Origin of the sequence: Furfurilactobacillus milii (genome assembly GCF_021654115.1) — a bacterium.
GTDB lineage: Bacteria > Bacillota > Bacilli > Lactobacillales > Lactobacillaceae > Furfurilactobacillus > Furfurilactobacillus milii.
Genome location: NZ_JAIWJF010000006.1, coordinates 1 through 184,035, shown reverse-complemented (window position 1 = coordinate 184,035; position 184,035 = coordinate 1). Strand labels below are relative to the sequence as shown.

The following is a 184,035-nucleotide window of genomic DNA, read 5'->3' as shown; positions in this document are numbered from 1 at the left end:
TTAAACAACCGGCTACGGCGGTCATTGAACTATCGCTGCCCAGCCGATCTAATGCCTGAACTAGCTTAGCAACTAGACCACTTCTAAGAATAGATTCTTAGTGTTGCACTTGATTTGACAATTGAGGTAAATATTCATCTGGTGTTGAAGCACTAAAAGTTCGTAATTCACGTGGTTATCTGACATTTTTACCATTTGAAGGACTAATGATCTGGGAAGCTGTGTTTGACGGGCTTGATTTGAAGATGAAAAACACTTTCAAACAACCATATCCAGGTAAGCAAATTACTGATTCATACGGCCCATTTCAATTTCATTCAGGTCTATTGGCTAGTGGTAATCCCGGTCCTGAGGATGATCATTATGCACATGGTGAATTTCCACTTACGCCGATGGATTCATCTTTTGTCTATGTAGATGAAGATACCGTTACGATCAGTAGTCAGGTTGAATATGTTAAAGGCTTTGGTGATCATTACTTTGCCAACCCATCTGTGACATTAAAGAAAGGGAGCGCCTTGTTTGACATTAAAATGTTCGTTAAGAACCTTTCTGAGTGTCAAGAAATGCCTTTACAGTACCTAACGCATATTAACTATAAATTCGTTAAAGGTGCTAAGATCACTCAAAACATTCCAGACAGAGCCTTTGAATTACGAACTTCGATTCCAGATCACATTCACCCAACTAAAGAATGGTTGGCGTTCACCGATAAAGTTGCAAAATCAGGTGAGTTAATTAATGAACTTGATGATCCTAACCACTTTGACCCTGAAATTGTCTTTTTCGGAGATAAATTGAATGAATTCGTGGATGATGCCGTGTTTGAAATGACAATGGATGAGAAACATACCGTCAAGGTAGCGTTTAACACGAAACAATTTCCAGATGTAACACGTTGGTTAATGGCTAATCCTGACCTTCAGGTTGCTGCATTTGCGCTTCCGGCAACTAGTCGCACGGAGGGTCGGACGGCTGCAAAGAAAAAGGGCACCTTAATTATGCTCAAGCCACAAGAAAGTCGTAGCTTCAAAGTAACCACAGGGTTAGAAGACTAAACTAGTTTAGAAGAGGGTAGATTACCATGTCCAAGTATATATTGGGAATCGATATTGGTACTTCAGGAACCAAAGCAATTTTAATGACCACCAATGGTGAGATTGTTGCGCAAAAGAAAGACAACTACGCATTTATGACGCCACATCCGGGTTGGGCGGAATCTAACGCTGAAGATTGGCTCAATGCCGTCACAGCTGTGATTCGAAAATTATCGTCGCATGTTGATGATGCAGATATTGTCGCTATTGGAATCGATGGGTTGTACGGAGGTTCCGGGATTCCAGTTGATAAAAGTGGTTCAGTGTTAGGTCCTGCCTTGATTTGGATGGACCGGCGAGCAACTGCTGAAACTGACCAAGTTAAGAAACTTGTTAGTGATAAAGAATTGATGGCCGTAACGGCTAATTTGGCTGATCCATATTACGGTTATACAAAACTTATGTGGTTAAAAAAGCACCAGCCTGATCTTTATCAACAAACTGACCAGTTCTTGCCACCTGAATCGTTTGTTATTCGCGAATTGACTGGTCAGACAAGTATTAATTACTCGGCGGCCGGGAACTTAGCCGGAGTATTTGATATTAATACAGACGAATGGTCAACCAAGCTTGCTGATAAATTAGGATTAAACATTTCTAAGTTGCCACAAAAGTTCGTTACGAGTACTGAAGTAGCCGGTAAGGTGACCGAAAAATGGGCTCAGCGGCTTGGAGTTAAAACCGGCACACCGGTTTTCAACACCGGAGTCGATGTCGGCCCAGCAACCGTCGGAACGGGCGTTGTCAAACCCGGTAAGGTGACGGTTGCCCTAGGAACGTCAATGAACGCTGCTTTGGTTACTGAAAAACCGTTACGAGATAACGGTTTGATTATTTGGCCATACGCTTATAATCCAAAGGGGCTGTACTATAATTTTGCGGGTGCTAACACCGCTGGGGCAATTGTGGCCTGGTTCGTTAAGGAGTTTGAACGCGAATTAGATGAAAATGAGGGCCCGAAAAAGCTAGATTTTCAAAGTGCCAACATTCCGGCCGGCAGTAACGGCCTCCTTGTCCTACCGTTTTTCATGGGTGAGCGTAGCCCATTATGGAATTCAACAGTTCGAGGCACCATTTTAGGATTATCGCTTAAGACAACCAAGTATGAGTTGTATAATGCCTTTCAAGAAGCAATTGCGTATTCAGTCCGTCAGAGCATCGAGACTTTTGGTACTGATATTGGCGATGAACTTACCTTAGTTGGCGGGGTCAGCAACTCCAAAAAGATGGTACAAATGATTGCAGACGTTACTGGGAAAACTGTGCTTACAACCAAGTCAGGTGGTGAAGCTAATTTAGGTAGCGCAATCTTAGCGGGTATTGGTATCCATGCGGTTGACCCTAATGATGTTTCAAAGTGGATTAAAATCGATCAGCGAGTTGTGCCAAATATTAAAAAGAATGCATTGTATAATAAGTATTTCAAAATGTATCAGCTGGCGTATAATAACGTTAGGGATTTTTACAGAGACTTCTCAGCTATCAATAAGAAATAACCTTGTTTTTAGGAGGTCATTACAATAAGTACCCTTAACAAACGTAACCAAATGTTACGACTCGCTAGGTTGTATTATGTCGAAGGTATTAGTCAGAATCAGTTGGCTAAACGAGAAGGAATTTCTAAGGCAACAGTATCTAGAATGCTTTCATTAGCACGAGAAAACGGTTTTGTAACGATCACCGTGAATGACGGCCTTCGTGATGCCAACGTGTTGGCTAGTCAGCTACACGAGCTTTACCCAGAGGTTCAGTTCACTGTCGTTCCGACTTTCCAAAATAATCGAAGCACAATCCTTGATAAGGTCGCGCTTTCAACGGCTTATTACTTAGATGATTTGGTTAAAAATGGTGACATCATTGGCTTTGGCAGCAGTGAAGCACTAAAAATGATTGCCAACCATCTGACATCCAAAAATGTTCGTGATGTTGTGGTCTTATCTTTAACGGGAATCATTACAAATTCCGATTGTGAAACATTTGCATATGAAACGGGCGACAAACTGGCTCATGCCTATCAAACAAAGGCTAATTTTCTGCCGCTACCGATCGTCTTTGACAATGTCGCTGCAAAGGAACTCGTTGAAAAAGAAGATCTTATTCGACATCTTGAAAAGCTTGGCCGACTGGCAAACATTGCGCTAATTTCGCTAGACTCGATAGAAGATAGTCCATTCTTAAACCAGATGAATTACTTTAAGGATGAGCAAAAACAAGCACTCACTGAAGCAGCCGTTGGTGATGTGTTAGGTCACTTTATCGATGCCAATGGTGCTGTCGTTGATCCAGATTTAGATGAACGAGTGGTTACCACGTCTCTTAACAACCTTAAGCAGAAGGAACATTCTATTGCAGCGGTGCATAATGTTGAAACTGTTCCAACGCTCAAGGCTGCTTTGAATGCTGGTTATTGCAACCAAGTCTTTATCGACCAATATAGTGCACAAGTTTTATTGGATTCACATGCTTAGTTAAAAAATCACTGCCGTTATGTTGTTTTTAGGGTGGTAAGTTTTCAGTGTTTTACTGAGGACTTACCGCCCAATTTTGATTAGAAATAAATCGTCATTTTTTTGAATTTTACCTCTGAAAGCAACAGATGTATCGAAAGCGTCGAAGAAACTGGTAAAATAAAATCATTGGATGATTTTTATGTGAACTTTACTGAAAAAAGTCAAACTTACATTACGAAAAATAAAAGATTTTGCCCTAATTAACTTAAGATATGTACCAAATTCTAATAAATGAAAATCTGTCAACGGACAATACCCGTTGACAGATCAAAGGAGCGATTTTTATGACTATTCAATGGTATCCCGGTCATATGGCGAAGGCCATTCGCCAATTGCGAGAAAACTTAAAGGTCATCGACATTGTATTTGAACTAGTTGATGCACGAATTCCAGAGTCATCACGGAATCCGGAATTGCGGGCTACAGTGGCCCAAAAGCCAACCCTCTTGATCCTCGAAAAAAGTGATTTGGCTGATCCCAAAGTCACTGGGGAATGGGTGCGATATTATCGTGAACACAATCAGCCCGTTATTGCGATTGATGTGAACGATCGAAAATTAGTGGGCAACCTTGTTAAAGCTGCTCGCGAGGTCTTAAAAACACAGCAGGAACGGTTGGAAGCAAAGGGGATTCAAAAACCCGTTATTCGCGCTGTAATGGCCGGCATCCCCAATGTCGGCAAGTCGACTTTGTTGAACCGGCTGGTTAATAAAAAAGTTGCCATCACTGGTGATCGGCCCGGTGTAACTAAGAAGCAACAGTGGCTGAAGGCCAACGAAGAACTTCAACTGTTGGATACACCTGGTGTCCTATGGCCCAAGTTTGAAGATCCTATGGTTGGTAAAAAGCTTGCTTTGACGGGCGCAATCAAGGATTCTCTGTTTGCCAAGGACGATGTAGCACTATATGCGATCAAATTTATGCGTGAGCACAATCAAACTGATCGATTAGCTGAACGATATCATTTAACAGATGATGAACTGACGCTTAGCGACGTTGATCTATTATTGGCTATCACTAAACGACTGGGTTTTAAAGTTGATTATGATCGTGCGAGTGAACGTCTGATTTTTGACTTGCGCAAAGGCAAGTTAGGTCGGTTTACGTTCGACACTACCGATGAATTATCTGAAAAATCAGTTGATAGTGTGTCCGAGGCGGATCATGAGTGAAGCTAAGCCGAAAAAGCCATCGATTGCGGTGCTACGCGAACAATTGGCTCATGTTCAGCAAGCCGACGATCCGTTGTTAGCGGCATTAGCGGCTGATCCACGAAAAGGTGTTGCGTCGCTGTTACTGCAGACAAACCGGCGATTAACGGCACAAGCTAATGCCGAAGCCGCTTTTGAACAACGTTTGCAACTGGAACGAGCTTGCTGGGCAAAGGGACAGTCATTAGTCGCTGGCATTGATGAAGTCGGTCGTGGCCCGTTGGCTGGTCCGGTGGTGACATGTGCAATTGAATTGCCACATGATTTTCACCTATTGGGTGTCAATGATTCCAAACAGTTAACCGCGCATGAGCGGGAAACGCTGTATCCACAGATTTTATCCGCCTGTGTTGGTGTTGGCATTGGCATTGCTTCGCCAAAGCAAATTGATCATTTGAATATTTACCAAGCAACGCGGGTGGCTATGCGTGATGCCGTACTAGCGTTGCCGCAACAGCCGGATGCGTTATTGATTGATGCGATGCAAATCGACGTGCCAATGCCGCAACAAAAGCTTATCAAGGGGGATGCACGATCTGTCAGCATCGGTGCAGCCAGCATTGTCGCTAAAGTTTACCGTGACCATTTGATGTCGATGTATGATCGCGTTTATCCAGGGTATAATTTTGCACAAAATGACGGCTATGGAACCGCTGCTCATTTAGCTGCCCTCGATCAGCTTGGCGTGACACCAATTCACCGCCGGTCGTTTAGTCCGGTCACTAAAAGATTGCAACAAGATTAATTTGAAATTGTTCTTGATATAATAATAATTAATAACCGCCGATTCTTTTAAAAAGAACCGGTTTTTTATTTTGCAGCGAACATTGCTGGGCCGAAATTCGTATGTTAAGTCGTCAGGATAAAGTTATTAAGAACTGTTCATGTGCTTGTCTTGATCACAAGATGTTAACGGAGGGCTACACATGGAGAGATTGCTACAAACGATTAATCGGGATGCACTGATTCGACTTCAGTTTATGCCTGGTGTGGGCTTGGCTGGGCGACGCAAAGTTTGGCAATTCCTGCAGACAGAGTCGAATGTACCGCTGACCCTAACAAATTTACTAGATTGCTTAGCTTTGCCAGAAATAAAGGCCAAGCAGCTGGCCAACTGTTGGCGTGATTCACGGTTGTCAGATACAATTGCGCGCAATCATCAGTTCGGCAAGGTGACGACTATTCTCGATGAAGATTATCCCACGTATTTAAAAGAAATGTACGCTGCCCCGCTAGTTCTATTTAGCCGTGGCAATTGGCGGTTGACTCAGCAAGCCGGACTGGCCGTTGTTGGCGCGCGTCAAGCAACGGCATATTCGTACACGACCCTTAAACAGTGGTTACCAGCCGTCATTGCGACAAAGATCCCGATTATTTCTGGATTGGCAGCAGGCGTCGACGCGCTTAGTCATCAACTAGCCGTTCAGCATAATGGTCACACTATCGGAATCATTGGTACCGGGCTAGACATTGCCTATCCAGCAGCCAATCGTTCTTTGCAACAAACCTTGATGCGAACTCAGTTAGTCATTAGCGAGTATCCGCTTGGCACTGGGCCAGCACGGCATCGCTTTCCTGAACGCAACCGAATTATCGCTGGCCTGGCACAAAGTGTTTTAGTGACAGAGGCCGCAATTCATTCTGGTAGCTTGATTACTGCTAATGTTGGTCTTCAAGAAAACCGAAACGTGATGGCGATTCCTGGTCGGGTGACAGACCCATTGTCCGCTGGTTGCAACGCATTAATTAGTGCTGGTGCCACTCCCGTTTGCAATGTAGAAGGTATTTTAAACGAACTGCAATTTCAGAGCTAACTGTTCAAATCATCGACTATTATATAGTAGAAAATTCTCGTTTTAGTTGACAGCTTATGTAACTGTGCAGTATGGTGATTTAGATTTGACTGTGCTTATGTGTACGGTTAGACGCTGATGGACAGTATGTTTCATCAGCCAGTAATCAATAATGTTAACAAAGGAGTTGCTTCATGGCGACCTCAAAAACTAAAACAAAAACAAGGGCGAAAACTAAAAAGAACTTGGTGATTGTGGAATCGCCTTCCAAGGCGAAAACAATCGAAAAGTACTTAGGCCGCAACTATAAAGTTGTTGCAAGTAAAGGCCATATTCGGGACTTGCCTAAGTCACAAATGGGTGTCGATGTCGACCACGATTATGAACCGCATTATATTTCTATTCGTGGTAAAGGCGACACCATTAAAGAACTCAAAAAAGATGCTAAAAACGCTAAACGTGTTTACCTGGCATCTGACCCGGATCGCGAAGGGGAAGCCATCGCATGGCACTTATCCCACTTATTAAATTTAGATCCTGAAGAAAAGAATCGTGTCGTTTTTAACGAAATTACTAAGGACACTGTTAAAAACGCATTCAAACAACCGCGCGATATTGACATGGACTTAGTCGATGCGCAACAAGCACGGCGGGTTCTGGATCGTTTGGTAGGTTACTCAATTTCGCCAATTCTATGGAAAAAGGTGAAAAAGGGGCTGTCTGCAGGTCGTGTTCAGAGTGTCGCACTTGCACTGATCATCAAGCGTGAGGAAGAAATCAAGGCCTTCCAGCCGGTAGAATATTGGTCCATTGACTCTGAATTCCAAAAGGGTCGGCAGAAGTTTGCTGCCAGCTTTTACGGGATTCACGGCAAAAAGACCGGCTTGAAAGATAACGATGCCGTTCAAGAGATTCTAAAACAGATTGATCAGAAAGCTAGTTTTAACATCACTGACGTTGTGCGTAAAGAACGTCGGCGCATGCCACAACCGCCATTTACGACATCAACCATGCAACAAGTGGCTAACCGTCAATTGAATTACCGGACTCGGAAAACAATGATGGCGGCTCAACAGCTGTATGAAGGAATTAATATTGGTAAAGGCGGCAGTGTTGGTCTGATTACCTATATGCGGACCGATTCAACACGAATTGCGCACATTGCCAAGCAAGAGGCTTCAAAGTATATTCATGAGGAATATGGCGCGGAATATGCAGCAGTTAAGCCTGTCAAAGGTAAATTGCCAGAAGGGGCACAGGATGCCCATGAAGCTGTTCGGCCAACCAGTGTTTACCGGACACCAGCTGAGATGAAGCAGTATCTGACTAACGATCAATTCCGTTTATACCAATTGATCTGGAATCGTTTCGTTGCTTCACAAATGACAGCTGAAGTCTCCGATACGATGACGGTGACGATTGATCAAAATGATGTTCAGTTCCGTGCCAACGGTTCTAAGACGAAATTTGCTGGTTTCACCAAAGTCTACAAAGGCGCTGCTGAAAAGGATAATGTTTTACCCGACTTAAACGTGGATGACACGGTTAAGATGGTTAAGAACGATCCACAACAGCATTTCACCCAGCCACCGGCACGTTACTCAGAAGCCAATTTGATTCACGCGTTGGAAGAAAACGGTGTTGGCCGACCGTCCACATATGCGCCAACACTGGACACGATTCAACGACGTAACTATGTCAAACTTGAATCCCGCCGTTTTGTGCCTACTGAACTTGGTGAAATCGTCAATGGCGTTATTGTCGATTTCTTCCCCGATATTGAAAACATCGAGTTTACTGCCGGTCTAGAAGAAAAACTCGACGGTATTGAAAAGGGTTCAGAAGAATGGGTAAAAGTGGTCGATGAGTTCTTCAAGCCATTCTCGACTGAAGTAAAAAAGGCCGAAGATAACATGGAGAAAATCAAGATTAAGGATGAAGCAGCCGGTTTCGACTGTGACATCTGTGGTGCCCCAATGGTCATTAAAATGGGCCGTTACGGCAAGTTCTACGCTTGTTCACGTTTCCCAGATTGTCGTAACACCAAGGCTATTGTTAAGGAAATTGGTGTCATTTGTCCTAAGTGTCATAAGGGTCAAATCATCGAACGTAAATCTAAGCGAAACCGAGTTTTCTATGGTTGTTCACGTTTCCCAGACTGTGACTTTGTGTCATGGGATAAGCCAATTGGCCGTGATTGTCCTAAAGATGGTCACTTCTTGGTCGAAAAGAAGGTCAAAGGTGGCAAACAGGTCGTTTGTCCAAATGGCGATTACGAAGAAGACGTTCAAAAATAGCGGTTTATCGGCTTGATCGTCATTAAGTTACATTTGCGCATTCTTGATCTTGTGGTTTCTGCTACGAGATTAGGGGTGCGCTTTTACTTACAGACGGTGTAGAATACACACATGCGGTTACACACCGCTTGATAAAAATTAAACATTCACTTAACGAATAGAAACGAGGCATCAGCATGGCATCGACACCCACTGTAAACGTAATTGGCGCTGGTCTGGCAGGTAGTGAGGCAGCTTATCACATCGCCAAGGCCGGTGTAAACGTCAAACTTTTCGAAATGCGACCAACAAAGTTAACCCCGGCTCATGAAACCGGTAATTTTGCGGAACTGGTTTGTACAAACTCTCTGCGGGCTAATCAGATTAGCAACGCGGCTGGTCTACTCAAAGCTGAAATGAGACATTTGGACAGTATCGTTATCCGCTCAGCAGATGCTAATGCAGTGCCTGCCGGCGGCGCACTGGCGGTTGACCGGACACCATTTGCTGAACAAATCACCAACGAGCTGAAACAGATGCCTAATGTTGAAGTTGTGAGTGAGGAAGTCACTGCCATTCCAGACGGCATCACCGTTATGGCAACTGGTCCGTTGACCGCCGGCCCTTTGGCTGAGGCCATTAAGTCCTTTACAGCCGAAGACGACCTGCATTTCTTCGATGCAGCTGCGCCAATTCTAAACAAAGATTCACTGGATATGGATAAGGTGTATTTAAAGTCACGTTATGACAAGGGAGAAGCATCCTATCTCAATGCCCCGATGAACGAGGAAGAGTACAATGCTTTTTACGATGCCTTGATTCACGCTGAGACCGCCGATGTGCATGATTTCGAAGACAGCGATGTGTTTGAAGGTTGTATGCCTGTTGAGGTTATGGCAAAACGTGGTCGGCAAACGTTGTTATATGGCCCGTTGAAACCAGTTGGCTTAGATGATCCTAAAACGGGCAAGCGTCCGTTTGCGGTTGTACAGTTGCGCCAGGATAATGCAGCCGGTGACTTGTACAACATTGTTGGCTTCCAAACGCATTTGAAGTGGGGCGAGCAAAAGCGGGTCTTCCGCATGATTCCCGGTCTAGAAAAGGCCACATTCGTGCGTTACGGCGTTATGCACCGCAATTCGTTCCTGAAGTCACCTAAACTATTACAAGCGACATACCAAACCAAAGCTCGGCCAACGCTACTGTTTGCCGGTCAAATGACGGGTGTTGAAGGGTATATTGAAAGTGCCGCATCTGGTATTCTGGCTGGTATTAACGCTGCCAAACTTGCTTTGGGTCAAGACACCGTAGCCTTTCCAAAAACAACGATGGTCGGGTCAATGGCAAACTACATTACGACTGCGGATGCGGAGCATTTTCAGCCAATGAATGCTAACTTTGGAATTGTGCCAGGATTAGACCATCGTATTCGTGACAAACGTGAGCGAAATACTGCGGTGGCTCATCGTGCGTTAACTGATCTTGATGAATTTTTACCTACTGTCGGTATTGAACCGGTTGTGGTAGCTGCTGAACAGCCGACTCCTGAAGCCTAGTTATCGGTGGCAGTTTAACCGGTTCCACTTGTCATATCTGTGGTAAAGACAATCAGAATCATTTCACTAGCAGTTAATAGTGGTGGACAGTATTGCTGTAAATGCAACGTTTTGATTCGTAAAAAGTAACTGACAAGCCGATGGTTCTGTTCGTTTGTAAACGCTTGTCAAGCCCTCGTTATTTTGCTAATGTTAGCGGTAACGAGGGCTTTTATTTATGGCAGAAAAAGATATCAAATCCGACTCAAGTCAGCTAGAGACCGATTGGGTTAAATTATTCTTGACGTATCTGCAGGTTGAGCGGCGTTATTCAACGAATACTGTGACAGCGTACAAGGAAGATTTACAAGAATTCATCCAATTCATGAAGGACAACGGTGGCTTAAAATCATTTTCCACAATTGATCACCTGGATATTCGGGTATATCTCAGTTATTTATATGACGCACATTATTCCAGAACTAGTACGGCCCGAAAGATCTCATCACTACGTTCTTTTTACGGCTTTTTAGTTAAAAATGACTTAGTTAAAGATAATCCGTTTGTATACGTTAATTTAAAAAAACACCCGTCAACGTTGCCGCGATTTTTCTACGACAAGGAGATCGACGAATTGTTGAAGACGGCCAGCGGGGATGGCAGTAAACCGTTGCAGTTCCGTGACCGTGCCCTGATCGAAATGTTGTATGCGACGGGGATGCGGGTTTCTGAATGTGCTGGATTGCGCTATCAGGATCTCGATTTCTCAACCCACATGATCTTAGTTCATGGTAAAGGTGACAAAGAACGTTATGTTCCGTTTGGCCGCTACGCAAGTGATGCACTTGATGCGTACGAGCAGCATTGCCGTACATCATTAATGACTAAATATCATCAACAACATGACTATGTCTTTATTAATCGATACGGTCATCCATTGACCAGCGCAGGCATTGAATACGCATTAAAGCAGGTGATGAAACAAAGTTCACTGACTGGTGATATTCATCCCCATATGCTGCGGCATTCGTTTGCGACACAGATGTTAAACGGTGGGGCTGACTTGCGTACTGTGCAAGAATTACTCGGTCACAGTAGCTTGTCCACGACTCAAATTTACACACATGTAACCAAAGAGAATTTACAGGCCAGCTATCGCAATTATTTTCCACGAGCCGTTGATCATGGCCGTGGCGGTCCAGATGAGCCAGAAAGTTAGCTTGAGTGACATAAGTATCAGAGTTGTTTAAATCTGGTTTGAATCTAGGAGGAAAAAATGATTAAGTTGTCGAATGAAGAATTAACCGTTGCTATCAACGAGCATGGTGCGGAGTTAACTAGCGTCAAAGATGTACAAACGCATGTAGAATACATGTGGCAAGCAGATAAAAAGTTTTGGGGACGTCATGCGCCGGTTTTATTTCCCATCGTTGGTCGGCTACACGATGATCAGTATCGGTATCAGGACAAAACTTATTCAATGACCCAGCATGGCTTTGCTCGTGATCAAGATTTCTTGGTGACAGCACAAACTGCGACCAGCGTTACGTTTACTTTAAAGGATAACGATGCCAGTCGCATCAAATACCCGTTTGCCTTCCAATTAGACATTATGTTTAGTTTATTAGGTCGCCAGTTAAGCGTGGAATATCGCGTTGCCAACCCGAGCGATGAACCAATTTACTTTTCCATCGGCGGTCATCCTGGCTTCAATGTGCCACTTGGTGACAGTCAAGGGACGTTCAATGACTATACTGTGGCCGCTACTCCGGCTCAAACGTATTCATCACTGAAGCTTGATGGTCCCTTTAGTGATGTTGACCATCCAACAACCTTGAACTTTGAACGACCAATGAAGCTCAACCATGATTTATTTGAACACGATGCTAAAATTCTTCAATTGAACCAACAACCAGCAACGTTAACACTAACATCAGGGCTGAACGAGCATGGCATTGCCGTCACCCTTCAAAACGCTGATTATGTGGGTGTTTGGTCACCATATCCGGCTAAGGCACCGTTCGTTTGTATCGAACCTTGGTGGGGGATTGCTGACGCAGTTAATGCGGATGGTGACCTGACCAAAAAGTTTGGTATTCATGAGTTGTATCCACAAGCGATGTTTAATGCGGACTATAGCATTGAATACTTCTAGGACGCCTTAAATAGATGCGACAATTTTTAACTAAATTATGGGCGCAATAAAACAGCGTTTACTAACATTTTGATGTGTTAGCAAACGCTGTTTCTAGTCGTTTAACTAGAGTGTGTTAAACGTTATTTGTATCCGTAGTGGACGTATTGTTATCCGACTGCGCTTCCTCACTAGTCACTTTGGTTGCGGCTTTTGGCGCTTTAGAAGTCTCGTCTTTAACGGTGGTTTCTAGATTCGTGTCAGCTTTGTCATTTTCAGTGACGCTCGCTTTCGAATCATCGGCATCCTTCTTAGGTTTGATCGGATGGGATAAACGATAATGCCGATACAGACCAAAGGGAACCATGTTTTCGGTACCAGCCTTGATGCGATCTACATTGGCACGGTGTCGGTAAATGATAAAAAGCGTTAGCACAAATGCGACCGTGGTCAGTATGCCATCTTGATAGAGCAAGGACAAAAACGTGATGATGGTCAAGGCAGCCATTGAAGCCACTGAAACCATGCTAGTAATGTAAACTAGGCTGCCGAAGATAATACAGGCCACGATGAAAAATGGAAAATTATAGCCCGCCAGAATTCCAGCACTAGTTGCGACGGCCTTGCCACCTTTAAATCCGTCAAAGATAGAAAAGGTGTTACCAAGAATGGCACCCAGTCCAATCAGTAAACCGTTAATAACGACGCCATGAACGATGGGAGCACCAAATACAACTGGTTGTAACGTTGATAGAGCGCCCTTTAAGATATCAATGAGCATGACGACCGTGCCAGCTGTTTTACCAAGGACGCGGTACGTGTTAGTGGTGCCAATGTTGCCAGAACCAGCTTTGCGAATATCTGTATGGAAGAAGATCTTGCCAATCCATACACCGGTGGGAATTGACCCTAATAGATAGGCCACCAAGAGCATAATCAGTAATTTGAGCATGGGTAACTTCCTTTGTTAAAACTGAATGTGTTCTATTTTATCATGAAGACCATTGGCTGCCAATTCAATTCACAAACTGATGCTTGACAGATGTTCAATCTCATGCGAACATACATTCGTATCAAATGACAACTTCGCAAAATTTATGATGTTTTCCATAGCCAGAAATAGCTGATTAAAACTCAGGTGACTCAAAAATGTCATGCCAAACATGGTCGGAGTGTGTTATTTTAATTTAGACAGTCTATTTACGTTGTGCTTAAAGTACACGTTTTAAAGAGAGGATGTTGGGTACATGGCTTCATCAGCCAAAGATTACAATGCATCAAGTATTCAAATATTGCATGGCCTGGAAGCCGTTCGCAAACGCCCAGGGATGTATATCGGCTCAACGGATGCACGGGGCCTTCATCACCTGGTCTACGAAATCGTAGATAACGCGGTTGATGAAGCGCTGGCCGGTTTCGGTAAAGAAATCAACGTGACGATTCACACAGACAATTCCATCACGGTTAAGGATCATGGCCGGGGGATGCCAGTGGGAATGCACGAGTCTGGCATCCCAACGCCTGAAGTTATCCTGACCGTGCTACACGCCGGTGGTAAGTTTAACGACAGTAGCTACAAGACTTCTGGTGGACTGCATGGTGTTGGTTCCTCCGTTGTTAATGCCTTATCTGAGTGGTTAACGGTAACCATCGTTAAGGACGGAATGAAGTATCAAGAAGACTTTAAGGACGGCGGTCATCCAGTTGGCACTTTGGTTAAACTGGGCAAAACTAAGGAACACAATGGGACAACTGTGTCGTTTAAGCCAGATCCAAGTGTCTTTACAACGGTCGTTTACAACTTCGGTACACTGGAAGAACGTCTGCGTGAGTCCGCGTTCTTACTAACAAACGTAAAAATCACGCTCACCGATGAACGTGCCGGACAAGAGCGTACTGAAGAATTTCACTACCCTGATGGAATCAAGGAGTTTGTTGCCTATTTAAACGAAGATAAGGACACGTTGGGCGATGTCATGTATTTTGATGGCAGCAAAGATGGTGTCGAAGTTGAAGTGGCGGCACAGTACAACGATGGTTACTCGGAAACGATGTTGTCATTTGTTAATAATGTGCGGACTCCTGGCGGTGGAACACATGAGGCGGGATTGCGATCCGCTTGGACGAAAGCGTTCAACGAATATGCGCGTAAGGTTGGCTTGTTGAAAGAGAAGGATAAGAACCTCGAAGGCTCTGATGTGCGTGAAGGCTTATCCGTTATTTTGTCACTGCGGATTCCGGAAGCCATTCTGGAATTTGAAGGTCAGACGAAAGACAAACTTGGAACCAGCGAAGCCCGCACCATCGTTGACAATGTCGTTAATGAGCAACTCGGCTTTTACCTTATGGAAAACGGCGAATTTGCGCAAATGTTGATTCGCAAGTCCCTGCAGGCCCGTCAGGCCCGTGAAGCTGCTCGCAAGGCCCGTGACGAAAGCCGTAACGGTAAGAAAAAAGGCCGTCAAGAACGGTTACTTTCAGGTAAACTGACTCCTGCACAATCTAAAAATGCTAAACGCAATGAACTATTCTTAGTTGAAGGTGATTCTGCTGGTGGGTCTGCTAAGCAAGGCCGGGATCGTAAGTTCCAAGCCATCTTGCCATTACGTGGGAAAGTCCTAAATACAGAAAAGGCTAAACTGCAAGACATCGTCAAAAATGAGGAAATCAACACCATGATTTATACGATTGGTGCTGGTGTTGGTGCCGATTTTGATATTAAAGATGCCAACTATGACAAGATTATTATCATGACAGATGCCGATGACGATGGTGCTCATATTCAGATTTTGCTACTGACCTTCTTCTACAAATACATGCGGCCAATGATCGACGCCGGTCGAGTATACATTGCCTTACCGCCGCTTTATAAGCTTCAAAAAGGCGTTGGCAAGAAAACTCAGATTGAATATGCTTGGACAGACGCAGAATTAAGCGGTAAAGAGCAAAAGATTGGCCGTGGCTATTCTCTCCAGCGTTTCAAAGGTCTCGGTGAAATGAATGCTGATCAGTTGTGGGAAACGACAATGGATCCATCAAGCCGTACTTTAATTCGTGTTCGGATTGATGACGCAGCCTTAGCTGAACGTCGTGTGACAACGTTGATGGGTGATAAAGTTGAACCACGTCGAAAATGGATTGAAGACAACGTGGCCTTTAACTTGGAAGAAGACGGTTCAATTCTTGATAATGCAGCCGTTAACTCAGCCCATCATGTTGAAGATGATGATCTAAACAATGAAGACGACGAAGCCGTAGATACTGCAACGACAGTAACAACTGGCAGTCAAAAAGAGCAAACGACCGATAAGCGTTCAGTCGATGCCCACGATTCTAAACAACAAGGTCCAACGATTACCGTTTGGGACAATAAATAATTAGTTAATTAATTAAACAAGGTGCTTGTTTTAACGCAGGAAAGGAGCAGAACTTGTGGCAGATGACACACAAAACATTCAGGAACTAACCCTGGAAGATGTCATGGGTGAACGGTTTGGCCGTTACTCAAAATCCATCATTCAGGATCGTGCCTTGCCAGATATTCGTGATGGCTTAAAGCCAGTTCAGCGGCGTATTTTATATGCCATGAACAAGGATGGTAATACTTTTGATAAAGCATTCCGTAAATCTGCTAAATCCGTAGGTAACGTCATGGGTAATTACCATCCACATGGTGACTCATCAATTTATGAAGCCATGGTGCGTATGAGTCAGGACTGGAAGTTACGAGCACCACTGATTGAAATGCACGGGAACAACGGGTCAATTGACGCTGATCCGCCGGCTGCAATGCGATATACGGAAGCCCGTTTAAGCAAGATATCCGGCACGATGCTACAGGATATCGACAAAGAAACTGTCGACTTCGTTCCTAACTTTGATGATACGGAACAGGAGCCAACCGTTTTACCGGCTCGTTTCCCAAATTTACTGGTAAACGGTGCTAGCGGAATTTCTGCCGGTTACGCGACAGAAATTCCGCCGCATAATTTAAACGAACTGATTGATGCACTGATTTATTTACTAGCGCATCCTAAAGCGTCAACTGATGACTTGATGGAGTTCGTAAAGGGGCCAGACTTTCCGACTGGCGGCATTATTCAAGGCTTAGATGGTATCAAAACAGCTTACAATACTGGTGCTGGCCGTATCGTGTTGCGTTCTAAAACAGCCTTCAAGCCCCTTAAGGGTGGCAAGCAGGAAATTGAAATCACGGAAATTCCGTATGAAGTCAATAAAGCCCTGCTTGTTAAAAAAATGGACGAAATCCGGATCATGAAAAAGGTCGAGGGCATCGTTGAAGTCCGTGACGAATCTGATCGGCAGGGACTGACCATTGCTGTTGAGTTAAAAGCTGATGCAGATGCACAGGGTATTTTAAATTATTTGTTGAAAAACACTGATTTACAGATCACGTATAATTTCAACATGGTTGCTATTCATAACATGCGACCAGAACGCGTTGGTTTAAAAACAGCCTTGCAGGCGTACATTGACTTTCAACGTGAGGTGATTACCAAACGGACGCAGTATGACCTGAATAAGGCCAAAAAGCGTCAACATATTGTTGATGGATTGATTAAAGCTTTATCCATTTTGGATGAAGTGATTCAGACCATTCGTGGAAGTAAAAACCGCAAGGATGCCAAGCAAAACTTGATGGATAAGTATGACTTTACTGATCCTCAGGCGGAAGCAATTGTGACGTTACAGTTATATCGTTTGACCAATACCGATGTAACCGAGTTGCGTCGTGAGCATGCCGAACTGGACGCCCAGATTGAAAAGCTTGAAGACATTTTGGCTAATGATGCCTCCTTGCGCAAAGTGATGCGCACGCAGATGCAGGATGTCAAAAAACAATTTGGTTCACCACGTTTGACCCAAATCGAAGACCAAATTGAAGAACTTAAGGTGGACCGAACTGTTATGGTTGCCGATGAAGCCGTTGTTTTAATGGTTTCACATGATGGTTATATCAAACGGAGTTCACCAAGGTCTTATCAAGCTTCTTCTGAAAACGACAACGGTCTTAAAGAAGAAGACTACCCGATTTTATTGAAGCAAGTTTCCACACTGGATCATTTATTTATGTTTACCAGCAAAGGAAACTTGATTTACCGACCGATTCACGAGGTCACTGATGCTCGATGGAAAGATACCGGGGAACACATTTCCCAATCAATTGGTCTGGCAGATGATGAAGAGCTCATTGCAGCCTTCACATTCAGCAGTTTGACTGAATCTGGTAACTTTGTGATTGCTACTGCTCATGGGCTCATCAAACAGACAGCCTTCATGGATCTGTTACCTGGACGGACATACAAGAAACGAGCTAGTGTCTTTGAAAAATTCAAACAGCCGGATGACCAAGTCGTTGACATCACGTATGTTGATTCAAGCGATCCATTGACGGTTATGCTAATGTCCCGTAATGGTCTTGGACTGCGCTATGATTTGGCTGAGGTGCCGACTAACGGTGCACGAACCAGTGGTGCTAAGTCGATGGATCTGCGTGGTGATGACGTTGTTGTCAACATGCAACTGGTTAAAGATTCCGATGATGCCATCATTGTTACCCAGCGTGGTGCCTTGAAGAAAATGGCCATCAGCGAAGTACCAGTTACAAGTCGTGCTCGTAAAGGTGTATTGTGCTTGCGGGAACTCAAGGCTAATCCACATGAGATTGTTGCCTTCATTGCGGTTGCTCATGACAGCGTATCTCCAGTTGAAGTGGTTACAAGTCGCGGTATTCGTCACGATATTTTGCCCGCTGAACATGAACGTAATGCGCGATATTCAAATGGCTCATTCGTGATTGATATTGATACCGAAGGCGTACCAACATCTCTGCGTCATAAGGAACAAACACTGATTCTTAATTAGTTTAAAATCAACAGGTGGTTTATTAACAAGCTATACCACATCAAATTAAGCATAATGATTCGTTAATTAAAAAATTAACGGTCGTTATGCTTTTTTCGTTCCATTATTGGATTTATAGATGGGCTTCTCCATTGCATTAGTGAATCGGAGTGCGTATGATTGTCACTGTACCAATGTGACTGCAGGACAAACACGTAAAATTATTTTGCATTATTTAAAAATAATGATGAATTCAGTTTTAATGCTTGCGTAAACAGACTTTTATTGCGTACAATTATCGTATCGAAAAGATTTTGTTTATAATAGATGATCAATTTGAAAGGCGGCTGGACAATGAAAAGCAAACAGGAGACTATCTTTTCTTCGAAAACATTGACCTACTTTTTACAACTGGCAGAAACAATGAACTATACACAGGCAGCCCAAATTCTTGGGATTACACAGCCTGCATTAACGCAACAAATTAAAAAGCTTGAGCGAACAGTGGGTGCACCATTGTTTTATTCAGTCGGAAAAAAATTACGTTTGTCCGAAGCTGGTAGCACCATGCTTAGCGCAACACACGAAATTTATGAAGTGTTGAACCAAGCCACAGACGAGATTCAGCAATCAACGTCTGCTGAATCTGGTGAAATCAACATCGGCCTATTGGCTTCCGTTGAATATTCAGTGTTCGAAGATTTTGCTATTCAGTACTACAAAGAAAATCCTGACGTTACCATCAACTTCCACATGTTGACACGGAAGGAAATCTGGGATCGTTTAGAGAATAACCGCATTGATTTAGCGATTATGTACTTGCCGGATGACAGCATTAAAAACTGGAAGCCATACCGTTCAAAGAAAATCATCACTGAAGATTTGTTGTTCATTCATAACGATGAAAAAATGGCTAAACGGAAAAAAATTCGTTTGAAGGATACCCTTAACAATGTCTGGGTCACATACCCACGTGAATATTATTTAGACCAGGTTTTACGTGAAAATTACAAAAACGCTATGGTTGACTTACCTAATGCGGTGGCCCGTTTCACAACGCCTGATCAAATTTATCAATTCAGTGCTGAAACTGGGGCCTACACAGCACTGCCAAATAGTTATATCATTGCTAAGGGAGCTGACAGCAATTTACACGCTGCCCAGTTTGAACCTGGAATTAAATTTGACTTAGCGTTTGTTTTCCGTAAAGATAAAGATGAGATTCCTCGTGTGGGTCGTTTACTCGATGCATTTGATTCATACTTGGAAGCCGATGATTATATTTCACGGCTGACTCAAATTCATGATCAAAAATATGGTGTTACCCACCATGACGAAGGAGCAAAAGATTAATGAGTAAGGAATTGGTTTTTGGACACCAAAGCCCTGACACTGACGCAATTGTCGCTGCAAAGGCATATTCATACTTACAAAACAAGCTTGGGTATGATACTGAAGCGGTTGCTTTAGGCGAACCAAACGAAGAAACACAATTTGTCTTAAACTATTTTGACGAACCAACACCACGGGTTATCACTAAGGCCAGTGACGAAGTTGATTCAGTTATGTTAGTTGACCATAACGAACATCAACAAAGTGTTTCTGACATTGAAGATGTTACGGTTACTCACGTTGTTGACCATCACCGAATTGCCAACTTCTCAACATCATCACCACTTTTCTATCGTGCAGAACCAGTTGGTTGTACCAGCACGATTTTGATGAAAATGTTTGACGAATACAAGATTGAAATCCCAGCACAATTAGCTGGTTTGATGCTGTCTGCAATTATCTCAGACACGCTTTTACTGAAGTCACCAACCACAACGGATGACGATAAGGCTGCAGTCATTGCATTGGCTGAAATTGCTGATGTTGATTACAAGACATATGGTTTGGAAGAGCTTAAAGCTGGTACCAACTTGTCTTCCAAGAGTGAAGCCGAATTAATCGAACAAGATGCAAAATCATTCGAAATGGGCGGCAAAAACATTCGTATTGACCAAATCAACACAGTTGACTTGGACGAAGTCTTTGCTCGTCAGGATAAGCTTGAAGCAGCCATGGCAGCCGATGCTAAGGAAAAAGGTTATGACCTATTCCTTGTCTTGGTTACCAACATCTTGGACAGTGACTCGCGTTTGTTAGTATGGGGCGAACCAACTGATGTTGTTGAAAAGGCGTTTAATACAACGTTAACCAACAACACGGCCAGTTTACCAGGTGTTGTTTCACGTAAGAAACAAGTTGTTCCACCATTGCAAGACCAATTTAAATAAGCTATTTAATAAAGACGTTTACAGTGTATCTGTAGACGTTTTTTTAATTGAACCACTAAGGATATTAAGTATAAATAGTTGCCTCACAACAACTCACGGCGAATAATAAACCTGTGAGAAACTGAATGGAGGCTTTAACAATGGCAGAAGAACATGAATTGACGTTTGATGATGAAGTCGTGGCCCAATTAAAACCCTTACTTGTCGACGGAAATCAATTATTATTAAGCTACGATGATGGTGTTGGCCCATACTCACATCATGGTCTGGTGGCACTCCAAGTGTCATTTCAGCTCGTAGTTGTGGGCAAAGATGCAAATGTTGATGACTATCAAGCACTGATTCCCTCTAATTTAGGTCCTGTACGCTATAAAGACTATTCTGGCCGATTCCTTGGTAAACAGTTGCATGCGACGTTTAACCGTCTCATGCACGTAATTAAGCTGTCTGACGAGGGTGAACAGATCGACGATAACGTTGAAGTTATTGTTGACGCATCCGCTAGTCAACCAGCGCAGTCAAACTAACGCTAGTGACACAATGAGGCTATGACATAAGTTTATTTGGAATGAATAATGTGGGCAATATTGCGCGCCAAAGTCCTGAAAATTCTGCTTAATCCAAAACTGACCCATTCCCCATGTTCGGGAATAGGTCAGTTTTCGTTAATGCTCGTTCTCAAAACAGACCTATGTCATCGCTCCATGCCTATGACAAGTGCAAAGTGATGGGGACACTGTGTTTTTCTGGTTGAGCAGAATGCTTGCGTTATTCTCTATTTTGCGGAGAATAAAGGTATCGTTAAGTACACAAGGCACAATTTAATTGTGTACGAGATACATTCTTTTGATCTACCAAGGAGGGTCATTATGAAATTATCCATGTCATCAGATGCTAAGACTAAAATTGCGGCCGTTATGGGACCAAATCAACGTTTATTACTCAGTTTTGACGATGGTGTTGGACCGTTTTCAAGCGTTGGTTATTGCTCATTGGATACTTCGTTTGATCTAATTATTGTCGACAAGGATGCAGAAACGCCAGACTATGATGCTATGATTGATTCAGATTTCGGTCCTGTGGCCGTAAAGGGCTACAGTAAGACCTATATGTCTGAACACATGCAATTAACAGAAAATACAACATTTCATACCTTACAGTTAACCGGTGATAGTGAACAGTTGGATCCAAACGTCCAAATTAAAGTGATGTCTGGTTCAACAGCGGAATAAGGATAATCGCATGAGTGTCGTCAAGACGCAGCAGTGTTGATTCAACATCGGAGAAGGAGATTTGACAATTGGCAAAAGACAAACAAGCAAACATTGATAAATTGAGCCCAGAAGCATACGCCGTTACCCAAGAAGCCGCCACTGAGCGGCCGTTTTCTGGTAAATATGATGCCTTCTATCAAGATGGCATTTACGTTGATATTGTCAGTGGTGAACCGTTATTTTCCTCAACGGATAAATATGATGCCGGTTGCGGCTGGCCGTCATTCACACATCCGATAACGAAGCAAACATTAGCGGAACATCGTGACCAATCATTGGGTATGGAAAGAACAGAAGTCCGCAGTAAGGAAGCGGACTCTCATTTGGGTCACGTCTTCACAGACGGTCCTCAAGCAGAGGGTGGCCTCCGCTACTGCATTAACTCGGCGGCGCTGAAGTTTATTCCAGCAGATGAATTGACACGCAATGGTTACGAAAAATATGCTAAACTGTTCCCAAACGTCAAGCAGGTTTAATAATAGTGATGGAGGCGCATTAAATGGCAGAAGAAACAGCAATTTTTGCAGGTGGTTGTTTTTGGTGTATGGTCAAGCCGTTTGAAACAGTAGATGGCATCAATAAGGTGGTATCAGGTTATACCGGTGGACATGTGCCTAATCCAACGTATGAACAAGTCTGCAGCCATACAACTGGTCATACAGAAGCAGTTAAAATTTGGTTTGACCCAGAAGTAATGTCTTACGACAAACTGGTTCAAATTTATTGGCAACAAACGGACCCCACGGATGCGATGGGACAATTTCAAGATCGTGGTGACAGCTATCGGCCCGTTATTTTTGTCAAAGACGAGACACAACGCCAAATTGCAGAGGCTTCCAAAAAGGCCTTAGCTGAGTCCGGTCGTTTTGATGCCCCAATTGTGACTCAAATTGAGGATGCCAAACCATTTTATCCGGCGGAAGATTACCATCAGGATTTCTATAAAAAGAATCCGTTACGTTATGCAATGCAGGAAAGTGGGGGCCGCGAAGCCTTTATTGATAAGAAATGGAAGACAGCGACACAGACATCAAAAACAACGGACTAATGTTATTAAACGTAATCTGACTTCTAATTAGAATGCTGAGTATGCTAAAATAATGTCATGTAAACTATTCCACTAGGGGTGTTCGGCAATTGCTGAACTGAGACGATGGATATCGGACCCTTCGAACCTGTAAGTTGAGACTTGCGAAGGAAAGTGGCCAGTGTGTGATTGCTTTTAGGCACTGAACCTTTTTCCTATGGGTTCAGTGCTTTTTTTGTCGCCACTTTATGACGCTGTATATTTATTGAGTTTCTGATTAGCGTCATCAATTTTAGTCACTGTTTGACACCATCATCGAATTGGAGGATCACAATGAACCTGTCTTTATTGGAAACCATCCGGGAAACTAATCCTGTCGTCTTTACTGTTGCTAACAGTGTCACGATTGCAGAAGTGGCAAACGCCGTTAACGCCATTGGTGCGTCTCCCATTATGTCAAAAGCTAAGGAAGAGGCTGCTGACCTGGTTGGGATTGCTGGCGCAATTGCGTTGAATTTAGGTACTTGGACGCCTGATCAAATTGACCAAATGGTGACTGTTGGGAGCTTGGCTAATCAGCATCAACGGCCTGTTGTAATCGATCCAGTAGCGGTTGGCTTACCAAGCCGCCGCCAGCAGTTTGATCGACTAGTAGCCACTACCCAGCCAACAGTCATTCGAGCCAACGCGGGAGAGATGGCGGCTTTGTCAGGCGATCTATCTAACAGTAAGGGAATTGACGCTACCGGTGCTGTGGCTGATCCTAAACGCATTGTTCAGGCCGTGGCGCTGCATTATCATTGTGTTGCTGTGATGACTGGAGCTGTTGATTGGATCAGCGATGGCCAGCAGACAGTCAGTCTTCATGTCGGAACGCCATTGTTTGCGACACATGTTGGTTCCGGGGATATGCTCAGCAGCGTTTTAGCTGCTTACTTAGCAGTGGAGCCCAATGCGATGACAGCCGCAGTGACTGGTACCGCCATCTTTGGTGCGACCGGTCAGTGGGCAGTTAACCAAGCCAAACTAACGCTTAGACAGCCTGGTTCGTTTGGCATCGCCCTGATGGATAGTTTTAGTCAAGTGACAGCGGAAACGCTATCGTCATATCTTAAAGATAAGGTCGTAGATGAATAATGACAGAACAGATGACATCACAATTTCCACAGGCTCTTTCCATTGCAGGCTCTGATTCTGGTGGTGGGGCAGGCATGCAGGCCGATTTAAAAACAATTCAAGAACGACACGTTTTTGCAACGACGGTTTTGGTGGCTATTACAGCCCAAAATACCTTGGGTGTGCAGGACTTCATGGCTTTGCCAACCAAAATTATTGACGAACAGTTTGCTTCGTTAGATGCTGATTTGGCCATCAAGGCTTGTAAGACTGGCATGCTCGCTGATTCTATCCGTGTCCATAATGTTGTTGAAAATCTTACCCGTTATGACTTTGGTCCACTCACGGTTGATCCAGTGATGATTGCTAAAGGTGGTGCACCATTATTGGCCGAAGACGCTATTGATACCGTTAAGAAAGAATTAATTCCGTTAGCCACCATTGTGACGCCGAACCTTCCTGAAGCTGAGGCACTAACAGGGTTAACCATTGAAAATGATGCTGACATGCAGCGCGCCGGACAACAATTGCAGGCGATGGGTGCCAAAAACGTGATGGTCAAAGGCGGTCACGAGGCGGATCCGACAACGGCCAGTGATTTTGTTTTGCTTGAAAACGGACGGTCGTTTTGGCTAAGAAGTCCGCGCTTTGATACACACAATACGCACGGTACCGGCGACACGCTATCTGCTTGCATCACTGCAGAATTAGCCAAGGGTAGCGACATTGAAACAGCCATTCGGACGGGTAAAGCCTATGTTAGTGCGACGATTGCACAAGGCATCAAAGTGGGCCACGGTCATGGTCCGCTTAATCACTGGGCTGTGGTATCGGAGGAATAAACGAGCGATGAAATTTCAGAAGGAACAATTAGCAGCCTATTTTGTTGCGGGCTCTCAGGACATGGTTGATGGCCGCCAACTGCCAGAAGTTTTAGAGACGGCCATTGCCGGCGGTATCACGGCCTTTCAATATCGTGAGAAGGGTCACCACGCACTTTCTGGTGACGCCAAAGTAAAATTGGGCAGCATATTAAGAGAATTATGCAAACAAGCTAAGATTCCGTTTATTGTTGATGACGATGTTGAACTGGCGAAACGTCTTGAAGCTGATGGTGTCCACGTTGGGCAATCAGATGAAGCAATTGCCAAGGTTATAGACGAAGTACCAGACATGATTATTGGTTACTCATGTCACACACTTGCCCAGATTCGCAAGGCTAATGTGCTGACTGCCGTTGACTATATTGGCAGTGGACCAATTTTTCCAACCATTTCCAAAGCTGACGCAGATCCAGCTGTGGGCACCGACGGGCTGACAAAACTCGTTAGTGCATCGGTAAAGCCCATTGTCGCGATTGGTGGCATTAATTTGACTAACCTTAATGAGATTAAGGCCACCGGTGCGGCAGGTGCTGCGGTAATTAGTTTATTAACGAGGGCCACAAATATAAAAGCCGCCGCAACTGCTATTCGACAAGCCTTTTCAAGCAAATCTTGAGCCTTGTTTATGAACGTGTTTCAACGCTTGCAACACTCTGTGAAAATCGCTACACTAAGTGACGTTTATAAAATCCTTTGGAGGCAGTGAAATGAAAAACAGACCTAAACCAATAAATCCGGCAATGCCGACAAATATTGCGGTGGTAATGCTTACTTTAGGCGTTCTTGTTGGCGGGATTATTGGCTGGCTACTGCCAATACCATTTGACGGTTCATTTATCTTAGGCGTGGTTATCATGTTGATTTTTGACTTTGCTTTTTTGGCTATTTACCGACGTGTAACGATCGCTAAACAAAAAGCAGCCAATGGACAATTGGCCGCGACACAGTCAACAAACCAACCTGCTGAAAAAAAGTAGACTGGTAGTGCGGTGTTACTAAGTTGTGCTATGCTTGACAGTGAAATAACGGCAGAAATGACTGTTATTTTGGGCCCGTAGCTCAGTTGGGAGAGCGCCTGCTTCGCATGTAGGAGGTCGACAGTTCGAATCTGTTCGGGTCCATAAAAGTCTTATTAAGAATCAACACGAAATGCAAAGGCATCCTGTTCCAAAATTTCTGGGAACAGGATGCCTTTGCGTTAAGATGAGTTTTAAAATTTCGAGAATGTGAGGTCATTCACGTCGTTGATCCTATATAAGTTAATGCTACACCTAGTTTGAGTGTGCTTACTTAAGTTCAATATTTTGGTAATTGTAGTTAACCCCGGCACTACTGTAAACCAAATCGCGAATATTGCTACGTTGAAGCGTACCGCCAACTGATGAGCCCCAGAAAAGCGGCACAATACCAACATCTTTGGTCAGCGTGCGTTGGGCATTTAAGAGGTCTTGATAACGGGCGTTACTGTTTAAGGCGTCTTGACCAGCAGCTAAATCCATGTCGTGATCAAACGCTGTACTCGTCCATTTTGCGTTAATTTGTTTATTTTGACTTTGAAAAAGCGATAAGAAAGTTGTTGGATCGTTAAAGTCACCGTTCCAAGTTAAAATCGTGGCATCATAATTACCCGAAGTAATGTCACTTAACTGCGCCTTTAAGGGAACTGTTTGGACATTAACCGTTACGTGAGGCAGTTTTTGCCATTGAGATTGAAGATATTCTGCCAGCTGTTTGCCGTTGCTTTGATCATTCGCTAATAGCGTAATGTTCAGGTTCTGTTTGCCACTTTCTTTGAGACCTGTTGCCATGAGTTGTTTTGCATGTGCCATATCATACTTAGTCACTGCGGGTACCGCTGCTTCGCTTGCAAAATCCTTATGAGTTGATGGATTAGCAACCAATTTTGCTGGTGTAAACCCAGTTGCAGGGGTAGAACCGTCTTGCAACGTATTCCGTGTTAGTTGTTGACGGTTAATCGCATTCGACAAGGCTTGGCGCACAGATTGATTTTGAAGTGGTGACTTTTTTGTTTGATTAAGTCCAACAAAGCCCGAGGCCGCGCCACTACGATATTTATAATCGGCTGCCTGCTTTTCATTAGCGACTTGTGTGCCAGACAGCCTGACAAGGTCGGCTTTGCCTGTCTTATACAGGTTCAATGCCGTGCTTGGGTCTTTGACAACCGTAAAGTGGATACTGTTTAAATGCACAGTACGTTTAGCCCAGTAAGCACCATTGCGTTTAAGTGTCCACGTATTATTGGTACCGTGCCAGTCAGTTACTTTAAAAGCGCCGTTGTAAACTTGATGTTGAGCGGTTAGACCGTATTGCTTACCATATTTTGTGACAACTCGATGATCCTGAGGGAGAAACTGTGGCATTGTTAATAGTTGCTTGAAATAAGGAATCGGTTTATCAAGAGTAACCAACAATCGGTAACGTGATGTCGCGTGAACGCCTAAACTTTGAACTGGAGCCGAGCCTTTTTGAATCTTATCAGCGTTGTGTACGCCAGAAAACAGGTAAGCATACTGAGAAGCCGTTTTAGGATCATTGGTTCGCTGCCATGCCTGAACGAAATCCTTTGCCGTTACAACATCACCATTTGACCAATGCGTATTGTGCCGGAGTGTGAAGTTCCATTGAAGACCGTTTTTCGAAACGGTCGTGTGTGTCGCAAGTGCCTGTGCCGGAGTGCTGTTGGTCGTTTTGTAAAGACCAGTCATAGTGTTGGCCAATGCGGTGTGAGAAGTGCTGTCCGTGGCCTTTGATGGATCCAAAGTAATCATTTCAGTGGGTGAAACGACTGTTATGGTTTTCTTACTCGTGGTATTACGATGGCAGGCGGCTAAACTCGTGGCCGTTAATAATGAACTGACAATTAATGCAAATTTTGTAAAGCGTTTCATGAATGTCTTCCCCTATGAAAGTTTTAATTGACCAAGTAAAAAAAGACAGCCCACGCGGACTGTCTTTGGTCAAAAAAACACCAAGTCCGCGGTTTGATACCCATGCAGACTTGATGTCAAAAGTACATCAATGAATAAGCCGGCACAGATACAATTTGAGTATCACACTCAGATTGCATCCGTGTTAACGGCGGTTACGCAACCTGATTACCAGCTTTGCCAAGTATTGAGTTGTTGTGCGCAACGGTCCATGACGAACTTCCTTTCACTTAAACTGTCTTTTTTAACTGGTAACTACGATACAGAATTAGAGATAATCTTGTCAAGTACGTTTGCTAAATGTTTTTCTCTAAAAACGATTTAAAATGATCAGAAAGACTAATTTGACGGGCACTTTTATGGTAAATTGAAAGGCATAAAATGTTTTTTACTAAGGAGATAAACATGTTTACACATCAAATCGATGCTCACTTAGCCTTAAAATTATTAAACACTGAAGATGCCGAAGATTTAATCACCTATATCGCGGAAGACCGCCAGGAACTTAGAAAGTGGATGACGTGGGCAGATAGAATGCAATCCGTTGAGGATGAACAAAACTTTATTCAGTATGCCCGCAGTCGTTTTGCTGACAACCTAATGTTGCCATTGACAATCGTCATGGATGGCAAACCAATCGGTAGTTTGGATCTGCATGAAATTGATAACGTTAACCGTCACGCGTCGATTGGCTACTGGCTGAGTTCTCAGTATCAAGGACAAGGCATTATGACCCGGTCCGTGGAACGTTTACTGACAATTGGGTTTGATGAATTCAACTTACATAAAATCATCTTAACTGCGGACGTGAATAACAAGGCTAGCCAAGCCGTTGCTGAGCGATTAGGCCTTCATCAAGAGGGAACGATGCGTGATCAGGAAATCATCAATGGTCATTTTTGTAGTCTTGTTCAGTACGCAATGCTAGAAGATGAGTGGGCGAATGAAAATTAAAGTTAAGGGTGTCTAGCAGCTTTTTAACTTTTTGAGGTCAGTTTATTCAGTAATCCGTTAGTGAATTTTGTGATAAAGAAACATAAATGCTTTAATAGGGCTGTTCAAGGCGGTTTTTATTGAGTACAATAGTTTTAGAAAATCTTAATGATTCTAATTTGCGATAAATGTTTAGGAGTGAGCCCCATGATTGAACCACATCGAAAAACAACTGAACAAAAGGATTCACAGGCACAAAATCAGTTACGTGTGATTACCAATCAGGCCACTGTCATTGCGCAAGATCAAACGACCTATGTTGGTGGACCTCACTACGGTAAGACAAGTTTTGTTAAGGCTGTCTATGACGCTACAGGTCAGGCCGTTGATCCAGCAAAAGTTCAAGTTGACCTCACCAATGTCGACTGGGACCAACCGGCCGATTACCGGATTAATTTGCAGTATACCAATCCTGGAAAAACGGTATCTGCAACTGCACATTTACATATTTTTGCGTTGGATGGCCGCGACATTACTATTCATGCCGGCGAGCCAATACCTGACAAAACGGCTTTTATAAAACGACTAGTGGATCCAGGTCACATGGCTAACGCGACCCAGAATGTCAAAATTAAGTTTGACGATGGTGAGCCTAACATTATGGCAGACAACAGTTACGGGTTAATGCTGACATATACCGTTAATGGTGTCACCGCGGGTGCGCATCAAGTCCTCCATATTTTAGAAAATATGGTCAACGTCAACACGGCCAACCAAACGACTTATGTGAACGGTCCCCGTACTAATCCTGACCGTTTCGTTCAACATCTTTATGACGCGGATGGTAATGCCATTGATATTGAAAAGGCGATTGTGGACATGTCAAAGGTCAACTGGCAGAAAGCTGGCCGTTACCCAGTTACTGTTCGTTACACAGATCATGGTAAAAATGTGTTTGTAACGGCCTACGAAAATATCTTTTCACTATCTGCCCATAATCAGATTATTGTTGCTGGTGATGGCGACCCAATTCCCGCTCGTTACGTGGCAGATGCTAAGGACCAATATAATCGTGATCGGTCTCGTTGGACGGCCATGAGTTATGACGATCCAAGGGCCAATCATAAATTGCCAGGGACGTACAACGTCACGCTCAGCTTTGAAGTTAATGGTTCCACGGCTACGGTGCACCCAACGTTACAGGTTCTGCCCGAGATTTTACGACCACAGGGTAGTGCAGATAATTTGACGATTCACATGCAGAGTCAATCAGCCCGTGAAAATACATCCGCCACCTCACAGGCCGCCGGTGTTCGCCACGGATTACGACACATGACGACTGGTTCCCGAGTGGCTAATAATGCAGCCAAGGAAGCTGAAAAGAAAACGCATGGCTTTTGGGCTCGTTTGTTTGGCCGCAAATAAAGTTCATGGCACAATAAGACATTTGACCGTTTATAAACTCTAGATAGGCGTTATTTTAAAATAATAGTTAGCATCGCATCGATTAGTTTAACTAATTGGTGGGGTGCTATTTGTGGTTTCATCAGTTGAAGTGACATTTGTCATATAATGTTGTGACATGTACTTCTATTTTTCGACTTGAGAAGTAACTAAACTAAGCTCATCAAGTAAAAGAGATGGTGAGCAATATGTCGTCAATAATTGAATTAAAGAATGTCGCAAAAAAGTTCAAACAATTATCAGCAATTAGTAACGTTAATTTAAGCGTTGATGAAGGCGAAATCATTGGTTTGGTCGGAGAAAATGGTGCAGGTAAAACAACCTTAATTAACCTAATTTTAGGACTTCAAAAACCTGATACCGGTCAGATTAAGGTTTTTGGCACGAATCCAGGAACCACCGTCTGCCGTAATCAGATTGGGGCCATGCTTCAGGAAAATGTAAGCATTAAAAATTTACATGTTGATGAAAGTTTTCAGCTTGTTCGAAGCTTTTATACGCATCCATTATCATTAGAAAAACTGTTAACATTAACCGGGTTACGCGAGTTCAGACACCATAACATGAGTGCTTTGTCCGGTGGTCAGCGGCGCCAATTAGCATTTGGTATCGCACTGGCCGGTAATCCACGTGTCATCTTCCTCGATGAACCAACCGTTGGATTGGACAGTATTGCAAGAACGCAATTTTGGCAGAGCATTGAGCAACTCAGGCATCAAGGAAAGACAATTTTCGTTACTAGTCATTATTTGGAAGAAATCGAAGCTGTTGCAGAGCGACTACTAATTCTACAACACGGCAAAATTAAGTTTGACGGTCCATTAGATGCACTGACGTCTTTATATAGTGGGGCAACAGCCACATTTGAATCGGAATTAGCTGTTAATTACTTTAAGACATCCCCGTTGGTTCTTGAGACTAAAAAACACGGCGATAAAATCACTTTAAAATTGAGCGATGGGGATCTCTGGCTACTTGAAAGCCAACATTTTCTCGATAAAATCCATCGTTTATCGTTAATGCCTAATTCGTTAAACGAAATTTTTACTGATGTAACACAAACTGGAGGACGCAATCATGAATCAGCTACGCACGCAAACTAAGTATGCAATCAAACGAGAACTGCTTCGTAATCCCAGATTTTTTCTTTTTAATCTCGCAATGCCAGCGTTTTTTTATATTTTGTTTACCAAAATTCTTGTTCAGGGAAGTGCGAGTGAAAAGCAACAATTTAACTTAAATTATATGGGTAGCATGATTGCCTACAGTGTTCTCATTAGCATGATTTTTTCAGTTTCAGCTTTTTTAGCGGAAGATCGCCAAGAAAACATGCCAACTTTATTGGCCATTACGCCAGCAAAACAACTATATTATTATGTAGGACTGATGCTGACGATGACAGTGATGAATATTTTATCGGCATCTGTAATTCTTACCATCGCGACTATTATTAATGGCGTTCATTTGACACTGATCTCACTATTTTTAATAGTCGGATTATCGGCGCTAGGCGGATTACCATTAATGCTGATTGGCGTCCTTGTTGCTAAATCAGGAAGGCCGTCATCGGTCAATAGTTTATGCAATCTGGTTGTCTTTCCAATGGCAATTATCAGTGGTCTGTGGTGGCCTATCAGTCTATTGCCGCATTGGATGCAACAAATTGGTAAGCTCATGCCCACATATGCAGTTAATTCTTTGTTGAATGTGGTCACTAAACAAATGCACTTTAATTGGTCCTTTATCGTCATTTTGACAGGGTGGACCGCGGCGTTACTGACCATCCTATGGCTGTTATCGAGGGCCAAAAACGACAGGAGTATTCAAGCATGACCTTTTTACGGCGTTATATTTTATTCCCATCTAGATTTGGGTTTTACCCTTATTTTTGGTTGATTTTTCTAAGCTATCCAATTGCAATTGGTTTCGCAGAGACGGGCATTCGGCGGGTACTTACGTTATTTTTTCTAGCAATTTTCTTTTTGTGTTATCGAAACAGCTACGAAATCACCAAATTATTGCCATGGTCAATCGCCGGCCAGTTAATTGTGTGCGTGTATATGATGTTAGTGGAAAACTACATGGCGCTATTCATTTTCATTGCGTGGGTAGTTGGCTCCTTACCGTTCACGAAACGAGTTCGTTGGCGCTATTTAACGGCTTATTATGGCACTTTCACGGTTTCGGTGATTGCTGCAGTTATGAAACTCGTCGCGGTGACGCCGCATTTTCAACTCACTGATCGGCTTGATTTACTTGTCTTGCTAGCATTTGCCTACGGTTCACCAATTGCAGCAATGTCAGTGATGAGAACTGCTGACAAATCGCGTGCTATCCAGCAAACTAATGAACGTTTGGAAAACGTCATTCGACAGAATGAACGAAATCGAATTGCTCAAGATTTACATGATACTTTAGGGCAATCATTTTCAATGATCACCATTAAGACAGAATTAGCAAGAAAATTACTCAAGATCGCGCCTGAAAAGGTTGATGAACAGCTTAACGATGTTGAAAATGCCTCACGAGATAACTTGCAACTTGTTCGTTCAATCGTCAACGATTTGCGACAGTTGAACATTGCTGAAGTCATTATTAATCAAAATCGCAATTTGCAAGATGCCAATGTTACGCTTTTGACTATTAACGAATCAATTAGCAATAGTTGGCCGCGTCAATTACAAATTACTTTAGGTGCTGTTATTCAAGAAGCAATCACAAATATTATTCGTCACGCGCATGCTGATCATTGCTGGCTGACGTTTGGACAGCAAGCAAATTTGTTAACAATTTCAATTCGTGATAACGGAAAAGGCATCCACACACCGCGTGAAAATAGTTCAGGTATAAGCGGTATGACCAAACGAATGGAAACTATTAATGGAACCTTGGATGTTGCTTCTTCATCTGAAGGGACAATTTTGACCATTTCTTGTCCCAAACCTAAGACAAATAAGGAAGAGGAGCTTCAATCATGATTCATCTATATCTGGCAGAAGATCAAGGTATGTTGAATACGGCGCTAACCACCATCTTAAATCTTGAACCTGACATAACAGTGGTCGGTTCAGCGACGGATGGTCAAACTGCGCTAAATGAAATTCGCCTCAAACACCCTGATATCGCGATTCTTGACATCGAAATGCCTAAACTTAGTGGTTTAGACGTGGCAGATCAGTTAAAGAATGATCAAAGTGCCACTAAATCGCTTATTTTAACAACGTTTGCCCAGCCAGCTTATTTTAAACGTGCATTGGCAGCTGATGTGGCCGGTTATTTACTTAAAGACAGCCCAAGTGATGACTTAGTGGAAAGCATTCACAAAATCATGGCTGGGCAAATCATTTATGCGCCAGAACTGGTTCACGGAATGTACAATGCTTCGCAGAATCCGCTGACTAAACGAGAATTGGAAGTACTTAGTGCTGCTCAAAACGGTGCTTCGACGGTTGAAATTGCCAGAATTGTGTCGTTGTCACCAGGAACCGTTCGCAATTATATGTCAGCCGTTCTAAGCAAATTGGGCGCGCATAATCGATTAGAAGCAATTAATATTGCCAAGAAAAATAAGTGGCTGTGAACAATCAAAATTGGACAGAAAACGCATCCAGTTGATTTACTTGATCTAACCATCAGTAAATCAGTTGGATGCGTTTTTAGTTGATCTTATTGAGTGTAACTGAAGATTTATTATTTCAAAGCCGCATTGCTTTGATCAATGAAGGCTTGAACAGCGGCGACGGGGAAGCCACCAGCAACGAGCGCCCGCAATGGCGTATTAAACAACATCTGCTGATCGGCAGCACTAGCATCGTCCTGGTTAGTAAATTGGGCCAACTGTTCGCCGAACATCTGCATTAGCACAGATTTTGTCGTTTCGTTTGCCAAGAGAACGTTAAGATACGTATCCATATTGACAACAAGTGGCTGACTAGCGAAGTGTTTGATGGTTAGCTGTTTGGTTAGCGATAAATCACGTGAGGATGATCCAACCGCAATTTCGTACAGACCATTGTCGGCCTGCCAAGTCATGTTGTCAGCATCGTACCAACTGAAATCACGAGCATGCAAGGTGAAAGTAACCGTTTTAGATTCACCAGCAGAAATAGCCACTTTGTCAAATTGACGTAGCTCACGAACTGGTTTTTCAACCGGACTGACGAGGTTACTGATATACAATTGTGGTACTGCAGAACCGTCAACTGATCCAGTATTTTTAACGGTCACGGTAACTTTCAGATTATCTTCCTGCCAGTCACCAATAACTAAGTCACTCAATTCAAACGTGGTGTAACTGAGGCCAAAGCCAAATGGAAAGGCAACAGCTTGATGATGCAGATCATAATAGCGATAGCCAACGAAAATGCCTTCATGGTAACGTTCGTGCTCGTTACTCCGGTCAAATGTCCCATAGCTCAGTGTATCAGCCAGTTTAACTGGAAAGGTTTCCGCTAGTTTTCCACTTGGATTAACGTGACCGGTGAGGACATCAATTGTTGCTTCGCCAACGGCTTCACCAGCCAAGTAAGTTTCAACGATCGCATCAACCTGATCTCGCCAGGGCATTTCGACTACTGAGCCATTTGCGAGAACAACACTAATATGAGCAACATTTTGTGCCAACGATTGAATTAAATGCGTTTGATTTTCTGGCAATGATAGGTTCGTTTTATCGAAGCCCTCTGATTCATCATCGTCACGATAGCCTACAAAGACAACAACCTGATCAGCATGTTGTGCCAACTCAATTGCTTGCTTTTCAAGCTCTTCATCAATCGCCGTTTTTGATAACTCGTAGCCAGAGGCAAACTGAACGTCCAAGTCTGCTTGCTTCGCTGCTTCTAGAGCTGACACAACATGGTCTGGCGCGACATGTGAGCTGCCTGAGCCCTGATACCGCGGTTGTTCTGCCATTGCGCCTACAAAGGCAACCGATTTGCCTGACTTTAATGGCAATACATGATCCTTGTTCTGCAATAACACAATGCCGCCATCAGCAAGCTTTCTTGCAAATTCATGGTGTTCCCCACGATCATACGGAACCTGAGCAGACTTTTTATCTAACAAACTAACGACCATGGCCAACACTCGACCGGCTGAAAGATCTAGTTGTTCATCTGTAATCGTGCCAGCTTTAACAGCGTCGACGATTTCACTAGTTGAGGCATCACCTTTACCAGGCATTTCAAGGTCCAAACCAGCTTGAAGGGAAGCAACGTGATCAGCTACAGCCATCCAGTCTGACATGACGACACCGGTAAATCCCCATTCTTGACGTAAAATATCGGTTAACAACCGCTCGTTTTGGACATTGAGGACACCATTTATTTTGTTATATGACGCCATTACAGCTTCGGGGTGTGCTTGCTTGATGATGCGTTCAAACGGCGCTAAATAAATTTCTCGAAGTGTGCGCTCATCCATATCGGAAGAATTGGTGAAACGGTGATTTTCACGATTATTGGCCGCAAAATGTTTAACGGTAGCGCCAACACCCTTATCATGCAAACCGTTGATATAAGCGGTACCAATTTCACCGGCTACGAGTGGGTCCTCTGAATAATACTCAAAATTACGGCCCCCGAGTGGCGAACGTTTGATGTTTACACCTGGTCCCAAAAGTAAGCTAATGTTTTCAGCTTGAGCTTCTTCACCTAAATGTTGACCTAAATCACGTGCCAACGAGCGATCAAAAGTGCTAGCGACGAGTGCTGCCGAAGGATAGGAAATTGCCTTGACGCTCGCGTTAACACTAAGCGTTTCGCCTTCCTTGGGTATTTGTTTACGCAAACCAGCTGGGCCATCAGTCATCATGATGGTGCTGATGTTAGCCGCGTCTACGGCGGCAGTAAACCACATGTTTTTGCCGCTCACCAGCGCGGCCTTTTGTTCGAGTGTGAGTTGATCAAGCACTGCCGAAACCTTTTTATCCATAATTTGACGCCTCCAAAAAATGTGTTTAATTAGACAAGGTATATTACTGAACGTCTGATTGCGCTTTCTTCGGATGATGAATTAAACGGCCAACCACGACAATGATACCGATAATGAGAAACGCAATGCCAGAAATAGTGAGGTTAAAGCTGGGTGTCGTGTTATGGAACAGATTGGCAACAAGACCCCAGAAATAAGGTGCAATGAATGACGCAATGTTAATGCCGATTAACATCATGGACGATGCTAGTGTAGCCGAATTGGCCGGTGCAACATCGGCCACCCGGCCAAATAGATAGGGACCAACAAAAGCAGAAGTAATACCTAAAAGGGCAGCAATGACAAACGTTAACCACAGCGTTCTGGATAGCGCCAAACCGACAATTAAAATTCCAGTCAGTAATGCGCTTCCGGGCAAGACTGACGTTGCAATCCATTTGTACACTGATCCATACACCAAACCACCAAGCATCTGACCACCGCCGACAATGGCTAAAATGAGGCTACCTTGGGCAGCTGTTCCGTATCCGCCAGCAATAATTAAGGTTGATGCCTTAAGTGTAACCAACGTGAACAACATCATGATTAGAAACCATAACAATGAGTATCCAATAACGGCTCGGTTAATAGATTGCTTTGGTTGGTCTTCATCGCCTTGTTGATGCCGGTCACTTGGTACTACTAAAGCGAACAGCGCCAAAATCAGGAACGAAATTCCGTAAACGATAAAGGTAGCATGCCAACCCATTGGCGTTAGCTGAGCAACGACTAGGAAAAACAAGATACTACCAACCGCCGTTACTGCACCTTGAAATCCAAGTAGGGTTGCACGCTCATCGCCCTCATAATAAATGCTAAAAATACTATAGGCAATAGAATTAAACAGTCCTAAACCTGCGCCAAATCCTAGTCTAGCTGCTAAAATGACCCAGTAGCTACTGGTAAACATTGGCATAATTCCAGCGACTCCGGTAATTAGTAGACCTAAAAGCACAGTATTTTTCATTCCAATATGATCGCTAATTGCCGAACTAAAAATGACGAATATTAATACGGTAATGCTTGGTGCAGTGATGAGACCTTCAACGGCGGCGTGACTAACGTGTGGTAAACTAGCCTCCATCAATGGAATAACGCCAGCAACTGCATTGGCAGCCACTAACACAAGTGAAATTGACAGGATTGCAACTTTAAACAGCCAACTTTTTGGTGAACGAACCATGATGACCAACTCCTTTAGTATAATGACAACAACATTAGCCACTCCTGTAAGCAGGTACACGAATGGTCTAAAATGGTAACGCTTACATTTAAGCTTATTTTATCAACTATTGTCGTAAAAACTGGTAAAATACCCTTGAAAAAAGCACTGTTGGAACATTATTTTTAGAATTGGTTTAGCTGGTATTTAAGAATAGTGAACAAACAACGTGACTTAGAAGGAAATGCCCATGAATCAAAAACAAACAGCACAAGTGTTAGCCAATTTTTATGTCTTAACGCACCTTGCTGTCAGCAAAATTGCCGGTAAAAGCCGCTGGATAAGTGCAGGTAACGTGCGTTGGCACGAACTACGAGAGGATCAATTTGAAACGCTTAATCGCATCATTGATGACCAAACGCAACTAATCTATTTTGCTGGCGACCATGGCGAGCAATACCTGTGGTGTCAACGAAGCAAGGACAATGGTATCCTCATCGGCCCATTTATCAATTCAACAAATGACGGGCGTAAACTAAAAAGGGTGACTGGAGAAGAAATGAACCAGTCACCCTCATTGGCTGAACAATTTGATTATTTTTCCAGAACCTATAATGGTCTGCTACCGACAGTTATCAGCCAAGCGCAATTAATCGCTAGTGTAGAATTACTGCTGACTGCGTTGTTTGATCAAAAAACGGTCAACACATTAATTCATCAGCTGACTAGTGAACTTCGTTTGCCACAACCCAAGGTCGACGCCATAGTTAAAGATGCATCTTCCTCACAATCGAACCGCGCCTCCTACCAGGCTGAAACTGCCCTTTATAACACCATTAGGGCAGGGCAAGATGATCAGGTCATCGTTGCATTCCAACGATTCTCCAACAGTGGCAAACCCGGCCTAGTCGCTCCAGGTAATCAACTACGCAATGAAAAAGACTTAGCCATCGCAGCCACCACGTTAGCAACTAGGTCAGCCATTCAGGGTGGCCTATATGCAGACAGTGCGTATGGCATTAGCGATCAAACGATTCAGATGATTGAGGCTCAGACGAGAACGAACGATGTTGTTGGGATTTTAATGACGCAAATGACTCGTTTCGCCAAAGAGGTTCGTTTAGCAAAGCAACACCATTATTCGAAAGACATCAATGCACTCACAGCTGAGATTTATGCTCACCGGGATACCGGTATTCAGCTGACCACTTTAGCGGCACAACAACACAAATCTGCCAAGTATTTAGCAAGCCGTTTTCGCAGTGAAACAGGTCGAACATTTATGAATTATCAAAATCAGTTCAGATTAACGTTTGCTCAAGAGCAACTGACAACCACTTCGGCTAGCATTACTGATATAGCGGCAATGATGAATTTTGAAGATGCCAGTTACTTCACAAAGTGGTTTAAACGGTTGTGTGGTCAAACGCCTAGACAATACCGTCAGCAACATTAAATTGTGAGCTATATTGAATTGGGTAGAGAGTTTCAACTAGTTGTATTATACAACCGGATATGTTAAAACGTATTGCAGTAATTCAAGCGTTATCGTTATTGCTGATTCAACTGCTCAGCAAGAACAAAAAAATGGCCTTCAGGGTCAGCAAAATTAAATGTTCGCACACCGTTATTCACGATAATGTGGCCAGTATTCGGTAATCTTTTATGGAGCTGTTCAAATTCATCACTGAACAGCATTAATGACGGCGTTGTAAGTGATACTTCAGGTGAATACCGTTTGATGAACGACGTTGTAAATAATGAAATTTCGAGGGCTGAAGTGAATCGTAAGACGATGTTTTGACTTTTGTCGGGCATCTCATTGGTCTCAGCAATTTCAGCGTGAAAATATTTGTGCCAAAAATTAGCACAGACGGCAACATTAGTCACATAAAGCATGATGCGATTTTTAACAATCATAATTAAACCTCCGAAAAATTGATTAGATGACGTGACAGTTGTGTCAAAAATTTAGACATACATATTGACGGCAAAGTGTTCGTGAGTCTAAATGAAGTATACGAGACATGAACAGTTGATGTCGAACGATGTGTCTAAAAGACAAGACATTCAGGTTCAAGTGCATGGTTACGTCATTTGAAGAGCTCCTTTTACTACTTTGTATAATGTATATTATGTAAACTAGAAAGTAAAAATAAAAGTCGACAGTCTTTTAACCCCCTTTTTCTCGAGGTTTACGACAAAGCCTGTCGACTTTTTTGCTATTCTTTGTCTAACTTAAAATAAACAATTACATATGACCATTCGCTAATTAATAAACCAACCGCGATGATACTTGTTAGTACAGCAGCCATCAGTGTCACAGATAGATGAATTGTTGAACCTGCATTGATAATGCTACCTGACGTTAGCGGAACTGCAACCATAACAATCAACGCAAATAATGTTGTCACACGAGCACTGACGTATTGCGCAGTTAACATTAATCGCCATTCGCGCTCATCATTATGAAACATGTCTACTGGTTCACCATTTTCTTTGATATCAAAAATTTTAACACGATGTTTTAATCCCTTTTGCTGATTGCGTCTGAACATCACTAAGCTAACTAGAAGTACACCCCAGGTTAGGAACATCGTTATCCAAGATATCGCCGTGTCATTATGGGCTCCTTGACTCAATAACGTTAACATAGGGACAAATAAAAATAAGAGAATTGTTTCCCAGATTGCTGTAATAATCATGTTTCTTTTAACATTAACCATAAAAATCCCTCTTTTCTTTACACTTATTTATTTGCCAAGTCAGTTAATATAACATATTGCATATTGATAGAATTTTAAATTTTTCAATTTCTTTGTTCTAATAAAACGTACATAAACAGATATGTCCATTTCTTAACCAATAAGATCATAACAATCAAACAAACAATGATAAAGCTGAGTGCGTCAAGTGAAAATAAATTTGGAATCACACTGTCGGCTGCATCTTGAGCAATCTTTGGGAGCATGAAGGCTGTGCCCAATGGAACACTAAGAAGTATAAGCGTCACGTTAGTACTGACATAATCGGCTTTCTGCATTACATGCCATTCACGTTCATCGGCTGGTAGCATATTCAGTGGTTGCCTAGTTCCCTTTAGATCAAAGAATTTCACATGATGATTTGGCGCAAAGTTCGCTTGCGTCATTGATAAAATAGTTAAAATAAATAAAACAAGTAACCAACCAATAAAATTAATGGAACTCCTGGTGTATGTCAGTACAAGTAACTCCAGTAAGATAATGGTCCAAACAGAAGTGTTAATGAGCATGTTACGTTTAGTTTTGGACATTGTTGATTGTCTCCTTCTTTTTCGAATCAAATATGTAATGCTTTTATTTATTCTGTGAAAACCAGCTATATAATGCCAGCATGGTCCATTCCTTAATCAAAAATGCTAATGCAATTAGACAGACCACAATAAATCCAACCGTATCAATGTTTAGCGAGATCAACTGACTGACATTAGAGATATTGGCGTACTCAGGTATCAAAATTGCAGCAATCAAAGGAAAAATCATTAGAATAATTAAAACTCGAGTACTCAAATAATCTGCTTCAAGTATCAGCTGCCATTCACGCTCATTGTTGGGTAAATTGCTTACCGATTGGCTATTTTTCCGTATTTTAAGCAAACTCTTCATTCGATATACTGGTCGTCCATCTGGCAAAAGAAAGTTTCGAGCGAATATAAAAATGAACAAAGCAAGTATTGCAATGATGCCCCCGCTTGGTTTAAACAAATGATTATGCCAACTAAACTCTATAAACATGCATCCCATGACAGTATCCACAAGTGCAAAGCGCAGCATGTTTTTCTTAGTATTAATCATGACGTTCACCCCATAAAAATAGTTGATCTACTCTCAGTCCAAGCGCATCGGCTAACTTAAACGCCAAGTCCAAAGACGGATCATACTTATCGTTTTCAATCGCGTTGATGGTTTGTCGAGTTACCCCTGTTTTAGTCGCTAATTCGGCCTGAGAGAGTTTTTGCTGCTTACGTGTTGAATTGATCACGTTCTGCACGACCGTCAGCCCCTTTGTTTATTGATCTAATGTCAAACGTCTTTGACACTTAAAGTAAAACATCTTTTACATTTTATGTCAAACATGTTTTACATTTCATCTCAAAAAAAGAATTAACAGCGAGCAGCTAAGCCTACTAAAAACACCTTTTTAATTCAGATCAATGATATCGATGGTATTCTTGCGCACGTGTGAGTTGAAACGTAATAATTTCTTCCTCAATGGAGATTTGATGCTTGCTTTTGTCATTAAGCATTCGAAATGTCGTTAATAATTGATGCGCTTGGTTAATAGCGGCCTGTTGATTATCGTCAAAGTAGAGTGCACCAATAACATGGCTTGTTAATCGCTCTAGTCGGCAATTAAAGTCGGATGACAAATCGGATAACGCGTCAATTTCCTGCCAAACTTTCTTGGCATCACTGAATTTAGCGTCCTTTACATACGTTGGTCGTGTCAGCAAGTCCTGTAAGTAATTAAGCCACAGCGTCTCTCTTAAATTAGCAGCATATGAGCCATTCATGGCTACATAAAAATGATAGCAAGCCTCTCCTCGCTCAACTAATGCCTGTTTGCGCTTTAATGAATTGACAGTCCAAATCGCTGGGCCGGCTAATTGTAGTTCGAATAAAGACCACTGAGACAGATTTTCCAAGTGTTCAACAGCAATTAAACTTGGCTCAACCGCCATTTTGAACATATTTGTTCCATACGCGCGCACTAATGTATAGATTTCACTGGCCAATAATCGATCAAATTCCAACCGTGAGCTTCGTTTTGCCACATACAATTGTTTTAGCTCATCAAAACGATGCCGTGCATACAAATCGCTTATTGTATTAAGCAAACTGACCTCAGATGTGATTTGATGATTACGTCTGAGGTAATCAAATTCCGCTGTGCCAACGCTAAGCCGATCTAGTAGCTGCCATAAATGAGTTGCATCCACATCGTACTGACCGTGTTCTAAACGACTATAAAAAGAACGTGAAACGATGTCCTGATAGACTTCTTTTTGGGTCAGCGCCCTAGCCTGTCGCAACTGTTTAATCACAATGCCGGCTGGCAAGGTTGATTGGTCTTCGTTTTGCATATTCCGTTACCCTCTTTTTAAAAGCCTCTATACGTGCAGTATACGCCACATTTTCTAAAAGTTGCCCATATGTCTGTTTACTAAACTTAGTGACAGACATTGGAGGGAATCAAATGAAAAAGTACATTATGCAGTTCAAGCGACAATTCATCTTCGCAATTTGTTTGTTAACTTTGGCTCAGTCATTGACGGTTTACGCGTCGGTCATCAATGCAAATATTCTAAATACATTGATCAAACGGCAAGTAATTCAGTTCGTTCAACAGGTAGGAATACTGTTATGTATTTGGTGCACCGTCGCACTCATTCAATATGTCTCTGAAGTTTTTGAACAACATCTTATTCAAAACCTCGATATTGCCATCAGAACGGATATTGTCACTGTATTAACGGCCGAGCCCTACAACATATATAATCGGCGTGACTCAGCAACTTATGAATCTTGGCTGAATAATGATCTACAACTGATTAATCAGCAAGGTTTTGAAAGCTTGTTTGTTGTTATTGAAGACATTGCTGGTGCACTTTTGGCCTTAGTTACCCTAGCCTATTTTCATTGGTTGCTTGCTTCAGCGGCGGCAGTGCTGACAGGACTAATCATTTTACTGCCGCGCCTTTTGGATCACCGATTAAGCGTTACGAGTACTGGTTTGACACATCAAAATGAGCAATTTGTTAGTGCCACACATGATGCGCTCCACGTCTTCAACCTACTCTACACTTTTCAATCGTTGCCTTTACTAATTGCTAAAGTTCGTTCCGCCTCAATGGCACTGAAATACGCAAACGTTAAACGAACGGTTGTTCAGACACAGATTGGCATAATCGGCTTTTTAGGTAATATTCTTTCGCAAGTCGTTTTAATTGGTCTAGCTGGTTTATTGGCTGTTCAGCACTTTGTCAGCATTGGCACCATCAACGCGGTCGGCAGTTTGGCGGGCAATGTTTTTAATAGTTTGGGCAACCTGAGCAATACACTTGGTTTGATTCGCGGCACACAACCATTTTTTCAAAAATATGTTGATGAGCAGGCCTTCATGACGGCACCGTCCGTCAAAACAACCAATGCGCAGAAAGACGTACCAATCGTGCTTCAATTAAATAATGTGTCATATCACTATCCAGCAAGCTCGATACTGCTAATTGATCATGTCTCGCAAACGTTTTATCCAGGTCAAAAAATCCTGCTAACTGGCGCAAGTGGTACTGGCAAGTCAACGCTTTTGAAACTAATTGCTGGTTACTTGCCGCTGACTGAAGGGACGATTATGCTATCACGTCATCAAATATCAGCTAGGTCTGCAAACTACGTCTTAAGTAAAGTTCTTTACTTAGATCAACAACCATTGCTTATTCAGGGCACGGTTCGTGAAAATTTGCGGTTAAATCAAACATTCACGGATCAACAGCTGATTCATCAACTGTTACAAATGAAATTGGTAACTTCAGAAAAAGATGGAGCTCATTTTCTTAATTTACAAGTTGGCACTGACGGTAATTGCTTATCTGGCGGTCAACGACAACGGTTAGCATTAGCAAGAGCTTTATTACGCCAACCAGAAGTGCTTCTGTTAGACGAAGGCACTTCCGCAATCGATCCAGCCACCGCTATTTGTATTGAGAAGTTGTTATTAAACATGCCTGCTTTGACGCTCATTATGATCAGTCACACGGTTCACGATCAAGTTCTGCCATTATTTAGTCGTGTCATTGATTTTGCAAACCTAACTCGAACTCAGAACACACAGAATAATTAATATTCAGAGCAAATTAAAACGCTTCGACCAAAACGAACTAATGGCAGAAGCGTTTTAATCAACATTATTCAGGCGTCATCTTTAACTACAAACACGTTAACAGTCGCATTTCGAACAACATAGGCAGTAACTGATCCCATGACCGCCTGACTGATGGCGTTCATCCCCGTAGCCCCAATAATGATTAAATCAATTTTGTGCTCTTCTGGATAGCTACGAGCAAGCGTAGATTTAATATTGCCTTGCAGTAGCTTTGTTGAAAAGTTTGTAAAACCACTTTCCTTAACTCGCTTGGCAACATCCTCTAAATAATTTTCGGTTGCGAGTCGAACATCCTCGTTAAATACGGTCGCATTAGCGCCACCACCGTAAGCAGCATAGATGTTTGGGTCAATGACACGGACGAGGTGTAAACGAGCCTTGTTTTCTTTCGCCAGAGCAATGGCTGTTGTCAAAGCCCGTTCAGCATTTTTGGAACCATCGAGGGGTACCATAATGTCTTTTGGTGGAAATGCCATTTTAATCGCCTCCTTCAAAGGGATTAGGTTTATGAAATCTGACTTATATATAGCATAATTTGATTTCATCCTCACATAATCTGCCTTTGAATGTTCAGTGAACATTTATAGTCGCTAAATCAGCGATTTTGCACGGCATTCCACGTCTATGGTTTGATATACGCGTACCCGGACTCTTGTAATTTAATGAGATCTAGAACACCCACGGGGACCACAGTCACGCCCTCTGGCAATTGATCGGCAGTAACATGATGCGTAGTCATCGAGTTATGACAGGCATGAAATTCAACTTCGGGAAAACGGCGAACGGCATTTTGACCATCCTGATCCAAATATTGGGTGATGGCAGCGCCGTTGACTAACACGGTAACTTGCAACTGCTCCTTAGGTTCAGATTCGACGTATGTGGTTAAGTTAGCGACATTTTGCATCGTGTGAGCCCAGTGATCAGGCTGATCCACATGAAAGACAACCTTATGGCGCATTTCAACAGCTCCTTTAATTGTTCAGCTTTTATAAAATTGGCTTGTTAAATCACAGCTAGTGGAACTTTATGTGTTGGCGTCGGGAATGCGGTATTTATCTGCGTCAGTTCTTCATCACTAAGCACTAGGTCCGCCACAGCAACGTTTTCTCTGGCATGATCGATTGTCCCAGACTCTGGAATTGCTAACACATCAGGCAATTGAATAACCCATGCCAACATAATAGCAAACACCGACACATGGTGGGCCGCAGCAATGCTTTTCAGTGTTTCATTGTTTGCCAAGTTGCCTCCCAGTGTATCGCCCTGTGCAATAGGTGAATAAGCAAGTGTTGGAATATGATGTTCCTCTTGCCATGGCAACAGATCAAATAAGGCGCCACGATTTTGTAAGTTGATAAGCACCTCATTAACAGCAACCTGGTCGCCATCAGGCACGCTTAGCAATTCTTGCATATCATCCACGTCAAAGTTTGATACGCCCCACGCACGAATTTTGCCCGCCTTCTTAGCAGCTTCCATTGCACGAACCGTCTCTGCAAGTGGAATATTGCCCCGCCAATGTAACAGGTATAAATCAAGGTAATCAGTATTCAAGGCTTCCAAAGAACGGTCCAGACTGCGCGGTAACTGTTTTGCACTCGCGTTTTCTGGCAGGACTTTGGACACAAGATAAACATCATCGCGCTGATGTTGGTTTAACACCTCACCAACGAGCCGTTCAGAGCGGCCATTGCCGTACATTTCCGCGGTATCAATTACTTTAGCACCGGCATCAAGTCCAGCAGATAGAGCACCAATTTCGCGCGACCTGGTCGCCTCAGAGTCGCCAATATGCCACGTTCCTAAGCCAATTGCGGGCAGTACTTGCTGATTGATTGTGACTGTTCTCATCTGTAACACCCTCCCATTATTTCAACCACTTTTACCATACCTGTTTTAAAACTATCTCACCAGTTAAAACCCTCCTCTTCAATAAACACCATGCTATACTTAAAGAAATCGTGGTAAAGGAGCGGTCTACGTGGCAAAGCGGAAACTTGGTTCGTCAATTAAATTAGTCGTTATTGCCATGCTAACCGTGGGCGTTACAAATGTGGTCAGCAGCACTTTGCCTGCATTAGCCATGTCGGTGTCGAAGGCTGATTCACGATACCAAACGACGATGACGACTACCAATCAAGCTGGTCAGCATGATCAACGGCATCTTGTGACGGGCAAACATATTGATCACGTTTCCAATAGTACTGGCTTTGTACAAGTCTTCCCTAATCGTCGTCGCCAAACATTTACTGGCGTTGGTGGCGCCTTAACGGACAGTGCTGCCAGTGTCATTCAAAAAAGCCGTCCGCAAACACGCCGTCAAATTCTGACGGCCTACTTTGGCGCTCAAGGAGCCCGTTACACAAATTTGCGTTTGACGATTGGATCGGCTGATTTTTCGACGTTTGGCTATACGTATGCTAAACAAGCCGGGCCAGCGGCATTCAGTTTAAAACCTGACGATGTTCACGTTTCACCGGTCTTACAGCAGATTCTCAAGCAGGCGCCCAACGTCCAAATTATGGCAGCACCATGGGCGCCACCAAAATGGATGAAAGTTAGTCACCGCCGTGATGGTCAAAACTTTCTGGTCAACAATGCGTTAAAGCGTTCTGCTATGCCCGCTTATGCCGACTACTTAGTTGAGTACGTTGACGCGCAACAACGCCGCGGTGTCGCGATTAAAACGTTGTCCTTGCAAAATGAATTACAAGCTAGCTCGCCATGGGAAGCAATGACGTGGACACCAGATGCAGCAGCGACCTTTATTACCCACTACTTAGGTCCTAAATTAAAAGCACGGCATCCACAAACAAAAATTATGGTTTGGGACTACGTTAAAAGTGATGCCACTCAGCCAATCATGATGGGCTTTAATCAATGGACCCAGAAGTTTTACGCGCATCGAGGCATGCACCAATACGTCGACAGCGTGGGTGTGCACTGGTACGCCGCCAGTTTAAATGCTCAGATGAGCTTGGGCAACCTTAGTGGTCAACCGGCTTGGGATGATAATTTTAACAACCTGGATCAGTTTCATCGTCAGCAGCCCCAACAACAGATTATTGCCACGGAAGCTGCACAAGAAAAAGGCGTTTGGCTCAATCAGTGGACGCCAGCAGCTCGTTACGGATACGACATTATTAACGATTTTGAACACCATGTTCAAGGGTATCTCGATTGGAACTTGGTCCTCAATGGTCAAGGCGGTCCGACTCACGCAGCCGTTAATCCCTGTGGCGCTGCAATCAATGTTTTACACGCCGGCTCACCGAAAGAGCAATTGGTGATTAATCCTGCCTATTACGTTCTCAAAAGAGTCAGCCGTGATGTCCAACCTGGCACCGTGAGTGTTGCCTCAACGACAAATCGTCAATTGGACCACACAGCCATTTTGCAACACGATGGCTCAACGCAACTGTTACTTGAAAATCGGTCCTCTCATGTACAAGCAGTCCAGGCTGTTATCGGGCATCGTGCTTACAAAGTACGATTAACGCCGCATTCTTTCAATAGCCTGCAGTTACCTAAGCAAACCGCAAAAAATTTAAAAACGCCACCGATAACACATACGCCAACATCACTGAAGCGCTTGTCGCGGTTCGATAATCACTGGGTAACGCCAATTTATCGTTTCTTAGGATTACAGGACTAGCAATTTAAAAATAAGGCACCCCATAATTTCGACTCATAGTCGTCATTATGGGGTGCTATTTTGTACATGTATGGTGCGTTTTAGCTATCCCACACCTGATCTTGAATCATGCCGCAAGCTTTCATAAACATATAAGTCACGGTTGGACCAACGAACGTAAAACCGTGTTTCTTCATGTCTTTGGCCACCTTACCAGCAAACGGTGTGCTCGTTTCCACTTCATCGCGTGTTTCGTAACTCTTAGTGTGAGGTACTTCGTCGACAAAATTCCACATGTAATTGGCAAAACTGCCATATTCTTTTTGGACATCGATTATTGCCCGAGCATTTTTAATAACTGCCCGGATTTTTCTGGGATTGCGAATCATATTCGGATCGTTTAAAACGTTGTCAATATTTTCTAAGTCCATGGCAGCAACTCTAGCAATGTCCATTTGATAAAAGTTACGCCGGTAAGCTGGCAACTTGCTAGCAGCTGCTTGCCAACTTAACCCCACCTGAAAAACACCAACAGTTAACAATTCAAACATTCGCTGATCGTCATGAGTTTCTTTCCCAAAATCGCGATCATATTCAATTACCCCAGCTGATTTAGCCATTCGCAGACTCCTTAATTGCCTGCGTAGTTAGTGGTCGATGAAGTAACTTAACGCAAGCTGATTTATTTATGATTCTGATTGTCGTAGGTCGTAGAACGCTTTAAGAACGCTTCATCGTTAGGATCTGAACCCACCCGACCGTTGCGGTCTAACGTCGCAATGGTGCGCATCTCTTCAGGCGTTAACGAAAAATCAAAGATGTCCGCATTTTCCTCGATTCGTTGCTGATGAACGGATTTGGGGATGACCACCTCACCGCGTTGAACGTGCCAGCGTAGAACAATTTGTGCCGCACTCTTATGATGCTTAGCGGCCAAGTCAACGATCGCCGGATCACTGAGCACGTCACTCTTGCCACCGCCCAATGGACTCCAGGCCTCGTGAACAATATGGTTGATTTCACAGTACTCATGGACTTCATTTTGTTGCAAGTATGGATGTGTTTCAACTTGGTTAATCATCGGTGAAACCGTGGCCGATGCCATCAAATGTTCAATGTGCCGTGGCTCAAAGTTGGAAACACCAATTGCCCGAATTTTACCAGCATGATAAAGGTCTTCCATGGCCCGCCAATTTTCTTCGTAGCCAGCAGCCGGCCAGTGAATCAGATACAAATCCAAATAGTCAAAGCCTAATAGGCTTAGTGACCGGTTAAATTGATCAATTGTTTCCTGATAACCGCGGATATTATTCCAAACTTTGGATGTGACAAATAAGTCTTGTCGTGGCACACCGCTTTGACGAACACCATCGCCGACAGCAGCCTCGTTTCCGTAAAAACTAGCCGTATCAATATGACGGTATCCCGCTTTCACTGCGTCAACAACACTGTCAACGACGACTTGCGGATCATTGACACGAAAGACGCCTAATCCAATTTGAGGGATTTCAACGCCATTACTCAATGTGATGTTAGGAATGTTTGAACTCATGTTTGTCATCCTTTCTCAAATAAACTTACTCGTCCATTATCTCGTGAATGCCGCCATGTTTCAAACCCATTCGTTTAAGAAAAAAATCCGCAGTTTCAGTCGTTATCAGCACGCAGTAAATAATTGACGTAGAATTAAAGATAGTATGTAAATCTGATGAAATGCAATCAACTATGAAAGTTGGTGATTCTTATGCAAAGCGCTACGGTAATTAACGATCACACATTTATCATGAAAGTCAGAACTGCGATTCTGCTTGCCTTTATTGGTGGGATGGTCGATGCCGATTCTTTTTGGTTTCACGGCGGTGTTTTTGCAAGTCTGCAGTCTGGTAACCTGATTCTTCTTGGGATTAACATTGCTCGCGGACACTGGGTTGGCGTTTGGCATGGGTTGGTCCCATTGCTGATTTTCTTTTTGGCCGTTGGTGTTACCCGGATCATTCAGCAAACTATTTCTGTTCGGTCACTTCGCCAATGGATACGGATAACCATTGCTGTCGAATCGCTGTTAATTATCCTATCGGCTACGCTCAACTTCCTACCTAATATCGTCATCACGTCGGGACTCTCGGCCGTATCTGGGATTCAACTACAATCCTTTCGTAATATCGACGGTGTGACGTTTAATTCGACCATGATGACGGGTAATATTCGCGCTTGTGCGGCCTTTTTATTTGGTGGCCTCTGGCAACATGATTGGGTAGTGGTTAATCAAGGGCTAAAACTGCTCGGCATTTTCTCCGGCTTTTGTATTGGCGCCGTGACACTTGTCTTTCTAAGTGATCAATTCGGGCAGTTATCGTTGTTGCTAGCGGTAATCGTTTTAATCATTATTTTAGTGGACCTGTTATCCACACATCTCACTGATTTAACTGAAAAATAAAAAGTCATTTTCACGCTTGCACTGTCATCAGACAGTACCGTCGTGAAAATGGCTTTTTAAATTAGCAATCAAAATCTTAGTTAATCTTTATAAGCACGTTTGTAATCAATGACCCAAGCTAGGGCAAGCGCTTTTTCACCTAAATGAGCACCGATAACTGGCCCGAAATAACTTAGCTCAAACGGCATTTCAGGAAATTGCTTGGCTAGCTTGTCCCGCCATGTTTGTGCAGCAACTGGATCATTGCCATGGATGACGATGCCTCGTAGCGGATAGTCAACTTTTGCCTGTGCTTCAGTAAACAATGTTTCCACTCTTGCCAGCGCCTTTTTAGTGGAACGCACTTTTTCGAAAGCGACAATTTCATGCGTGTCGTCATCAAATGTCAGTAGTGGTTTGATTTTTAACACAGACCCAATGAAAGCTGAGGCGTTGGACAACCGGCCGCCACGCACCAAGTTCTGTAAATCGTTAACCACAAAGTATTCACCCATCGTGGCGCGCATTTCTTCCAGCCGAGCAATAATTTCATCAGCATCAGCACCATTCTTAACCATGTGCGCGGCTTCCAGAACCAAGTATCCCATCAACCTAACCGTAATTTGCGAGTCAAACGGAATTACTTTGATTCGATCACTAACTTCACTAGCGACGCCTTGCAATGAATTGACAAAGCCGGAGATGGTGGATGCTAAGTGAATGCTAATTACGGTGTCATAACCCTCATCAGCTAAGTGATTATATAAATCAATCATCTCACCTAATGGTGGTTGCGACGTACTGGGAAACGATTTTGATTCGCGCAACAACTGGTAAAATCCTTCCGTACTAATGTCGACACCCTCGTCAAAGGTCTTGCCGTCCACAACAAACGGAATCGGAACCACGTGAATATTATTTTCATCAACTTCAGTTTGCGACAGGTAACAGGTACTGTCTGTAACCACGGCAATCTTCATAAGCTCTCGTTAGCCTTCTTTTTTCCAAAATGTATTTTTCAATTCTAACACACATCAAAAAAAGCGACTACCACTCATCGACAAAATGATGGTATCGCTTCTATTGAACATAAATAATAGTGCCTTAATAATAAAAGTCTCTTTATAAATAGTAACTAAACACTAGTTAACGCCGTTTTTATTTGTTCGGGATAAGCTCGTTTCTAACCGATTTAACAAAATCTGTAGCAAGTTTTTTTCTTCATCTGTCCACTTGTCAAATACCGTAGCTGTGAGTTGTTCGTACCCTTGGTTGATATCAGCCAATGCCTGTTGGCCCTGTTCCGTGACGTGATAAATGAGTTGCCGGTGGTCACGGCCAGTTGCTTCTTTGTCGATCATGGCTTTAGTACCGAGGCTCTTGAGCTGACGACTCAATGTAGATGTGTCAAGCGTAGTGGCAGCTGACAGCTGTTCCTGCGTTGTGTGACCGTCCGCCAAATTCATCAACAATTGCCATTCTGCAATGGTTAACTGATATTGTTTAGTTAATGCTAGTAATTGTGCTCGATGAATTTTTTCACTATCTCGTAAGGCTTCTAAACTCTGTTTCATATGTATGTACCTGCATTCGTTAATATTTTCTTAACCTGTATTGTATTGTACAATATCAAACTTGTGCTTTACAAGTACCATTATTCAATTCTTTATTTTGCCTTGTAAATTAGAGACGTCTATAATGATAAAGACTGTTCTGTAGTTTACTTGATCAAAAGCAGACTAACATTAATCACACAATCAATCTTATTAAGGAGGTGCTTTGAAATGTCCTTTGATGGCGCTTTTACGCATGCAATGGTTACCGAGTTGCAACAGACCTTAACGGGTGGTCGAGTTGCTAAAATATCACAACCCTATCCTAACGAAGTTGTTTTGACCATTCGCAACAATAGCCAAAATTATCCTTTGCTACTGTCAGCTCACCCAACCTATGCACGTTTGCAAATCACCCGCATTCCGTACGCCAATCCTGCAACGCCAAGTAACTTCACCATGATGTTACGGAAATACTTGGATGGCTCAATTCTCAATAGTTTGGAACAAGTCGAAAATGACCGGATTGTCCGTTTGGCATTTAACACCCGCAACGAATTAGGTGACCAGGAGACAATTGCCCTCACCATTGAAATGATGGGCCGGCACAGTAACGTTTTTCTAATTGAACAAAGTGATAATCGCATTCTTGATCTTATTAAGCACGTTAATCCAGACCAAAACCGGGTTCGTTCATTGCTGCCTGGAGCTACTTACATTGCGCCGCCAAAACAAGACGACGTCAATCCGTTTACGACCAGCGCCAACATTAACGATCTAGTTCGTGATTATCCTAATGAAGACGTTTTGGCTAAGCAGCTGCAGCAAACCTTTCAAGGGTTGGCCCGCGATACAGCATTAGGGTTAGCTGGTGCATTACATGCCACTAACGGTAGTGTAGAAGAACGTTTCACCCATTTCTTTGCGCAATTCAATCAACCGGTACCGACATTAAATCGGCTCAAAAATGGTAAAACAAGTTTTAGTGCGTTTGCGATGCCAACACCCAACCTTGACGATACACAAACATTTGCGACCCTTAGCGAGCTGTTAGACTTTTTCTATCAGGATCGGGCCGAACGTGAACGTGTTAATGAGCAGGCTGGTAACCTGATTCACATTGTTCGTAACGAACTCAAGAAAAACCGTAGCAAGTTGAAAAAATTGCAGCAGACCATGGCTGAGACAAATCAGGCCGATAGTTTTCGAATCAAAGGTGAATTGCTGACGACTTACCTCAATCAGGTCAAACGTGGGATGACTGAAATCACCTTGCCTAATTTTTACGATGATGAAAAACCATTAAAAATTAGCCTGTCAAATCAGATTGGACCATCTCAGAACGCACAGAAATATTTCAATCGTTACCAAAAGTTGAAAAACGCGGTTGCTTATGTGACGGAACAAATTCGCCTCACCCAAACCGAAATTGATTACTTGAGCAACATCCAGGCCCAAATTGAGCTTGCCAGTCCGAAAGATATCAATGAAATTCGTTTGGAATTACAGCAACAAGGTTATATTCGAGTTCATCGTAAACGCGGTAGCAAGAAGCCACGTTTACAGATTAGCCAGCCAGAAAAGTTTCATGCTAGTGATGGGACATTGATTTCCGTTGGTAAAAATAATCTTCAAAATGATAAACTTACCCTCCACACAGCTAAAAAGACGGACATTTGGTTGCATGTGAAAAACATGCCTGGTTCGCACGTTATTATCCACAGTGCTGACCCGTCGGACGAGACGATCGATGAAGCAGCCAACTTAGCCGCTTACTTCTCTAAAGCCCGTGATTCTGCCAGTGTGCCGGTTGACTATGTTCAAGTCAAGCGTGTCCACAAGCCCAATGGGGCTAAACCTGGTTTCGTTATTTATGAAGGTCAGCAAACAGCCTATGCTACGCCAGATGCTGAGCTAGTTAAAAGACTACGCAGTTAAACCAACAAACATCATGCATTTAACGTAATCAATAAAAAAGGATTCGCGCAAAATTGTGCGAATCCTCTTTTTGTCCCGCCGTGGATCAGCTAGCGATTGTTAGTTAATGATTTTAAACTCGTACGGAAACTTCACATTAATTTTGGCACCTAATTTAAACTGGGCGCCGGCCAAGGGTAAATTGGCACGCCAACGCGTATCAAGATCAACAGGAATATCGACCATTTCGACATCCCCACGCGTGGCAGTGATAAATGGTCCTTGACTGAAATCACGCCGATCAGCGGCCGTTGTTTTGTCTAATAAGGCGCGTACCAGCATGCGAATCCAGTTAATGCCTGTGCCCTTGTTCAACAAGCCAAACTCTGGGAATGGTAAGGCAGTGGTGACCATTCTTGAATGCCCACTGAATGCAGAGAATAAGGTATTATAAAAACCACTTTGTCGCATGGAACCAGGTTCCGCATCGATCCCTGGCACGCCTTGGTTGTCAACAACCAGTCGATGCGTCGGAGCATGATAAGCCGTTTGGGCAATTTCAACTGGGTCAGCGACGCCAATTTTATTAGTATGGTAAACAACCCTGGTTAAGAATTGGTCGCCATCTTGAGCTGCCTTGCTGGCCTTGTCTTTGTTAATCACAACGACGTTAATGTGACGCAATCGCAATGCACCGATTAGCTTCAGTCGATTGCCAGGCACAAACACCCAACGTGGGTGTTCCAAGTCAATGATGCTTAAAATATCCGAAATTTCCTGAGGCTCCAAGTACTGTTTATCGGTCAACTGTGGGATTAAGCTAATCGCGTTGGGGTTATTATTGACAACTACCGTTTTGATACCTTGTTGATGCAATTCACTGATCACGGTGCTCATCACGTATTCTCCAGCAGCTCCGTCACCGAGCCGAAAAGCACCAGTTGTGACCACCAGCGCTGTATTATCAGCCAATGGTCGACTTTCATTTTCCAGTTCGTACGTTGAATAAAATGTTGGCACTACTTCTGAAAACTCACCGGCAGTCGGTTCAACGGTTTTATAGGTTGGAATGATGCCTGCGGTATGTGCTTGGTTCATAACGGCATCTGCATTTGTCTGCCATAGCTGAGCAATAAGCCCATCACTAAAGCCATAATACTTTGCCCGTTGCAACCATTCTTCAGAGCCTGCGTGGGCTGCAATATCAACTTCCAGATTATAAATGTTGCGTAATTTGTGAAAATAAAACTCATCGATCTGCGTCAGTTCGGCTAATTCATCTGATTGATAACCGCGGCGAATTGCTTCTAGCAACAGCATCATACGGTTATCATGGGGGTGAATTAATTGCTGAATCAGATCGTTGTCTGATAATTTTGATAATGCATCAAAAGCGAAATCGCGATTGTGATAGTGAGCCGCCCGCATCGCCTTTAACATGGCTTCTTCCAGTGAACGACCAATGCCAAGCGTGGCACCTACCGATTTCTGTACAGTTGTGAGCTGACGGTCCACTTTCACCCCACGTCGTTCCGCTTCATCAAAAGCAAAGATCGGAAAGCGGACAACAACGTGATCTAGTACCGGTTCAATTAACGCCGTCCGTTTCGCAAAACGACTCGACAACCGAACCTCAGGCAAAGAGATGCCCGTCATGACATTAGCAGCCACCAGTGCAATCGGATAGCCACTAGCACGCGACAACATGGCCGAAACGCGATCGTAGTAAGGATTTACTTTCATAATAAAGTAATTATCCAACACCGGATCCAGCGCAAACTGAACGTGCATCACACCGACGATATGTAACCGACGGGCAACGCGAAATGCTGCTTGACGCAACTTTTGATACTCACGATCCGTTAAGGTTTGAATTGGGGTCACTTCAATGGAATCCGCCGCGTGAATGCCAACTGGATCCATGTCTTCCATGGCACCCAGTAAGAGCTCAGTCCCACGTGCATCTCGGAGGACCTCGAAGGAAACCTCTTTCAGACCGACAATACTCTGATCCACAATCACTTGACGTGTGCGTGAGCGCTCAAAAGCGGCTGATAGGGCAACATCCAATTGGTCCGCATTTTCGGCCAGTACACGATCACCCTCACCACGCGGCGCCACGGACTTAACAATCACCGGGAATCCGACCTGACGAGCAATATCAAACGCATCGGATGTTGTACTAGCTACCTGCGACGTAATCACGGGTTCGCCTAAATCACGAAGTGTCTGATTCATTAACGCAGGATTATTGATTAAGCGAACTGTCGTCAATGGCATCCCCAAAACATTAATGTGCTTGTCATCCAAATAATCGTGGGCGATCAATTCCTCAACAGTTCTCATGGCAGTAAGTCCGCCAACTGTTGGCACGATGCTGGTAATATGTTCACTTTCGATTACCTGGCGCACCGTGGCAGCATCAGATGGATCGCCCATAATCACTGTCGCACCGCATGCATTTTCCATTGAAAACGAAAACGGATTGTTGTTTAAATAAACCGTATCGTAGTTGTGTTTATGAAGGACACTCAACGTTTGATACGTCGCAGCATCTAACTCCGTTTCGTGACCAAAATCGTTCGGACCGTCACCAATCACTAACAGGCGCTGGTGAACAGACGCCGTTTTTTCTGCTGAGTGCTCGGCTTGATTAAATGCCGCAAGCTGAGCAGTCGTTTGTGCACCCTGACTTGTTTCTTCTGCCATTAATGCTGTTCACCTCTAATTCCTGTGAGCTCGATGAAGTCGTCAAACACTTGGGTTGCTTCCCACGGACCCGGCGCAGCATCCGGAAAGAATTGCACCGAAAATGCTGGATAATCACGGTGACGTAACCCTTGGATTGAACCATCAATCAAGTCAATATGCGTAATCAAAAGTTGATCACGGTTGATACTATCACGGTCAACACCGTATTCTTCGGCCTGCGCTGCATACATAATCTGATTAGTAATGATTTCACGGATGGGATGATTCATTCCCTGATGAGCAACTGGCAGGCGTTGAATCGTTGCGCCATTAGCCAGCGCAAATAGTTCGTGACCTAACCCGATACCTAATAACGGCACGCGCGTTTCTAGCGTTTTAATGGTCGTCAAGATGTCCTTACCAAGATCACGCGGATCCCCTGGTCCACTAGACAAAATAATGCCATCTGGATCGAGGTTAAGAATATCATCAGCGGTCGTCGTGTATGGCACCACAGTCACATTTGCGTCACGAACCGCCAGTTCCCGTAAAATACCGCTTTTTAGACCAAAATCCATGACCACAATATTATGACCCATACCTGGGTTAGCATATGGACGTGGTGTGGCCACCTGTGAAACTTGCTGATTTGTCAGCACAATGGCGTTAAGTTGGTCAAACGCATGCTCATCGGCAACATCCACAATACTGGCGTTAAGACCATTATGGGTTCTCAACTTACGGACTAATTGCCGTGTGTCAATTCCGGAGATACCGGGAATGTTGTGGACACGTAGAAATTGATCCAAACTTAAAGATCGTTGTCGATTGGTGGACACTTCTGCCACTTCACGCACCACGACCCCTTTAGCAGTCGGCAGAATTGATTCATAACTTTCATGATTAACGCCCACGGCGCCAATGGTTGGTGTGGTAAAGACAATTATTTGATTGTGGTAAATCGGATCAGTAATAATTTCTTGATACCCGGTGACACTCGTATTAAAAACGATGGTGCCGCTTGTGGTTGCCGGCGATCCAAACGCTTGACCTTTATAGGCCGTGCCATCTGAAAGAATTAAATAGCGTTCTGTCATCTGCACGTTCCTTTCTATCTGGTACCTTGTCTGTTAATCTTTGCCGGTAATGATTTCAACGCTATCCTTACCATCAACTTCGTTCACTGAGACTTGGATTCGTTCGTTTTGGGCCGTTGGAATATTCTTACCAACAAAGTCAGCACGAATTGGCAACTCGCGGTGACCACGATCAACCAACACCGCTAGGTTAATACTATTGGGCCGGCCTAAATCCATAATGGCATCCATGGCAGCACGAATGGTCCGACCAGTAAACAAAACATCATCGACCAATACCACCTTTTTATCCGTTACAGATGTACTGAGATTACTGATAGCAGCCTTAGTTGTTGGTTCTGAATTCGCAATGTCGTCACGATACCCACTAACATCCAATTGGCCAACAGGAACAACTGTATCCTCCAGCTGATGTAAACGTGATGCGATTCTGTCAGCTAAATAGACCCCGCGTGTTTTAACACCGATCAAAACTAAATTTCCAATCCCACGATTACGTTCAATAATCTCGTAGGTGATTCGAGTCAAAGCCCGTTGCATCGCCATTGCATCGACAACTTCTTTTGCCATTTTGAGTTACCCCTTTTATTTATTTTCTTGTTCATCCAGCTGTTTCAACATCTTGTTAAACCACGCTGGTAACGGAATTTCAAACCGCATTGTTTTACCAGTACGGGGATGAACGAACCCCAAAGTTTGTGCCGTTAAGTACTGACCATTACCTGGCAGTGTCTTTTTAGGCCCGTATAACGGATCACCAGCCAGTGGATGCCCAATATAGGCCATGTGGACACGAATCTGATGCGTCCGTCCCGTTTCTAGTCGACAGCTAATCAGCGTGTACTGTTGATATCGTTTGATTACATGAAAGTGCGTCACTGCAGGCCGGCCATCTTTAACGATCGCCATTTTTTTGCGGTCCTTTGGAGAACGGCCAATTGGTGCATCAACGGTACCATCATCTTCGCTAATGACACCATGAACGAGCGCAATGTACTGGCGCTCATTTGTTTTAGCTTTGAGCTGTGCAGACAGACTCTGATGGGCCAAATCATTCTTGGCAACCATTAATAATCCAGACGTATCCTTGTCAATTCGGTGGACAATCCCTGGACGCAAACTCCCATTGATCGTTGACAACGGACTATGCGCTAACAACGCGTTGACCAATGTATGGTCCGGGTGCCCGGGTGCAGGATGAACCACCATTCCTTGCGGTTTATTAACGACAATAACATCGTCATCTTCATACACAATATCTAATGGAATATCTTCAGGGCCCAAGGCAATGGGCGTCGGCGTTTTGGGCACAAACGTCACCTTGTCACCAGCGGCCAGTTCATCTCGTTTTTTAACGTCTTGACCATTAACGGTAACCCGGTGATCAATAATGGCACTTTGCGCCTGTGAGCGTGTGATGCCGGCTAACTGACTTAAAACCTTGTCCAAACGACCGATTTGTGTCGTGATGATAAAGGTTTGCGTGGCTGGTGTGGTAACTTGAGCTGCCATGCTGTCATATTCTTGGCGATGCGCTTTCGCATCAGGTTGCACATCAGTCGCTGATGTACTGGTTGTTTCGTTTCTATTCATAGTTGTGTCAATTAATCCTTAATTATTTTGCTGCGTGTCGGGGACCACTGTGTTTAATTGGTCGATTATCTTTTTTAGGGGTCTTAGCCTTCTGTTTAGAACTTGCTTGACTGTGTCCTGTTGGATTGTCATCACGGTCAAAAATCACCGCAACAATCAACAAAATCACGCCAACCGTGAGACACCAGTCAGCAAAATTACTGATTGGGAAGCTCTTCATGAAGTCCAGTTGAAACATGTCGACGACATAGCCCAAACGAATACGATCAATAAAGTTTCCGAGTGTTCCAGCCATCATAAAACTGATGCCCCACATGTATAACCGCTGGGCGCGTAACCGCCACATCGCATAAGCCAAGACGATAACCGCCACAATTGTAATCACAATAAAGATGTCAATGCGGCCCGTCAAAATCGACCATGCGGCACCATTATTTCTAAGGCTCGTTAATGATAACAGTCCGGGGATGAACGTATGCGTACTACCTAAGGCTAGATTATTCGCAATATAATACTTGATACCTTGATCAGCACCCACCAGCACAGCAATAAAAATCCAGTAATATATCATTGGCGTAACGTGGCTCGTGGCCACAACTCCTTTTCATCAAGCTGATTATTAGAAAATCCCTGAAATCTTGCCGTCATCTGTAATTGCCATGTCTAAAGCGGCAGGATGTTTCGGCAGACCAGGCATCGTTAAAATGGAACCAGTTAAGGCCACCATGAACCCGGCGCCTAAACGAGGTTCAAATGCTCGAATATGAATGTCAAAGTCCTTCGGGGCACCGAGCTGCTTTGGCCGATCTGTTAGTGAATACTGCGTTTTTGCCATGCAAACAGGTAGCTTATCCCAGCCACGCTTTGCGTAACGCCGTAATTGTACCTTGGCATGCGGCTCTAAGACAACACCACGACCGCCATAAATGGTCGTCACAATTTTAGTTGCTTTAGTCACAATATCATCGTCAGCATCGTATAATGGCTTGAAGTCGGTCGGTTGTTGAGCGGCACGAACAACGGCGTGAGCTAACTCAGTTGTCCCATCACCGCCATGTGCCCATTCATCAGCTTCCAGAGCCTCTACATTGAACTGTTGACAGTAATCCTGGATCAACTTAATTTCTTCTGAAGTGTCTGATGTAAATGCATTAATAGCAACAACAACCGGCACTTGATAACGTTGCATACTTTCAATGTGTTTACCAAGGTTGGCAAGCCCTTTTTGCAATGCATCAAGATTTGGTGTTGTCAAATCAGCAAGTGCTTGGCCACCATGCAACTTGAGTGCACGAACAGTGGCCACCAAAACAACTGCGTCCGGTGTTTTACCTAGGACCGGTACTTTGATATCAAGAAACTTTTCGGCACCCAAATCAGCCCCAAAGCCAGCCTCTGTAACGGCATATTCACCTAATTGTAGGGCTGTTCGGGTTGCCAACACACTGTTACAACCATGAGCAATATTTGCAAATGGACCACCGTGGATGATGGCTGGTGTGCCTTCCAAAGTTTGAACAAGATTTGGCTTGATTGCTTCCTTGAGGAGCAAGGCAATGGCACCGCCAACCTGTAGGTCAGCGACGGTAACTGGTTGCCGATCGTAATTTTCAGCGACAACGATGCGGTTGATTCGTGTTTTTAAGTCGTGCAGATCAGTTGCCAAGCATAAAATGGCCATTAACTCACTGGCAACAGTAATATCAAAATGATCTTCCCGAGGCATACCAGAGGTTGGACCGCCCATGCCGATAACCGTATTTCTAAGCGCACGATCGTTAATGTCCAAGACACGGTGAAAACTGATCCGTCGTGGGTCAATATGCAGCTCGTTGCCTTGTTGAATGTGATTGTCAATTAACGCGGCCAATGTGTTATTGGCAGTTGTTAAGGCATGAAAATCGCCGTTAAAATGCAAATTAATGTCTTCCATTGGTGCAACTTGTGCATAACCACCACCAGTGGCACCGCCTTTCATTCCCATCACGGGGCCTAAGGAAGGTTCGCGTAAAGCCAAAACGGCCCGCTTACCAATCTTGCGTAAACCATCGCCAAGACCAATCGTAACTGTCGTCTTACCCTCACCAGCCGGTGTTGGATTAATTGATGTAACCAACACCAACTTGCCAGATTGACGTTTGCCAGTTAACGGCAAATCAATTTTGCCTTTGTAACGGCCATATGGTTCAATTTCATCCTCTGTTAAACCTGCCGTCTCGGCAATTTCACTAATTTTACGCAATTTAGTTTGTTGTGCAATCTCAATATCTTTTGGTTGTGTCATGAACAACTTCCTCTCCTCAGACCGTTTAGGGCGTCTGCTATAATAAACTTATTGGGGTTGGTCTAGTCAGCACTAACAATGGTTTTAATCTTAGCCAATGCGTGTTTGGTTACGCGGAATCGATAATGTTTGCCACCCAAAGAAAAACTCATGGTGCGACCACTAAGTGACAATTGTTCCAATTGATGAACATTGACAGTTAGTGCTCTGGGCGCCAGCATCCGACGAACAATTAGGTTTTGCCCGGTAAAAACCAGTTGACGGCCTAAAAGTTCCCAAGCAAGCAATAAAACAAATAAACAAGCGATAATAATCGCCGGCCAGTTAAACCGCGCCATTTCATACTGAAAAATCACGCCACCGCAAAAGAAGATGGCGACCCATGACCAAATGATAACTGCAGTTAAACCGCTTGGCCGATAAAAAAAACGTTGTGTGTGCATCGACGTACGAAACCCCTTTCTTTCAAACACTTCTATTTTACCAAATTTAAGGACTAAGATGATGATCAAACTTTATACAGATGCGGCGAGCGTCGCAACTCATCCAAAAATAACTCAAATTCCCAGCGGTGCGGGCATTCTTCTCGTTCAGAATGGTCACCAGTATCCCTTCAAACAAACAATCAGTGCTCTTGATAATCATGCCGCTGAATTTCAGGCTGCTATCCTTGGCTTTAAGGAGGCTCAAAAATTGAGTGAGCCGGAAGAAACGGTGATGTTTTTTACGGATAGTCGTTTGGTAGCAGATGCTGTCGGTAAAGGCGTTATGAAACATTATCCAGACCTAACGCAAAAGTTACTGGCCCTCCAAGATTCGTTTTCATTAGTCATCACACAGTGGATTCCCGACCGTCAGAACATGGGTGCTCACAGACTTGCATTACAAGCACTACATCAAGCGCATTAAGCGTAGCATATCGAGAATTTATCATAGCTGATTGACGACAATATTTAACGGATTTCAATATTTCGTCCAGTGTCTGTTATTCGTTTAATCACAAACGACCGCATGCAATTTAGTTCCGCCTTTTGACTGGCATTGGTTAATACTTAACCCTGCTTGCGCGTGTTAATTACGATTGCTTGAAATTATAAGTTTTCGAGTATAGATTAATAACAAGCACATGAATGACGTGTTGATTGTAGACCTTCAATCACGATACCTTGACCAACTTTTTGTACAACGTTCAGTTGCCACTCAGCTAATTAAGCTGTTTTTTTGGGGGGTGTTGTTATGTTAAATGCAACGAAGCTTGAAACAACTAAGTATTATCCGTCTAATCCACTGAAAAGACTCAGTTTCATCACCAAATCAGTGTTGCTTGTAACCTCAATTTTTGTTTATAACGAAACTGGATTAGGGCTGCTAGCCATTGCTGGAATGGTATCTTTAAACGCTCATTTCATGACATTTGAGGACACTGCCGACAGAAACCCGCTGAATCTTGTCGATTTAGTTGTATCGGTTTTGCTTATTATTCTCACAACCATTTTAATGATTATTCGATCTTGATTAAGCTGGGGGTTGACTAACTGAAATAAACGCAAAATATTCGAAAAAACCGACTGGAATTATTTTCCAATCGGTTTTTTGATATTCGGCTCCCATGTCTATTCATATAGACTTCTACTTATTATCATGATGCCAAATTGGTTTGCCCCAGTATTGGTACAAATCTGTCCGTAAAGCCCCATTATAAAGTTTACGTTTCTTAGTCGCTCGCTGACCGTACGCGGCCTCGAAATCTAAATCACTGGTCAAAATGTATTTACTCCACGTTGTCAGCGGTTTGAATGCTTTTCCCATTCCCTTATATAAGGCACGGACGGCTGTTTGATCGCTCAAACGTTCCCCATATGGTGGGTTGGCAACAATAACGCCGTTAATTTTGTCGGTCGTTAATGCCGTTACATCTGCCACACTAAAATGGACATCTTGGCTCAAACCAGCTGCTTGAGCATTCTTTTTGGCAATGGCAACCATTTCAGGATCGTTATCACTACCAGCAATGTCAAATTCGCTATCATAATCGGCTGCGGCATCTGCTTCGTCCCGCACGGTGTCTGCCACTTTAGAAGAAACCCATGGCCAGCTTTCACAAATAAAGTGGCGGTTGTATCCAGGAGCAATGTTACGTGCAATAAGTGCTGCTTCAATTGGTAAAGTTCCTGACCCACAAACAGGATCAAGAAATGGCATGTCAGCGGGGGTCCAATGCGTTAATAAAATTAATGCAGCTGCCATATTTTCTTTCAGTGGCGCGTCCCCTTTAGCTACTCGGTAACCACGTTTGAACAATGAATCTCCGGTTGTATCCAACGTCAACATTACTTGATCTTTATTGATAGCCACTTCCAGTGGAAATTTAGCGCCCGTTTCTGGTAATCGGGTTCGCCGGTGGTAAACGTCACTTAACTGAGTAACGATGGCTTTTTTTACAATTGCCTGAGCATCGGGAACACTATGCAGCTGTGAATTATGTGAACGCCCTTCCACTGGAAAATTAGCGTCCATTGGCAAAAGCTCATCCCAGGCCACAGCCTCAGTCTGGTCAAACAGTTCGGTAAATGTTAGCGCAGGAAATTCCTTCACCACAATTTTGATACGATCAGCGGTCCGTAACCATAGATTGGTCCGTAATATATCTTTAACAGTGCCGTTAAAGCGGACACGGCCATTTTCAACCTGGGTTTCATACCCTAAATCTCTCAGTTCGCGACCAACCAAGGCCTCAATACCTGCGGCACAAGTCGCAATTAATTGAAATGTTTGCATCTTTACTCCTTACTATTTTGTGAGTGACTGTAATTGAGTCAGTTGCTACTTTGCAATTACTTATGCTCACCAATTCGATAACCATCTTACCATTTGCATTAGCAAGGTGCTACCTAATTAGGTAATCAGTACAAGGTCGTTGATTTTCTAATGCAAAGTACAAAAAAGTCCTTCTCACACGTGAGAAGGACTGCCTGTTGCAAATTTCTGTAAGCCATGTTTTGTACTTCGTAGATCTCAGGCGCAATCTACTCCGTGGTAATCATCTATCTCAAGGTCAAAGACCTTCCCCCACAATCAGTTCAGTTACCTATGTGAAGCTCCCCTACCGTAGTTTGGGTTTCCCGCTCGAGGGGTTTACCGCGTTCCACCCAGCATGTTTCCATACTGGTTTCGTCACTGTGGCACTTTTCAGGGATACTAGCGCATAGCCGAAGCCTTAGCAACGTTTTCCCGCCGTTACCTTCAAAAGAAGGCACCCCAGCTTATTTTTTCACTGAGCACGAACACTACAGGCATCACAGCCTGTGCGAGCATGGACTTTCCTGACACAACATAAGTTATGCCCAATTACCCGAAATTTGCAATATTTGGTTAACAAATAAAATTAGTCGTTCCAACCAGACTGAGAACCGGTGCTAAAAGTGTCTTGGCCCTTCTGGTTGTTGGCACCATTATCCAGCTGAGAACCAAATACATGGCGTTCCAAATTGCTAAGCCGTTTTAAAATATCCATGTTAGTTACGCTATTATTAGCCTGACTAGTGGACGTTTCAACGTTGCTTTGAACAGATTGACGAGCGTTAACTTGACGAGTTAAATCATCAACCTTCCCGGACAACTGTTCGTTTTCGGCGCGAAGTTGAGAAATTTCACGATTGAACATTTCGTAATCTTTGATTACAAGGTCCAAGAAACTGTCAACGTCCGTTGGATCGTAGGCGGTTCCCATTCGTTTTTCCTTAAATTCCTTTTGCAGAATATCCTGCGTCGTAAAGTTGATCTCTTGCATGAACATTACACCTCATCATCTATCTGTCGAAACACGACTTTAAGTATTGTATCGCATGTTGACGAAAATTAAAATGACTGTCGATGATTTTCTTGATATTCATCGGCACTCTCTTGCAACCAGTCGAAATCTATGAGGGTCATTTCATAAGGATGCTGGTTGTTAAAAGCCTTGATGGCTAAGTAATCGTACGTTGGTTTACCCTCGTGTTCTATATCATATACTAAAAGTGCCGCATCTGTATGTGAAAGCATAAAGGCTTGATAATTTTTTAATTGTTGGGGCGATTGATAGGATTGCTTTGAAACTGAATCCGAAAAATCAACCCGTTCACGCAGCGTTGCAAGCTGGGCCTGATTGTTCTCATTCCAATTCTGTCCAAATTCAGCAAACGGTAACATCATGGCCACCTTGAGTTGCGGGTAATCAGCCTTGAGGTCGTTGGCAACCTCGATCGTCCACTGTTCAACACCCAGCTGACCACCCGTGATGATCCAGTCAACGCCATTTTCAATTTGGTTCGTCAATGTTTGCCGGAGGGCATATTTTATTACTGTGAGTTTAGGATCTTTACTGCCAAATACGCCCAGTTCATAACTACGATAACCAGTAACCCATAACCGACTCATACTAGTGAATATCCTTCCCGATTAGTTAAAATCAATAAATAAAACTCACATTAGCTATCCTTAATTTTAAATATCATTTTGCCATAAACAAAGTCTGTGACGCAAATTCCTATATAAATCAGTCCATTTTCGTCAAAAATTGCACTTTTTCATCACAAACACATTAAACATAAGTTACGGGTTTGTTAACATCATTACAGTCTCGGAGACTGTTCGGCAAATCTGATATAATGGGAGCAATGTAAGAAAGTGTGGCGAAAATGCCTGCAAGTCTGGTAGTGATAGGGAATTTTAGATATTTAAAAACTAAAATTCAATCACTACCTGTGCTTTTGCGGGCTGTTGCACACAACTAAGGAGTGTGGTCTGTTGTGAACATCCGTTATCCAAACGGAGCAGCTTATCATGGACCAGCAAAGCAGTCCGCCCCCTCGCATACCGGCACCAGAACAAATTATGGTGACCGTGGGATGTCTTTGGAGGCGGAACTAAACGAAAGTAATCAATACTACCTGACGAATGGCATTGCGGTGATTCATAAAAAGCCGACGCCAGTTCAGATTGTGAAAGTTGATTACCCAAGACGGTCCGCTGCAACGATTAAAGAAGCCTACTTTAGGCATCCGTCAACAACCGATTATAATGGTGTGTATCAAGGCCACTACATCGATTTTGATGCGAAGGAAACGAAAAATAAAGTTTCTTTCCCGCTAAAAAATTTCCACGAGCATCAAGTGGAACACCTGCGCGCTTGCGTTCAGGCCGGTGGGATTGGTTTTGCAATCATTCGATTCACCAATGAAGGGGATACGTTCTTGTTACCAGCCTCTGTCTTGTTCAAATTTTGGGACAATCAGGCAAACGGTGGTCGAAAATCGATTCCCCGCGCGGACATTGAAGCAAATGGATATTCAATTCCCTTTCAGCTTAATCCGCTAGTTCCATACCTAAGTGCAGTCGATTCATTGATTGCAAAAGAGAAGTAACTGTTTAAGGAGAGCAACATGTCTGACAATAATGATCAATCTCAGTCACGAATCGCCCGGTATCATGGCGACGATGGCAGTCTACAAACATCCGGTCCCAAACGAAAACGACCACTTTGGCGCACTATTTTATACTGGTTACTTGGCATTATTTTGCTGGGACTCTTGGCAGGTGGCGGATTGTTTGCTTACTACGCTTCCAGCGCGCCAAAAATTACGACTGCGCAGTTAACCAGTCAAAATTCCACCGAAATTTTAGATGACAACGATAACGTCATTTCAAACTTAGGTGCACAAAACCGGACGTACGTGCACTCACAAGATATCCCAACAATATTGAAGCAATCAGTTGTTTCTATTGAAGACCGTCGCTTCTATAAGCACCATTTCGGAATTGATCCAATGCGAATCATTAGTGCAACATTGGCCAATATCCATGGAAGCTCTTTGGGACTACAAGGTGGATCAACGTTGACGCAACAACTGGTTAAACTGTCCGTCTTTTCAACAGCTGCTTCTGATCGCACGTTAAAACGTAAATCACAAGAAGCAGCACTTGCTTATTACGTGGAAAAACATTATTCCAAAGACCAAATCTTAGAGTACTACATTAACAAGGTTTACATGGGTAATGGTGTTTATGGCATGGCTACTGCGGCCAAATATTATTACAACCAGCCATTAAAGAAGCTTAACTATACTGAATTAGCTGTTCTTGCCGGAATGCCTCAGTCACCAACCTACTATGATCCAGTGGCCCATCCCAGTTATGCTAAGCAACGACGCGATACTGTGTTACGCGCAATGTATGAAAACAAAGTTATCAGCAAACAACAGCTAACGGATGGTCTCAACACCCCGATTTCTTCAGGATTGTCCGTTAACCATACTGTTAATGGCACAGATTCAAACGATAAAGTTTTCGATGCCTATCTTCAACAAGTTATCAAAGAAATTGAAAATAAAGGGTACAACCCTTACAAAGAAGGCATTAAGGTTTACACCAACCTTAATATGAACGCTCAGAAACGATTATATGACATCGTTAACACTGATCAGTATGTGGACTTTCCTAGTGACCTGCTTCAAGTTGGTGTCACGATGACAGATCCTCAAACTGGAGCTGTCACAGCCATGATTGGTAGCCGAAAACAAAACGTTGCCTTTGGATTAAACCGAGCCACACAAACGGATCGGTCCTCCGGTTCAACCATCAAACCATTTATGGATTATGGTCCGGCCATCGAGTACAAACAATGGCCAACGTTTAAAACTGTTCAAGACACTAAGTACAATTATCCAGGCACTAACATTCAACTAAACGACTGGGATCAAAAGTATCAAGGTTCCTTAACAATGCGTAAGGCGTTGGTTGAATCACGTAACATTCCTGCTATTCGAACATTGGAAGCAGTCGGCTTGAACCGCGCAACTGAATTTATGACTCAAAACGGCATGAAGTTTAAATCAGCCTTACAATATTCAAATGGGATCGGAGCATATGTTTCCAGTGAACAAGAATCAGCAGCCTTTGGGGCCATTGCCAACGGTGGAACATACCGAGCCCCTCATCTGGTCAATAAGGTCATTACTGCTGACGGTGTTACCCACAAGTTCGACGTAGCCTCGCACCGATCGATGACTTCAGCAACAGCTTACATGTTGACGGATATGCTTAAAGGCGTGCCAACAGCTACTTGGGCCCCTGGCGCGCAAATTCCTGGTTTATATCAAGCCGGTAAAACTGGTCAGTCAGGCTATCCAAGCAGTGTGACGGGTATTCCAGACGGCGCTGTTATGGATGCTTGGTATTCTGGTTATACACAGCACAGCTCCATCTCAGTTTGGACGGGTTATGATCAGCCAAATGAACCAAATCATTACATGACAACAGCACAGTTATCAATCGCAGAGTCCATTTACAAGAACCTCCAAATGTACATGGCACAAACACAAGCCAATGATAATTGGATTCGTCCAAGCAGTGTTCAAGTTGTTCGTCATAACGGCGTTGATGAACTTGCCGTAGTCGGATCAGACTGGAAACAATATCTGAACGAAAAGGATCAAAGTAGCTCCACTGGTTCTTCATCCTCGATGGTTTCCTTCTCTTCTTTCTCACGCGACAACAATTCGAGTTCAAGCACATCCGATAATGCCGCTTCCAGCCGCGAGTCTGAAAGCAACGCTACTCAAGGCGGCAATAATGACAATAGTTCTTCGAACGACACTAGCTCAAGTTCGTCGAGTAGCAGTTCCGAGAGCAATAGCTCATCGAATAGTGAAAACAACAATAACCAAAACAGCAGTCACTAATATTTTTTTACCACTGCATTTAACACAATTTTAAAAGGGCACCTTTCTTAGTAAGAAACTAAGAGAGGTGCCCTTTTGATTTGCTATGATTGTGCCGGTGGCTCAGAAACCTTAAATAAAGGAATGCTTGGCCCCTTTGGTGTCGACTGTGTTGGCGGCGTGGCCTGTTTTGTGCGTCTTTGTGACAATTCTTTTTCCACTTGTCCCGCAGAAGTTAGGTTTTTCTGGCGCCAACTGAGGAGAATTCGATCAATATAACGCAAGCTATAAGCTTGGTTTAACACTGCTTCACGTAAGGCAATTAGAATTAATTCGGGTTTGAAATGATCCTCGTCAAACCAACGTGCGATTGTTTGAAGCTCTGTTGGACTGAGTGGCCGACCAAACTCAACCTCAATTTTGTTAAACACATCTTCCCTTGCCGACTTTGAATCCGGCGCAGATACAGCAGCAGTGGTTGTATGCACACCGCTGAGTGTGTCTGGCAAAGCAGCCAGCTTTTGGTATAGCGGTGAAAAGTCGTAACGATCACGCAATTTTCCGGTCTCATCAGCTTTAGATTCAATCAACAACAAATCTTTTTTGAGCAAATTATCCAGCTGCGTATAAACGTCCGCAGTAGTGGTACCCATCACGTTTGCAACGGCCTCTGCATCAGGAAAATCAATACCACGATCCAAAGAACGTTTATATTGTAAAAACACAATCAGTTCCTCGTTAGTCATATTTAATTCTCGATAATGAGTCAGAATTAAATTATTGATTGTCGTTTCACCAGCCTGCAATAAAGCTGACGCAAAGTTTTCCAATTCGTGCACCTTCTTTTCTTCCTGTACTATACCAGTAATTGCACCTGAACACTATCCAGATGGTTAGTGATTAAACACCCCCATATTTTGAAAACAATTGACATCGCTCACCACACGTAAAAATGGTTTTCATGAGAGTGTCTCACAAAAACCACTTTAGTAAATGCATTTAAAATTACGGGTAAATCCGATTGATCATCCGTGGGAATGGAATCGTCTCACGCAAGTGATCTTGAAGTGTAATCCATGTTAAGAACCGTTCGAGACCCAAACCGAAACCGGAGTGCGGAACACTACCATATTTGCGTAAATCAAGGTACCAATCGTAGTCTTTAGGATCTTGACCAGATTCCACGATTCGGTCACGCAAGTAATCAAAGTCAGTATCACGTTCAGAACCACCGATAATCTCGCCGTAGCCTTCTGGTGCGAGCAAGTCGGCACAGATAACCACATCATCACGAGTTGGGTGTCGCTTCATGTAAAACGCTTTGATTGCCTTTGGATAATTCAGGACAAACACGGGTTGATCAAAGTGATTAGCGAGGAATGTTTCTTCTGGTGATCCAAAATCAACACCCCAATCAACATCAAAGTCGTTTTCTTGAAGTAACTTAATCGCGTCATCGTAAGAAATCCGTGGATATGGTAACCGCGTGTACTTCTTCAACGTTTCCACATCACGACCAATAACGGCTAATTCACTTTGACAGTTATCAATGACTGACTGAACTAAAAAGGCAATGTATTGTTCTTGAATGGCCAAACTGTCTTCCTGGTGCATCCACGCCATTTCTGGTTCGATCATCCAAAATTCTGTTAAATGGCGACGAGTCTTCGATTTTTCTGCTCGGAAACTAGGACCAAATGAGAATACTCGACCAAATGCCATCGCTGCCGCTTCTTCATACAGTTGACCAGTTTGAGACAGAAAGGCATCCTGACCAAAATAGTCCGTCTTAAATAATTCAGTCGTGCCTTCTGGTGCAGAACCAGTCAACAGTGGTGCGTCAATCTTAATAAAGTCACGGTCATTAAAGAATTCAAACGTTGCGCGAATGACTTCATTACGGATCTTAAGTAACGCATGTGGCTTAGAAGAGCGCAACCACAAGTGACGATGATCCAACAGAAAATCGATGCCATGCTCTTTTGGTGTAATCGGATAGTCTTCACTCTCACCAACGACTTCGAAATCTTCAATTTCCATTTCGTAGCCAAACTTGGAGCGACTGTCTTCATGAATTGTCCCAGTCACATACAAACTCGTTTCTTGACGCAGTTCTTTAGCTTCGTCGAATTTCTCTTCGCTAACGTCATTTTTTCTTAAGACACCTTGAAAAAATGCTGTCCCGTCGCGAAGCTGTAAAAACGCGATCTTCCCGCTAGAGCGTTTATTGCTAAGCCATACACCAATACGAACTTTTTCGTCGACATGTTCCGGTGCGTGAATGATGCTGATTGTTTCCACTGAAATTTCCCCTTTTGTTTAAAATTATAAATTCTGAATGGATTGAACCATGGTGCCATTCTTAAAACGAATTAAGTCGTAGCAAAGGTTGCCCTTCTGATTTAAGTAGGTAACCTCCCAAACAGGTTCTGACTTGCGAATACCTAAACCAATATTCAGCACCTTTTTAGGATTGCTTTTCTGCCAAACTTGACGGAGGATTGCTGTTTTTGAAGTACCATCGGACTGCTTCAAAATCTTCGTTTGTCCGTTTTGCTTAGCCACTACAACGTAAACCGCCTGATTTTTCGCATTGCGACCGCTAACCGAGTAATAGGTATGTTGTCGATTGTAAGTCAAAAAATCCCCAGTATCACTGATACCCTTTTGACGTGCAATACTAACAGTTTGGCCCGCAGCAGTTTTAGCTGGTCTCAAGGCTTCGTGAAAAATGATGCCAATGCTACCAGCAATAAAAGCCACGATTAGCACAGTCCATAGAATGATTTGTGACCACTGGCGCTGCTGATGCTGTTTTCGCTGCATGCTAACCTCCATTCGTTCCGTTAACACGAAAATGTCAATAACCTGATTAATTATAGCAAACATCGCCAATCAAACAACGGTCTACTAGTCATTTAAAGAAATTTTGTGTTTGTTTGATAATTTCTGCCGTTCCTTGGGGAATCACTGGCAGTGCATCTGGTAGTGCCTTTTGCATAGTGCCACCGTAACGTTTCGTTATCAGCCGTGGATCTAGCACAACAATGACACCACGATCATTATCCGTGCGAATCAATCGACCAATTCCTTGCCGTAAACGTAAGGTTGCCTTCGGTAGGGCTGAGGAATAAAACGGATTGTGCCCCTTGGCTTCCAACTGAGCATTGGTTGCGGCAACCAGTAGGTCCGTTGGTGCGTCAAACGGCAGCCGTGTAATGACAACTAATTCCAACGCATCCTTAGGCAGATCAATACCTTCCCAGTAACTGGCAGCCCCCAATAAAACGGCACTATTTTCGGTCGTAAATCGCTTCAGATTTTTCTCGCGGCTACCGGTAACCCCTTGTGCATATACAGTATGGTTCTCCGGTAACAGACCGTGTGTCAGGGCCTCATAAACGGCGCTAACCGCTGCTAATGAATTAAACAGGACTAACGTTTGGCGGCTGGTCGTTTGGACAAGCTTAGCAATCGTTGAGGCCCAATATTGAATTTGCTCATCCGGATGATTAAGATTAATCGCTGGTGCATCTGTCGCAACAAACAGCCGCGCTTGTGATGCATAATCGAAACGTTCCGCAAGCCGTTTGGTAGCCGTTTCTTGCCGATCTAAATCTAGCTGATCAATTAAGTAATTAGCTCGGGAGGATGTGAATAACGTGGCCCCCGTGAATGTTGGTTGTTTAAAATGCGCATAAACGTTTTGGCGGAGCCAGCCAGTTGCAAGTAACAGGCCGCCACTGAGTTCCAAGCTTGACGAATCCCCATATTGATTTTGACGTAACCAGTAAACGTTAGCGGTTTCTTGATCATTTAGCTGAGCCTTGAACGCATCAAGTTGTGATAACAACTCTGTAATCCGTCCCACGGTGCCACTAAATTCATGCATCAGCGCTGCATCCGAGTTCAGCCACTTTTTTGACTGGACCGTAAATCGTTGTTGTAACTTGGTCAGTGCCGTTGTTAAGGTTATTTGGCCGGTCATCAGTGTATTAAAAGCACCCTTGTCATCGTTCATTAGTTGCTTGAGTTGACGATTGTCAATCAATTGTTCGACGATGCGTTGACCCCGAGCGCTAACTTGAGCACTTAGTAAAAATTGCCGGTACATGGAGTGACCAAATTGATCTAGATCGGCATCCAATTTAATCAACGTATTAGACAGGGACCGCAATTGCGTTGCGGCAACAGCATCCTCACTAAACATTTCGGTCAGATGATGGTCATGTTGATTAAAAATGTTTGCTTGCGCGTGGTGTAACAGTGACACCAAATCGTGAAAACGAACGGTATTACGGTGTTGATTGACAGCGATATCCGGCAGATGCTGGGCCTCATCAACTAACAAATATGGCTTATTAAGTAACGTGTCCAGTTGATCGGCATGCTGTGTTAAATACGCGTGATTGACAATAATCAAGTTGGCCTGACGAATACGATGGTCTAACCGTCGCAAATAATCGTCCTCATAAAAAGGATCGCTTGGCTTAATGGTTTTTAAACCGCGGTGACAAACTTCTTCAAAAAGCTGTGCTCGATATGACGTTAAGTGCAGCTCATCTAAGTCGCCAGTTTCAGTTTGTAACAACCACACTAAAATACGTGCTTTAAGAAATTGACTCTGTTGAGAATGTTCCGGGACCGTCAACGTATCTGCAAACCGATTAAGATCCAAATAGTGTTGATTTCCCTTGACGGCCACCACATTGAGATCAAACGGTAACATTTCTTGTAATTGCGGCAATGTTTCCTGCATAAACTGCCCTTGCAATAGCGTTGTTTGGGTTGAAATGACCGTCGATTGGCCCGTTTGGGATAGATAAGCAAATGGCACCGCATACCCCAACGTTTTACCAATACCTGTCGGCGCCTCAATGATCAAATTTTTAGTGTTTTCATGACTGTAGTTATTGAAAATTTGATTCATCATTTTGGCTTGCGGATCTCGCCAACTAATTTTGGATCCCCATAATTTCTGCTTAGCCGCTTTTGACTTTGGGTAGGCTTGTGGCTGTCCCAAATCAACCGACTTGATTGGTGTGGCTTCGTGAAGCACCAACCGATCACGGACATATTCCCCAGCTGGTAGTTTACTGGGATGATGACGTGCTTCCTCTAATGCAACGTTAAAGACTGCTGTCGTATCCTGTGGTAATGATAGGTTTAAGTTAGTCAATTGCCGCAATGTATTAATCGGTAGCTGACGAAGTTTATCCAATAATTTAATTAACAAAACAGCTGTTGCATCTGCATCTGAGTCCGCTGTGTGCGGCTGGTCATGCTCAATGTGAAAATGAGCGCTCAAATCCCGCAAACGGAAACTTGGCAGCGTCGGAAATAAAATTTGGGTCAGCGTCACCGTGTCAATCGCCTCGATTTGAAGCGCCGGATATCCCACCCTGGCAAATTCGGCATTTAAAAAAGGAAAATCAAAGTTCACGTTGTGCGCAACAAAGACCGTACCTTGAAGCATGGCATAAAAGGACGCTGCAATATCATCAAAAAAGGGAGCGTTCGCAACATCGCGATTCGTAATGCTAGTTAAATGTGTAATGGCGCTTGGAATTGATTTTCCCGGATTAATTTTCGTACTATATTGATTGACGACCTTACCGTGTTTAACAAACGCGCAGCCAATCTGGATGACGCGGTCGCCATCCTTTACGCTGGTGCCAGTCGTTTCAATATCAACGACGGCGTAAGTTGTGTCTTTATTCATTGAGTCTGAATACCTTTCTACTAAATAATGACAACACCGGTCCTACATCTTATTCTTACCGTTCCCAATGTTGAAATTATGATCCTTGTTTCATTCTACTCTGTTTGTTGCAGTAGGCAAAGACCCGCTAAGCATGATAAAGCATTTGTGTCTGTGGTATGATGATGGTCGTAAAATATGCCGAAGGAGTGACGTCATCATGCGTGTTGCAACAGGTAGCGCTCATGCAAAGATTATTTTAATTGGTGAACATAGCGTTGTTCATAGCCAACCGGCGATAGCTGTCCCCTTGCTCAACGTTGCCGTAACCGCTACATTAAGTGAGACAACGCGCGGTCAACGTTTAATAAGTAGCTACTTCACCGGGGCACTGGTTGACTTACCGGGTGAATTTGAGGGATTACGCGTCTTGCTGCAACGCTTGTTGCGTCGGTTTAACGCTTTATCTTTAAACTTTGATTTAAAAATTGATAGTGCCATTCCGGAAGAACGTGGTATGGGCTCTTCAGCGGCGGTGGCGACCGCCGTTACGCGCGCCATTTATGCTTTTTTTGAAACCGCGCTGGATCCACAACTATTATTAGACACGGTTAACATTGAGGAAGTTATCACGCACGGCTCACCATCTGGCATTGATGCAGCAACGGTTAGTTCTACACAACCAGTGTGGTTAGTCAAAGGTAATCCGCTCAAACATTTTCCGATTCACATGAACGCATTTTTAGTTGTTGGTGACACAGGTGTGACGGGTCAAACCAGCATGGCGGTTAATTCGGTCAGCGAACTGCTGAAAGATGATGAACAGCCTGGTGTCGGCCAACATTTGATCAATCATCTCGGCACCCTAACCGCTGCGGCGGCTAAGTATCTTCAACACGATCAAGTTCGTCTGTTAGGACAAACATTGACAGCTGCTCAGCAAGACTTAACCGATCTTGGCGTTAATCACCCTGTTCTACAGCGTCTAATTAATGCCGCAAATGATGCAGGCGCATTGGGTGCCAAACTAACGGGTGGTGGCCTAGGGGGATGCATGTTTGCACTGACTCAAACCGCCGAACAAGCCGCTAAAGTGGCCAATGCCTTGAAACAGCATGGGGCCGTGGCAACTTGGATCGAACCATTGACACAACGATAGCCTGACTACGAAGATCAAAATAAAGCACGAAAGATAGGACATTAGCAATATGACAATTTCGCAGACGCCTGTAATTGCAAAGGCGCACACAAACATTGCGTTAGTTAAATACTGGGGTAAAGCAGATGAACATCTTATTTTACCCACCAATGATTCAATTTCCATGACGCTTGACCATTTTTATACCACAACCAGCGTTCAGTTTGACGCGCAGCTGGCAGCTGATGACATCATCTTAGACGGAATCAAGTTGCCGACAGATGGTCAACAACGAATTCGTCAATTCATGGATCTAGTGCGTCAACGTGCTCACACCGACCTATTTGCTCATATTGAAACAAGTAATCACGTGCCAACCACAGCTGGGCTGGCTTCATCTGCCTCGGGTTTTGCGGCTTTAGCTGGTGCTGCTGCTAAAGCTGCCGGCCTCAATCTGACCCGACGCGAACTATCTCAGCTTGCAAGACGAGGCTCCGGCTCTGCTACCCGTTCAATCTTTGGTGGTTTCGTTCAATGGCACGCTGGTCATGACGATGAAAGCTCGTTTGCTGAGCCGTTGGATGAAAAAGTTGACTGGCCAATTCGAATGATTGCCATTGTTGTCTCACAAGATGAGAAAAAAATTGGCAGCCGTCACGGCATGAAGCAGTCACAAACATCACCGTTCTTTAATGACTGGGTTAAGCAAGCTAATGCTGATATCGACCCACTGAGGACTGCATTACTTAAAAAAGATATAAACCGTGTTGGTTCAATCTCGGAACACAATGCAATGTGCATGCACGCAACGACTCTTAGTGCCACACCGCCTTTCACATACTTTAATGGCGATACCATTAAGGCAATGCAATTAATTAACGACTTGCGCTCACTAGGTCTGAACTGCTATTATACGATGGACGCGGGTCCAAACGTAAAAGTTATCTGCCTAGCAGATGAAGTTGACGCCATTTTGGACCATCTACGGCCAGCGTTTGGTAACGACCAATTGGTTGTTGCAAAACCAGGCCCAGGCTTGACCTATTTATAAAATTTTGAAATAAGCAATGTTTGCGCTATTCAACACGAATAACGCACACATTTTTTGTCTTGAAAGGACATGATTAATTGATTAGCGTGAAAGCGCCCGGCAAACTATATATTGCCGGCGAATATGCGGTTGTTGAAGCGGGGTTCCCTGCCATTATTGTGGCATTAAACCAGTTTGTAACTGTCACAATTGAGGAAAGTAAAAACTTCGGCACAATCGAGTCTGAACAATACAAAGAAACCTCAGTAAACTGGCGGCGAGCTGGCGATGAACTTGTGTTTGACAATCGGGACAATCCCTTTCATTACCTGCTCTCCGCTATTCGTCTGACCGAAAGCTACGCACGAGCATGTGGACGTGAATTGAAATTCTATCACCTGTCTGTAAACTCACAGTTGGATAGCAAGGATGGCAAAAAATTTGGTTTGGGCTCTTCAGCCGCTGTTACAGTAGGCACGGTCAAAGCACTTTGCAAATTTTATCAACTACCGATCACTAAGGACACATTATTTAAATTAGCAGCTATTGCTCATTTGGATGTTCAGGGTAACGGTTCTCTGGGTGATATCGCGGCATCTGTCTATGGTGGTTGGATTGCTTACCATTCATTCGATCATCAGTGGCTAACCGCCAAACGTGACGATCTACCGCTAATTGATTTGTTAGCCCTTGACTGGCCTGGCCTATCCGTTGAACTTTTGACGCCGCCAGCAGACTTAAGGTTGCTAATTGGCTGGACAGGTTCTCCCGCATCAACATCTCACTTAGTTGATAAGGTCACCTGGGCCAAAAGTATGGATCAACTAGAATACCGAACATTCCTGCAATCAAGCCGTGATTGTTTAAACCGGATGATTCAAGGATTTCGAGATGGTGCGATCGATATCATCCAACGTGAACTTCGATTAAATCGCAAACTGCTGCAACATTTGAGTGCATTCAGTCATGTCCCAATTGAAACAGTCGCTCTAAATAGTTTATGTGCGATTGCTGAAGATCATGGCGGTGCGGCTAAAACTTCTGGTGCCGGTGGTGGTGACTGCGGTATCGTTTTGATTGATCGCCACGAGGCCGTTGATACACTACTGCAGGATTGGGAAACTCAAGGCATCACTACCTTGCCATTAAGTGTTCACAATGTCATGGATTTAGTTTAACCACTCTAAAATAAAAGTGAGCGCTATATTCAAACTAAAAACCGTAGAACCCGATTATCGGTTCTACGGTTTTATTTCTCAAATCTTTATGACTAATTAAAATAACAGAATTCGCTGTGGATAAAATTTAGGAGGCCAGCCATGAGCAAGTTAACTGAATCCGCTCACGCACATCGTAAGGATGAGCATCTCGCTATTGCTTTAAAACAATACCAAGAAAAAAGCGACGCCGGTTTTGACGATATTCAAATCATTCATCAAAGCTTGCCAGAAATCGCAGTTGATAACGTTGACTTGTCAACTCACTTTGCTGGATTGACCTTGTCGACACCGTTTTACATCGAGGCAATGACTGGCGGCTCTGAGAGAACCGGTCACATCAATGCCAAACTCGCTGAAATTGCGGCAGCAACCGGCTTGGCAATGGCCGTTGGCTCGCAAAGTATTGCTTTAAAGGAACCTGCAGCAGCGTCAACCTTCACCATTGTTCGAAAGGTAAATCCGCACGGCCAAATTTTCGCAAACATTGGTGCTGGTCACTCACTTGACGATGCACAGCGATTAGTCGACATGGTTGCTGCCGATGCATTGGAATTACACATCAACAGTGCGCAAGAACTAATTATGCCTGAAGGTGATCGGGATTTGCGTTGGCGCGACCACATTACGGAAATTGTTAATGGCTTGTCCGTCCCCGTTATTGTTAAAGAAGTTGGTTTCGGCATGAGCCAAGAAACCATTAACACTTTAAAACAGATGGGCGTTCAATACATTAATGTCAGTGGCCGCGGTGGTACTAACTTTGCTCGAATTGAAAATGAACGTCGCCATCATCAAGAATTGAGCTATTTATCTAACTGGGGACAAACGACCGTTCAATCCCTTCTGGAAGCGCATGCAGTATCCAACATGCAAATTGCTGCCTCAGGCGGCGTGAGAACCCCATTGGATGTTTTAAAGGCGTTAATCCTAGGGGCAAACGCTGTTGGTGTAGCTGGCCACTTTTTGCGGGTTCTCATGACCCATGATGAAGAGACACTGCATACGTACATTAAGGATTGGCAAAGTGATTTACGCTTGCTATACGCGTTAACGGGATCACACACAACGGCCGATTTACGAACTGTAAAAACAGTTCTATCCCCCGCCCTAATGAATTATTGTCAGCAGCGAAACTTAAAAGGAAAATAGCAAAGACGAATCGTATAAAAAATGTTCAGTCTCAAACGGACTGAACATTTTTTATTAGCTGTTGAATTGATTTAACACTAAGTCTGTTAATTAATCGGCTTTCACTAAAAAACGTAGTCCTTTAGGGTAACCGTTCTTAAGTGTCTGACCGACCACCTTGCCGAAACCAATACCGTTGCCGTTGATGGTCGCCAGTGTCCAACCATTTTCAGTCGGTTTTTTTAATGTCACGGTATCACCGTGGACAAACTGTGCCCATTGAGCTGAGCTCAAAGCCACTGTTGGCCGATACTGATCCGGATGCGTGGCAAGTGCTAACGCGAACGCTGGCTCAAACCGGTTCTTTTTTAACGTGCCCAGATGAAGGCCAGGCCGCAATACCTTCAATTTACCGAGGTCTGGCGTTAAAGCAGGAACAGCGTACAATTGAGCCCCAAATACGGTCAACGATTGCCCCGCTGTAATTGGTTGAGTAAAGTGTTGTTGCTCAAATGCCTGCCATAGTTTAACCTCATTTGCGTCAGGTCTTGGCAATCTTGCTGGTTTATGGGTGACGTTTGTATCGCTTGAACGACGCATCAATTTGGCAATAAAGTGGCCTTCGCCATCCATATGATGTGGAAACAGCCGACCAGCCTTACTAAGTTCAGGATCATTATTGGCCCATTGTGGCCGGGCCGCTTCCAAACCGGGCAATTTCGGCAATGAAACCAGTTCAAAATCCGGGAATGACTTCAATACCCACGCCATCATTTGCTCATTTTCCTCCGGTGCGAACGTGCAGGTCGAATAGATGAGTTGCCCTCCTGGTCGTACCATCTTGACAGCTTCAGTCAAAATTTCTCGCTGACGCGTGGCACATTCAAGCGGATAGTCAGGCGTCCAGTACTGAACTGCGTCTGGATCTTTACGAAACATGCCTTCCCCAGAACACGGTGCATCCACCACGACCTTATCAAAAAAGTTGGCTAACTGTTTTGAAAGATGAGCAGGCGTTTCGTTCAAAACAACTGCATTGGCAACACCAAAACGTTCCATGTTTTCTGCTAACACGGCTGCACGTTTGGCAAAAATTTCATTTGTCATTAATAATCCTTGCTGCTGCAATCCGGCAGCAATTTGAGTTGATTTGCCACCTGGTGCTGCACACAGGTCAAGGATCCGTTCTCCCGGTTGGGCATCCACCACTGCCCCAACATAAGTTGCAGAAGGTTCTTGGTTATACACCACTCCTGTCGTATGTGCAGGCGTATGACCACTAACATGGCCATAATAGCCTGTGGGAATCCCTGTAGGATTGTTTAGTGAAACGTTTTCCGGAACTGCATTGGCCTTTAGCGGATTGACACGAAATCCTTGCTGGATTGGCTGATCGAAGCTGGCTAAAAAGTCTTTTGCCTCGCTTTCACCCATTAATGTTGAATATTTCTCGGCAAAACCCGCCGGTAACTCCATTTTGTTCCCTCCATAACCGTTTTAAAACACTCGCATCAGTTTACACCGAAATCTTTGGTACGTCACGTCATCGCCATGAATCACAGGGCCACAGATGAGTTTCTTAGCAAACTTGCAGAACCCAAATGAATAAGGTAAATTAGAACGAAGATATTTTTGGACGAAAAAATCGTCTAAGGGAGATGAATTCGTGAACCGCAAGCTTATTGCCATCGATTTGGATGGTACAACCTTAAATAACCAATCTGCTATTTCACCGTTTACAAAGCAGGTTTTACAAACAGCTGTTGCTAGTGGTCACATTGTTAGTATCGTCACTGGCCGGCCTTATCGTATTTCACGTCAATACTATGATGAACTCGGCTTGCATAGTGCAATGATCAATTTTAATGGCTCACTTGGTCATTTGCCGCACCATCAATGGCGGCATGAGTACCAATACACCATTGATCGGGACATTGCATTAGATCTTCTGGCACATCAATCATCGCTTGGAATTGAGACAATTGCTGCCGAAAACAAAACAAACGTATGGGCCAATCATGCGAGTGATGGCACAATTGACTTTTTCCCAACCATTCTGCAACCACAACAAATTCTCAATGCACAAAACCTGACGACTGATCCAACTGCGCTAACCCTTTATTTCAATGAACAACACCGTGATCAACTGATTCACGATATTACTGCCAGGTATGGCAATCACATTGACATGAATGTTTGGGGTGGTCGTTGGCCCGTATTAGAAGTCGCCCATAAAGGAGTTGAGAAAGCCACAGGTCTCGAGTTTTTAGCCCAGACCTATCGCATTGACCGAAATGACATTATTGCCTTTGGCGATGAAGGCAATGATCACGCAATGATTAGTTATGCCGGTTGGGGTGTTGCCATGGCTAACGGCATCGACGATCTTAAAGCTATAGCTAAGGATGTGACATCTTTAGACAACGATCATGACGGTTTGGCTCACTACCTACTCGATTATCTCAATCTACCAGTTGCCCTCGCGAAAGCTGAATAATTGCTTTTTGCAGCGCCTGCGAGCATGATGATGGTAACCATTTTTACCTCAAAGGAGGTCTTGCTGATGACTGAAGAACATGTTCTTTTCAATCCTGGTGATGCGATTGCCAATGCACATGATTATAACGCAGTTTATCAGAGCGCCCAGATATACAAGCATAAACACCCGCACGCCCTGTTTATTGTCTCAGAGACAGATGGTAAACCATACGTCCTGTTTGATAAAGTTGATCAAACGGATGATCCTAAAGATGGCAAACGTTACCGCGTTATTAAAAAAATGTAAGGTCCATTCAATACTAGCAATTAAATCACAATATAAAAAAGATGTTTCCACAAAAGGAAGCATCTTTTTTTGATTTTTTAAATAAGAAAATCAGTAGTTGCATTATACATTTAAAACGAATGTGTAATGCACTATCCTGCCAGAATAAGACATACAGTAGCCATCACGTTGCACTACTGCCCATTCTTTGTAACAGGTATACAGCTACAACTACCAAGATGGAACCAATCACTTCCATCACACTGATCTGCAAATGAAAGAAAATGATGCTCAGGATAAAAGTAACAACTGGCTGCAGCGCATCAACAATGCTAATTACTGCTGAGGGCGCGAAGTTTAAACTGTACAGCAATGAGGAGAATGCGAAGATGGTGCCAACAAGAATAACAGCACTAATAGATAACACCAGCTTACCAGTAATGACTGGCGTATGACTCCAAAATGGATGCCATAAATTAAATAGTACACCACTAATAAACATCCCCCAGCCAAGCACTACAAACGGTGAATGTTTGGCAACAATCTCCCTTGGTAACACCACATAGCACGCCGCTGTTACCCCTGCCAATACTCCCCAAATAATTGAGTTCATCGGCACGGCCAGAGAATGGATATTACCCTTTGTGATTGCTAAGAAAACACCGACTAATGCAATGCCAAACGCAATTAAGTCAGTCTTTAACGGTCGTTCATGTTTGAAAACTAAGGCCCCTAGCACAATAAACAGAGGACTTAAGTACTGTAAGATAGTGGCCGAGGCGGCATTACCAGTTTTAATACTCATGTAGAAGGTGAATAAGTTTGCCATTAGCCCAATCAGCGCGTATGCAAACAACCAACCAATTAAACGCCAAGATTTAAAGAGGTCAAAAATATGACGGCCTTCGCGAAACCAACTAATTAAGAGCAAAATAACGCCGGCACCCAGCGTCCGTACCGATAAAAACCAGGTTGCTGGGATATTTTGCGTTTGGGAAATAAACTGCAAGATCGTGCCCGAAATCCCCCACATTGTGGAAGCAAAGGCCGCCCACAGAATACCCTTTGTGTAATTTTGAGTTTTCATGAATCAATCCTCTAACCTAATGTATATTTTTAACCGCAGCCTTTAACTTGATTGAACTAAATAAAAGCCATGCTACCATTGTGCCCGTTTTTGGTAGTTTCAATCAAGAATGAAGGCTTCATGCAGTAATCTTTTTCATGCCTGTTCTAATAATTTACCATTGCTGTTTCATTGCAGTTACGCCTATTGTTCAAACGCTTGGGCAGCCCTAATAGCTACCTGCCAACCATGATAGAGTCTGTTACGCTTATCTTCTGCCATTTGCGATTCAAACTGATCACCGGTCATATACAAACGACGTAGCTCATCTTGATCTTCCCAAAAACCAATCGCTAGTCCAGCTAGGAAAGCTGCTCCAAGCGCTGTCGTTTCATTAATCTTGGCACGTCTGATGGTTGTATTTAGAATGTCAGCTTGAAATTGCATCAAATAGTCATTCTTGGATGCACCACCATCAACATGCAATGTGTCAATTTTCAAACCGGTGTCACCAGCCATTGTATCGACCACGTCGCGAGTTTGGTACGCAATTGCCTGCAATGTTGCCCGCACAAATTGTTCACGGGTTGTTCCACGTGTGAGTCCAAACACAGCGCCACGCAGTTCTTGATCCCAGTACGGCGCACCTAACCCTGTAAACGCCGGTACCACGTAAATATGATCATCTGGATCGGCCGCCATGGCCATTGCTTCAGAATCCCCAGCGTCTTGAACCAGCTTCATTCCGTCTCGCAACCACTGAACTGCTGAACCAGCAACGAATATTGATCCCTCAAGGGCGTAAGTTACTTCACCATTTAAACCATAGGCAATTGTCGTCAGTAACCCCTTAGTCGATAGCGTGGGTTGTTGACCAATGTTCATAACAATAAAGGCACCAGTGCCATAAGTATTTTTGACGTTGCCTTTGTCAAAAGCTGTTTGACCAAAGAGTGCCGCTTGCTGATCGCCTGCAATACCACAAATCGGCACCGACACACCTGACATGGTGTAGTTTGCGGTATAGCCGTAAATTTCTGAGGAGCTTCGCACTTCAGGTAATAACTCAGCTGGAATATCAAAAGCCTTTAATAAATCGGCATCCCACTTCAAATCATGAATGTTGAACAGCATTGTTCGACTGGCGTTTGTATAGTCTGTCGCATGAACCTTACCACCAGTCAGCTTCCATAACAGCCACGTGTCAATGGTGCCAAACAGTAGGTCACCAGCTTCTGCGCGTTCACGACAACCTGGCACATTATCCAATAACCACTTGATTTTAGAAGCAGAAAAATAAGCATCTACCACAAGCCCGGTCTTTTGACGAATTGTCTCAGTTAACCCGGCTTTTTGCCATTGTTCTGTAATGCTGGTCGTCTGTTTCGACTGCCAAACGATGGCGTGATAAACGGGCTTTCCCGTTTTGCGGTCCCAAATAATGGTTGTTTCACGCTGGTTGGTAATCCCAATGCCACGGATTTTGTATGGAGCAAGGTGTGCTTGAATCAAGGCATCTGCCATCACTGATTGAACACTACTCCAGATTTCCTCGGGATCGTGTTCCACCCATCCCGGTTGCGGAAAGTATTGTGGAAACTCCTTCTGAGCTTTTCCTACAATCTGTCCTTGATGATTGAAAATCATGGCCCGACTACTAGTCGTTCCCTGGTCAATCGCCATCATGTACTGCTCATCGTTCATGTCGCAACTCCATTCATTGACAAGATTCGAATTTTTGAACACGTTCCACCAAACAAAGATAAGTTTAGCAAACTTTTAGGCATCTGTTACCCCTGTTTTGACGATTGCCTCAATTCTGCCTGCTTATCTTCATCAAAAAAGTTACCTGCGATATCAACCGTTGCAACCAGGTTCATAAAACTGTCTGGATCTGTTTCCTTAACGGTCGTTTGCAAATCGTACAATTCATAACGCGAAATGACGATCATTAATGTCGAATTGTCACGATTCGAAAAGGCGCCACGCGAGGGTAAAACAGTGACACCGCGGAAAAGGTGTTCTCGCAACGCTGCGATTAATTCATCCGGCCGGTTCGTCACGATAAGAGCAGTCATCTTCTGATGACGTGTGTGAATTGTATCGACCATTCGTGAGGTTGCGTAGATAGTAATAATCGTAAATAGCGCATTTTCCCAACCGATAAAGAAACCGGCAACAGCAATGATTCCCGAATTGAGCATCATCGTCAGTGTCCCTATTGAGCGGCCAGTAGTTTTTTGTAAAACCATGGCAATGATATCCATGCCGCCGGTTGAAAATCCAAACCGAAATGGGAAACCAATGCCAATACCAGTTAAAATGCCACCAAACAATGCGTTTAGCAATGCATTATGGGACACACTCACCTCGGGAATTACAATCGCCAGCACAGATGTCACAATGGCGTTAGCAAAGCTCCAAGCTGTAAAACGTGGCCCAATTTTGCGCCATCCCATGATGCCGATTGGGAGGTTAAAAGCCAGGATAAACCAACCAGTTGAAATATCTGCACCAGTAAACTTAAGTCCCCAGTGTAGTAACTGTGCAATCCCATTGAGTCCACCAGCAAAAATATTACTGGGAATCAAAAAAACATTCAACGCAACGGCACAGCAGACAGCCGAAAATAATAAAATTACAACTTTGATAAACGGGTTTTCATCATTCCATCTTGTCATTTTGGGGATCCTTTCTTTTTGCTCTCAATGACCATAATTAAACCACAACCATGGCGTTCATGACCACAAGTTGACACCAATTTGGCGGCTATCCTCACAAAAATGTCATTCTTACAAACGTTTGATGAGAAAATGCGATGAAACCGCTTAAAATCGGCCACCTTTTCGCCCCTGTTTTCTCTTTTCTGCTACAATTTATTCATTGTGTTTTTGTAATTTTATTCATAATGTTTCAGATTGATTGAAAGAGAGGCATCCTTGATGCAAATAGATGACACCAGAAGACCATCGGCATGTACAAGTATTTTAATTGGTCGTTCCGCCTCAACGGACGGTTCCGTGATGATCGGCCGTAATGAGGACAGCAAAGCTTCTTGGCCAAAGCACTTTGTCGTTCACCCCGCTCAAACCTTTAGCGAGACGCAACAGTTTAAGTCAAAGGATAATAGTTTTACGATGCCACTGCCGAAGACGGCAATGCGGTATACCGCGACTCCTGAATGGACGACAAAGTATGGTCTTTTTGAGGAAGATGGTATTAATGAAGCAAATGTGGCCATGTCGGCGACGGAAAGTGCTTATTCTAATGCTCTCGTTCTAGCGGCTGACCCCTTAGTTGCTGACGGCATTCAGGAAGAGGCAATGGTTACTGTGGTGCTTCCTTACGTTACCTCGGCTAGAGAAGGCGTTCAACGACTGGGCAAGTTAGTCGAAACTTATGGAACAGCAGAGACAAACGGTATTTTGTTCGCGGATTTACACGAAGCTTGGTATTTAGAGACCGGTGCCGGCCATCAATGGGTAGCACAGCGTATTCCAGATGATGGCTATGCAGTCGTTGCCAATCAGTTGGCCATTCAGCAAATCGATTTTACCGATCATGATAACTTTATGTTTGCTGATGGGATTGAGGACTTTGTCCAGCAGCATCATCTCAATCCTGATGCTAACGGCTTTAATTTCCGCCATATTTTTGGCACAACGGGTGTGAGTGACGAAATGTACAACACCCCCCGCGTTTGGATCGGTCAAAAAATGTTTAATCCAGAAGTTGATCAGTCACCAACCGATGAAGAATTGCCTTTTATTCGTTACGCTAGCAAACGTCTTTCGGTTAATGACGCACAAGCTTTTCTCAGTAATCATTATGAAGGCACCGAATATGATCCAGTTGGCCGTGAAGCAACGCACAAACACGCCTTTCGTCCAATTAGCTTAGCCAAAACACAAGAATCTCATGTTCTTCAACTTCGACCGAATGTGCCTTCAGCCATGGCCGGCGTTCAGTGGTTGGCAATGGGTGTTGCGGCTCAAAGTAATTATGTTCCCTTTTACACGGCCATTAACAGCACGCCATTAGCTTACCAACGTGGACAAGGCAAGTATGCCGCCAACAGTGCTTACTGGACGTTTAAACTGGCTAGCGTGCTGCTTGACGCTCATTATCGCCACTTTGAAACGCCTTATCGTCAAGCTCAGCTTAAACTACAAGCAGATCTCGGCGCACACCTCCGCGAAAGCGATGCTAAGGCCCGCAAATTAAGCGGTGACGCATTGATTCAGTATCTGACTGATAGCAACGCCGAATGTGCCAAACAAGCTTTAGACACGTATACAAGCCTAATCAGCGACCTTATCACCAACAGCACTGATTTTTCGCCTCTAAACTTTAACACAGACGAAAATCTATAAAATATTAAATTCACACCAGTACGGGCGGTTTTTCACTGGCAATGATATTGAGGAAGTAAATACAAATGGAAAAGAAAAAGACCCTGTCACTTGGGGCATTAGTCTTAATGATTTTCACCACTATTTTTGGGTTTGGGAACACTCCGGCAGCCTTTGAACAAATGGGCTATGGCGCAATCTTCTGGTATTTACTGGGCGCGCTGTTATTCTTTTTGCCCAGTGGTTTAATGTTCGCCGAATACGGTTCCTCGTTGAAGGAATCGAAGGGTGGCATTTATTCATGGCTGGACGCGTCCATTAGTGAAAAATGGTCCTTCATTGCAACCTTCATCTGGCTATCTGCATGGATCATCTGGCAAGTCATGATTTCGCAAAAAGTTTGGATCACCCTTTCGACCATCATTAGCGGTCATGACACCACGAACAATTGGCATTTTCTAGGCTTGAACTCAACGTTAACAGTTGGCCTACTCGCCTGTCTGTGGATCATTGCCATTACTTGGGCAGCTTCACGTGGAATGTCCTTCATCGCTAAGGTTTCATCGGTTGGTGGTATTGCCATTATGGCGCTTAACGTGATTTTAGTACTCGCTAGTCTCATCATTTTAATCGCTAATCATTTTGCACTGGCCCAGCCAGTTAACCATTTATCCGACTTTGCCACTTCACCAAATCCACAATTCCAATCGCCCATTGCGATGATTAGCTTTGTCATTTATGCCATCTTTGCTTACGGCGGTTTGGAATCCATTGGTGGGGTTACTGACTCACTGGACAAACCAGAAAAAACATTTCCCCGGGGCATCTTGATTGGCACGATTGTCATTGGGATTAGCTACTCACTTACCATCTTTTTATGGGGGATTTCAACCAACTGGAGTATGGTGATTGCTCACGGGAACGTTAATTTGGGTAACATTACTTATGTCTTAATGGAGAATTTAGGGGATATTCTCGGCCTCTCAATCGGTCTATCAGCTTCTAGCGCTCATATTTTGGGCGAGGTATTTTCACGTTTTGCCGGAATCAGTATGTTCTTAGCTTATTTAGGCTCTTTCTTCGTCCTGATATACTCACCTCTAAAATCCTTTATTTTAGGTTCACCCAAGGAACTATGGCCTAAGAAAATGACACGTTTAAACAAGCATGATATGCCAGAATTTGCGATGTGGATGCAAGCTACCGCGGTTGTCATCTTTATCGCAGGGATTTCATTAGTGTCTGTGCTCACCCACAAAGATGCTAAGTTCTTCTATAATGTACTGACATCAATGAGTAATGTGTCAACAACCTTGCCTTACCTTTTCTTGGTAGGTGCCTTTCCCTATTTCAAGAGAGAAGACCGTCCACGTCCGTTTGTCGCCTACCATTCACATCGCTGGATGATGTTCGTTGTTACTGTTGTGATGATGACGTTAAGCATCGGAATTGGGTTCTCCATTCTGCAACCATTTTTGGAAAAGGACTGGGTAACTGCCATTGCGACTGTTGCTGGTCCACTGATTTTTGGCTGTATTGCCTGGGCTTTTTATGCAAACCGGGAACATCACACCACCAACTAAACATTTTTTAGTCAATAAATAAAAATCACCATCACTATCATTGGCATTGTCCTTTTTCGACGTGCTAACGGTAATGATGGCGGTTTTTTAGTTTTTTTGAAAAACAATAATTAAGCCAGCAAAAAACGCCATCTGTCCGAAGACAAATGACGTTTGGCTCAAATCGCAAATCTTAACGACGTGCTTCCTTGATCCGGGCTGCCTTACCATGCAATGCACGTAAGTAGTAAAGCTTACTACGACGAACACGGCCATGGCGAGTTACTTCAACGTGATCAACTCGTGGTGAGTTAACTGGGAATGTCCGTTCCACACCAATCCCGTTACTGATCTTACGAACAGTATACGTTGCGGAAATACCAGCACCGCGGCGCTTAACAACAACACCTTCGAATAACTGGATACGTTCGCGAGTACCTTCAACAATTCGTGCAAATACACGAACAGTGTCGCCGGCACGGAAATCTGGCATGTCATCGCGGAGTTGCCCTGCGGTGATCTTTTCAATTAATTGGTTCTGTCTCATAATGTGAGAACTTCCTTTCACTCAAAATTCATAAACGGGCATCCCGTCAGCGGAATATTGGTAGTATTGGGCTCAAAGCCACAAATTAGATTACCATAGAACAAGCGCATTTGTAAAGGCATTTTCCTTTACAGAATTAATGAATGCTGCGGACCAGATAATGCCGCAAACTCATCAAACGCGCTTAGCCCCGCGTTTCTTCATCTATGACATCAGCTAATAAACGACGTTGTGCAACCGTCAATTCGGCATTATCAAGCAGGTCTGGTCGCCTTTGATAGGTTCTTCTCAAGGACTCTGTTTCACGCCACTGATCAATCAATTGATGATTACCATTTGTCAGCACCTCAGGCACCTTCATACCTCTAAAATCTGCGGGGCGTGTGTACTGTGGATACTCCAATAAACCATTGCTAAATGAATCTCCGGGCGCTGAATCCGTATTTCCCAACACGTCAGGAATCAATCGAACCGTTGCATCAATCATGACCATAGCGCCAAGCTCCCCACCAGTTAGCACGTAATCGCCTAGGGACACTTCATCGGTAACTAAATGACGAATCCGTTCGTCATAGCCTTCATAATGGCCACAAATAAATGTTAAATGTGACTCCTTAGAAAAGTCTTCCGCAACGTGCTCAGTAAAAGGAACGCCAGCTGGGTCGAGTAAAATCACACGCCCTCGATCACCCGCTTCTTGTTCAACATGATCCATGGCATCAAAAATCGGCTGCGGCATTAACAACATACCAGCGCCACCACCATAAGGCGTATCATCGACATGATGATGTTTATCCGTCGTAAACTGACGAAAATCAGTCACGTTGATATCTAGAATTCCTTTATCAACAGCCTTACCAACGATGGACTCAGTTAATGGCCCACTAAACATGTCCGGAAAGAGACTTAAAATATCAATTCTCATCGCTGTCCAACCCCGCCATCATTTCGATATGAACGACACCATTAGCGATGTCGACATCTTTAACAACTTGATCAATCACCGGTAATAACAAGTCGGACTTACCTTGTCGCTTAACCACCCAGACATCATTTGCACCAGGCGCCATAATTTCAGAAATTGTGCCAAGGTCTTGTTGATGTTCGTCAATGACATGAAGCCCAATAATTTCACGGTAATAATATTGGCCTTCAGGCAATTTTTGCTGCTGATCTTCCGTAACATACAGATCAGCGCCCTTATATTTTTCAACCAAATTAATATCGTTCATTCCAGTAAAAGTAATGAGGATAAAACTTTTGTGGGGTCTTGAGGAGGCGATGGTTAATTTTTCTTGGTGCGCGCCCGGCGTTTGTGCCGTGACGTAAACCTGACTGCCAACCTTAAAACGTGACTTTGGAAAATCAGTACTGGAGATAACCCGAAGTTCTCCCTTCAGACCCTGTGTATTTACAATTTTACCAATGGTGTAAAATGCCATTCCAATCTCCTTAACATTTAACGTGCAACATCAAACACTCTATAACTAAATATAAGTGCTGTTCTCACAGCTAACTAATAAATATCATAAAAAAAGGACCGAGAAATAATCATTCTCAGGTCCCTTATTTATTCTCGTCAACAATAATCAAACGAACCTTTTGTTGGTCAACCGTCCGAATGCTGTACACCAATGTGCGAATTGCTTGCGCAACCTGACCATGACGGCCAATAACTTCACCAATATCATCGGGCGCAACCGTTAATGAATAATTCATAAAACGATCCCCTTGTTCCGCCTTCACTGAAACTGCATCAGGATGTGAAACAAGTGGTTGGACCAACGTTTGGATTAGTGAAGCAACTGCATCGACTGATAAACGATTATTTTGATTCGTACTCATGAATTGTCGCCTCGAATTTACTTCTTAGTGAACTTAGCTTCGTGGTACTGCTTCATGATACCTTCACGTGAGAAGATGTTTTTAACAGTGTCAGAAGGTTGCGCACCATTGTTTAACCACTTCATTGCTAATTCAGCATCTAATTTAACTTCTGCTGGGTTAACCAAAGTGTTGAAAGTACCAATTTGTTCGATGAAACGGCCATCACGTGGTGAACGTGAGTCAGCAACAACGATACGGTAGAATGGGCGCTTTTTAGAACCCATACGTTTTAAACGAATTTTTACAGACATGAGATTTCCTCCCTCAATTTCTTAACGTGTACTAGTTTATCTAAACTCACCTAGGGTGTCAAGAGGTTTTTCTTTACAGTTGAAATTATCCCACTCTGACGCAGATTTTCAACCCTCAACAATTCTGTAAAAAAAGTTAAGATGCTTAAAGTCTGGTCAAGATTAGCTAAACTTAAACCTCATAATAAAAGCGCTATGATACATTAACAGTACATTTAATTCGATAAAAACGATCCATTAAAAAGGAGTTTCATATGCAAAATAATTTGGATCCGCGTATTAGCTTTCTTCATCCACAATTGCGGATCGTTAAAACGGATGCGATCAATCGCCCCACGAATGCACGGTTATTGCAAGCTGTGGGCGCGACAGCAATGGACAGTCGGGGCACTGACCTCACCGCCCATTTAAACGCCAATCTTGAAAATATTGATTTTTCAGTCCCAGGTCAGCATCAGGTCCCCGTTGCCGTGATGGACGACCGGGGAAATGTCGGCCGTGCTGCCTTCACTTTGACCATTGTCAATACGGAAGCCGATCTTGACGGCCATTCCCCGATTGTTGTTGAATCCGTACCAGAGTCTGCGGCCGCCAGTCAAGTTGCTTCAGGTGCTACCCAGCCCAAAAGTAAACGTCGTCGTCCAAAACGGTTGATCATTGGAGGCGTCGCTGCACTTTTAGTACTGGTGCTCATCATTTGGGGTGTTTCCGCTCACCAAAATGCTGCAAATCAGGCAGCCGAGGCTTCTTCTTCCAGTCTAGCCGCCAGTTCCTCTGCAGCGGCTGCTAGCAGCGCCGAGGCTTCTTCTAAGGCTGCTGAATCATCTGCTGCTGCCTCATCGCAACAAGCATCCCTAACCTCTCAAAACAGCAGCTTATCTAACAAGGTTGGCAGTTTAAAATCGCAAGTCAAAGAAATGACTACCGTCGTTAAAAATACCCAACAAGCGGTTAACGACTACAAAGATAGTAACGATCGAGCGCAATATGAGTCCACGATTTCCTCTCTTCAGCAGCAAGTTTCAGATCTCCAGCAACAAGTGCAACAAGGAAATTCGAACTCTGTCGTTCGTGGTGCCATGTCATCTCAGCTAAACAAGCTGTCGACCACAGTCGGTGATTTAGAAAATAGTTCCAGCCCTTCTGATGCTAGCAGTACACTAAAAGATAGTGGCGTTAACGGAATTGTTAATAAAATGCAGGACTTGCTCAGTAGTTTTTAATAGCTTAATGAACGCATTATCAAAAAAGGTATCAGCCTCTGTCATCCCAATTTAATTGGAAGCCAGAGGCTGATACCTTTTTACGTTTAATGTGAAGCATCACGAGCAAGTGAAAATGGCTTAAATTGATACTGATAACCCTTAGGATACTGAGTTAGCCCCGTCAAACGAACACGATACTTGTGACCATTTGCAATCTTTAAAGATGGCCGATAAGTAATGATTGATGCAAACTGACCAAAATGATTCGTACGATCAAGATTGACGTGAGATGCGTTAACCGTCCGTTTGGCAGTTAAGTCGGTGACCTGTACTTGAACCCTGCCTGTTGTCCCTTGTTCCATGGTGAAAGCACTCGACCAATAAACGGGGCGATTTTTAACGTCACTCATTAAAAGCGCTTTCGGAAAAACACCGGTGGTCGGATAGTTAATTACGACAGCGCGATTGGGCGTGACGGCTCGTTGTGCCTGATCCGTAAAATAAATGTCACTGTAGGCAAACGTCGCGTTAGGACGGTGTGCGACGCCTATGCCAACGCTATGTATAACCGGAGACAACAGCCACGCACGATGACCAGTATTGTTGCCCTCCACATTGAAATTGTCACGAATGTAATTGCCCATAGTTGCGTCAAGACGCTCTGGCACGTTCATTTCACCAATATTGCTATTAAGGGTAATTTGCTGACCTTCTTGCCACTGTTGCTGACTAACAACTTCCGGTCGTTCAATTCCCTTTAAACCATGTTGAAAGTTATTAGCAGCAGCCATGTCAGCTGCTGCAGTCTGGGCTTGCTGGTTAGTATTAAATTCGTAATGAACAGTTGGTAATTCCTCAATTTGACGATAAAAATTCAGTGATGCCAATAATTGCGTCTGATACTGATTGGAAAGTTTGCCAACCACCAAATGTTTTTTAAAAGACGGGCGTTGTACGTAACTATTATGATCGTCATACTCACGTTGACTAATTTTATGGTACATTTTACGCTGCTTATCGATTTGTCGCTGTTCAGCATTAGTATAAGTGGCAGCCGATATAGAAGGCGTATGAATTATTGATACTAATGTTAAAGCACATACACTCACGCCAATTGAAACTAACCATCGCTTTACCCATCTTTTTGACATTACCGTTTGCTCATTCCCGTCATTCAAAATAATGGCCTTGAAAAATAAGTTAATCTGTTTAATCCCCTTAACTCATTTAGAAATGCCCTCGTATTGCTACCATTTATTTTAGTATAACAACAAACTGTGGGCGAATCAGGTCCAAATGCTAATTCTTTCATTCATTGAAATGTTGTATGCTAAATGTAATTCATTTAGGGACGTGTTCACATGCAAATTAATTACTTTAAAAAAAGATGGGCACTGTATTGGCCACAATTTGTTCATTTCGCGATCATAATGATGTTCATTTGGTTGCTTGTACCGACTATTTTTTATGTTTTTCACTTAGATGGTCAGTCTGCCCGCGATGGTCTTACACTCGGCCTTAACGTAAATACTAGTGGCCGTTTAAACAATTGGCAAAATGTTCTCAGTCTTTTTGAGCGCAATTATGGTCTTGCATGGTTTTATGTCGGCGTTGCTTTCTTACCTCTGCCCTGCTACTGGCTATTTGCCATCATTAATGCTTTAACTGTTGGTATCGTTCTAGTTGGTTCCCACCCAATTGCGACTTTATTCTTGGGCATTCTGCCTCATGGGATATTTGAAATCACGGCGCAAATATTAACATTTTGTATTGCGGCTCAGATTACTAAATACATTCAGCAGTCAATCCGCCAACTCTGTCAGCCAACTCAATGTCCACCAGCGATTCAGTGGTCGACATTATTAATTGATATGTGCAGTATTGTTCCCGTGTTGTATGTTGTCTCAGCTATCATTGAAACATTCGTTACACCTGTATTGCTAAAGGGTTATCTTTAAAATGAGCTACTCGATCCCTAGCAAGAGGAGCAAATGGAGCCGTAGTTTTTAAACTTAATTGCAAAAAAAGAGCATTCACAAATGTGAATGCTCTTTAAAAACCTAATTATTAAAATTAGTCTTTGTTAACGTTTGTAGCTTGTGGGCCACGGTCGCTGTCTTCAACATCGAAGGAAACATGTTGGCCTTCGTCCAAAGTCTTGAAGCCGTCGCCTTGGATAGCTGAGAAGTGAACGAATACATCGTCACCGTTTTCGCGAGTAATAAAGCCGTAACCCTTGTCAGCGTTAAACCATTTAACAGTACCTTGTTCCATATGAATGAAACCTCCATGCGCATTGCGCAAATTAATTTTTGCATCTAAAGCCGGGCGAGAAAGGTTGTCATTCAAAAGAACTAGTACACTTACTACCGAACTATCAATACAATGACTATACTTTAACCCTAATTAGACCATAGAGCAAGCATAAACATCTTTTATCACCAAAAACTTATACAACTGGTGTCGGTACGACCAATTTTTTCGCAATGACAACCTTGTCGTTAAGGTCATCTAATGTGGATTGGTAACGGGCTGTGAAGTCCTTTACGTTTAGTTTCAACAGCACCGCATGATCGTAAACTTTCACAATCGTGCCTTTAAAATTTCTTGGCAAACCTGTGAATCGTTTGCACACCACGTGCTCGTTGACCTTAAACTGTTCAGTCGTTGAGTCCTCTGTTTCACTCATGTAAACGCCTTCCTTCGCACCCAACATAACACTCTTAAGTTATTTTGGTAACTGAAAGAACTTTTAATGAATTCAACCACAAGCATTAACCCATTATATTGAACTGCGCCAAATTCTGTCGAAGACAATAAAAATGACCACCTCAATGAAATTTTATCCATTGAGGTGGTCTTTCTATTCATCACGAACAATTACTCATCTTACTGATTAATGTACTCTTTCGTTGATGCAATGATGTCAGCAAGGCCCTTCTTTGCGTCGGAGAAGAACATCTGCGTGTTATCCATCGAGAACAGTGGATTTTGAACACCAGCATAACCTGTGCTCATTGACCGTTTGATAACAACCACGGACTTCGACTTATCAACATCCAGAATCGGCATCCCAGAAATGGCGTTACCACTTTCGCGAGCCAATGGGTTGGTAACATCGTTCGCCCCAATAACAAGTGAAACATCAGTGTTTTCAAACATGGAATTTGCTTCTTCCATCTGTTTCATCTGGTCATAAGGCACGTTAACATCCGCTAACAACACATTCATATGTCCTGGCATCCGCCCAGCAACTGGGTGAATGGCATAATTGACATTGATACCATTATCCGTCAACAGTTTGGCCAACTCAGCGACTTCATGTTGTGCTTGAGCAGCAGCCAACCCGTAACCAGGAACAATCATGACATTGTTAGCATAAGCGAGTTGTAAACCAATATCGTCAGCTGACGTTTCTTTAACGTTAACCGGCACTTCAGTCGCAGTACTGTTTGTTGCACTGTCGCCTGTACCGAAACCACCGGCAAGAATGTTGGCAACTGAACGATTCATCGCATCAGCCATCTGTAAGGTCAAGATCGTCCCCGCAGCACCAACCAAGGCCCCAGCAATGATCAATACTTGGTTATCGATAACAAACCCAGCAAACGCAACTGCCAACCCAGTAAAGGCATTTAACAGGGACACAACAACCGGCATATCAGCCCCACCAATTGGCAAGGTCATTAACAGACCAAAGACTAAACTGGCAATTAAACCGAGCACCATGAACCAAACATTTGTTGGTAAACCAATCATTAACCAGGCAGCCACTAAAATAGCAATAACAACTAGCACGTTAACCAGACGAGCACCCGGGAACGTAATTGGCTTACCTGGTACATGACCAGATAATTTCCCGGTCGCAATCAGCGAACCAGAGAATGTAATTCCACCAATAATAACATCTAGCAAAACTGGTAGTGAAAAAGCAACGCTCAAGTGTGTGCCGCCCGCTTTGACTGCGTAGTCAAAGATCCCAATTACAGCGGCAGCACCACCACCAACAGCGTTGAACAAACTAACCAATTGAGGTACATCCGTCATTGGCACCTTGCGTGCACGGGCAACCCCGTACCAAACACCAAGTGCTAGACCAAGAATCAATACAACCCAACCGGTACCAGTAATCTTGCCCTCAGCGATGATCGTGATCACAATCATAATCACGGCTAAGAACATCCCAACTGCGGATAAGCCATTACCACGGCGAGCAGTTTTCGGTGACCGCATTAAGTGCACACCAATCACATAACAAACGGCGGAAATCAAATAAACTAAAGAAGCAACAGTCGTTAACGCACTCATTTATTCTCATCCTCCTTTGAAGCAGATTTCTTAGGACGATTAAACATGCCCAGCATCCGATCTGTAACGGTATAACCGCCAGCCACGTTAACCGCCGCAAAGAAGGCACCCAGGAACGCTAAAACATAAAAGATCCAACTGTTTGCTTCCGCAGCGATCACAAATGCACCGACGACAACAACCCCGTGAATGGCGTTTGCCCCAGACATCATGGGCGTTTGTAACGTTGACGGAATTTTACTCATAACTTCAAATCCAACTAACAGACTCATCACAAAGATGGCCAAGTTGGTATATAATTCCTGACTCATGACGGCTAAGCTCCTTTCGAATCATTTTTAGACGTAGATTGACCATTTTTGGCAGCCTCACTTGGAGCACTGGCAGTTGTCTCAGCAGCTTTTCGTTCTGGCAACTTCATTGCCCCACGCAGACGGTTACTGATAATTTCGCCATCTTTGGTAGCCAATAATTCACCAATAACGTCATCATCGACATCCAGCGTCAACTGGTCATCTTTAGTAATGTAAGTAATGACCGCTTGAACGTTCTTAGCAAACATATCAGAAGCAGCGGATGGCAATTGACTTGCCATGTCACCAGCGCCAATAATTTGCGCCCCAGCGTCGGTTGTTACCGTCGTCGCAGGTTTTGAACCAGCAACGTTACCCCCAAGGTCACTAGCGGCTAAATCAACAAAGATCGTACCAGGTTTAGCTTCATCAACGGATTTTTGAGTTACCAACAATGGCGGCTTACGACCAGGTACTTGCGCCGTAGTAATGATGACATTATTCTCTGCAATGAAACCAGCCAATTCGTCTTGTTGCTGCTGTGTTTCTTCAGGTGTTAATTGACGAGCATAACCGCCTTCACCAGCACCTGAAACAGATGTCGTCAAGAACGTAGCCCCCAGTGATTCAACTTCGCCGCGTGAGGCCGGACGGACATCATAGCCTGACACAACCGCACCCAAACGTTTGGCTGTCCCAATGGCCTGCAATCCAGCGACACCGGTACCCAAAACTAGTACTTTAGCCGGTTTAGCGGTACCGGCAGCGGTAATCATCATTGGGAAGTAACGTGAGAAACGATCTGCCGCCAATAAAGCCGCTTTGTAACCTGCAACACTGGATTGTGAACTGAGCACATCCATGGTTTGCGCACGCGAAACAGTCCGTGGCAGTAGCTCAAAAGCTAACGCACTAACCTTTTTATCAGCAAGTGCCTTCACCGTGTCCTGATCGGTCAAAGGTGCCAACAAGCCAATAATTGCCTGACCTGCCTTTAACTGCTGAATTGTTGCGGCGCTTGGCTTGTCAATCATGGCAATGATACTAGCCTGATTAATGGCCTCGTCCCGACCAACGACCTTTGCACCAGCTTTGGTGTAGGCGTCATCTGGGTAGAACGCGTTTACCCCGGCGCCCTGTTCAATTAAAACTTCATAGTTGCTCTTAACTAACCGAGTAACGATGTCAGGTGTCATTGCGACACGATTCTCGCCATCGGCTTCCTTAAGCGCAGAAACTACGATTGCCATTCAACATCCCTCCAATTTTGAAAGTGTTTTCACATATTCAGCATAGCGCTTACACTGATTGGAAACAATGTCATATATCAAACAAAGCTGAAAAACATGAAAAAAATTTTAGCGACTTTGAAAATTTTTAAACTAGACGTGTTAGGACTTTATTAAATAAATGTTTGAAATAGTAAATGCTTATTCAATACAGGTGATAAATCCGTAACCATATTTGCTCCATTAAAATCCTTACCCTATGCCTAGTCGAAAAGTTTTTTCATCACCGATGGTTGACTTTCGAATCAAAATCCAGAATTTTTTTAAAACATCCTGAACTGAATTTTTACATGATTCTTGGACAAACAAAAAATGACTTGCGGCCTTCAAAAAATTGGGCATTCACAAGTCATCTTTCTATTAGCGACGGCGTTTGTTCTTCTTAAGCCGCTTCTTTTTATTCTTCTTTGTTTGACGTACCATTCGGTTAACCGCCATTTTGCCTAAACGACCTGACATTCCAGAACCGCTGCCCATCATGCCGCCTAAACCGCCTGGTACCATTTGATCCAACGCACCCATATTACCGTTAGACATCTGTTTCATCATCTTTTTCATTTGATCAAACTGCTTAATCATCCGGTTGACTTCTTGAACAGGTCGACCAGCCCCAGCAGCAATTCGACGGCGACGACTCGGGTTTAACACCTCGGGATGTTCACGCTCTTGTGGCGTCATCGAATACACTGTCGCACGCATGTGAGCAAGATCCTTAGGGTCAATTTGGGCATTGGCAAGTGCAGGGTTGTTAGCCAATCCTGGAATCATTTTCATGATACTTTCCATGCCACCCATTTTGTTCATCTGGTCCATTTGATCGAGAAAATCGTTAAAATCAAACGAATTTTCCCGCATCTTTTGTTCCAAATCAGCAGCTTGCTTCTCATCAGAAACTTGTTGAGCCTTTTCAATCAGGGTAAGCATATCCCCCATACCCAAGATTCGTGAGGCCATTCGGTCTGGATGGAAAGTATCCAGATCGGACATCTTTTCGCCTTCACCAACGAACTTAATTGGCTTGCCAGTCACGGCCCGAATTGACAGTGCAGCACCACCACGCGTGTCACCATCCAGCTTGGTAAGGACGACACCGGTAATATCCAGTTTGTCATTAAATCCAGTCGCCGTATTGACCGCATTTTGACCGGTCATCGCATCGACAACCAGCAAAATTTCAGTTGGATTAGCTAGCTTTTTAATGTTAGCCAGTTCATCCATCAGCTGTTCATCAATTTGCAAACGACCAGCCGTATCGATAATCACGTAATCGTTTTTATCGGCTTCGGCCTTCGCCAAACCTTGGCGAACAATTTCCACGGGATCAACATCAGTCCCTAATTGGAAGACTGGAACATCAATTTGTTTAGCAACTTGTTCCAATTGATCAATCGCAGCGGGACGGTAAACATCGGCCGCAATGAATAATGGTCGAGCGTGTTGTTCAGTCTTCAACTTATTGGCTAACTTACCAGCAGTCGTAGTCTTCCCGGCCCCTTGAAGCCCAACCATCATAATAATTGTTGGAATTTTTGGTGACTTATTTAATTCTGAAGCATCAGAACCCATAGTTTTTGTGAGTTCTTCGTTCACAATTTTGACAATTTGTTGAGCTGGATTCAAACCATCCAGCACTTTGCTACCCATGGCACGATCACGTACCGTTTTAACAAATGTTTTAACAACATCAAAATTAACATCAGCTTCCAACAAGGCAAGCCGAATTTCCCGCATGGTTTCACGAAGATCACTTTCAGAGACCTTGCCCTTACCACGCAGTGTTTTCATTGCATTTTGTAATCGTTCAGTAAGCCCTTCAAAGGCCATGTGTCATTCCTCCATCATCGGCGACTCTGAATAATTGCTTATTCAGAATCGCTTTCTGTTGTTTCAAGTCGGTCAGCTAACTGAATTAGCTGTTTGTCGCTAGGATATGCGCGTCGTACATAAACGGAAATTTCATCAGCCACCTGATTACGTTTGCGAAAATCACTAAATAGATGCAATTTTTGCTCGTAACCTTCCAGAATTTTTTCTGTTCGTTTGATATTGTCATAAACGGCTTGGCGACTTACGTCAAAGTTTTCTGCAATTTCGCCAAGGGAATAATCATCGCCGTAATATTGTTCAATATAAGCCTTTTGTTTTTCCGTCAGTAACGGTTCATAAAACTCAAATAATGAATTTATGCGATCATTTTTTGCGATTTCCATATTTCCACGCACCCTTCATTATTCCCGATACCGTAATAGTTTAACATTTTGACTCACTAAAGAACACTGCACAGCCACGTCAATCAAAAGAATTAGTTCTTTTTGGGCGATTTGTCCGGCATCAATCGTTTATGCCCTTGCTCATCATAAACACGGCGCTCATCAATTTTTAGTTTGGCTGTTATGGCCTCGCCCAAATCGACGTGTTCCATTTCAGCAATGCCCAGTAGAAAAATAGCAACATCGGCCAATTCTTCAGTAATGTTATCCTGATCTTTTTTCAAAGTAGCCTCAAATAGTTCGCTTGTTTCACTGTACAATTGTAAAAGCTCAAACCGCACGTCAGTCGTGTTCCAGTTATGAGCTGCCTTATTAGCCATAATTGCCTGTTGTAGCATTGTCGTATCAATTTTCATATTATTGCCTCGCGTAAACCATCGCTTGAAATCAAAAAATATTTTTCAATAATTAGTTTACCCTTTGCACTGATAACATTGCAATTGACGCAGACAATCGAAACCACTAGTATTAGGAGTGTCATCAAGTTAGGCACGAGTGGCGCAACTAGATAGCGTATTGGTCCTCGAAACCAAGGGTTGTGGGTTCGAACCCCACCTCGTGCATTGATATAAGAAAAGAAGGATTGTCGACATTGCCGGCAGTCCTTCTTTTTATTAGTTTTAAAATTAACGCTTAATGTAAAAACCTGACTATTCTTTAATCAATCCTTTAAACAGTCCGTAAACGAACTCGTTTGCATCGAATGGTCGCAGATCGTTGACTTGTTCGCCCAGACCAACGAATTTAACGGGTAAATGCATTTCATTTCTGATTGCCAACACGATACCACCCTTAGCAGTACCGTCAAGCTTCGTCAATACGATACCAGTAACGGCCGTAATCTCACCAAACGTCTTGGCTTGGTTCAACGCATTTTGACCTGTTGTGGCATCTAGCACGAGTAAGACCTCATGCGGTGCTTCAGGAATTTCACGCGTTAACACACGCTTCATTTTTGACAGCTCGTTCATCAAATTAACTTTGTTTTGCAAACGGCCGGCCGTATCGACCATCAGAATATCAAAATGCTCATCTTTTGCGCGTTGCACTGCGTCAAAGACAACTGCGGCTGGGTCACTGCGTTCAGGTAACGCCACTACGGGCACGCCATCGCGTTGTCCCCATACTTGTAACTGTTCAATGGCACCAGCACGAAAAGTATCGGCCGCAGCCAGTAAAACTTTTTTACCCTGTTGCTTGTACATGTTAGCCATTTTACCGACCGTTGTGGTTTTCCCAACCCCGTTGACACCAACGAAGAAGATGACGGTAGGACCACTTTTAGCCATGTTGACGGCAATGTTTTCGTCAGCACCATCCTGATCGTATAAGTTGACTAACTTTTCTACGATCACGTTTTCAACATCCTGTTGCTTTTTCGCATTTTTCAATTTAACTTCGTCGCGAAGCTCATCGGTTATCTGAACTGCAGTATTGAAACCAACATCAGCTCCGATCAGCGTTTCTTCAAGATCATCAAAGAAATCTTCATCAACAGAACGGAAATTAGCTAAGAACGCATTCAAACGATCACCAAGCGTCTTACGCGACTTGGCTAATCCCTGATCATAAAGTTCAGCATCCGTTCGCGTATCTGTCGCTGACTCAGATGCTTCACTCGGCTCAGACTCAGATACGTTATTTTCGGAGGCACTGACAGATGTACTGACAGCAGACTCACTCGCAACTGACTGACTGGCCTGTTCACCTTGAGACGCTAATTCAGATGCTTGTTGTTCTGATGCGCTTTTTTCAGCAGCATCAGCGCTCAGTGAAGCGGTCCGATGTGCCAATTGACGAGCCGCCGCTATCGAATTAGCGACAGATTGCCGAGCCGTCAGGCCACTCGTAACGGTGCTACTAGCAACGGCCGACTTTGCCTCAGACATTTGGCTGTCCGTTAACGAGACAACACGTGCAGTTGATTGTTGATGGTCTTCGTTTCTGTCTGAGTCAGCAGTTAAGCCGGATTTTTGTGCAGAAGCATCGTTGCTCTCGTCAGTTACTAATGAGGCTGCACTAGATGCCGCCGTGCTTTCTGTTGCCGATCCCATTGCCTCATCTGACTCACCATGTTGGCTGTTAGCCGATGAAGGCGTCTGCGAATCACGATCTGACTGGCTATCATGAGCCTGACTGGGCTCAATGGAGTTTGCTATTTCAACTCGTTCAGAGTCAGAATTAGCAGATTGAGCAGATTCTGAACCGACCGCCGATTGCGATGCCGTTTCAGAATTTTCACTGGCCTGATCTGAGTCTTTTTTATTTTCTTCAGCGTTTCGACGACGAAAAATATCAAATAGTCCCATTTCTTCACCTTCTCAAATTTAAATTTATTATGACACAGCTTCAACATCATCGAGAGAAACCGAAACCATTTTTGAAACGCCCGATTCCTGCATAGTGACCCCGTACAGCACGTTGGCGTTCACCATTGTGCCTTTACGATGTGTAATGACAATGAATTGTGTATCACCTGCAAATTCACGCAGATAGCGAGCAAACCGCGTAACGTTGGCTTCATCCAAGGCCGCTTCTGTTTCATCGAGAATTGCAAACGGAACGGGCCGCACGTCAAGAATCGCAAACAAGAGTGTAATCGCGGTCAAGGCTCGCTCACCGCCTGAAAGCAAGCTCATTCGCTGAAACTTCTTGCCAGGTGGCTGTGCCATGATGTCGATTCCAGTCGTCAATAAGTGTTCTGGATCAGTCAGAACTAGTTGCGCCTTACCACCACCAAACATCTGAACGAAAATCTTGCTGAAGGCCTTGGCCACGTCATCAAACGCTTTTTTGAATCGTGTCTGAACTTCTCCGTCCATTTCTGTCATGGTTTCCTGTAACTGCTGTTGGCTGGTCAATAAATCTGACTGTTGGCGTGCCAAGAAATCATAACGTTCCGAAACACGTTGGTATTCGTCAATCGCGCCAATATTCACATCACCAATTTCATCCAAACCACGCTTGAGTAGCTTCAACTGCTTTCTAATCTCATTCGGATCGAGGTCGTTCAAACCAGCTTGAGCATCTTCGAAACTCAATTGATAGGTTTCGCTCAACGTATTTAAATCATTATCTAACAATGTTGCCAGTCGGGATTGACGGGCACTTAAATCATTCATCTCACTCAGAGATGCACGTTGAAGCCCCTGAATCCTCGTTAACTCGGCATCGCCAGTCGTTAATTGATCACTCAATTCCGTCAAGTCAGCATTTGCTTGCTCTAACTGCTTCACAACTTGCTTAACTTCGGCCTGCGATTTGGTCAATTGGGCAGCAACTTCACTCATTGACATCCCCGAAACCGATTGGCTCGTTTGCAACGATTTCAAACGATCAGACAGTGATTGCTGACGGTCAGTAAGATCCTTTAAGGATTGCACGCCCCGCTGGTAATCAGCTTCTTTAGCAGCTAATTGGGCTTTAGCAGTCGCTAACCAAGTCATCTTTTCTTGTAACTGAGTCGCTTTCGTTTCATCGTCTGCCGTTAAACTCGTCAGGTCCCGTTGTGCTTGCTCACGTTGAGCTTTGATTGTCGCCAGCTGTTGCTCAGTTGCAGCTGTGTTGGACTTGTTCTTTGCCAACTGTGATTCATAATCGGCTACATCCTGAACCTGTTGGTCACGTTCAAACTGGCTAGCAGAAAGCTTTCGCTTGGCTTCCTTAATTTTATCACCGAGCAGCTCTAATTGACCTGATTGCTGCTGAACCTGAGTATCGGCATCATTCATTTGATTTCGTAAGTTTGTCCCCGTGCTAGCCATGGCGTCGACTTGTGATTGCAAATTAGCAACATGTTGTTCTTGTTGATCCAATTTGGCCTGCATTTCTGCGATAGCCGCTGTCAGTTCATCACGTTCAGCGCGTTGGCTTAATAAACCAGCCTGAGCGTTTCGATTGGCCCCACCAGTAATCGAACCACTGGCATTCATGACCTGACCATCCTGTGTCACGATTCTAAAGCGATGACCAGCGATGTTCGCAATCGCAATCGCAGCATCTAAATCAGTCGCAACAACAGTGGTTCCCAACAAATGATCGATGACTGGCTCCAATGACTGATCAAACGTCACTAATTCCGCTGCCAAGCCGACATACCCGGTGGTAGATGAAACTGCTGACAGCTGTGCTGATGACAGTCGACGGCCATGGATGGTCGTTAATGGCAGAAAGGTTGCTCGCCCGGCTCGTTGCTGGGTCAAATAATGCACTGCATCACGGGCTGTCTGCTCATCACGAACAACTAATTGCTGTAATTGAGCTCCTAAAGCCGTTTCAATGGCCTTGGCCAAGTCCTTGGGTACGGTGATGAGATCCGCCACTGAACCGACCAAACCGCTAAACTTGTTTCGTTGCTTCAAAATCGCCTTAACACCTTGATAAAAACCAGCGTGCTCCTCATTCAAAGCTGTCAGACTATCCGCACGGGCCTTGGCACGTTGTTGTACACCTAACGCGTTGTACCAATTTTTTTGTGCCTTTTCAAAGGCTTCTGTAAGCTCATGGTACTTATCACCAGCATCCTTAAAGCTAGCACGTACTTTGTCTTGATTGGATTTACTAATACTCAGTTGAGCAGCTAACTTGTCACGCTGAGCCGTTAATTTTTCCAATTCAGCACGGGCTTTGCCAGCTTCATCCGAAAGGTGGGCACGCGCCTGACCACCTTGCTCATGTTCCCGTTCCAAATAATGTAACTCATTGTGCAAGGTTGTCAGTGACTGCATTTGCTCAATGTATGCGTCTTGTAACTGACTAATTTTGCTTTCTAACGTTGCTTGTTGCTGTTTGTTTTGCCCATCTTTAAGGCCTGCAACGACACTACTGGCTTCGTTAATGGCCTGTTGTTGAGTAGCAATAGCCGCCTTTAAAGTATCGTTATCAGCAATCACTTTTTGTGCATTTGTCTTTGCTTCGCTTAGTGCATGTTGCACCTCTTCCAACTGTTGCTGTTGAAAGGCTGTTTTAGTGCTGGCGTTAGTCCGTTGACCCGTTAACCGCTCAACTTGTTGCGTAAGTGTTAACTGTTTGTTCTGCAAAGCATCTTTTTTGTTCAGCAATTCTGTTTGATGCTGTTTCATCTTTGCGACAGCTTGCGTTTGGTCTTTTACTTGTTGCTCATAGTCACTCACAAGCGTCTTGGCCCGGGTCATTTTCTGATCGACTTCGTGCTTAGCGCGTCGATTATCCTGAATTTCAATAACCAGTCTAGATTTATCCAAATCGTCAAACCGGTGCTTTTGATCAAGATAGTCCTTAGCCATGGCACTTTGCTCGGCCAACGGTTCCATCTGGCTTTCCAGTTCCGCAATAATATCGTTGACCCGGTTCAAATACTCGCGAGTCGTACCCAGTTCCTTTTCAGCCTTGTCCTTATTTTGCTTGTACTTGTAGACACCGGCTACTTCTTCGATAATTGTGCGGCGGTCTTCCGGTTTACTGTTAAAAACGGCTTCGACACGCCCCTGACTGATAATCGAGAATGATTCCCGGCCTAAGCCCGTATCCATGAATAAACTAACGACGTCACGGAGCCGACACTGATTACCATTAATCCGATACTCAGATTCCCCGTTACGAAAAAGACGCCGTGTAACGCGAACTTCAGCATAATCACTCTTTAGATAATGATCACTGTTATCAAACGTAATCGAGACTTCTGCCCGGTTAAGTGGCTTTCGATTCGCTGCACCGGCAAAAATCACATCAGTCATTTTGGTTCCACGAAGATCACGCGCAGACTGCTCGCCTAAAACCCAACGGATGGCTTCGATAATATTACTTTTACCGCTTCCGTTCGGGCCGACGATACCAGTCATACCCGGCATAAATTCAATTTTCGTCTTATCAGCAAACGATTTAAAGCCGCTGATCTCTAAGGCCTTTAATTTCATGCAACATCCATCCGTTAATTAATCGAGTTCGTCCTTACCGTGTGTCACTAAGGTTTCTTGTTGACCACGAAGACTTTGAAGCGCTTGTAACGCAGCGGCTTGTTCCGCATTTTTCTTTGATTTACCGGTACCTTCACCAATAATCTTTTGATCAGCGGCAACAGTCATCGTAAAGTTGCGGTCGTTTTCGGGGCCGTCTTCACGTTTAAGTTCATAATCAATGATGACATCGCCATCGCGTTGTAACCACTCCTGCAACGCCGTTTTATAGTCAATCGCATGATCGAACCAGCCTGCATCAAGTTTGGGAAAAATAACCTTTGTGATAAAGGCAACAACGGCATCTTTGCCTTGGTCCAAATACAATGCGCCAATAAAGGATTCAAAAATATCACAAAGTAATGATGAGCGGTGACGCGCACCCTCTTTTTCTTCTCCGCGACCCAAGCGGATGTATTGATCAAAATGGCACTCTAACGCAAACTTGGCAAAACTAGCCTCTTGAACCATTGCCGCGCGCAGCCGTGTCAACTTACCTTGTGGCATTTCTGGATACCGCTTATAAATGTACTCTGACACGGTCAATTGAAGCACCGCGTCACCTAAAAATTCGATTCGTTCATAAAACTTCAAGTTTTGATGTGGATGTTCATTTACATAGCTGGCCTGTGTAAACGCCTCGTCCAGCAGTTCCGGATGCTGAAAATGAATATCAAATCGTTTTGCTAACTCGTCTTCTAGTCCTGCAATCAATGTGAACGCTCCTTAAATCCTATTGTGACAATGCATTTTTACATAAACTGACTGTTTAAAAAAACCGCCTGTGAGGCGGCTTTACCAAACTTAGTCAGTTTTTTCCTGATGATCATAAATATAATCAACCACTTGACCAATGGTCGTCAATTTTTCGGCATCATCATCCGAAATTTCGGCACCAAAAATATCTTCTAGTTCCATGATAAATTCAACGAAATCAATGGAATCAGCATCTAAATCAGTTCGAAAGTTAAGGTCATTAGTAATCTTGTCCTTGCTAACTTCAAACCGGTCTTCAATAATTTTAGAGATTTTATCAAAAATTTCCTGTTTAGTCATGTTTAACCTAGTTTCTCATAAGTGTTTTACAGTCATTTAGTCTATCGTTTTAGGGGCGAAATGTCTACCTCTCGAAGCTACTTTTCAGTGTTATCCGCGTTCGTTTGATCCGCCGGAGTATCAAAATAGTCAATTGTTTGTTGAATTAATCCACTAGCAATAATCTGATGAATCTGACCCATTGTGTTGCGAACGGTTTCTGCCTTCGAAGAACCATGAGTTTTAATTACTGCGCCTTTTAAACCGAGTAACACTGCCCCGCCGTGTTTAGAATAATCCATGACTTGACCAACTTGGTGAAACGCATTACGACTCAGTACATAGCCCATTTTAGCTTTGGTAGAGGCCATGATTTTTGAACGAATCAACGTCATCATGGATAGTGCTGTTCCCTCAATGGCCTTTAACGTGGCATTACCGGTAAAACCATCTGTCACAATCACATCAGCTGCGCCATTTAATAATTCGCGAGATTCCACATTACCAATGAAATTAATGTTCGTCATTTCTGACAATCGTTGATAAGCCTCACGATGCGCCTTGTCACCCTTATCAGATTCGGTACCGTTGTTCAGTAACCCAACGCGGGGTGTTTTAATGCCCATCACAGTTTGACCATAAAAACTACCTAACACAGCAAATTGTTCAAGGTTAGCAACTTTATAATCAGCGTTGGCACCAACGTCTAACATGGTAACACTGCCTGTGGCGTCACCAGTGACAACTGGCAACGTAGTCGTTAATCCTGGCCGATCGATTCCTTTGACACGACCAATAATAAACAATCCCGCAGCAAGGACAGCACCCGTATTGCCAGCAGAGAAAAATGCATCTGCCGTATGCTCCTTAACGGCAGTCGCCGCTAACACGATGGATGAATCCTTTTTCGTCCGAACCGCGCGCACCGGTTCATCTTCCATCGCAATGACGGATTTTGCAGGCACAACGGTAATACGATCATCGTTTTGAACCAACGCTTTAATTCGCTCTTCTGGTCCAAAAAGTTGAAAGGACATGTCAGGATATTTGTCCCTAGCCAACTCAACACCTTTGACAATTTCTTCTGGGGCATTATCGCCGCCCATTGCATCTACAGCAACTTTCACAGTTCTACCTTCGCTTTCTAAACCCGTTTTTATAAAAAGATCACATCATTTAAGTCATGCAATTAAACACTCAACCGCAACTTTTTTGAATAACGCTAATCAAGAGTTGAATGTCGTTTTAATTCGCTTTGTTCATAACCGGCCAATTCACGATTATCTGGTTGAGTCTGCCAATTAGGCTGATCCACCAAAGCAATCGCTTCCTGTTGCGCAATCTGCAAAATTTTAATCTGCGCAACGGGATCGCCGACTCGGAAGTCTGGCACCCCAGACTGTTTCGTACCCAACAAATCTCCAGAACCACGTAATTCTAAATCTTTTTGAGCCAAAAGGAAACCGTCGTTTGTATCCGTCATGACTTGCATTCGTGCAATACCGTCTTGAGTTTTGGGGTCTGCAACAAGAATGCACGTTGACGCAACTGACCCCCGACCAACTCGACCACGTAATTGATGTAGTTGTGCCAGACCGAATCGATCCGCATCAAAAATGAGCATTACCGTAGCATTCGGCACGTCCACACCGACTTCGATTACAGTTGTCGATACCAGTACGTCGTAATCATCCGCCTTGAAGGCATTCATGACAGCTTCTTTGTCCTCGTTTTTCAAACGACCATGTAACAAGCCAACCCGATAATCCGGCGCAAAGTTTTCACTTAAATGATCATAAATGGCCTCAGCATTCTTAACGTCTAAGGCTTCCGACTCTTCAATCAACGGTGTGACCACATAAGCCTGTTGACCGGCAGCTAACTGAGTGCGAATAAAATCCATCGCAGCTTCAACTTGATTACTGTGGATCCAACGGGTAGTAATCGGTTTTCTGCCTGCTGGTAGTTCATCAATAATGGAAACATCCATTTCACCGTAAGCGGTAATTTGCAGGGTCCGGGGAATTGGCGTCGCCGTCATGGCCAATATATCTGGATGTTGCCCTTTTTGACGCAGGGACTGCCGTTGGTTAACACCAAACCGGTGTTGTTCGTCGATGATTGCCAAACCAAGTCGGTGATAAACCACATCGTCTGAAATTAAGGCGTGCGTGCCAATAATTAAGTTTACTTCACCACTAGCAATATGTTTCAACGCCTCGCGACGAGCCTTTGCCTTTGTTGATCCCGTCAGCAAAACGATATTGATCGGCAAATCCTTAAAAATATTGGCCAAATTACGTGCATGTTGCTCAGCCAATATTTCAGTTGGCGCCATGAGTGCGGTCTGATATCCCGCAGTAATGGCTGCGTACATAACAATGGCCGCCACGATTGTTTTACCGGAACCAACATCTCCCTGCAGTAATCGGTTCATGTGAAGAGGCCGTTTTAGATCCGCACAGATCTCGTTAACCACTTTCTTTTGCGCATTGGTGAGTTCAAACGGCAACGTCTTGATAAAGTCTTTTAACGCTTCATTATCGTATTCAATACTGATGCCAGCTGCCTGGTGATCTTTTGCCCGCATCATTTGCAAACGTAATTCAAACAAGAAAAACTCTTCAAACACGGCCGTTCGCCGTGCCGCCTTGGCCGCCTCTGGATCCTTCGGAAAATGAAGATCATGAATCATTGTCCGACGATCTAAAAGGCGATATTTTTCAATCAGTTTCGCGGGCAAAACCGTATAGATAACGTCCTGATATGCCTCATACGCCTGTTTCACCAGTTGAGCAATCGTACTCTGACGAATGTGCTTGTTCGTCGAATAAATAGCACCAAACGCTGCCTTATCGCTACTGGTGATTAATTTCATTCCGGACAGGCTCTTTCGAGTAGCATCCCACTTACCATAAACGGCTGTTTCTTGACCAATTGCCAGTTGCTTGTCCAACCACGGTTGGTTGAAAAATGTAACACCAACGACGTCATGACCGATAAGTAAGCGAAAGTTTAAGCGGCTCTTTTTTCTGCCAAATCTGACGACTGTCGGCTCATTTGCTACAGTGCCTTTCAGGGTGATTTTTTCACCCTCAGTCACTTTGGACAAATCCTTAGCAGCCATATCATCATAACGAAATGGGAAGTATTCCAATAAGTCAGCAATCGTTTGAATACCTAACGTTTTTAGCGCAGCAGCACGTTGTTCACCGACGCCACTTAATTGTGTCACTGGATCTTCGATTGACTTTAACGGTGCGGACATTTTGAAACCTCCTTTCCGAGCACACGCTAGTTATTTAATCTGAAGTAAATGCATTACTCTTATCGTATCAAAGACGAGCAAAAAACGACAGATAAGCAATAGAAAAAGAACAGTTTACGAGCTAACATGAGTTAAAAACGTCATCCAAAACAATATCCGAGTCTAGATTAAACAGCTATTACTAAATCAAAAAAATTCCTAAACCTAGAGTACAGGAATAGGAATTTTATAATTATTTTTAATTATTCAACGGAAACCAAGAACGGATAAACCGGTTGGTCACCTTCGTGGATTTCGACTTCAAGCTCATCGTCCAACGCCATAATCGCGTCTTCCAGCGATGAAGCATCAGCTTCGGTTGCATCGGCACCGTAAATCACCGTGACAATTTCACTATCATCATCAATCATAGCTTGCACCATCTTTGTGGCAGCACCAAGCAACGATGCATCTGTCACTTTGATAGAACCATCAATGATGCCCATAAATTCACCATTCTTGATTTCAATCCCATCAAGCGTTGTATCACGAATAGCATGAGTCACTTGACCGCTCTTCACAGTATCCAAGTTATCTTCCATTGCCTGCTTGTTGGCATCCAATTCTGAATCAGGATTATAGGCTAGCAGAGCTGTCATCCCTTGTGAAATGGATTTACTGTGAACAATCACAGTTGGCACATCGGCAACTTTAGCAGCTTGGTCAGCGGCCATAAAGATGTTGCCATTGTTTGGTAACACAATCGCTTTTTTGGCACCGCTCGCATTAATCGCCTTGACAATGTCTTCAGTGCTTGGATTCATGGTCTGACCACCATTAATCACGTGCGTGACGCCTAAACTCTTAAATAGCTCGGCAACACCATCACCAGCAGAAATGGAAATTACCGCAGTATCTGGTGCGGCGACAGGTTGGGCAACGCCGGTAGCCGTCTTCGTGGTTACCTCGTCCTGATCCTTTTCCATAATTTCTTCTTGCTGATGGCGCATATTGTCAACTTTAACTTTGATTAAATCACCAAAGTGTTGACCCCATGTCATGACATCTCCAGGGTGTTCGGTGTGAACATGCACTTTAACGATTTCGTCATCATTAATCACTAACAATGAATCGCCTAAACCAGCTAAATATTGATAGAATTCATCATAATCAAACTTGCGGTCAACTTGCTGTCCGCCACCAATACGTACCATGATTTCGGTACAGTAACCGTACTTGATGTCATTAGGATCTAATTCACCCTGCACACTGCGATGATGAGTCGCGTTGATCATTTCATCCATTTGAGCATCGTCTGGTGTATCAATATCAGCGTCAGTAGACTTTCCGTTCAAGACTTCATCAAACGATTGGAAAATGAAAACCAATCCTTGACCGCCAGAATCAACCACGCCAACTTGCTTTAAGACAGGTAGTAAATCTGGTGTTGAAGCCAAGGCCTTCTGAGACGCTGCGTATACAGCATCCATCACAACGGCAATATCATCAGTTTCGTTTGCCTTATCACGACCAGCCTTGGCAGCTTCACGGATAACCGTTAAGATAGTGCCTTCCGTTGGCTTCATAACCGCTTTATAAGCTGTTTGAGCACTGGCCGCTAAAGCCTCAGCAAAGTCTTTAGCGCTAAGTGTTTGCTTACCGTCAACACTCTTTGAAAAGCCGCGAAAAATCTGTGATGTGATAACACCGGAGTTACCACGTGCACCCATCAACAATCCCTTGGCTAAAGCAGCCGCCTGATCACTGACAGAAGTTGACGTAACTTCGCGTTCATATTTTGCACCGCTGGCAAACGCCAGTGAAATATTGGTGCCTGTGTCACCATCGGGCACCGGAAAAACGTTGAGCGAATTAATAAATTCTGCCTGACTCGTCAAACGTTTCGAGGCAGCCTGGACCATCTTTCCGAATTCAAGGTTGGTCATGGTAGTTAATGTTGCTTCCAATTCAGTTTCCCCCACTTCGTTACAAAAAATCGTCTAGTCTGCAAGTACTCGAACACCTTGAACCGTGACATTCACGGAATTAGCTGCAATTCCAAGCATACTATCCAAGTTGTAACGAACCTTTTGTTGTACGTTTTTAGATACTTCAGAAATCTTGGTGCCATAACCAACCACGATGTACACATCGATGGCCACACCATTATCTTCTTGGCGAACAACGACGCCACGTGCATAATTATCGCGTCGTAAAATTTCGTTTACGTTATCACGCAGTTGGTTTTTAGATGCCATTCCGACAACACCATAGTTGTCGGTTGCGGCGCCACCAACGACCGTGGCAATCACATCGTTATTAATATCGATGGTGCCAAATTGCGTTTTGATCTTAACAGCCATGAATAGGCCTCCTCAACTATTTAACTCACTCTTAGATAAAGAGTTCATCATGCAATCTTCAATCATGCTATCATAAAACGGTCCTTGAAAAAAGTCTAGAGTGTTGTTTAAGCGTCTGGACGGCAATTTAAGGTGTCAAGTATTTTTCCTTGGCATTTTATATTGCATTCGCTAACAGCATATGGTAAATTATTTAGGTGAGAAAAAAGAGGTTCCCTTTGGAAATCCGATAAGGAGGGATGAACAATGGCTAAAGATTTTATTACTGGCAAACGGACACATTTTGGTAACAACCGTTCCCACGCCTTAAACAGCAGCCGTCGTAGCTGGAAGGCTAACCTGCAAAAGGTTCGCATCTTAGTTGATGGCAAGCCGAAGCGTGTTTGGGTTTCTGCCCGGACATTAAAATCAGGAAAAGTGACTCGTGTTTAATTAAACACGATAGCGTCAGTCAATTGACTGGCGTTTTTTCTTTGGCTTTAATAAGATGCCCCGCTTTTCTTTGAAAATGCATCTTATAAAAGCCAAGTCAGAACAAAGCGTCTGACAATCGCTTTGATCAATGTTCAAAAAAATTCACATTACAAAAAAGTTGATTACCAAATCTGGCAATCAACTTTTTTATGAATTTAAATGACAACTAACCAGTGTCATCTGTGATTTAAGCATTTAAATCATATCGTTCCGCACGATTATCTTTTAAATCGCGACTTTGAATAACGCCAACGATACCACTGGTAAATGAAAATGACGCTGTGTCGCCCATAAATTCATTGCTGGCAAATGAAACCGGTCGCGTGATATCAGCATGATCCAGATGATAACGTTCATCTGGAAGAGTTAATTGTCGAACAGGGCCAAACGTGACAAACGCCAAATAGCGCTTATCTAATTCCCGCTGTAATTGATAAGTTCCTGGTACATAAAAGCGCATCGTATTCTGGCGGTCAACGTACGTGAGCCGATTGACGACTGCTCGGTACCGTGGTTCTAATGGCAAAAACACATTAGCTAACAAGTGATCAAGGCGGCCACCGGTAGCACCGTACACAAAAATTTCATGAGCGTCAAACTCGGTCATGGCTACTGAAACACCCATTTGCGTATCTGTTTCATCTTTTGCAGAACCGACTTGACGAAGATCACTAACTGCCTTGCGTACACGTCCAAACTCCTCATCAGTTGAGGAATCAAAATCGCCAAGCGCAATTAACGGTGTTATCCCAAGTTGTAATAGCCTAATTGCACCACGGTCAACACCAATCCATGGACCACTAACCGCCCCTCTGACCAAGTCATCTGGCCATTCAGATTGGGGACCGCCAACTAAAATATTGAGTCGTTCAAGGCTTTGAAGTGTCCCACTTGTCTTTACCATGTTTGAATTGCCCTCATCAATTAGCGCGTTGCATTATGAATAGATGCAATTGCAGCTGCAGGATCATCAGCACCGTATACAAACGAGCCAGCAACAGCAACCGTAGCGCCTGCTTTGTAGCAGTCAACAACTGTCTTGTCGTTAACACCGCCATCGATTTCGATGTCAAAGTCGTAACCCTTGTCCTTCTTCAAATCGTCCAAAAGTTGAATCTTTTCGATCATTTGTGGCAAGAACTTTTGACCACCAAAACCAGGATTAACCGTCATTACCAATACTTGATCGACAAATGGCAGTAATGGTTCAATTTGGCTAACAGGCGTGCCTGGGTTGATCACAACTTCAGCCTTAACGCCATCGTTATGGATCATTTGAAGTGCACGGTGAATATGAGAAGTTGCTTCAACGTGAACGCCAATTAAATCAGCACCTGCTTTAGCAAACTGGTCAACGTACCGTTCAGGATTTTGAACCATCATGTGAACATCCAAGAACAAATTAGTAATCGGGCGAATGGCTGCAACTGTTGTCCAGCCAAACGACATGTTAGGTACGAACATGCCATCCATAATGTCGACGTGTAACAAGTCGGCACCGTTTTTTTCAACCATCTTAATGTCACGTTCAAAATTAACAAAATCTGCACTTAAAATCGATGGGGCTACCTTAATCATAAAATCTTCCTCCAAATTTTTATTTCCGACTCTTATCATACCGTGGTTTCTGGTCGGCAATCAACTGGTGAAACTGTAAATAATTCTCATATCGGCTTTTCATGACCTCGCCTGCGTCCACGGCAGCCTTCACTCCACAACCTGGTTCATTAATGTGCTGACAGCCGCGAAAACGACAGGATGGTGAGAGTGCTTGCAACTCAGGAAAGTACTGGCCTAATTCACGTGCATCCATATTGAAGTCTTCATACGAGGAAAAACCAGGCGTATCTGCGACCAATCCACCACCGACACTTAACAAACCAACTTTACGAGTCGTGTGTTTCCCTCGATTCAGAACCTGTGAAATTTCACCGGTTGCCAAGTCTAACTCTGGTGACAAATGGTTGAGTAAAGTCGATTTTCCTGCACCTGTTTGGCCCATAAAAACAGTTAGCCGGTCTTTAAAACAATCGCGTAACCCGTTTAAATCGGTATCTGAAAACGCCTGCTGGCTAAAGAAAACATCGTAACCAATCGCTTTATAACCAGCAATGAGTGGTGCAAAGTGCTCGCGTTGATCAGCAGTTAATAAATCTGTTTTTGTGAAATAAATAATGGAATGAATGTGCTGACTCTCAAGTGCGACCAGCTGACGATCTAGCAAGTTACTCGAAAAGGTTGGTTCCGTGGCCGCCGTCACGACGACAGCTTGATCAATGTTGCTAACCGGGGGCCGCACTAAAGCATTTCGTCGATCATCAATACTTAAAATGTACCCGTCTGAACCGGCTTCTGCGCTAAATTCAACAAAATCGCCAACCATGGGACTCACTTTCCGTTTGCGAAAATTACCACGAGCTCGCGTTCTGTATAACTGACCATCAGCAGTCTGAACGTCATAAAAACCGGCCAACAACTGATGAATTTGTCCCTTCATAGACTTCTCCTAATTTCCTGAGGTTACGCTATGATCGGCCATTATTGTATGACCATCACGCTTAATGACGTATTCGCCTTCACCATTGGTCGTTGTTGTAAATGGTAGCGAAACATCTGTATCTGATGAAATTTGTAACTGCTGATACACATCTGTTAACTTTTTGTCGTGATCCTTGATATAAATTTTAATATCGTTCGTTCCAGTTGGATCATTACTTGGTGCTTTGTACGGAATTGTGAGATTGACATGGAAATTATGCAACGCTGGTCCAGATGACACTACGGCTGCGAACGTTTGACCGGCTGAAATCATGCTGCCAGACGTCGGTGCCTGGCGAATAATTTTGCCCTGAGCGACCGTTGTCGATGTTGCATCACTAAACGTGACAGTCACACTATGGTCTTCTGCCCACTGCTGTACCTCCGTCTGCTTATCACCGGCAAAGTTTGGCATTTTATAGCGTTTAACCGTTGAGCCATGAGAAGACCCACTGCTAACAGTAAACGTTATGGTACTGTGGCGATAAACCGTGTCGCCTGGCACGACGTCTTGATCAACAATGACCCCGTTAGCCGCGTCAGCCGTATATTCATCAACACGCGTTGCTGTTAGGCCCAGCTTCTTTAATTGGCGCACAGCCGTCGTATACCGTTCACCGGTATAATCGTCGACGCTAATCTTTGGCCGGCCTGAACTGACAATCACGTTGACCTTTGCCCGCTGCTTTGCCTGTGAACCAATTGCCGGCGTAGCCTTGATAATTTCACCCTTGGCACGCCGTTCGCTGGTTGCCTTAGTTTGCTTGCCCAAACGCAACTGGTTGTGTTTCAACACCTTGGCTGCTTTAACTGGCGTCATCCCTGCAACGTTGGGCACCGTTACCTGACCAGGGATCAACCAGATCCACGCTAAAACACCCAATATTAAGACGACGGCAACGCCAAACAACCACCCGAATAGCTTGCGGGCCCGTGCAGGCGATTTTCGACTTGGTGTATCCGCCACTTCAGCAGCTGCGGAAGACGGTTCCTGACGCGAAATTTGACTATCAGCACGTTGTTGATTGCTCGCTGCTAATATTTGATCAACTGGAATCACCTTAGTGGCACCGTCGTCGACAATTCGCGGTTCAAATCGTTTTTCGTCACGCCGTTCTGGTGACAACGCCGTTGCTAAATCGTTGGCCATGGCCTGAACAGAGACGTAACGGTCAGAAGGATTCTTTGCCGTGGCGTGAAGAATAACATTTTCTAACGGTTGCGGAATTCTGGGATCATAGTCGCGAACTGATGGCATATTGCTCTGTGAGTGCTTCAACGCAATCGACACGGCCGTTTCGCCTTCAAACGGAACACTGCCGGTTAACATCTCATAAAGGATAATCCCCAGCGAGTAAATGTCACTCTTTTTACTAGCCATGCCACCACGCGCCTGCTCAGGGGACAAATAATGAACCGATCCTAACACGGTATTAGTCTGTGTCATCGAAGACTCACTGCTAATTACCGCAATCCCGAAATCCGAGATTTTTAACTGGCCAGACTGATCTACCAACACGTTTTGTGGTTTTAAATCACGGTGAATAATACCATGTTCATGAGCAATGCGAACACCATCCAAAATTTGTTGCATGAGATTGACAACGGTCGGATAAGGAATCGGAAAATGATTGCGAATATACATTTTCAAGTCAGTTCCGGAAACATATTCCATGACCAAGTACTGCATTCCGTTATCTTCACCCACGTCATACACGCTCACAATATGTGGTGACACGAGTTCACTTGCGGCCATTGCTTCGCGTTGAAAGCGCCGTTCCGTAGAAGGATCGTCGCGTAAATCCAAACGTAATAACTTAACGGATACATCCCGATCCAAAATCAGGTCATGTGCCAGATAAACATCGGCCATCCCGCCTTCACCTAGCGGACGAATGATTCGGTAACGACCCGCTAATGTGTAGTTCGGCCTCATGAGGCAGTCACCTCACCCTCGGCTGAAATCAGTAATACCGTGATGTTGTCTTTGCCGCCAGCCTCGTTTGCCAAATCAATCAACTGTTGACACTTCTCCTGCAACGTCAGATTTCTCTGCAAGACCGCCTGTATTTGGGCATCTTTCACCATATTGGTCAGCCCATCAGAACAGAGCATAACCACATCGTGCGGTTGAGCATGATACAAATTAATATCAATATCTGCTTCGTCATTGATGCCTAGTGTCCGCGTAATAATATTTTTCTCGGGATGGGTGCGCGCATCTTCTTCACTGATCTGTCCCAACTTGACCAGCTCATTAACTAATGAATGGTCTTCAGTTAATTGAGCAAGCTGTGCATTGCGCAGTAAATAACCACGTGAATCCCCAATGTTGGCCAACAAAAACTGTCGTTGAAAAATGATCGCAACAACGATGGTGGTTCCCATGCCGTTTAAATCTTGATATTGATGTGCTTTTTCAATAATGGTGTCATTTTCTTGTTGGGCCTCGCTAGACAGCCACTTGGCCGCAGTTCCAGGATCAGTGAAAGAGGTGTCCTCAAACCGACTGCCCATGTGTGAAACGGCCATTGTTGAGGCCACATCACCACCCTGATGACCACCAATGCCGTCCGCCACAATGGCAAATTCAAGTCCCGATTGATTCCGAAACATGCCGACATAGTCTTGGTTGCTTTCTCGTTGCCGGCCAATATCTGACAGATATGCTACTTCCATAAGCCAATCACCTAATCGTTGTCATGACGTTTTCTAAATGCACAAACAAAGAACCCATCGGAGCCAAAATCATCGGGATAAATGGTCAACCAAGGTGTTGACCGATTTTCTTTCAGATGATGAACTGTCTTCACTGGTACAAGTTCAAAGTCTGGATGTGCTTTGACAAACGCAGTTGCCACGTCATCGTTTTCTTGTTTCAAAATGGTACAAGTACTGTAAACTAGTATACCGTTTTTCTTCAGCGTCGGTGCTACCGCATCAAGAATTGCTAACTGAATCTGCTGAAGTTGTTTGCTATCCGCAAGTGTCTTAGCATAACGAATTTCTGGTTTTCGACGCAACAGTCCCAATCCCGAACATGGTGCATCGACCAAGATTCGGTCAAATGCTTCATCGCCAAACTGTTGAGCCGCCTTTCTAGCGTCCAATTGTTCTGCCGTTACTCTGTCTGCAACCTGCATACGACGCGCATTTGCTTCAATCAGTGCCACTTTATGCGCGTGTAAATCCAGTGCCGTGACATGCCCACCCTGCGATGGGTTCAGGCGAGCGGCAATTTGCGTTGTCTTTCCGCCTGGGGCAGCGCATGCGTCCAAGACAGCATCGCCAGGTTGCGGAGCCAAAGCCTCAACAGGCAGCATCGCACTTTCGTCTTGAATTGTAATGAGTCCCTCATTAAAGGGTGGTGTACCTGCGGGATGACCAGCGTTGATTCTTAACCCTTCTCCGCTGACTTCACTGTCCGTCCATTTTAAACCCGCCGCAGTAAGCTGTGGCAAAAGTGCCTGTCGCTCTCCAAGCGCTGGATTTAATCTAACGGACTGAAACGCTGGCTGATTAATACTGGCTAAAATCTGTTTTGTCTTATCGTCACCAACTGTTTTGCGCATCTGCTGGACCCATGGCATTGGCACGCTATAAGTCGTACTCAAGCGTGTCAATGGGTCCTTAATTGTTGCTAAATCTGCAAAGCCATGTCGATCAACCGCGTGCAAAACACCCGTCACAAACCGACGAATACCTTCATGCCCACGTTGTTTAGCAATCTGAATTGTTTCATCAAAAACAGCACGGGTTGGCACTTTGTCCAAATATTGCATTTGAAACAGGGCTGTTCTAAGTAAGATAAGAACCCACGGTTTAACCTTGGCTGGTTGTTTAATAAACGGCTTTAGCCAAAAATCCAGTGTCATTTGGTGCTGTAAAACGCCATAGACGATTTCTGTACATAAACCTGCATCCACTGCCGATAACTGGGCATCGTCCAATGAGGCATTTAAGCTTAGATTTGAGTAACCGCCCTTAGCTACGTTTTCGAGAACTGAAACAGCGACAAAACGTGGATTTGTTTCTGCATTCACCTGTTTGCTAACGTGATCAGACTGACTTTTAAGCTTTGTTGCCATTAATTTGTCGCTCCAAACTTCATTTTCATGATTTGTTTGCCAACCTCAAACTGCGTGTCCACACCGTTCAGAAAATCAGTAATCGCCATTTGCGGATGGCCCGCTGGTTGCAAGCGATTGATTCTTAGAACCGTCCCTTGACCAGCAGCAACGTCTAATTCGTGCTTGGTTCGGTTCACGACCGTTCCTGGCATCTGAGTCGTCTGTTGATCAGCTAATACTGTGACATCCAAGATCTTTGTTCGAACATTATCCATGACTACATAGGCAGTCGGAAACGGCCGCAAGCCACGAACTTGCCAATCAATTTCACTGGCCGTATGCGTCCAGTCAATTTCTTCTTGAGCACGTGAAATGTTAGGTGAAAATGTAACTGCTCGCTCGTCTTGTTTAATCCCCTCAACTGGACCATCGATTAACGTCGGCAACGTTTTTAATAACAAATCCCGGCCCGCCAGACTCAGTTTGTCAAACATCGACCCTGTATCATCTGCTTGAGTAATTGGACACTTAACTTGTGAAATGACGTTACCAGCATCCATCTGACGAATCATATACATAATGGACACACCTGTTTCTTCATCACCGTTCATGATGGCATAGTGGACTGGGGCGCCACCACGATAAAGCGGCAGCAATGAAGCATGGACGTTGACAGCCGCTATCTTAGCCGCCTTCAATAGTTTTGTCGGCAGGAACTGACCGAATGCGGCCGTGACGATAAAATCAGGCGCAATGTCAATCACCCGTTGCATTTCCGGTGACTTACTTACTTTCTCCGGCTGAAGGACTTCAATATTGTGGTCCAAAGCCACTTTTTTAACCGGTGATGGTGTTAAAACATGTTTCCGACCAACTGGCCGATCTGGCTGTGTCATCACTGCAACAACATCATATTTTTCAATCAATGATTCCAAAATTGGTGTAGAAAACGCCGGTGTTCCCATAAATACAATTTTTGTCATGAATTTGCTCCTTATACCTCATCTTTATTATTCGAAATTACCCAATCTTGGGCACGCCCTTTAAATAAAGCTCTGCGGTTCCATATCGATAGCAACCTGCAGACCATTACGTTGCTCACGCTGCGCATCGTCCAAAATGCCATCCAAAACTGACTGCAGTTTAGGCTCTCGCTTATATTTTAAAACAATTTGATAGTAATAACGATTTTTGATGCGGGCAATTGGTCGTGGGGTTGGTCCTAAGATAATTGTATCTGGTGACAAGGTCTGTTTAAGCTGATCGCTCAATTCAAACATTTTCTTAGCGGCAACACCCTCGTCTTTGTCACTGGCGGTTATCAAGGCCGTGAAAAAGTATGGTGGATAATTACCCATATGGCGAATCCCCATTTCCACCCGAAAGAATCGTTCGTAATCCTGTGTTTTAGCCAGTTGAATGGCGTAATGATCCGGATTAAACGTTTGAATCAAGACTTCGCCCGGCTTGTCAGCCCGACCGGCACGACCGCTGACCTGTGTTAACAATTGAAAGGTCCGTTCGCTTGAACGGAAATCTGGCAGTCCCAACGCAGTATCCGCATTGAGTACGCCCACCAGTGTCACATCCGGGTAGTCTAGTCCCTTGGCAATCATTTGCGTACCCAGCAAGATATCTGCTTTGTGTTGCCCAAATGAATTGAGAAGCTTTTCATGCATCCCCTTGCGACGCGTTGTATCAACGTCCATCCGAATAATCCGTGCATCTGGTAGCAAACTATTTAACTCCGCAGCAACTTTTTCGGTACCAGAGCCATAGTAGCTGATGCGTTTGCTGTGACAATTTGGACAAATTCGCGGGATTGGCTCCTCATGACCACAGTAATGACATTTCATTGTGTGACTATCCATGTGCAATACTAGCGAGATATCACAGTTTGGACATTTTAAAACAAAGCCGCAATCGCGACACATCACAAAGGAAGAAAAGCCGCGTCGATTTAGCATTAACACACTTTGTTCATGTCGTTCCAGCCGAACTTTTAACGCTTCTAGCAAAGGCGAAGAAAAGTTGCTTTCCGTATGCGCTTTAAGTTGCTCGCGCATGTCAATGATTTTTACTGGTGGCAACGGCTGTTGGTTGATCCGGTGTGGCAATGCCAATCGGGTGTATACGTGACGTTCAGCACGCGCGCGACTTTCTAGAGATGGCGTCGCTGATCCCAAAACCACCGGGGCATGATGACGCTGAGCGCGCCATAACAACACATCGCGGGCGTGATAGCGGGGATTATCTTCTTGTTTATAACTGGTTTCATGCTCTTCATCCATCACAATCAAACCAATATTTGTCAATGGTGCAAACGCCGCCGAACGGGCGCCAACCACGACGGCTGCTTCATGTCGTTCAATACGGCGCCATTCATCATACTTTTCGCCAGCGCTTAAACCACTATGAAGCACTGCCACCTGATGACCAAAACGGCCTTTCACCCGGTTTACCATTTGTGGCGTTAGCGCAATTTCTGGAACTAACATCAGTGCCGTTTTGTGTTGAGCCAATGCGGCTGCGATGCTTTGCAGATAAACTTCGGTTTTTCCAGAACCAGTGACACCTTGTAACAAGAACGTTTTAGGATCATGGGCATCAATCGCGTCAGTTATGGCATTAACGGCACTCTGTTGGTCAGGTTGCAAGGCTAGTGGCGCCGTCTTAGCAATTTGATGATCAGCGTATGGATCGCGATAAACCTCGCGTTCACTTAATTCAGCCCACCCTTTCTTTGCGGCGGCTGTAAAATCAGCACGTGTTAATCGTTCATCTGCGAGTACATCCTGTAAAGGACGTGCTTCTTGCAAATCCATTAATCTAGTCAACACCCGCAATTGCTTAATTGCATTCGGACGGACATCATTTCGCGCTGTTTCAATCTCGGCTGGTGATAATGCTGATTTCACCCATGTGGCTGTTTTAACACGAGCACGGTCAGCAACCTGATACTCAGCATGAATAATCTGCCGCTGTTGTAACTTTGCCAATGCGTCTGTTTGTTCATCAGTTAACGAAGCTGCCGTAAAATCCAACCGCCGTTGATCATCAAATAATGAGGCTAACTGAGGATCATCAATTGATGCGTCAGCAACGAGAAACTTATGACTCTTAGTCTTTAAGGCTGCCGGGAGCATCGTTTGAATGGTTGAGATACGAAATGCAAACGTATGTTGAGCCATCCAGTCACTTAACGATAGTAATTCTTCATTTAATACGGGTGCTAAATCTAATAAAGCGCCCAGTGGTTTAAGTTTGCCACTGAAAGTCTCATCTAGAGTGTCTGTGTCGCTCACGGCAACAACCATGCCACCGACTTCGCGGTGACCTTGTCCAAACGGAACGGCAACGCGCATTCCGGGCTGAACCGCATCCGTCAGCGAATCTGGAATTAAATAAGAATAAGGTCGGTTCGTTTGCATTGTTGGCACATCCACAATTACCTGTGCAATTTTTGCCATCACGCGTTCCTTTCTGATCATTGCTAGTAATTGCTAGTCTTAATCTCAATTTTTGAGTTCCAATGTGTTTTTGTCTTTTCCAATTGTACCAGACATGACAAGTACTATGCCGTTTCAAGATGCCGATTTAATGCATCATAATATAAGGCGCGGTCATGGGTGATCATTTCACTAACAAAAAGCCGTACAGCCAAGGATTTTACGGTCAAATACCGCGTAAATAGTTTGTGTTGCAAATTTAACACAGACAACTTTGATCAACGTTTCACCCGTCAAACAAACTTGATCATAATAAACGCACTTTTTTCAATGAAATAAGACATTAAGGTTGAGAAGTCGCAAAATTAAATTTACGATAATAGTAGATGTATTTACATCACATACTTTTTAGGGGGTAAGGCAATATGCGTACGTTTTCAGTCCGCGTCCTCGATGACGCCTTTGAGCTCTCCTACGTACCAAACGGAAAAACAAATGCGACAAAAACAATTACCATTGTGTGCGATCCTGATGTGCCCATTGGTGAAAATCTTGAAAAGATTCGTGAAAAACTGGCCGGCATCGATTTCGATGCAGCACTGATTGAAAATCCATTGGAATATGATTTTTCAGATACCATTATTGGGGTCAATCACCAGCGAATCGACATGGGCCTAGCATTGTCCAACATGCTGAACATCCCCGTTGTCAGTCAAGAAACGGCTAATCGTAATGGCTTAGCCGAAGCCATTGAAAACAAGCGTCAATACAATCAATGGCACCTTGATTACTACGGCGAATATGCAGCCAAACGTAATTACGGTCAAGAAGCAATGCTCACCATCGGTAATGGCTATTATGGTTTACGGGGCGCATACTTGGCAGCTAATGCAGATGTTGACAATTACCCTGGCATGTATGTTGCAGGTTTATACAATCAGCTAACCACCAAAATCAATGGTCGTGACGTGGTGAACGAAGATTTAGTTAACTTGCCAAACGCCCAGTACCTGTCCTTTAGCATCGATCATCAAGAACCGTTTTCCGTCAAAAAAGAAAACATTTCTGACATTTACCGTTCATTAGATTTACATACAGGTGTGCTCACCACAACAATGTTGGTATCCTTACCAACTGGCCACTTGCTCAAAATCTGTGCACAACGGGTCGCCGATATGAATCAGTGGCACCGTTTTGCCATCCGTTATGAAATCACACCCATGAACTTTGAAGGTACTGTCACCGTTTTCTCAAGAATCGATGGTAGCGTTACTAACGCCAATGTAGACCGTTACAAATCGTTCGATGGTCGTCATTTCGACGTCACCGAAACCACCATTAATGGCTCAGATGCCATGCTCAGCGGTCAAACCAAAACTTCCAAGGTCGCTTTTTCAATTGGAAGTCGCCTTTCAAGTCAGGAAATAACGCCATCAACAAAGATAAATGAAAGCGTTACCGATGACGTTCTCGAACAAAACTTCTCGTTCCAAGCACAAACAGGCACGACTTATGTTATTGAAAAAGCGGTTGCTATCAACACATCCTTGGAAACCAAGGGTGATTTAAATAATGCCGTTACATCAGAATTAGACGGTGCCACCTTTAGCGGTATCGTGCAACAAAACGCCAGCTTCTGGGACGAAGTTTGGCAAGACAGTGATATTCAGATTGACGGCGATTTGACTGCCCAAAAGTTAACACGGGTTAACATTTATCACTTATTCGTATCTGCTTCTCCAATCAGTAATCCGCATTTAGACGCCTCTGTCGGGGCTCGTGGGCTCCATGGGGAAGCTTACCGTGGTCACGTATTCTGGGACGAATTATTCATCCTGCCTTACTACACCTTGCACACGCCATCCCTCACCCGCCAATTGCTCATGTACCGCTACAAACGTTTGGACGCCGCTAAGCAAAATGCGGCCGCTGAACATTATGACGGTGCTATGTATCCTTGGCAGTCGGCGCAATTCGGGGATGAACAGTCGCAACTGCTTCACTTTAATCCCGACAGTGGCAAATTCGATCCAGACAACAGTCGTTTGCAGCGTCATGTTTCATTAGCTATTGCCTACAACGTTTGGCTTTATTACCACTCAACTAATGACACCGAGTTCATGACCAAATATGGTCTGGAAATGTTACTTGAAATTGCCCACTTCTGGTCCAGTAAGGCCGTTAAAAATGACAACGGTCATTATGATATTAAAAATGTCATGGGCCCAGATGAGTTCCACGAAAACTATCCTAATGCCGATGAGCCTGGCCTAACAGACAATGCCTACACCAATATCATGGTAAGTTGGCTGTTTACAACTTTAGCCAACATTCATCAGGCAATGCCAGCCAAGGACTGGTCAACGGTCACAGCCAAAGTCGGACTTAACGACGATGATTTCAATCGTTTTGATGACATCGCTCATCATTTAGCATTGGACATCAATAAAGATGGAATTATCGGTCAGTTTGCTGGCTACTTTAAATTACCAACGCTCGATTTTGAAAAATACCGTAAAAAGTATGGTAACATTTCGCGAGTTGACCGATTGTTAAAAGCTGAAGGCAAATCACCGGATTCCTATCAGGTTGCCAAACAAGCGGATGCCTTAATGGCTTACTACAACCTAAGCTTTAACACGATTGATAATGTTCTGAAAACCTTGGGTTATAAAATGCCAGGTGAATATCTCACTAAGAACATCGAATACTACTTGGCAAGAACCACTCACGGATCAACCTTATCAAGGATCGTCTATTCAGAATTAAGTCTGATCGACGGCAACATGGATCAGTCATTTGCTTTCTTCAACACCGCTTTACGTTCTGACTACTATGACATTCAGGGTGGAACAACTGCTGAAGGTATTCACCTTGGTGTTATGGGTGCCGTCTTAATGCTAGAATTGCGTAACTATGGCGGTGTCAATGAATTCGAATCTGAATTAGCTGTTGATCCACACTTACCAGAAGATTGGCACCGTCTCGCGTTTAGTGAACGCTTTAAGGGTGTACTATACAAGTTTGATCTCACCCACACCAGCATTCATGTGACTGTAGATAAGCCAGCTAAACTCACGGTTCGCGGGCAAGAGTTCTCAGTTACACCGGACAAACCCTTACAATTAAAAAAATAATTGCAGGTGTTCAAACGAATCATCAAAATTAAAAATTATTTGCGGAGGTTTTATTAATGACAAAGTTTGCGGATTTAAAGGGATTTATTTTTGATTTGGATGGCGTAATTACCGGTACAGCAAAGTACCACGGACAAGCGTGGCATCAACTCGCTGACGAACTTGGTGTAACCTGGACCGAAGAACTAGCTAATGGCTTAAAAGGCGTTTCCCGAATGGATTCCTTGGAAATGATTTTAAAGGCCGGCGGTAAAGAAAATGACTATACCCCTGAAGAAAAAGTTGCCTATGCAACAAAGAAAAACGACAATTATCTGTCACTCATCAAAAATATGACACCTAATGACGTTTTCCCTGGTATTAAGGAGTTTTTAGATGATTTAATCGCCAACGGTTACCAGATTTCCTTGGCTTCTGCTTCAAAAAATGCACCAACAATTTTAGGTCATATCGGTTTGTCCGACTACTTTACCAAAATTGTTGACCCTGCTACTTTGAGTAAGGGCAAGCCTGATCCAGAAATCTACACCCGGGGCGCAGAAATTCTTGGCTTAGATCCATCTGTTTGTGCTGGTGTGGAAGACGCTGCAGCCGGAGTAGCTAGCATCAACGCCGCTAACGAAACCTCGATTGGAATTGGCGATAAGCAAGAACTAAGCGCTGCTAATGTTATTTTTGCTGACACTAGTGCGTTAACCCTTGATAATATCAAAGCGCAAATGGACAATTAATCGACTCATAACTGATTCACATAAATAAGTTTCAAAAACGACTTACCGATTTCATAATCGATAAGTCGTTTTTGATTGTCATTAGAACATAGAACAAAAGATGCACTTATTAAGAACGCCCAAGAAATGTTGTCTTGGTAGTCTCTAAAACATGCCCCTTAATTGCCCGATAAAACTCATTTAACCAATAACCGTTTTGCAGTGGCAATGTGGTATCTAAAGCGTACCCCGTGACCGTATAGACATGATCACCGTTTGGCGGCGTTGGACCAACGTAATGCCGTGTAATTGCCGGATCCGTTTGATGAATCAGGCCACCTGCCGTACTGTTATTGCCTTGAACAAAGGCTTCACCTTCACGGCGGCTGGCATCCTCTTTAAGTTCAGCGTGCTCAGCAGACAGATTAGCCCCAATCCAATGAATGTACGTAAATCCTGAAACGGGAATCGCGTCATCATCTAACAGTGTCCATGCAACGGTTTTTGTACCTGCTGGTAAATCAGTGAACGTCATCGGAAATGAAATCACCGGTTGGCCTGCGTACATTTCATCCGGTTGGGCATGACGACTATAACGGTCACCAATGTACCCATTTTCAGTTGGAATTTTAATCTTCATGAATCTGCTGCTCCCTTTCTGAATGTTTTTTATCGGCATCATTTACTCGCGATGAGTTGATAGTGCCTTAAGCCGTTAACAATTCCATCCGTTGTGTTCGTCGTAGTAATGTAATCGGCGACCTTTTTATCACGGGGATTACCGTTTCCCATAACAATGGCTGTATCAACGCTAGCAAACATCTCAAGGTCGTTTAATTCATCCCCAAAAGCATAAGTATGAATACCTTCCAAATGAGCCTGTTGAAGCAATTTTTCTAATCCGCTTCGTTTGGTAACACCGCTCTTCATGGTATCCAAACAGACCGGATTATTTCGCACCAAGGTTAATTGACCGGCAAAATGCTCGTTATAGAGATCTTCCTTGTCACGGTTGAAAACATTTAAAAAGTTAATGGGATGCTTAAGGTAGTATTCCGGATCCACCGTAATCGATAAACGCAGCGCCTTATAGTTGTTAACGATATCATCCGTTGTCTTGGTCAGTGCAAAGCCTTCATTGTTGTAATAAGCGACCGCGTCACCCTGTTCATTTGCAAACGCTGTGAATGATTCGATAAGCGATTGATCAATTGCTTCGCGGAATAACTCTTTACCACGATACTGAACGTACGACCCATTGGCGCTAACCACCGTGTCAATGCCCGTTTCGTCCAATACGTCCTGAATCTCAAAGATGTTACGGCCTGTTGCAATCACTGGCAAAATATCGTGTTGCTGCATTTCCTTTATCGCGGCAATGCTTTCAGGCAGGACATTTTTTTGATCATCAAACAGTGTTCCATCTAAATCAAAAAAAACAACTGCTTTAATTTCCGTGTTCATGAGAACAACCCCCTCGTTTTCACTACCCTTTAAGCATAGCGCATTCTGGAAAAAAAGGCATTGTTTGACTCCCTCCAGTCAAGATTTTTTGAAGTCTCTTATTTGTGAATTGTCAGTGAGTGAAAGCCGAAGTCTTACCCTTGGATTATTATTTATTAGGTTTCAAACGGCAGTAGCGCCAATTCGCAAGGACCAGACAGCACTAACAATCATTTAATAGAAGCCGAAACTAAAATGACCCTATTCCTACAATTTAGGAATAGAATCATCGTGTGATAAAGATTAATTTTTAAACTGAACTTGTTGCTTAACTCTCTTTTTAAAGAACGCTATTGTTGAACAGTTGGTTTAGGTGTTGAAGTACCCAAGTCTTCTTCGTGGTCAGGATCAATTGTGACTTCACCAGCCTCAACCTCTTCAAGCGCCTTGCCGACAGACTTAACTGATTGATAATGTGGCAATAATTCCTGTGCGCCAGCGTCTAACTCATGTGCACGTTTGGAAGCCAACATAATCAGTGAGTAACGTGAGTCAACCTTCTTTAAAAGCTTATCTACTGATGGATATAAAATCATAATTTAAGCGTCCTTCCCATTTTCCGTCTCGGTAACCTGCTTTGATTCTAACATTTGCGCATAGTCTGGGTAAACCCTAGGCACCCGCAAACGCTCCGCTCTAATAATTTCGCGGATCCGATCAACAGCAAGATCCACTTTATCATTAACGACTGCGTAATCATAGTTCCGCATCATTTTAATTTCCGTAACGGCCTGGTGAATGCGTTCGTTAATAACTGTCATGGTTTCTGTACCACGACCGACCAGCCGTTGTTTCAACGCCATTAAGTCCGGCGGGGTTAAGAATATAAATACTCCGTCAGGCATCTTCTCACGAACTTGCATGGCACCGTTGACCTCGATTTCAAGAAAAACATCTTTTCCAGAAGCTAAGGTATCCTTAACATATTGCATTGGTGTGCCGTAATAATTATCAACGTACTGAGCATATTCGAGCATTTCACCCGTTTCAATGTTGTGCTCAAACGTCTCTTTGCTCACAAAAAAGTAGTCTTTTCCGTTTACTTCACCTTCCCGTGGCTGACGGGTAGTCATTGAAATGGAGTACTGAAAATCAGTTCCTCCCTGGTCAAACATTGCTTTCCGAACTGTTCCTTTACCAACCCCTGATGGACCAGAAAGAACAATTAACATTCCACGTTTCGGCATCGACTGCTTCGTTCCTTTCATCTATAACCTAAAAAAGAATTTAACAATTATTTTGCACTTTTTTGGCGTCGATTTCAAGCGTTCAACTACGACATTTGCCGCTAAATACGCCGTTTTAGAAACTTTTGCGTGAAAAGTGTCCCTTTACAAAAGCTTTTTAACAGAATTGAAATTTATGTTTGCATTTTTGAACGCGTGTTCGTATAATATAAATAGTCAAACAAACGTTCGCTATCACGAACGGATTGTCGAACGTTAGAAAAACAATTCAACTGTTTTCATCATTTTCTTAATGACGAACGATACGAAATTTCGGAGGCCACGACTATGGAACAATTAATGCCAAATACTTATATCAACCCTGTGATGACAAAATCAACACTTCATCATAGTATTCGCCATTCATCGGTTCTTTCACACCATAGTCGTCTTTCTTTTGGTCAGCGTATTAGAAGCTTCTTCACCGCAGAACGTGGCGATACACTACGTCATCCACAGTTTTCGTCTGACGTGATTATTACCCACCTTGATTGTGCGCTTAAACAGCATGCGGTTGTCTCAATCATGTTAAACCAACCATCAAACCCGTTTGCCAAGAAACTCACGACAGTTACTGGTACTCTTAGGCAGGACCAAGACATTCTGACGATTACCAATCACGCAACTGACAAAACTTATTTAGTTTTGCCAGAACAAATTCGTCAAATCTGTTTCGGCTTGATGGTTGCTTAAGCCTTAGTGACTATTGATTGCGGATTTGAAGAATAACATTACCCCAGTTGTATAAAACAAAGCACTTGCGTTAATAGTTCCTGAGTATCTGATCAGGAACTATTAACGCAAGTGCTTTTTGTTTTCGTTTAATTTTAAATATCGTCAGCCCAACTACTATACCTTATGATTCAGCTAACTGCTTTTTTTCTGCGTCTGCCATTTTCAACAACTCTGAGGCGTGTTCAGTTGTCAATTTTGTCACAGTCGTACCGGCCAACATCCGTGCTAGTTCAGTTACCCGTTTAGCAGTTGTCAACTTATCAACACTAGTCTTAGTGCGTCCTTTATTGATCTGCTTCTGAATATAAAATTGATGATCCGCAATCGCGGCAACTTGCGGTAAGTGAGTGATGCACAAAACTTGAGAGTGGCGACCAATTACCATAATTTTCTCTGCAATGGCCTGAGCAACCCGCCCTGAAACACCAGTATCTACTTCATCAAAAATAATACTTGTCACACCTTGGTTTTCAGAAAAAATCGTCTTCAATGCCAGCATCATCCGCGAAAGTTCTCCGCCAGAGGCGGTTTTGGCCAATGGCTTGGGATCTTCACCAGGGTTTGTTTGAATATAGAATTCAACATTATCAATCCCAGTCGTAAAGAATGGCGTTTCTTCATGTTTCAAAAACCGTACACTAAAAACGGCCTTCTCCATATAGAGAGCTTTCAATTGTTCGTGAACATCTTCCTCTAGTTGCTTAGCCAATTTTTGTCGCATTTCACTAAGCTCATTGCCTGCTTTTTGCACCGCAGTCTTAGCCTTGTTCAACTGGGTCATCAATGTCTGATCATCATCCTGATCACCCTGCATACGATCCAATTCAACTTTGATTTTATCAAAATAGGCCAACACCTTGGGTACAGAATCTCCGTACTTACGCTTTAATTGGTGAATAACCTCCAGACGTGCTTCGATTTCATCTAAACGTCCTTCATCAAACTCCTGATTATCAAGTTGTGAAGAAAGACCATTAGTTGCATCCTGAAGCCCATAGTAGGCACTCGCAATTGTGTCAGACAATGCCTGATATTCAGGATCTAATGTGGCGATTTCTTGCATAGCTGCCATTGCGACACCAATACGATCCAAGGCTGAACCATCTTCACCACCATCAATGGCTTCATGACTGCTTTCTAAGGCTGTCACAATTTTTTGATAATTGGCCAAACGGTCTCTTTCTGTAATCAACGTGTCCTCTTCATCGGGTGACAGATTGGCATCTTGAATTTCTTGCACCTGAAATGTCAACATATCGACTCGCTGCGCCCATTCTTGGGCGTGGTCACGTTTGTCAATTGCCAGCTTACGCAAGCGCCGGTATTCATCATATTTATCTGTATACGTTTGCTTCAACTTAGCTAAAGCGTTAGGCCTGTACTCATCTAACAACTGTAAGTGCTTTTCTGGCTGCATCAATTCTTGATGTTCGTTCTGACCATGAATATCGACCATTGTCTCCCCAATGCGTTTGAGAGTGGTGGTATTAACTAATGTGCCATTAACACGACTAGTATTATGCCCGTTTTTATTCAGTTCTCGATCGATAACCACCTGTTGATCAGCATGATCAATACCAAGGTCTGACAACACTTCAAAAGTGACAGAAGACTTTGGTAGCACGAATAATCCCTGTATCGACGCTTTGGTTGCCCCTTTACGAATAAAGTCAACGGAAGCCCGGCCACCGGCCAGTAAACCAACAGCGTCAATAATGATGGATTTACCCGCACCTGTTTCACCAGTCAGAACACTCATTCCATCATCAAAGGCAATATTCAATTTTTCAATAATTGCAAAGTTCTTAATGGATAATTCCTGTAGCATTCCTTGCTCCTTAAGCCCTCGTTTAGGGACCCTATCGTGGTATGTCTAAAACTTAACTTATTCCGCACCCAACTCGGCCAGTCTTGAACGAACTTGCACAGCATGATCAATCGTTGAGGCAATAATCAAAACGGTACTGTCATCGCTTAACACACCAAAAACCTCATCATAATTCATCTGTTTGATTAAACTAGCAATAACCGGGCCGTTTCCTGGCAGTACATTAAGCAAACAAAATTGATTATTAATGGTCATATCAATAACATTGCCATTTAAGTTTCGCCGCAACTTACTCTCACCATCGATTGGTCGGTCAGTAGAAAACGTGTAATACGTGCGCCCATTTTCGTCAGGCACCTTAATCAATTGCATCTCAGTAATATCTCGCGAGATTGTCGCTTGTGTAACATCAAGTCCCTCTCGGTCTAACAAAAGCACCAATTCTGTCTGCGTATGAACAGCATTATTAACGATAACGCGCCGAATGATTGCCTGCCGTTCCCGTTTTTTCATGAACGATCCACCCTCTACTTTTGATTCAGTTGGGCATAAGCTGACGTCAACGTTTCCTTCACGGACACATTTGGCGACAGTTGTCCCTCTCCGTCTGTATTCACAAGATGGATTAAAAACTCGATGTTTCCTTCGCCACCCTTAATTGGTGAAAAATCCAGTCCTGTAACAGAATAACCTGTTGCCAATGAAAAGGAGACAATATCATTCAGAACAGATTCATGCACATTTGGGTCTTTAACAATGCCGTGCTTACCAACATTATTTTTACCTGCCTCGAATTGTGGTTTAATCAACGCAACCACTTCGCCTTGAGGCTGCAAAATTGTTTTCAAGTTAGGCAAGATGAGATGTAATGAAATAAAGGATACGTCAATACTAGCAAATGTTGGCCGACCAAAGGTAAAGTCCGCAGGTTTCGAATAACGGAAATTCGTATGTTCCATAACAACGACACGCGGATCTTCGCGTAACTTCCACACCAACTGATTGCTGCCAACGTCTAGCGCATATGAGCGGACAGCACCATTTTGCAACATAACATCGGTGAAACCGCCCGTGGAAGAGCCGATGTCTAGCACTGTTTTGCCAGTTACATCAATGTTAAACACTTTAAGTGCCTTGGCTAGTTTAAAACCGCCTCGGCTCACGTACGGCATCGGATCGCCTTTAATATGCAATTCCGTATCTGTTGGAATTCGCTCACCCGGTTTATCTAATCGTTCTTCATTTTTTCCTAGCACCTCACCGGCCATTACCGCCCGCTTGGCCTGCTCACGAGACGTGAATACTCCCTGCTCAACAAGCAGGATGTCGACACGTTGTTTTTCCATGTGTTTTTTCCCTTTCTAACCCTCAAAATAGCTCAAGAACGCGCTAAGGATGTTTCCATCGGCTCCACTGTCTGACAGCCCATCACAAGCCTGCCGAGCATCCTCAATACTGGCGTTTAACGCTTGCCGTGCAGCAGGCAACCCAATCAACCGTGGATAGGTGTTTTTGCCCTCAACCTCATCCTTATTGGGCGTCTTGCCTAGCTGCTCAGCCGTTGCAGTTTCATCTAAAATATCATCATAAATTTGAAATGCCAACCCAAACGCTGCGCCGAAACGAGCAAAATGTTGACATTGTTCAGCGGTTGCGTGACCCATGACGGCGCCCGCCATAACCGCGTACTCCAAGAGTGCACCCGTTTTACTTTTGTGCAACGCTTGTAATTGAGCCAGTGGAATCCGCTTGCCAGTAGTCGAAACATCTTCTACTTGGCCTGCAACCATTCCTTTAGGCCCCGCTGCGACAGCTAGCTTTTGCACCAAACGAATTGTGATTGAGGCATCTAACTGTGCTGTCGCTAGCCAGTCAAAGGCCAACGCTTGAAGTCCGTCACCGGCCAAAATAGCAATGTCTTCGCCAAACACTTTATGATTTGTTGCTTGACCACGACGTAAATCATCATTATCCATCGCGGGCAAATCGTCGTGAATTAACGAATACGTGTGTAACAATTCGACAGCCACCGCTGCTTGCATTTCAGCTGCCGTAATTTCTTTATTCAAACTCACTATTGTTGCCAGCGTCAGTAATGGTCGTAACCGTTTGCCACCGGCCTTAACGGAATAAGCCATTGATTGACCTAGCAACGACTGATTAGCACTGGTTGCTAATTTTTCATCCAATAACCGATTGATTTTTGGCACATATTCTTGTTCGAAACTACGTAATTTTTTATTCATGATTTGTTGCCGAATCGGGAGCAGCCTCAAAATCAACCTCTTGACCATTATCATTCATCATCTTAGTCAACGTTTTTTCTGCATTGTCCAAAGTATCTTGTAACTGCTTACTCAACGTAACCCCTTGTTGAAATTGAGTTAGCGCTGTTTCTAGCGGTACGTCACCTTGCTCCAATTTTGTTACGATTGCTTGAAGCGCTGTAAGGTTTTCTTCAAACGTTGGTTGTGTCTTTTTTCCCTCTGCCATGTTAGTCTTTCTCCTTATCCACACTATTTATTGTGGCCGCTGCTTGACCATCTGCTAAGTGTAACGTAACGGCCTGCTTTTCAGACAGCTGATCAACTGTTTTAACAACTTGACCTTCAACCGTTACATAACTATATCCGCGCGTCATAATTTTTAGTGGACTCAATAAATCCAATTGATTAATCAGAGCATGTAACTGCGTTTTTTTCGTTCTGATCATGTTAACACTTACGCTCAGAAGCTCGTGGTTTAACGCATCTGCCTGTTGACGACCGTTTTTCACACGGGCCGTTAATAAATGCGCGCTCAAGCGGGCCCGAACGGTTGCCACCTGCTGTTGTTTAGCATTCAATAACTGTCGTTGATCATTAATTAACTGATCGGTAAGTTGTGCCACACGCTGCGTATAACCTTCGTACAGACGCTGTGGTTGCGTGAATACGTAAGATTGGCGAACTTGTTCCAACCGCTGACGATCTAACTGGATTTGGCTAGTCATCGCTTGAAATAATCGACCTTGTAATTGTGAAATGGCCAACAATGTTTCTGACAGCACAGGTGTAGCTAACTCAGCAGCCGCAGTAGGCGTGGCCGCTCGCACATCCGCCACTAAATCGGCAATTGTCGTGTCCGTTTCATGACCCACTGACGAGATGACGGGAATTTCGCTAGCCGCAATTGCGCGCGCCACACGCTCCTCATTAAATGGCCACAAATCTTCTATAGAACCACCACCACGACCAATAATCAGGGTGTCAAATGTGCCAAGTTCATTCACCTGTTGAATGCGCTGGACAATATCATCAGCCGCTGCATCACCTTGAACTAGTGCTGGAAATAACACTAGCTGGGCAATGGGATAACGTCGACGGGTAGTTGTAATAATATCACGAATAACAGCCCCAGATGGACTCGTGATAACCGCAATTCGTTTTGGGTACTTAACCAATGGCCGTTGACGACGCTCGAACAAACCCTCACTAGCTAGCTTACGCTTTAATTGCTCATAAGCTTGATACAAGGCACCGACACCATCTGGTTCCATCCGCTCAACATAAATTTGATAACTACCGGATGGCTCGTACAACGAAATCCGGCCAGTCACAAGAACTTTCATACCTTCTTCAGGTTGAAATTTCACCTTTGCAAAGGCAGATTTAAACATAATTGCGTTAATTTTGGCATGGTCATCTTTCAAACTGAAATACTGATGGGCATTTGGTCGCGGACGAAAATTGGAAATTTCTCCTGTTAGATACACACGACCAAGGTAAGGATCAGCATCAAATTTTCGTTTAAGGTAACGTGTCAACGTTGTAACGGATAGATAATCTTCACGATCTGTCATTTAATCCACCACTTGTCCGGTTTGCCATGCTGCTAACTGAATCGTTTGTTGCATTAACGTCGCAATCGTCATCGGACCAACGCCACCAGGTACAGGTGTCAAATAACCAGCAACGTCCTCAACATCCTTTGCAACATCACCAGTGAGTTGACCATTTTCGTCACGATTCATGCCCACATCAATGACGACAGCGCCTGGCTTAATCATTTCACGAGTGATTAAATCAGCCTGTCCAACCGCCACAATGACAATATCCGCAGAACGGGTTAGCCCCGCTAAATCTGTCGTATGCCGATGAGCCAATGTTACCGTCGCATTAGCGTTATTAAGCAACGCTAATAATGGTTTGCCAACTAATCGGCTACGCCCAACCATCACGACGCGTTTACCTGGTAGTGAAATCTGATACTGAGAAAGTAGCGTCATGATACCCTTCGGCGTGCACGCAACAGGAAAGTTCTCACCAACTTGAGCAAACAATTGACCCAAGTTTTCGGGATGCAGACCGTCAACATCTTTGCGTGGATCAATCGCCATCACCACTGCTTCCTCATCAAGATGGCTAGGCAATGGTGATTGTACCAAGATCGCATGAATTTGCGGATCCTCATTGTAGCGCTGGACTAGGGCAATGACCTCGGCTTGTGAGGCATCGGCCGGCAAATGCTTCACAACAGAATTAAACTGCAACTTGGCAGCCTTGCGTTCCTTATTTCGAACGTAAATGGCACTAGCAGGATCATCTCCCACCATAATGACAGCTAATCCCGGAATGACACCTTTTTGCGTCAACTTCCGTGTTTTCTCAGCAGACTGCGCATTTATTTTTTTAGCGGTCGCACGACCATCAATTTTTATTGCTGTCATAAAACTGCCCCTAACTTTTTAAATTCACACTTTTATTCGTTCATACTGAATAATTTTAACACATTCACTGTGTGTTTTAGATACTCATTACATACGCATTTTCATTGAGAAATTAGCGAAGTTGCAAAAAAAAGATGCCATTAATTCAGACCTCATGGTCCCAATTAATGACATCGTTATTCAACTTTATTCCGCAGAAGAAGCATCTGCTTTATCAAAAAGCTTTGATAAAACCCCGTTAATGAATCGTCGTGAATTGTCATCAGAAAATTCTTTTGCCAACTCCAAGGCTTCATTAAGAGCGACACGTGTGGGAACTTCAGCAGAGTACTCCATCTCATACAGACCCAATCTTAAAATAATTAAATCAGGATTGGCTAATCGAGAAATGGACCACTTGTTTGCTAACAACGGACTAATCTGTTCGTCAAGTTCAGCTTCCTTTTCAGTCACACCATTTACCAATGTGACTAAATACTCAGGCACCACAGTGGGTTGATCTGATTGACTCGGAATTAATTGACGATACAGATCTTCCACATTTGCATCTGCATTCATATGTTTTGCAAACAACACTTGAAATGCAATTTTTCTAATCTGATGTCTATTTAAGCTCACTACAAGTCACCATCTTTGCTGGTCGTTTGTTCGTCGTCGCCAGTGGCAGCGGCGCGGTCACCAAAAATGTCATCTGGATCAATATCAGAATCATTTTTTTCCGGAACGATACCAACAATGTGAACATTAACCTCACCCATTGGCAATTCCGTCATCAAAGTAACTTGTTGTTTGACCTTATCCTGCATTTCCAAGGCTACCTTAGGCACATTAACACCATAGTCTAGGTAGACAAAGACGTCAGCAGAAATCTCGCCATCATTAACGCTCAGCTTGACACCCTTGCTGTGTTCAGTACGGCCAAACAACTCCGAAACATTATTCGCAATCGTACCACGCATCCGGTTAACACCGTCTACTTGGCTAGCCGCAACACCAACGATAATCTCCAGAACATCCGATGCAATTTCAATGCTACCTAGTGCATCAGCTGGTTGATTTAAGGTAATGTTATTGACTTCAGGCATAATGGCCTCCAATCCAAACTAAGCTCTTGAAACGTAAGAACCGTCTTGTGTGTTGATAATCAATTTATCATCTGCATTCACGAAGAATGGCACTTGAACAACTAAACCAGTTTCCATTGTTGCTGGCTTTGAGCCACCAGTAGCAGTATCGCCACGAATGCCGGGTTCAGTTTCCTTAACCGTTAAAGTAACCGTGTTTGGTACTTCAACACCCAAGATTTCGTTACCAAATGAGGTTACGCTAACTTCCATGTTTTCCAACAGGTACTTAGCAGCATTTTTCATCTGTTCGTTTGGAATTGAAACTTGGTCATAAGTTTCAGTGTTCATGAAGACGTAGTTCGAACCATCGTTGTACAAATATTGCATGGTAGCTTGGCTGATTTCAGCCAATTCCATCTTTGCACCGGCACGGAAAGTCTTTTCTTGAACGGCACCTGTCCGTAAGTTCTTCAACTTTGAACGCACAAAGGCGCCACCCTTACCGGGCTTAACATGCTGAAATTCAACGATCCGCCAAATAGCGTGATCAACTTCAATCGTCAGACCATTTTTAAAGTCTGCAGTAGAGATTGACATAATTGTTCCTCCTAAAGGCATATTGGGCACACAAAACGCCCAAATATGACACTTGTTAAAATTCATTCTTGTTCAGTATACAGTAACGCATCCCGTCGTTGCAATAGTTGGCAATTTTAAACGACTACAAAATCTTTAAGTCCTTAGAGGAGGTTGTTAACACCTCAGCACCATTTTCCGTCACCAGAACATCATCTTCCAACCTGACGCCACCAAGGTTTGGCAGATAAATCCCTGGTTCAACAGTGATTATCTGGTTAGCTTGAATGGCATAAGGAATTCTTGGTCCGTAAACTTGAGGTTCTTCATGAATATTCAAACCAATGCCATGTCCCATGCCGTGATTAAACTCGGCGCCATATCCGGCCGCCTTAATCAAATCACGACCTGCAGCATCCAATTGAGCGCCGGTTGCGCCAGGCTTGATTGCATCAATAACTGCCTGGTTAGCCGTCTTAGTTAGATTATAAATATCCACTAACTCGGGATCTGGTTGCCCTAACGCAAATGTGCGAGTGATGTCAGACGTATAGTCGTCGAAGTAGAAGCCAAAATCAACAGTGACCAATTCGCCCTTAGCGAGTTTCTTTGTCGTAGCTGACCCGTGCGGTTCTGCAGAACGATAGCCACTGGCAACAATTGTATCAAACGAAGGCCCGGTCGAACCATGCGCGCGCATCCAAGCATCCAACTTATTGGCCACTTCAATTTCTGTCATGCCAACGTGAACATTCGGCAACAGCGCATCATAACCTTCACATGACAACCGAATCGCACGACGTAACTTAGCAATCTCGTCGGCATCTTTAATTTCTCGCAAATGATCAACCACTGCATGTAGTCCAACAAAATCAGCGGCAAGTTGCTCATCTAACATAGACCAAATAACGTATGGTAATGTGTCTTCAAACCCAATCACACTAAGATTTTGGTCTGCAGCTAGCTTAACAACTGTTCCATAATAGTCACGCGTAATCATTAATGTGATTTGTGGATCTAATTCAGCCTTCATTTCGGTTTCATACCGAGCATCGGTAATCATAAAAGACTGATCGCCAGTAATTAATAAACATCCGTCACCACCAACATTAGCAAAACCTGTTAAATAGTGTAGATTAAACTCATCCGTGACCAAAAAAGCATCTAAATGTAATTGATCCAAAATACCTTGAACCTTAGCAATCCGTTTTTGTCCCATGCTATCGCTCCTCATCACTAATTAAATCAAACAAAAAACGGCCACAATGCCTTAACATTATGCCCGTTTATTGATCGATTGTTATTCTGCTGCTTCAGCGGCAGGGTAAACGGACACCTGACGGCGATCCTTACCTTTACGTTCAAACTTAACAACACCATCTGTCAAAGCAAACAGTGTGTCATCACCACCACGACCAACATTCATACCTGGCAGAATGTGAGTTCCGCGTTGACGGTAGATTATGGAACCAGCGTTGATCTTTTGACCGTCGGCACGTTTAGTACCTAAACGACGACCAGCAGAGTCACGACCGTTGGCAGTAGATCCGCCTCCCTTATGGTGAGCGAAAAATTGTAAGTTCATATCCAATAACATGTGGTTACACCTCCATTAGTTAATGTGACCATCACTAATCGTAACGAATTGAGTGTATTTCTGTGCAACTTGCGTCATGCCTAAAATAAATGTGGCTAAAATTGTTTCAACTGCTTGATTGCGATCATTGATAACCACTTCCAAGAAGCCACCATTGTCATCATCTGATGAAACTGTCGGGTGGACCCCAGCAATTTCATCCAATGCGTTAACAGTGGTAATCGCCAGCACAGAGGCTGCCGCACAAACAATATCTTCACCATAATCACCAGCACCTGCATGGCCAGTCATAACAAACCGAACCGGTTGGCGCTTAGCATTTCTCGAAATATCAACTTTAATCATAATAGCTTAGCGTGGTTTCGTAGTTGTTTACTTGTCTGCGTCAGCGCTCTTTGATGAAGTTGCGCCAGCAATTTCATCAATCATGACACGCGTATAGGGTTGACGGTGACCTGTCTTAGTGTGTTGGTTCTTCTTAGGCTTGTACTTGAAAGTAACAACTTTCTTTTCCTTGCCTTGCTTTTCAACAGTTCCAGTAACTGAAGCACCATCAACATATGGTGTTCCGATCTTAATGGAACGGCTAGCAACTAACACAACTTCGTCAAAGGTAACTTTGTCGCCTTCCTTTGCATCAAGCTTTTCAACAAAGATAGGTGAACCCTTTTCAACCTTGTATTGCTTACCACCAGTTTTAATAATTGCGTACACGTTGTGCACCTCCTTAAAAGTTTCTTAGACTCGCCAAAGATAAGCGTTTCACTGCCTAAACAGAGAAAACTTAAAACTTATTTTGCGCGGTTGCAGTGTGGGAAGTCCACAAATACAACAGTAAGAGTTTACCAGAGAAGACCCGGTGCGTCAAATGCTTCAAGTCCTTTTTCTGGCAAAACATCTCAGCCGTTTTTAATTGTAACAAAAAACGCAGTGGAAACACACTGGTTTCACACTACATTAAGGAGCTAATAGTCGATTTTTCAAACAAACTAATGCTGACGATGATCTGGTTGAGCGGTTGTACGGTTAGTTGACAGATGCGATGCTGACGAACGACCCATCAATTCCCACACGCCACTTCCGATCAAAACAATGGATAAAATCAATACGGCAACCATCTAAAAACCTCCCTTAACTTGATTAAGTAACTGTTTCCAGTTTATCAATCACAGATGCTCATATTCAATTTTTAAGCCTTCTTAAGAGATTTATGTCATCTTTTACCAAATCGTTAATAAACGGTTACTCCTGTGTACCGATTTTATAGAGTTCTGTGTCCGCGTTGGTGTCTTTTCGCATCTGTGTTTCAATCTTGCTACGTTGTTGAACTGAGTTACCGATTGAAAATGAGGCTAAGTCGAACACAATACGGAAATTAGCATGAAATTGAGATGCAACCTCATCGTCAAAATTGTATTGCTTGCTAACCGCTGCTTTGACAATGCCCTTCACACCTGTTGCACCATCCCCTAGAGCAACCCCTAATTGGTTTTTCTGTGCTTCACTAAGTCCAGGGCGCAACTCCTGATTCAGCTTGTCAGCAGCCTTATACACAGTATCGACGCTTTTATCATCATCATACCGAAATTTTTGTAGCGCCGTTACCAATGTTTTGATGTCGTCATTTTCCGATTGAACCCGTTCATACTTTTTCTCCGAAACCTGAACGCCTGCATAACTTTTCTGACCACAAGCCGCTAGTGTAATCAATAACCCCAAAACGGCAAATGTTGCCACAATCTTCTTCCACATGTGAACACTCCTCAATAAGCGAACTTCAAACTAGACTTATTGTACCAAAAAAGACGCCTTGACCGGAACTCAGCGACTTATTTTTAAAGTTCCTTTAGAGCTCAAAATAGAAATTAAGAAAAATGCTGACCTATGTCCCAGAAATTAAAAACAATTGTTTTCTTGAATACGAGGCCAAAATAAAAAAGAATTGCTGTTGGGAGCAATCCCTGTTTGTACTTTAGCCAAATTTATCAGCTTATTTTAAAACGAAAAACTATACTTATACATTCGCCGCTTATCAGCTGGCAATAAACCGATGATACAAAAATGCAACAGGTGGGCACACAACCGTACTCCAAACACCTTGATACTGGCGAATTCAAGGCATATGAAATGTGAAAAGTCACGAACTGGTCACGAAAATAAAAAAGACAGGTCGACATACATAGCGATAAAACGGCGAACTTGATAATTAAGTTCGTCATTTTTATTCTTGAATGTCAGAACATCCGTTCGTATAATTAACCCATCAATATTAAAAAAGGAAGTAATCAAATGAATAATGAAGCAGACCTTATTCTGGAAAGAATTGAACCGTTATTCAAGCGTTTACCACATACACAATACAGAATTAACATCGTTGATAATATCTACGACAAGGAATATAACTTCTTCTTTATTACACTGCCAAAAGGAAAGCGTCAGCACTCTATTCCTTTACACAGTATTAAGGTTCATGATCTGGGATATCTTGAAGAAGTTGTTAATGCTATCCAGAATAAGATTCAATTAACTATCGAATACACTGGCTTTACAGGTCAAGTTTGGCCGGAGTCACAACGAGAGATTCAAAAGAAGCGCAGATGGGACGAATAGCGACGCATCGTAACGTTCGTTCGTTACCAACTTTATCCGTCTATTGAATGAACATGTGCTCTCTGAGCGCACAAAAATAGGCCCTAACCTCCGATAATGGAAGTTAGGGCTCATTTCAATATTTGAATTTATGATGAGGATCTATTCTGCAAATTACAAAATATGAGTCATCGTTGTAATACCCATGAATTCTGAAATCACGAGAACCATTATCAAAATGCATCATTTTCCTAGTCTCACCGTAAAATTCTTCTTCATTTTTTGGCCCATGTGGCCCATCAGTTCTTAAAAACAAATCTTCCGCTTGCGTAATGGTTAACTCTCTTCCAACTGTCTTTATAAGAAACTGAGAGAATGCCTTGGCATCAGTTGTTCTTAGATTTTTAAAGCCATAACTTGAATCGAGCGTGCCCTCAATCGAAAGTTTGAATTTAACACTACTATGATCTTTGTCTGTTAACTTGCTTACGATTCCAGTAGTCGGAGCCTGGTCTTTATCAGTTAACTTTTTGAGACTCTTGTGTGACATTAGTCACCATTGTAGATTGATGCATAATAACGTTCCATATCCCCATCAGAGATAGGTGTACTGCATCGATCACCATCTTTTAACCCACCACGGGCTCTAATCCAAGGTGTTTCAGTATGTGTTAATGCTTCTAATTCATTGGCCGACTTATCTCCATACGTAACCCATACTGCTTCTAACAAATCGTTTAAATCCTGATTATCTATCCCAGGTGCCGTTTCTTCTTTATCTATTTTATTCCAACCATAAGCATGGTATTCACGCCATAATTCCGGTGAAACTGGACCATGAGCCCAAGCCTCAAAATGTGTATCAGAAATAACGGATCTATGAAGTAAAGCCCATCCCCAGGCTTCGAAGTAGTAAGCAAGTTTTTGAAGTTTCTTGGGCGTCATAGAATCCTGTGATAACATCCAATTTGCAACTGTATCAATTGTTAAGCTGTCATTGTTCACTCTAATAGCCTCCCATGTGTAAATTACCTACGCCTACAGTGTACCGTATAATTAACGATACCAATAGTATTTTTTATTTGAATACTTAGAATTGTTTCACACACTAATCCTATATCAATCGACTTTATATTTTTTATTACTTTCATTTGCCATTTACAAATAAGTATTGGCACATGTTATATAGAAATGTTTCACAGGAGATAATAAAGATATACCAATTTAAAAAAGGCGCTCACTCCAATTACGGAATGAGCGCCTAAATTATAAGCAAAACTATTATTCAGTTATTTCATTTTTCCATTGTCATCAAGCTCATATTGCTTACCGTCAATGGTTTGCGTACCGGTTTGCATCACACCATTGTCGTCCATGTGATACCACGTTGGCTGTGACGCCCAACCAGTTGCCATTGATCCATCGTTGTTTAACAAGTACCACTGATTCTGATACTGCAGCCAGCCAGTAACCATATGACCGTCGGTTGGGTCAAGATAGTACCACTTGCCATCAACGGCTTGCCAATTACTCAACAAATGACCTTGATCATCAAACAGATACCACTTATCACTAACTTGGTACCATCCAGTGGCCATGACACCATGGCTGTCTAGGAAGTACCAGTTGCCGTTGATCAATTGCCACCAAGACAGCATAGCACCAGATGAAGGGTCGCTGTAATACCAGTTACCATCAATGCTAAGCCAACCAGCTTGCAACTGCCCTTGGTCGTTCAGGTAGTACCAGTGACCGTTAACGAATTGCCAGCCTGTCAACATCTGACCCTGATGGCCGTCAATGCTACTATCCAGTAGATACCAGGAACCATTGATTAGCTGCCAACCAATCTGCATCCAACCATTACTATCAAAGTAGAACCATTGGCCGTCAATCTGTGACCATCCTGTAGGGTATGAACCGTCAGCGTTTTGATACCACCAGCCTCGTGATCCATTAACCCACTTACCTGTTGTCTGTGTCTGACCAGAAGTAAGTAGACCGCTAAAGTCATACGAAGCGTCAACTGATATGCCACCGAAGTTATCTGTGTACTGCCACGCTTCGGCATCATCAACGCCGGGTTGCGATGTGCCATAAGAAGCCGGCCAGATATGCTTAGCGGTCAGCTGGCTCTTCACTAAACGGCCTTCTTTAAACCACGAAGCGGGGCCATACGTCCAGTTGATGTCAGCTCCATAACCAGCGTCGATCATCTGTTGTGTGAACAGATTAACCGCAAACATTGGATTCCAAATCAGTGAAGGATCTTCAACGTCATTCAAGATATTGATAGGATCACCACTAATTCCCATAGATTTGATGTTGGCAATCAACCACTGTGCTTCATTCGGTTGGCCGGTAAAGTAATGGTAGACGTGCACCCGCAAACCAGCTGCCTGTGCATTGTTGTATTGGTTAACGAACTTAGGATTAACGTACCAGTTGCCTTGCGTCAATTTGATGATTACGGCTTTAGAACCCTTGGCTGCTAATTCTTGAAAAAATGCCAAGTCGTCGCGTTGAAAAACGGCTACATCATTGAACAGATTGGCCATTAGTTGTCGCCCCACTTTCAGGTGCATTCGAAGTTAATGGACTAGCTGTCGATGATGGTGCAGTCGCTCCCATTGTCGGATTCAGACCAGTTGGCGCACTAGTCGCAACACTATCAGCGCTTTGAGCAGCTGACAATTGTGCAGCTGCAGAAGCTGATTGCCGTTCGTAGGCTGACTGGGCATTGGCAAGTGCCGGCGCATTTGTTTGTGCAAAGCCTTGAAATGACCGTTCAACCGTGTCAGCAATTCTTTGTGTATCAACGTTGATACCCTTAGCCAGTAATGCAGAGTTAACTCGCTTAACAGCTTCGGCTTTCTTGTCAGCACCAGTAGCAGCCAGATTGACTGATAGGCCACGTACAGCGGTGTCTGCTAGAGTAATCAACAACTCCTCAACTTGTTTGGCCTTAGAAGCATTTTGCGTCGCAATCCACTGATGGACTGCTGGTGACAGCAAGCCAAAATAAAACCATGAAAAAAGCCCAGTGACTACACCGAGCGTCAATAAATCATTCCAAAAATTACTGTTCATTATTATTTCTCTCCTTTAGGTATGCAATGCCAACAGAGGCGTCACCACCAATGCGTTTGACCTCGTCGACCATTTCACGAATGACGGCAGTAGCCTTGACCAAGTTTTCATTTGATTGTTTCGTTTGAGCAGTCGCATCACTAAGTCTTTCAGTTGCTTCAGTCAGTTTTGCATTTATGGCAAGGTTCTGTTCAATCGCCTTACTTAATTGTTCTGCCATGTCTGGGTATGATTCGATGTTGGCCACTTTAACGTTGCTCTTGTTCACTAGCCATTGAGCACCAATCGTTGCAATTGCGGTTACAACAGCAGTAATCAGCGCAATAGTAATTTCATTCACGCTTATCACCGCCGTTTACCAATTTAATTTCATTTTCTAACATCTTGCCATGAAACGTTGGCTTGATGTAATTCACAAATATTCTGATGCAGACAATGACGCTGATACCAGTCATCCAACCTAACATACCCGTGTGAAGGTCATGCCAAACGAAAGCCACAGCAAACAGTGTCCACACGAATTGAAGGCTGCCAGCCATAATTTGGCGAGCGTAGAATCTGTGCAAATCCCAGATACCGACAATCAGTGCGAAAATTCCAATTGCCGTTAGAATCATCGGTACCCACGGATCATCTAGGTGGCCGAACATGCTGTCAATCCACAGATGATCATGTGCTGCAAAAGAGTTTTGAAAGTATTCTAGGTACCAGGCCATCCACAAGGTTTCGGTGCCTTGTTCAACCCAAAAATGATTCTTGAAAAATCTGACTAGCACATGGCCTCACCTCTCTCTAATTTTGGGTAAAATAAAAAGCACTTATTGAATGCTTAAATCGTTATAAATTAAATATTTTTTCCGTATCCGTATCAGGTGGCATCGTACTTTCAGTCGAGTGTATATCATAGACTTCCTTGAGTCTATTCAGTGCGCCTTGAATGCTAGCCTTGTCTAGCTTTGTCAAAACGCGAAGGCCCTGTGCGATTGACACAATACCCATTAACACCATGTCATTGACATTGGATGCCAGTCTCAATTCAACGGTAAATTCGTTTATACGGTTCAGGACACCCATTTGTTCTATTATCAGCACAAATTCACTAAAAGAGCAAAGAGAATATAACTAACGAAGCAGCTAAAAAAGAGACGGTAAACACTGATCCAACCACAAGGTATTCCTTTTCTGTAATCATTACTTCATCTCCCTATTTCGGACTTCAACCTACGCCACGTAGTCAATATTAGTAATCTGTTTAAATTCATCAGCCGTGATTGCGCCACGTTGTACTTGCTGTTTCAAGCCGTCCGTGTCGATGGTGTGCCAAGAATTAAATGCAAAATTGAATACAATAAACATTATTTGCTACCTCCTGTTATTGGTGCTGTCTGCGCCAATGCTGTAACCGACTGTTGTAATTGGCCTAGCTGCTGTTTGAGCTGAGCATTTTCCACAGCCAGTGCCGTTAGGCCTTTTTGTTCGTCAGTCGGTTCAGGTGGCGTTGGTTCAACATAATCAGGTTGCTGCTTTTGCCATGCCTCGTGTTCCTCTTGCGTTACACCGGTAACGTGACCATTAGCAACTGTAACTGGTTCATACGGTGAATTTGCCGGTGTTTCCAGTGTTTCATAGGCTTGGCAAACGTAATCCTGCGGAACAAGTTTTGACCGCAAGTGACCATGATTGTCAGCAAAATACATCGGTACTTGTGGAACTTTTTGAGTTTGTGCGTTATCCATATTTGACCTCCTTAGTTGACGTACAGCATGGTGCTGTTAACACCGATGTTCTTGCCGCCATTTGCCGTAATGACCAACTGTGCAGACGGATTAATGCTAGCCCCAAACGCAGCCGCTGAACCGTTGGCAACACCCCAGATTGGAACAGCAAAGTAGTTGTTGTTAGTCACATCACCGACCCAATCAAGTGGCATGGCCACAACGGGGATGTCACCATTCGAGCCATCTGGCAACCAGCAGGCGAGCGAGATGAAAATTAGATGCACGCCCATAAAGGTAATTTTGCGCATCCAAAAGCCATTTGTGCCTTTCCATGCGTAAGCACCATTCAACCAAGCTGTCGCGTCATGCGTCCAACCGGTGTCACTGAACGTCTTGTAAAAGTCGATGAGCTGCTGCATGTCGAACCCGTTAATGTGAATCGTGCCAACGGCATCCAAAATCTTAGCAGTCAATAGACCTTCAAACTGATTATGACCTGTCCACGTTTGGTCGCGAGACAGAACACCAACCATATTGTCAGCAATCTTTTTAACGAGGTCTTTTACGTCAGCGTCTGTAATATCGGCTGATTGCTTAGTAGTTGCGAGTGCCGTCAACAGTGGACCAATTCGGTTACTGACCAGGTCAATCATTTGGTCGACCTTCTGCATATACGTTTGAGCCTCGGGATTACTCAACATGGCAGAATCCTGTTCAGTCTCATAGACGATTGGCACTGAACTAACTACGGTACCATTCTCGTCAATCATGCGCAGATACATATTCTTACTCAGACCAACTGCTGCATACGCTTGTGTTGGCACACTGATGTTCAGAAAACCAGACTGAGGATCTTGTGCGTTCCAGTCATCACCGAACTCAAGCGTGTTGTCCTCAGCATCTTTACCGACAATTTGTGGATATAGAGCACCGTAATTATATGGAATAACGTTGTTCGCATTATTGCCATCGCTCTTGACTAACTGAAGGTTCACCGGCCGATGATTATCCCCTTGCCGACCGTTCAGTTGCTTGATGGCCACTTCTTGATCAGATCCGTTCAGGTTAAGATTGACCTGCTCATAGATTCCGTTCCAAGCAGCATCCACGACATTTTTTTGATTAGTCGGATCAATTTTTGGAATCATTTGTTTCCTCCTTTTCTCCATAAAAAATAGCCCTCAATGAGGACTATACGAATTGTTCAATTAAGTTAATGTTTTGTGTGAGGGCTGCAATCATTGAATTGTAGTCTTCTTTACGTAGCAGCAAAGCTCGCGGTATTGGCACATTGACTAGTTGAAGTTGATGACCAACTCTGCGAATTACAGTCGCGACTTGTTCTAGCAGTTCAATTGACTGCTGTGAACTCTGAATCACTTGCAGACGAAACTCACGTCCCAAAGTAGTTGCAGTAATTGAATCCACATCAGCACTGACATCCAAATCAGGATAAATCCTTTTGAGCTTTGTTAAGCAGTCAGTTGTGAACTGTGCAACCTGACCGAAGTCAGTGTTGAGTGTGTCTTTCAAGTGCCAGATATTATCAACCGTTGCCAGTTTGATTGGTGCAGTATACGTTGCCAGCAATTTTGGTGCATTCGTAATCGTATACGTATTGCCATTTACCGTGACTTGATGATCAGCACCGCTAGTCCAACCAATTAGCTTGTGTTCAGTGTCTTCAATGTAATCGAAAACAAAGTCAGCAGCATCATTGCCAACGCTGATTCGCTGATTGAAATAGTAGCCTTTTAACTCGTGCAGCCAATACTTCAGAGAAGTTGCGGCTGGGTAAGCGTTCCAATCATGATCGAAAATTGTGTAACCACCATTATCGTCCTGGTATTCATCCCAAAAACCGTAATGTAGTACAAATGGTACTTGCATATAGTCAAAAATGAACCACGCCCGTGCAAGCCAATTGGCCTGCTGGTTAACGTCCATTGTCGAACGGTTGTAACTAAACTCCGTGACAACTAGCGGCAGCGTTGCGTTATCTGGCGTTGCCATGTATTGCAACAGCGATTCAGGTGAATGGGGGTAGCCAGTCTTGGAATCCTCAAGGTACGGATGCACAGAAACTGCCTCGCCAAAACTCATCAAGCCATCTTGAACCATCACATCCCATTCGTCTGCCCATTGACCCTTTTGCAAATCATAAGGGCCACGGTACAAATCCCCGTTTAAGAATATTGAACCAGGGTCGTATTGACGAACGTAGTTATACAAAACCTTGTCGACACTCAGCCAATCCTTAATCAAGGAATGATCATAGTACGATGACTTACCATACCAAAATCCTGGGTTATTTGCTTCGTTAGAGGCATCCCAAATCAGGTTGCGACCGGCTAAATGTTGCACATAACGCTTATTCCAATCGTCCATATCGTGGATATGATTAGGATAATCGACTGCATCACCATTCAGTGCTGCACCAGCACCTAATGTTGTACGGACTGCCATGCCTGCGTTCTGTGCCATGTCAAACGCACCATCAATAGCACCAACGTCATCATTAGCATTATCTGGACGTGAACCGATTGAGATTAGGCCAACGCCTAAATCTAAGGCCGCATCCAGCTGTTTTTTAAAGAAAACAGCGTTATAACCAGAATGATCGTATGGCCACAAGAACATACCGAATCGTTCATTGAAAGGTTTGCGACGAGCCAATACATAAGATTGATTAATCATTTACTGCCTCCTCACTCCAAAATGATATGTTGATATAGATTTCATCACCTTTACCAGTTCCGCTAGGTGTCCCAGCAATAAGCTGTGTACCAGTAGAATCGAAGTTGACCACGAATCCTTTGCCCCAACCACTAGCAGTCGAGCTACCAACTACGGTTCCATATTGGTTAGTCGCTGGTTTGGGTAGATTTGTAAACACGCCAATTGTACTTGAAGAAAAAGCCTCCATCGTCCCACCAACCAGTATGCTCCCATGTAGGGTAATCAACTGTGCGTTTGGACCAAATTTTACTGTCTCATACGTGAATGGAACGCCTAGTGTAAAACCGTTTAGTGGAGTAAATGTCACGGAGTGTGTCTCCACGCCGGGCTTAATCCAGTCCGTAGATCGCGGAATGTAGTAATTCACATCCACATCGCGTTGATACAGCGCTACCGCACCCGCCATACCTTTTGAATACTGAATCGTTACAGTAGTAGCACCGCTTGGATAACTTGTTTTTGGCTCTAAGGCATCTATGTCAAATTTATTCGATCCATTAATTAGATTCTCATTCACATCGATGTTTTGAGTCCACCCAACTCCACCATACGACAATGTTAACTTGTCGTTTGCCGCGCCATCAAATACATGCAGGATAGTGTTAAAACTAGCACTCACATCGTTAAGGCTCAACTTCATCCCTGCACCAACAGCGTTATGACCAGAAACATCATACAGTGTCTCTGGCTTCCATTGGTTAACCGGCAAGTAAGCACCTGATCCCGTTGTTGCCTGAATTCGTTTCATGACTGCAGATAACGGATCACTACTACCGCTCAACTTAATATCGTCAGCATAGACAGTGCCATCTAATCTTAAATCACCATTATTGCCATACTCGCCTCTGCCATCCGATAGCTTAGCAACCGTGCCATCCAAATTAGGGACATCTTCTGGTGCGGCCATCCACGCAGCATCATCAAATACAGAGCTGACAATCATCAAATCAGCACTCGACATGAAATTACAGCTTACTTTGATAAATGCTGTGTTAGTTGGTGTGTTCTTATAAAATTCGATTATTGAACGTGGATTATCACCAGCACCTTTACTGGTAATCGTCCAGATAGTTGACGATAGGTACTTTTTATCCTTATCAAAAAATCCCACGGTCACCTGTTTACCAACTGCCGCTCCCCAGCCAACAAACACAAGATGTGCAGCCGGATCATAGTCAATTAGAGTGGTCGTTTTTGAATCGGGGCTTAGCACTGTTGCCTCGCCATTCGAGTCTAGCGAATAGCCAACTGTTTGGTACTTTTGAACCCAATGGTTACGAAACATTGCATAGTTCTCAACCTGGCTTAAATCAGCCTGCTTTGCCATTCCGCTAACATCTGGAATATCGGCTTTTGCCGCAAACTTACTAAAGTCTGGCAACTCACCTTTTACGACATAGCCGTTAAGTGCATCCTTTGTTAGGTAGGCACTCATGTCTGGCTGTGGAATCTTAGCGATGGCAGCAGCTAGTTCGTCCTTATCAACCAAACCATCCGGTATCCCAAGAATAGCGTCCCAAGCGGTAAAAGGCCAGTACACAGTACCATTTTGATGAGCAAGATACTCTTTATGAGTTTGGTCGATACTGGACATCGCTCACACCTCCATCAATCGTTTTTAAACCCGGGAAATGTTCTTCATTAACGCGAATATTATTCGCAATCGCAGTCAGATTAGTTATTTGATTATCGTGATCACGTACTCGATTACTCAATGTTAACGAGATACTGCGGAGCGCTGCTGACGTGTTGTCTAACGTAATTGTCGGCATTGATGCTGGATTATACGGATTCTGAGTAATGCCTGTCACTGTGACCTCACGTTCCAATCCAACACTAGGGGCACGTAAGTACCAGCCATCCCCTTTGTTGATTACGGTTCGACTGAGATACTGCATCGTCAGTTGCAACGTTGGTTCGGTCTGTAAAGTTGATTGAACGTACTGTTGCATTGATCCTTGATCAGTAAATCGTTCATCGGAAACAGCTGGTCCACGATGCAGACCATACTTGTTGATACTGTCTTGATCGGAAAACAAAAACTTAACCTGGTAGTTACCCTTAGTTAAGTCATTGTTTGAAGAACTATTCTCGTTATCAACTGGCTTACCATAGCACCAGCACTGGTTAATCAAATTACTCGAATCCGTCGATAAATGAACCGTGTCCGTATTGCCACCATAAACAAACATATTGTTGGTCTCATGACGAAACGTGTCACGCGAATAAAAGTGAATATGCAGGTTATCCGGTATCATGACAGCACCAAACTTATCTAGATAGCTCGTCAAGAATTCAAGAAACGACGTGTTTCCCAAGTTTTCAATTTGTACTGACTGAAAGTTGCCATTATAATCAACCGTCACACCCTGATCGTTGCCATTCACAAATTGACTGCAAGCATCTTGAAACGAATAGGTCAGCGTACCAGCATTAATATCCTCTTTACGAACATTCTTTAACACGTCATACATAATATGAACAGCCTTGACCTGATTAGTCAAAATACCAGCATCAACGGCTGGACTAGCCTGCTTAATGACATACTGTTGTCCACCATACACAATCATGTTCTGTGTTTGTAACAGATTGAAAGCAGACGTGTACCCTGGCAACAGTCGTGCTGTCAACGACAGTTCCATCGACTGGTTCAGCGACCACGCATCTTGAAACGAATCGTGCGCATCATTGATGTTCAATCGTTCCTCGCTATTACCATTACGTTCACGCACCACCAATGACGGATAACTAAACATAATAGAACGGCGTATCGAAACTGACAGTGGCATCGGTACAGTCGGTCAGTGTGAACTGATTAGCACCACGTTGTAATGAGATGATGCCGTGATTCGTATCAATGCCGCATTGTTGGCCGTTGATAAACGGATTAACGCCAGCCAATTTCAGTTCATCCCCAGCACTTACTTGACGATTACACGTGAACGTTTGCCCTGTCGTCTGATTGGTCAGTGACGGCTTGCCGTTCGCATGGATCGTAATCACTAACGGGTGCTGCTTGATGTCGGGTTCGATCATAATGTCACCGAAGTTCATCACGGTAAAACTGTCTGTGTTGAACGTATATTGTGGCACACTACCAGTCATCTCAATGCCTTGGCCTAACGCCCAGATTGGTGAATCAAAGTCATTTATCTGTTGCGTCGTTCCCAACGTTTGACCAACCCCAGCAGAGTTGTTGAACGTCACAGTGGCATAGAAATCCTTGTCGTTGGGATACGTTGGCTTGAACGTCTTGGCTTTCACCTTAAATTTCAAACCAGCATGGTTAGCAAACGTAATCCAATACTCATCACGAGCATATAGAAAACGTTCTAGTGCTTGATAACCTAGCGACTGGTCGTTTTCATCTTCGCCAAAAGCATAGAACTGCGTCACGATGTCTCGTTGATCATAACGCGAAGCCATCAGCGTTTGACCGTCTTGTTGACCAATCACTTGATACGTTTCAGCTGGTGTTAGGTCGGGTAACACAGCGTCATACATATAAACGTTCTTCAAATCAGGAACATCAAAGCAGGATACCCAGTTCACACCGTCCGTACTGATGGCGTACTCAACCGGGTTGAATGGTAACTTGTTGTCGATCTCACTGAACCGATACGCATGTGGTTTATTGGTACTTTGCGAAAACACTTGCACGATACGCGCCTCCTTTCTTTTATGATTTTGTTGGCTTAAAATTAGGACATCAAACAAAGCGAGGTAATGATGATGCCATTATTCGGTAAAAATGACGACAAGCCTAAACTAATTGAAACCGTTGGACCAGTACCAGAAGGATATCATTCTGAAAGTATACTAATTTCAGAAGAAATAACTGCTTCCGGCATTGGAGCACAGTTAAAAGTTCTAAAAGACTTGCAAAGTAAATGCCGAGAAAGAAATTTGGACGGCTACGCAAATTTGAAATTCACTGCCGCCGGAGCCGAAACAGGAGCAAAAATAACCGTTTTTGGCTATGCAGATGGTATCAAACAAAATTAAAGACACCCATTGGGTGCCTTTTTATTATGCTTGACCTTGCGCTTCGGCCATACGATAGCGACCAGCACTTACACGTTCAGTTGTCTTAGTGACCTTTTCACCATCTAGGTATGTGTCATCGTCCTTATCCCGAATCTCCGTCAGCCTTTCAATGATGGTATCAAAAAGTTTCGTAGAAATATCTGAACGGCTTTCATCTGATTGAGCGTTAGCAGTATTAACATGCATCCCTGTTGCCGATGGCGTCGTTGCATCACGTAGTTGTGGCTGTTCCTGTACTGTCCGTTCATAGGCTTCGTTAATGAGTTGCATCGCATTACCCATACGAGGGTTAACTACAAACTCATCCCCGTGTTCAGCGATTGGCGCTAATTGAGGTGTCGTTGGATGGCCACCAGTCCACCAACCGTGACCTTGGCCGATATAATTCCATGTCCCCATTGCATCCAAACGACGAATGGCGGCAATGATCTGATCAAGTCCGCTCTTGATGTTGGTGTGACCACCGATAGCCCACTGTCCGAATGTCTGGGGTATGAATTGCAGTAACCCTTGTGCAGGATTACCGTTCGCCATATTTACATCCCAAACTTTTTGAACAATATTGTTATCCCCACCAGATTCAGTAGCGATTTGAGACAGCAAATGACCAATCTGCGAACCAGAAAGCGGTGCATGATGCAAAATATCAGTTGCTTGGCCAATAACTGAACGCCAACGATCAACTGCTGGCCCTGATGGTCCATTAGTATTCTCGGACTCAATTTTTTTCTGAGTTTGGCTCAGCATGTCCTTAAACTTGTTGACGGCAATTGAAGCAATCTTGTTCACAGTTCCGGTCGCCAAATCACCAAAACTAGCGGCACCTTTAAACAAGCCATCAGTCGCTTTATGCAGAACTTTCGAGATGTTCCCTAACGGGTCTTTCATAAACTTCTCAACCGCATCCGCTTTGTCGCCAATCCACGAACCAATGTCAGACAGCTTACCCTTTGTCCAGTCTATGGCATCACCAACAATCCCACCATCGGCATAGCGTTGGACACCAGCCGAATGCATGATATTAGCAGTTTCATCCCCATTGTAGACACGAGTACCGACTGGCAATGGCATAACAGCGTTACGTTGATGAGACATTTTCAACTCACCGGACGGCAATTGTAATAGCTCTTTCCAGTTCGGACCTGCACCGTCGTTAATCATGGACAAGCGAGTATGAACCACACCACCTTGTTCGAACTTAACTGGCTTCATGTGTGGAATGCTAGTTTTATGATCGGTAAAGAATTGCCAAACCGTATCAATCGCGTCAACGCCAGCATTAATGACGTTCAATACGCCATTAATACCGTCTTGAGCGGCACCCTTAATGCCTTTCCAAATACCACCGAAGAAGTCACCCATGGCTGACCACATTGAATTCCAAACAGAGCTAATAGCACTTAGTATGTTGCTAATCACACTCTGAATATCCTTCATGTAACCGCCAATAGCGCCAGAAATACCATTCCAGATATCCGTGAAATAATCCTTAATATCACCCCATACCGCACTCCAGCGACCATGGATGATATCGGAAACCAATTTAATTACATCAGCAATAGCATTCATAGCCCCGATAACTAATGGCTTCATGACATCCCAAGCCAACCTTAGTATTGATGCAATAGCATTCCAAACTGATTGCCATGTACCTTGAATAAACTTCAGCACAGCGGATATCGTTGCGCTTATAGCGGCCATCCCTAGGTCAACAATAGGTTTGATTACTGCCCAAGCAACTTTAAGAACGGTCGATAATAGACCCCAGCCAATTTTCCACACGTCAACAACCAAGTCGATGCCTAATTGAATAGCTGAACTAACAACTTTCATACCGGCGGTAACAATTGGTTGAATCTGTTTCCAAACACTTTGAACTGCTTTGACCGCTTCGTTGAAGAATGGACCAAAGGTCTTTCGAACCCAGCTAATCGCATCCCCCAACCACTTAACTGCATCTTTGTAGAACTGTTTAATTGAATCCACAATCCCATTCACAAAATTTCTGAATTTAGCATTGTGTTTATACAGCTCGACCAAGGCAATCACAATAGTTGAAATAGCTGTAATCCAAATCGTAAATGGAACAGCCTTTAATGCGGACCCAAAAGCTGGAAAGATTTTACCTGTTGAGTTTAATGTGTCGCCAAACGCTGCAATTGACTTCTGTGCGGTAGAGAATGCAGCCGTTTTTTCAAAAGCCTTCTGCAAGTCTTGAAAGCCGCTTATAAATCCCGTAATTTTCTTCACCGCAAATGCAGCTACTAAAATCTTGCCAAATTCTTGAATGGCACTCTTGTGTTTCAAAATTGCGTCTAAGGCGGACTCAATCTGTTTAAGTGGGTCACCAGACTTCTTGGCACTATCACTGACCAATCCAAACGCACTGGCAATATCTTTAACGATGCCACTGACCGTTGACCAGATTGATTTTGCCAGAATACCAATGATTTCACTGATGTCACTGATAACAGCTAGAATATCTTTTCGATGGGCAGCAATGTAAGACAGTACGTTAGTCGTACCTTCCATAACTTTAGACAATCCACCAGATATCAAGTTGGCGTATTGTTCCATAGACTTATCTGATGTCAGACTTTGTAAGTCTTTCAAAGCGGACTTCGACATGTTGAATGAAGACTTTTCAATATCCCCAAACAACATACTGGTTCGACTTTGAAGGTACATCGACATCCCTTGAAACGACGTTAATGCCTCGGCTTGACTGCTCTTGTACTTGTTACCTAATTCATCTAGTGCTTCTTCAAAGACCTTACCGGTCAGTTTGCCTTGTGCGGACATTTGATAAAGTTGATCCATCGACTTCCCTGTGGCCTTTTGTAAGGCTTCACCAAACATTGGGAATCGATTGATCATAACTGACATATCTTCGGCATTGGCCTTACCACCGGCGTCAATCTTTGCAAATTGTTCACCGGCTTCAGCTAGGGCATCATTACTAACATGCAAAGTGGACCCAAGATTAACGAAGTCTTGCGTCCACTTTTTAGTTTCCTGTGCATTTGAATGAACATGGTAAAACGACTGCGCCATCTTATCCAGCGCTTCTGATGAATAGATAGAATGCTGTGACATGTCATTGATGAAACCGACTAACTGTTTCCCGTCTTGTGGGGCTTCAGTAGTTAAGTTATGCCAGTTGATACGCATGGTATCTTGCTGGATGTTGTATTCCATACCAGCCCTTGTTGCTTCATGTAAACCGCTTAGTAACGCAGCCGTTCCACTGGCAATCACTGAACCAGCGAACGTGCCCATCAACACATCATGCAGTTTGCTACTGGACTTAGTGGTCTCATCAGCCGCTGAACGAACGTGTGTTAGTGGTTCAGTCACCTCGTCGGTAACTTTTAGATTAGTGTTGTGACTAGTTGGAACATCTCCGATGTTTTTCTTGAAATCTAGAATCTTATTAGCTTCAGTAGTGGCATTGACCTTAACTAAAGTGTCTTTCGGCAACTCTTTAATATTTGTTCCGAGCTGCTTAGCATGGTCAATTGCTTCACCGGCATTAGCCGTGATATCGAGTTTTGTATCTTTAGGAATACTGGTCATTTCAGATTGCAAGGCTTTAGCATCTGTCACGACTTTGTTGATAGACTCCGACCCAGAAGTCCCCAGCATACGCATGGCATCTTCTAACACCTTAGTTGGGCTCACTGACCCATTAACTAGGTTGGTCGTGTCGGCTAATAATTGTTTGACACGAGTTAATGGACTGGTGACATCATCAACGAATGACCACCGGACCTTTTGGTCAACTACATAATCGGCACTCACTTGCTGTCACCTCCGTGCATTAACTGATATAACATCATGTTTTGGTCGTTACGAGCTTGCTGTTGCTTGATAAAGTATGGGTCAAACTGCTGTTTAATCTTGGTTTCCTGCCGCTTCAAATTCTCTGTAATTTGTTGTTCGTAATCTTGGTTCTTCTCACCGTCCGCTAGCAGGACAGGCCGAGTAAAACTAGCAGCTTGCTTTTGTGCATACAAATCATCAATACGAGCCAGTAACGCACCTTTCAACATAGTGTTGTATTCGTGAACTGTCATATCGTAAAAGACATTAATGTCTGTCACTCCGATATAACGACGAGCACCTTCTAGCCAATTTGAGAGGTCGTCGTCTCTGCTGCCGGTGCTTCCTGAGGTGCCGTCATCTTGTCGAAGGCGTTCTCGCTGTCGTTGATTTGATCCAGACCGACTTGATAACCCGTCTTCTGGTTGGCTGCTGCGGCTGTGTCGTTGTCGGCCAATGCGTCTAACTGTGCTTGCAAGATGGTTCGCAATTGTTCGTTGCGTTTCTTCCAGGCTTTGGCCTTGATCTTGAAAAAACCACTGTTGTTTAAGGCGCTAACTGCATCACGGAAAGCCGCATCCTCCGAGTCGTCGTCTTTAAATACTTGGTCGTCCAGCGCATCGAATAAGTCATCGTCACTTGGGTGGTCCCCAGCTAAGGCAGCTTCATAAAATGACAGCAAAGCGTCTGGGTCTGACTGAACTAAACCTGTAATCAAGTTGCTAAAGCCTGATTTATCGTTGTCATCCCCAAGCTTTTTGCCTAAGACTGACCGAAAGCGGAAATTAATCCGTGGTGTGAGTGATTTACCGTTAATGTTTAGTGCTTGCATGATTTAAGAATCCTTTCTTGTTTAGAAGTTACTTACCAGTTGTTGTCGAGCTTGTTGAGCCAGTGCTTGATGTATTACCAGCTGGTTGTGATTCATCTGGCAATTGAGTTGTCGCACTGTTATCACCAACATCTTGACCATGACTAAATGCGTAAAGTGCCTGACTCATGACGTCAAATGAACCGTCAGCTAAATCACTTTCTTTAATTCGTGCGGGTGTACTGTTATCGCCTTCCGTGTCTACAGCTTCGCCCTGAACTTCAAATGTCGTGTTGGATTGCGTAATCGCACCAACACCTTCTGTAATTGGCAACTGTGGTACTAAGCACTGTGAGTATTCAGCCTCTGCTGTGCGGTTAGGCGTTGTTCCCTGCAGCGTGTTAAAGTCCACCTTCCAGAGATGGATAACTTCACCTTTAGACCAAGCATCATTCAATTCGTGATATAGTCCATCATTTTGTGTGTAGACCAAGTTCACGACTCTCTGTTGGGTCTTAGCACCAACGGCTTTCAGAGTGACCGTCTTAGTCTGCACGTTAGTGGCCGTCCGTGTGTTAGTACCAGAACTGGCACCTTGTAACCCTAAAACTTCTGGTTTACGTGACTTCGGCCAACTATCACGCTTGTAAAAGTAAATAATCTTATCCGCAAATTTAGGACTGATAACTTCAGTCGGTGCTCCAATTCCTGATGGCATATTTCTGCCCCTTTCCAAAATAAAAAGACGCCTAAGCGTCTCAGTTAATAGCTAACTTGATAGTCCACTAGTATCGGCACATGAAAAAGTGTCCGGTCTTCTAGTGAATTATCGGTAATAATGCGACTTGAGTAATGTGTAGCCTTGAATGGATAGTTCAACCCAGTGAGTAACTTTAAACGGCCAGTGACAATCTGTTGCAAGTTGAGTGCATCACCGTAAGAATCATGGTCAACGTATAAGTCAGCAGTCAGTGTAATTTGGTCTTGACTGCCATACTTTTGCCGACTGATGTCCACGCTATCGGCAAGGCTTAAATCAACCTGCGGAAAATGTAGATTGTCATCATCGTCACTGGGTAATAGGACCAGCACATCAACGCCTTTTAACGCTTGCTGTGCACTCAATATCAAGTCTACTGCTGGATAGATGGATTCCATGTTAAGCCTCCTCACTCGCCTGTTTGAGCGCCTTGCGGGCAGTTTCATTTAGACTATTCCCGATTGCATCCCCAGCAGGTTTCATAAAGGGTTCAGCAGCCATCTTCTTCGTGCCGAATTCGACAGCCTGACCGTATTCATAGTCTTTCTTTGACATGGCTTGTGGTGCAATTTCAGTCTGCATACCGCCTGATCTGTCGTGTGCTTCGATACTACGCATTAAGTTCCCAGTTGGTACATAACCGGACTTCTTACCGCCAACGTTGGCTCGTTCAATCTCGCGTGCTTTACCTTGAGTGGCAACACCCGCGTCATGAATGACCTTCTTAGCATTGGTATCCATAGCAAACTGCAATCGTTGAAGATGTGCAACCCCTTCACCAGAACCAACTAACGCCATCGTATGCATCAGGTTCTTAATCGGACCCGACCAGTCATCGGTCATGCGATAGCGAACTGTCGGAATGTGTTTATTGTTAGTTGCCACTTAGATCACCTCCGACTATTTGCTTATCGACGACGATATAAAAGTCAGTCTTGTGTTGATGATGAGCGATTTTAGTAATGGCGTAGTTAGGTTCAAACGACTTACTGTCCATTCCTGACAGACCGATTCGTTCTGCTAAGTGTTCACCAGACACTCGGACAATGCGTGCGTCAGCATAAACTTTACCGAATGCTGTCATCTGTCGTTGGTCGCCCATTTGATTAATACGTGCATCAGCAATGGTTTCAATCAATTCTAGTTTCTTTTTGCGATTCAAGGAACCTGCTGGCGTTGATGACTGGTTGCTGAGTAGATAAACTTTTTCAATCCTCAATCCCAAGTCACCACCGATCCAAGACGATTTGCACCAGACTGATTGTCCACATACTTGTTCAACAATGTGGTAAAAGGCTTCATGTCGTCATCTGAGAACGTGAAGGACAAACCTTCTTCTGATGTGGCGGTCGTGCCCTCGGCACCTTCCTGAACAAACTTGGCAGCGGCCATCTTACGAATAACACCATCGAGTTGTTTAGGCACATCCACGTTGTTGATGAAGATACCGATAGCGTCCAGCGCATCCCCGATGTACAACGTTAGTTTTGCATCAAGGGCAGTGTCATTATCCTTCAAGTCACGCATCAACTTCACGCCAGTCAGCAAGCTCTTAATCCGTGTAGCACGTTCATCATCGGTCATAGCGCACCTCCGCTAATTACTTGCTTGAACCTGAAGTTGTGGTACTTGTTGAACTAGTTGTGCTAGCTGCTGGTGTTGCACCGGCAGTCGTGTCCAAGATAAAGACAGAATCAGCCTGTTCAAATGATGGTAATGACATCATAGAAACTTTAGTCTCAACATTAACTGGATCAGTTTTTGTCATGGTCGTAACCGCAACACCGGTGTCCACAATACGAACTTGGGCAGCGGATGAAGCCAATAAGTCAGCTTCTTCTGGTGTTGTCCCAAAATGGGTTTCACCGAGGTCAACAGCTGGCATGAAGATTGCCTTACCGTCTGGGATAAACTTCGTGAACTTACCATCAGTACCAACGTAACCCTTGTCGTAGATAGCAAAGTCCAAACCATATTCATCTGAGATGTAGCTCATAATAGCGGACTTAGGTAACACAACGTTTGTCTTACTTGCAGCATTGGCTAACAAGGTAGACTTGATTGCGTCATTACTTGCCAAAGTGTTCCATGTTGCACGGTTCATCAAGACACGTGTAATCGTAGCGCCGGTCTTGTTAGCAATCTGGTCAGTAATACGAGTGAAATCATCAAACGGATTACCCTTTGCATCACCCCAAGCAACTTTTGAAGCACCGATGTTTTCCTTTGGCATGTCATAATCAATCGTCATGTCCACACCATTACCAGAAACGTGTGCAAAACCAGTAGTCAGTGCTTCCATACGAATCATTTCACGACGTAATGCAGCACCTTGGATCAATTCAACATCGTCGTCGAAGATGTGGGCGATAATCGTATCACGCAAGGTTTGATCAGCACTGTTACCCAACATCAGTAATTGTTGACGTAACTTTTCATCCACGTACTTAGATTCTTTGAAGAATGCCAAGTCTTGGGTTAGCTTGGTCAATCCTTTACGACCACGTGGTACAACGTTTGAATCAAAGGCTGATGGTGCTAAAGCAACTGGTGCACCAGAAGCACCCTTCAACCAATCCATTTCCATCCCCACTTGACGAACATTAGGGAATAAAGTTTCACCTAAAAAGGGTTGTTGTTCTTGGGCAATCATTTCCCAGTATGCCGCAATGTTTGTAGCGTTGACTAAATCAAAAATATTCATCGTTTTTTATCCTCCTATTGCCGGTTAAAGAACGTAACTTTACCAGCAAGTGACTTTTTAGCGGCATCTGACACAGTGACATTTGGAATACGGGCTGTATTCACAAAGCCAAAGATGATGACAGTGCCAGTCGCATTACCAGCAGTGACATCAACATCATGTTCTAAGACACCCTGTGCGTTAGCATCTTGACCAGCTGATAACACAGCTTGTGAGTCATCTAAGAATGATGTTGAGCCACCAACCACTGTGCCAGCGGGAATCACCTTGCGACCAAAGTTGTCAGCCGTTACACCAGTTGAACCAATCAAAGCAGGCAAGGCTACTTTGTGTTGTACGTTTCCCAGAACTTGATTTTCTGAGATGAAATCATGTTTAACTGTCATGAGTTAAACCTCCTTATTTGTTACCAAAGAAGTCATTTGCTGTCTTCTTCGGATGGGTTGCTTTCGCTAATTTTTGGGCGAATTCAGTGTCATCATGACTACTACCATTATTTACGGATTGACCAGGATTACGATTGCCCTTTAAACGTTCTTCAACGCCAGCTTGAACCGCTTTATTAAATGCTTTACCAAAGTTTTCCACACGTTGTGAACGTTTGTCAGCGTCGTTATCAGTCAAGATATCTGCAAAGTCTTCTGGCAAACTGTTCTTAGCCAATAAGTCACGTGTTGCACTGACTGATTCACGGCGATTCAATTCAGCTTCACGCTTATCCAGTTCGGCTTGGTGTGCCTTTTGGTCGGCTGATTCACGTTGCTCTTCGGTCATCTTGGCACGGCTCTCACCGTCTTTACGAGCTTGCTCCAGTAACCCTGGCAATGACTTGTTTTTGAAGTCATCCATTGCACTAGAAATCAAGCCACGAACATCTTTACGGCTAAAGGTCTTGTCCGCACCGTCGGAGTCATCCCCACCATTGCCATCTTCATGCTCACCGTCATTATTGTTTGATTGAGTGTTCGACGCATTGGCGTTGCTGCCCTCACCGTTACCAGCCGGTTCTGGTTCAGCAAAGTACTGTAAATTCATTGGTAATAATCGTGTAAACATAATAAATTCCTCCCGAATACTTTCTAAGTGGTATAACTATCAGCTGTTCTTTTACGCCCGCCGCCGAAGAAAGGGCATAATAAAAGACCGTTCAATCACTGAACAGTCTTAATTCAATCCATAATATTTTGGCATCTTACTAAAATCGACACTGTAATCGTCATCAGTCACTTCAATAATCGTGCACTGACAATTCGGGTGAAACGGTGGTAGTGTCACACCTTCTGTCGCTTCATCCATGCTGAACTCTTTGCCATCTAATCCTTCACACTCTTCACAAGTATTGGCTGATAAGGCGGCTTCAATCTTGTATCGCTTAACGTTGTGTTGTGTGAAATCATCAACCAGTCGCCGCGAGAATTCACCACTAGATTCGGTTCGTAGAATGCGTTCAGACCGCTTCTCGGATGAATCAAGTTTAGTCGCAATTTCTTTACGAAAGTCCTGTGGCTTGTAATGGTTCTTTAGGACGTCATCAACTTGATCGTCTAACTGTCGCATTAGGGCTGCCTTTTCTTTATAGATACGATCTTGCCATGAAGTGCCCTGCCACCCTGGGTGATGGTCACCCACGATCTTACGCACGGCATGTTCAGTTTTAGCCCGTGAGTAAACGGGCTTATTTGGTTGTGGGTTAACTTCTGGTGCTCGGTCAACATGGTCTAAGTTATCTTGAACAATTTGCTTTTCGCCAAGTGCCAACTGAACCAAGATCAAGTTAACTTTCTGTTTGGCAACATCCCCGTATGTCTTCATACGTTCATCACGGAATGTTTGATTTACAAAGGGTCGTTCATCCATGGCCGCATTCACAGCTACCTTAGCAATATCGTCCATCAGCTCTTGTATCTGAGACTTTGGCGCAGGTGATGACCAATTAACCTCATCAGCAATAAACTCGCTCAACGCATTCGTTATGTCGTTACTGGCAGTGCTGAATAAATCAGCAAGTTCCGTGACACGTTTGTCGTTTTCGCCATAGACTTGCTTGGCAAGTTTCAAAACGTCCTTGCGTTCCATTAATTACCACCACCCTGCTGCTTTCGTTGATTGGCGATAGCTTGCAAAATGGCTGTCTGTTTATCCTGTTCGACAGATTGCACACCCGTTGGTTCAGGATTGGTATCATCCCCGTTACTGTCTTGTTCTGGCGCCGTGCTGTCCGAATCTGACGACTTATCAAAGCTGTCAGGATAATCACCCGGCATTGTGACTCTCGGTTCAGAATCAGCTTGTGCGTCCATTCGTGATTGTTCTTCATCAGGGTCAATACCAGTAACTGGCTGTGCCATCTCCCACAGTGTTTGCTGACTAAAGTCACCAGTTTGTGACAGTTTTTGGACATTGCCAACAATTTCTGAATCATTCTTAGGTAAGTTCGGCGTGAAGATTGGGGTGATGTTCTCAATTAGGTCAGCACTCTTAATTTTTCCCAGTGTGTACCAATAGTTACCTAACAGCCGTAAACGTCGCATTAGGCCACGGGCATACAGCTCCTGTTGGGTTGCCCGCTCCTGATCGCTACCCCACAGTTTGTATGACATGGCCACACCAGATGCGTTGCTGGCAAAGTTTTCGTCAGCGACATTCGGCGAATTGGTGAACTTGTGCATGTTATCAGACAGTGTTTTTACATAAGCGTTCCAAGCGTCAATCGGTAACTCTTTAGTCAAGTACTCAGCTTTAGGTGGAACAACAGTGTTACCACCTGTTCCATTTTGAACCTGCGCCGGTTTCAGCCACATGTATCTGCTCAATGAATCAACATCAGGATGTACTTTTGGCTTTCCATTTTCATCAGTGCCAAAGTCGAATTCCCCTGAAATAACTAACGTTGCGTTGCTAAAATCTTCTTCGCTGTTCGCCATCTCAGAGATTGCTTTGTCGTAGGCGTCGAAGTTGTCCATCTCACCTTCCCAGTCGCCCAGTCGTTCGTCATTATTGACGTACTCGGTCACTGGCACAGCTCCAAAGTAATGTTCCTCAAAGCTATCTTTTTGTTGTGGGTCAAAGGTTAATTGCGAGTTTGGATAACCGGTTGGTTGATAGTGAATGATGTGGTCAGCCGTATAGACATCGACATACCACAATGGCGTCTCATCGTCTTCTACATAGTAATAATGCACTGCAAACAGTGAATGCTGTTCAGGGTCCGTGTCATAGACAACAAATGCTTCACTAGGATCTAATGCCATGACGTAAGGGTCGTTAGTATCCTTATTGACGTAATTCAACTCATACGCACGTCCAGTCACGGATAGATTCTTCTTCATGACCTTTTCGTGATAGGCCTCATTAGTCCGTTTATCAAAGTCATCGACAACCTCATTAACGACATTCCTGTCAGCATCATTCTGATTGGAATCGTCGTTGTACTGAAAACGGATTGGATTACCAAAGGTATACCCAACCCGCATATTCGTAATATATTTTGGCATCTCGTTAGCAATCCGATTATCAGCTCGGTTAACGGCCTTACCAGAATTCCAAAATTTAATGTCGTTAGCACCAATGTAATAACGTTGCATAGCCAAAATACGCTTTAGTTGATGTGTGTAATGCCGATTAATAAATCGACTCACGACATCCCCTAAAGCGTCTGGATCATCTTTTACTTGTGCAAACTTATTGGCATCTATCTTAAACGTTCGATTGGCGTCTTGGTCAAAACGTGGACCATTTAGCATCTTTACATCCCGTTCGCCTGGATAAAATGACCAGGGATGCATTGTTGATGGTGCATTCGTATCATTTGCCATAATTCACCTAGATTCCTAAATTTCTCAACGCGGCTGCCTGTTGTGCGTGGCTAACCGTGTTGGTCTTGATTCGGTCAATATCGTTGTTCAATGCATAAGCCGTTGAATCAATCGTGTGGTCGTTACCATCCGGATAACCAGCCTTAAAGTTGCCATTACCGTCACGTGCCAGTTCGTAACCACTGAACTCCCGTGCGGCATTCGGACAACGAATCGGGTCAATCACGATTTGTCGTAAATCCTGTAACCACTTGTAGTTATGGTCACGCGAACCCGGGCCTTTGATTGCACCGACAATGTTCAAACCCAAGTCGTTAAACTCTGCAATTGTTCTTGGTTCACGGTCAGAGATAATCTGGTCGTTCATCGGATTCAACTTCTGAATGGCGGCAACCGCTTCACGGTTCGTCATCCCCACCTGATAAATCTCATTGTAGATATACAAAACTCTACGTGTTGGGTCATAATTCTCCAACATATAGGCAATTGGGTCATGTGCGAAACCATAGTCAAGACCTTGTTTAACGTGGTCAAAGTTGGCAATCTCATCATCAGATATTTCGCGTAAGTCAAGATTAGTAAATACTTCGGCACCAGTACCCGTGACTTCGCCCAAGTATTCATGGTCATAAGCCTTTGGATTGTCCTTTTTAAGCTGTTCAGCATCCGCTATGAACTCTTTACCCAACCACTTAGGATTCACGGACAAGTAGTCTGAACTATGCACCAGCGTATCCTTACGAAACTTCTCATGGGTTACAGCCTGATTAACCCAGTTGTTTTGACTTGCCGGCGGGTTGTACGTATAAAATGTAATGATTCCTGAACCACCACGGTTGAGTGATTGGTTAATACTCCGAATTTCAGAGGTTCCTACAAACTCGTCAGCCTCTTCATAATGTTTGTACTTGGTAAATCCATGGCGAAACTTCTGTGACTTAATTTTCTTAGGCTTATCAGCACCCTTGAAACGTATTTGCTGACCGGTGGGGATGTACGTCAGTTGCAATGGACTAGTTGACGTCGCCCACAAGTGACTAACTTCTAATGCGTCGATGGCCCATAAATACTGGTCATAGACAGACTCACGCATGGTACCGAATACCTTACGTAGCACAACGGCGTTGGCATCTGGATCAACCATTAAGCCGAGTACAATCTCCAGTGAAACAAATGATGACTTAGTAGAGCCACGGCCACCTTTCAACCAATAATTCGAGTGTTTGTGGTGTTTAACGTCTTGATGCAGTCCATAAAAAGAAGGCGCGATAAGCTGGCTTAGTTTAGCCATCCTCATCAACACCTTTATCTGGAATGTCATCAGTTATCGTTACTGGACCAACACGTGCATTAATCTCCTGACGCTCCGTGAACAACTTGTAATACTTACCCAAGTCCTCTAACGCCTGCAACTGTGAGCCAGTATCAGGGGCTACTGTGGTCTCGGTATCATACTCAATCACAGGGTTGCCATTATCATCACGTTTCGTTTTATCAATGCGCTTAAACGCCGTTGTGGTCGGTGTGCCACGAGCAATGTTAGTCAAACGTTCAATGACCTCTTCTTGGCTCATTTTTTCGTTCAGTTTGAGTTCACTGAGGCGTGTGGCGAGATATGCCGACACGTTAACATTGGTTAACAGACGACTTGCAGCCGCACGCTGTGTTGCATTCGTTTTTGCCGCATATCCAGCCTTACGATAAGCGTCCGCTGCATTCAATGTTTGCAAATACTCATCCGCAAATTTTTGCTGCTTTTCTGTTAATTTTGCCATAATATCTCACCACACTTTCTATAAATAAAATTTCTCAAAATGATAGGGCTTTGTATTCAGGCGTTGCACTTGCATTAACTTCGCCTTGCTTAAAAATAGTTTAGCTTGTGCAGTCAAAACAGTGGGCTGCTTTTCATTACCTGTCCTCCGTAATCTTTTGCAGACCGCACCGTCTACACTGCCAGCATTGGTAGCGTTGACCATATGAATGCATAATACCCATGTCTTCCATGTTGTGACCAAACACTAAGCAAATGAGTTTACTGAGCATAACTATCATCCTTTCCAAAACAAAAACGGCTAGTCACAATGGCTAACCGCTTTGTCCAACAATTTGTTTTTAACGACTTTTAATGAACATTCAAAGTAAAAAAACTAACAGGCATTAACTGTATTGATATTCCATATCAGCAAGCAAAGTTCTTCAAAACTTTGTACTTTGTTTTCAATTCATTAAATGTTGAATAATCGATAATTTCATCTGATTGCAGTCGTCCAACCACAATGCTTGGAATTACACCCATTTCATTTGCAAAATTTATAATAGACTCTTCCGTAAATATTCCACGACCAATAAAAGAACTATAAGCATTTGGTGCAATGAAAAAATTGGCAGCAAATTCGTCTGCCTTTTTCTCTTTTTTCTTATATCCCTCTTGATCATCGTAGTCAGAAAAAAAGTCTTCATAATAAATATGACCAAGCTCATGAACAATTGAGAACCAGATGGCATCTGCCCATTTATTTCTGTCAGTAAATAACAAAAGGACACTACCATTTTTGAATCTCTTTGTTGCCCCATTAAGTCGAGCACCCGGCATGTTTGGTATAGCTACTAGCACAATGCCACACTCTAATAAAACATTTTCTAACTTGGGGAAAAAAGATCCCGGTGATTCTAAATTTAATTTTTTTATATAAGAAAGTTTTTGCTCTAATTTTTCTTTACTATATTTAATATTAGATTTATTTCTAGCCTCATTCGTAGCCAGTTCTAACATTGTATTAGAAACCACAATAGACTTATCATCATGATCCGTCTTTACGCGTCGATAACTAACCGCTGGATTAAATTCAGCTAACTTTGATAAATTGGACACTTTCAAAACTTGTCGTAACTTTTGAATTTTTTCATTAATTGTATATCGTCTATCTTCAAAAATTTTACACTTCTTTAAATAAGCCGTATCTATGTCATTTGCTACAGCTATTTCATCATTAGTCTGAGCATTTTCTATTTCTTGCACTTTTGCATCATATCTTGCTTGTAGATTTAGCCAAGTTTGAACAGAAACACCAGTAACAGTGGCTAATTTGCTGGCGGTTCCTGGACTAATACCATCCTCATGATTAATTATTCTGCTAATAGTTTTACTGGAAATTCCAATTCGACGTGCAAACTCATCTTGAGTAATGTTTAAATCATCTACGATTTCAGAGACGTAATTTCCAGGGTGAAAACTAATTAAATCTTTATACACTAAGTCTTTACTCATAGTGATTACTAACCTCCTCAATCTCCATTATCGTGATGGTACTTGCTTCCGAAAAAACATGCGTTTTAGGAGCATCAAAACTACAAATAATCCGGTAGGAGTTATTTCGACCATTCACATCCATAGCGTATGTACCGCTACGTTCTCCTTTTAAATCATGGAAATGAAATGGTGGATAATTAATAACAGATTGTAAATTATCAGCAGCTTCGATGAAGTTTATTTTCCTAAAAAGATTTTTAGCAGTGATTGCATCAAAAGCTCTTTTAGCGTCTTTCAAAGAGGTACATTGTTTTTTAAGCTTTTCGTTTCTATAATTGATGTCCATTCAACGCACCGCCATCGCGAAATTACCTATTCGGTAATTTCATACTACCAGCATCTACACTCTCGGTCAATTATTAAATCACTATAAAAGCCCCCCATAAGTGGGCGGCTTCCATTAGCTATTTGATGTTACCAATATAACCCCTGTAAACGGTCTGTGATTACGACAGTATGCCAATAACCTTCCGATTTTATGCCAATGTTTTCAGTTGCTCGTAAATCTCACCTTGTTTGTAACCTTCTGCGAACCTGAGCAACGCTCGTCGTTTGTAAAAGGCATACCGTGAAGATTGATAGCCAAGATGAGCCATCACTTCCACATCAGAATACTCGGCTGGATCAACATACAAATCGAATAACACTTGCTTACTCTTGTTGTCGCACAGTTGGATGGCCAACAGAATGTCTCGTAACTCATTCTCTGCATCTAACCTCTTAGCCATTCGCTCTTCTACATGATTGCTGTACGATGGCGGCTTAGGCTGTGCATCGAATACTGGTGACTTTAGTTCTGACATTCGTTTACCTGCTGCACGCATCAGCTTGCCGCACTTACTTAGTTCGTGCTTAGCCGCTTGAATCACCGCATCCTCATTCACATTCCCCGCCATCCTTTGCTATAATGAGTTGTTGAGTTCATATAGCGATGGCTGTGTTCCCGTGATTGGGGATGCAGCTTTTTTTGTTTGGTTTAGCGTTTTGAAAAAGCTAAACCTCTTCATCCATTCCATCAAGTTCAGTCTGACCGTCAGCTTCGCCATCATCAGTATCTAGTTCAGTCTGAGCAGGCATCATCGTAATACCAACTTATGAGCCTTGTGCTTGAACGAGTGAGGCTACTTCACCAGATAAATCCTGTGTTGGTGCTTCCACACGTAGCACAGCAATCTTGCCATCTTTTCGTGTCTTGAATTGCACGTTTGCTAATTCACCTTTGAATGAGAAACTGTTGTCCTTTAATTCTTTAGCCATGATTATTTCCTCCTAGAAAATATCCTCTTTAGTTTTAAATCCATCTAATATCTTTGAAATACGATTCTCGCTATTTTGTAGTTCTTCCAAGTATTTATCCAAAGTATCCACTAGAATGCTTCCACCGGTCGCTGAACGTCTCCTGTACTCCATCAAAGCCATTCGAACATTCGGATAGTAAGTTTGAGTAGATGAACCCTTTTTGCCACGACTCTTTTTATTCAAAATGATGTTGTAAGCGTCGTTTGTAATACTGTAAGTATCGTCAATCTTAATGTTGAGTGCCATTGACCACACCTCCCATCGTTAATTCGTGAATGATTTGGTTCTTTTCGTCAGCCGTTAATATTCTGAATGCTGTAGCCAGGTAATAATCTTCATCGCGTACATGCCCAGAGTTTATTTTCCAAAGCTTGTTATTGGCCCATGTAATCGTTCTGAACATATCACCGTTATGATCCTGCAAACCATCGGCCAAGAAATTGAACAAAGCTGTTCGATAACGCTCATGATCTATCGGTCTCATACCAGTTCACCGTCCAATGTGCTGACCGTCATTTCAACTCTCGGATTGTCGCTGTAATACTTGTTGCACGTCATCTCAACAATTTGTGCATCATCGACCCAAACAATTCCTGTGCAGGCATCTGTGACTGCCTTGTAGTAATTATCAATGTCACCTTTTACAACTGGTCGATGGTCACCATTCAAGCGTCGTTGACGTTCAACCTTTGATACTGATGTTTGAACTGGTCGATACACGCTCAAATTAACTTTGATAGCGCCATCCATTGGTGTGCCTGCAAACTGCATCTTAGCAGCCGTGGCCACCATTTTTTTGTACTGCTTACTGGTCTTCGGATCATAAGCAGTGACGAAGTTACCTCGTCGTGCAAACTTTGGTCGACCCTGTGGCACTGGCGTACCTTTCACAATGATTGTGGCTTCCATCATTCCACCACCTTAATGCTCATCGTGACGTAGCCTGACTTACAGAATTCTTTCTCACTGTCCGTTCGTCCGAAAACATCTAACACTTTGACCATTACTTGATTCTTGTCACGACTGCCGTTATTGACGTAGTAACCCTTGTTGCGGTCATAGTCCTGCAACAACAGATAGTCGCCCTTTTGATAATCACGATCATCTTTGCGACACTCCCATGTTTTGATGCCCATTTGAATCTTGCGTAGATAATCGTGGTCAATCTTTAACTCATGCGTCATGGCATGAAGTGGGTCAGCTCTTCCACTCATTTTCTTTGTCCTTTCTCTGTAAATGTCACCAATTAACATTCCACATAACACTCCGATTGCTAGTGCGATGGTGACGTAATAACTAATGTCCATAAGCTACAAATCCTTAATGTCTTTTATTGGACCCAACGGTTCTTCGTGCCATTTTGACCAGTGCCTTACTAAACTACCCACAAAACTGATTCGCTTCTGTTGACACCAGAGTTCGAACTTTGCCGCCCAGTTTACTGGTGTGACAATCCGATAATGCATTTCAAAGCTAATTGCTTGTCCGTGATCATCTACCATGCTGCTAATACTCGTATGATTTAGATTTTTATTCATCACTCACCAGCTCCTTAGCCATGTCGATTGCCTGCGCGATAGCAGGCGACTGAACGTCTTTCAACATTTCGATTTCTGAATCTGTGAACCAATACGATTTGTCACTACGCCAACGGTGATCTGACATTGTTGAAATGTATGGTCCCGTTGCTCTACGCCAAGCTGAAATTGTTTCAGATCCATCAACACGATTGCCCCACGGGATAACCCATTTGCGTTCGTCCTTGCGATTCTCAGGCTTGGTTTGCAGGTAACTGTTGATCAATGACCATTGCTTGGCTGTTAGGGTCTTATATCCAAGACTTGTTAAATCAAACGCCACACTAGGCTTTTCGTCGAATAATCCAATATCGATGACTAAACCGTCTTTACTAAAAGTTACAGCCGTTCTATTTAAATCGAACGTGAAGCCCTCTTCGATCATCTTTTTACCAAATTCACTCGTTTTCATGAGTCATATTCCTTTCTGATTCTCAGAGTTACGTGTTTGCCCAGAAATAATGCATCCACGAGATTTCTAACAAGGTTCTTGGCTTCATCGTCTGACAAATCCAGTTCACCAATATTGTTTGTTTTGCCAATATTCAGATCGTGATTACCGTCGGTGTCATCATCTGTCCATGTAAACATCGATAAATATTTAGGTTTCATTTCTCGTCACCATCCATCAATCCACCTATCAAATCGGCCATCGCAAACTGCCTTGCTGTTGGACAAATTGTCTGTTTCAACGATTCATGCAGTTTGTGTCGCATGGTCATCCCCACTCTGATGAAATATCTATTAATCATTTGGCACCAGCTTTCTGCCGCACATTGGGCAATAACGAATATCGCATCCGCTTTGATACCCCATATCTGGCGCATTTGCCCAAATGTCTAAAGTGGGCACGCCATTGTAGTCTAGAGATAGACCAGCCCCCATTGCATATATAGAGTCCGATGGGTCAAAATGTTCACGCAACAAACTTCGTTGACTTGTACCTGTTACATCAAGAATCGGTGTCAACTCACGTTGCGCTTTCGTTTCAGTCAAAAGTAGCCACCCTTTCCATCTTCAATCATCGGCACAATCAGCACTTCATATCCGACTGGCTTATTTTTCTGAATTTCAATGGCTTCTTCATAAGTCAGGAAATCTTGATTCCAAGTTTCACCTTCACCATAAAATTGAGCCCGCCACTTATTTTCGTTATTCATCTTTGCCACCCCTTATCCTAAAAGTTCCATTTGTTCGTTAATTTTATTTTCCGGGTTGTAGCACGCAGGTGTATACAACGTCTGGATAGCTTTGCCTTTGAAAAAATCTTTGACCTCACAACGTGCCTTAACGTTAAGCAAAGAGAGCTGCACATAACAAAGGCGTAGAACAGTCTTGTCTAAGTCGCTGCACGAAATTTGTAATCTCTTTTCGTAATCGACACCTTTTTCTTTTAAATAAGCTATTTCGCCAATTACTAACGACCCGGTACCACAAGTTGGATCACATACTGTTAACGTATCTGAATCTTCATCGATTAACCCTGCCATGAGTGACGAAACGTAAGACGGAGTAAAGAATTGATCCATGTCATTTTTATTCGACTGATCCTTTTGAATTACCTCCCCCAAAAAGTCATGGGGGTTTTCTGCTAACGCTTTTCCTGTAATTGCCAAGCATTGAATAAACTTTTCTAACTCAATGGCTGAGTATTTCCGTACAACTTCTAAATAAGATGCCTCCTGACTCTTATCGAAGACGCATGCATTACTGATTGAAGTTGATGCCATGATGGCAAAGTCATCCCAGAATGAAGCCGTTGACAGCTCAGCCTTTAGGTTTAAAAACTGTTTTTGCTTTGAGATTTCTTTCATGAACTACTCCCACATTTTTAACAAATCTATTCATCTTTGCGGCCATCCTCTAACCATCTTTAAACTACCGTGCCTATCTACTACTCTCTATTGTTCAGGTTCATTCGTCCTTTCGTTGAATCCGCATCGTGAAACTATCAAACGTGCTGTCGCTGGTTGCCTGTACTTCGTGAGTGAAAACAGCATCTTGTAGGTAGCCGAACTCGTAAGTAATCAGGTTCATGAACAGCTCTAGTGCAATCGTTTCCCTTTCAGGATTAACTCCGCTTTCTTGTACGATTCGAAAGAAACGGCTTATCTCCTTGTCAAACTGCGTCGTGGTCATTGCTACACTTCCAATCCGGTTTGCGTTGGTCTGTTTCGATGATCCTTAATACCTGTAAAATCAATGGTATTGTTAGGATCCTTTGAGATTAATCGACTGATCAGTTTGCCATCGTAAGCCATCTTTAGACGTTCACCGCTTAGATTGGTCGTCACAATTGTGGTTTTACCGGCACGTGCATCAATCATTCGAAACATCCATTTTTGTGTGAATTCACTGGCCGTTTTTCTCTTATCACTTGTGTTAAACACTGACTCTGACCCAAAGTCATCAAGAACAAGCACATCCACCATTTCACAGCGTTGCTCCAACTTTGTGACTTGGTCTTTTTTTGTTTGGTCATCAGATGTTGAAGCCTGTAACTCCCACTGACTCATTTTGGCGATTGAAACAAACATGCAGCTTAATGCTGGTTTTGCGTTGTCATGAATGTAGTTAAGAATCGAAACAGCCATGAACGTTTTGCCACGACCAGGCAAGCCAGTAAGTGTCGCATTAAACTTTTCATGCTTGATCGCAATCCGATACGCCATTGCTACTGCTGCATTTCGAACTTTGTTTTCCTCGACAGTCAAGCCTGTTTTGTGCTGGTCAAAGTTATGATCCAGTACACCTTTTTCAGAATAGATAGACCCACGATGTAAAAAGTCGGCTTTGCTACGTTTAAACCAGTCATTTGTCACAGCCATATCAGCACGTTGTTGATGCTCAGCCCACCACTTTTTATAGTCGTCGCTATCTTTTGGCAACATTGTCATTGCCAAATCATCAGTAGGCGCTGTAATTCCTTTGGCTTTTAATACCGCAACCGCCTTGTTGTAATCAAAGCCACCTGCTGCAGTCTGTAAATCTTTAAAGTCTGACATGCTACCACCTCCTAGAATGGTAAGTCGTCTGATTCATCGCCTTGTGGTTGGCTAAATGCACCATCCTGTGGGCGATGTGAAGCTTTGTAAGCTTCAACATCCTTGGCAGATAGAACCTTGTTATCCTGCCAGCTATGCATAACTGCGCGTGCATATGACCATTTACGGACGTTGTTGTTCAACGCTTCTTGTAAACCAAGAACAACCATGTGCTCTGGTTCAGGCGAACCAGCCGTCGTAAAATCCTTAATTTCCTCATCAATGTTTTGAATCTGAAAACCACCTAATTGACCGAAACCGCCTTGCTCGAAAAAGTTGAAAACTTTCTGCCTATCCGTAGTAGTTGTTCCTTCTTGTGCATTATTGGCATTCTCTGCATTATTGATTGTGTCGGTTGGCTGTCGGTTAGATGTCGGTTGGTTGTCGGCTGGCTGTGCACTTTGCTGATACTCGTCCCAGTGAACTACTGATATGACGCTGTATCTGTTGTTCGATTTGATGTGCAACATTTCTGCGTTTTCTAATTTTTTTAAGCTTCTCCATACAAAATCGCTGTGCACTAGCTGTGCAGGTTTGGCACCTCGGTTCATCTCAATCGTTAGTGCGTTGCGGCCTGTGACGAATTCTCCGCTGTGCACGGTGATCTCCTGACCGTTAAAAATCATTCGATTTCCGGCATGTGATGCTTTCATTAAACAGAGCGTCCACAATTTGTAGAGATTGGCATCCGACCAAACAAAAGAGTTTTGAACTTTGCGATATAGTTTTATCCAGCCTTCGTTAGCCAATGCTCTGACCTCCTATTCAGCTAGAATCTCGCCAACATCAATCGCTGACGTAATCGTTTTGTGCTCACGACAATACTCACAGTGTTCGCAAGCTTTTGGTGAAACTTCACCGGTCATGACTTGTTCAATATGGTCAATGTGTTCCTTGATCCAGAGCTCTTCTGGTTCTAGCCAGTAAGAACTTGGACTAATCAGTTGAACGTCACTCGGTGTTTGCTTACTAACGGCCCAGATGAAGCACTTGAACGGCTTGCCATACTTTTGTTCAAGCAGTTGGCTGTAAACCCACATTTGTGGCAAGTAGTCACGTGCTCTAACAAAATCAACCATGCCACGATACTTGTCAGACCATGAACGTTTGCGAATATCATCCACAGTCTTGTAGTCCATGAAGAATCCTTGTTCAACGTTTAGTGCGTCAATCTTGCCCTTCCAGTCGTAACCGAATAGTTTGCCGGTTACGATAACCTCGTGCTCACAGGTGTTATCCATGTTGGTGAACAACTGCTCGTCACATAAACGGTCAATCATCTGCTCGCCAATCTTGAAGTTAGCTTTTAGATGGCCTTTGCTGGCACCCCGTGTACTGATAATTTTTGGATGCTCGTCGATGAACTTTCGGTGTGCCTCGTCACTCTCAAAAAACGAATGAACGAAGTTACCAACTAACAATGCGTCCTTGTTTGACTGTTCGTAGTCGCCTTTCAACAAAGCTAGTTCAGCAGCCTCACACGCCATCATTTGCTTGAACACTGATGGTGACATGTACTGAAAGTCAGTGTCGTGGTCGTAATAGTTCTTATGATTGAGGGTTATCATGCTGGTTAAAGATGTCGCCTTGATGTGTGACTGGTTCTTCGTCTTCGTGGTCGATGACAACGTTGTGTCCGTCTTCGTCAACTGTCTCAGCCCCCTTTGATGATTGACTATTTTCGTAACCGTCGATAATGTCCTTAGCGGTTGATGATGGCTTAGCAGCCTTGCTAGTCACTGCTGACTTAGCGCTAGGGTTGGCTGACTTTTCAGCCGACTTTGCTGTGCTTACTGGTTCTGATGATTGACTAGCGGCCGATGGTTCTTGTGACTGGTTGCTTGATTGGAAACCGTCCAATAAGTCTTGTGTGCCTTTGGATTCTGCCGCCGGTGTAGCGTCCCTACGATTGTCATTGCCGTATTCATCAGAAGTCGTGTCATTGACTGCCTGAACAAACAGGTCACTGTCGTCACTCGTGTTGATAAACAACTTGGCTGCACGATTGATTACCGTCCGCTTAGCCATCTCATCCGGATACTCTCTCTGAACCTTCGTTGTTTTAGCGTGTGACCATGAGACATCAATCTGTTTCTTTGTCATGATGGTGAATGACTTTGTACCGTCGTCCTTTTCGATGACACAGACGGCATACGTGATTGGCTTATCCAGATCATCAACATGCATTTGCCATTTAGTTACAACGACTTGCTCCCCTTCAGATGCAACATCAAAGTCATTACCTTGCCGGACCACATAGGCCTCAATGCTTTTAACACCCTTAAGTCGTTTAACAACTGCCATAGATCCCATGTACGAACGTGTCAGTGAACATGTCTGACCATATGGGATGAAATAGCATTGATTTTTGGCAGGTGATAAGCCTTGAATTGTCATGTTTAGTAGAGCCTTATAAACCGATTCAGGCGTACACTTGTCTATCATGGATGGGCCATTAGATGTATCTGCTAGGATTAAGTAAGCCGAATTCAATGCGTTCCCGACTGAGTAGTTAGCTGGTAGTGTCAGCCCTTGCTCGGTCTTCATTTTTTCAATACGGTTTGAAACCTTTGCTACAATTTCGTTTTCTGCCATTAAGCCGCATCCCCTTCGTTTGCCACAGTTGCTCCAATGTTTTCAAGCAACGTATCAGTTCCAATAAAACTGTCGCTGGTTAGCCATTCGAACACATCAGCAGCCGATACGTTCTCAATAAGTTCAGCCACAGTGTCCGCTACCTTGTTGTGCTCAACGACCATCAGATACAGCCACTTGTCCTTGTCTTCATCAGTAAAAAGCTCTCCGTGGTACATCCATACTTTTTGATAGGTGTAGGTCATGTCACCCTTGTAGTCGGTGCCAAACTCAGCACGGTTATCGACTGGATCACCAGCCATATGGTTTTGTAAATCTCGGGGGTTAGTCATTTGATTCATCCCCTAACAAAAGCTTGATGTGGTCAGTTACTTGACCATAAAGATTTGTGAGCAGTTCTAGTTGAGCTTGTTCACCTGTGCTTAACCACTCGCCATCTTTTTGTGACTTAGTAATTAATGGCTCACGTGAGTCACTAATCATCATCAGGGAACCGAACGACTCTTGTAGAGCTGTTCTGTTTTTTACTTGTGCCAACATTGTTTTTGCCTCCGTTAATTTTGTCTGTGCGATATTTTTCAATTTTGATTCTTAAGGCATTGAGAACGTTCAACGCTGTGAGTGAACTGCCCGTCATCATCTCGCTGGAATATTTGAGATTAAGCAGTGGCTCACGTTGCTCATCAATGATGGTTAGTACATCGTCCAAAGTGCCGTTCTCAGCTTGTTTGACTACTTTCCTTAACACTTGTGGGCTAACCGTTCCAACGTCGTCCATTTGCGTTCCCTGCCTTTCTGATAGATAATGTTCTCGAATAATTTATTTCTAAGTGACCGATTGGCATTGCCGTGCTGATCGGCCTTTTTGTGTGGCTGCATGCTCTGCAAACCTGCTAGAGCTAACTTTTCGTTCGTGGTGTCACCTTCCTTCTATGAGATACTTGAGTCATCCCAATTAATCGAGGTGAGAAAACATGAATCTAAACGAGACTAAATTGTTTGTTTACGGTCTTGGAATGATATACAAAGACGAATTCGTTCAAAAGAATCTTGTATTCAAGGCCGGTAACAAACACGTAACCGCAGACTTCTTTGATAAGAGCCACGATACCGATGCCCCCTTTGGAATAGATGCCGAAAAGTATTCTTTTAGGAAAGCCTTCATTGACAAATACCTACCATCTGATGAATTTGGTGACAGAAAAACCTACTGGAAACATCATTTGCCTGAACTCTTTCCAAGCTTAGAAGCCTTTGTCGGCGAGATCCTCCCTAAAATCAGCATGCCCAACACGCCAGTTCAGAATGTTACGTTTTTGGAAGACGATCTTAATTTCAAAGATTTCTACCTTTTCGGGAGCAACACCAGTTTCGAGCCAGTAGCTATCTTGAATAGTGAAAACGTGGAGTAAAATTTTTGATATGGTCTAAGGTTCGATCAAGCTCAGTAATCGTTTGCTGGGCTTTTTCTATTTCTCTGACTAATTCATCCCCATTATCTAGAACTAAGGAAATTTTAGGTTTATGCTCCATTGCCGTTTCACTGTCTACTTCAGTGATAATTACGTCTTTACTCATTGTTCTTTCCTCCCTGTCAGCCTTAGTGCTGGCTTTTTTTTGCCTTGTAACTCTCGTAAGTCGTGCTTCAATGTTTGGATCGGATGGATGTGCTTCCAGTGGTCAAACATCGTGCGACGATTGTTTTGTACATAACGTGTGCCGTAGCCAGCCAAATAAATTGCTACTGACCACAAGATGAATCCTGTTAACTCGTATGTGACTGTCATGCTAGATACCTCGCTTCATGTAGACATCGTGATACCACTGCGACCATTCAGGATTGAGCCAGTGATACCCGTTAGGTTCTTTCTTAAATAATTTCAGTTGAATTACTTCTGGATCCGTCGTGAACTTTTTTAAGAACGTGGCGCTGTCCGAATAGTTAGTTACTTCCATTGCTTGTTTGGTGCTGATGCAAGCACGAAGATATGGAATACGTTGCTTAAAGACCGCTATTTCTTTAGCAACACCAATCTTCACTTTTGCATCAATAATTGAATCTACTGAATCTGTCATAGTGTTCACTGCCTTAATATTTGTTACTGACTAAGTTCAAGTTAGGCACCTTGCTCCAGCAATAACTTGAATGTTGCTCTGCCTTTAGGTGTGATAAGTGTTTGGATAAATGTCTTGTCCGTCCATTCACTTACTGACTCACGATATTCAAACAAGTCATGATCATACTTTGCGTAGTGTTTTAACTGTTTGTTGCGTCCATTATTTCGGTACACGTATTTGTGCTCTAACAGCCAATTAATGAATGCTTTCTGACCAATGTGTAATTCCTTGGCCGTGTCGCGGAAGTTAGTTAACAGGTTTCGTTCAACCAAGTCATCGAAGTAATCAACTTTCGGCTGCATCAACCGCTTTTCTTCATTCAACTGCTGAACCTCTGCTTGCGATTCCTTGTACCGAGTCAAAATCTCAATCATCGTGTCTGGATTGCTCAGCAACTGTTCAACCTTGGCTGGCTCCATATACATCCCCTGCTCACGAATGGATGGGAGGACCACACTAGTTACCCAGTGTTTGAACCGTCTGGCTGATGGAAGCTTGCTGCCAAACACCAATGAATAAACGCCGGACTCGTTAACCCAAGTTGGTGTCTGCTGACGTCCCAAACTATCTGTTACAGACGGGGTTCCGTTTTGGACCCCCATCTTGTCCTCTGAACCAACATGATCTCGAACGGCTTTGGAAGGGTTTGAATAACCAAGTACAGTGGCAACATCTTTACCAACAAATACAGGCTGTCCCTCTATAAATGAGGTTCTGACATCAAATCCTTCAAAGACAAAATTTTGTAATTCGTTCATGTGCAATCACTCCTTTCTATAAATCCAGAACTTTGTAAATCTTGGCACGAATCTCAATTGATTTAGGACTCATGTCAACATGAATAGCTCGGTTGAGTTGCACAGGTTTTTCACCAATTAAGTTAGCTAGTTCTACTTGTGTCATGTGCTTCTTCAACAAGCCAATCTTGATAGATTCAGTAATTTGTGCAGCTCCAGCAGCCAAATCCTGTTCGGTCATCGATGTCGCTCCTTTCTGTTATTAATTTATCAAGTTGTTGACCATAATTATCCAAAGTGATAATATAAGTGCATAACAAATAGCATAAGAAATGTGTTTACAACATCGCCCCTTCAAAGTTTTGTTGCAAGCCGCTGTGTTTTCTTTTGCTCAATTACTTGATGAACATATAATAATCTAATTGGATAATATTTGCAATGGTTTTAATCTAATTAGATAATTTGATGTCATCAATACACACTTGGAGTATTGATATGACAACGTTAGAACGTATAAAAGAAATCTCAAAAAAGCGAGGCTGGTCACTACAAAAAACGGCGGAGGAAGCTGGAATCGGTGTCAACAGCATCTATAAGTGGAATAAGCAGACTCCCAGTATCACTTCATTAACGAAAGTGGCAGATGCATTAAACGTTTCTGTAGATTACTTGCTCGGCAAATCAACCGCTCTGCAAACTAAGCCTGACACTAAAAAGTCTGTCGATATTGCAGATGACGATGTAATCATGACCTACGAAGGAAGACCGATACCACCGGAAGACTTGGAGTATATCAAGCGAATACTAAATGGTGGTAAGTAGTATGGATAATTTAATTACACAGTTGCTTAACTATGCCCTGTTCAACAAACATATTGCTGTACACACAGCTAGTCTTTCACCAAAAACTCCCTGTGCGGCCGATCCCAGCAAGCACACTATTATTATCAATACTAATTGGCATACAAAAAAAGAGCTACCTTTGCAGATAGCTCACGAAATTGGTCACGTTTTAAACGAAGATGAAGGCGTTCTGTATTATTCCACCACTGCTTCTCACAATTCTATTGAATACGCCGCTAGCCAAACCGGCATTAATATTCTAGTCAATTTGTACTTTAAGGACGTTCCTGCAGGTGATGCTAATTTAAACACGTTCGTTAAGCAACTAGCAATACCATCTTACATGGAACCATATACCGAAAACTGCATTAAACACTTTTACAACAAATGATACTCTGTCCAAATACTTAAAGGAGTTCTCATGCAAAACCGAAAAAAGACTATTAAGCAATTGCTTATTATAACTACTATAGCTTTTACTTTTACATTTTTTAACGCTAATTTTACTAAAGTTCAAGCTGACAGCTGGTGGAATTATCCATCAGGATGGTATCTATGGTCTGATTCTGGGAATTATTGGAAGACTGGCTGGCAATGGAACAATAATAATTGGTATTACATGCAATCAAACGGTCAAATGCAAATCGGTTGGCAATACTATAACGGGTACTGGTACTACCTTGATGGTAATGGTGCAATGTTAACTGGTTGGCAATACATCAACGGTAAATGGTATTTATTCAATAGATATGGATCAATGTTTACCGGTTGGCAATACTATAACGGATACTGGTACTACCTTGATGGTAATGGTGCAATGTTAACTGGTTGGCAATACATCAACGGTAAATGGTATTTATTCAATAGATATGGATCAATGTTTACCGGTTGGCAATACTATAACGGATACTGGT

General features: G+C 43.6%; 194 protein-coding genes, 2 tRNA genes, 1 other RNA gene, 3 pseudogenes, 1 riboswitch and 1 other annotated feature. Of the genes and pseudogenes, 59 read left to right on the top strand and 141 right to left on the bottom strand.

Annotated elements, in window-relative coordinates; genetic code table 11:
- The first annotated feature begins 206 nt into the window (after positions 1-206).
- The 10 genes from LDK34_RS09020 to LDK34_RS08975 all read left to right on the top strand — a co-directional run bounded on the left by LDK34_RS09020 (position 207) and on the right by LDK34_RS08975 (position 12,577).
- Positions 207-1,058 carry a DUF4432 family protein gene (locus LDK34_RS09020; RefSeq protein WP_236941730.1) on the top strand — a complete coding sequence of 284 codons (852 nt, stop codon included), beginning with the start codon at positions 207-209 and terminating at the stop codon, positions 1,056-1,058.
- Positions 1,059-1,084: 26 nt separating this feature from the next.
- Positions 1,085-2,593, top strand: a complete 1,509-nt coding sequence (locus tag LDK34_RS09015; protein WP_236941729.1) for an FGGY-family carbohydrate kinase — start codon at positions 1,085-1,087, stop codon at positions 2,591-2,593.
- A gap of 69 nt (positions 2,594-2,662) precedes the next feature.
- On the top strand, positions 2,663-3,565 hold the full coding sequence (locus LDK34_RS09010) for a sugar-binding transcriptional regulator (protein ID WP_178942504.1): 903 nt from the start codon (positions 2,663-2,665) through the stop codon (positions 3,563-3,565).
- A 326-nt stretch (positions 3,566-3,891) separates the two neighbouring features.
- On the top strand, positions 3,892-4,779 hold the full coding sequence (gene ylqF, locus LDK34_RS09005) for a ribosome biogenesis GTPase YlqF (RefSeq protein WP_236941728.1): 888 nt from the start codon (positions 3,892-3,894) through the stop codon (positions 4,777-4,779).
- A complete protein-coding gene (rnhB, locus tag LDK34_RS09000) occupies positions 4,772-5,563 on the top strand; it encodes a ribonuclease HII (protein WP_178942506.1) in 792 nt (263 codons plus the stop codon). Before ylqF ends, rnhB begins: the two co-directional genes overlap by 8 nt.
- Before the next feature lie 181 nt (positions 5,564-5,744).
- Complete coding sequence (gene dprA, locus LDK34_RS08995) at positions 5,745-6,632, top strand: DNA-processing protein DprA (protein WP_178942507.1); 888 nt, start codon at positions 5,745-5,747, stop codon at positions 6,630-6,632.
- A 173-nt stretch (positions 6,633-6,805) separates the two neighbouring features.
- Entirely contained in the window at positions 6,806-8,908 is a 2,103-nt protein-coding gene (topA, locus tag LDK34_RS08990; protein ID WP_178942508.1) for a type I DNA topoisomerase, read from the top strand.
- A gap of 176 nt (positions 8,909-9,084) precedes the next feature.
- Positions 9,085-10,443, top strand: coding sequence for a methylenetetrahydrofolate--tRNA-(uracil(54)-C(5))-methyltransferase (FADH(2)-oxidizing) TrmFO (gene trmFO, locus LDK34_RS08985; protein ID WP_178942509.1), 1,359 nt, complete (start codon positions 9,085-9,087; stop codon positions 10,441-10,443).
- Positions 10,444-10,660: 217 nt separating this feature from the next.
- Positions 10,661-11,641, top strand: coding sequence for a tyrosine recombinase XerC (gene xerC / locus LDK34_RS08980; RefSeq protein ID WP_178942510.1), 981 nt, complete (start codon positions 10,661-10,663; stop codon positions 11,639-11,641).
- A gap of 57 nt (positions 11,642-11,698) precedes the next feature.
- Complete coding sequence (locus tag LDK34_RS08975) at positions 11,699-12,577, top strand: aldose 1-epimerase family protein (protein ID WP_178942511.1); 879 nt, start codon at positions 11,699-11,701, stop codon at positions 12,575-12,577.
- A gap of 328 nt (positions 12,578-12,905) precedes the next feature.
- On the opposite strand, the pseudogene plsY reads toward LDK34_RS08975, so the two are convergent.
- Positions 12,906-13,508, bottom strand: a pseudogene (gene plsY, locus LDK34_RS08970) (glycerol-3-phosphate 1-O-acyltransferase PlsY); the annotation flags it as partial.
- Between the two features lie 295 nt (positions 13,509-13,803).
- Here plsY and parE point away from each other — a divergent pair.
- The 13 genes from parE (at position 13,804) to LDK34_RS08905 (ending at position 26,122) form a co-directional block, all read left to right on the top strand.
- Entirely contained in the window at positions 13,804-15,933 is a 2,130-nt protein-coding gene (gene parE / locus LDK34_RS08965; RefSeq protein WP_178942513.1) for a DNA topoisomerase IV subunit B, read from the top strand.
- A gap of 55 nt (positions 15,934-15,988) precedes the next feature.
- Positions 15,989-18,442, top strand: coding sequence for a DNA topoisomerase IV subunit A (gene parC, locus LDK34_RS08960; protein ID WP_347880577.1), 2,454 nt, complete (start codon positions 15,989-15,991; stop codon positions 18,440-18,442).
- A gap of 333 nt (positions 18,443-18,775) precedes the next feature.
- On the top strand, positions 18,776-19,774 hold the full coding sequence (locus LDK34_RS08955) for a LysR family transcriptional regulator (protein WP_178942515.1): 999 nt from the start codon (positions 18,776-18,778) through the stop codon (positions 19,772-19,774).
- Positions 19,774-20,700, top strand: a complete 927-nt coding sequence (locus tag LDK34_RS08950; RefSeq protein WP_017261881.1) for a manganese-dependent inorganic pyrophosphatase — start codon at positions 19,774-19,776, stop codon at positions 20,698-20,700. The genes LDK34_RS08955 and LDK34_RS08950 overlap by 1 nt, the downstream gene beginning before the upstream one ends.
- A gap of 140 nt (positions 20,701-20,840) precedes the next feature.
- On the top strand, positions 20,841-21,227 hold the full coding sequence (locus LDK34_RS08945) for an iron-sulfur cluster biosynthesis family protein (protein ID WP_178942516.1): 387 nt from the start codon (positions 20,841-20,843) through the stop codon (positions 21,225-21,227).
- A gap of 342 nt (positions 21,228-21,569) precedes the next feature.
- Positions 21,570-21,932: an iron-sulfur cluster biosynthesis family protein gene (locus LDK34_RS08940; RefSeq protein WP_178942517.1), complete on the top strand. Its 363-nt coding sequence runs from the start codon at positions 21,570-21,572 to the stop codon at positions 21,930-21,932.
- Between the two features lie 68 nt (positions 21,933-22,000).
- On the top strand, positions 22,001-22,450 hold the full coding sequence (gene msrB, locus LDK34_RS08935) for a peptide-methionine (R)-S-oxide reductase MsrB (RefSeq protein ID WP_178942518.1): 450 nt from the start codon (positions 22,001-22,003) through the stop codon (positions 22,448-22,450).
- Positions 22,451-22,473: 23 nt separating this feature from the next.
- Positions 22,474-23,022, top strand: a complete 549-nt coding sequence (gene msrA / locus LDK34_RS08930; protein WP_178942519.1) for a peptide-methionine (S)-S-oxide reductase MsrA — start codon at positions 22,474-22,476, stop codon at positions 23,020-23,022.
- A 64-nt stretch (positions 23,023-23,086) separates the two neighbouring features.
- A riboswitch (TPP riboswitch) is annotated at positions 23,087-23,191 on the top strand.
- A 143-nt stretch (positions 23,192-23,334) separates the two neighbouring features.
- Positions 23,335-24,138, top strand: a complete 804-nt coding sequence (gene thiM, locus LDK34_RS08925; protein WP_178942520.1) for a hydroxyethylthiazole kinase — start codon at positions 23,335-23,337, stop codon at positions 24,136-24,138.
- Positions 24,139-24,149: 11 nt separating this feature from the next.
- Positions 24,150-24,959, top strand: coding sequence for a bifunctional hydroxymethylpyrimidine kinase/phosphomethylpyrimidine kinase (thiD, locus tag LDK34_RS08920; RefSeq protein ID WP_178914941.1), 810 nt, complete (start codon positions 24,150-24,152; stop codon positions 24,957-24,959).
- A gap of 7 nt (positions 24,960-24,966) precedes the next feature.
- Complete coding sequence (thiE, locus tag LDK34_RS08915; protein WP_178942521.1) at positions 24,967-25,617, top strand: thiamine phosphate synthase; 651 nt, start codon at positions 24,967-24,969, stop codon at positions 25,615-25,617.
- A gap of 91 nt (positions 25,618-25,708) precedes the next feature.
- Positions 25,709-25,978: a hypothetical protein gene (locus tag LDK34_RS08910; RefSeq protein WP_178942522.1), complete on the top strand. Its 270-nt coding sequence runs from the start codon at positions 25,709-25,711 to the stop codon at positions 25,976-25,978.
- Positions 25,979-26,049: 71 nt separating this feature from the next.
- Positions 26,050-26,122, top strand: a tRNA-Ala gene (locus LDK34_RS08905).
- A gap of 165 nt (positions 26,123-26,287) precedes the next feature.
- Here the strand turns inward: LDK34_RS08905 and LDK34_RS08900 are convergent.
- Entirely contained in the window at positions 26,288-27,910 is a 1,623-nt protein-coding gene (locus LDK34_RS08900; RefSeq protein ID WP_178942523.1) for a peptide ABC transporter substrate-binding protein, read from the bottom strand.
- A gap of 444 nt (positions 27,911-28,354) precedes the next feature.
- Between LDK34_RS08900 and LDK34_RS08895 the strand changes: the two genes are divergently transcribed.
- The 6 genes from LDK34_RS08895 (at position 28,355) to LDK34_RS08870 (ending at position 33,926) form a co-directional block, all read left to right on the top strand.
- Entirely contained in the window at positions 28,355-28,903 is a 549-nt protein-coding gene (locus LDK34_RS08895) for a GNAT family N-acetyltransferase (RefSeq protein ID WP_178942524.1), read from the top strand.
- A 186-nt stretch (positions 28,904-29,089) separates the two neighbouring features.
- On the top strand, positions 29,090-30,307 hold the full coding sequence (locus tag LDK34_RS08890; protein WP_236941727.1) for a bacterial Ig-like domain-containing protein: 1,218 nt from the start codon (positions 29,090-29,092) through the stop codon (positions 30,305-30,307).
- Positions 30,308-30,534: 227 nt separating this feature from the next.
- Complete coding sequence (locus LDK34_RS08885) at positions 30,535-31,449, top strand: ABC transporter ATP-binding protein (protein WP_178942526.1); 915 nt, start codon at positions 30,535-30,537, stop codon at positions 31,447-31,449.
- Complete coding sequence (locus LDK34_RS08880) at positions 31,424-32,179, top strand: ABC transporter permease (RefSeq protein ID WP_178942527.1); 756 nt, start codon at positions 31,424-31,426, stop codon at positions 32,177-32,179. Before LDK34_RS08885 ends, LDK34_RS08880 begins: the two co-directional genes overlap by 26 nt.
- Positions 32,176-33,324: a sensor histidine kinase gene (locus tag LDK34_RS08875; RefSeq protein ID WP_178942528.1), complete on the top strand. Its 1,149-nt coding sequence runs from the start codon at positions 32,176-32,178 to the stop codon at positions 33,322-33,324. The genes LDK34_RS08880 and LDK34_RS08875 overlap by 4 nt, the downstream gene beginning before the upstream one ends.
- Complete coding sequence (locus LDK34_RS08870) at positions 33,321-33,926, top strand: response regulator transcription factor (RefSeq protein ID WP_178942529.1); 606 nt, start codon at positions 33,321-33,323, stop codon at positions 33,924-33,926. The genes LDK34_RS08875 and LDK34_RS08870 overlap by 4 nt, the downstream gene beginning before the upstream one ends.
- A 110-nt stretch (positions 33,927-34,036) precedes the next feature.
- Here LDK34_RS08870 and LDK34_RS08865 read toward each other — a convergent pair whose 3' ends face one another.
- Positions 34,037-36,280, bottom strand: coding sequence for a beta-glucosidase (locus tag LDK34_RS08865; protein ID WP_236941726.1), 2,244 nt, complete (start codon positions 36,278-36,280; stop codon positions 34,037-34,039).
- Between the two features lie 43 nt (positions 36,281-36,323).
- On the bottom strand, positions 36,324-37,502 hold the full coding sequence (locus tag LDK34_RS08860; RefSeq protein WP_178942531.1) for an MFS transporter: 1,179 nt from the start codon (positions 37,500-37,502) through the stop codon (positions 36,324-36,326).
- A gap of 229 nt (positions 37,503-37,731) precedes the next feature.
- On the opposite strand from LDK34_RS08860, the gene LDK34_RS08855 reads away from it, so the two are divergent.
- Positions 37,732-38,937, top strand: coding sequence for a helix-turn-helix domain-containing protein (locus LDK34_RS08855; protein ID WP_178942532.1), 1,206 nt, complete (start codon positions 37,732-37,734; stop codon positions 38,935-38,937).
- Between the two features lie 95 nt (positions 38,938-39,032).
- Here the strand turns inward: LDK34_RS08855 and LDK34_RS08850 are convergent, their stop codons facing one another.
- From LDK34_RS08850 to LDK34_RS08825, 6 genes are all read right to left on the bottom strand, one after another.
- Entirely contained in the window at positions 39,033-39,401 is a 369-nt protein-coding gene (locus LDK34_RS08850; protein ID WP_178942533.1) for a VOC family protein, read from the bottom strand.
- 302 nt (positions 39,402-39,703) lie between these two features.
- Positions 39,704-40,207, bottom strand: a complete 504-nt coding sequence (locus LDK34_RS08845) for a hypothetical protein (RefSeq protein WP_178942534.1) — start codon at positions 40,205-40,207, stop codon at positions 39,704-39,706.
- A gap of 83 nt (positions 40,208-40,290) precedes the next feature.
- On the bottom strand, positions 40,291-40,776 hold the full coding sequence (locus LDK34_RS08840; RefSeq protein WP_178942535.1) for a hypothetical protein: 486 nt from the start codon (positions 40,774-40,776) through the stop codon (positions 40,291-40,293).
- Between the two features lie 43 nt (positions 40,777-40,819).
- Positions 40,820-41,317 (bottom strand): hypothetical protein, encoded by a 498-nt coding sequence (locus LDK34_RS08835; RefSeq protein ID WP_178942536.1) that lies wholly within the window; start codon positions 41,315-41,317, stop codon positions 40,820-40,822.
- On the bottom strand, positions 41,310-41,513 hold the full coding sequence (locus LDK34_RS08830; RefSeq protein ID WP_178942537.1) for a helix-turn-helix transcriptional regulator: 204 nt from the start codon (positions 41,511-41,513) through the stop codon (positions 41,310-41,312). Before LDK34_RS08830 ends, LDK34_RS08835 begins: the two co-directional genes overlap by 8 nt.
- Positions 41,514-41,673: 160 nt before the next feature.
- Positions 41,674-42,606, bottom strand: coding sequence for a helix-turn-helix domain-containing protein (locus tag LDK34_RS08825; RefSeq protein WP_178942538.1), 933 nt, complete (start codon positions 42,604-42,606; stop codon positions 41,674-41,676).
- Between the two features lie 113 nt (positions 42,607-42,719).
- Here LDK34_RS08825 and LDK34_RS08820 point away from each other — a divergent pair, with 113 nt between their 5' ends.
- Positions 42,720-44,363: an ATP-binding cassette domain-containing protein gene (locus LDK34_RS08820; RefSeq protein WP_178942539.1), complete on the top strand. Its 1,644-nt coding sequence runs from the start codon at positions 42,720-42,722 to the stop codon at positions 44,361-44,363.
- A 68-nt stretch (positions 44,364-44,431) separates the two neighbouring features.
- Here the strand turns inward: LDK34_RS08820 and LDK34_RS08815 are convergent, their stop codons facing one another.
- From LDK34_RS08815 to LDK34_RS08805, 3 genes are all read right to left on the bottom strand, one after another.
- Complete coding sequence (locus LDK34_RS08815) at positions 44,432-44,881, bottom strand: universal stress protein (RefSeq protein WP_178942540.1); 450 nt, start codon at positions 44,879-44,881, stop codon at positions 44,432-44,434.
- A gap of 146 nt (positions 44,882-45,027) precedes the next feature.
- The gene (locus tag LDK34_RS08810) at positions 45,028-45,366 is read right to left on the bottom strand and encodes a DsrE family protein (RefSeq protein WP_178942541.1); all 339 of its coding nucleotides are present in this window, start codon (positions 45,364-45,366) and stop codon (positions 45,028-45,030) included.
- A gap of 44 nt (positions 45,367-45,410) precedes the next feature.
- Complete coding sequence (locus LDK34_RS08805) at positions 45,411-46,259, bottom strand: aldo/keto reductase (protein ID WP_178942542.1); 849 nt, start codon at positions 46,257-46,259, stop codon at positions 45,411-45,413.
- A 130-nt stretch (positions 46,260-46,389) separates the two neighbouring features.
- Here LDK34_RS08805 and LDK34_RS08800 point away from each other — a divergent pair, with 130 nt between their 5' ends.
- A complete protein-coding gene (locus LDK34_RS08800; protein WP_178942543.1) occupies positions 46,390-48,063 on the top strand; it encodes a glycoside hydrolase family 30 protein in 1,674 nt (557 codons plus the stop codon).
- Positions 48,064-48,143: 80 nt separating this feature from the next.
- Here LDK34_RS08800 and LDK34_RS08795 read toward each other — a convergent pair whose 3' ends face one another.
- Together LDK34_RS08795 and LDK34_RS08790 are read right to left on the bottom strand one after the other, a co-directional pair.
- A complete protein-coding gene (locus LDK34_RS08795; RefSeq protein ID WP_178942544.1) occupies positions 48,144-48,662 on the bottom strand; it encodes a DNA-3-methyladenine glycosylase I in 519 nt (172 codons plus the stop codon).
- Positions 48,663-48,724: 62 nt separating this feature from the next.
- Entirely contained in the window at positions 48,725-49,594 is an 870-nt protein-coding gene (locus tag LDK34_RS08790; protein WP_178942545.1) for an aldo/keto reductase, read from the bottom strand.
- A gap of 192 nt (positions 49,595-49,786) precedes the next feature.
- Here LDK34_RS08790 and LDK34_RS08785 point away from each other — a divergent pair, with 192 nt between their 5' ends.
- Positions 49,787-50,479, top strand: coding sequence for a YoaK family protein (locus tag LDK34_RS08785; RefSeq protein WP_178942546.1), 693 nt, complete (start codon positions 49,787-49,789; stop codon positions 50,477-50,479).
- 80 nt (positions 50,480-50,559) lie between these two features.
- Here the strand turns inward: LDK34_RS08785 and LDK34_RS08780 are convergent, their stop codons facing one another.
- Together LDK34_RS08780 and LDK34_RS08775 are read right to left on the bottom strand one after the other, a co-directional pair.
- A complete protein-coding gene (locus LDK34_RS08780; RefSeq protein ID WP_178942547.1) occupies positions 50,560-51,438 on the bottom strand; it encodes a DegV family protein in 879 nt (292 codons plus the stop codon).
- A gap of 162 nt (positions 51,439-51,600) precedes the next feature.
- Positions 51,601-52,032, bottom strand: a complete 432-nt coding sequence (locus LDK34_RS08775) for a MarR family winged helix-turn-helix transcriptional regulator (RefSeq protein ID WP_178942548.1) — start codon at positions 52,030-52,032, stop codon at positions 51,601-51,603.
- 210 nt (positions 52,033-52,242) lie between these two features.
- Here LDK34_RS08775 and LDK34_RS08770 point away from each other — a divergent pair, with 210 nt between their 5' ends.
- Entirely contained in the window at positions 52,243-53,949 is a 1,707-nt protein-coding gene (locus tag LDK34_RS08770; protein WP_178942549.1) for an NFACT RNA binding domain-containing protein, read from the top strand.
- Between the two features lie 99 nt (positions 53,950-54,048).
- Here the strand turns inward: LDK34_RS08770 and LDK34_RS08765 are convergent, their stop codons facing one another.
- The 7 genes and pseudogenes from LDK34_RS08765 to LDK34_RS08735 form a co-directional block, all read right to left on the bottom strand.
- On the bottom strand, positions 54,049-56,637 hold the full coding sequence (locus LDK34_RS08765) for an ATP-binding protein (RefSeq protein ID WP_178942550.1): 2,589 nt from the start codon (positions 56,635-56,637) through the stop codon (positions 54,049-54,051).
- A complete protein-coding gene (locus tag LDK34_RS08760) occupies positions 56,637-57,716 on the bottom strand; it encodes a carbamoyl phosphate synthase small subunit (RefSeq protein ID WP_017261839.1) in 1,080 nt (359 codons plus the stop codon). Before LDK34_RS08760 ends, LDK34_RS08765 begins: the two co-directional genes overlap by 1 nt.
- Positions 57,717-57,749: 33 nt before the next feature.
- Entirely contained in the window at positions 57,750-58,286 is a 537-nt protein-coding gene (gene pyrR / locus LDK34_RS08755) for a bifunctional pyr operon transcriptional regulator/uracil phosphoribosyltransferase PyrR (RefSeq protein WP_178942551.1), read from the bottom strand.
- Between the two features lie 15 nt (positions 58,287-58,301).
- Complete coding sequence (locus LDK34_RS08750; RefSeq protein ID WP_236941731.1) at positions 58,302-59,228, bottom strand: RluA family pseudouridine synthase; 927 nt, start codon at positions 59,226-59,228, stop codon at positions 58,302-58,304.
- A 205-nt stretch (positions 59,229-59,433) separates the two neighbouring features.
- Positions 59,434-59,880: pseudogene (gene lspA / locus LDK34_RS08745) on the bottom strand (signal peptidase II); the annotation flags it as partial.
- Between the two features lie 48 nt (positions 59,881-59,928).
- A complete protein-coding gene (locus LDK34_RS08740; RefSeq protein WP_236941725.1) occupies positions 59,929-61,593 on the bottom strand; it encodes a formate--tetrahydrofolate ligase in 1,665 nt (554 codons plus the stop codon).
- A gap of 62 nt (positions 61,594-61,655) precedes the next feature.
- Positions 61,656-62,036 carry an EbsA family protein gene (locus LDK34_RS08735; protein ID WP_178942553.1) on the bottom strand — a complete coding sequence of 127 codons (381 nt, stop codon included), beginning with the start codon at positions 62,034-62,036 and terminating at the stop codon, positions 61,656-61,658.
- Positions 62,037-62,094: 58 nt separating this feature from the next.
- On the opposite strand from LDK34_RS08735, the gene LDK34_RS08730 reads away from it, so the two are divergent.
- Both LDK34_RS08730 and LDK34_RS08725 read left to right on the top strand, forming a co-directional pair.
- The gene (locus LDK34_RS08730) at positions 62,095-62,502 is read left to right on the top strand and encodes a ribonuclease HI family protein (protein WP_420871567.1); all 408 of its coding nucleotides are present in this window, start codon (positions 62,095-62,097) and stop codon (positions 62,500-62,502) included.
- Positions 62,503-62,829: 327 nt separating this feature from the next.
- Positions 62,830-63,108 (top strand): hypothetical protein, encoded by a 279-nt coding sequence (locus LDK34_RS08725; protein ID WP_178942554.1) that lies wholly within the window; start codon positions 62,830-62,832, stop codon positions 63,106-63,108.
- A 114-nt stretch (positions 63,109-63,222) separates the two neighbouring features.
- Here the strand turns inward: LDK34_RS08725 and LDK34_RS08720 are convergent, their stop codons facing one another.
- The 4 genes from LDK34_RS08720 to LDK34_RS08705 form a co-directional block, all read right to left on the bottom strand.
- Positions 63,223-64,371, bottom strand: a complete 1,149-nt coding sequence (locus LDK34_RS08720; RefSeq protein ID WP_236941724.1) for a THUMP domain-containing class I SAM-dependent RNA methyltransferase — start codon at positions 64,369-64,371, stop codon at positions 63,223-63,225.
- Positions 64,372-64,576: 205 nt separating this feature from the next.
- An RNA gene (gene rnpB / locus LDK34_RS08715) (RNase P RNA component class B) lies at positions 64,577-64,953 on the bottom strand.
- 25 nt (positions 64,954-64,978) lie between these two features.
- Positions 64,979-65,383: a cell division regulator GpsB gene (gpsB, locus tag LDK34_RS08710; RefSeq protein ID WP_178942556.1), complete on the bottom strand. Its 405-nt coding sequence runs from the start codon at positions 65,381-65,383 to the stop codon at positions 64,979-64,981.
- A gap of 68 nt (positions 65,384-65,451) precedes the next feature.
- Positions 65,452-66,012, bottom strand: coding sequence for an SLOG family protein (locus LDK34_RS08705; protein WP_178942557.1), 561 nt, complete (start codon positions 66,010-66,012; stop codon positions 65,452-65,454).
- A gap of 371 nt (positions 66,013-66,383) precedes the next feature.
- Here LDK34_RS08705 and recU point away from each other — a divergent pair, with 371 nt between their 5' ends.
- Both recU and LDK34_RS08695 read left to right on the top strand, forming a co-directional pair.
- Entirely contained in the window at positions 66,384-66,998 is a 615-nt protein-coding gene (recU, locus tag LDK34_RS08700; RefSeq protein WP_178942558.1) for a Holliday junction resolvase RecU, read from the top strand.
- 18 nt (positions 66,999-67,016) lie between these two features.
- Positions 67,017-69,314 (top strand): transglycosylase domain-containing protein, encoded by a 2,298-nt coding sequence (locus LDK34_RS08695; protein ID WP_178942559.1) that lies wholly within the window; start codon positions 67,017-67,019, stop codon positions 69,312-69,314.
- An 83-nt stretch (positions 69,315-69,397) separates the two neighbouring features.
- Here the strand turns inward: LDK34_RS08695 and LDK34_RS08690 are convergent, their stop codons facing one another.
- The 4 genes from LDK34_RS08690 to LDK34_RS08675 form a co-directional block, all read right to left on the bottom strand.
- Positions 69,398-70,132 (bottom strand): DnaD domain-containing protein, encoded by a 735-nt coding sequence (locus LDK34_RS08690; protein WP_161001338.1) that lies wholly within the window; start codon positions 70,130-70,132, stop codon positions 69,398-69,400.
- Positions 70,133-70,298: 166 nt separating this feature from the next.
- Positions 70,299-71,594: an asparagine--tRNA ligase gene (asnS, locus tag LDK34_RS08685; protein WP_161003233.1), complete on the bottom strand. Its 1,296-nt coding sequence runs from the start codon at positions 71,592-71,594 to the stop codon at positions 70,299-70,301.
- A 24-nt stretch (positions 71,595-71,618) separates the two neighbouring features.
- Positions 71,619-72,119, bottom strand: coding sequence for a cell wall elongation regulator TseB-like domain-containing protein (locus LDK34_RS08680; protein ID WP_178942561.1), 501 nt, complete (start codon positions 72,117-72,119; stop codon positions 71,619-71,621).
- 88 nt (positions 72,120-72,207) lie between these two features.
- Positions 72,208-75,015: a helicase C-terminal domain-containing protein gene (locus LDK34_RS08675; protein WP_178942562.1), complete on the bottom strand. Its 2,808-nt coding sequence runs from the start codon at positions 75,013-75,015 to the stop codon at positions 72,208-72,210.
- Between the two features lie 199 nt (positions 75,016-75,214).
- On the opposite strand from LDK34_RS08675, the gene mvk reads away from it, so the two are divergent.
- The 4 genes from mvk to fni all read left to right on the top strand — a co-directional run bounded on the left by mvk (position 75,215) and on the right by fni (position 79,531).
- On the top strand, positions 75,215-76,153 hold the full coding sequence (gene mvk / locus LDK34_RS08670) for a mevalonate kinase (protein WP_178942563.1): 939 nt from the start codon (positions 75,215-75,217) through the stop codon (positions 76,151-76,153).
- Between the two features lie 49 nt (positions 76,154-76,202).
- Entirely contained in the window at positions 76,203-77,183 is a 981-nt protein-coding gene (mvaD, locus tag LDK34_RS08665) for a diphosphomevalonate decarboxylase (protein WP_236941723.1), read from the top strand.
- Between the two features lie 77 nt (positions 77,184-77,260).
- The gene (locus LDK34_RS08660; protein ID WP_161001344.1) at positions 77,261-78,340 is read left to right on the top strand and encodes a phosphomevalonate kinase; all 1,080 of its coding nucleotides are present in this window, start codon (positions 77,261-77,263) and stop codon (positions 78,338-78,340) included.
- A gap of 141 nt (positions 78,341-78,481) precedes the next feature.
- The gene (fni, locus tag LDK34_RS08655; RefSeq protein WP_178942565.1) at positions 78,482-79,531 is read left to right on the top strand and encodes a type 2 isopentenyl-diphosphate Delta-isomerase; all 1,050 of its coding nucleotides are present in this window, start codon (positions 78,482-78,484) and stop codon (positions 79,529-79,531) included.
- A gap of 90 nt (positions 79,532-79,621) precedes the next feature.
- On the opposite strand, the gene LDK34_RS08650 is transcribed toward fni, so the two are convergent.
- Positions 79,622-80,986 carry an RsmF rRNA methyltransferase first C-terminal domain-containing protein gene (locus tag LDK34_RS08650; protein WP_178942566.1) on the bottom strand — a complete coding sequence of 455 codons (1,365 nt, stop codon included), beginning with the start codon at positions 80,984-80,986 and terminating at the stop codon, positions 79,622-79,624.
- Positions 80,987-81,176: 190 nt separating this feature from the next.
- Here LDK34_RS08650 and LDK34_RS08645 point away from each other — a divergent pair, with 190 nt between their 5' ends.
- The gene (locus LDK34_RS08645) at positions 81,177-82,007 is read left to right on the top strand and encodes a Cof-type HAD-IIB family hydrolase (RefSeq protein WP_236941722.1); all 831 of its coding nucleotides are present in this window, start codon (positions 81,177-81,179) and stop codon (positions 82,005-82,007) included.
- Positions 82,008-82,073: 66 nt separating this feature from the next.
- Positions 82,074-82,295: a hypothetical protein gene (locus tag LDK34_RS08640; protein WP_017261815.1), complete on the top strand. Its 222-nt coding sequence runs from the start codon at positions 82,074-82,076 to the stop codon at positions 82,293-82,295.
- Positions 82,296-82,458: 163 nt separating this feature from the next.
- On the opposite strand, the gene LDK34_RS08635 is transcribed toward LDK34_RS08640, so the two are convergent.
- The 3 genes from LDK34_RS08635 to LDK34_RS08625 form a co-directional block, all read right to left on the bottom strand.
- The gene (locus LDK34_RS08635; RefSeq protein ID WP_178942568.1) at positions 82,459-83,361 is read right to left on the bottom strand and encodes a DMT family transporter; all 903 of its coding nucleotides are present in this window, start codon (positions 83,359-83,361) and stop codon (positions 82,459-82,461) included.
- Positions 83,362-83,544: 183 nt separating this feature from the next.
- On the bottom strand, positions 83,545-85,044 hold the full coding sequence (gene glpK, locus LDK34_RS08630; RefSeq protein ID WP_178942569.1) for a glycerol kinase GlpK: 1,500 nt from the start codon (positions 85,042-85,044) through the stop codon (positions 83,545-83,547).
- Positions 85,045-85,130: 86 nt separating this feature from the next.
- Positions 85,131-86,021, bottom strand: coding sequence for a YitT family protein (locus LDK34_RS08625; RefSeq protein ID WP_178942570.1), 891 nt, complete (start codon positions 86,019-86,021; stop codon positions 85,131-85,133).
- A gap of 261 nt (positions 86,022-86,282) precedes the next feature.
- On the opposite strand from LDK34_RS08625, the gene LDK34_RS08620 reads away from it, so the two are divergent.
- Positions 86,283-87,713: a C69 family dipeptidase gene (locus LDK34_RS08620; protein ID WP_178942571.1), complete on the top strand. Its 1,431-nt coding sequence runs from the start codon at positions 86,283-86,285 to the stop codon at positions 87,711-87,713.
- 65 nt (positions 87,714-87,778) lie between these two features.
- Positions 87,779-89,275: a glutamate/gamma-aminobutyrate family transporter YjeM gene (yjeM, locus tag LDK34_RS08615; RefSeq protein ID WP_178942572.1), complete on the top strand. Its 1,497-nt coding sequence runs from the start codon at positions 87,779-87,781 to the stop codon at positions 89,273-89,275.
- A gap of 172 nt (positions 89,276-89,447) precedes the next feature.
- On the opposite strand, the gene rplS is transcribed toward yjeM, so the two are convergent.
- The 5 genes from rplS to rpsP form a co-directional block, all read right to left on the bottom strand.
- Positions 89,448-89,801 carry a 50S ribosomal protein L19 gene (gene rplS, locus LDK34_RS08610; protein WP_017261809.1) on the bottom strand — a complete coding sequence of 118 codons (354 nt, stop codon included), beginning with the start codon at positions 89,799-89,801 and terminating at the stop codon, positions 89,448-89,450.
- 184 nt (positions 89,802-89,985) lie between these two features.
- Positions 89,986-90,726, bottom strand: a complete 741-nt coding sequence (trmD, locus tag LDK34_RS08605; protein WP_017261808.1) for a tRNA (guanosine(37)-N1)-methyltransferase TrmD — start codon at positions 90,724-90,726, stop codon at positions 89,986-89,988.
- Entirely contained in the window at positions 90,716-91,243 is a 528-nt protein-coding gene (rimM, locus tag LDK34_RS08600) for a ribosome maturation factor RimM (protein WP_161001354.1), read from the bottom strand. The genes trmD and rimM overlap by 11 nt, the downstream gene beginning before the upstream one ends.
- Positions 91,244-91,367: 124 nt before the next feature.
- A complete protein-coding gene (locus tag LDK34_RS08595; RefSeq protein WP_178942574.1) occupies positions 91,368-91,646 on the bottom strand; it encodes a KH domain-containing protein in 279 nt (92 codons plus the stop codon).
- Between the two features lie 17 nt (positions 91,647-91,663).
- Positions 91,664-91,939 carry a 30S ribosomal protein S16 gene (gene rpsP / locus LDK34_RS08590; protein ID WP_017261805.1) on the bottom strand — a complete coding sequence of 92 codons (276 nt, stop codon included), beginning with the start codon at positions 91,937-91,939 and terminating at the stop codon, positions 91,664-91,666.
- Positions 91,940-92,193: 254 nt separating this feature from the next.
- Between rpsP and LDK34_RS08585 the strand changes: the two genes are divergently transcribed.
- Positions 92,194-93,162 carry a hypothetical protein gene (locus tag LDK34_RS08585; RefSeq protein ID WP_236941721.1) on the top strand — a complete coding sequence of 323 codons (969 nt, stop codon included), beginning with the start codon at positions 92,194-92,196 and terminating at the stop codon, positions 93,160-93,162.
- Between the two features lie 86 nt (positions 93,163-93,248).
- On the opposite strand, the gene LDK34_RS08580 is transcribed toward LDK34_RS08585, so the two are convergent.
- Positions 93,249-94,295 carry a CAP domain-containing protein gene (locus LDK34_RS08580; RefSeq protein ID WP_178942576.1) on the bottom strand — a complete coding sequence of 349 codons (1,047 nt, stop codon included), beginning with the start codon at positions 94,293-94,295 and terminating at the stop codon, positions 93,249-93,251.
- 210 nt (positions 94,296-94,505) lie between these two features.
- Here LDK34_RS08580 and LDK34_RS08575 point away from each other — a divergent pair, with 210 nt between their 5' ends.
- On the top strand, positions 94,506-95,102 hold the full coding sequence (locus tag LDK34_RS08575) for a stage II sporulation protein M (RefSeq protein WP_178942577.1): 597 nt from the start codon (positions 94,506-94,508) through the stop codon (positions 95,100-95,102).
- A gap of 115 nt (positions 95,103-95,217) precedes the next feature.
- Here the strand turns inward: LDK34_RS08575 and LDK34_RS08570 are convergent, their stop codons facing one another.
- The 8 genes from LDK34_RS08570 to LDK34_RS08535 form a co-directional block, all read right to left on the bottom strand.
- The gene (locus tag LDK34_RS08570) at positions 95,218-95,418 is read right to left on the bottom strand and encodes a cold-shock protein (protein WP_017261801.1); all 201 of its coding nucleotides are present in this window, start codon (positions 95,416-95,418) and stop codon (positions 95,218-95,220) included.
- A gap of 175 nt (positions 95,419-95,593) precedes the next feature.
- A complete protein-coding gene (locus tag LDK34_RS08565; RefSeq protein WP_017261800.1) occupies positions 95,594-95,833 on the bottom strand; it encodes a hypothetical protein in 240 nt (79 codons plus the stop codon).
- 200 nt (positions 95,834-96,033) lie between these two features.
- Entirely contained in the window at positions 96,034-97,452 is a 1,419-nt protein-coding gene (locus LDK34_RS08560) for an NAD(P)(+) transhydrogenase (Re/Si-specific) subunit beta (RefSeq protein ID WP_236941720.1), read from the bottom strand.
- Positions 97,449-97,763, bottom strand: coding sequence for an NAD(P) transhydrogenase subunit alpha part 2 (locus LDK34_RS08555; protein WP_161001403.1), 315 nt, complete (start codon positions 97,761-97,763; stop codon positions 97,449-97,451). The genes LDK34_RS08560 and LDK34_RS08555 overlap by 4 nt, the downstream gene beginning before the upstream one ends.
- Positions 97,764-97,768: 5 nt before the next feature.
- Positions 97,769-98,995, bottom strand: coding sequence for an NAD(P) transhydrogenase subunit alpha (locus LDK34_RS08550; protein WP_178942579.1), 1,227 nt, complete (start codon positions 98,993-98,995; stop codon positions 97,769-97,771).
- 399 nt (positions 98,996-99,394) lie between these two features.
- Positions 99,395-100,858, bottom strand: a complete 1,464-nt coding sequence (gene ffh / locus LDK34_RS08545) for a signal recognition particle protein (protein ID WP_178942580.1) — start codon at positions 100,856-100,858, stop codon at positions 99,395-99,397.
- Between the two features lie 38 nt (positions 100,859-100,896).
- A complete protein-coding gene (locus tag LDK34_RS08540) occupies positions 100,897-101,244 on the bottom strand; it encodes a putative DNA-binding protein (protein WP_017261795.1) in 348 nt (115 codons plus the stop codon).
- A gap of 92 nt (positions 101,245-101,336) precedes the next feature.
- Positions 101,337-101,660 (bottom strand): MazG nucleotide pyrophosphohydrolase domain-containing protein, encoded by a 324-nt coding sequence (locus LDK34_RS08535; protein WP_236941719.1) that lies wholly within the window; start codon positions 101,658-101,660, stop codon positions 101,337-101,339.
- Between the two features lie 133 nt (positions 101,661-101,793).
- Here LDK34_RS08535 and LDK34_RS08530 point away from each other — a divergent pair.
- Positions 101,794-101,867 (top strand) — tRNA-Arg (locus LDK34_RS08530).
- A gap of 87 nt (positions 101,868-101,954) precedes the next feature.
- Here LDK34_RS08530 and ftsY read toward each other — a convergent pair.
- The 8 genes from ftsY to LDK34_RS08490 all read right to left on the bottom strand — a co-directional run bounded on the left by ftsY (position 101,955) and on the right by LDK34_RS08490 (position 113,882).
- Positions 101,955-103,613 carry a signal recognition particle-docking protein FtsY gene (ftsY, locus tag LDK34_RS08525; protein ID WP_178942582.1) on the bottom strand — a complete coding sequence of 553 codons (1,659 nt, stop codon included), beginning with the start codon at positions 103,611-103,613 and terminating at the stop codon, positions 101,955-101,957.
- 27 nt (positions 103,614-103,640) lie between these two features.
- Complete coding sequence (gene smc / locus LDK34_RS08520) at positions 103,641-107,198, bottom strand: chromosome segregation protein SMC (RefSeq protein WP_236941718.1); 3,558 nt, start codon at positions 107,196-107,198, stop codon at positions 103,641-103,643.
- A gap of 18 nt (positions 107,199-107,216) precedes the next feature.
- The gene (gene rnc / locus LDK34_RS08515) at positions 107,217-107,951 is read right to left on the bottom strand and encodes a ribonuclease III (protein ID WP_161001409.1); all 735 of its coding nucleotides are present in this window, start codon (positions 107,949-107,951) and stop codon (positions 107,217-107,219) included.
- Between the two features lie 90 nt (positions 107,952-108,041).
- Complete coding sequence (acpP, locus tag LDK34_RS08510; RefSeq protein ID WP_178942584.1) at positions 108,042-108,293, bottom strand: acyl carrier protein; 252 nt, start codon at positions 108,291-108,293, stop codon at positions 108,042-108,044.
- Between the two features lie 77 nt (positions 108,294-108,370).
- Entirely contained in the window at positions 108,371-109,399 is a 1,029-nt protein-coding gene (gene plsX / locus LDK34_RS08505; protein ID WP_236941717.1) for a phosphate acyltransferase PlsX, read from the bottom strand.
- 95 nt (positions 109,400-109,494) lie between these two features.
- Positions 109,495-111,540: an ATP-dependent DNA helicase RecG gene (recG, locus tag LDK34_RS08500; protein ID WP_236941716.1), complete on the bottom strand. Its 2,046-nt coding sequence runs from the start codon at positions 111,538-111,540 to the stop codon at positions 109,495-109,497.
- Between the two features lie 242 nt (positions 111,541-111,782).
- Complete coding sequence (locus tag LDK34_RS08495) at positions 111,783-113,465, bottom strand: DAK2 domain-containing protein (protein ID WP_178943465.1); 1,683 nt, start codon at positions 113,463-113,465, stop codon at positions 111,783-111,785.
- Positions 113,466-113,519: 54 nt separating this feature from the next.
- Positions 113,520-113,882, bottom strand: coding sequence for an Asp23/Gls24 family envelope stress response protein (locus LDK34_RS08490; protein WP_017261786.1), 363 nt, complete (start codon positions 113,880-113,882; stop codon positions 113,520-113,522).
- A gap of 246 nt (positions 113,883-114,128) precedes the next feature.
- Here LDK34_RS08490 and rpmB point away from each other — a divergent pair, with 246 nt between their 5' ends.
- Positions 114,129-114,314, top strand: a complete 186-nt coding sequence (rpmB, locus tag LDK34_RS08485) for a 50S ribosomal protein L28 (RefSeq protein ID WP_017261785.1) — start codon at positions 114,129-114,131, stop codon at positions 114,312-114,314.
- Positions 114,315-114,543: 229 nt separating this feature from the next.
- Here rpmB and LDK34_RS08480 read toward each other — a convergent pair whose 3' ends face one another.
- Genes LDK34_RS08480 through priA form a run of 8 tightly spaced genes read right to left on the bottom strand, consistent with a single transcriptional unit; the run spans position 114,544 to position 124,434 of the window.
- A complete protein-coding gene (locus LDK34_RS08480) occupies positions 114,544-115,260 on the bottom strand; it encodes a thiamine diphosphokinase (RefSeq protein ID WP_178942587.1) in 717 nt (238 codons plus the stop codon).
- 20 nt (positions 115,261-115,280) lie between these two features.
- Positions 115,281-115,934, bottom strand: coding sequence for a ribulose-phosphate 3-epimerase (gene rpe, locus LDK34_RS08475; RefSeq protein ID WP_017261783.1), 654 nt, complete (start codon positions 115,932-115,934; stop codon positions 115,281-115,283).
- A gap of 19 nt (positions 115,935-115,953) precedes the next feature.
- The gene (rsgA, locus tag LDK34_RS08470) at positions 115,954-116,853 is read right to left on the bottom strand and encodes a ribosome small subunit-dependent GTPase A (RefSeq protein WP_178942588.1); all 900 of its coding nucleotides are present in this window, start codon (positions 116,851-116,853) and stop codon (positions 115,954-115,956) included.
- Positions 116,854-116,862: 9 nt separating this feature from the next.
- On the bottom strand, positions 116,863-118,830 hold the full coding sequence (pknB, locus tag LDK34_RS08465) for a Stk1 family PASTA domain-containing Ser/Thr kinase (RefSeq protein WP_236941715.1): 1,968 nt from the start codon (positions 118,828-118,830) through the stop codon (positions 116,863-116,865).
- A complete protein-coding gene (locus LDK34_RS08460) occupies positions 118,827-119,573 on the bottom strand; it encodes a Stp1/IreP family PP2C-type Ser/Thr phosphatase (protein WP_236941714.1) in 747 nt (248 codons plus the stop codon). Before LDK34_RS08460 ends, pknB begins: the two co-directional genes overlap by 4 nt.
- A gap of 11 nt (positions 119,574-119,584) precedes the next feature.
- The gene (gene rsmB, locus LDK34_RS08455; RefSeq protein WP_178942590.1) at positions 119,585-120,982 is read right to left on the bottom strand and encodes a 16S rRNA (cytosine(967)-C(5))-methyltransferase RsmB; all 1,398 of its coding nucleotides are present in this window, start codon (positions 120,980-120,982) and stop codon (positions 119,585-119,587) included.
- Complete coding sequence (fmt, locus tag LDK34_RS08450) at positions 120,982-121,947, bottom strand: methionyl-tRNA formyltransferase (protein WP_178942591.1); 966 nt, start codon at positions 121,945-121,947, stop codon at positions 120,982-120,984. Before fmt ends, rsmB begins: the two co-directional genes overlap by 1 nt.
- Positions 121,948-122,007: 60 nt before the next feature.
- Positions 122,008-124,434, bottom strand: coding sequence for a primosomal protein N' (priA, locus tag LDK34_RS08445; RefSeq protein WP_178942592.1), 2,427 nt, complete (start codon positions 124,432-124,434; stop codon positions 122,008-122,010).
- A 404-nt stretch (positions 124,435-124,838) separates the two neighbouring features.
- Between priA and LDK34_RS08440 the strand changes: the two genes are divergently transcribed.
- Together LDK34_RS08440 and pgmB are read left to right on the top strand one after the other, a co-directional pair.
- Entirely contained in the window at positions 124,839-127,550 is a 2,712-nt protein-coding gene (locus tag LDK34_RS08440; protein ID WP_236941713.1) for a glycoside hydrolase family 65 protein, read from the top strand.
- A 56-nt stretch (positions 127,551-127,606) separates the two neighbouring features.
- Positions 127,607-128,281 carry a beta-phosphoglucomutase gene (gene pgmB, locus LDK34_RS08435; protein WP_017261775.1) on the top strand — a complete coding sequence of 225 codons (675 nt, stop codon included), beginning with the start codon at positions 127,607-127,609 and terminating at the stop codon, positions 128,279-128,281.
- Positions 128,282-128,390: 109 nt separating this feature from the next.
- Here the strand turns inward: pgmB and LDK34_RS08430 are convergent, their stop codons facing one another.
- The 4 genes from LDK34_RS08430 to gmk form a co-directional block, all read right to left on the bottom strand.
- Complete coding sequence (locus LDK34_RS08430; protein WP_161003265.1) at positions 128,391-128,900, bottom strand: YbhB/YbcL family Raf kinase inhibitor-like protein; 510 nt, start codon at positions 128,898-128,900, stop codon at positions 128,391-128,393.
- Positions 128,901-128,938: 38 nt separating this feature from the next.
- Entirely contained in the window at positions 128,939-129,724 is a 786-nt protein-coding gene (locus tag LDK34_RS08425; RefSeq protein ID WP_161001422.1) for a Cof-type HAD-IIB family hydrolase, read from the bottom strand.
- Positions 129,725-130,053: 329 nt separating this feature from the next.
- Entirely contained in the window at positions 130,054-130,299 is a 246-nt protein-coding gene (gene rpoZ / locus LDK34_RS08420) for a DNA-directed RNA polymerase subunit omega (RefSeq protein ID WP_178942594.1), read from the bottom strand.
- 3 nt (positions 130,300-130,302) lie between these two features.
- Positions 130,303-130,950, bottom strand: coding sequence for a guanylate kinase (gmk, locus tag LDK34_RS08415; RefSeq protein WP_017261771.1), 648 nt, complete (start codon positions 130,948-130,950; stop codon positions 130,303-130,305).
- A 327-nt stretch (positions 130,951-131,277) separates the two neighbouring features.
- Here gmk and LDK34_RS08410 point away from each other — a divergent pair, with 327 nt between their 5' ends.
- Entirely contained in the window at positions 131,278-131,682 is a 405-nt protein-coding gene (locus tag LDK34_RS08410) for a hypothetical protein (protein WP_178942595.1), read from the top strand.
- A 163-nt stretch (positions 131,683-131,845) separates the two neighbouring features.
- Here LDK34_RS08410 and recN read toward each other — a convergent pair whose 3' ends face one another.
- The 16 genes from recN to LDK34_RS08335 form a co-directional block, all read right to left on the bottom strand.
- Positions 131,846-133,552 carry a DNA repair protein RecN gene (gene recN, locus LDK34_RS08405; protein WP_236941712.1) on the bottom strand — a complete coding sequence of 569 codons (1,707 nt, stop codon included), beginning with the start codon at positions 133,550-133,552 and terminating at the stop codon, positions 131,846-131,848.
- 57 nt (positions 133,553-133,609) lie between these two features.
- Positions 133,610-134,065, bottom strand: coding sequence for an arginine repressor (locus LDK34_RS08400; protein ID WP_178942597.1), 456 nt, complete (start codon positions 134,063-134,065; stop codon positions 133,610-133,612).
- 14 nt (positions 134,066-134,079) lie between these two features.
- On the bottom strand, positions 134,080-134,898 hold the full coding sequence (locus LDK34_RS08395) for a TlyA family RNA methyltransferase (RefSeq protein WP_178942598.1): 819 nt from the start codon (positions 134,896-134,898) through the stop codon (positions 134,080-134,082).
- Positions 134,899-134,913: 15 nt separating this feature from the next.
- Positions 134,914-135,798 carry a polyprenyl synthetase family protein gene (locus tag LDK34_RS08390; RefSeq protein ID WP_178942599.1) on the bottom strand — a complete coding sequence of 295 codons (885 nt, stop codon included), beginning with the start codon at positions 135,796-135,798 and terminating at the stop codon, positions 134,914-134,916.
- Entirely contained in the window at positions 135,791-136,045 is a 255-nt protein-coding gene (locus LDK34_RS08385; RefSeq protein ID WP_178942600.1) for an exodeoxyribonuclease VII small subunit, read from the bottom strand. The genes LDK34_RS08390 and LDK34_RS08385 overlap by 8 nt, the downstream gene beginning before the upstream one ends.
- 1 nt (position 136,046) lies before the next feature.
- Positions 136,047-137,393: an exodeoxyribonuclease VII large subunit gene (gene xseA, locus LDK34_RS08380; protein WP_178942601.1), complete on the bottom strand. Its 1,347-nt coding sequence runs from the start codon at positions 137,391-137,393 to the stop codon at positions 136,047-136,049.
- Positions 137,394-138,260: a bifunctional methylenetetrahydrofolate dehydrogenase/methenyltetrahydrofolate cyclohydrolase FolD gene (folD, locus tag LDK34_RS08375; protein ID WP_178942602.1), complete on the bottom strand. Its 867-nt coding sequence runs from the start codon at positions 138,258-138,260 to the stop codon at positions 137,394-137,396.
- A gap of 186 nt (positions 138,261-138,446) precedes the next feature.
- The gene (gene nusB / locus LDK34_RS08370; RefSeq protein ID WP_017261762.1) at positions 138,447-138,878 is read right to left on the bottom strand and encodes a transcription antitermination factor NusB; all 432 of its coding nucleotides are present in this window, start codon (positions 138,876-138,878) and stop codon (positions 138,447-138,449) included.
- Positions 138,878-139,345, bottom strand: coding sequence for an Asp23/Gls24 family envelope stress response protein (locus LDK34_RS08365; protein ID WP_236941711.1), 468 nt, complete (start codon positions 139,343-139,345; stop codon positions 138,878-138,880). Before LDK34_RS08365 ends, nusB begins: the two co-directional genes overlap by 1 nt.
- A gap of 18 nt (positions 139,346-139,363) precedes the next feature.
- Positions 139,364-139,924 carry an elongation factor P gene (efp, locus tag LDK34_RS08360; RefSeq protein WP_017261760.1) on the bottom strand — a complete coding sequence of 187 codons (561 nt, stop codon included), beginning with the start codon at positions 139,922-139,924 and terminating at the stop codon, positions 139,364-139,366.
- Between the two features lie 124 nt (positions 139,925-140,048).
- A complete protein-coding gene (locus LDK34_RS08355; protein ID WP_236941710.1) occupies positions 140,049-141,122 on the bottom strand; it encodes a M24 family metallopeptidase in 1,074 nt (357 codons plus the stop codon).
- An 81-nt stretch (positions 141,123-141,203) separates the two neighbouring features.
- Positions 141,204-141,500 carry a 50S ribosomal protein L27 gene (gene rpmA, locus LDK34_RS08350; RefSeq protein WP_017261758.1) on the bottom strand — a complete coding sequence of 99 codons (297 nt, stop codon included), beginning with the start codon at positions 141,498-141,500 and terminating at the stop codon, positions 141,204-141,206.
- A gap of 15 nt (positions 141,501-141,515) precedes the next feature.
- Positions 141,516-141,845 (bottom strand): ribosomal-processing cysteine protease Prp, encoded by a 330-nt coding sequence (locus LDK34_RS08345; protein WP_161003274.1) that lies wholly within the window; start codon positions 141,843-141,845, stop codon positions 141,516-141,518.
- 27 nt (positions 141,846-141,872) lie between these two features.
- Positions 141,873-142,214 carry a 50S ribosomal protein L21 gene (gene rplU, locus LDK34_RS08340; protein ID WP_017261756.1) on the bottom strand — a complete coding sequence of 114 codons (342 nt, stop codon included), beginning with the start codon at positions 142,212-142,214 and terminating at the stop codon, positions 141,873-141,875.
- A gap of 16 nt (positions 142,215-142,230) precedes the next feature.
- Positions 142,231-142,316: a sequence feature (ribosomal protein L21 leader region), on the bottom strand.
- Positions 142,317-142,489: 173 nt separating this feature from the next.
- Positions 142,490-142,618 carry a hypothetical protein gene (locus LDK34_RS12615; protein ID WP_017261755.1) on the bottom strand — a complete coding sequence of 43 codons (129 nt, stop codon included), beginning with the start codon at positions 142,616-142,618 and terminating at the stop codon, positions 142,490-142,492.
- A 124-nt stretch (positions 142,619-142,742) separates the two neighbouring features.
- Positions 142,743-143,252, bottom strand: a complete 510-nt coding sequence (locus LDK34_RS08335; RefSeq protein WP_236941709.1) for an LptM family lipoprotein — start codon at positions 143,250-143,252, stop codon at positions 142,743-142,745.
- A 537-nt stretch (positions 143,253-143,789) separates the two neighbouring features.
- Between LDK34_RS08335 and LDK34_RS08330 the strand changes: the two genes are divergently transcribed.
- Positions 143,790-144,110, top strand: a complete 321-nt coding sequence (locus LDK34_RS08330) for an acetyl-CoA carboxylase (protein ID WP_236941708.1) — start codon at positions 143,790-143,792, stop codon at positions 144,108-144,110.
- A 115-nt stretch (positions 144,111-144,225) separates the two neighbouring features.
- On the opposite strand, the gene LDK34_RS08325 is transcribed toward LDK34_RS08330, so the two are convergent.
- The 13 genes from LDK34_RS08325 to LDK34_RS08265 all read right to left on the bottom strand — a co-directional run bounded on the left by LDK34_RS08325 (position 144,226) and on the right by LDK34_RS08265 (position 155,296).
- Positions 144,226-144,639 (bottom strand): MAG6450 family protein, encoded by a 414-nt coding sequence (locus LDK34_RS08325; RefSeq protein WP_236941707.1) that lies wholly within the window; start codon positions 144,637-144,639, stop codon positions 144,226-144,228.
- Complete coding sequence (locus LDK34_RS08320) at positions 144,639-145,094, bottom strand: Panacea domain-containing protein (RefSeq protein WP_236941706.1); 456 nt, start codon at positions 145,092-145,094, stop codon at positions 144,639-144,641. Before LDK34_RS08320 ends, LDK34_RS08325 begins: the two co-directional genes overlap by 1 nt.
- 284 nt (positions 145,095-145,378) lie before the next feature.
- Positions 145,379-146,647 (bottom strand): GH25 family lysozyme, encoded by a 1,269-nt coding sequence (locus LDK34_RS08315; protein WP_236941705.1) that lies wholly within the window; start codon positions 146,645-146,647, stop codon positions 145,379-145,381.
- Positions 146,628-147,179 (bottom strand): phage holin, LLH family, encoded by a 552-nt coding sequence (locus tag LDK34_RS08310; protein WP_057810717.1) that lies wholly within the window; start codon positions 147,177-147,179, stop codon positions 146,628-146,630. Before LDK34_RS08310 ends, LDK34_RS08315 begins: the two co-directional genes overlap by 20 nt.
- Positions 147,169-147,519 carry a hypothetical protein gene (locus LDK34_RS08305; RefSeq protein ID WP_057810719.1) on the bottom strand — a complete coding sequence of 117 codons (351 nt, stop codon included), beginning with the start codon at positions 147,517-147,519 and terminating at the stop codon, positions 147,169-147,171. The genes LDK34_RS08310 and LDK34_RS08305 overlap by 11 nt, the downstream gene beginning before the upstream one ends.
- Complete coding sequence (locus LDK34_RS08300) at positions 147,512-147,955, bottom strand: hypothetical protein (protein ID WP_236941704.1); 444 nt, start codon at positions 147,953-147,955, stop codon at positions 147,512-147,514. The genes LDK34_RS08305 and LDK34_RS08300 overlap by 8 nt, the downstream gene beginning before the upstream one ends.
- Before the next feature lie 445 nt (positions 147,956-148,400).
- On the bottom strand, positions 148,401-148,535 hold the full coding sequence (locus tag LDK34_RS08295) for an XkdX family protein (RefSeq protein WP_178943130.1): 135 nt from the start codon (positions 148,533-148,535) through the stop codon (positions 148,401-148,403).
- The gene (locus LDK34_RS08290; RefSeq protein WP_236941703.1) at positions 148,535-148,915 is read right to left on the bottom strand and encodes a hypothetical protein; all 381 of its coding nucleotides are present in this window, start codon (positions 148,913-148,915) and stop codon (positions 148,535-148,537) included. The genes LDK34_RS08295 and LDK34_RS08290 overlap by 1 nt, the downstream gene beginning before the upstream one ends.
- Positions 148,916-148,926: 11 nt before the next feature.
- Positions 148,927-150,045, bottom strand: coding sequence for a BppU family phage baseplate upper protein (locus LDK34_RS08285; protein WP_236941702.1), 1,119 nt, complete (start codon positions 150,043-150,045; stop codon positions 148,927-148,929).
- 43 nt (positions 150,046-150,088) lie between these two features.
- Entirely contained in the window at positions 150,089-151,594 is a 1,506-nt protein-coding gene (locus LDK34_RS08280; protein ID WP_236941701.1) for a hypothetical protein, read from the bottom strand.
- Positions 151,587-153,230, bottom strand: coding sequence for a hypothetical protein (locus LDK34_RS08275; RefSeq protein ID WP_236941700.1), 1,644 nt, complete (start codon positions 153,228-153,230; stop codon positions 151,587-151,589). Before LDK34_RS08275 ends, LDK34_RS08280 begins: the two co-directional genes overlap by 8 nt.
- A complete protein-coding gene (locus LDK34_RS08270) occupies positions 153,205-154,392 on the bottom strand; it encodes a phage tail protein (RefSeq protein ID WP_236941699.1) in 1,188 nt (395 codons plus the stop codon). Before LDK34_RS08270 ends, LDK34_RS08275 begins: the two co-directional genes overlap by 26 nt.
- Positions 154,385-155,296, bottom strand: a complete 912-nt coding sequence (locus tag LDK34_RS08265; RefSeq protein WP_236941698.1) for a phage tail domain-containing protein — start codon at positions 155,294-155,296, stop codon at positions 154,385-154,387. Before LDK34_RS08265 ends, LDK34_RS08270 begins: the two co-directional genes overlap by 8 nt.
- A 69-nt stretch (positions 155,297-155,365) precedes the next feature.
- On the opposite strand from LDK34_RS08265, the gene LDK34_RS08260 reads away from it, so the two are divergent.
- On the top strand, positions 155,366-155,641 hold the full coding sequence (locus LDK34_RS08260; protein WP_236941697.1) for a hypothetical protein: 276 nt from the start codon (positions 155,366-155,368) through the stop codon (positions 155,639-155,641).
- A gap of 24 nt (positions 155,642-155,665) precedes the next feature.
- Here LDK34_RS08260 and LDK34_RS08255 read toward each other — a convergent pair whose 3' ends face one another.
- The 37 genes from LDK34_RS08255 to LDK34_RS08075 form a co-directional block, all read right to left on the bottom strand.
- Complete coding sequence (locus LDK34_RS08255; protein WP_236941696.1) at positions 155,666-159,484, bottom strand: tape measure protein; 3,819 nt, start codon at positions 159,482-159,484, stop codon at positions 155,666-155,668.
- A complete protein-coding gene (locus tag LDK34_RS08250; protein ID WP_236941695.1) occupies positions 159,481-159,786 on the bottom strand; it encodes a hypothetical protein in 306 nt (101 codons plus the stop codon). Before LDK34_RS08250 ends, LDK34_RS08255 begins: the two co-directional genes overlap by 4 nt.
- A 23-nt stretch (positions 159,787-159,809) precedes the next feature.
- On the bottom strand, positions 159,810-160,337 hold the full coding sequence (locus LDK34_RS08245) for a tail assembly chaperone (protein ID WP_236941694.1): 528 nt from the start codon (positions 160,335-160,337) through the stop codon (positions 159,810-159,812).
- 28 nt (positions 160,338-160,365) lie between these two features.
- Positions 160,366-161,034: a phage tail tube protein gene (locus LDK34_RS08240; protein WP_236941693.1), complete on the bottom strand. Its 669-nt coding sequence runs from the start codon at positions 161,032-161,034 to the stop codon at positions 160,366-160,368.
- Between the two features lie 44 nt (positions 161,035-161,078).
- A complete protein-coding gene (locus tag LDK34_RS08235; RefSeq protein ID WP_236941692.1) occupies positions 161,079-161,474 on the bottom strand; it encodes a hypothetical protein in 396 nt (131 codons plus the stop codon).
- A 1-nt stretch (position 161,475) separates the two neighbouring features.
- Positions 161,476-161,961 (bottom strand): HK97-gp10 family putative phage morphogenesis protein, encoded by a 486-nt coding sequence (locus tag LDK34_RS08230; RefSeq protein WP_236941691.1) that lies wholly within the window; start codon positions 161,959-161,961, stop codon positions 161,476-161,478.
- Positions 161,951-162,295, bottom strand: coding sequence for a hypothetical protein (locus LDK34_RS08225; protein WP_236941690.1), 345 nt, complete (start codon positions 162,293-162,295; stop codon positions 161,951-161,953). Before LDK34_RS08225 ends, LDK34_RS08230 begins: the two co-directional genes overlap by 11 nt.
- A complete protein-coding gene (locus LDK34_RS08220) occupies positions 162,292-162,660 on the bottom strand; it encodes a phage head-tail connector protein (protein ID WP_236941689.1) in 369 nt (122 codons plus the stop codon). The genes LDK34_RS08225 and LDK34_RS08220 overlap by 4 nt, the downstream gene beginning before the upstream one ends.
- A 16-nt stretch (positions 162,661-162,676) precedes the next feature.
- Positions 162,677-163,780, bottom strand: coding sequence for a major capsid protein (locus LDK34_RS08215; protein WP_236941688.1), 1,104 nt, complete (start codon positions 163,778-163,780; stop codon positions 162,677-162,679).
- A 14-nt stretch (positions 163,781-163,794) separates the two neighbouring features.
- Positions 163,795-164,166: a hypothetical protein gene (locus LDK34_RS08210; RefSeq protein ID WP_236941687.1), complete on the bottom strand. Its 372-nt coding sequence runs from the start codon at positions 164,164-164,166 to the stop codon at positions 163,795-163,797.
- A 13-nt stretch (positions 164,167-164,179) separates the two neighbouring features.
- The gene (locus LDK34_RS08205; RefSeq protein ID WP_236941686.1) at positions 164,180-164,836 is read right to left on the bottom strand and encodes a DUF4355 domain-containing protein; all 657 of its coding nucleotides are present in this window, start codon (positions 164,834-164,836) and stop codon (positions 164,180-164,182) included.
- 108 nt (positions 164,837-164,944) lie between these two features.
- Positions 164,945-165,856, bottom strand: coding sequence for a minor capsid protein (locus LDK34_RS08200; RefSeq protein ID WP_236941685.1), 912 nt, complete (start codon positions 165,854-165,856; stop codon positions 164,945-164,947).
- Entirely contained in the window at positions 165,856-167,595 is a 1,740-nt protein-coding gene (locus tag LDK34_RS08195; RefSeq protein ID WP_236941684.1) for a phage portal protein, read from the bottom strand. The genes LDK34_RS08200 and LDK34_RS08195 overlap by 1 nt, the downstream gene beginning before the upstream one ends.
- A 7-nt stretch (positions 167,596-167,602) precedes the next feature.
- Positions 167,603-168,886, bottom strand: a complete 1,284-nt coding sequence (locus LDK34_RS08190; RefSeq protein ID WP_236941683.1) for a PBSX family phage terminase large subunit — start codon at positions 168,884-168,886, stop codon at positions 167,603-167,605.
- A complete protein-coding gene (locus tag LDK34_RS08185; RefSeq protein ID WP_236941682.1) occupies positions 168,879-169,370 on the bottom strand; it encodes a terminase small subunit in 492 nt (163 codons plus the stop codon). Before LDK34_RS08185 ends, LDK34_RS08190 begins: the two co-directional genes overlap by 8 nt.
- Before the next feature lie 407 nt (positions 169,371-169,777).
- Positions 169,778-170,866, bottom strand: coding sequence for a HigA family addiction module antitoxin (locus LDK34_RS08180; RefSeq protein WP_236941681.1), 1,089 nt, complete (start codon positions 170,864-170,866; stop codon positions 169,778-169,780).
- Complete coding sequence (locus LDK34_RS08175; RefSeq protein ID WP_236941680.1) at positions 170,859-171,194, bottom strand: type II toxin-antitoxin system RelE/ParE family toxin; 336 nt, start codon at positions 171,192-171,194, stop codon at positions 170,859-170,861. Before LDK34_RS08175 ends, LDK34_RS08180 begins: the two co-directional genes overlap by 8 nt.
- Before the next feature lie 190 nt (positions 171,195-171,384).
- Positions 171,385-171,792, bottom strand: coding sequence for an ArpU family phage packaging/lysis transcriptional regulator (locus LDK34_RS08170; protein ID WP_236941679.1), 408 nt, complete (start codon positions 171,790-171,792; stop codon positions 171,385-171,387).
- A 208-nt stretch (positions 171,793-172,000) separates the two neighbouring features.
- Complete coding sequence (locus LDK34_RS08165) at positions 172,001-172,165, bottom strand: hypothetical protein (protein WP_236941678.1); 165 nt, start codon at positions 172,163-172,165, stop codon at positions 172,001-172,003.
- A gap of 12 nt (positions 172,166-172,177) precedes the next feature.
- Entirely contained in the window at positions 172,178-172,453 is a 276-nt protein-coding gene (locus LDK34_RS08160; protein ID WP_236941677.1) for a hypothetical protein, read from the bottom strand.
- Positions 172,437-172,691 (bottom strand): hypothetical protein, encoded by a 255-nt coding sequence (locus LDK34_RS08155; protein ID WP_236941676.1) that lies wholly within the window; start codon positions 172,689-172,691, stop codon positions 172,437-172,439. Before LDK34_RS08155 ends, LDK34_RS08160 begins: the two co-directional genes overlap by 17 nt.
- A complete protein-coding gene (locus tag LDK34_RS08150; RefSeq protein WP_236941675.1) occupies positions 172,688-173,116 on the bottom strand; it encodes a RusA family crossover junction endodeoxyribonuclease in 429 nt (142 codons plus the stop codon). Before LDK34_RS08150 ends, LDK34_RS08155 begins: the two co-directional genes overlap by 4 nt.
- Positions 173,116-173,514, bottom strand: a complete 399-nt coding sequence (locus tag LDK34_RS08145) for a DUF3850 domain-containing protein (protein WP_236941674.1) — start codon at positions 173,512-173,514, stop codon at positions 173,116-173,118. The genes LDK34_RS08150 and LDK34_RS08145 overlap by 1 nt, the downstream gene beginning before the upstream one ends.
- 3 nt (positions 173,515-173,517) lie before the next feature.
- Positions 173,518-173,745, bottom strand: a complete 228-nt coding sequence (locus tag LDK34_RS08140; RefSeq protein ID WP_236941673.1) for a hypothetical protein — start codon at positions 173,743-173,745, stop codon at positions 173,518-173,520.
- The gene (locus LDK34_RS08135; RefSeq protein WP_236941672.1) at positions 173,738-174,196 is read right to left on the bottom strand and encodes a hypothetical protein; all 459 of its coding nucleotides are present in this window, start codon (positions 174,194-174,196) and stop codon (positions 173,738-173,740) included. Before LDK34_RS08135 ends, LDK34_RS08140 begins: the two co-directional genes overlap by 8 nt.
- Positions 174,193-174,396 (bottom strand): hypothetical protein, encoded by a 204-nt coding sequence (locus tag LDK34_RS08130; RefSeq protein WP_236941671.1) that lies wholly within the window; start codon positions 174,394-174,396, stop codon positions 174,193-174,195. The genes LDK34_RS08135 and LDK34_RS08130 overlap by 4 nt, the downstream gene beginning before the upstream one ends.
- A 132-nt stretch (positions 174,397-174,528) precedes the next feature.
- Positions 174,529-174,780 carry a hypothetical protein gene (locus LDK34_RS08125; RefSeq protein WP_236941670.1) on the bottom strand — a complete coding sequence of 84 codons (252 nt, stop codon included), beginning with the start codon at positions 174,778-174,780 and terminating at the stop codon, positions 174,529-174,531.
- A complete protein-coding gene (locus tag LDK34_RS08120; protein ID WP_236941669.1) occupies positions 174,777-174,944 on the bottom strand; it encodes a hypothetical protein in 168 nt (55 codons plus the stop codon). Before LDK34_RS08120 ends, LDK34_RS08125 begins: the two co-directional genes overlap by 4 nt.
- 12 nt (positions 174,945-174,956) lie before the next feature.
- Positions 174,957-175,598 carry an N-6 DNA methylase gene (locus LDK34_RS08115; protein WP_236941668.1) on the bottom strand — a complete coding sequence of 214 codons (642 nt, stop codon included), beginning with the start codon at positions 175,596-175,598 and terminating at the stop codon, positions 174,957-174,959.
- A 100-nt stretch (positions 175,599-175,698) separates the two neighbouring features.
- Positions 175,699-175,923, bottom strand: a complete 225-nt coding sequence (locus LDK34_RS08110; protein WP_236941667.1) for a hypothetical protein — start codon at positions 175,921-175,923, stop codon at positions 175,699-175,701.
- A gap of 2 nt (positions 175,924-175,925) precedes the next feature.
- On the bottom strand, positions 175,926-176,789 hold the full coding sequence (locus LDK34_RS08105; protein ID WP_236941666.1) for an ATP-binding protein: 864 nt from the start codon (positions 176,787-176,789) through the stop codon (positions 175,926-175,928).
- Between the two features lie 11 nt (positions 176,790-176,800).
- Positions 176,801-177,481, bottom strand: a complete 681-nt coding sequence (locus tag LDK34_RS08100) for a DnaD domain protein (RefSeq protein ID WP_236941665.1) — start codon at positions 177,479-177,481, stop codon at positions 176,801-176,803.
- A gap of 108 nt (positions 177,482-177,589) precedes the next feature.
- Positions 177,590-178,477, bottom strand: coding sequence for a PD-(D/E)XK nuclease-like domain-containing protein (locus LDK34_RS08095; protein WP_236941664.1), 888 nt, complete (start codon positions 178,475-178,477; stop codon positions 177,590-177,592).
- Positions 178,377-179,423 carry a recombinase RecT gene (locus LDK34_RS08090; RefSeq protein ID WP_236941663.1) on the bottom strand — a complete coding sequence of 349 codons (1,047 nt, stop codon included), beginning with the start codon at positions 179,421-179,423 and terminating at the stop codon, positions 178,377-178,379. Before LDK34_RS08090 ends, LDK34_RS08095 begins: the two co-directional genes overlap by 101 nt.
- Entirely contained in the window at positions 179,423-179,755 is a 333-nt protein-coding gene (locus LDK34_RS08085; protein WP_236941662.1) for a hypothetical protein, read from the bottom strand. The genes LDK34_RS08090 and LDK34_RS08085 overlap by 1 nt, the downstream gene beginning before the upstream one ends.
- On the bottom strand, positions 179,748-179,909 hold the full coding sequence (locus tag LDK34_RS08080; RefSeq protein ID WP_236941661.1) for a hypothetical protein: 162 nt from the start codon (positions 179,907-179,909) through the stop codon (positions 179,748-179,750). Before LDK34_RS08080 ends, LDK34_RS08085 begins: the two co-directional genes overlap by 8 nt.
- On the bottom strand, positions 179,899-180,201 hold the full coding sequence (locus tag LDK34_RS08075) for a hypothetical protein (RefSeq protein WP_236941660.1): 303 nt from the start codon (positions 180,199-180,201) through the stop codon (positions 179,899-179,901). The genes LDK34_RS08080 and LDK34_RS08075 overlap by 11 nt, the downstream gene beginning before the upstream one ends.
- A gap of 196 nt (positions 180,202-180,397) precedes the next feature.
- Between LDK34_RS08075 and LDK34_RS08070 the strand changes: the two genes are divergently transcribed.
- Positions 180,398-180,835, top strand: a complete 438-nt coding sequence (locus tag LDK34_RS08070; protein ID WP_236941659.1) for a hypothetical protein — start codon at positions 180,398-180,400, stop codon at positions 180,833-180,835.
- On the opposite strand, the gene LDK34_RS08065 is transcribed toward LDK34_RS08070, so the two are convergent.
- Genes LDK34_RS08065 through LDK34_RS08045 form a run of 5 tightly spaced genes read right to left on the bottom strand, consistent with a single transcriptional unit; the run spans position 180,807 to position 182,519 of the window.
- Complete coding sequence (locus LDK34_RS08065) at positions 180,807-181,001, bottom strand: hypothetical protein (protein ID WP_236941658.1); 195 nt, start codon at positions 180,999-181,001, stop codon at positions 180,807-180,809. The two genes, LDK34_RS08070 and LDK34_RS08065, sit on opposite strands and share 29 nt — an antisense overlap.
- The gene (locus LDK34_RS08060; RefSeq protein WP_236941657.1) at positions 180,998-181,210 is read right to left on the bottom strand and encodes a hypothetical protein; all 213 of its coding nucleotides are present in this window, start codon (positions 181,208-181,210) and stop codon (positions 180,998-181,000) included. The genes LDK34_RS08065 and LDK34_RS08060 overlap by 4 nt, the downstream gene beginning before the upstream one ends.
- A 1-nt stretch (position 181,211) precedes the next feature.
- Complete coding sequence (locus LDK34_RS08055) at positions 181,212-181,499, bottom strand: hypothetical protein (RefSeq protein ID WP_236941656.1); 288 nt, start codon at positions 181,497-181,499, stop codon at positions 181,212-181,214.
- Positions 181,500-181,540: 41 nt separating this feature from the next.
- Positions 181,541-182,299, bottom strand: a complete 759-nt coding sequence (locus LDK34_RS08050) for a BRO family protein (RefSeq protein ID WP_236941655.1) — start codon at positions 182,297-182,299, stop codon at positions 181,541-181,543.
- Between the two features lie 16 nt (positions 182,300-182,315).
- Positions 182,316-182,519: an XRE family transcriptional regulator gene (locus LDK34_RS08045; RefSeq protein ID WP_178942814.1), complete on the bottom strand. Its 204-nt coding sequence runs from the start codon at positions 182,517-182,519 to the stop codon at positions 182,316-182,318.
- Positions 182,520-182,773: 254 nt separating this feature from the next.
- On the opposite strand from LDK34_RS08045, the gene LDK34_RS08040 reads away from it, so the two are divergent.
- The 3 genes and pseudogenes from LDK34_RS08040 to LDK34_RS08030 form a co-directional block, all read left to right on the top strand.
- Positions 182,774-183,100, top strand: a complete 327-nt coding sequence (locus tag LDK34_RS08040) for a helix-turn-helix domain-containing protein (protein WP_178942815.1) — start codon at positions 182,774-182,776, stop codon at positions 183,098-183,100.
- A gap of 1 nt (position 183,101) precedes the next feature.
- Positions 183,102-183,512 carry an ImmA/IrrE family metallo-endopeptidase gene (locus LDK34_RS08035; protein WP_178942816.1) on the top strand — a complete coding sequence of 137 codons (411 nt, stop codon included), beginning with the start codon at positions 183,102-183,104 and terminating at the stop codon, positions 183,510-183,512.
- 30 nt (positions 183,513-183,542) lie between these two features.
- Positions 183,543-184,035, top strand: a pseudogene (locus tag LDK34_RS08030) (hypothetical protein); the annotation flags it as partial.

Coding starts and splice junctions, on each gene's coding strand:
- LDK34_RS09020 (WP_236941730.1), top strand. CDS start 207: ATGATCTGGGAAGCTGTGTTTGACGGGCTTGATTTGAAGATGAAAAAC.
- LDK34_RS09015 (WP_236941729.1), top strand. CDS start 1,085: ATGTCCAAGTATATATTGGGAATCGATATTGGTACTTCAGGAACCAAA.
- ylqF (WP_236941728.1), top strand. CDS start 3,892: ATGACTATTCAATGGTATCCCGGTCATATGGCGAAGGCCATTCGCCAA.
- rnhB (WP_178942506.1), top strand. CDS start 4,772: ATGAGTGAAGCTAAGCCGAAAAAGCCATCGATTGCGGTGCTACGCGAA.
- dprA (WP_178942507.1), top strand. CDS start 5,745: ATGGAGAGATTGCTACAAACGATTAATCGGGATGCACTGATTCGACTT.
- topA (WP_178942508.1), top strand. CDS start 6,806: ATGGCGACCTCAAAAACTAAAACAAAAACAAGGGCGAAAACTAAAAAG.
- trmFO (WP_178942509.1), top strand. CDS start 9,085: ATGGCATCGACACCCACTGTAAACGTAATTGGCGCTGGTCTGGCAGGT.
- xerC (WP_178942510.1), top strand. CDS start 10,661: ATGGCAGAAAAAGATATCAAATCCGACTCAAGTCAGCTAGAGACCGAT.
- LDK34_RS08975 (WP_178942511.1), top strand. CDS start 11,699: ATGATTAAGTTGTCGAATGAAGAATTAACCGTTGCTATCAACGAGCAT.
- parE (WP_178942513.1), top strand. CDS start 13,804: ATGGCTTCATCAGCCAAAGATTACAATGCATCAAGTATTCAAATATTG.
- LDK34_RS08955 (WP_178942515.1), top strand. CDS start 18,776: ATGAAAAGCAAACAGGAGACTATCTTTTCTTCGAAAACATTGACCTAC.
- LDK34_RS08950 (WP_017261881.1), top strand. CDS start 19,774: ATGAGTAAGGAATTGGTTTTTGGACACCAAAGCCCTGACACTGACGCA.
- LDK34_RS08945 (WP_178942516.1), top strand. CDS start 20,841: ATGGCAGAAGAACATGAATTGACGTTTGATGATGAAGTCGTGGCCCAA.
- LDK34_RS08940 (WP_178942517.1), top strand. CDS start 21,570: ATGAAATTATCCATGTCATCAGATGCTAAGACTAAAATTGCGGCCGTT.
- msrA (WP_178942519.1), top strand. CDS start 22,474: ATGGCAGAAGAAACAGCAATTTTTGCAGGTGGTTGTTTTTGGTGTATG.
- thiM (WP_178942520.1), top strand. CDS start 23,335: ATGAACCTGTCTTTATTGGAAACCATCCGGGAAACTAATCCTGTCGTC.
- thiD (WP_178914941.1), top strand. CDS start 24,150: ATGACATCACAATTTCCACAGGCTCTTTCCATTGCAGGCTCTGATTCT.
- thiE (WP_178942521.1), top strand. CDS start 24,967: ATGAAATTTCAGAAGGAACAATTAGCAGCCTATTTTGTTGCGGGCTCT.
- LDK34_RS08910 (WP_178942522.1), top strand. CDS start 25,709: ATGAAAAACAGACCTAAACCAATAAATCCGGCAATGCCGACAAATATT.
- LDK34_RS08900 (WP_178942523.1), bottom strand. CDS start 27,910: ATGAAACGCTTTACAAAATTTGCATTAATTGTCAGTTCATTATTAACG.
- LDK34_RS08895 (WP_178942524.1), top strand. CDS start 28,355: ATGTTTACACATCAAATCGATGCTCACTTAGCCTTAAAATTATTAAAC.
- LDK34_RS08890 (WP_236941727.1), top strand. CDS start 29,090: ATGATTGAACCACATCGAAAAACAACTGAACAAAAGGATTCACAGGCA.
- LDK34_RS08885 (WP_178942526.1), top strand. CDS start 30,535: ATGTCGTCAATAATTGAATTAAAGAATGTCGCAAAAAAGTTCAAACAA.
- LDK34_RS08880 (WP_178942527.1), top strand. CDS start 31,424: ATGAATCAGCTACGCACGCAAACTAAGTATGCAATCAAACGAGAACTG.
- LDK34_RS08875 (WP_178942528.1), top strand. CDS start 32,176: ATGACCTTTTTACGGCGTTATATTTTATTCCCATCTAGATTTGGGTTT.
- LDK34_RS08870 (WP_178942529.1), top strand. CDS start 33,321: ATGATTCATCTATATCTGGCAGAAGATCAAGGTATGTTGAATACGGCG.
- LDK34_RS08865 (WP_236941726.1), bottom strand. CDS start 36,280: ATGGATAAAAAGGTTTCGGCAGTGCTTGATCAACTCACACTCGAACAA.
- LDK34_RS08860 (WP_178942531.1), bottom strand. CDS start 37,502: ATGGTTCGTTCACCAAAAAGTTGGCTGTTTAAAGTTGCAATCCTGTCA.
- LDK34_RS08855 (WP_178942532.1), top strand. CDS start 37,732: ATGAATCAAAAACAAACAGCACAAGTGTTAGCCAATTTTTATGTCTTA.
- LDK34_RS08850 (WP_178942533.1), bottom strand. CDS start 39,401: ATGATTGTTAAAAATCGCATCATGCTTTATGTGACTAATGTTGCCGTC.
- LDK34_RS08845 (WP_178942534.1), bottom strand. CDS start 40,207: ATGGTTAATGTTAAAAGAAACATGATTATTACAGCAATCTGGGAAACA.
- LDK34_RS08840 (WP_178942535.1), bottom strand. CDS start 40,776: ATGTCCAAAACTAAACGTAACATGCTCATTAACACTTCTGTTTGGACC.
- LDK34_RS08835 (WP_178942536.1), bottom strand. CDS start 41,317: ATGATTAATACTAAGAAAAACATGCTGCGCTTTGCACTTGTGGATACT.
- LDK34_RS08825 (WP_178942538.1), bottom strand. CDS start 42,606: ATGCAAAACGAAGACCAATCAACCTTGCCAGCCGGCATTGTGATTAAA.
- LDK34_RS08820 (WP_178942539.1), top strand. CDS start 42,720: ATGAAAAAGTACATTATGCAGTTCAAGCGACAATTCATCTTCGCAATT.
- LDK34_RS08815 (WP_178942540.1), bottom strand. CDS start 44,881: ATGGCATTTCCACCAAAAGACATTATGGTACCCCTCGATGGTTCCAAA.
- LDK34_RS08810 (WP_178942541.1), bottom strand. CDS start 45,366: ATGCGCCATAAGGTTGTCTTTCATGTGGATCAGCCTGATCACTGGGCT.
- LDK34_RS08805 (WP_178942542.1), bottom strand. CDS start 46,259: ATGAGAACAGTCACAATCAATCAGCAAGTACTGCCCGCAATTGGCTTA.
- LDK34_RS08795 (WP_178942544.1), bottom strand. CDS start 48,662: ATGGCTAAATCAGCTGGGGTAATTGAATATGATCGCGATTTTGGGAAA.
- LDK34_RS08790 (WP_178942545.1), bottom strand. CDS start 49,594: ATGAGTTCAAACATTCCTAACATCACATTGAGTAATGGCGTTGAAATC.
- LDK34_RS08785 (WP_178942546.1), top strand. CDS start 49,787: ATGCAAAGCGCTACGGTAATTAACGATCACACATTTATCATGAAAGTC.
- LDK34_RS08780 (WP_178942547.1), bottom strand. CDS start 51,438: ATGAAGATTGCCGTGGTTACAGACAGTACCTGTTACCTGTCGCAAACT.
- LDK34_RS08775 (WP_178942548.1), bottom strand. CDS start 52,032: ATGAAACAGAGTTTAGAAGCCTTACGAGATAGTGAAAAAATTCATCGA.
- LDK34_RS08770 (WP_178942549.1), top strand. CDS start 52,243: ATGTCCTTTGATGGCGCTTTTACGCATGCAATGGTTACCGAGTTGCAA.
- LDK34_RS08765 (WP_178942550.1), bottom strand. CDS start 56,637: ATGGCAGAAGAAACAAGTCAGGGTGCACAAACGACTGCTCAGCTTGCG.
- LDK34_RS08760 (WP_017261839.1), bottom strand. CDS start 57,716: ATGACAGAACGCTATTTAATTCTTTCAGATGGCACGGCCTATAAAGGT.
- pyrR (WP_178942551.1), bottom strand. CDS start 58,286: ATGGCAAAAGAAGTTGTCGATGCAATGGCGATGCAACGGGCTTTGACT.
- LDK34_RS08750 (WP_236941731.1), bottom strand. CDS start 59,228: ATGGCAGCTCAAGTTACCACACCAGCCACGCAAACCTTTATCATCACG.
- LDK34_RS08740 (WP_236941725.1), bottom strand. CDS start 61,593: ATGACACAACCAAAAGATATTGAGATTGCACAACAAACTAAATTGCGT.
- LDK34_RS08735 (WP_178942553.1), bottom strand. CDS start 62,036: ATGCACACACAACGTTTTTTTTATCGGCCAAGCGGTTTAACTGCAGTT.
- LDK34_RS08730 (WP_420871567.1), top strand. CDS start 62,095: ATGATGATCAAACTTTATACAGATGCGGCGAGCGTCGCAACTCATCCA.
- LDK34_RS08725 (WP_178942554.1), top strand. CDS start 62,830: ATGTTAAATGCAACGAAGCTTGAAACAACTAAGTATTATCCGTCTAAT.
- LDK34_RS08720 (WP_236941724.1), bottom strand. CDS start 64,371: ATGCAAACATTTCAATTAATTGCGACTTGTGCCGCAGGTATTGAGGCC.
- gpsB (WP_178942556.1), bottom strand. CDS start 65,383: ATGCAAGAGATCAACTTTACGACGCAGGATATTCTGCAAAAGGAATTT.
- LDK34_RS08705 (WP_178942557.1), bottom strand. CDS start 66,012: ATGAGTCGGTTATGGGTTACTGGTTATCGTAGTTATGAACTGGGCGTA.
- LDK34_RS08695 (WP_178942559.1), top strand. CDS start 67,017: ATGTCTGACAATAATGATCAATCTCAGTCACGAATCGCCCGGTATCAT.
- LDK34_RS08680 (WP_178942561.1), bottom strand. CDS start 72,119: ATGCAGCGAAAACAGCATCAGCAGCGCCAGTGGTCACAAATCATTCTA.
- LDK34_RS08675 (WP_178942562.1), bottom strand. CDS start 75,015: ATGAATAAAGACACAACTTACGCCGTCGTTGATATTGAAACGACTGGC.
- mvk (WP_178942563.1), top strand. CDS start 75,215: ATGCGTGTTGCAACAGGTAGCGCTCATGCAAAGATTATTTTAATTGGT.
- mvaD (WP_236941723.1), top strand. CDS start 76,203: ATGACAATTTCGCAGACGCCTGTAATTGCAAAGGCGCACACAAACATT.
- fni (WP_178942565.1), top strand. CDS start 78,482: ATGAGCAAGTTAACTGAATCCGCTCACGCACATCGTAAGGATGAGCAT.
- LDK34_RS08650 (WP_178942566.1), bottom strand. CDS start 80,986: ATGGAGTTACCGGCGGGTTTTGCCGAGAAATATTCAACATTAATGGGT.
- LDK34_RS08640 (WP_017261815.1), top strand. CDS start 82,074: ATGACTGAAGAACATGTTCTTTTCAATCCTGGTGATGCGATTGCCAAT.
- LDK34_RS08635 (WP_178942568.1), bottom strand. CDS start 83,361: ATGAAAACTCAAAATTACACAAAGGGTATTCTGTGGGCGGCCTTTGCT.
- glpK (WP_178942569.1), bottom strand. CDS start 85,044: ATGAACGATGAGCAGTACATGATGGCGATTGACCAGGGAACGACTAGT.
- LDK34_RS08625 (WP_178942570.1), bottom strand. CDS start 86,021: ATGACAAGATGGAATGATGAAAACCCGTTTATCAAAGTTGTAATTTTA.
- LDK34_RS08620 (WP_178942571.1), top strand. CDS start 86,283: ATGCAAATAGATGACACCAGAAGACCATCGGCATGTACAAGTATTTTA.
- yjeM (WP_178942572.1), top strand. CDS start 87,779: ATGGAAAAGAAAAAGACCCTGTCACTTGGGGCATTAGTCTTAATGATT.
- rplS (WP_017261809.1), bottom strand. CDS start 89,801: ATGAGACAGAACCAATTAATTGAAAAGATCACCGCAGGGCAACTCCGC.
- trmD (WP_017261808.1), bottom strand. CDS start 90,726: ATGAGAATTGATATTTTAAGTCTCTTTCCGGACATGTTTAGTGGGCCA.
- rimM (WP_161001354.1), bottom strand. CDS start 91,243: ATGGCATTTTACACCATTGGTAAAATTGTAAATACACAGGGTCTGAAG.
- LDK34_RS08595 (WP_178942574.1), bottom strand. CDS start 91,646: ATGAGTACGAATCAAAATAATCGTTTATCAGTCGATGCAGTTGCTTCA.
- rpsP (WP_017261805.1), bottom strand. CDS start 91,939: ATGTCTGTAAAAATTCGTTTAAAACGTATGGGTTCTAAAAAGCGCCCA.
- LDK34_RS08585 (WP_236941721.1), top strand. CDS start 92,194: ATGCAAAATAATTTGGATCCGCGTATTAGCTTTCTTCATCCACAATTG.
- LDK34_RS08580 (WP_178942576.1), bottom strand. CDS start 94,295: ATGTCAAAAAGATGGGTAAAGCGATGGTTAGTTTCAATTGGCGTGAGT.
- LDK34_RS08575 (WP_178942577.1), top strand. CDS start 94,506: ATGCAAATTAATTACTTTAAAAAAAGATGGGCACTGTATTGGCCACAA.
- LDK34_RS08570 (WP_017261801.1), bottom strand. CDS start 95,418: ATGGAACAAGGTACTGTTAAATGGTTTAACGCTGACAAGGGTTACGGC.
- LDK34_RS08565 (WP_017261800.1), bottom strand. CDS start 95,833: ATGAGTGAAACAGAGGACTCAACGACTGAACAGTTTAAGGTCAACGAG.
- LDK34_RS08560 (WP_236941720.1), bottom strand. CDS start 97,452: ATGAGTGCGTTAACGACTGTTGCTTCTTTAGTTTATTTGATTTCCGCC.
- LDK34_RS08555 (WP_161001403.1), bottom strand. CDS start 97,763: ATGAGTCAGGAATTATATACCAACTTGGCCATCTTTGTGATGAGTCTG.
- LDK34_RS08550 (WP_178942579.1), bottom strand. CDS start 98,995: ATGGCAATCGTAGTTTCTGCGCTTAAGGAAGCCGATGGCGAGAATCGT.
- ffh (WP_178942580.1), bottom strand. CDS start 100,858: ATGGCCTTTGAAGGGCTTACTGAACGATTACAAAATGCAATGAAAACA.
- LDK34_RS08540 (WP_017261795.1), bottom strand. CDS start 101,244: ATGGAAATCGCAAAAAATGATCGCATAAATTCATTATTTGAGTTTTAT.
- LDK34_RS08535 (WP_236941719.1), bottom strand. CDS start 101,660: ATGAAAATTGATACGACAATGCTACAACAGGCAATTATGGCTAATAAG.
- ftsY (WP_178942582.1), bottom strand. CDS start 103,613: ATGGGACTATTTGATATTTTTCGTCGTCGAAACGCTGAAGAAAATAAA.
- smc (WP_236941718.1), bottom strand. CDS start 107,198: ATGAAATTAAAGGCCTTAGAGATCAGCGGCTTTAAATCGTTTGCTGAT.
- acpP (WP_178942584.1), bottom strand. CDS start 108,293: ATGACTAAACAGGAAATTTTTGATAAAATCTCTAAAATTATTGAAGAC.
- recG (WP_236941716.1), bottom strand. CDS start 111,540: ATGTCCGCACCGTTAAAGTCAATCGAAGATCCAGTGACACAATTAAGT.
- LDK34_RS08495 (WP_178943465.1), bottom strand. CDS start 113,465: ATGACCAACCTTGAATTCGGAAAGATGGTCCAGGCTGCCTCGAAACGT.
- LDK34_RS08490 (WP_017261786.1), bottom strand. CDS start 113,882: ATGGCTGTTAAGATCAAAACGCAATTTGGCACCATCGATATTAATAAC.
- rpmB (WP_017261785.1), top strand. CDS start 114,129: ATGGCTAAAGATTTTATTACTGGCAAACGGACACATTTTGGTAACAAC.
- LDK34_RS08480 (WP_178942587.1), bottom strand. CDS start 115,260: ATGGTAAAGACAAGTGGGACACTTCAAAGCCTTGAACGACTCAATATT.
- rpe (WP_017261783.1), bottom strand. CDS start 115,934: ATGATTAAGGTAGCCCCATCGATTTTAAGTGCAGATTTTGTTAATTTT.
- rsgA (WP_178942588.1), bottom strand. CDS start 116,853: ATGAAGGGACAAATTCATCAGTTGTTGGCCGGTTTTTATGACGTTCAG.
- pknB (WP_236941715.1), bottom strand. CDS start 118,830: ATGAGGCCGAACTACACATTAGCGGGTCGTTACCGAATCATTCGTCCG.
- LDK34_RS08460 (WP_236941714.1), bottom strand. CDS start 119,573: ATGGAAGTAGCATATCTGTCAGATATTGGCCGGCAACGAGAAAGCAAC.
- rsmB (WP_178942590.1), bottom strand. CDS start 120,982: ATGGCAACAAAGCTTAAAAGTCAGTCTGATCACGTTAGCAAACAGGTG.
- fmt (WP_178942591.1), bottom strand. CDS start 121,947: ATGACAAAAATTGTATTTATGGGAACACCGGCGTTTTCTACACCAATT.
- priA (WP_178942592.1), bottom strand. CDS start 124,434: ATGGCAAAAATTGCACAGGTAATTGTGGATGTGCCAACAATGCAAACG.
- LDK34_RS08440 (WP_236941713.1), top strand. CDS start 124,839: ATGCGTACGTTTTCAGTCCGCGTCCTCGATGACGCCTTTGAGCTCTCC.
- pgmB (WP_017261775.1), top strand. CDS start 127,607: ATGACAAAGTTTGCGGATTTAAAGGGATTTATTTTTGATTTGGATGGC.
- LDK34_RS08430 (WP_161003265.1), bottom strand. CDS start 128,900: ATGAAGATTAAAATTCCAACTGAAAATGGGTACATTGGTGACCGTTAT.
- LDK34_RS08425 (WP_161001422.1), bottom strand. CDS start 129,724: ATGAACACGGAAATTAAAGCAGTTGTTTTTTTTGATTTAGATGGAACA.
- rpoZ (WP_178942594.1), bottom strand. CDS start 130,299: ATGATTTTATATCCATCAGTAGATAAGCTTTTAAAGAAGGTTGACTCA.
- gmk (WP_017261771.1), bottom strand. CDS start 130,950: ATGCCGAAACGTGGAATGTTAATTGTTCTTTCTGGTCCATCAGGGGTT.
- LDK34_RS08410 (WP_178942595.1), top strand. CDS start 131,278: ATGGAACAATTAATGCCAAATACTTATATCAACCCTGTGATGACAAAA.
- recN (WP_236941712.1), bottom strand. CDS start 133,552: ATGCTACAGGAATTATCCATTAAGAACTTTGCAATTATTGAAAAATTG.
- LDK34_RS08400 (WP_178942597.1), bottom strand. CDS start 134,065: ATGAAAAAACGGGAACGGCAGGCAATCATTCGGCGCGTTATCGTTAAT.
- LDK34_RS08395 (WP_178942598.1), bottom strand. CDS start 134,898: ATGGAAAAACAACGTGTCGACATCCTGCTTGTTGAGCAGGGAGTATTC.
- LDK34_RS08390 (WP_178942599.1), bottom strand. CDS start 135,798: ATGAATAAAAAATTACGTAGTTTCGAACAAGAATATGTGCCAAAAATC.
- LDK34_RS08385 (WP_178942600.1), bottom strand. CDS start 136,045: ATGGCAGAGGGAAAAAAGACACAACCAACGTTTGAAGAAAACCTTACA.
- xseA (WP_178942601.1), bottom strand. CDS start 137,393: ATGACAGATCGTGAAGATTATCTATCCGTTACAACGTTGACACGTTAC.
- folD (WP_178942602.1), bottom strand. CDS start 138,260: ATGACAGCAATAAAAATTGATGGTCGTGCGACCGCTAAAAAAATAAAT.
- LDK34_RS08365 (WP_236941711.1), bottom strand. CDS start 139,345: ATGCCTGAAGTCAATAACATTACCTTAAATCAACCAGCTGATGCACTA.
- efp (WP_017261760.1), bottom strand. CDS start 139,924: ATGTCAATCTCTACTGCAGACTTTAAAAATGGTCTGACGATTGAAGTT.
- LDK34_RS08355 (WP_236941710.1), bottom strand. CDS start 141,122: ATGGGACAAAAACGGATTGCTAAGGTTCAAGGTATTTTGGATCAATTA.
- rpmA (WP_017261758.1), bottom strand. CDS start 141,500: ATGTTATTGGATATGAACTTACAATTTTTCGCTCACCATAAGGGAGGC.
- LDK34_RS08345 (WP_161003274.1), bottom strand. CDS start 141,845: ATGATTAAAGTTGATATTTCGAGAAATGCTAAGCGCCAACCGGTTCGG.
- LDK34_RS12615 (WP_017261755.1), bottom strand. CDS start 142,618: ATGGTTGCCGTATTGATTTTATCCATTGTTTTGATCGGAAGTGGCGTG.
- LDK34_RS08335 (WP_236941709.1), bottom strand. CDS start 143,252: ATGTGGAAGAAGATTGTGGCAACATTTGCCGTTTTGGGGTTATTGATT.
- LDK34_RS08330 (WP_236941708.1), top strand. CDS start 143,790: ATGAATAATGAAGCAGACCTTATTCTGGAAAGAATTGAACCGTTATTC.
- LDK34_RS08325 (WP_236941707.1), bottom strand. CDS start 144,639: ATGTCACACAAGAGTCTCAAAAAGTTAACTGATAAAGACCAGGCTCCG.
- LDK34_RS08315 (WP_236941705.1), bottom strand. CDS start 146,647: ATGGCCAATCTGTTCAATGATGTAGCCGTTTTTCAACGCGACGACTTG.
- LDK34_RS08310 (WP_057810717.1), bottom strand. CDS start 147,179: ATGAACAGTAATTTTTGGAATGATTTATTGACGCTCGGTGTAGTCACT.
- LDK34_RS08295 (WP_178943130.1), bottom strand. CDS start 148,535: ATGTTTATTGTATTCAATTTTGCATTTAATTCTTGGCACACCATCGAC.
- LDK34_RS08290 (WP_236941703.1), bottom strand. CDS start 148,915: ATGGATAACGCACAAACTCAAAAAGTTCCACAAGTACCGATGTATTTT.
- LDK34_RS08285 (WP_236941702.1), bottom strand. CDS start 150,045: ATGATTCCAAAAATTGATCCGACTAATCAAAAAAATGTCGTGGATGCT.
- LDK34_RS08280 (WP_236941701.1), bottom strand. CDS start 151,594: ATGATTAATCAATCTTATGTATTGGCTCGTCGCAAACCTTTCAATGAA.
- LDK34_RS08275 (WP_236941700.1), bottom strand. CDS start 153,230: ATGTCCAGTATCGACCAAACTCATAAAGAGTATCTTGCTCATCAAAAT.
- LDK34_RS08270 (WP_236941699.1), bottom strand. CDS start 154,392: ATGTTTAGTTATCCGTCATTGGTGGTGCGTGAACGTAATGGTAATAGC.
- LDK34_RS08260 (WP_236941697.1), top strand. CDS start 155,366: ATGATGCCATTATTCGGTAAAAATGACGACAAGCCTAAACTAATTGAA.
- LDK34_RS08245 (WP_236941694.1), bottom strand. CDS start 160,337: ATGCAAGCACTAAACATTAACGGTAAATCACTCACACCACGGATTAAT.
- LDK34_RS08240 (WP_236941693.1), bottom strand. CDS start 161,034: ATGCCATCAGGAATTGGAGCACCGACTGAAGTTATCAGTCCTAAATTT.
- LDK34_RS08235 (WP_236941692.1), bottom strand. CDS start 161,474: ATGGAATCCATCTATCCAGCAGTAGACTTGATATTGAGTGCACAGCAA.
- LDK34_RS08220 (WP_236941689.1), bottom strand. CDS start 162,660: ATGACCGATGATGAACGTGCTACACGGATTAAGAGCTTGCTGACTGGC.
- LDK34_RS08215 (WP_236941688.1), bottom strand. CDS start 163,780: ATGAATATTTTTGATTTAGTCAACGCTACAAACATTGCGGCATACTGG.
- LDK34_RS08210 (WP_236941687.1), bottom strand. CDS start 164,166: ATGACAGTTAAACATGATTTCATCTCAGAAAATCAAGTTCTGGGAAAC.
- LDK34_RS08205 (WP_236941686.1), bottom strand. CDS start 164,836: ATGTTTACACGATTATTACCAATGAATTTACAGTACTTTGCTGAACCA.
- LDK34_RS08200 (WP_236941685.1), bottom strand. CDS start 165,856: ATGGAACGCAAGGACGTTTTGAAACTTGCCAAGCAAGTCTATGGCGAA.
- LDK34_RS08195 (WP_236941684.1), bottom strand. CDS start 167,595: ATGGCAAATGATACGAATGCACCATCAACAATGCATCCCTGGTCATTT.
- LDK34_RS08190 (WP_236941683.1), bottom strand. CDS start 168,886: ATGGCTAAACTAAGCCAGCTTATCGCGCCTTCTTTTTATGGACTGCAT.
- LDK34_RS08185 (WP_236941682.1), bottom strand. CDS start 169,370: ATGGCAAAATTAACAGAAAAGCAGCAAAAATTTGCGGATGAGTATTTG.
- LDK34_RS08180 (WP_236941681.1), bottom strand. CDS start 170,866: ATGAGTAAAGACTTAGTGTATAAAGATTTAATTAGTTTTCACCCTGGA.
- LDK34_RS08175 (WP_236941680.1), bottom strand. CDS start 171,194: ATGGACATCAATTATAGAAACGAAAAGCTTAAAAAACAATGTACCTCT.
- LDK34_RS08165 (WP_236941678.1), bottom strand. CDS start 172,165: ATGGCTAAAGAATTAAAGGACAACAGTTTCTCATTCAAAGGTGAATTA.
- LDK34_RS08160 (WP_236941677.1), bottom strand. CDS start 172,453: ATGGCACTCAACATTAAGATTGACGATACTTACAGTATTACAAACGAC.
- LDK34_RS08155 (WP_236941676.1), bottom strand. CDS start 172,691: ATGAGACCGATAGATCATGAGCGTTATCGAACAGCTTTGTTCAATTTC.
- LDK34_RS08150 (WP_236941675.1), bottom strand. CDS start 173,116: ATGGAAGCCACAATCATTGTGAAAGGTACGCCAGTGCCACAGGGTCGA.
- LDK34_RS08145 (WP_236941674.1), bottom strand. CDS start 173,514: ATGGACATTAGTTATTACGTCACCATCGCACTAGCAATCGGAGTGTTA.
- LDK34_RS08140 (WP_236941673.1), bottom strand. CDS start 173,745: ATGAATAAAAATCTAAATCATACGAGTATTAGCAGCATGGTAGATGAT.
- LDK34_RS08135 (WP_236941672.1), bottom strand. CDS start 174,196: ATGAAAACGAGTGAATTTGGTAAAAAGATGATCGAAGAGGGCTTCACG.
- LDK34_RS08130 (WP_236941671.1), bottom strand. CDS start 174,396: ATGAAACCTAAATATTTATCGATGTTTACATGGACAGATGATGACACC.
- LDK34_RS08120 (WP_236941669.1), bottom strand. CDS start 174,944: ATGAATAACGAAAATAAGTGGCGGGCTCAATTTTATGGTGAAGGTGAA.
- LDK34_RS08115 (WP_236941668.1), bottom strand. CDS start 175,598: ATGAAAGAAATCTCAAAGCAAAAACAGTTTTTAAACCTAAAGGCTGAG.
- LDK34_RS08110 (WP_236941667.1), bottom strand. CDS start 175,923: ATGACCACGACGCAGTTTGACAAGGAGATAAGCCGTTTCTTTCGAATC.
- LDK34_RS08105 (WP_236941666.1), bottom strand. CDS start 176,789: ATGTCAGACTTTAAAGATTTACAGACTGCAGCAGGTGGCTTTGATTAC.
- LDK34_RS08100 (WP_236941665.1), bottom strand. CDS start 177,481: ATGAAAGCATCACATGCCGGAAATCGAATGATTTTTAACGGTCAGGAG.
- LDK34_RS08090 (WP_236941663.1), bottom strand. CDS start 179,423: ATGGCAGAAAACGAAATTGTAGCAAAGGTTTCAAACCGTATTGAAAAA.
- LDK34_RS08085 (WP_236941662.1), bottom strand. CDS start 179,755: ATGACTAACCCCCGAGATTTACAAAACCATATGGCTGGTGATCCAGTC.
- LDK34_RS08080 (WP_236941661.1), bottom strand. CDS start 179,909: ATGATGATTAGTGACTCACGTGAGCCATTAATTACTAAGTCACAAAAA.
- LDK34_RS08075 (WP_236941660.1), bottom strand. CDS start 180,201: ATGGACGACGTTGGAACGGTTAGCCCACAAGTGTTAAGGAAAGTAGTC.
- LDK34_RS08070 (WP_236941659.1), top strand. CDS start 180,398: ATGAATCTAAACGAGACTAAATTGTTTGTTTACGGTCTTGGAATGATA.
- LDK34_RS08065 (WP_236941658.1), bottom strand. CDS start 181,001: ATGAGTAAAGACGTAATTATCACTGAAGTAGACAGTGAAACGGCAATG.
- LDK34_RS08060 (WP_236941657.1), bottom strand. CDS start 181,210: ATGACAGTCACATACGAGTTAACAGGATTCATCTTGTGGTCAGTAGCA.
- LDK34_RS08055 (WP_236941656.1), bottom strand. CDS start 181,499: ATGACAGATTCAGTAGATTCAATTATTGATGCAAAAGTGAAGATTGGT.
- LDK34_RS08050 (WP_236941655.1), bottom strand. CDS start 182,299: ATGAACGAATTACAAAATTTTGTCTTTGAAGGATTTGATGTCAGAACC.
- LDK34_RS08045 (WP_178942814.1), bottom strand. CDS start 182,519: ATGACCGAACAGGATTTGGCTGCTGGAGCTGCACAAATTACTGAATCT.
- LDK34_RS08040 (WP_178942815.1), top strand. CDS start 182,774: ATGACAACGTTAGAACGTATAAAAGAAATCTCAAAAAAGCGAGGCTGG.
- LDK34_RS08035 (WP_178942816.1), top strand. CDS start 183,102: ATGGATAATTTAATTACACAGTTGCTTAACTATGCCCTGTTCAACAAA.